At 37.5% G+C, this 174,914-nt stretch carries 151 protein-coding genes, 5 tRNA genes and 1 pseudogene; 70 read left to right on the top strand and 87 right to left on the bottom strand.

All coding sequences use genetic code 11. From position 1 onward, the window contains the following. Positions 1 to 462, bottom strand: a pseudogene (locus H4J56_RS10725) (transposase); the annotation flags it as partial. A gap of 67 nt (positions 463 to 529) precedes the next feature. Here H4J56_RS10725 and H4J56_RS10720 point away from each other — a divergent pair. Both H4J56_RS10720 and H4J56_RS10715 read left to right on the top strand, forming a co-directional pair. Further along, positions 530 to 751 (top strand): hypothetical protein, encoded by a 222-nt coding sequence (locus tag H4J56_RS10720; protein WP_182259300.1) that lies wholly within the window; start codon positions 530 to 532, stop codon positions 749 to 751. 98 nt (positions 752 to 849) lie between these two features. Further along, positions 850 to 1,443 (top strand): hypothetical protein, encoded by a 594-nt coding sequence (locus tag H4J56_RS10715; protein WP_182259299.1) that lies wholly within the window; start codon positions 850 to 852, stop codon positions 1,441 to 1,443. 583 nt (positions 1,444 to 2,026) lie between these two features. Here H4J56_RS10715 and H4J56_RS10710 read toward each other — a convergent pair. After that, positions 2,027 to 3,193 carry a methyl-accepting chemotaxis protein gene (locus tag H4J56_RS10710; protein WP_182218333.1) on the bottom strand — a complete coding sequence of 389 codons (1,167 nt, stop codon included), beginning with the start codon at positions 3,191 to 3,193 and terminating at the stop codon, positions 2,027 to 2,029. A gap of 662 nt (positions 3,194 to 3,855) precedes the next feature. Between H4J56_RS10710 and can the strand changes: the two genes are divergently transcribed. The 5 genes from can (at position 3,856) to H4J56_RS10685 (ending at position 8,216) form a co-directional block, all read left to right on the top strand. Next, the gene (gene can, locus H4J56_RS10705) at positions 3,856 to 4,455 is read left to right on the top strand and encodes a carbonate dehydratase (protein WP_070376043.1); all 600 of its coding nucleotides are present in this window, start codon (positions 3,856 to 3,858) and stop codon (positions 4,453 to 4,455) included. A gap of 3 nt (positions 4,456 to 4,458) precedes the next feature. Further along, positions 4,459 to 5,265, top strand: coding sequence for a uroporphyrinogen-III C-methyltransferase (cobA, locus tag H4J56_RS10700; protein WP_182259298.1), 807 nt, complete (start codon positions 4,459 to 4,461; stop codon positions 5,263 to 5,265). Positions 5,266 to 5,403: 138 nt separating this feature from the next. After that, complete coding sequence (locus H4J56_RS10695; protein WP_182244920.1) at positions 5,404 to 5,967, top strand: PH domain-containing protein; 564 nt, start codon at positions 5,404 to 5,406, stop codon at positions 5,965 to 5,967. Beyond that, a complete protein-coding gene (locus H4J56_RS10690) occupies positions 5,960 to 7,558 on the top strand; it encodes a PH domain-containing protein (protein WP_259368183.1) in 1,599 nt (532 codons plus the stop codon). Before H4J56_RS10695 ends, H4J56_RS10690 begins: the two co-directional genes overlap by 8 nt. A gap of 7 nt (positions 7,559 to 7,565) precedes the next feature. Further along, the gene (locus H4J56_RS10685; RefSeq protein ID WP_182259296.1) at positions 7,566 to 8,216 is read left to right on the top strand and encodes a sulfotransferase; all 651 of its coding nucleotides are present in this window, start codon (positions 7,566 to 7,568) and stop codon (positions 8,214 to 8,216) included. Positions 8,217 to 8,268: 52 nt separating this feature from the next. Here H4J56_RS10685 and H4J56_RS10680 read toward each other — a convergent pair whose 3' ends face one another. Continuing rightward, the gene (locus tag H4J56_RS10680) at positions 8,269 to 8,640 is read right to left on the bottom strand and encodes a DUF2750 domain-containing protein (protein WP_070376038.1); all 372 of its coding nucleotides are present in this window, start codon (positions 8,638 to 8,640) and stop codon (positions 8,269 to 8,271) included. Positions 8,641 to 8,779: 139 nt separating this feature from the next. Between H4J56_RS10680 and H4J56_RS10675 the strand changes: the two genes are divergently transcribed. Then, a complete protein-coding gene (locus tag H4J56_RS10675) occupies positions 8,780 to 9,979 on the top strand; it encodes an HD-GYP domain-containing protein (RefSeq protein ID WP_182259295.1) in 1,200 nt (399 codons plus the stop codon). Positions 9,980 to 10,300: 321 nt separating this feature from the next. Here H4J56_RS10675 and secF read toward each other — a convergent pair whose 3' ends face one another. The 5 genes from secF to queA form a co-directional block, all read right to left on the bottom strand. Further along, positions 10,301 to 11,248, bottom strand: coding sequence for a protein translocase subunit SecF (gene secF / locus H4J56_RS10670; RefSeq protein WP_070376037.1), 948 nt, complete (start codon positions 11,246 to 11,248; stop codon positions 10,301 to 10,303). Positions 11,249 to 11,261: 13 nt separating this feature from the next. Further along, complete coding sequence (secD, locus tag H4J56_RS10665; protein ID WP_182218315.1) at positions 11,262 to 13,109, bottom strand: protein translocase subunit SecD; 1,848 nt, start codon at positions 13,107 to 13,109, stop codon at positions 11,262 to 11,264. Between the two features lie 102 nt (positions 13,110 to 13,211). Continuing rightward, a complete protein-coding gene (gene yajC, locus H4J56_RS10660; protein ID WP_182171028.1) occupies positions 13,212 to 13,547 on the bottom strand; it encodes a preprotein translocase subunit YajC in 336 nt (111 codons plus the stop codon). A gap of 58 nt (positions 13,548 to 13,605) precedes the next feature. Further along, entirely contained in the window at positions 13,606 to 14,721 is a 1,116-nt protein-coding gene (gene tgt / locus H4J56_RS10655) for a tRNA guanosine(34) transglycosylase Tgt (RefSeq protein ID WP_182171367.1), read from the bottom strand. 126 nt (positions 14,722 to 14,847) lie between these two features. Continuing rightward, positions 14,848 to 15,900, bottom strand: coding sequence for a tRNA preQ1(34) S-adenosylmethionine ribosyltransferase-isomerase QueA (gene queA, locus H4J56_RS10650; RefSeq protein ID WP_182218313.1), 1,053 nt, complete (start codon positions 15,898 to 15,900; stop codon positions 14,848 to 14,850). A 238-nt stretch (positions 15,901 to 16,138) separates the two neighbouring features. Between queA and aceK the strand changes: the two genes are divergently transcribed. From aceK to rimI, 5 genes are all read left to right on the top strand, one after another. After that, entirely contained in the window at positions 16,139 to 17,872 is a 1,734-nt protein-coding gene (gene aceK / locus H4J56_RS10645) for a bifunctional isocitrate dehydrogenase kinase/phosphatase (protein ID WP_182218311.1), read from the top strand. Positions 17,873 to 18,024: 152 nt separating this feature from the next. Continuing rightward, positions 18,025 to 18,101, top strand: a tRNA-Trp gene (locus tag H4J56_RS10640). A 196-nt stretch (positions 18,102 to 18,297) separates the two neighbouring features. Then, positions 18,298 to 21,459 (top strand): EAL domain-containing protein, encoded by a 3,162-nt coding sequence (locus tag H4J56_RS10635; protein WP_182244917.1) that lies wholly within the window; start codon positions 18,298 to 18,300, stop codon positions 21,457 to 21,459. A gap of 152 nt (positions 21,460 to 21,611) precedes the next feature. Further along, positions 21,612 to 21,962 (top strand): DNA polymerase III subunit psi, encoded by a 351-nt coding sequence (locus H4J56_RS10630; protein WP_182217604.1) that lies wholly within the window; start codon positions 21,612 to 21,614, stop codon positions 21,960 to 21,962. Between the two features lies 1 nt (position 21,963). After that, entirely contained in the window at positions 21,964 to 22,413 is a 450-nt protein-coding gene (gene rimI, locus H4J56_RS10625) for a ribosomal protein S18-alanine N-acetyltransferase (RefSeq protein WP_182217602.1), read from the top strand. Positions 22,414 to 22,611: 198 nt separating this feature from the next. On the opposite strand, the gene H4J56_RS10620 is transcribed toward rimI, so the two are convergent. Genes H4J56_RS10620 through napF form a run of 6 tightly spaced genes read right to left on the bottom strand, consistent with a single transcriptional unit; the run spans position 22,612 to position 27,215 of the window. Continuing rightward, the gene (locus tag H4J56_RS10620) at positions 22,612 to 23,202 is read right to left on the bottom strand and encodes a NapC/NirT family cytochrome c (RefSeq protein WP_182217601.1); all 591 of its coding nucleotides are present in this window, start codon (positions 23,200 to 23,202) and stop codon (positions 22,612 to 22,614) included. A gap of 36 nt (positions 23,203 to 23,238) precedes the next feature. Next, positions 23,239 to 23,697, bottom strand: a complete 459-nt coding sequence (locus H4J56_RS10615) for a nitrate reductase cytochrome c-type subunit (protein WP_182217599.1) — start codon at positions 23,695 to 23,697, stop codon at positions 23,239 to 23,241. 41 nt (positions 23,698 to 23,738) lie between these two features. Further along, positions 23,739 to 26,234, bottom strand: a complete 2,496-nt coding sequence (gene napA, locus H4J56_RS10610) for a nitrate reductase catalytic subunit NapA (protein WP_182217597.1) — start codon at positions 26,232 to 26,234, stop codon at positions 23,739 to 23,741. Then, entirely contained in the window at positions 26,231 to 26,536 is a 306-nt protein-coding gene (locus tag H4J56_RS10605; RefSeq protein WP_182217595.1) for a chaperone NapD, read from the bottom strand. The genes napA and H4J56_RS10605 overlap by 4 nt, the downstream gene beginning before the upstream one ends. Before the next feature lie 2 nt (positions 26,537 to 26,538). After that, positions 26,539 to 26,679, bottom strand: a complete 141-nt coding sequence (locus H4J56_RS10600) for a TIGR02808 family protein (protein WP_070376027.1) — start codon at positions 26,677 to 26,679, stop codon at positions 26,539 to 26,541. After that, positions 26,676 to 27,215 carry a ferredoxin-type protein NapF gene (gene napF / locus H4J56_RS10595; RefSeq protein WP_182222710.1) on the bottom strand — a complete coding sequence of 180 codons (540 nt, stop codon included), beginning with the start codon at positions 27,213 to 27,215 and terminating at the stop codon, positions 26,676 to 26,678. The genes H4J56_RS10600 and napF overlap by 4 nt, the downstream gene beginning before the upstream one ends. 421 nt (positions 27,216 to 27,636) lie before the next feature. Between napF and prfC the strand changes: the two genes are divergently transcribed. From prfC to H4J56_RS10575, 4 genes are all read left to right on the top strand, one after another. Then, on the top strand, positions 27,637 to 29,220 hold the full coding sequence (gene prfC / locus H4J56_RS10590) for a peptide chain release factor 3 (RefSeq protein WP_070376025.1): 1,584 nt from the start codon (positions 27,637 to 27,639) through the stop codon (positions 29,218 to 29,220). 164 nt (positions 29,221 to 29,384) lie between these two features. Then, complete coding sequence (gene argS, locus H4J56_RS10585; protein WP_182250779.1) at positions 29,385 to 31,139, top strand: arginine--tRNA ligase; 1,755 nt, start codon at positions 29,385 to 29,387, stop codon at positions 31,137 to 31,139. 109 nt (positions 31,140 to 31,248) lie between these two features. Beyond that, positions 31,249 to 32,388 carry an HDOD domain-containing protein gene (locus H4J56_RS10580; RefSeq protein ID WP_182245046.1) on the top strand — a complete coding sequence of 380 codons (1,140 nt, stop codon included), beginning with the start codon at positions 31,249 to 31,251 and terminating at the stop codon, positions 32,386 to 32,388. 75 nt (positions 32,389 to 32,463) lie between these two features. Beyond that, entirely contained in the window at positions 32,464 to 33,282 is an 819-nt protein-coding gene (locus H4J56_RS10575) for a TatD family hydrolase (RefSeq protein ID WP_182231027.1), read from the top strand. A 33-nt stretch (positions 33,283 to 33,315) separates the two neighbouring features. Here H4J56_RS10575 and H4J56_RS10570 read toward each other — a convergent pair whose 3' ends face one another. Further along, the gene (locus tag H4J56_RS10570; protein WP_182217587.1) at positions 33,316 to 33,948 is read right to left on the bottom strand and encodes an AhpA/YtjB family protein; all 633 of its coding nucleotides are present in this window, start codon (positions 33,946 to 33,948) and stop codon (positions 33,316 to 33,318) included. 105 nt (positions 33,949 to 34,053) lie between these two features. On the opposite strand from H4J56_RS10570, the gene serB reads away from it, so the two are divergent. Beyond that, a complete protein-coding gene (serB, locus tag H4J56_RS10565) occupies positions 34,054 to 35,112 on the top strand; it encodes a phosphoserine phosphatase SerB (protein WP_310733838.1) in 1,059 nt (352 codons plus the stop codon). A gap of 6 nt (positions 35,113 to 35,118) precedes the next feature. Here serB and H4J56_RS10560 read toward each other — a convergent pair whose 3' ends face one another. The 12 genes from H4J56_RS10560 to H4J56_RS10505 form a co-directional block, all read right to left on the bottom strand. Continuing rightward, positions 35,119 to 37,587 carry a PilZ domain-containing protein gene (locus H4J56_RS10560; protein WP_182222706.1) on the bottom strand — a complete coding sequence of 823 codons (2,469 nt, stop codon included), beginning with the start codon at positions 37,585 to 37,587 and terminating at the stop codon, positions 35,119 to 35,121. 476 nt (positions 37,588 to 38,063) lie between these two features. After that, positions 38,064 to 38,222 carry a hypothetical protein gene (locus tag H4J56_RS10555; RefSeq protein WP_182222705.1) on the bottom strand — a complete coding sequence of 53 codons (159 nt, stop codon included), beginning with the start codon at positions 38,220 to 38,222 and terminating at the stop codon, positions 38,064 to 38,066. 396 nt (positions 38,223 to 38,618) lie between these two features. Further along, positions 38,619 to 38,840, bottom strand: coding sequence for a (Na+)-NQR maturation NqrM (nqrM, locus tag H4J56_RS10550; protein ID WP_070376020.1), 222 nt, complete (start codon positions 38,838 to 38,840; stop codon positions 38,619 to 38,621). A 62-nt stretch (positions 38,841 to 38,902) separates the two neighbouring features. Then, positions 38,903 to 39,937 (bottom strand): FAD:protein FMN transferase, encoded by a 1,035-nt coding sequence (locus H4J56_RS10545; protein ID WP_182222704.1) that lies wholly within the window; start codon positions 39,935 to 39,937, stop codon positions 38,903 to 38,905. 231 nt (positions 39,938 to 40,168) lie between these two features. Beyond that, the gene (gene nqrF / locus H4J56_RS10540) at positions 40,169 to 41,392 is read right to left on the bottom strand and encodes an NADH:ubiquinone reductase (Na(+)-transporting) subunit F (RefSeq protein ID WP_070376018.1); all 1,224 of its coding nucleotides are present in this window, start codon (positions 41,390 to 41,392) and stop codon (positions 40,169 to 40,171) included. Between the two features lie 72 nt (positions 41,393 to 41,464). Further along, a complete protein-coding gene (gene nqrE / locus H4J56_RS10535; RefSeq protein WP_182175777.1) occupies positions 41,465 to 42,088 on the bottom strand; it encodes an NADH:ubiquinone reductase (Na(+)-transporting) subunit E in 624 nt (207 codons plus the stop codon). 4 nt (positions 42,089 to 42,092) lie between these two features. Further along, positions 42,093 to 42,716 carry an NADH:ubiquinone reductase (Na(+)-transporting) subunit D gene (locus H4J56_RS10530; protein WP_146800034.1) on the bottom strand — a complete coding sequence of 208 codons (624 nt, stop codon included), beginning with the start codon at positions 42,714 to 42,716 and terminating at the stop codon, positions 42,093 to 42,095. Beyond that, the gene (locus H4J56_RS10525) at positions 42,716 to 43,498 is read right to left on the bottom strand and encodes a Na(+)-translocating NADH-quinone reductase subunit C (protein ID WP_182217583.1); all 783 of its coding nucleotides are present in this window, start codon (positions 43,496 to 43,498) and stop codon (positions 42,716 to 42,718) included. The genes H4J56_RS10530 and H4J56_RS10525 overlap by 1 nt, the downstream gene beginning before the upstream one ends. Then, on the bottom strand, positions 43,491 to 44,702 hold the full coding sequence (locus tag H4J56_RS10520) for an NADH:ubiquinone reductase (Na(+)-transporting) subunit B (RefSeq protein ID WP_182217581.1): 1,212 nt from the start codon (positions 44,700 to 44,702) through the stop codon (positions 43,491 to 43,493). Before H4J56_RS10520 ends, H4J56_RS10525 begins: the two co-directional genes overlap by 8 nt. Before the next feature lie 2 nt (positions 44,703 to 44,704). Further along, the gene (locus H4J56_RS10515; RefSeq protein ID WP_182217580.1) at positions 44,705 to 46,042 is read right to left on the bottom strand and encodes a Na(+)-translocating NADH-quinone reductase subunit A; all 1,338 of its coding nucleotides are present in this window, start codon (positions 46,040 to 46,042) and stop codon (positions 44,705 to 44,707) included. Between the two features lie 387 nt (positions 46,043 to 46,429). Beyond that, positions 46,430 to 47,620: an enoyl-ACP reductase FabV gene (fabV, locus tag H4J56_RS10510; protein WP_182217578.1), complete on the bottom strand. Its 1,191-nt coding sequence runs from the start codon at positions 47,618 to 47,620 to the stop codon at positions 46,430 to 46,432. A gap of 587 nt (positions 47,621 to 48,207) precedes the next feature. Next, a complete protein-coding gene (locus tag H4J56_RS10505; RefSeq protein ID WP_182217577.1) occupies positions 48,208 to 48,531 on the bottom strand; it encodes a BolA/IbaG family iron-sulfur metabolism protein in 324 nt (107 codons plus the stop codon). A 253-nt stretch (positions 48,532 to 48,784) separates the two neighbouring features. On the opposite strand from H4J56_RS10505, the gene H4J56_RS10500 reads away from it, so the two are divergent. The 6 genes from H4J56_RS10500 to H4J56_RS10475 all read left to right on the top strand — a co-directional run bounded on the left by H4J56_RS10500 (position 48,785) and on the right by H4J56_RS10475 (position 53,309). Next, the gene (locus H4J56_RS10500) at positions 48,785 to 49,936 is read left to right on the top strand and encodes a methyltransferase (RefSeq protein ID WP_182259294.1); all 1,152 of its coding nucleotides are present in this window, start codon (positions 48,785 to 48,787) and stop codon (positions 49,934 to 49,936) included. Positions 49,937 to 49,952: 16 nt separating this feature from the next. After that, positions 49,953 to 50,549, top strand: coding sequence for a YajG family lipoprotein (locus H4J56_RS10495; RefSeq protein ID WP_182217573.1), 597 nt, complete (start codon positions 49,953 to 49,955; stop codon positions 50,547 to 50,549). 33 nt (positions 50,550 to 50,582) lie between these two features. Continuing rightward, the gene (locus H4J56_RS10490; protein ID WP_182217571.1) at positions 50,583 to 51,164 is read left to right on the top strand and encodes a peptidylprolyl isomerase; all 582 of its coding nucleotides are present in this window, start codon (positions 50,583 to 50,585) and stop codon (positions 51,162 to 51,164) included. A 260-nt stretch (positions 51,165 to 51,424) separates the two neighbouring features. Continuing rightward, entirely contained in the window at positions 51,425 to 51,754 is a 330-nt protein-coding gene (locus H4J56_RS10485; protein ID WP_182217569.1) for a hypothetical protein, read from the top strand. Positions 51,755 to 51,864: 110 nt separating this feature from the next. Continuing rightward, the gene (locus H4J56_RS10480) at positions 51,865 to 53,139 is read left to right on the top strand and encodes an AmpG family muropeptide MFS transporter (RefSeq protein ID WP_182217568.1); all 1,275 of its coding nucleotides are present in this window, start codon (positions 51,865 to 51,867) and stop codon (positions 53,137 to 53,139) included. Beyond that, entirely contained in the window at positions 53,136 to 53,309 is a 174-nt protein-coding gene (locus H4J56_RS10475; RefSeq protein ID WP_170246384.1) for a hypothetical protein, read from the top strand. The genes H4J56_RS10480 and H4J56_RS10475 overlap by 4 nt, the downstream gene beginning before the upstream one ends. Before the next feature lie 1,298 nt (positions 53,310 to 54,607). On the opposite strand, the gene H4J56_RS10470 is transcribed toward H4J56_RS10475, so the two are convergent. Continuing rightward, positions 54,608 to 55,156 (bottom strand): YkvA family protein, encoded by a 549-nt coding sequence (locus H4J56_RS10470; protein WP_182217566.1) that lies wholly within the window; start codon positions 55,154 to 55,156, stop codon positions 54,608 to 54,610. A gap of 243 nt (positions 55,157 to 55,399) precedes the next feature. Here H4J56_RS10470 and H4J56_RS10465 point away from each other — a divergent pair, with 243 nt between their 5' ends. Next, a complete protein-coding gene (locus H4J56_RS10465; RefSeq protein WP_182250777.1) occupies positions 55,400 to 56,704 on the top strand; it encodes a DUF3667 domain-containing protein in 1,305 nt (434 codons plus the stop codon). A 664-nt stretch (positions 56,705 to 57,368) separates the two neighbouring features. On the opposite strand, the gene lysS is transcribed toward H4J56_RS10465, so the two are convergent. From lysS to dsbC, 4 genes are all read right to left on the bottom strand, one after another. Continuing rightward, positions 57,369 to 58,919, bottom strand: a complete 1,551-nt coding sequence (gene lysS / locus H4J56_RS10460) for a lysine--tRNA ligase (protein WP_070377186.1) — start codon at positions 58,917 to 58,919, stop codon at positions 57,369 to 57,371. Between the two features lie 63 nt (positions 58,920 to 58,982). Further along, positions 58,983 to 60,081, bottom strand: a protein-coding gene (gene prfB, locus H4J56_RS10455) for a peptide chain release factor 2 (protein WP_182221813.1) whose coding sequence is annotated in 2 segments (ribosomal slippage) — positions 58,983 to 60,005 and positions 60,007 to 60,081 — 1,098 coding nt in all. Because the reading frame shifts where the segments join, the coding sequence is not laid out codon by codon here. 151 nt (positions 60,082 to 60,232) lie between these two features. After that, positions 60,233 to 61,978 (bottom strand): single-stranded-DNA-specific exonuclease RecJ, encoded by a 1,746-nt coding sequence (gene recJ / locus H4J56_RS10450; protein ID WP_182221814.1) that lies wholly within the window; start codon positions 61,976 to 61,978, stop codon positions 60,233 to 60,235. 100 nt (positions 61,979 to 62,078) lie between these two features. Continuing rightward, a complete protein-coding gene (gene dsbC, locus H4J56_RS10445; RefSeq protein ID WP_182221815.1) occupies positions 62,079 to 62,888 on the bottom strand; it encodes a bifunctional protein-disulfide isomerase/oxidoreductase DsbC in 810 nt (269 codons plus the stop codon). Positions 62,889 to 63,184: 296 nt separating this feature from the next. Here dsbC and fldB point away from each other — a divergent pair, with 296 nt between their 5' ends. The 4 genes from fldB (at position 63,185) to H4J56_RS10425 (ending at position 69,307) form a co-directional block, all read left to right on the top strand. Beyond that, complete coding sequence (gene fldB, locus H4J56_RS10440; protein WP_182216882.1) at positions 63,185 to 63,733, top strand: flavodoxin FldB; 549 nt, start codon at positions 63,185 to 63,187, stop codon at positions 63,731 to 63,733. A gap of 90 nt (positions 63,734 to 63,823) precedes the next feature. Continuing rightward, positions 63,824 to 65,065, top strand: a complete 1,242-nt coding sequence (srmB, locus tag H4J56_RS10435; RefSeq protein ID WP_070376001.1) for an ATP-dependent RNA helicase SrmB — start codon at positions 63,824 to 63,826, stop codon at positions 65,063 to 65,065. Positions 65,066 to 65,249: 184 nt separating this feature from the next. Continuing rightward, positions 65,250 to 66,311, top strand: a complete 1,062-nt coding sequence (locus H4J56_RS10430; RefSeq protein WP_182242516.1) for a FecR family protein — start codon at positions 65,250 to 65,252, stop codon at positions 66,309 to 66,311. 107 nt (positions 66,312 to 66,418) lie between these two features. After that, positions 66,419 to 69,307, top strand: coding sequence for a TonB-dependent receptor (locus tag H4J56_RS10425; RefSeq protein ID WP_259368006.1), 2,889 nt, complete (start codon positions 66,419 to 66,421; stop codon positions 69,305 to 69,307). A 17-nt stretch (positions 69,308 to 69,324) separates the two neighbouring features. Here H4J56_RS10425 and H4J56_RS10420 read toward each other — a convergent pair whose 3' ends face one another. Together H4J56_RS10420 and H4J56_RS10415 are read right to left on the bottom strand one after the other, a co-directional pair. Then, positions 69,325 to 69,792 carry an LPP20 family lipoprotein gene (locus H4J56_RS10420; RefSeq protein ID WP_070375999.1) on the bottom strand — a complete coding sequence of 156 codons (468 nt, stop codon included), beginning with the start codon at positions 69,790 to 69,792 and terminating at the stop codon, positions 69,325 to 69,327. Positions 69,793 to 69,831: 39 nt separating this feature from the next. Further along, positions 69,832 to 70,488, bottom strand: coding sequence for a FlgO family outer membrane protein (locus H4J56_RS10415; protein ID WP_070375998.1), 657 nt, complete (start codon positions 70,486 to 70,488; stop codon positions 69,832 to 69,834). Between the two features lie 195 nt (positions 70,489 to 70,683). Between H4J56_RS10415 and H4J56_RS10410 the strand changes: the two genes are divergently transcribed. Beyond that, positions 70,684 to 71,847: a flagella assembly protein FlgT gene (locus tag H4J56_RS10410; protein ID WP_182259293.1), complete on the top strand. Its 1,164-nt coding sequence runs from the start codon at positions 70,684 to 70,686 to the stop codon at positions 71,845 to 71,847. A gap of 70 nt (positions 71,848 to 71,917) precedes the next feature. Here H4J56_RS10410 and arsJ read toward each other — a convergent pair whose 3' ends face one another. From arsJ to H4J56_RS10370, 8 genes are all read right to left on the bottom strand, one after another. Beyond that, positions 71,918 to 73,159 (bottom strand): organoarsenical effux MFS transporter ArsJ, encoded by a 1,242-nt coding sequence (gene arsJ / locus H4J56_RS10405; protein WP_182259292.1) that lies wholly within the window; start codon positions 73,157 to 73,159, stop codon positions 71,918 to 71,920. A 130-nt stretch (positions 73,160 to 73,289) separates the two neighbouring features. Next, a complete protein-coding gene (locus tag H4J56_RS10400) occupies positions 73,290 to 74,315 on the bottom strand; it encodes an ArsJ-associated glyceraldehyde-3-phosphate dehydrogenase (protein ID WP_182259291.1) in 1,026 nt (341 codons plus the stop codon). A gap of 22 nt (positions 74,316 to 74,337) precedes the next feature. Next, positions 74,338 to 74,694, bottom strand: a complete 357-nt coding sequence (locus H4J56_RS10395; protein ID WP_182221819.1) for a metalloregulator ArsR/SmtB family transcription factor — start codon at positions 74,692 to 74,694, stop codon at positions 74,338 to 74,340. A 210-nt stretch (positions 74,695 to 74,904) separates the two neighbouring features. Next, positions 74,905 to 76,791, bottom strand: coding sequence for a DNA topoisomerase IV subunit B (gene parE / locus H4J56_RS10390; RefSeq protein ID WP_182175801.1), 1,887 nt, complete (start codon positions 76,789 to 76,791; stop codon positions 74,905 to 74,907). A 57-nt stretch (positions 76,792 to 76,848) separates the two neighbouring features. Then, positions 76,849 to 77,448, bottom strand: a complete 600-nt coding sequence (locus H4J56_RS10385; protein WP_182216893.1) for a YqiA/YcfP family alpha/beta fold hydrolase — start codon at positions 77,446 to 77,448, stop codon at positions 76,849 to 76,851. 1 nt (position 77,449) lies between these two features. After that, positions 77,450 to 78,211, bottom strand: a complete 762-nt coding sequence (locus H4J56_RS10380) for a metallophosphoesterase (RefSeq protein WP_220465937.1) — start codon at positions 78,209 to 78,211, stop codon at positions 77,450 to 77,452. A gap of 5 nt (positions 78,212 to 78,216) precedes the next feature. Beyond that, complete coding sequence (locus H4J56_RS10375; RefSeq protein ID WP_182216895.1) at positions 78,217 to 78,711, bottom strand: DUF1249 domain-containing protein; 495 nt, start codon at positions 78,709 to 78,711, stop codon at positions 78,217 to 78,219. Next, the gene (locus H4J56_RS10370) at positions 78,712 to 79,350 is read right to left on the bottom strand and encodes an NUDIX domain-containing protein (RefSeq protein ID WP_182216896.1); all 639 of its coding nucleotides are present in this window, start codon (positions 79,348 to 79,350) and stop codon (positions 78,712 to 78,714) included. Positions 79,351 to 79,545: 195 nt separating this feature from the next. On the opposite strand from H4J56_RS10370, the gene tolC reads away from it, so the two are divergent. After that, positions 79,546 to 80,907, top strand: coding sequence for an outer membrane channel protein TolC (gene tolC / locus H4J56_RS10365; protein ID WP_182216898.1), 1,362 nt, complete (start codon positions 79,546 to 79,548; stop codon positions 80,905 to 80,907). A 106-nt stretch (positions 80,908 to 81,013) separates the two neighbouring features. Here the strand turns inward: tolC and H4J56_RS10360 are convergent, their stop codons facing one another. Further along, the gene (locus H4J56_RS10360; RefSeq protein WP_182216900.1) at positions 81,014 to 81,856 is read right to left on the bottom strand and encodes an HDOD domain-containing protein; all 843 of its coding nucleotides are present in this window, start codon (positions 81,854 to 81,856) and stop codon (positions 81,014 to 81,016) included. Between the two features lie 271 nt (positions 81,857 to 82,127). Between H4J56_RS10360 and yegQ the strand changes: the two genes are divergently transcribed. Further along, positions 82,128 to 83,528, top strand: a complete 1,401-nt coding sequence (gene yegQ, locus H4J56_RS10355; protein WP_182216901.1) for a tRNA 5-hydroxyuridine modification protein YegQ — start codon at positions 82,128 to 82,130, stop codon at positions 83,526 to 83,528. Between the two features lie 7 nt (positions 83,529 to 83,535). After that, on the top strand, positions 83,536 to 83,781 hold the full coding sequence (locus tag H4J56_RS10350; RefSeq protein ID WP_182216903.1) for a YfhL family 4Fe-4S dicluster ferredoxin: 246 nt from the start codon (positions 83,536 to 83,538) through the stop codon (positions 83,779 to 83,781). Between the two features lie 58 nt (positions 83,782 to 83,839). Here the strand turns inward: H4J56_RS10350 and H4J56_RS10345 are convergent, their stop codons facing one another. From H4J56_RS10345 to rppH, 4 genes are all read right to left on the bottom strand, one after another. Continuing rightward, on the bottom strand, positions 83,840 to 84,673 hold the full coding sequence (locus H4J56_RS10345) for a thymidylate synthase (RefSeq protein ID WP_182216905.1): 834 nt from the start codon (positions 84,671 to 84,673) through the stop codon (positions 83,840 to 83,842). A 48-nt stretch (positions 84,674 to 84,721) separates the two neighbouring features. Beyond that, on the bottom strand, positions 84,722 to 85,543 hold the full coding sequence (locus H4J56_RS10340) for a sulfite exporter TauE/SafE family protein (RefSeq protein WP_070375985.1): 822 nt from the start codon (positions 85,541 to 85,543) through the stop codon (positions 84,722 to 84,724). A gap of 36 nt (positions 85,544 to 85,579) precedes the next feature. Beyond that, positions 85,580 to 87,856 carry a phosphoenolpyruvate--protein phosphotransferase gene (gene ptsP, locus H4J56_RS10335; protein WP_182216907.1) on the bottom strand — a complete coding sequence of 759 codons (2,277 nt, stop codon included), beginning with the start codon at positions 87,854 to 87,856 and terminating at the stop codon, positions 85,580 to 85,582. Between the two features lie 112 nt (positions 87,857 to 87,968). Further along, positions 87,969 to 88,475: an RNA pyrophosphohydrolase gene (gene rppH, locus H4J56_RS10330; protein ID WP_182216909.1), complete on the bottom strand. Its 507-nt coding sequence runs from the start codon at positions 88,473 to 88,475 to the stop codon at positions 87,969 to 87,971. Between the two features lie 162 nt (positions 88,476 to 88,637). Between rppH and mutH the strand changes: the two genes are divergently transcribed. Beyond that, complete coding sequence (gene mutH, locus H4J56_RS10325; protein ID WP_310733524.1) at positions 88,638 to 89,306, top strand: DNA mismatch repair endonuclease MutH; 669 nt, start codon at positions 88,638 to 88,640, stop codon at positions 89,304 to 89,306. A gap of 237 nt (positions 89,307 to 89,543) precedes the next feature. Further along, on the top strand, positions 89,544 to 92,360 hold the full coding sequence (locus tag H4J56_RS10320) for a diguanylate cyclase domain-containing protein (RefSeq protein ID WP_182259290.1): 2,817 nt from the start codon (positions 89,544 to 89,546) through the stop codon (positions 92,358 to 92,360). Between the two features lie 770 nt (positions 92,361 to 93,130). Here the strand turns inward: H4J56_RS10320 and H4J56_RS10315 are convergent. The 8 genes from H4J56_RS10315 to H4J56_RS10280 all read right to left on the bottom strand — a co-directional run bounded on the left by H4J56_RS10315 (position 93,131) and on the right by H4J56_RS10280 (position 97,895). Beyond that, positions 93,131 to 93,207: transfer RNA gene (locus tag H4J56_RS10315), tRNA-Arg, on the bottom strand. Positions 93,208 to 93,385: 178 nt separating this feature from the next. Then, positions 93,386 to 93,462: transfer RNA gene (locus H4J56_RS10310), tRNA-Arg, on the bottom strand. A 94-nt stretch (positions 93,463 to 93,556) separates the two neighbouring features. After that, a tRNA-Arg gene (locus H4J56_RS10305) sits at positions 93,557 to 93,633 on the bottom strand. A 90-nt stretch (positions 93,634 to 93,723) separates the two neighbouring features. Further along, positions 93,724 to 93,815, bottom strand: a tRNA-Ser gene (locus H4J56_RS10300). A 343-nt stretch (positions 93,816 to 94,158) separates the two neighbouring features. Next, a complete protein-coding gene (gene csrA / locus H4J56_RS10295; protein WP_070375981.1) occupies positions 94,159 to 94,368 on the bottom strand; it encodes a carbon storage regulator CsrA in 210 nt (69 codons plus the stop codon). Between the two features lie 412 nt (positions 94,369 to 94,780). Next, on the bottom strand, positions 94,781 to 97,405 hold the full coding sequence (gene alaS / locus H4J56_RS10290; RefSeq protein ID WP_182221823.1) for an alanine--tRNA ligase: 2,625 nt from the start codon (positions 97,403 to 97,405) through the stop codon (positions 94,781 to 94,783). 44 nt (positions 97,406 to 97,449) lie between these two features. After that, entirely contained in the window at positions 97,450 to 97,749 is a 300-nt protein-coding gene (locus H4J56_RS10285; RefSeq protein WP_182259289.1) for a regulatory protein RecX, read from the bottom strand. Then, positions 97,746 to 97,895 carry a hypothetical protein gene (locus H4J56_RS10280; RefSeq protein WP_182259288.1) on the bottom strand — a complete coding sequence of 50 codons (150 nt, stop codon included), beginning with the start codon at positions 97,893 to 97,895 and terminating at the stop codon, positions 97,746 to 97,748. Before H4J56_RS10280 ends, H4J56_RS10285 begins: the two co-directional genes overlap by 4 nt. 191 nt (positions 97,896 to 98,086) lie before the next feature. Between H4J56_RS10280 and H4J56_RS10275 the strand changes: the two genes are divergently transcribed. From H4J56_RS10275 to H4J56_RS10265, 3 genes are all read left to right on the top strand, one after another. Next, the gene (locus tag H4J56_RS10275; protein ID WP_182259287.1) at positions 98,087 to 101,608 is read left to right on the top strand and encodes a BACON domain-containing protein; all 3,522 of its coding nucleotides are present in this window, start codon (positions 98,087 to 98,089) and stop codon (positions 101,606 to 101,608) included. A 275-nt stretch (positions 101,609 to 101,883) separates the two neighbouring features. Continuing rightward, positions 101,884 to 104,043 (top strand): M3 family metallopeptidase, encoded by a 2,160-nt coding sequence (locus tag H4J56_RS10270; protein WP_182259286.1) that lies wholly within the window; start codon positions 101,884 to 101,886, stop codon positions 104,041 to 104,043. A gap of 308 nt (positions 104,044 to 104,351) precedes the next feature. Then, on the top strand, positions 104,352 to 108,455 hold the full coding sequence (locus tag H4J56_RS10265; protein ID WP_182259285.1) for a hybrid sensor histidine kinase/response regulator: 4,104 nt from the start codon (positions 104,352 to 104,354) through the stop codon (positions 108,453 to 108,455). A 148-nt stretch (positions 108,456 to 108,603) separates the two neighbouring features. On the opposite strand, the gene H4J56_RS10260 is transcribed toward H4J56_RS10265, so the two are convergent. The 4 genes from H4J56_RS10260 to H4J56_RS10245 all read right to left on the bottom strand — a co-directional run bounded on the left by H4J56_RS10260 (position 108,604) and on the right by H4J56_RS10245 (position 112,041). After that, positions 108,604 to 109,041, bottom strand: a complete 438-nt coding sequence (locus H4J56_RS10260) for a DUF3010 family protein (protein WP_070375975.1) — start codon at positions 109,039 to 109,041, stop codon at positions 108,604 to 108,606. 83 nt (positions 109,042 to 109,124) lie between these two features. Then, complete coding sequence (locus H4J56_RS10255) at positions 109,125 to 109,970, bottom strand: tRNA-uridine aminocarboxypropyltransferase (RefSeq protein ID WP_259368182.1); 846 nt, start codon at positions 109,968 to 109,970, stop codon at positions 109,125 to 109,127. Positions 109,971 to 110,003: 33 nt separating this feature from the next. Continuing rightward, positions 110,004 to 111,014, bottom strand: a complete 1,011-nt coding sequence (galE, locus tag H4J56_RS10250) for a UDP-glucose 4-epimerase GalE (protein WP_182216924.1) — start codon at positions 111,012 to 111,014, stop codon at positions 110,004 to 110,006. A 358-nt stretch (positions 111,015 to 111,372) separates the two neighbouring features. After that, the gene (locus H4J56_RS10245; RefSeq protein ID WP_070375969.1) at positions 111,373 to 112,041 is read right to left on the bottom strand and encodes a GntR family transcriptional regulator; all 669 of its coding nucleotides are present in this window, start codon (positions 112,039 to 112,041) and stop codon (positions 111,373 to 111,375) included. A gap of 310 nt (positions 112,042 to 112,351) precedes the next feature. Between H4J56_RS10245 and H4J56_RS10240 the strand changes: the two genes are divergently transcribed. From H4J56_RS10240 to H4J56_RS10230, 3 genes are all read left to right on the top strand, one after another. After that, positions 112,352 to 112,489, top strand: coding sequence for a hypothetical protein (locus H4J56_RS10240; protein WP_182259284.1), 138 nt, complete (start codon positions 112,352 to 112,354; stop codon positions 112,487 to 112,489). Between the two features lie 307 nt (positions 112,490 to 112,796). Beyond that, on the top strand, positions 112,797 to 113,609 hold the full coding sequence (locus H4J56_RS10235) for a PEP-CTERM sorting domain-containing protein (RefSeq protein ID WP_182259283.1): 813 nt from the start codon (positions 112,797 to 112,799) through the stop codon (positions 113,607 to 113,609). 2 nt (positions 113,610 to 113,611) lie between these two features. Beyond that, entirely contained in the window at positions 113,612 to 114,076 is a 465-nt protein-coding gene (locus tag H4J56_RS10230) for a hypothetical protein (RefSeq protein ID WP_182259282.1), read from the top strand. 144 nt (positions 114,077 to 114,220) lie between these two features. Here the strand turns inward: H4J56_RS10230 and H4J56_RS10225 are convergent, their stop codons facing one another. Next, positions 114,221 to 115,153 (bottom strand): PA2778 family cysteine peptidase, encoded by a 933-nt coding sequence (locus tag H4J56_RS10225; protein ID WP_259368181.1) that lies wholly within the window; start codon positions 115,151 to 115,153, stop codon positions 114,221 to 114,223. A 52-nt stretch (positions 115,154 to 115,205) separates the two neighbouring features. Beyond that, positions 115,206 to 115,583 carry a PA2779 family protein gene (locus H4J56_RS10220; protein WP_182216513.1) on the bottom strand — a complete coding sequence of 126 codons (378 nt, stop codon included), beginning with the start codon at positions 115,581 to 115,583 and terminating at the stop codon, positions 115,206 to 115,208. Between the two features lie 282 nt (positions 115,584 to 115,865). Here H4J56_RS10220 and H4J56_RS10215 point away from each other — a divergent pair, with 282 nt between their 5' ends. The 4 genes from H4J56_RS10215 to H4J56_RS10200 are packed head-to-tail and all read left to right on the top strand — an operon-like array spanning position 115,866 to position 118,216. Beyond that, positions 115,866 to 116,603, top strand: coding sequence for a DUF1538 domain-containing protein (locus H4J56_RS10215; RefSeq protein WP_182216512.1), 738 nt, complete (start codon positions 115,866 to 115,868; stop codon positions 116,601 to 116,603). Beyond that, positions 116,603 to 117,469, top strand: a complete 867-nt coding sequence (locus H4J56_RS10210) for a DUF1538 domain-containing protein (protein WP_182216510.1) — start codon at positions 116,603 to 116,605, stop codon at positions 117,467 to 117,469. Before H4J56_RS10215 ends, H4J56_RS10210 begins: the two co-directional genes overlap by 1 nt. A 4-nt stretch (positions 117,470 to 117,473) precedes the next feature. Then, the gene (locus H4J56_RS10205) at positions 117,474 to 117,824 is read left to right on the top strand and encodes a P-II family nitrogen regulator (RefSeq protein WP_070375962.1); all 351 of its coding nucleotides are present in this window, start codon (positions 117,474 to 117,476) and stop codon (positions 117,822 to 117,824) included. Then, entirely contained in the window at positions 117,821 to 118,216 is a 396-nt protein-coding gene (locus H4J56_RS10200; protein ID WP_182259280.1) for a CBS domain-containing protein, read from the top strand. The genes H4J56_RS10205 and H4J56_RS10200 overlap by 4 nt, the downstream gene beginning before the upstream one ends. Positions 118,217 to 118,246: 30 nt before the next feature. Here the strand turns inward: H4J56_RS10200 and H4J56_RS10195 are convergent, their stop codons facing one another. Both H4J56_RS10195 and H4J56_RS10190 read right to left on the bottom strand, forming a co-directional pair. Next, positions 118,247 to 118,615, bottom strand: coding sequence for a hypothetical protein (locus H4J56_RS10195; RefSeq protein WP_182259279.1), 369 nt, complete (start codon positions 118,613 to 118,615; stop codon positions 118,247 to 118,249). A 174-nt stretch (positions 118,616 to 118,789) separates the two neighbouring features. Beyond that, positions 118,790 to 119,683 (bottom strand): hydrogen peroxide-inducible genes activator, encoded by an 894-nt coding sequence (locus tag H4J56_RS10190; protein WP_182259278.1) that lies wholly within the window; start codon positions 119,681 to 119,683, stop codon positions 118,790 to 118,792. Between the two features lie 247 nt (positions 119,684 to 119,930). On the opposite strand from H4J56_RS10190, the gene H4J56_RS10185 reads away from it, so the two are divergent. The 3 genes from H4J56_RS10185 (at position 119,931) to H4J56_RS10175 (ending at position 123,184) form a co-directional block, all read left to right on the top strand. Then, positions 119,931 to 120,209: a peptidylprolyl isomerase gene (locus H4J56_RS10185; RefSeq protein ID WP_070375959.1), complete on the top strand. Its 279-nt coding sequence runs from the start codon at positions 119,931 to 119,933 to the stop codon at positions 120,207 to 120,209. A 40-nt stretch (positions 120,210 to 120,249) separates the two neighbouring features. Next, positions 120,250 to 120,609 carry a hypothetical protein gene (locus tag H4J56_RS10180; RefSeq protein WP_182259277.1) on the top strand — a complete coding sequence of 120 codons (360 nt, stop codon included), beginning with the start codon at positions 120,250 to 120,252 and terminating at the stop codon, positions 120,607 to 120,609. Positions 120,610 to 120,952: 343 nt separating this feature from the next. Beyond that, on the top strand, positions 120,953 to 123,184 hold the full coding sequence (locus H4J56_RS10175; RefSeq protein ID WP_182259276.1) for a M4 family metallopeptidase: 2,232 nt from the start codon (positions 120,953 to 120,955) through the stop codon (positions 123,182 to 123,184). A 61-nt stretch (positions 123,185 to 123,245) separates the two neighbouring features. Here H4J56_RS10175 and msrQ read toward each other — a convergent pair whose 3' ends face one another. The 4 genes from msrQ to H4J56_RS10155 form a co-directional block, all read right to left on the bottom strand. Next, positions 123,246 to 123,839, bottom strand: a complete 594-nt coding sequence (gene msrQ, locus H4J56_RS10170) for a protein-methionine-sulfoxide reductase heme-binding subunit MsrQ (protein ID WP_182221838.1) — start codon at positions 123,837 to 123,839, stop codon at positions 123,246 to 123,248. A gap of 81 nt (positions 123,840 to 123,920) precedes the next feature. Further along, a complete protein-coding gene (msrP, locus tag H4J56_RS10165; protein ID WP_182259275.1) occupies positions 123,921 to 124,940 on the bottom strand; it encodes a protein-methionine-sulfoxide reductase catalytic subunit MsrP in 1,020 nt (339 codons plus the stop codon). 102 nt (positions 124,941 to 125,042) lie between these two features. After that, entirely contained in the window at positions 125,043 to 125,405 is a 363-nt protein-coding gene (locus tag H4J56_RS10160; RefSeq protein WP_182216499.1) for a glutaredoxin, read from the bottom strand. 121 nt (positions 125,406 to 125,526) lie between these two features. Next, positions 125,527 to 126,078 (bottom strand): DUF2058 domain-containing protein, encoded by a 552-nt coding sequence (locus H4J56_RS10155; protein WP_182259274.1) that lies wholly within the window; start codon positions 126,076 to 126,078, stop codon positions 125,527 to 125,529. 182 nt (positions 126,079 to 126,260) lie between these two features. On the opposite strand from H4J56_RS10155, the gene H4J56_RS10150 reads away from it, so the two are divergent. The 3 genes from H4J56_RS10150 (at position 126,261) to H4J56_RS10140 (ending at position 130,499) form a co-directional block, all read left to right on the top strand. Continuing rightward, complete coding sequence (locus tag H4J56_RS10150; RefSeq protein WP_182259273.1) at positions 126,261 to 128,672, top strand: penicillin acylase family protein; 2,412 nt, start codon at positions 126,261 to 126,263, stop codon at positions 128,670 to 128,672. A 52-nt stretch (positions 128,673 to 128,724) separates the two neighbouring features. Then, positions 128,725 to 129,117: an MAPEG family protein gene (locus H4J56_RS10145; RefSeq protein WP_070375942.1), complete on the top strand. Its 393-nt coding sequence runs from the start codon at positions 128,725 to 128,727 to the stop codon at positions 129,115 to 129,117. A gap of 200 nt (positions 129,118 to 129,317) precedes the next feature. Next, a complete protein-coding gene (locus tag H4J56_RS10140; RefSeq protein ID WP_146796287.1) occupies positions 129,318 to 130,499 on the top strand; it encodes a chorismate mutase in 1,182 nt (393 codons plus the stop codon). A 128-nt stretch (positions 130,500 to 130,627) separates the two neighbouring features. Here H4J56_RS10140 and H4J56_RS10135 read toward each other — a convergent pair whose 3' ends face one another. Both H4J56_RS10135 and H4J56_RS10130 read right to left on the bottom strand, forming a co-directional pair. After that, on the bottom strand, positions 130,628 to 132,229 hold the full coding sequence (locus H4J56_RS10135) for a YdiU family protein (protein ID WP_182259272.1): 1,602 nt from the start codon (positions 132,227 to 132,229) through the stop codon (positions 130,628 to 130,630). Positions 132,230 to 132,416: 187 nt separating this feature from the next. Further along, positions 132,417 to 132,872 carry a hypothetical protein gene (locus H4J56_RS10130; protein ID WP_182259271.1) on the bottom strand — a complete coding sequence of 152 codons (456 nt, stop codon included), beginning with the start codon at positions 132,870 to 132,872 and terminating at the stop codon, positions 132,417 to 132,419. A gap of 272 nt (positions 132,873 to 133,144) precedes the next feature. Here H4J56_RS10130 and H4J56_RS10125 point away from each other — a divergent pair, with 272 nt between their 5' ends. From H4J56_RS10125 to H4J56_RS10110, 4 genes are all read left to right on the top strand, one after another. Beyond that, positions 133,145 to 134,461, top strand: coding sequence for a leucine-rich repeat-containing protein kinase family protein (locus H4J56_RS10125; RefSeq protein WP_182259270.1), 1,317 nt, complete (start codon positions 133,145 to 133,147; stop codon positions 134,459 to 134,461). Positions 134,462 to 134,668: 207 nt separating this feature from the next. Next, the gene (ettA, locus tag H4J56_RS10120; protein ID WP_070375937.1) at positions 134,669 to 136,348 is read left to right on the top strand and encodes an energy-dependent translational throttle protein EttA; all 1,680 of its coding nucleotides are present in this window, start codon (positions 134,669 to 134,671) and stop codon (positions 136,346 to 136,348) included. Between the two features lie 157 nt (positions 136,349 to 136,505). Continuing rightward, the gene (locus H4J56_RS10115) at positions 136,506 to 136,886 is read left to right on the top strand and encodes a PilZ domain-containing protein (RefSeq protein WP_070375936.1); all 381 of its coding nucleotides are present in this window, start codon (positions 136,506 to 136,508) and stop codon (positions 136,884 to 136,886) included. A gap of 36 nt (positions 136,887 to 136,922) precedes the next feature. After that, positions 136,923 to 137,420 (top strand): glycine cleavage system protein R, encoded by a 498-nt coding sequence (locus H4J56_RS10110; RefSeq protein WP_182259269.1) that lies wholly within the window; start codon positions 136,923 to 136,925, stop codon positions 137,418 to 137,420. Positions 137,421 to 137,760: 340 nt separating this feature from the next. Here the strand turns inward: H4J56_RS10110 and H4J56_RS10105 are convergent, their stop codons facing one another. From H4J56_RS10105 to H4J56_RS10090, 4 genes are all read right to left on the bottom strand, one after another. Then, positions 137,761 to 138,726 (bottom strand): PstS family phosphate ABC transporter substrate-binding protein, encoded by a 966-nt coding sequence (locus H4J56_RS10105; protein ID WP_182216486.1) that lies wholly within the window; start codon positions 138,724 to 138,726, stop codon positions 137,761 to 137,763. Positions 138,727 to 139,190: 464 nt separating this feature from the next. Further along, complete coding sequence (phoR, locus tag H4J56_RS10100; RefSeq protein ID WP_182216484.1) at positions 139,191 to 140,486, bottom strand: phosphate regulon sensor histidine kinase PhoR; 1,296 nt, start codon at positions 140,484 to 140,486, stop codon at positions 139,191 to 139,193. 48 nt (positions 140,487 to 140,534) lie between these two features. Continuing rightward, on the bottom strand, positions 140,535 to 141,236 hold the full coding sequence (phoB, locus tag H4J56_RS10095) for a phosphate regulon transcriptional regulator PhoB (RefSeq protein ID WP_146796261.1): 702 nt from the start codon (positions 141,234 to 141,236) through the stop codon (positions 140,535 to 140,537). Positions 141,237 to 141,433: 197 nt separating this feature from the next. Next, a complete protein-coding gene (locus tag H4J56_RS10090; protein ID WP_182216483.1) occupies positions 141,434 to 142,360 on the bottom strand; it encodes a porin in 927 nt (308 codons plus the stop codon). A gap of 318 nt (positions 142,361 to 142,678) precedes the next feature. Between H4J56_RS10090 and H4J56_RS10085 the strand changes: the two genes are divergently transcribed. Together H4J56_RS10085 and rdgC are read left to right on the top strand one after the other, a co-directional pair. Further along, positions 142,679 to 144,424 (top strand): HAMP domain-containing sensor histidine kinase, encoded by a 1,746-nt coding sequence (locus H4J56_RS10085; RefSeq protein WP_182216481.1) that lies wholly within the window; start codon positions 142,679 to 142,681, stop codon positions 144,422 to 144,424. 135 nt (positions 144,425 to 144,559) lie between these two features. After that, positions 144,560 to 145,480 (top strand): recombination-associated protein RdgC, encoded by a 921-nt coding sequence (rdgC, locus tag H4J56_RS10080; protein ID WP_070375929.1) that lies wholly within the window; start codon positions 144,560 to 144,562, stop codon positions 145,478 to 145,480. Positions 145,481 to 145,598: 118 nt separating this feature from the next. On the opposite strand, the gene hldE is transcribed toward rdgC, so the two are convergent. After that, positions 145,599 to 147,023 carry a bifunctional D-glycero-beta-D-manno-heptose-7-phosphate kinase/D-glycero-beta-D-manno-heptose 1-phosphate adenylyltransferase HldE gene (gene hldE / locus H4J56_RS10075; RefSeq protein ID WP_182244216.1) on the bottom strand — a complete coding sequence of 475 codons (1,425 nt, stop codon included), beginning with the start codon at positions 147,021 to 147,023 and terminating at the stop codon, positions 145,599 to 145,601. Positions 147,024 to 147,107: 84 nt separating this feature from the next. Between hldE and lpxL the strand changes: the two genes are divergently transcribed. Beyond that, a complete protein-coding gene (lpxL, locus tag H4J56_RS10070; RefSeq protein WP_182244215.1) occupies positions 147,108 to 148,046 on the top strand; it encodes an LpxL/LpxP family Kdo(2)-lipid IV(A) lauroyl/palmitoleoyl acyltransferase in 939 nt (312 codons plus the stop codon). A 116-nt stretch (positions 148,047 to 148,162) separates the two neighbouring features. Next, positions 148,163 to 148,843: a TcpQ domain-containing protein gene (locus tag H4J56_RS10065; protein WP_182259268.1), complete on the top strand. Its 681-nt coding sequence runs from the start codon at positions 148,163 to 148,165 to the stop codon at positions 148,841 to 148,843. Between the two features lie 31 nt (positions 148,844 to 148,874). Here H4J56_RS10065 and glnE read toward each other — a convergent pair whose 3' ends face one another. Next, complete coding sequence (glnE, locus tag H4J56_RS10060; protein WP_182259267.1) at positions 148,875 to 151,748, bottom strand: bifunctional [glutamate--ammonia ligase]-adenylyl-L-tyrosine phosphorylase/[glutamate--ammonia-ligase] adenylyltransferase; 2,874 nt, start codon at positions 151,746 to 151,748, stop codon at positions 148,875 to 148,877. Positions 151,749 to 151,933: 185 nt separating this feature from the next. Here glnE and H4J56_RS10055 point away from each other — a divergent pair, with 185 nt between their 5' ends. The 9 genes from H4J56_RS10055 (at position 151,934) to H4J56_RS10015 (ending at position 158,833) form a co-directional block, all read left to right on the top strand. After that, positions 151,934 to 152,899 carry a hypothetical protein gene (locus H4J56_RS10055; protein WP_070375925.1) on the top strand — a complete coding sequence of 322 codons (966 nt, stop codon included), beginning with the start codon at positions 151,934 to 151,936 and terminating at the stop codon, positions 152,897 to 152,899. 22 nt (positions 152,900 to 152,921) lie between these two features. Then, the gene (locus tag H4J56_RS10050) at positions 152,922 to 153,824 is read left to right on the top strand and encodes a DUF350 domain-containing protein (protein ID WP_182259266.1); all 903 of its coding nucleotides are present in this window, start codon (positions 152,922 to 152,924) and stop codon (positions 153,822 to 153,824) included. Positions 153,825 to 153,941: 117 nt separating this feature from the next. Then, complete coding sequence (locus tag H4J56_RS10045) at positions 153,942 to 155,648, top strand: polyamine aminopropyltransferase (protein WP_182216471.1); 1,707 nt, start codon at positions 153,942 to 153,944, stop codon at positions 155,646 to 155,648. Between the two features lie 135 nt (positions 155,649 to 155,783). Then, positions 155,784 to 156,197, top strand: coding sequence for a YjfI family protein (locus H4J56_RS10040; protein ID WP_070375922.1), 414 nt, complete (start codon positions 155,784 to 155,786; stop codon positions 156,195 to 156,197). Positions 156,198 to 156,220: 23 nt separating this feature from the next. Further along, positions 156,221 to 156,910, top strand: coding sequence for a PspA/IM30 family protein (locus H4J56_RS10035; protein WP_182216470.1), 690 nt, complete (start codon positions 156,221 to 156,223; stop codon positions 156,908 to 156,910). A gap of 96 nt (positions 156,911 to 157,006) precedes the next feature. Further along, positions 157,007 to 157,645, top strand: coding sequence for a hypothetical protein (locus H4J56_RS10030; protein WP_182216468.1), 639 nt, complete (start codon positions 157,007 to 157,009; stop codon positions 157,643 to 157,645). Positions 157,646 to 157,648: 3 nt separating this feature from the next. Beyond that, a complete protein-coding gene (locus tag H4J56_RS10025) occupies positions 157,649 to 157,978 on the top strand; it encodes a hypothetical protein (protein WP_182216467.1) in 330 nt (109 codons plus the stop codon). 25 nt (positions 157,979 to 158,003) lie between these two features. Next, positions 158,004 to 158,480 carry a potassium channel family protein gene (locus tag H4J56_RS10020; RefSeq protein ID WP_182221850.1) on the top strand — a complete coding sequence of 159 codons (477 nt, stop codon included), beginning with the start codon at positions 158,004 to 158,006 and terminating at the stop codon, positions 158,478 to 158,480. Positions 158,481 to 158,572: 92 nt separating this feature from the next. Further along, entirely contained in the window at positions 158,573 to 158,833 is a 261-nt protein-coding gene (locus tag H4J56_RS10015; RefSeq protein ID WP_182216463.1) for an LPP leucine zipper domain-containing protein, read from the top strand. 453 nt (positions 158,834 to 159,286) lie between these two features. Here H4J56_RS10015 and H4J56_RS10010 read toward each other — a convergent pair whose 3' ends face one another. The 7 genes from H4J56_RS10010 to H4J56_RS09980 all read right to left on the bottom strand — a co-directional run bounded on the left by H4J56_RS10010 (position 159,287) and on the right by H4J56_RS09980 (position 164,789). Further along, the gene (locus H4J56_RS10010) at positions 159,287 to 160,675 is read right to left on the bottom strand and encodes a cbb3-type cytochrome c oxidase subunit I (protein ID WP_182216461.1); all 1,389 of its coding nucleotides are present in this window, start codon (positions 160,673 to 160,675) and stop codon (positions 159,287 to 159,289) included. A 4-nt stretch (positions 160,676 to 160,679) separates the two neighbouring features. Continuing rightward, positions 160,680 to 161,120: a cytochrome c gene (locus tag H4J56_RS10005; protein WP_146796219.1), complete on the bottom strand. Its 441-nt coding sequence runs from the start codon at positions 161,118 to 161,120 to the stop codon at positions 160,680 to 160,682. Positions 161,121 to 161,255: 135 nt separating this feature from the next. Next, positions 161,256 to 161,636, bottom strand: a complete 381-nt coding sequence (locus tag H4J56_RS10000) for a hypothetical protein (protein WP_182259265.1) — start codon at positions 161,634 to 161,636, stop codon at positions 161,256 to 161,258. 82 nt (positions 161,637 to 161,718) lie between these two features. Beyond that, complete coding sequence (locus tag H4J56_RS20000) at positions 161,719 to 161,973, bottom strand: cytochrome C oxidase subunit IV family protein (RefSeq protein ID WP_182216457.1); 255 nt, start codon at positions 161,971 to 161,973, stop codon at positions 161,719 to 161,721. An 18-nt stretch (positions 161,974 to 161,991) separates the two neighbouring features. Continuing rightward, positions 161,992 to 162,609 (bottom strand): cytochrome c oxidase subunit 3 family protein, encoded by a 618-nt coding sequence (locus tag H4J56_RS09990; protein WP_259368180.1) that lies wholly within the window; start codon positions 162,607 to 162,609, stop codon positions 161,992 to 161,994. Then, entirely contained in the window at positions 162,602 to 163,417 is an 816-nt protein-coding gene (locus tag H4J56_RS09985) for a CbbQ/NirQ/NorQ/GpvN family protein (protein WP_182216455.1), read from the bottom strand. The genes H4J56_RS09990 and H4J56_RS09985 overlap by 8 nt, the downstream gene beginning before the upstream one ends. Positions 163,418 to 163,532: 115 nt before the next feature. Further along, complete coding sequence (locus H4J56_RS09980) at positions 163,533 to 164,789, bottom strand: hypothetical protein (RefSeq protein WP_182230260.1); 1,257 nt, start codon at positions 164,787 to 164,789, stop codon at positions 163,533 to 163,535. A 391-nt stretch (positions 164,790 to 165,180) separates the two neighbouring features. On the opposite strand from H4J56_RS09980, the gene H4J56_RS09975 reads away from it, so the two are divergent. After that, positions 165,181 to 166,359 (top strand): lipopolysaccharide assembly protein LapB, encoded by a 1,179-nt coding sequence (locus tag H4J56_RS09975; protein ID WP_182216452.1) that lies wholly within the window; start codon positions 165,181 to 165,183, stop codon positions 166,357 to 166,359. A 45-nt stretch (positions 166,360 to 166,404) separates the two neighbouring features. On the opposite strand, the gene H4J56_RS09970 is transcribed toward H4J56_RS09975, so the two are convergent. The 5 genes from H4J56_RS09970 to H4J56_RS09950 all read right to left on the bottom strand — a co-directional run bounded on the left by H4J56_RS09970 (position 166,405) and on the right by H4J56_RS09950 (position 173,686). Continuing rightward, positions 166,405 to 167,742: a PAS domain-containing sensor histidine kinase gene (locus H4J56_RS09970; RefSeq protein ID WP_182216450.1), complete on the bottom strand. Its 1,338-nt coding sequence runs from the start codon at positions 167,740 to 167,742 to the stop codon at positions 166,405 to 166,407. Further along, positions 167,735 to 169,135 carry a sigma-54 dependent transcriptional regulator gene (locus H4J56_RS09965; protein ID WP_182216448.1) on the bottom strand — a complete coding sequence of 467 codons (1,401 nt, stop codon included), beginning with the start codon at positions 169,133 to 169,135 and terminating at the stop codon, positions 167,735 to 167,737. Before H4J56_RS09965 ends, H4J56_RS09970 begins: the two co-directional genes overlap by 8 nt. 76 nt (positions 169,136 to 169,211) lie before the next feature. Then, on the bottom strand, positions 169,212 to 171,635 hold the full coding sequence (locus tag H4J56_RS09960; RefSeq protein ID WP_182259264.1) for an FtsX-like permease family protein: 2,424 nt from the start codon (positions 171,633 to 171,635) through the stop codon (positions 169,212 to 169,214). An 8-nt stretch (positions 171,636 to 171,643) separates the two neighbouring features. After that, positions 171,644 to 172,378 (bottom strand): ABC transporter ATP-binding protein, encoded by a 735-nt coding sequence (locus H4J56_RS09955; RefSeq protein WP_182216444.1) that lies wholly within the window; start codon positions 172,376 to 172,378, stop codon positions 171,644 to 171,646. Between the two features lie 51 nt (positions 172,379 to 172,429). Further along, complete coding sequence (locus tag H4J56_RS09950; protein WP_182216442.1) at positions 172,430 to 173,686, bottom strand: efflux RND transporter periplasmic adaptor subunit; 1,257 nt, start codon at positions 173,684 to 173,686, stop codon at positions 172,430 to 172,432. Positions 173,687 to 174,014: 328 nt separating this feature from the next. On the opposite strand from H4J56_RS09950, the gene H4J56_RS09945 reads away from it, so the two are divergent. Then, positions 174,015 to 174,689, top strand: coding sequence for an alpha/beta hydrolase (locus H4J56_RS09945; RefSeq protein ID WP_182216440.1), 675 nt, complete (start codon positions 174,015 to 174,017; stop codon positions 174,687 to 174,689). Positions 174,690 to 174,914: the final 225 nt, after the last annotated feature.

Raw genomic sequence — 174,914 nt, 5'->3', positions numbered from 1 at the left:
GGCTTGTCGAGCAATAGGCTCGTTTAATGCCCGCATAAACCAACTGATATCGATTAAACGCTGTTTATAGACCTGTGCTGTTTCTTCAACCATTTCCATTTCGAATGGAGTTAATGTAGTTAATGATTGCTCTTGTTGAAATTGACGGGTCAACAGGGTGCCTTTAAACAACTTATGCCAACGGGACAGTACCTCTAGCGTCGTCCAGTTGTTAGCTTGTTCACTATCAACATGAAGGACTAAATGTAAGTGATTATTCATGACAGCATGAGCACATATATCAATAGCAAAGACCTGAGATAATTTAAAAATGCGCTGTTCAATCCAATGACGCCTGTGCTCATAACTGACACCGGTTTCTTTATCAACACCACATAAAAAGGCTTTGCGAACGGTTTGACTGCAAATATGATAATACGGCGTATCAGATAAACTGATTTGTTGTGAACGAGGCTTAGGCATAACAATCACCACACTTAATAGGGGTAAATTAAGTGTAGTTTATTGTTGAAAAAACAAACAAGTTATTATGGGTGGCTTAATAATATTTTATCAGCTTGAACACCGTAATGGAAAATACGGTGTTTGGGCAAAAATATTACCCTATAGCCAATCAACAAGTCACAGTGAAATTTATTTTAGTGGTTTGCAATATTTTAAAGCAAGAGTCTGTAACCATATGGGTGACTGTGGCACAGCAACGTCAACTTTAGTAAATGCTAGTTGTGGTGGCGGTGGTGGCGATTTGTAATAAATTAAGCTCAGGCGCTGTTAGAGTATAATAATGACCAATATCATCTGAGCGTACAATAAACGGTTGACTTAAAATTAAAATAATTGAGATATAAAATGAAAATTAACAATCTTTTGATACTTGTAATTATCTGTTTTATTACCGCTTGTCAGGGTGATTCAGAAGGAAAGAAAGAACAAAAAGCTGAACAAAAATATTTACTGGCTGTGGCTTATGATAACAACGCATGGGGGACAAGTCATGCTGGAATTTTTGTTGATATTCAAGGCAACTTTTATCATTATTATCATAATAAAGGGAAGAATGACGGTTATCTTTCTGTAGATGATGTGGCAGAGCAGTCAGAAATTGAACTCACTAAAGTGATGGGTGGGGCTGGTACTTTACTTGAAACTATAGATATTGAAGTTGTCAAGGGCATTCAAAGTATTGCTAGCGAGGTGACTTCTCAATATTTTACTGAATTGCAAAAACGTTGTTCTGACGCTGGAAGTATTCGTTTTTTGAGCTTTAAATTTAATAATGAAACAGAGCTATATACCCCCTACCTTTTGGAAAGGAGAGGGGGAGGAGCTGAAGTCAACCTTTCACCTGCGGCCAAAGAGTTAGTCGATTGGTTAGAGGAAAAATCAAAAGACTATCAGTTAGGTCTTGATTCAGATGATTGCAGTTATATACCTGAAGATTAATATTATATGACTTTACTTTTGGCAAAGTTATTATAAGTGCTATGGCCCAATGGGGGCGTTAGCGCCATAGAGTATATATCCTAATGTCAGCTATCCCTGAAGATAGCTGACATAAAAGTGGAGTTGAACGCTCTAATAATGAGGTCGGCTTTGTGGCATTAGTTAGCGTTAATATGTGAAATAGCACCGTCCGCAATGAGCTTAAAGCGGACTTAGAAATTAATGAATGACTAACTATAATGTACATAAAGTGATTATTAGTATTGCTGGCTGAAGATCAGAGGTTTTCACTAAAATGCAATTTCTAAAAAACAAGATAATCTGTTTATCACCTATTAAAAGCCAACTGTCGTATATGATGCCAATATCAAACATTATACTACGTCTGTGGAGCTTCACTCCGTATCGACATATACGAAAGTAATAATGCCATGATGCCATTGAATGGTCTTACTGCTATAGGCATCGTCACACCTTATGATGTTTCGCAAAAATCATCACCGTTTATCCTGAACATAAAAAAGCCCATGTTTAAATGGGCTTATGATAAAACGTTACTCTCGGTGCTTTTACATGCTAGTTTCTAAACACAAATCCTATTTAGGGTCGTAGCAACATCAACAGATACCTTTTGCTGTTGCTCTGCATGCTGGGCAACAGAACTTAAGCCATTAGTGATATCTCTACTCAAAGAGGCAACTTCAGCCATATTGGTATTAACCGCTGCAGTTGATTGCTGTTGCTGTTCAGTGCCACTAGCAATTTGAGAGGTTAAGGCATTAACCTCTTTAAAGACTCGACCTATTTGCTCTAACGCTTCAACCACTTCGGCTGAATGCGTTAAACTGTCTTGCGTCAATGCTTGACCACGCGAAATCGCCGTTACAGCATTAGTTGATTTCTCTTGCAGACCTTCAACCATTGAATGAATTTCAACCGTTGCTTCTTGTGTTCTATGCGCAAGAGCTCTTACTTCATCGGCAACAACTGCGAAACCGCGACCTTGCTCACCTGCTCGCGCTGCTTCTATCGCTGCATTTAATGCGAGTAAGTTTGTTTGGTCGGCAATGCCACGAATAACATCCAGAACAGAACCGATATTTGAACACTCTGTTTGCAGTAGCGCTAAGTCTGTCGCCATTTCGGTAACTTCTTTAGAAAAAGCTTCAATGGTTTGCTGACTGGTATTTGAAGAAGTTGTACCTTGCGATAAAATGTCAATAACTTGATTAGTCGTCTCACTTACCTGTGAAGCACTCTCTGAAAGTATACTAGACGTTGACGCAACTTCATCAATAGAGTGAGCCATAAGTTCTATTTGACGGGCAGAATCATCAACGGCTCTCACTGAATCAGTCATTTGTGTGGCCAGTAAAAATGACCCCTCTTTTAACGATTCAGACTCGGTTCGCAATTCAGCAAGCACATCGGATAAATCTCCAATAAATGCACTAAGCTCATTGGTGACTTGAGCGAGTTCATCATTACCTTCATCAACTAATGGGCCAGGAGGCGCCTGCTTGGTACTCACCACAAGCGTTAAGTAATGAAGTAACTTTGTTAATCGAGACGACAGCTGACTTTGAGTAAATATATAACCTGATATTAATTGAGCAATCACTAATAGAGACAATATACCGATAACAGACGACTTACTTAACTCATCTGTAAATAGCAAAATAAATAATACAGCTAATAATCCAAAAACAGCAGTCGGTATAAGTAATTTCACGCTTAAGCGAGTAAACATAGAGTATCCATGATGTTAGTTTAAAAAAAATAGCTGAGATTAAAGCTACTTGTCTTTATTTCCTTATAAATTACCTATTATTTAGCAGTTTTGCTAATAATATTTACTAATTTATACCATTCGACAAAAATCAGCTGTTATTTTAACTATACCAAGTAACAATTGATTGTCGAACATTCAACGTTAACCGCCAGCACTTATAATATAATGATAAGTGCTGGCGGATAAATAAAAAGAGAAAGACAATAAATAGTTTAGCTAAAATCAAAGCCAAACTTTATTTTTATTGGGACATAAACCATTTAATTTTCCCTTTATAACGACATGATTAAAAGTCTTAGCTATTTGCTTTGCTTAAATTCACCTAAATCGCCCTTTTTTAGCTAATAGATAAGTTGATTTCTTCTTAGTCAGTACACCAAACTCAGCTACTTTGATTGTTTTTCTTTTTAGTACAACTGCTTTAGTTTTTGTATTGCTAAAATTGTCGCTCACATAAGGTTGAGATGACTCTGCCTAGTTAAGTTTTCATAATATCGGCAGTTATGGCTAAGTGCCCAACTAAATGGATATACATCATAAATAATTGATATCACATTTATCTTTCACTTTTTGGTGTATTCTCATAAAATCAATGAATAGATTATTTAACAAGGCATTCCGTGACTTCAATTCAACATTTGTTCGACAATAATCAGCAGTGGGCTGAAAAGATAAAAAAAGCAGACCCCGATTTTTTTAAACGCTTGTCAGAACAACAAAAACCGGAATATTTATGGATAGGTTGCTCTGACTCAAGAGTACCAGCCAATGAATTGCTCGGTATGTCTCCAGGCGAAGTGTTTGTTCATCGTAATATTGCTAATCAAGTTATCCATACCGATTTAAATTGCCTTTCTGTTATTCAATTTGCTGTAGAAAACCTAAAAGTTAAACATATAATAGTATGTGGTCACTATGGCTGTGGCGGTATTACAGCATCAATTGATAATAAGCGTCATGGGCTAATCGATAATTGGTTAGGGCATATTAAAGATGTTTATCGTTTTCACAAAGAGCGCCTTGATGCCGTTGAAGACCAGCAAACAAAGGTCAACTTACTTTGTGAACTCAATGTGATTGAGCAGGTAGCCAATGTTTGTCATACCACCACATTAGTCAGTGCCTGGAATGCCAATCAAGATGTCACCGTACACGGCTTTGTCTATAATATACACGACGGTATTTTGAAGAACTTAAACGTTTCTTCTAATGGTAAATAACCAATGACCTTAATAATGCCTGACTCACCTAACAGTAAACAACCTTTTGCTTGTGGCGAAGTCGCTTTAGTTGGCGCGGGTCCTGGCGATCCTGATTTATTAACCATACAAGCTTTTCGTTTTATTAAACAAGCTGAAGTCGCCATTTATGACCGATTAGTAAGTGCTGAAATATTAGCGTTATTACCCGAAAATTGTCAGCGAATTTATGTCGGTAAAAAACAAGCAGAACACAGAGTACCCCAAGATCAAATTAATCAGTTATTAGTTGATTATGCTAAACAAAACAAAAAAGTTTTACGCTTAAAAGGCGGCGATCCTTTTGTTTTTGGTCGAGGAGGTGAAGAAGCACAATATACCTTAAAAAATGGCATCGCTTGTCATATTGTACCAGGAATGACCGCGGCCTCTGCTTGTACAAGCTATGTAGGTATTCCTTTAACACATAGACAAGTTGCACAAAGTTGCACCTTTATTACTGGTAACGTCCAAGACAATGGTGAATTATCACTGCCATGGCACACACTTAACGATAATAAACAAACCGTTGTCTTTTATATGGGGATCAAAAGCTTACCCATTATCAGTGAGCAACTAATCAAGGCGGGTCGTAAAGCTTCAACACCCGCAGCATTGATTTATAAAGGAACAAATCCAGAACAACAAGTTTACCATGGTACGTTAGCGGGATTGAACCACTTAGTTGAATTACATGATATAAAACCACCAACATTAGTCATTATTGGTGATGTTATTAACACCTTTGATGAGAAGCGCTTGATGAATTTAGGTTATTTATCACCAGAATAATACTAAACACCCAAAAAATCTTTTAAGAAAATCAAGCTCCGCACTGCGCCAATATTAATCATATTGTTCGGTTTATATTAATAATTATAATAACAATTACCCACTCTTTTGATAATAAAAATAATAGGAATAGCGATTATGCAGGGCACCGAGAATATCCCAGGAACGGTTAACTTTTCAAACACAGGTTTAACGAGTAACGATTTACCAAGATTAGACTCTCTAAAATTTGAAATGTTATCGCCGCTTTATGCAAAAAGTAACCGCTATATCACCTTATTTCTCACCCTGTTTATTATAAGTATTTTATTTATCGTTCAGCTACAACACTTTATTACCTTAACTACTGCAGTAAGTAACTTTGTAAGTTATGTTATTTGGGTAGTAGCTCTAGTTGGCTTTATGAGTACCCTTTACACTATAGTTGCTGATAAAAGAAAGTTTTACGCACTTCGCCAACAAGATCTTAGTTATCAAAGTGGCGTTATTTTTCTCAAAACTGTTAGCCAACCCATGCTACGTATTCAACATGTAGAGCTAAAGCGTGGTCCTATTGATCGAAAAATAGGTTTGGCTAAACTGCAAGTTTTCAGCGCTGGTGGTGCACTGCACACTTTTGAAATCCCAGGTTTACCGTTAGAGAAAGCAGAGAGCATTCGCCAATTTATTCTTGATCACAAAGATGTTAACCATCATGGATAAATCAACACCGACGCTAGAGAGCGACGGAGAAGTAACAATTCCCCCTCTTGGCTCGAAACAAAACACCAAAGACTGGCAGCGTATATCACCTATCGCTATTATTTATTTTTTAGCAAAATTTGTGATGGGATTTTTAAGTAATATCGTCGTTTTTTTACCCGCATTATATTTAGGTTACGATAATTTTATTGCACATCCCCATTTGTGGCTACCAATAGGTTTATCCATACTCGCCATTATTATGATCTCGACCTTTTTAAGTTTCTACTTCTTTCAGTATCGATTATATCAGGATCATATTGAAATACGCTCTGGCGTAATTTCAAAGAAATACGTTAATTTACCCTTTGCTAAAATTCAAAACGTAAAACTAGAGCAGCCGTTGTATTATCGACTATTCGGTTTTACCTGCCTCCAGCTTGATACTGCAGGCTCCGCTATGCAAGAAGCTAAAGTCGTCGCTTTAAAAGTAGACTTTGCCGAACAACTTAAAGTAGAAATTTTAGCTCAGCATAAAATAGCAAGTTCAACAGTCGCCGATGCCGAGACCGAAACAGTTAATGACTTAGCATCTAAGGATCAAAACAACGAAACTATTTTAAACACACGCAGTATTACAGACCTTATTATTCATGGCTTAACTAACAACAGAATCTGGATTTTCCTCGGTGGCTTAGCACCATTTTTTGATGATTTTGGTCGCTATATTGTTGAATTTTTTAATGGCTTAGGTATCGACCTTGAAAAATTCTTAACGTTTGCTGATAAACCCATGTGGCAAGTTGGTTTATACGCACTGACCTTAACTTTTATTATTTTATTACCTTTTACCTTATTTTCTATCGCCGGTTCTATTATTACTTTTTACCAGTTCACCTTAAGTAAAGTCGACGATCGTTATATTCGCCGTAGTGGTCTGTTAACCAAGTATGAAGTGATCATGCGGTTATCCCGCCTGCAAATGGTAGTTCGTCAACAAGATTGGCTTGATGTGATACTCAAACGAATTAACCTTAAATTTGAGCAAAGCAATAGTGCTTTAAATCAGTATCATGCGAGTGCAGAAAATAATCGTATTATTGTTCCATCAATTAATCCTAGCGAATGTTTGGCGTTGGTTAACAACGTATACCCAAGTAATAAAATGATGACTGTTGATTATCAAAGCATTAGTAAACGCTTTCTTTTGCGTAATCTTGGCTATATTCTCACCCCGATATTTATTTCACTGTTAGTCTTTTTCATCACTGTTGATAAAACTAATTTATTAATGGCTATAATTCCGGGTTATTTATTTGTTGGTTTGTTAATTTTTATGCGTTGGTTTCGTTGGGGCTATGCTAAAGATGAAGATTTTATTTATATCCGTAAAGGTTATTTTGGCGTCGACTATTACTGTTTTCCTATTTTTAAAACTCAACAAGTTCAGTTTAAACAAAGTTGGTTTCAAAAGCGCCACCAACTCAGTTCAGTAAGCATAGTATTAGCGGCAGGCGCTCAAGATATTCCTTTTATCAAACAAGAGTTTGCCTACCAATTACTTGATAATGCACTTTACCAAGTAGAAAGCAGCCACAAATCTTGGATGTAACTAAGAGATGAACAGCACTAAAATATTCATTATCGGCTTACCTCGCACCGGCACCACCAGTATTTGTGCCGCTATGCTTGAACTCGGCTATACCGTCGCACACACAGCTTATACGCAAAAAACTTTTGATCATGCACAAGTGATCGCCGATACGCCCATTTTTGCTGATTTTAAACGTCTAGATACATTTTACCCTAACAGTAAATTTATCTATTTGTCCCGTGAGTCACAAAAATGGTTACCGTCGATTAAGCAATTACTTCAACGAATGTATATCAATGTCACCCGAGATGATGGTGGTTTTAATACGATCATTAAACGCTGTTACCAGAGTACATTTTCACCTTTTACGTCAGATAATATTGAAGATGATAATTTTTTATCATTATGCTACCAGCGGCATAAGAGTGAGGTTGGGCAATATTTTATTGCTCGCCCACAAGACTTACTGACTATAGATGTTAGCGAGTCAGACAGTTATCAGAAATTACTCAACTTTTTATCTTTAGCGCAAGGAAATGAGTCGGCAAGCTTTGAGCGGCTCAATACGGGTGGCAAAGTGACCGCCTGGAAAGATTTAATCAATAAAAATAAAATAGCGTCGACCAAGAATGGTCGAATAAGTTTACTAACTTATTTAGATGTACCAGGCGAATAACAACAGCACGTTGAGCTCTATAATAAAGTCAACATACTGCTTTTTCTAAACGTTACAAAGCTTCAATTTCAGCGAGTGCTTGACTAAACTCGGCTAAATCTAACTCAACATATGTATTATCATCTGTATCACTAGTTTCTTCTTGCCAATTAATACCAACAATAACGCCGTCTTCACTAAGGTCTTCTAACCAAAATTCCAACCAGTCACTTAAAGTTATTTTAGTCGGTACATATTCCTGCCATTCATCAACACAATGCTTCTGAGCGAGTTCTTGGCTTGACCATAATGGCATAACTTCAGTGTTTTCAAAATTAATAGAGTCAAGTACCACCCAATCTTCTGCTGACTTTTCTTGCAGTGCCCAGAACGATTGATTGTTTTTAACGTCGACTAAAAAGGTGCTTAAGATTGTTGAATTCATGATTATTGGTATCAATTAATTAATGAGCAGTCTTTAATTATCTCACACCATCTCATTTGCTAATATAACAATTTATTGTAAAAGTATAAAAAATAAGCAAGTATGAATGAATATGGAACAATAATAATAAAAATACTATATGACTGAAGAAGTTAGATTGAAGACATTAAGCATTGATGAATTAGAAATTGGTATGTTCGTTACCACCGTAATGCTTAAACACAGCAAAACAAAAGTAAAAAACCAAGGCAGAGTTAACTCTCAAAGCACAATAATGTCTTTAAAAAAACAAGGCGTTACTCAAGTTATTATCAAACTTGAGTCTGATAAGGAACAAAATCAAAATTTAACAGCTAAAGAAGCAAAATTATCAACTGCAGAGTCAGTGACTTTACCTTGCTCATTAAATGAAGAATTTTCACGTTCGTGTGAAATCTATGATGATAGTAATAAAAAAATTCAAGATTTATTCAACCAAGCGAAAAGTCAAAAAAATCTATCACCACAGGCAATCAGTTTGCTCGCGTCAGAGATAACCAATTCGGTTATTCGTAATCAATATGCCATAACTATTTTAACGCGTATTCGCCATCATTCTACCTATCAATGGGAGCATGCCACTAACTGCGCCATCTTAGTCTGTGGCTTTGCACTTTTCCTTGGCTTAAATAAAGAAACCGCTGAAAAAATGGCATTAGGCGCTTTATTACATGATATTGGTGTTGCAAAAATACCCAAAGGGATCATTGAAAAACCAGATAAACTAACAATTAATGAAATGGATATTGTTAAAAAACACCTTGCATGGGGACATCAGCTTTGTAAAAAAGATGGCTTTAATGATCCTATTATTATGGATATGTTGATTAATCACCATGAACGATTAGATGGTTCTGGCTACCCTAGGGGTTTAAAAAAAGAAAAGCTTTCTAAACTTGCTCGTATTACTGCAATTATTGATGTTTATGACGCTGTAACAGGTGATAAAGCTTATAAAAAAGGTCAACAACCCATTAACGCGTTACGTTATTTATTAGCAGAAAAAGGCAAGTTTGATCAGCAACTTGTTCAACAGTTTATTAAATATTTAGGTGTCCATCCGGTGGGCTCACTGGTTAAACTATCAAATGATAAAATAGCCATTGTAGTTGAAGGCAACAGAGCTGACCCGCTAAAACCTAAAGTAAAAATTTTTTATAGCTTAAAACTCCAAAATTATATTAATTCAAAAGATTGCGACCTTTCACTTGTCGCTATTACCATCGTTGGCTCGGCCCGAGCTGAAGACTATAATATTAACATTGCTAAACTGATACACGACATTGCCAATAAAGCCTAACGTACCTTAAATGTCCTTTTTTAGGCAAAAAAAAGCCGCGTAAGTTACGCGGCATAAAAACATTTGTAAGGGAATAACAAAAGTTTGGTAAGAGCATAGCCCTTAAGAACTAGAGTAATTATACTAATAAACTATTTAATGTAAATACCATACACTAATAAAATTGAAAATTAGCACAATTTTATTTCAAATATCATCTTAATAGTTATTAATAAGCCCTTTTAAACGGTGCTAATCAGTTAATCTTCTTGATAAGACAATAAAAAGCCGAGTAAGAATACTCGGCTTTTAGTTAACAACTTTTATTATCTGATTGATACGTTAAGGCGTCATCTCTTCTTGATCTGCGCCTTCTTTATCAATCACTTCTGGTATCAAGTCTTCTTTAGAAATACCAAAAGCGAGTGCAACTGAGCTTGCTACATAAATAGATGAATAAGTACCAACAAAGACCCCAAACAATAACGCGGTTGCGAAACCATGAATAAGCTCACCACCTCTAAAAAACAGTGCAGCTAATACTAATAACGTGGTTATTGACGTTATAAAAGTACGACTTAAGGTTTGTGTTAACGAAATATTGATAATATCTGCTGGCCCGCCTTCACGTAATTTACGAAAGTTTTCACGAATACGGTCAGATACAACAATCGTATCATTGAGTGAGTAACCTATAACCGCCAATATCGCTGCAAGCACCGTCAGGTCAAACTCAAGTTTTAATACCGAGAACAAGCCCAGTGTTAACAATACATCATGAAATAAAGCAAACACCGAACCTAAAGCGAAACGCCATTCAAAGCGGAATGCTACGTAAACGAGAATACAAATTAGCGCAGTTAACATCGCTAATCCGCCCTGCTCTGCTAATTCATCGCCGACGCTGCCACCCACAAATTCAATACGGCGCATTTCCATGGTTTGCCCTGTGCCTTCTTGTAAGGCACTAAGTACTTCATTACCGAGCATTTCAACGTTTAAACCTTCGCGCTCTGCTAAACGAATAACCACATCACGGCTAGTACCATATAACTGCACAACCGCATCTGGATAGCCATTACTGTCCATTACCGCACGAATTTTGTTTAAATCAGCCGCTTTTTCAAAACCCACCTCAATTAATGTTCCACCCGTAAAATCTAGGCCAAAGTTTAATTTATTGGTCATTAAAGAAAATACAGAAGCAAGCATCAATAAAACACTAAACATCAATGCTCCCTTGCGGTAACTCATAAAGGCGACAGTTTCTTTTAATTGTAAAATTTGCATAAATATCTACGCCCTATATTGAAAGTTTGTCGAGACGTTTTCCGCCCCAAACAGCATTAACTACGGTTCGTGTACCAACAACCGCTGTAAACATTGAGGTAAGAATACCGATAGATAACGTTATCGCAAAACCCTTAATCGGACCTGTACCAACAGCATACAAAATAAGTGCCGCAATAAGCGTGGTAATATTGGCATCAATAATGGTTGAAAATGCTGCCTCATATCCTTGGTGAATAGATTGTTGAATCGACTTACCTTCACGTATTTCTTCTCGTATACGTTCGAATATAAGTACGTTGGCATCTACTGCCATACCAACTGTTAGTACAATACCTGCCATACCGGGTAACGTTAACGTTGCCCCAGGAATTAACGACATCACCCCAACAATTAAGATTAAGTTAGCACCAAGCGCTAGATTTGCTACCACACCAAAAGCACGGTAATAAATAATCATAAAAATAAACACTAAGCCAAAGCCCATTAAAATAGCTTCAAAACCAAGCCTAACATTTTCAGCACCTAATGTAGGTCCAACCGTTCGCTCTTCAACAATTTGAATCGGTGCTACAAGCGCTCCAGCACGTAACAATAGTGCTAAATTATGTGCTTCACTTTGGCTACCCGCACCAGTAATGCGGAAGGTTTTACCTAAACGTGCTTGAATGGTTGCTACTGAGATAACTTCTTCTATTTTTTCAAAAATAGTATTCCCTTCAGCATCTTTACGGTCAGTGGGTTTATATTCAATAAATACGGTCGCCATTGGCTTACCGATATTACTTTTAGTCCCATTGGACATTTTTCCACCGCCGGCAGAATCAAGCGAAATATTTACTTGTGGACGGCTATATTCGTCAAAGCTTGAGCCTGCATCAACAATATGATCACCGGTTAGCATCACACGTTTTTTCAATAAAACAGGTTTGCCGTCACGTTCATATAATAACTTAGAGCTCGCTGGCACTCGGCCATTGAGTGCAGCACTTAAATCGCCGTCGGTATCAACGAGTCTAAATTCGATAGTTGCCGTTGCATTTAAAATTTCTTTTGCTTTAGCTGTATCTTGCACGCCGGGTAATTCAATGATGATGTGTTTTTTGCCTTGGCGTTGCACAAGCGGCTCAGAGACACCCAATTCATTAACACGATTACGAATAATGGTAATGTTTTGTTGCAAGGCATATTCGCGAACTTCTTTAATTTTTTCATCGGTCATTTTTGCAGACAAAGTTAAATTATCCGCATTTTCTGACATTAAAAAGTCACGGTAGCGTTTTTTCAAAAAGTCATGTGCTGTAGTTAAGTCTTCCGCATTACGAAACTGAACATTGATGGAGTCGTTCGATTTTTTGACACTGCGGTAACGAATTTTTTCGCCACGTAAATCAGTACGAAAGTCATCAACTAAGGCGTCTTGCGCTTTAACTATCGCTTCACTCATGTTCACTTCCATTAGAAAGCTAACACCACCACTTAAATCTAAACCTAACTTCATCGGTGTACCACCAACACTTGCTAACCATGCAGGTGTTGCCGGCGTAAGATTTAACGCCACCGAAAATTTATCGCCTAAACTTTCCTCAAGCAAATCACGGGCACGAAGTTGTTGCTCGGTATCACTAAAACGGACAAGTAATTGGCCATTTTCAAGCACAATACTTGAGAATGAAATATTATCTGCAGTCAAATCGCTCTTTACGCTATCAAGCGTTGCAGCATTGGCTTCAACGCCACGTAAACCTGAAACCTGCACGGCAGGGTCTTCAGGGTATAAATTAGGTAAAGCATATAAAGCACCAAAAGCGACTATAAATAGCACCATCAGTGTTTTCCATAAGGGGTATTTGTTTAGCACAAGTTCATCCTTTTTATTAACGTTCTTTTAAATCATTGCAGGTTAGTCATAATGCTAAACTTGTTTAGCAAGAAGCTAAGCAAATAACTAACCCACTACGAATTACAATGACTTCATTGTGCCTTTAGGTAATACCGCATTGATTGCTGCTTTTTGAAGAACAACTTCAGTACCTTCAGCAACACTTACTACGATATAATCTTTTTCGTCTGAAACTTTCACAATTTTACCGACGATGCCGCCTTGTGTTAAAACTTCATCGCCTTTTGATAATGCTGACATTAGGCCTTTATGCTCTTTTACACGCTTAGCTTGTGGGCGGTAAATCATAAAGTAAAAAACTAAACCAAAAACGGCTAGCATGATCAACATTGATGTGCCATCGGCACCTGCTGGTGCGCCGGTTGCTGCGTGTGCTTCACTGATAAATAAACTCATAATTTCCTCTGATTTTTATTGTTAATAAATGGATAATTCTTTTAATTTGTGTAAATAGCTATTTTAGTTCTGGAACGGGTAATCCGCGTAACGCATAAAACTCGCTCACGAAGTCGTCTAACTTACCTTGCTCTATAGCCGCACGCAATCCTTTCATAACACGTTGATAAAAATGTAAGTTATGTAAGGTATTTAATTGTGAGCCTAGAATTTCATTACACTTATCTAAATGATGCAAATAAGCGCGTGAATAATTTTTACAGGTATAACAGTCACATTCGCTGTCTAATGGCCCTGTATCTGTTTTGTGGCTGGCATTACGGATTTTAATAACGCCGTTAGTCACAAATAGATGACCATTTCGGGCATTACGTGTTGGCATAACACAATCAAACATATCAATACCACGACGCACACCTTCAACCAAGTCCTCAGGCTTTCCAACACCCATAAGATATCGGGGTTTATTCTCAGGGATCAAGGGGGTGGTGTGATCAAGAATGCGGATCATATCTTCTTTGGGTTCACCTACTGATAAACCACCGATCGCATAACCATCAAACTCGATGTCTTTTAAACCTTTAACAGAAACTTCACGTAAGTCTTCATACATGCCGCCTTGTACAATACCAAACAAAGCTGATTGATTATCGCCATGAGCAACTTTAGAACGCTGTGCCCAGCGTAGTGATAATTCCATCGAACTTTTTGATTCTTCATGTGATGCAGGATATGGCGTACACTCATCAAAAATCATCACAACATCGGCATCTAAACTGCGCTGAACTTCCATTGAACGTTCAGGGGTTAGCATTATTTTATCACCGTTAATAGGAGAACTAAACTTAACCCCTTCTTCGGTAATCTTACGCATTTTACCTAAACTGAACACCTGAAAACCACCAGAGTCAGTAAGAATTGGTTTTTGCCAATTAATAAAATTATGTAAACCGCCAAACTGTTCAACAATTTCAGTACCAGGACGTAGCATAAGATGAAAAGTGTTGCCTAGAATAATTTCAGCGCCTGTTGCCTCAACATCTTCCATTTTCATGCCTTTAACCGTGCCATAAGTCCCTACTGGCATAAACGCTGGCGTTTCTACTGTACCGCGATCAAACGTTAAACGGCCTCGACGTGCTTTACCGTCAGTATTGATTAATTGATACTTCATCTTGCTTTTTACTGGTTTAGTCACTGGTGCTACTGTTTTATCTGTCATATAGACTTTCTCCAAACCCTCTAGCGAAACAGGCTAGCGGTTGTTTATTATAAATTATTAAACGCTTTGTATGTCATCTTAAATATTGTAATCTTTTTTCGTTAAAAACATCGCATCGCCATAACTGAAAAAACGATATTTTTCATGCACTGCATGTTGATATGCAGACATCATGTGTTCGTAACCCGAGAAGGCGCTAACGAGCATTAACAGTGTTGACTCTGATAAATGAAAATTAGTGATTAAGGCATCAATCACTTGAAATTCATATCCTGGGGTAATAAAGATATCAGTGTCACCATAAAAAGCGCTAAGCGGTAAAGCTTTATCTTTAGCCACCTTAGCGGCACTTTCTATAGAACGTACCGATGTTGTACCAACTGCGATAACGCGACCGCCATTCGCTTTTGTAAGGGCTATCTGTTGAACAACTTCGTCAGATACTTCAACATACTCAGCATGCATAATATGGTCGGCTATTTCATCGACTTTTACTGGCTGAAAAGTACCCGCGCCAACGTGTAAGGTAATAAAAGCGAGATCGACACCCTTAGCTTTTATTTTTTCTAATAAATTTTCATCAAAATGTAAACCTGCGGTAGGTGCAGCAACCGCACCAGGTTTTTCATTATAAACAGTTTGATATCTTTCACGATCGCTGTCTTCATCAGGACGGTCTATGTACGGAGGTAATGGCATATGGCCAATTTCTTCAAGCACAGATAAAACTGATTGTTCACCCTGTATTTCTAATTCAAATAGAGCACCATGGCGACCAAGCATAGTCGCAGAGACTTTGCCTTCTAGAATAAGTTTGTTACCCACTTTTGGTGACTTACTGGCACGAATATGAGCAAGAAAACGTTTTTCGTCGAGGATCCTTTCAACCAAAACTTCAATTTTCCCACCACTTTCTTTTTGTCCAAACATACGTGCGGGTATTACGCGGGTATTATTGAAGATAAGTAGATCACCAGCATTAAGTTGTTCAATAATGTCGGTAAATCCAAGATCAAGGATTTCACCACTATTACCGTTAACAGACATTAAACGACTTGAGGTACGATCCGCTTTCGGATATCGGGCAATAAGTTCTTCGGGTAAATCAAAAGAAAAGTCAGCTACGCGCATGTAAATACCAATTAGAATATCTATTTTAAGAGAATAAAAAACGCGTAATTTTAGTGTTCAGCGCCAACAATAGCAAGTAATAACGCCGATACAGTGGCAATAAAGGGTCAAGAGACCTTAAATATAAAACAGCTCTGTATTTACCTTGTTTATAATCATCATATTGGAAACTTTATCTCCCCTTTTTGACAATTTACCGTATGCTGAGATTATCGATAAATTTATAGTTGAAAATATCATGAACAATATTGCTTTTGCTCTCGCTAAAACCATCCTGAATGGCTTTGAGCGACATATCTATCTTTTTAGTGAAATTACTCAATCCGCAAAAAAACGCTTTGAACTCTGCCAATGGCAAGCGGTTCAAGATGCAGCAAAAAGTAGAACAGACTTTTATGATAAACGTGTTGAAGAAACACTTGAGACCATTAAAAAAGATTTTTTTGTCTCGAATCTTGACGAGCTTTTATGGCAAAACGTTAAGGTAAGTTACGTCGATTTATTAAAAGAACACCATCAACCAGAGCTAGCAGAGAGTTTTTATAACTCTATCTTTTGTCATTTATTTGAACGTAAGTACTACCACAATGCTTTTATTTTTGTAAAAAGTACCGTTGAAAAAATAGAAAACATTGCCAGTCCGGTTATATACACGCGCTATTTGCCAAGTGAGTTAGGCCTAGAGCAAACTATTGCGGCTATTATGAATAATGCCAACTTCAACATTCCCTTTGTTAACTTAGAAAGAGACATGAAAAGTCTTATAAAGTCTTTTCGCGTTCAAGCACATAAAACACGATATAAACTTAGCGAATTGAAGTTCGATATTCTTGATTTTATATTCTATCGTAACAAAGGGGCTTATATTATTGGTCGCGTTATTTCTCCTGGCGGTGAAACACCTTTTATTGTCCCTATTGTTAATAATGAAAAAGAAGGAAAAGCAGCAGGATTATACATAGATGCTTTGTTAACCGAAGGGGCAAATATGGCGGTAGTTTTCGGTTTTGCCCGCGCTTACTTTTTTGTCGACTGTCAGCACCCTTTTGCTTTAGTGCAATTTTTAAAACGCTTAATTCCTCATAAAACCTTAGCCGATTTATATTCAGCCATTGGTTTTCATAAACAAGGTAAAACACAGTTTTATCGCGATTTTCTCAATCACCTCGACGCAAGTGATGACAAGTTTGAATTAGCTGCAGGTATTAAAGGTATGGTGATGTCAGTATTTACCTTACCCTCTTACCCTTATGTTTTTAAAATTATAAAAGATAAATTTGCCCCAAGTAAGACCATGACTAAGCAAGAAGTTAAAGGAAAATATCGCTTAGTTAAATTACATGACCGAGTTGGACGAATGGCTGACACCATGGAATACTCTGAAGTTGCTTTTCCCAAAGACCGTTTTAGTGAAGAATTATTAACAGAGCTGCTCAATGTTGCTCAATCTATTATTCGTTTTGAAGATGAATTAATTATCATCAAACATTTATATATTGAGCGTCGTATGACACCGCTCAATTTATATTTAGCTAAAGCGAGTGATGAGGAAATTGAAGAAGCAATGTATGGCTATGGCAGCGCGATCAAACAGTTAATTGCTGCCAATATTTTCCCCGGCGACATGTTACTCAAAAACTTTGGCGTAACCCGACACGGACGAGTCATATTTTACGATTATGATGAAATAACCTATATGGATGAAGTTAACTTTAGGGTGAAACCAGAAGCCATTACCGAGGAACAAATTTATGCAGCAGAACCTTGGTACTCGGTAGCACCTGGCGACATGTTTCCAGAGGAAATTGCGACTTTTGCGTTGGCAAATAAGAAATACCGCAATGCTTTTTTATTACATCATGCCGATTTGTTAGAAGCCAGTTTTTGGCAACAATGCCAAAAAAGTGTGGCTACGGGTAAATTTGAAGATGTATTCCCCTACCCAGAGGCACTACGTTTTTGTAATAATTAATATTGTATCTGTGATTGTTTGCTTTACCTGACAATAATTGAGTTTAAAACAAACGCAATGTTGTTATTTTAAGCAAACAGTCATTTATTTCATTTTTTTTGACTTTAGCGCTTTACCTTTGCTATTGCTTGCGTATAATTCGAATCCGTTGCAGGGGTGTAGTTCCAATTGGTAGAACAGCGGTCTCCAAAACCGACGGTTGGGAGTTCGAATCTCTCCACCCCTGCCAATTATTTTCTTAGCTATTTCTAGCTAAGATCAATAGTATTATCTTTATAAATCATCGTAAACCTAATAGTTACTCTGTCATATCTAAATAAGAGCGGTCGTTATACTTATTAAAGTATAATTTATATTTAGGTGAAGAAATAAAAATATAACCTATAATATATTTATTGCTTCTAATAATATCTGACTGGAATAATTTGACACTTTTTAGTACTGTGCCCCAAATAAAATCACCCTCTTTATTATTTTCTTTATATTTTATAATATTTAGCGCTGTTGCCACAGAAATAACCAGTGAAGTAAATTTAGATACCGATTATCAGTCTATCCGTAATAATACGTCGATTTCATTTCAAGAAAAAGAAAATAGCTATACTAAACTGCTTGAACAAGTAACGCCGTTTGAAAACAAGCGCTTTGAAGCACTAATTATTAATCAGTTGCATTACAATGCTATCTTACAAGGAGATACTGTTAATGCTCAACGATGGCTAGATCGCTTTAAAAAAAACCTTAATCAAATCATTTCAAAAAAATCCTTACTCGCGTTAAATCTTCTATCAAAAAAAAATCAGCTGCTTGAGTTACAAAATGATCAACAACATCTGCCAGCATTAAAGATTTCCTTGGCGTTATTTAATCAGATGAACAACGTAATAATAAAAAAAAATAACAGTATTTTAAATGATGATGTCTACCTGACCAACCGAGATGTTGCTGAAATTAATAATTTAACTGGTATTTCGTATTTCTCAATTGGCGACTATGACCAAGCACAACAGTATTTTATTACTAGTTTGCGTTTATATGAAGACTTGCAGGCTTTACAAGGTGTCGCGGCGGCGCTTAATAATTTATCCCTAATTAGCTGGGCACAAAAAGATTTTCATGCTGCCTTAAAATATTTAGAGAGACCTATAGAGATATCACAACAGCTTAACGACAGTGCGCTTTATATCATTAACATTTCAAATCAAGGTATTTATTATACCGAGCTCAAACAGTATGAGAATGCAATCGTATCCTATAAAAAAGCGATTAATCACCCTGACAGTAAATATTTTCCTAAAGAGACATTAGGCGCCATTATTGGTCTCGCCGATGCCTACATTACAATTAATGAATTAACATTAGCAAAAAAGCAATTAGAAGAAGCGTTGCAATTAACTGCAGCAACTAAGAATAAAAAATCACAAATTAGTGCGGAAGGCTTTATTGGCGATATTTATCTACTGCAGGGAGAGCCTCTTCGAGCTTTAGCCATTTATAATCGCGCATTACTTTACTATCAAGAGACCAAACTTCAACAACTTGAAGCAGAGACTTATAAACGCATCAGCAAAGCTTATCAAGCGCAGAAAAAATGGCAACAAGCCTTTAATTTTTATGAAAAACATATCCTGTTAATTAATAAACTTAATGACGAAGCACAGCAAAAATCAATCAGGGTCCTACAAAATCAATATAAAGCAGAAGTAAAACAGAAAAAGATCAACTTATTACAAGCTGAAAATCAATTACAAACATTAGAGCTACAGTCAGCAAAAAATCAAAGTGTTGTGACCATTGTTATTAGTCTATTTTCCTTAATCATTTTATTACTTACGGTAAATCGTCATTATATACGAAAAGAAAAAGTACGTTTAACACGCCACAATAATGAAATCAGAGCCAATGAAGAACAGTTGATGTTATTGTCTATTGCTTTTAAGAATACAGCTGATGCAGTATGGATAACCAATAAAAACTTCGAAATTGAAGTAGTAAACAATGCTTACGTGACACACACCCACAAGCATAAGTCTGAAGTAATAGGTCAAAAGGTAGTTTTTGCAGAAATAAATGGCCAGCCTGCTGATTTATCTGAAAAATTGCGCGCTCAGGCTATGGTGCATGGTAGTTGGTTAGGAGAGCTTTTTGATCAAAAATCTACCGGTGAAATTTATAGTTTAGAATTAGAGATTGAAGCGATAACAAACGATAATAATGAAATTATCCATTATCTTGGTGTTTTTAGAGACATTACTGAAAAAGTAAAAATACAACAGCAATTAAGTAAGCTTGCTACCCACGATGATTTAACCGAATTGCCTAATAGAACCCTATTGCATGAATTGATTGTCCAATCTTCTTTGAACTCTCAACGCTCTCAAAAGTCACCAACCGTACTATTACTTGATGTAAATAGTTTCAAAAAAATTAATGACACTTATGGCCATAGTGCCGGTGATGAAGTTATCCGTGAAATTGCCGATCGTTTAAGTACGGTATTATACCCAAAAGACGTTATTGCACGTATTAATGGTGCTGAATTTTGTATTTTAGTTGAGCTTTCTGACCCTAATTATGGCGCTATCGCTGTTGCACGGAAAATACTGTCTTGTTTTGACACTGCATATGTATTTGATGACCACCAGTTGCCTGTTACCGCAAGCATTGGCATTACTCGATACCCTGAAGATGCTGATGTTCCTCAGGAGCTATTAAGAAAAGCAGCGTTAGCAATCTTTGATATTAAAGCTCAAAAAAAGAATAATTATCAATTTTTTGAACAGCGCATGAACAGTGAAGTTGCAGAACAATTAGCGCAAGAACAAAGGCTACTCACAGCAATAAAAAATGAGACCTTTGAATTTTATTATCAACCCTTTGTTGATACTAAATCTGGCTTGATTTCGGGGGCAGAGGCCTTAATCCGGTGGGTTGAAGCGGACGGTAATATTATTTACCCTGACAGTTTTATTCCCTTTTCTGAAAAGCTTGGTCTAATAGACCAACTTGATAAAATCGCAATAAATAAGGTCTTCGCTCAAGTTGCTTTATGGCAAAAACAAGCGTTAGACTTTGGACCTATTGCCATTAATTTATCAGCAAAAATGTTTTCTGATTCAGCAGCCCTTATTGCACTTTTAAAAGCGAAACTAAACCAATATGGCATCTCTCCCGCCAGGATAAAAATTGAAATTACTGAAGGCATGTTACTGGATAAAATAGATATCGCTATTTTAACCATGCAACAGCTTAAGGCACTTGGCTTTAAGCTTTCATTAGATGATTTTGGTACAGGTTTTTCTTCTTTAAGTTACTTAAAACAATTTCCTATCGACATTCTCAAGATTGACCGTTCGTTTATTATGGGAATGCATGAATCTTCAATCGATCAAAGTATTGTTCGCTCTATTATTAACTTAGCTAATAATTTAAATTTAAGTGTTATCGCAGAAGGCGTGGAATTAAGTGAGCATTTAGCGTTTCTCCAACAATTAAACTGTCAGGAGTATCAAGGTTATTATTTCAGTAAAGCCATTGGTTTTAAAGAGTTAGAGCAACTAGTCATGACTCAAATCAAAACGCTATAAAGTACAATGGCTTTATCTTTTAATTTGCGATTAATTGAGAGTCACAGGATTAATACACCACCAATAATAACGGGTATATTTGGTATTAAGTGAAAATTCTGTCATTATGTGCTTCTTACTTACGCTATGCTTTATCGCCTTAATTTATGACCATGACTAAAAGACAGTTTTCGCACTTGCAGGCTATGGGTATTGAACTTTGGCAGTTAAAAAATAGCGAAAAAACGAACAATAGCGACCACCCTCTTTATTTAGACATTGAACTTGCTACATTAGTTGATACTCATATATTTACCGACATCCTGCATTCTTTAGGTTGCTCTATTGGTGAAGTAAGTTGCAATAATAATGCCTTATCGATAGGTTTATTAACCTGGCAATTTAGTGAACAGACTGATATATCACTAACAAAGCATCACTTGGTTACCCCGTCGATTAACGTTTTGAAAAATTCTCCGCTATTAAAACAAACACTTTGGCAAAAACTACAAGAAATTCAATAAAATGACCTTTAGCTATCATAAAATATCAAGTAACGACGTAGACTTATTAATCCCTATAGAGAATGCTTGTCACTCTCACCCATGGAGTGAAAAAACCTTTAACAGCTGTATTGGCGCGCGATATTTTGGTCATTACTTACAAGTGGATAATGAGTTAGTGGGGTTTTATATTGGCGAGCATGTCGCTGGTGAAGCAACGTTAATGGATGTTTGTGTATTACCAACACTGCAGGGCAAGGGTTATGGTAAAGCATTACTAGAACACTTTTTTATGCAATCAAAACAACTTAACAATACAGTTATTTGGTTAGAAGTTCGAGCAAAGAACATCAGTGCTCAAATGATGTATATCAATAGTGGTTTTATTGAAACTGGCAGAAGAACAGGTTACTACCCAAGTGCCTCTGGTTTCGGTTATGAAGACGCTATAGTCATGAAAAAAGTGCTCTAATACCTAATAAAGCAGGCATAAATGAGATTCCAGTTAATAGGGTTCAGTAAAAAAGCTGCTTCAACAATAAGAGCGACAAGAGTTAAAACCATCATACACGAAACAAAATAAAGCCTCTTTAATCATGACAATTAAAGAGGCTTTTACATATCACGGTTTCACGAATAAGCGTTTAAGCTATTCACACAAGTAAGTAAACTACCAATTTTCAACACCTTTCATGTCTGGTAATTCATGGGCGATACCCTTATGGCAATCTATACAGGTTTTTTCGCCAGAAGCCAGTGCACTTGAGTGCATTTTAACACTGCGATTACCTTGTTCTGAAAAGTCCATGTACTCAAAGTTATGGCAATTACGACATTCCAGTGAATCATTCTCTTTCATGCGTTTCCATTCACGTTCTGCCAATTCACGGCGATGATCTTGAAACTTTTCTCTTGTGTCGATCAAGCCAGTAAGCATACCCCAAACTTCTTTACTCGCCGCAATTTTACGAACGATTTTATGAGTCCATTTTTTGGGAACATGGCAGTCAGGACAAGTAGCACGAACGCCAGAACGGTTAGAGTAATGAATAGTTTCTTTGTATTCTTCATAAACATTATCTTCCATTTCATGACAACTAATGCAGAACTCTTCGGTATTGGTCACTTCAAGGGCGGTATTAAATCCCCCCCAAAAGATAACACCGCCAGCAAAGCCGATAGCTAAAATAAACCATAAGGCGGCACTGCTTGGCGACTTTAAATACGAAAGTAAGCTTTTTATTTTTGATTTTTTAGTCATGTTAATCCCCTAAATTACGTTTAGATAAACCATTATTTAATCATTACCTAACGATTCAACGGGTTTAAAAAGATTATCAACTAACTCAGGTGCATCAGCTTGTGTAACATGGCATTGAGAACAAAAGTAGCGACGCGGAGAAACATCTGACAGTGTTTTACCGTCACGTGTTTCAAAGTGCGTTAAACTTATTTTGGTTGCGCCGGTTTCTCTCGCATATTTCCAACCATGACAAGTTAAACACTTATTACTGTCTTTATTGACCCGATAACCACGTGTTTGATGAGGCACAACAGGTGGTTGATGCACATAATTACGCTGAATAGGATTTTTATCTTTAATGACACGTTTAAGCGCTTCTGCACTTTTGGTTTCATTAATTTTAGCTATGCCACGAATAGTCTCTAAACCGCCTGTCGTTACTTCTTGATAAGCTTGTACGCTTAATGCCATGGCTAAACTGGCTGTTATCATTATTATTGATAATATTTTCATTTTTTACCTCTACCCGGTAGATTAAGTAAATTTAATTAGTGCTAAACAGTGACTTTTTTCACTTTCACCGCACATTTTTTGAAGTCAGTTTGTTTAGACAAGGGATCGGTAGCATCTAGGGTTAACTTATTAACCAATTGTTTTGCATCAAACCAAGGCATAAAAACTAAACCTTTCGGGGGTCTATTACGGCCACGAGTTTCAACACGAGATTTCACTTCACCTCGACGAGATTCAATCAAAACCTCATCACCACGGCGTAAACCTCTTGCTTTAGCATCGTCAGGGTGGATAAATAACACCGCATCAGGAAATGCTTTATGAAGTTCAGGTACACGCGCAGTCATAGAGCCTGAATGCCAATGTTCAAGAACACGACCGGTACTCAGCCATAAGTCGAATTCTTCATCAGGTGACTCTGCCGCTGGTTCGTAGGGTAAGGCAAATATATTGGCTTTTTTATCTTTATGGCCATAAAACTGCACTTCACTGCCTTTCTCTACATAAGGGTCGTGCCCCTCACGAAAACGCCACTTAGTTTCTTTACCATTAACAACCGGCCATCTAAGGCCACGCTCTTCGTGATAGCGATCAAAGGGGGCTAAATCATGACCATGTCCTCGGCCAAAGGTTGCATATTCTTCAAATAAGCCTTTTTGAATATAGAAACCAAAATAATCACCTTCAAAGTTAGTATCACCTTTGGATTCACTCATTGGGAATTTATCTACGTTACCGTTTGCATAAAGCACGTCAAACATAGTTTTGCCACGGTATTCAGGATTCTTGGCAAGTAATTCTTCAGGCCATACTTCTTCAATTTTAAAACGTTTAGAAAATTCAACTATTTGCCATAAATCTGAACGCGCTTCACCTGGCGCATTCACTTGTTGATGCCAAAACTGTGTACGGCGCTCTGCATTGCCGTACGCTCCCTCTTTTTCTACCCACATAGCAGTAGGTAAAATCAAGTCAGCCGCCTGTGCAGTTACCGTTGGGTAAGGGTCTGAAACGACAATGAAATTTTCTGGATTACGATAGCCAGGGATCCCTTCTTCATTAATATTTGGTCCGGCTTGCATGTTGTTATTACACATAACCCAATATGCATTTAATTCGCCATCTTTAAGCATACGATTTTGCAGAACTGCATGGTAACCGGGTTTAGGTGGAATAGTGCCTTCAGGTAATTTCCATATTTTTTCAGCTATCGCTCTATGCTTAGGGTTTTTAACAACGAGATCGGCAGGTAATCTATGTGAGAAAGTCCCTACTTCACGCGCCGTTCCACAGGCTGACGGCTGTCCGGTTAATGAAAACGGGCTGTTACCCGGTTCAGATATTTTACCCGTTAATAAATGCACGTTGTACATGAGGTTATTTGCCCAAACACCACGAGTATGTTGATTGAAACCCATCGTCCAAAACGAAGTCACTTTAACTTTAGGATCCGCATAAAGTTTAGCCAGCGTTAATAATTTATCTTCAGAAACACCCGAAAGTTTTGATGTATATTCAATACTATAAGTGCTAACAAATTTAGCAAAGTCATCGAAGCTCATCGGTTTAGATGCGCCACTGTCAGGATTTTTAGCCGCTTTTTGTAATGGATGAGTAGGACGTAAACCATAACCAATATCAGTAACACCTTCGCGAATATTGACATGCTTTTTCATGAAATCTTCGTTAACGGCGTTATTTTGAATAATATAATTAGCAATAAAGTTTAATATCGCTAAATCTGTTTGTGGTGTAAAAATCATACCGTTATCAGCAAGTTCAAAACTTCGATGCTTATACGTTGATAATACGTTTACTTTTACATGAGGATGACTTAAACGACGGTCAGCTAAACGCGACCATAAAATAGGATGCATTTCCGCCATATTAGAACCCCAAAGGACAAATGCATCGGCGTGTTCTAAATCATCATAACAACCCATAGGTTCGTCGATACCAAAGGTACGCATAAAACCACCCACAGCTGACGCCATACAGTGACGAGCATTAGGATCAAGGTTGTTGGTTAAAAAGCCCGCTTTCATTAATTTTGAAGCGGCATAACCTTCCCAAACAGTCCACTGACCCGAACCAAACATACCAACTGAGGTCGGGCCTTTTTTCTTTAAAGCGGCTTTAAATTTTTCAGCCATAACATCAAAGGCGGTATCCCAGCTTACCGGTGTAAACTCACCTTCTTTGGCATAAACACCATCTTTCATCCGTAATAACGGTTGAGTTAATCGGTCTTTCCCATACATAATTTTGGATAAAAAGTAACCTTTAATACAGTTAAGACCTTTGTTAACTTCTGCTTGAGGGTCACCTTGAGTCGCCACCACTTTTCCTTCTTGTGTTCCAACAAGCACACTACAACCTGTGCCACAAAAACGACAAGGGGCTTTATCCCATTTAATGGTAGTATCCGACGATTTAGTCAGCAAGTTTGAAGCTGAAGATGGCACGGCGATACCTGCGGCGACAGCTGTTGCTGCAATGGCGTTCGCTTTTATAAAATCACGTCTTGTTAATGTCATACCTTTATCCCCTGATGTTGTGGTAGCCCATAATCATTATGATGAAAAATCAATGATGAAGAGATCACACCCGGTAAATTACTCATATCTGTAATGGTGTTAATAAGGCCTTTGCCTTTTTCACCTCTGTTTAAATCATTTTCTTCTATGGTAACCACCATAGAGCCGTTATCAGCAATCTCATGCACTTCAGCGCCAGGAAATCCGCCCAGTTCTTCGGCCACTTTCGCGGTATTACTTGGCTGAGCAACAAAAAGCACACCAGCAATATTAATAGGTTTTTCTTCTAGTAGATTGATCACGATTATTCCCCTGCCGGCTTAATACCTAACATTTTTAAAAGTGCGATAGCGACTAAAGCGGTACCGGCAAAACCAGCTAAAAAAATAACAGGCATCGATGAATATCCTAAGATATTCCAAATCATTTGTTCAAGAGCGCTCATATAACTCTCCTATTAGTATGTGTGGGTTGCTCACCCACAGAATTTTTTGGTGTTAATTCAATAGATGATTGCGGGCAAATAGCAACACAGGCCCCACAATTTGTGCAGTCACTAAGTTTTATCTGGGGTTGTGGTACTGATGAATTTATATATTTAAAAGATATAGCTTCTGTCTCACAGCTATCTTGACAACTTTGACAAAACACATCGTTAACCGCTAAGCAATCGCCCTTTATGGAGATATCTAAATCCCAAGCATTTACTTCTGGAGCAAGTGCACGTTCGGCAAAAAGTGGCTGTTGACAACTTTCAACGCACGCTTGACAAAAAGTACACTCTCCTTTTAAAAAGTTAACTTCAGGGAAACCGCCATCACCTTTTTGAATGATATTTTCAGGACAAGACGTTAAACAGTCACCACATTGTGTGCAGCCATCAATAAAAGTGGCTTCATTGAGCACCCAAGGCAATCTGATTGCCGGAGCGGTTGTTAATTTTTTTGCTTTAAAAAAGTTTCTTCTAGCTAAATCAACCATGCTATCTCGTTATTTTTACATCATATTTCAGACTTTCTACCCAAAGAGTAATTTATCTTATACTCGAAGGTGAGATATTGATTTCGATCAAGACTTTCAAATAACATGACTATTAATCTCTTTATTAAATTCAAAAAAACCAGCTTGTATTGAATTTATTATTGAATCTCAACCTTAAAAATAACCAATCAAATAATTATTATCTGCACGATCACTTACCACTTAATCAAATAACAAAAGAAAAAGTGTTAATGTCTCGGATTCTTGCTAAAAATAATCATTTAAAGACAGTCCCCTAATGCGGCTATTTATATTTATGGTACAATGCGCGCAAAATTTAGGATTGTTCACATGTCCTTTCAGTATTTAAAAAAAGCATTTTATGTGCATCAGCATGTACACCAAAGAGAACTTTTAAAACATGACAACGCTACAGGCTAATGAAGTCAATCTAAGACGTACTTTCGCAATTATCTCTCATCCTGATGCGGGTAAAACCACCATCACTGAAAAAGTATTACTTTTTGGTCAGGCTTTACAACGAGCCGGCACGGTAAAAGGTAAAAAATCAGGCCAGCATGCAAAGTCTGACTGGATGGAAATGGAGAAAGAGCGTGGTATTTCTATCACGACCTCTGTAATGCAATTTCCTTATAACGGTTGTTTAGTTAATTTACTGGACACACCTGGTCACGAGGACTTTTCAGAAGATACCTACAGAACACTCACCGCGGTTGATTCATGCTTAATGGTTATCGACGTAGCTAAAGGTGTTGAGGCACGAACTGTTAAGTTAATGGAAGTAACGCGTTTACGTGATACGCCCATCATTACTTTTATGAATAAAATGGATCGTGATGTTCGTGACCCAATGGAAGTTATGGATGAAGTGGAAGATGTGCTGAAAATAAAATGTGCCCCTATTACTTGGCCGATTGGTATGGGTAAAGAATTTAAAGGTGTCTATAACATTTTAACTGACGAAATATTTTTATATAAGTCAGGACTTGGCCATATGATCCAAGAAGAAAGAATTATCAAAGGGCTTGATAACCCAGAGTTAGATAAGGTCATTGGAACTTATGCTGACGATTTACGTGAAGAATTAGAACTGGTTGCGGGTGCATCACATGAATTTAATTTGGAAGAGTTTTTAAAAGGTGAACTAACGCCAGTATTCTTTGGTACGGCTTTAGGTAATTTTGGTGTTGACCATATGCTTAATGGTTTAACTAAATGGGCACCAAAACCTTTACCTCGTTTAACTGATGTTAGAGAAGTAACCGCTCAAGAAGAAAAATTCACTGGCTTTGTTTTTAAAATTCAAGCGAACATGGATCCAAAACACCGTGACCGTATTGCTTTTATGCGTATTTGCTCAGGTAAATACGAAAAAGGCATGAAAATGCGTCAAGTACGTATTAACAAAGATGTAAAAATTGCCGATGCCGTAACGTTTATGGCTGGAGACCGTGCACATGTAGAAGAAGCATATGCCGGCGATATTATCGGTTTACATAACCACGGTAGTATTCAAATCGGTGATACCTTTACTTCAGGCGAAATGATGAAATTTAGTGGTATTCCAAACTTTGCCCCTGAAATGTTTCGTCGTATTCGTTTACGTGATCCATTAAAAGCTAAACAATTACAAAAAGGTTTAATACAACTTTCAGAAGAAGGTGCTGTGCAAGTATTCAGACCTTTCAACTCAAACGAGATGATAGTTGGCGCGGTCGGTGTATTGCAGTTTGAAGTCGTTGTACAACGTTTAAAAACTGAATATAAAGTTGACGCTATATACGAACCGATAAGTGTAGCAACTGCACGCTGGTGTACTTGTGATAATGAAAGAACACTAGAGCAATTTAGCAAAAAAGCTTATGACAATTTAGCACTAGATGGTGGTAATAACTTAACGTATATTGCTCCAACTATGGTGAATTTGAATTTGGCACAAGAGCGTCATCCTGACATTCAGTTCCACAAGACCCGAGAACACTAAGTTTTTCTGCGTAGTAGGTATTTTACCCGCGTTGTTCGATACTTTTTATTGGCTTATTTAGTAAACTAAACTCACCAATAAAAAGTAACAAACGCTTTGCTAAAATGCCATATACTTGCAAAAAATGAGCAAATAATTTCTATTAAAAGAAAACAGAGATCAAAATGAATATTAAGCAATTACTAAGTGAAAAAGTATCTGCGGCCATGGTTTTGGCTGGATTGCCTGAAGGCACTAACCCAGCGGTAAGCCTGTCAAGTCGCCCTAATTTTGGTGACTACCAAGCAAATGGTGTTATGGGTGCAGCTAAAAAACTGAAAATGAACCCACGCGAATTAGCGACCACCGTTGTTAACCACTTAGATTTAGCTGGTATTGCTGACCATATAGAATTAGCCGGACCGGGGTTTATTAATATTCATTTAGACAAATCATGGTTAGCCGCTCAACTCGCTAAAATGACTGATGATGAAAAATTAGGTGTAACCCAACGTGGTGCCACTGAAGAAGACAAAAAACAAACGGTTATTGTTGATTATTCAGCGCCAAACCTTGCCAAAGAAATGCATGTTGGCCACTTGCGTTCAACCATTATCGGTGATGCAGTAGTACGTGCATTAGAGTTTCGTGGTGACAAAGTCATCCGCCAGAATCACATGGGTGACTGGGGCACACAATTTGGCATGTTATTGGCGCACTTAAGCGACAAACTCAATGCCAACGAAGTTGCTGAAACTGCACTTTCTGATTTAGAAAACTTTTACCGCGAAGCGAAAGTACGTTTTGATAACGAAGAAGGCTTTGCTGACCGTGCTCGTAATTATGTGGTAAAACTGCAAGGTGGCGACAAAGATTGCTTAGTCTTATGGAAATTATTCATTGATATATCTATTGCCCACAGTGAAGATATTTATCAAAAACTTAATGTTACTTTAACCCGCGACGATATCATGGGCGAAAGTGCGTATAACGAAGATTTACCCAAGGTTGTTGATGAATTAATGACTAAGGGTATTGCTGAAGTTAGCGAAGGCGCAAAAGTGGTTTTCATTAATGAAATGGCGAATAAAGACGGTGATGCCCCCGTTTTTATCATCCAAAAAACCGGTGGTGGCTATTTATATGCGACCACAGATTTATCTGCTTGTCGCTACCGTAGCAATGAACTAAAAGCTGACCGTATCATTATTTTTACCGATGCCCGTCAAAGCTTACATTTTAAACAAGTAGAAATTGTAGCGCGTAAAGCAGGGTTACTGCCAGAACATGTTGGTTATGATCACTGCCCGTTTGGTATGATGATGGGTGACGATGGTAAGCCATTTAAAACAAGAACTGGCGGTACTATAAAATTAGCAGAATTACTTGATGAAGCCATTGTTCGTGCAAAAGCGGTCATTAAAGAAAAAAATCCAGATTATCCTGAAGATAAGCTAAATGAAATTGCAGTAAAAGTAGGTATTGGTGCGGTTAAATTTGCTGATTTATCTAAGAATAGAACCAGCGACTATATTTTTAACTGGAAAACCATGTTGAGTTTTGAAGGCGCTACGGCTCCTTACTTGCAGTATGCTTATTCACGTGTTCAAAGTATTTTCAGCAAGGCAAAAATTGAACAAGTAAACTTTAGCGCTGATATCACCATTATTGAACCACAAGAAAAAGCCTTAGCGTTAAAATTACTCCAGCTCGAAGAAGTGCTAGATGCGGTCATTAGCGAATCTATGCCTAACCTATTGTGTAATTATTTATATGAGTTAGCGAGTTTATACATGAGCTTCTACGAGGCTTGCCCTATTCTCAAAGAGGGTATTGACCAAGATGTAAAACAGTCTCGCTTAGCACTTTGTTTAAGTATCTCGAAAACCTTAAAACAAGGCTTAGATATTCTTGGCATTGACGTTATGGAACGCATGTAGTCTGCATAAAAGCACATATGGCATTAGCCCTTGTTTACTCAAGGGTCAATGCCAAAAAATTGAAATAGTTTCAGCATAGAGCAAGTATTAAGGTAGGAAGTGTCAATAAATGAAAGTGCTAATCGTTGATAATACAGACCAAAAACTCTTGCCATTAAAGCAGGCATTTTATAATGGTCCTTGCCAAACCGCTTATGTTGATAACGGCAAACATGCCCTGAAAGCCTTAAAGAAATATAAATTTGACGCTATTATTAGCGTATTGGATTTAGGACAAATAAGTGGCTTAGATCTTCTTAAAGCCATAGCACTTAAACATCCTGCTATGATACGAATAGCAATTACTAATGATAACATTGCACAGAGCCAGCTTAATGGTCAAGCCGCTAATAATTGCCATTACACTTACGCACTGCCGCTTAACGTTGAAAATATTCATCAAACCATCACAGCCCTTGGCGATGATAATAAAGCGATCACCAAAGATCATATTATCAAGGCAGTTGCCAAAGTTAAAACATTACCAAGCCCACCCAAAGTCTATTTACAACTCAATGCAATTTTAGAAGAAAGTAATACCGATTCAGGAAAAATATCAGAGATAATTTCTCAAGACCCAGCATTAGCCGCTAAAGTATTGCAGTTTTCCAATAGTTCCTTTATGAACCAAGGCAAGCCAATCAACGATATTAGCGAAGCAATAACACGTATGGGACTAGAAACACTCTGCTGTATTGTTATGACGGCTGAACTTTTTTCTTATGAACCCGACATTGCTGACTTTTCATTGATCAAAGAACAACTACACTGTTTATCAACGGCCCGCTTGGCCGCTTCAATGGTGAAAGTAGAACTTAAGCGAGATGCTCTACTTGCGGGTTTATTGCACGACATTGGTAAAATTGTACTATTTGAGATGGACCCAACACTTACAAAAACATATTTTGAATATCGGCTTAAAAATGCCAACAATAATGCCTTAGAGCAAAAAATATTTGGCACAGATCATAACCATGTTGGTGGCTATCTCCTGCACCTGTGGAGCTTTTCTTATCATTTAATTGAGGCGGTAGTTATGCATCATCAGCCGGATAAGCTCTTAAAAAAATCATTTGGTATCGCACAAGCCGTTTATCTAGCCGATATATTATTAAGAGAGCAACAACCCGAGCCAAAATTTATCGAGCATTTTAAATTAGAAAATGTGCTTGGCGCTTTGGAAAAAAGAGCAGCAAAGCTAAGACAGTAATCACCAAGCTAAACTTTAGATAAGCTATAATTTCACACATCCATTATTTACACTTCAAGTAAAGCCGATTAATTTATGAAATTTACCGATAGCCACTGTCATTTAGATTTCAAAGCTTTTACCCATAAAGGTAGTGCTTCAACAAATTTACTGCTTGAGCAATGTGCAAAAGAAAGTATTCATCAAATTATTGTTCCTGCGGTTAGACCAGATAACTGGCAAAATGTTTTAGCCTTAGCCCACCATAATAAAAACCAACCTTTGAGTGGTTGCAATGTTTTTGCCTGCTTAGGTATTCATCCTTGGTTTTTAGAGGGATTAGCGCAAAAAAATCTCGATGACTTAGCGCAAAAAATATTAGAGAATAAAACGCAAATAATTGCAATTGGCGAAGCTGGGCTTGATGGCGTTATCGCAAAGCAGCAAGATAATATTAACCAACAAATGTTATTTTTTGAATTCCAACTTAACCTTGCACAACAGCATCAACTGCCGATTATTGTTCATCACCGGCGCACGCACAACGAAACGATCACACTGTTAAAACAAATAAAAGTTTCCCGAGGAGGTATTATTCATGCTTTTTCAGGAAGCTACCAGCAGGCTTGCCAATATATAGATTTGGGATTTAAGTTAGGCATCGGTGGCACTATCACCTACCCTAGAGCGGAGAAAACAATAAAAGCCATTAAGCGCTTACCTTTGAGTAGCCTAGTATTAGAAACAGATGCACCTTCGATGCCGCTAAATGGTTTTCAAGGCGAAGATAATTCACCTCTGCGTGTTATTGATGTTTTTGAACGATTAGCCGAATTGCGCCAAGAGAGCAAAGAAGAAATAGCCGAAAAAATTGAAGATAATATTTCAACCCTCTTTCAGTTGGCTCAGCGATGAAACGGATTAACTAGCTCCATCAATGATGCCTACTTAAGTCAGCCTTTTATCTTTATCGACTAATCTAAACCCCTGACGACTAAACCGGTTGAGACCTCTGGTAAGCAGAAAGCCAACGACGCCAGCGATTATCATCATTAAACGTAACAGCGTAAACTGTTGATCATTATTTTTTAATAACTTAGTGGTTAAATAGTTTTTGTCTAGGGTTAAGCGAACGTAGCCAATTAATCTTTCTTTACGGATTTCACTAACGAAAGGCACGGCGAATTCACTCTTATTTAATTTATATTCAGACAGCCCAAAAAGAGCTTTGACACTTTTTGCATTTTGACTGCTAATAATTAATTGCCCTGATAAATCATAGAGATGAATTTCTTTTATTACCTCGGCCAGTTGCAATTCATCAACGTAGTTTTGCAGTAATTGTCGACTCTCTTTCGTGTTAACCTCGGTGATTAATACAGATAAACCTGCTGAAGCTTGTTGCAAATACTGCTGACCAACATCATAAAAATGTTGATCGATAGTTTGCTTATTTTGTGTCTGGCTGTATATCCATAGATTCATTAGCACGACAATAAAGACAATCGCTATAGCTAATTGCATAATTTTATTATAAATGGATGATAATTTAGGGTATAAAGGCTGTTCTATTTGTGTCATAAGCACTACAAATGTATAAAATTTATCATTACGTTCATTTTTATACTATAGCATTATTCATTGAAAATAATCGCTAAAACTAACATTCACATAAAAGGCGGTACTGTGTCCATTGCTATTAAACGTTTTTCCCTTGAGCATATTCAACAACTTACTTTGGCTGAGTTTATTTCTTCAACAACATCAGAAAAATGTTTACCTTGCTTTACCACTTTCGAAGGTAGCGACTGGTGCGTTGATCAGCGCCTTACCCAACAACAAGGTGGTCAAACATGTTTAGCCGAGAAGAGACACGCTAAAACAGCCTTAGAGCTTGTAGTTTTTAGTGAAATTAGTCTTAGTATGCTCAGTAATTTAATCAGTCAATGCCAACTATCAATTTGGGCGGTAAATGCTATCAATCTAAGGAATAATCTTACTAGCTATCGCTTTAGCGTTACTTGTGCAAACTTAAAAACTGCAAGAGAAAGCTTAGTCAACTTTACCCTCAGCAATAAAATCGAAGCCGCACTGATTGAAAACGCGCCAAAATTATCAGAACCAGGTATTTTGGTTATGGATATGGACTCCACGACCATAGAGATTGAATGTATCGATGAGATCGCAATACTTGCAGGTGTTGGAGAACAAGTGGCAGCCGTTACTGAACTTGCTATGCTTGGTGAACTTGATTTCGCACAAAGCTTGCATCAACGGGTCGCCACCTTAAAAGGTTCCTCAGAAAACATCTTGGCTGAGGTTGCTAAGAATATCCCGTTAATGGCTGGTTTAGAGATACTTGTTAGTACATTAAAATCCCATGGTTGGAAAGTTGCGATTGCCTCAGGTGGCTTTACTTACTTTGCCGATCACTTAAAAGATTTACTGGCACTTGATGCCGCCCACGCTAATACCTTAGAAATTATTGATGGCAAGTTAACGGGTAAAGTTTTAGGAGATGTTGTTGATGCACAAGCAAAAGCAGATTGTTTAGTCGCTTTACAAAAGAAATATCACTTAGCTAAGGAGCAAACCGTCGCTATGGGTGATGGTGCCAATGATTTAGTCATGATGGCCGCTGCACATTTGGGCGTAGCATTTCATGCTAAGCCACTAGTTTTAGCAAAGGCAGACACTGCCATTAATGCCGATGGTCTTGATTGTCTTTTACATTGGCTTGCGTAGGACCCTTTAAATAACGTTACTTAATAGCTCATGACGAACTAAAGTTTCTTGAGTAATATCAAGAAACTGCATAACCCCAGCAACACTCCAAATATCTTGCTCTATTTGTTTACCACGGTGAATAGCATAGGAACTTATGTAGCTTAATTCTGGGTTAAGATGGTCCATATCGGGGTCATCTGTTCGAGATAATCTAACCTGTACGCAAAAGAATAAACCACGATTTAATGCCCGCGATATAAACATTCGCTGCAACATCGGCGACTCTAATTCGCTTGATGTTTTGGTCGTAACCGCTTGATCAATGATTTCATTATCTAAATTTACAGCAATATATAATGTTTCAAGCACCGGAGTATCATCGGTTTGCATTTTCTTCAATGGTAAGGTTAAGGTACTAGTTGCTTGTAAATTATTGAGTAATGGGTATAGATTATACTGTGATGGCGAATCACTTAACTGTTTCATAACCGGCAATAACTTATCTTTAACAGTACCACAAACGATAGCTTCTAACTTATAGCGACTGCCACTGGTTTGTACCATTAATGTCGGAATAGTTAAACTTCTACTGTAAATATTTCTCAATGCCTTAGCAAGGCCAGGTATCATTAAGGCATATTCATCTGGCGTTAACTTATCACGATTTTTTGTAATTAATGCTTTAAAGAATGCTCTTCCCATGTGTTGATGCTTTTCAACATAAACCCGTAAGTTAAGTATGTTTTTCTTTTTATTAACTCGCATAACTTCATAAGGCAAACCTTTTAAATCAAAGGCAGAGGTAATTTTTTGCAAGCCAGGAAAAGTTAAATAGACAACGTCTCCTTTGTTTAATACCGAAGGTTTATCAAGTTCTAGTTTTAAACCTAAAATGGAAAAATCATGCGATTTACCTGAGCAACGAACACCTGCAATTTCAAGTTCAACAGGAGTAACATATTTAAATCTTGACTCTTGTCGTTGATTTTTATAATTAATGCCTACTTCATCCATCAATAGCGGTAATGTAAGTCGTTTATGACCAAAGTTTTTTAACCGAATTGTATCAATGTTTTCAAATGATAGTTGTTGATACTGCCTAGTTGATGCTGGGTTGGTTACATCACTAGCGACCACGATACTTTGCAGATTATGAAGGGTTTCTATTGCATCACTAGGGATAGGGAGATTTAAGTATTCATTCTTTTTTGTTAGCGTATTCGATAACGTTAACGGCGAATGCGCTTTATCATTATCAACGTCCATAATCGATAGTTGAGTAATAGCAAAGCTCGGCTTTGACGCAGCAAATCCTAAAAATTGTACCTTAAAATCACTATCATTATTTAATTGCTCCACATCTGCCGTATAAAAAAATGATTTACCTTGGCTTTTGTGCACGAAACTATAGACTAATAATGACTTACCTAAAGCATGGGCTTTTCTCATTCTGAGCAAGCGTTCAGGTGTTATCAGACAGTATAAGGTTGAGTGGCGATTTTCATCTTGCCAATATTGAAAAGTGGCTTGGTTATTATGACAGGTGAGCGCGTATCTAGGTAAAAGATCGCCTTTGTTATCTTCTACAAAAATCGGTAATTCATTTAATTTAGGTAAACTATATTGCTCAAAGCTACGTGATTGAATAGCATGAATAGTATTGTCTAGGTTAACTTTATAACGGCGTTTATTGCCTTGGATGAAGCCCTGAAGAAAAGTTTGAAAACCGTCAACGCGTTTATCTTTCGAGTAAACTCTCTGACAGCCAATTAACTGAGTTTTCTCAATTTTTTGTATGTTTTTAACTTCAAAATGAAAACTTTTTTCTTTACCAAATTGAAATTCGTCTTCGAGACCTCGAAACCGAATACTTATATGTTGTCCAACCGTAATTGTATTTTTGAAATTAAAGCGAAACTTACACCCTTCAACACTGATATCTGAACTCGTACACTCGTATTCATTTTTATCGTTTTCAAGCAGTATGTCTAAGGTAATAGCGAAATTCATTCGCTCTTCACTACGATTATGATACGGACCAAAAGTAAACAAACTTGCTGGGTACTGCGTTTTTTCAAAGGTCTTACTGGCTTTAGTCGTCTCAACTTGTACCGGTTTACCCATGTTACTTTTTTCTTTTTGATATATAACCCGAAAGTTATTTTCAGTGTTCATTACTGCTTCGTAAACACCAAAAGTATATCCCTGATAAAAACCTATATTTTCTTGATAAACTTTAATCGCAATATCATCAAGATAGTGAACGCGTCCATCATGCTCAAAAGATCGACATTCACCATCAACATGACCACGCAAATCGATTAGACGCGTACATGGAACAGCTAAACGCTTGAGCTCCATTTTAAGCAAAAAGCGCTCTGTTTTGGGGATATGTTGAGTCATCGCAGAAAAATTTGTTTCAAAATCGTTCTTTAAAACCTTCCCACGAAACTGTTCAATTATCTTTTGGTACTTTAAAAAATCTGTAGTCATATCTGCTTTAATTTCTTTTAGTAACACTTGTGATATGCAATGAATTGAAAGAAATAATCATTTACTTTCTATGTAGTAAATCTACTATAAATTAATTTGTAATGAAATAACATCAGTAAGAAATATCATTAAAAATAATGTGTTATCTAGATAATAGCTTATATAAAAATAATAAAGCAAAAATTATGCCCAGTAAGGGAAGTGGTCATAAAAAAATAAACTAACATCTATAAGTATAGTTAGTAGGATCCAGTGTATACGCGGGCTTGAACAGTAAATCAACGATGTAGGATACAAGAATAGAGGTGAATTTAATTTGGCTAGGTAAGCCGAACACAATAACAATTTTCCGTATTTATCACAAAAAATCGGCAAGAATTAAAAAGTACAAACATTTGACACTATCGCGCCTAGTAAGAGAAGACGATTTTTATCTAAGTCGCCTAATTCTATCCTATGATGATTAAGCGATGGTATTAAACAGTTCGCTGTAAATTTCTAATAACAATAACGCGCATAGACACATCTGCGGACTTCAATGATTTACCACTTTTCAACAATCTTGCACTTAGTGTTACACCCATCATAATCGCGACTAAGTAATAACTAAGCACTTCTTTAAGACGTTTACACATGCTAGCTATCACCTAAATTACGCAGTGATTTAACCTATATAGTAATGCTTATCTAAGTTTATAGTTGAGTACTGCAAAAGCGCTCATCACCCCGGGTAACAATGACTTAGAAGATGAATATTCAGGTAAGCTTTGTCGATACTTGTAGTCGTTTATTAACTGCGCATACCTGCAAGTATGCTGTCGAGCTTGTTAATCATATAATTTTTAATCGTAGGCGAAATGTAGCATTGGAGGGGATGGTAATTCTTATTATGAATAAGTTAAGTGTGGCTTAGCAAGTTATTGGTGTTGTAAATTAATAACCAATTTTATTAAAATCATTAGTGTTAAACAGTATCCACAGTTAGCAGATACTGATTATGTTTCTCAAGCTAAAATAAAAGTGTTACTCAGCTAGATAATTTTAATATCAATCATTTGCTCTTTAGCCGCAGCAATACGTTCGCGCTCTTGGCGTTTCTCACAAGGGTTATCGCAATTACACGACTTATCAATACCCACTGTTGCTAATCCGCCGCAACTGCCTGCTAACGACTTTTGTTGAAAGATATAGCCAACCGACATAGCAACAACAACTACAAGGAAAAAACCTAAAGTGATCATAAATATCATCATAAACTAACCTACTTATTTTCTTTATCTATTAAGATGAATAAACAGTAACTCGCTTTAACCAGTTACTTTAAATACTGCATGAATTTTACCGTGCTTTGCTCAACAAAGCCATGCTCTGTCTTAGCAATAATGTAAGCAGCTATACCATTTTTCTCTGCAAAGTCGATGGCTTTTACTTCACCCATAACCATCATCGCGGTAGACAGACCGTCTGCGGTCATAGAAGACGGATGAATGACCGTTACTGAGACTAACTTATGATTGATGGGTTTGCCCGTCGCTGGATCAATAATATGTGAAAAACGTTGACCATCTTTGGCTTGGTGATAATTACGGTAATCGCCTGATGTTGCCACTGCATTGTCTTTTGGAATGATCACTTGATAAACAGAGCGATGCTCACCACTTGCATCCTGAATAGGCTTCTCTATCGCGACATGCCAAAGTTCACCGGTGTGTTTAAAACCTTTTAAACGCATTTCTCCACCAATTTCTATTAGGTAATTATTAATGCCTTTTTCTTCTAAATATTCTGCGACTAAATCGACCCCATAACCTTTGGCAATGGTTGATAAATCAACATAAAGGCTAGGCGTTTTTTTAGAAAGTTTATTCCCGTCTAACACCAGCTTTGACAAACCTATTTGTTGGCGCGCTAACAGTAAATCCTCCGCCGTTGGTATAGTATTTGGCCGATATTCTGGGCCAAATCCCCAAAGGTTGACTAAAGGCCCGACAGTAATATCAAGATTGCCTTCACTTAATTGCCCCAAGCGAATCGCTTCTTTAATAACGCGTTGTAAACCAACAGATATTGCAACAGGCGTAAGTGATGTCGATGTGTTAAATCGTGATAATTCAGAGTCAACGATATAGGTCGACATTTCTTGATTTAATTGCACCAATAGTGCATCAATGCCTGTGTGGACTTGTTTAGTATCAATCGCATTATTCTCGATGACCACTTTAATATTATACGTAGTCCCCATAGTACGACCTTGCAACAAGACTTCTTGCTTACTTAAATCACTACTTGGAAAGCAACCGGCAAAAAACACCAGCATAAAACTGATCATCAATACTTTTACTTTAATCATTTTGATACCTATAAATTTATTATTTAGGTAAAACGTCTAGGGAAAACGTCTTATATAAATAATAAAAGACGACCAAAGTCGTCTTTTATTTGAAGCTTTCATTCATTGAGTAAATGTTTAATTTAAACGCTGTATATTGCCTTTAGTTCGAGAAGGCTGCGCGGAGTTGACGTTAGTCAATGAGCACAGCAGCCGACGAAATAAAGCCAATAGGCAAGTTAAAATAAACGATTAGCCGCCGAAGTCATCTAGCATGATGTTCTCGTCTTCTACGCCTAAATCTTTAAGCATATGAATAACGGCAGCATTCATCATTGGAGGACCACACATGTAGTACTCACAATCTTCTGGTGCTTCATGATCTTTTAAGTAGTTTTCATAAAGTACATTATGAATAAAACCTGTCATGCCTTCCCAGTTATCTTCAGCTTGTGGGTCTGATAACGCAACATGCCATTTGAAGTTATCATTATCAGCGGCTAAACCATTGTAATCATCTTCATAGAACATTTCACGTTTAGAGCGAGCGCCATACCAGAACGACATTTTACGTTTAGATTGTAAACGTTTAAGTTGATCAAAGATGTGCGAACGCATTGGCGCCATACCAGCACCACCACCGATAAACACCATTTCATTATCTGTTTCTTTAGCAAAAAACTCACCAAACGGACCAGAAATAGTGACTTTATCGCCAGGCTTAAGGCTAAATATATATGATGACATTTTACCTGCTGGTAAATGTAAACGTCCTGGAGGAGGCGTAGCAATACGCACGTTAAGCATAATAATGCCTTCTTCCTCTGGATAATTAGCCATTGAGTAAGCACGTAACGTTGGTTCATTAACTTTTGATTCAACATCAAAAAAGCCAAAATGGTTCCAATCGCCTTTGTACTGATCATCAATATCAAAATCACTATATTTCACATGATGAGCTGGAGCTTCTATCTGTATATAACCACCGGCTTTAAACGGAACAGATTCCCCATTGGGTATTTGAAGTTTAAGTTCTTTAATGAAAGTTGCTTGGTTATCATTAGAGATAACTTCACATTCCCATTGTTGAACACCGAAGATTTCATCTTCTACTTCAATAACCATGTCTTGCTTAACAGCAACCTGACAGGCTAAACGACAACCTGTTTTAGCTTCACGCTTAGTGATATGACCCGTTTCAGTTGGTAAAATATCGCCACCACCTGAATGCACGTCAACACGACATTGACCACAAGTACCACCACCACCACAAGCAGAAGGAATAAAAATCCCTTGATCTGCTAAAGCGCCAAGAAGCTTGCCACCAGCAGCGGTTACTACTGATTTATTTGGGTCACCATTTATACTAATTGTTACGTCACCTGAAGAGACTAACTTAGATTTAGCAAACAAAATAACTAAAACTAATGCTAGCACTATCGCGGTAAACATCGATATGCCGAGAATGATTTCCATCGACTTTTCCTTAAATTATCTAGGGCCTAAGTTCAAATTATTTTGGTAATAAGTGACTTAGACCGATATTTTTTAAAGTGAAATACCACCAAAAGAAAGAAAGCCAAAAGCCATCAATCCAGCGGAGATAAACGTGATACCTAAACCTTTCAAACCGTCTGGTACGTCAGAATATTTCATCTTTTCACGTATGGCAGCCAATAGCACAATAGCTAACATCCAACCAACACCAGAGCCAATGCCGTAAACAACACTTTCACCCAAAGTTAAGTTTTTCGCTACCATGAAAGAAACCGCACCAAAAATTGCACAGTTAACAGTGATTAAAGGTAAAAATATACCTAAGGCTTGATACAAAGCAGGAAAATATTTATCTAAAATCATTTCCAAAATTTGTACTAAAGCAGCAATAACACCGATAAAGGTAATAAATGATAAAAAGCTTAAATCAATTGAATCTTTCTGTTCAGTAATTCCCATCATGCTGTCTAAAGCACCTGGCGCTAAAATAGCTTGATAAATAATTTGGTTAGCTGGAACAGCTAAACCTAATACCACCACAACCGCAACACCTAGACCAATGGCTGTACTTACTTTCTTAGACACAGCTAAGAAAGTACACATACCCAAGAAGAAGCTTAACGCCATATTCTCAATAAATATGGTTTTAATAAAAATACTTAAATAATGTTCCATGGGGCTAATCCTTCTCTACTTGTTCTGGTTTCCACTGGCGTACAGCCCAGATGATTAAACCAATAATGAAGAATGAACTAAATGGTAAGACTAATAAGCCATTACCTTGGTACCAACCATCGTTTTGAACTAATTTAAACACTTCAATACCAAAGATCTCACCAAAACCAAATAATTCACGGAAAAAAGCAACAATCATCAAAACTGCGCCGTAACCTAAACCGTTACCAATACCATCTAAAAAGCTAACACCCGGCTTTTCTTTCATAGCAAAGGCTTCTGCACGGCCCATTACAATACAGTTAGTAATGATCAAACCAATGAAAACTGACAACTCTTTCGACAACTGATAAGAGAAGGCTTTTAATACTTGGTCAACCACAATTACTAATGACGCTATAATCGCCATTTGCACAATAATACGCACACTTGATGGAATATGATTACGCACAAGTGAGATAAAAAAGTTAGAAAAGCCAGTAACTAGCATTACCGCTATGGTCATAACCAAAGCGTTTGCCATTGAACTGGTTACCGCTAGAGCAGAACAAACACCTAGTACCTGTAAAGCGATAGGGTTGTTGTCTACAATAGGTCCAAATAGTACTTTTTTAGTATCTGAAGACATTAGTTCATCTCTCCTTCGCTAGCAACACTGCGGTATTTAGTAATAAAAGGTCCATAACCTTGCTCACCTAACCAAAAATGTAAGGTGTTTTGCACGCCATTACTGGTTAATGTAGCGCCTGACAATGCGTCAACGCCGTGAACATCACCGGCTTTAGCACCACCTTTAATCACTTTAATAGCCACTTCATCGCTATCATTGTAAATTTTCTTACCTGGCCATAAAGCTTTCCACTTAGGGTTAAGTACTTCAGCGCCTAAACCCGGAGTTTCCTTTAAATCAGAATAAATAAGACTACGAACGGTATTTAAATCTGGCGCTAAACCAATATAACCGTACATTAAGTCCCACAGCCCTGAACCAACAATAGGTAAAACTAAAGTATTTAGCTGACCTTGCTCGTTATTAACTAAGTAAACAACAGCGCGGTTAGCACGGCGATTAATACCTGCGGTATCGTTAGTAAGCTTTGAGCTTTTAGCAGCATCACGAGCGTCTGCACGTTCGTCAAATATATCGGTGTTACCTTCAATAATTTTCCCTGAATCTAGGTCAATCATTTTAGCAACAACATACTTGTTGTAAGTACCAACAATATCAGTACCTGCTTTTTCTAATAAGCCGGAAGCTTCAAGAATTTTAGTTTGCTTATCAAGTAGTTTATTAGCTTGTTGTAACGGTTTTAAGCTAATCGCAGCAACAGAGACTAACGCAGCACAAACCAGACAAACTAAAAACACAAAGCCGATTGTTTTAATTGGAGTTTCTTTATTACTAGACATTACGAGCGAGCCTCCGTTTGATATTCCCTTGAACAACAAAATAGTCGAAAAGAGGGGCGAATAAATTAGCGAATAAAATAGCTAACATAATTCCTTCAGGGTATGCCGGGTTAACTACACGTATGAGTACAACCATTACACCAACTAATGCACCAAACCAGTATTTACCCGTATTAGTAAAAGACATAGTGACAGGGTCAGTAGCCATAAACATCATACCAAAAGCAAAACCACCGGTGACTAAATGCCAGTACCATGGCATAGCAAACATTGCGTTAGTATCGCTACCAATACTGTTAAACAGTAATGAAGTGAACACCATTCCGGCGAAAACACTTAAAACAATACGCCACGAAGCAATACCTTTATACAGAATGTATGCACCACCTAGGAAAATAGCAGCTGTTGATACTTCACCCATAGAACCTGGGATAAAGCCCAAGAATGCATTCCACCAGTTAGTATTGATTGCAAAATCAACCGATCCTGGAATGGCTGCTGCTGCTGCACTTAATGGTGTCGCACCTGAGTAACCATCAATAGCAACCCAAACAGCATCACCTGATAATTCACCTGGATAAGCAAAAAACAGAAATGCACGACCCGCTAGCGCAGGGTTCAAGAAGTTTTTACCTGTACCACCAAAGATTTCTTTAGCAATAACAATACCGAAAGTAATACCAATAGCAACTTGCCATAATGGAATTGTTGCAGGTAAGATCAAGGCAAACAAGATTGAACTAACAAAGAAACCTTCGTTAACTTCATGCTTGCGTACTGAAGCAAAGAGAACTTCCCAAAAGCCACCAACAATAAAGGTAGTCGCATAAATAGGTAAGAAGAACATTGCTCCATAAAGCATCATACCGAAGACACTCGAGTCAGCAGATAAGCTACCTCCAAGGAATTCGAACAAGCCTACTTGCCAAGTATCAGGTAAAGCATAACCAGCAGCTAAGGCATCAGCTGCTTGAAAACCAATGTTGTACATACCAAAAAACATAGCAGGAAAAACAGCTAACCATACCGTTATCATGATGCGTTTTAAGTCAATACTGTCACGAACGTGAGTAGCACCTTTGTTCACTTGACCAGGAGTAAATAAACCGGTGGCTACAGCTTCATACAAAGCGTACCACGTTTCTAGCTTACCGCCTTTTTCAAATTGCGGTTCAATATCTTCAATAAACTTTTTCAAGCCCATGTCTAACCTTCCTTCTCTATTGTGGTTAGGCATTCACGAAGAATAACGCCGTAATCTGTTTTGCCAGGGCAAACAAATGTACACAAGGCTAAATCTTCTTCATCAAGCTCTAAAGCACCAAGTTGCTGCGCGCTGTCGGTATCACCGGCACATAAATCACGCAATAACATTGTTGGGAGAATATCTAATGGCATCACACGTTCAAAGTTACCAATTGGCACCATGGCACGAGGACTACCGTTAGTTGTTGTGGTCATATTGAATAATTTCTTTGGGAAGAAATGAGACATATATGCACGTGTTACCGAGAATTTATTAGGTCCAGGATACATGTAACCAATAAACTCTTTCTCGCGACCTTCTAAAATCAACGAAATTTGCACATGGTAGCGACCTAAATAAGCGTGAACACCTTTTGCTTTTGCTCCTGAAAGTAAAGAGCCCGATATAATACGTAATTCACCGTCGGCAAATTCACCAGCGATTAATTCGTCAGTATTTGCACCTAAAATAGTACGCACTAAACGAGGGTTCTTAGCAGCAGGACCAGCAAGTGAAATAATACGGGTGTTATTTAACTCACCAGTAGTAAATAACTGTCCAAAAGCAATCACGTCTTGATAGCCTAAGTTCCATGAAGACTTCTCTGCACTAACCGGCTTTAAAAAGTGCATGTGTGTGCCAACTAAACCAGCAGGATGTTTTCCTGCAAATTCGTTAACTTGCACATTAGCTTCGACGGGAATATTAGCACCCGGCGCTTTACTAACAAACACTTCACCACTCGTTAAACGAGTAAGTATTGTTAAGCCATTTTTAAAGGCTTCACTTTGTTCATTAATAATCACTTCAGGGTTAGCGGCTAGCGGATTAGTATCCATTGCACTAACAAAAATGGCGGTTGGCGTTGAATCAACGGCAGGAACTTTACTAAATGGACGTGTACGCAATGCTGTCCACAAACCTGAATTAACAAGGTTATCAACAACATCTTGACGTTTTATTGAGTTAAGTTCATTCGCTGTGTATGAAGGAAATGTAATTTGCTCATCGCCGTCAATTTTAATAACGACTGATTGCAAAACACGTTTTTCACCACGGTTGATTTCTTTAACAACACCGGCAGCATGAGCTGTGAATTTAACGCCAGGGTTCTTTTTATCTTCAAAAAGAATCTGACCTTTTTTAACACGATCATCCACTTTAACAAACATGGTTGGTCGCATACCCACAAACTCTTCACCTAATGCTGCAACGGTTTTGATGGCGTTGCCATCATGGATTACCTGCTGGGGAGAACCAACGACAGGAACATCCAGACCTTTTTTTATTGTAATCATAAACACATGCACTACTTTTGATGGGAGTATCAAAACCAATCATCTACTTACCTAAACAAACTATTTTACGATGACTTGTAATCAATATTATTTAGGTAAAGCAAATTATCGATTTCAGTGTATTTCAGTAAGTACTTCTTTCTTGGCAACAAAGGAAGTTGCTTTAGAATAAAAAAGACCCACTGGCTCTAAGTTAAAATTTCTAGCGCGATTTTAACACAAAAACTCTAAGGCTATCTACGATCTCAGTTACTTAAATTACAAATTAGTTGAATATTATTGATTTCGCTCATTTATCAGCCAAAAATTTTGTCAGACCTAAAAAAACCGACATTTTATGTCGGCTTTTTATTATTGATGCTAATCGTAAATAATGAAAGTTAATCGTTATAAAAGATGCTTAATTTCTGCCATTGTATCGACATCAGCTTCGTAATCAACACCTGCAACACTAAAGCCAAATAACTTTAAAAACTCTTGATGATAGCCAACATAGTCAGTTAACTCATCAATATTATCAGAATCAACGGTATTCCAAATGTCTGTCACGCGTTTTTGAACGCTATCTTCAAGCTCTTTATGATTTTGACGGTAACGATTTTTATCATCTAAGCGAGGTGTTTCACTGTAGATGTTATCAACAAATAGGTTCTGAATTTGTTCGATACACCCTTCATAAGTGCCATCTGCCTTCATCACCTTAAACATTGCTGAAATATAAAGTGGCATGATAGGTATTGCTGAACTCGCCTGCGTAACGACCGCATTTAATGAGGTAACATGGGCTTCGCCCTTAAGGTTAGCAGTAGCTTTGTTAATTGCCGATGCAGCACGGTCTAAATCTTCTTTCGCTTTACCTATGGTCGCTTTTCCGTATATTGGCCAAGTTAATTCTTTACCAATATAGGTATAAGCTACTGATTTAAATCCTTCTGAAAGAACGCCAGCCTCATTCAATGCCTTAATCCATAGTTCCCAGTCAGCGCCTCCCATTACATCAATGGTACCTTGTATCTCAGCTTCATTTGCTGCTTCAACAGAAATTTCATCAATAACACGCTTTGAGGTATTTAGGTTTTTAGTGGTTACACTTTGACCAATAGGTTTAAGCGTCGATGAATAAACTTCACCGGTATCTGGATCAGTTCGACGAGGCGAAGCAAGTGAGTAAACGATTAGATCAATTTCACCTAATTCAGCTTTAATTGTTTCAATAGCCTTTGCTTTAATTTCATGTGAAAACGCATCACCATTAATATTTTTAGACCAAAGCCCCTCTTGTTCAGCAGCCTTTTGAAACGCCGAAGTATTGTACCAACCTGCACTTGCTGTTTTCTTTTCAGTGGGCGGTTTCTCAAAGAAAATACCTAATGTTTTAGCATTATTACCAAATGCGGCGGTTATACGTGACGATAAGCCATAACCAGTAGATGAACCAATAACCAAAACATTTTTTGGCTTGGCATTAGCCTGTTGATGAGATTTTACATAAGAAATCTGCTCATTGACATGAGCTTCACAGCCCGCTGGGTGTGCATTTGTACAAATAAAACCACGAATTTTAGGTTTAATAACCATAAGAAGACCTTTTAATTAATACTATTTTTATCGCCAAACGACTCGGCAATTTAGTAATTATTCAATATTTATTGCGACATAAATTTAAAAATTGTCGCATAGTTTACGCTACTAAAAAGAATACGAGGTATGACCAGTAAACATTTACCTCAAAATAAAGGATTAAAGCCGCTAGCTATTTTAATAAAAAACATCTGCCTAAACCCGGCCATCAGCTTTTAACGTATAAACAGCGCCTAACATAATGACCCTAGCATGGAAGTACAATGCAAAATATTGTACCGCATCCCACCAACATTAAAGTTAAATCGCAACACCACAATGAGCAAAGTAAATCACACCATCAGTCATAATAATCCTGAAATGATTGTTTCGGGTTATCGGTGACCCATCAATAACCTTGTTAGCTAAATTAACCCATTAAGTAACATAGCTGTTGCCAAATATTATTCATTTTACATAGATAATGATAAGAGTAAATAACAGGTATTTCACGAAAAGTGAATACAATTATGAGGGTAGAATAAATTAGGGATAAAATCGCGAATCATGGTTAGCTAGCGTTTTACCCCATTTATTAGCAAAAGTTACGCTGTTTTTTTACCACCGCCTAAGCATTTAGGCGACAAAGGGGTATTATCTGCATAATACTTGTCCCACTCATCTTTAGTATAAGTATGAAGCGCTAACGCATGTATTTTTTCGGCAAGCTCTGTTGAAAGCAACGAATTAATGGCTCGGTGACGTTTAATTAAGCGCTCTCCGATAAAGTCGTCGGTAACAATAATCACTTTAAAATGAGATTCACTGCCCGGTGCAACATTATGCTGATGGCTTTCATTAATAACATCGAGATGTATTGGAGAAAATGCGGAAAGAAGTTTTTGTTCTATTACAGCTTCAATGGTCATTATTAAATCCCTGATGTGTTTTTCTGTAGTGGAGTAATTTTAGTTTGTTACAGACAATATGCCATCAGTCTGGATGGCTATAGTCGTTTCATTGGCATTAATGGCGAGTAAACAGTTGCCATTATTGATAAAAAAAAATTCATTTATTTATAAAATAGTTTTTAAGCGCTCGAGGCAACTATCACTGGCTCAATTCCCTATATTTTGTCACAATAGCTGACATTCTTCTAGGTGAAAATCGAACCTCTTTATTATGATCAGCCCTTTTATTGTTAACGCAGATGGCGTTTATGACAAGAACCTTTTTTTAGATCGCTACCCCGTTGGTCAAGTTAACCGTGCACTAGTTGCTTGGGATTCAGCCGACGAGTATTTAATTAATTATGTTAATGAGCAAAGTTTAGCGGATAGCCAGCACAACTTACTAATTTTCAATGATAGCTTTGGCGCTATTACCGCTAACTTTACTCAGTCAAATGTGACTACGGTTTCCGATTCTTGGATAAGCCACCAAGGGTTAAGATATAATATTGAGCAAAACGGTTTGTCGCTTGACAATATTAGCCAAATAACGAGTTTGGATGACCTACCCGATAATATTACCGTGGTGTTGTACAAGATACCTAAAAGTAAGTCATTAATGATCGATCAACTTTTATCGATTAAAGCTAAATATAATCAAGAGCTTATTTTTATTGCTAGCGATAAAGCCAAAGATATCCATAGCTCGACGTTAAAATTATTTGAAAAATATTTAGGGACAACAAAAACGTCTTTAGCGGTAAAGAAAGCACGTTTAGTATTCTCTCAACTTGATAACAAGCAAGTTTTATCTTCACCTTTTCCAACAGTTTGGCCGTTAGAAGATAGCGCTTTTATTATCAGTAATCATTCAGGGGTTTATGCTCGTGAAAAACTTGATATTGGTGCTCGCCACTTTATTAAGCACCTTCCTGAAGTCAAAGCAGGTAGTCGTGTTATTGACTTAGGCTGCGGCAATGGTGTGATTGGTTTAGCCGTACTGGCAGAGCAACCCCAGGCATTAGTTACTTTTGTTGATGAATCTTATATGGCTGTTGATTCTGCTAAGACTAATATCAGTAAAAACTTACCAGAGCAATTCGAACAGTGTCAGTTCATGATAAATGACTGCTTAGCCGATATGGAGCCTAATAGTGTTGATTTGATTTTGTGTAACCCTCCTTTTCACCAGCAAAATGCAACCACAGACCATATCGCTTGGCAGATGTTTCGCGATAGCCATAGAGCATTAAAGAACGGTGGTGAGTTACGCATTATTGGTAATCGGCAACTCGGATACCATATTAAACTTAAACGACTTTTTGGTAATGAAAAACTCATTGCCAGCAATGATAAATTTGTCACGCTTTCATCAATAAAATAATGGAGTTAATCAGATCATGAAAAATATATTCATTAACAATAAAATTAAAACATTAGCCGCAACAACTTTACTGCTTGTACTGACGGCTTGTGCCAACAAACCCACTTACGTGGTTATTGCTCCAGATTTAAGCATAAATAATGGTGCATCTAGCCAAAGTGCTTATCAAAATAAACAAGCGAGTTTAACGGTCACTGATTTGCGAAGTGCCCAGCATGTTGTGCAAGTATTAAGAAAAGATGAAGCAGCAGAGGTTTATTCTAGTCAGCAACCATTAAACCGTATTGTTGAGGAAGCGTTAGCCGCTGAATTTAAAAAACAGGGCTTAGACATTAACGCTCAAGCGGGTAATGCAATTGAAATAATTATTGATAATGGCTTGAGCAGCGTGCAACAAGAAATGATGAAATATCAAGTTAACAATGAACTTGTGATCCGCGTAACTGTAAACAATGGCTCACAAACGTTGAGCAACACCTTTAAAGTTCGCGGAACTAGTGAAGGCCCATTGGGCGCAGATATTGCGGTATTAGAGCGAGACTTTAGTCAACAACTTACTCAGTTATTATCTCAAGTTATTAATAACATTGAAATTCAGCGTTTTATAAAGTAATTTTTAACAGCTCCTTTAAAAGAAGAAATGATAATGAAAGGTTTATTTTTTTTACTTATATTTTTATCTGGCACTCTATCAGCGAATAATATTGCCATTGATCCTAATAACTTATTTCCAAAAGTGAAATTAGAAACATCAAAAGGAGTCATCATTGTTGAATTAGACCGCATTCGTGCGCCATTAACTGTTGATAATTTTTTAATGTATGTGGTTAAAGGTGAATACAACAATACGATTTTTCATCGTATTGTCTCAGACTTTATCGTACAAGGCGGTGGCTATGATGAGGACTTCAATTTTAAAAAAGTCACTGGAAATATTGTTAATGAATCAGGTAATGGTTTAAAAAATGAACGTGGCACTATTGCTATGGCAAAAGAAAATCGCCCACATACCGCAAATCGTCAATTCTTTTTTAATATGGCTGACAATAAAAGTTTAGATCCAGGCCGTCGCTGGGGATATACCGTATTCGGCGCCATTATTGAAGGTCAGGCAGTTGTTGATGCTATGAATTTAGCTAAAACACACTATAGCGATGCGATGGGCTGGGACGATGTGCCCGTAGAACCTATTACCTTAATTAAAGCCACTTTATTACCAGAAGAATAAATTTATCCAATAAAATTTCAGCTGTAAATTATAGTCAGGAGGCAATATTTCTGACTATAATAATGCCATAATAAACATTCTTTTTTGTACGTTCTTACAATTAAATGAAAATTAAATTGCCTACACCTTTGACAAACTGTTTTTAATCTACGATATATAAGGTAGTAAATAAACAATAACAACTATTTTCACCATTTCAATAAAGTGGTAGCTACTTTCCTACTCGAATGATTTAAATACGAAAGTGAACTGAGGATGCCATGATAATTGAGCCGTTTATCAACGAAAAAACACAACAAATAGCTTACTATATTAAAGCTGTGATTAACCAATCATTGCATTATACCGAACTCGACACATTCATCCTTGATACCATGGAGGAATGGACATTGCTCAAGGTAAATGATGAAATGCCGAGTAGTGCAAAAGAGCGCGTTTTTTGGCACTTAGTCCATGAGATGAGTTTACATGGAGCACAATCACTGAGCCATGACTTGTATTTTAAAAGTGAAATAACGACCTGTTTAGATTTCTTCACAGGTACTGGCAGTTATCCTATTGACTGTATTGGTTGGCGTCCGTTACCTTAGGCTAACGTTAGTAAAATCCTCGACACTTGCTCACAGAACTCAAGAATAAACTTCTGTTTTCAATAACATTTTGATAGCCTATGCCTACTAAGATTTTTGTAGGCAATTGCATGACCACTCAACAAACATTCAAAGAAGCTATTCTCAATAAAAGAATGTTGATTTGTATCTTCACCGGATTCACTTCGGGCTTGCCGTTATTTATTTTATATCAACTGGTACCTGGTTGGTTAAGATCAGAAGGAGTAAGTCTAGTTGAGATAGGTTTATTCTCATTAATTGGCATTCCTTATGTTTGGAAGTTTATTTGGTCACCATTGATGGACAGGTATTCTTTTCCGATGCTAGGTCGACGTCGAAGCTGGATGTTCGCTACGCAAGTTTTATTACTCTTCTCTATCGCTGGTTTTGGTTTTATAGACCCTACTATAAATATTTGGTCTGTCGCTTATCTTGCCGCTGCTGTTGCTTTTTTTAGTGCAAGCCAAGATATTGTTCTTGATGCTTATCGCAGGGAGTTATTGCAAGAACACGAACTGGGCTTAGGTAATTCTATCCATGTACAGGCTTATCGTCTATCTGGCTTAGTGCCGGGCTCGTTAGCTTTTATATTGGCTGACCATATCAGCTGGCAATCAGTTTTTCTTATTGTTGCTGCGTTTATGCTCATCGGTATTTTACTGACCTTATGTATTAAAGAGAGTAAAAGCGAACATCTTGCTCCTAAAACATTACATGATGCTGTTGTATTGCCTTTTAGAGATTTTATTTCACGAAAAGGTTTTAAAAGTGCCTTACAAATTCTCATTTTTTTATTTTTATACAAATTAGGCGACAGTATGGCTACAGCCCTGCAAACTCCCTTTTTTATAGACTTAGGCTTTACTAAAACAGAAATTGGTGTGGTTGCTAAAACAGCGTCGCTTATTGCGATGACTATCGGGCTTGCTGTTGGCGGCATTGTAATGATAAAGCTCAGTATAAATAAGGCATTATGGTTGTTTGGCTTTGTGCAAATCATCAGCATATTAGGCTTTGCCGCTTTAGCAGAAATAGGTCATAATACTTATGCTTTAGCTTTTGCGATGGGCTTTGAATACTTAGGTGTTGGTTTAGGTACAGCGGCATTTACTGCCTTTATAGCAAGAACAACCAACCCCGCTTTTGCTGCAACGCAATTTGCACTATTTACGGCGCTAACCGCTTTGCCTCGAACCTTTGCCAATGCAACAACTGGCCTTATTGTAGAGCAAATAGGTTGGACATCGTTCTACTTTCTTTGTACTTTCCTCGCGATCCCAGGAATGCTTATGTTATTTAAAGTTGCTCCTTGGAGCGAAAAAGTCCCTTTCGAAACAAAAAATAAAACCGAGGAATTAATATGATTAAACTGTTCTTTCTACTCCCTATTATCATGTGCCTTTTTTGGTGGCGATATCTAGATGCTAAAGGCTTTAGTGTAAAAGAAGGTGTGAAAGGTTTTGCTTATATTATTGCTTTAAATACCGTACTCATTGGATTTTTAGTGGTAATGATATACGTTACTCACGGATGACGACTGCTGATATCCTGATACCAAATCCATCGTTATGAGACCACCTCAGTCAACCAGATACCGCCTCAGTCATCCTGATAACAACTCCGTCATCCTTCATCCTGATAACGCGTCCGTCGTCATCCTGATAACAACTCCATCATCCTGATACCACCTCCGTCATCCTGAACTTGTTTCAGGATCTCGTCGTTGACAACACAAAAGCAGATACTGAAATAAATTCAGCATGACGGCAAAGGGATAAGCCTAAGTCATCCTGATAACACCTCTGTCATCCTGAACTTGTTTCAGGATCTCATCGTTGACAACACAAAAGCAGATACTGAAATAAATTCAGCATGACGGCAAAGGGATAAACCTCAGTCATTTTGATAACACCTCCGTCATCCTGATACCACATCCGTCGTCATCCTGATACCACATCCGTCATCCTGAACTTGTTTCAGGATCTCGTCGTTAACAACACAAAAAGCAGATACTGAAATAAATTCAGCATGACGGTAAAGGGATAAGCCTCAGTCATTTTGATAACATCTCCGTCATCCTTATAACGTGTCCGTCGTCATCCTGATACCACATCCGTCACCCTGAACTTGTTTCAGGATCTCATCGTTGACAACACAAAAGCAGATACTGAAATAAATTCAGCATGACGGCAAAGGGATAAACCTCAGTCATTCGGATAACACCGCCGTTATCCTGATACCGCCTCCGTCATCCTGATACCACACCCGTCATCCTGAACTTGTTTCAGGATCTCATCGTTGACAACACAAAAGCAGATACTGAAATAAATTCAGTATGACGGTAAAGGGATAAGCCTCAGTCATTCTGATACCCCCTCCTTCATCCTGATACCACATCCGTCATCCTGAACTTGTTTCAGGATCTCGTCGTTAACAATTCAAAAGCAGATACTGAAATAAATTCAGCATGACGGCAAAGGGATAAGCCTCCTTCATTCTGATAACGCGTCCGTCGTCATCCTGATAACACACCCATCATCCTGATAACAAGTCCGTCATCCTAATACCACCTCCGTCATCCTGAACTTGTTTCAGGATCTCGTTGTTGACAACACAAAAGCAGATACTGAAATAAATTCAGCATGACGGTAAAGGGATAAGCCTCAGTCATTCTGATAATACCTCATTCATCCTGATAACGCGTCCGTCGTCATCCTGATACCACATCCGTCATCCTGAACTTGTTTCAGGATCTCCTCATAAAAAACACATAAAAAAAGCTTACTCAAAAAATGAGTAAGCTTTTAGAATTCAATGTTTTTAAAGTAGTGTTTAAAAAACTGAACGAAATGATGAGCGACCGCTACGACGTGTAGAGCGTCGGTTTCTCATACGACTATGAAGTTCGCGACGTTTAGAATCTAGCCACTCTTCACGAGTCACTGTAGCATCACCACTACGACCTTCTTCTCGGCTACGATAAGCACAAAACTCTAGAAACGCTTCAATATCGTCTTTCAGTTCTTCGGCAACTAATTCAATCATGATGGCGTCGTCTAAAAAGCCTAATACAGGAATATGGTCAGGTACTAAATCTTCTGGATCACTAAAATAAGCCAATGCACTTAGCACATCACTGCGCTCTTCTGCTGGAATTTTCCATTCAGAGTCTTCTATCATCGCCACTAAAGTTTCTAGTTTTTTAATGCGCTCGCTGACAAATTCTGGAACACTTCCTTTAATATCTTGGCTAATACTCTTAGCGTTACTTAAAATAACTGCTTCACTAAGTTTAGCAGCTCCTGATTGTGCTTTACGCATTACATCACGGAAGTGGTCTAAGTCTGACTCTGTTAATTCAAATTTAACTTCAAACGCCATTATAATTCTCCTGTATTTGGCTTTTCTATTACTACACTTTGTTTATTATTTACTTTTTTGCATAATAGTAAACATAGTACATTCAACCCTATTTTTCTTATTAGAGTAAATTTAGCAGATAGTTATACAAACAGCACGCAGTTAACTCAATTAATTTGTAAATATTTATAACTTTTCATTCACACTTTTATAAACATAATGCTATGATTTTGTTCTATTGTTTGTATTTATTCTGAAACTTTTATGCAAAATACCGAGTTAGTTAAAAAAAATAGTGATCTTGATATCACGCCATCAGTCTCTGAACAGCCTGATACCATGAGAAGTTCAGTAAATAACAATTGTGATAATTGTCATCAGCCACTCAACGGTCCTTTTTGTGGTCAGTGTGGTCAACAAGCAGAATCAACATTGAAATATTTTTGGGTGGTGATATTACACCTTCTTGATGATATTTTTAGTTTTGATTCTCGTGCCGCCCGAACTATATTGCCATTAGTTGCTCGTCCTGGTTTTTTAACTAATGAGTATATTGCGGGAAAACGCGTGCATTACGTGCCTCCGCTACGTCTGTACCTTTTTGTGAGTATTGTCTTTTTTATTACCTTAAAATTTTTTGTGCTCTCAGACAGTAATACTCTTCTCGCGGTAAGCGACAATCAGACATCAATCACTCAAATCAAAGATCAGCTTATTTTACTTGAAAAAAACAAGCTTAAAGCCATTGATGGCTCACCAGACAATACCGTTGATTTGTCAGAAACAACAAAAAGTATCGCAAAATTTGAAACCTATTTAACCGATATTAATAAAGATTACAGTATTGAAAAAAATAAACGGTTAATTGATATGACCAAAACACTTGTCGATTTAGAATTAAGACAATTTAAAGATGGACAAGCACTTAGTGGGAATAAAAAAGAACGTTATGATTTATTAACCTCAAATATTGCAAAATTTAAAAATGGTGAGGAACTAGATAATGTAGAAAAAACTTCTACGACCATAGGCAATAATGCCGATGGTACCTTGTCTTTTGATTTTTTAAGTGACGAGAATAATAAAAGCCTTAATGTGTTTACAAAGTCTTTGATCAAGAAAGCAGAAAATGCCTTCCGCTCTGATGCAACGCCACTAGTGCAAGAAGTTATTGGAAAATTACCGCAATTAATGTTTGTTTTACTACCTCTTTTTGCTGTTTTATTAAAAATAATGTTTATATTTTCCAAACGACTGTATATGGAACATTTAACGGTTGCCTTGCACAGCCATAGTTTTATTTTCTTTACTATATTGTTGGTAGAGTTACTAGATGTGTTTGCTGGCTATAGTGAAACAGTCCTCCCTGTACTTACTGGCTCGATTGAATTTGCCAGTAAAGCCTTATTAATTTGGATCCCGATATATTTATTTATCATGCAAAAGCGCGTCTATAAACAGGGTTATTTTTTGACCTTTATCAAATATTCGTTTATCGGCACCGCCTATATGATACTTATTGGCTTCACAGGTGTAATTGCCTTCGTTTGGGGCTTAACAGATATTTAACTAACAGTTTCAGTTACCCTGCCCTGATACAAGCCCGTTATGCTGATATGGATTCCGTCAACCAGATACCGTATCCGTCGTCATCCTGATACCACCTACGAGATCCTGATACCACCTCCGTCATCCTGATACCACCTACGTCATCCTGAACTTGTTTCAGGATCTCGTCGTTAACAACACAAAAGCAGATACTGAAATAAATTCAGCATGACGGTAAAGGGATAACTAGACACTGTTAGTCTGATAACACCTCCTTCATCCTGATAACACCTCCGTCATCCTGAACTTGTTTCAGGATCTCGTCGTTAACAACACAAAAGCAGATACTGAAATAAATTCAGCATGACGGCAAAGGGATAAGCATCCGTCATCCTGAACTTGTTTCAGGATCTCGTCGTTAACAACACAAAAAGCAGATACTGAAATAAATTCAGCATGACGACAAAGGGATAAGCCTCAGTCATTCTGAACTTGTTTCAGGATCTCGTCGTTAACAACACAAAAAGCAGATACTGAAATAAATTCAGCATGACGATAAAGGGATAAGGCTCAGTCATTTTGATAACACCTTCGTTCTTTCTACACAGAAAAGCCGGATAAGTAATTAACTTATCCGGCTTTTATAAAATAAAATGAACGCTTCTAAAAGCGTTCTTTATAAAGGTTACTCAGCTAAAGGACGCATATGAGGGAACAAAATAACATCTTTGATCGTTGGTGAGTCAGTAAACAGCATCACTAAACGGTCAATACCAATACCTTCACCCGCAGTTGGCGGTAAACCATATTCAAGCGCTTGAATATAGTCTTCATCATAATGCATCGCTTCATCGTCACCAGCATCTTTGCCTTCAACTTGGTTGCGGAAACGTGCTGCTTGGTCTTCTGCGTCATTAAGCTCAGAGAAGCCATTCGCTAATTCACGGCCACCAACGAAAAATTCAAAACGGTCAGTAATAAATGGGTTGTCATCATTACGACGTGCTAATGGTGAAACTTCCCAAGGGTACTCTGTAATGAAAGTAGGTTGATCAAGCATATGCTCAGCAACTTCTTCAAATATTTCACAAATGTATTTACCTGGGCCCCATACTTTTGATGCTTCTGTTTCTTTAACACCGACAGTTTTGGCCATAGCTTTAAGTGCGTCGAAGTTTGCTTCTGGGTTACGTAAAATGTTTTCGTCTAGGTCGTTACCGTATAATAAAATAGCATCAACCATAGATAAGCGCGTAAACGATTTTCCAAAGTCATAAAATTTCTCTTCAACGACTTCGCCATCACTATTTTTAACTGTGTTACGAATAACAGAGCTACCTAGTACGTTTTCAGCAAGAGTACGTAACATATCTTCAGTGATATTCATTAAATCAATGTAATCTGCATAAGCTTGATAGAATTCAATCATAGTGAATTCTGGGTTATGACGTGAAGATAAGCCTTCGTTACGGAAGTTACGGTTAATTTCGAATACTTTTTCAAAACCACCAACGACTAAGCGCTTTAAATAAAGCTCAGGGGCAATACGCATATACATTTGAATGTCTAAGGCATTATGAAAAGTTTCAAAAGGTTTAGCCGTTGCGCCACCAGGAATAGTTTGTAACATTGGCGTTTCAACTTCCATGAAACCACGAACAGTTAAAAACTGACGAATACCTTCAACAATTTTTGAACGAATAAGGAAAGTATTACGCGTTTCTTCATTGATGATTAAATCAACATAGCGTTGACGATACTTAGTTTCAACATCAGATAAACCGTGGAATTTTTCAGGTAACGGACGCAATGACTTAGTGAGTAATTGATATTCGTCCATATTGACATATAAATCGCCTTTACCAGACATATGCATAGTGCCGGTAACACCGATAATATCGCCGATATCTAAAGTGCCCCAACGCTCTTTAATATCTTTTTGCACTGTTTTATGTGCATAAGCTTGGATGCGACCAGACATATCTTGTAGTACCAAAAATGGCCCACGCTTAGCCATAACTCGACCAGCAATACTATAGGTTGCGGTTTCAGCTTCAAGTGTTTCTTTATCTTTCTCACCATGCTCAGCTTGTAAATCAGCAGCGTAGTGTTTTCGGTCAAACTTGTTTGGGTGGCCATTAGCCGGACAGTTTTCACGAATTTTCGCTAATTTACCGCGACGTTCGGCGATTAATTTGTTTTCATCTTGCTGATTTACTTGTGCTTGGTCGGTCATTTTTTTTCTCGTTAACTTTTTAAGTTTTGATTGTCGAACCTTGCCACGCAAGGCTCTTCTACTTTATAAACCAGATTTTAGGCTGGCTTCTAAAAATTTGTCTAAATCGCCATCTAAAACTGCTTGGGTATTTCGATTTTCAACGCCTGTGCGTAAATCTTTAATTCGGCTGTCGTCTAAAACGTATGAGCGTATTTGACTACCCCAGCCAATGTCAGATTTACCATCTTCTAATTCTTGCTTGCCTTCATTTTTCTTTTGCATTTCCATTTCAAAGAGCTTAGCTTTTAACAACTTCATCGCCGTTGCACGGTTCTTATGTTGAGAGCGGTCAGCTTGACAAGCGACAACAGCGCCCGTTGGAACATGGGTAATACGAATAGCTGAATCAGTTTTATTAACATGTTGACCACCAGCGCCCGAGGCACGAAAGGTATCAATACGTAAATCAGCAGGATTAATATCGATTTCAATATTATCGTCAATCTCAGGATAAATAAATGCCGAAGCAAATGAGGTATGACGACGACCACTGGAATCAAATGGTGATTTTCTTACTAAGCGATGAACACCTGTTTCTGTACGTAACCAGCCATAAGCGTATTCACCGGTATACTTAATCGTACACCCTTTAATACCGGCAACATCACCGTCAGTCACTTCAATCGCTTCTGTTTTATAACCGTGTGCTTCACCCCAACGCAAATACATACGCATTAACATTTCAGCCCAGTCTTGTGCTTCAGTGCCACCAGAGCCCGATTGAATATCTAAATAACAGCTGTTTTCGTCATGTTCACCAGAAAACATCCGGCGAAATTCTAATTTTTCTAAACTTTTTTCTAGCGCTTGAATTTCATCGTTCGCATCGTTAAAGGTTTCTTCGTCGTCTTCTTCTAGAGCAAGTTCAACTAAACCTTCAACGTCTTCACAGCCTCGATCCATTTCATCAATGGTTTCAACGATGGCTTCAAGAGAAGAGCGCTCTTTACCGAGTGCTTGTGCTCGTTCAGGATCATTCCAAACTTCAGGTGACTCTAATTCACGCACCACTTCAACCAAACGTTCTGATCTTTGGTCGTAGTCAAAGATACCCCCGAAGCATATCTGTACGCTCGCGGATGTCTTTAATCTTGTTTAATACCGGGTTAGCTTCAATCATAGTTTATAATTTTACATCGCAAATTTGGCGTCAAGATGCACGCCCGAAAGAATAAAATAAAATAGTCGCGCATTATAGCGTAATTTCATCGCTAAATAAACGATTTAACTGACTAAACTGGCTGAAAATAAAGCAATGAATCGCCAGGCTTTTATTCAAGGTATTCCACAATAAATTGCACACTTTGCTTGCCACGAAATTCATTAATATCGAGACGGTAAGCAAGGTGGACTTGTTGAGTTTGATGGTCAGGCCAACGGCTTAAGTCAACATTAAAAGCGATAGCATCAAAAACTTGCCCCGCTTTTTCAACAACCAGTTTCAGATGTTTCTGGCCGACAATACGTTGCTGAACCAGCTTAAATTTATCGTCAAATAAAGGTTCGATAAAGTTTTGTCCCCAAGGGCCAGAATCACGTAATAGCTGAGCAAAAGATAAGGTCATTTCATTGGTGGGTAGTTCGCCATCGGAGGCGAGCGTACCTTTGAGATCGTCACTGCTTAACCAAAGCTCGGCATATTGATTTAATAAGCGCTGAAATTCTTCAAAGTTTTCTTCTGCTATTGATAAGCCAGCTGCCATGGCGTGGCCACCAAATTTAATAATGATATTTGGGTGCTGCGTGTCAATATGTTCCAGTAAATCTCTAATATGTAAACCAGGAATAGAGCGTGCTGAACCTTTAATTTCACTGGTTTTTCCTGTTTTCTCAAGTGAAAGGTCATCACTCGTGCCAGCAAAAACAATACTGGGTCGGTGATACTTTTCTTTTAAACGACCAGCAACAATACCGATAACCCCCTGATGCCAATCTTTTTGAAACAAAGAAATCGCGTGCGGTAAGTTATCATCAGAAAAATTTAAGCTTTTCAGCACTTGTTCTGCTTCTTGCTGCATGCCCTGCTCGATTTCTCGGCGCGACTTATTTAAATCATCAAGATCAGCAGCCATTACTCGAGCAGAAGCAAGGTCTTTGGCAAGCAAACAATTAATACCGTAAGACATATCGTCTAAACGCCCTGCGGCATTTATTCTTGGACCCAAAGCAAAACCAAAATCACTAGCAACTATCTTTTTCTGATCTTTACCGGCTATTTCGAGCAACGCTTGAATGCCTGGGCGCGTAACTCCCGCACGAATTCTTTTCAAGCCTTGTTCAACCAAAATTCGATTATTGTTGTCAAGAGAAACAACATCGGCTACGGTCCCCAAGGCAACTAAGTCAAGGAGTTGAGCAATATTAGGCTCTGCTATTTTTTTGTCAACGAACCAGTTCTTGTCACGTAAATATTTACGCATTGCCATCATAAAATAAAAAGCAACACCAACACCCGCCAGCGCTTTACTGGCGAAGTCACAGCCAACTTGGTTTGGATTAATAATAGCGTCGGCATCAGGTAGTGTCATGCCCGGTAAGTGATGGTCGGTAACAATAACACCTAATCCTAATGACTTGGCTTTAGCGACGCCGGCAACACAACTAATACCATTATCAACGGTTATTAATAGCTCAGCGCCTTGCTTAGCAGCTATTTCGACAATTTCAGGTGTTAAACCATAACCATATATAAATCGATTAGGTACTAGGAATTGATAATTATCACAGCCAAACAAACGTAAAGCTTCCATCATTAATGCAGTGCTAGTCGCACCATCTGCATCAAAATCCCCAATAATGGCAATGTTTTTATTCGCGACTAAGCCTTCATATAAAACCTCACAGCCTTGATTAATCCCTTTTAAACTTTCAATGGCACAGAGTTGGCTGACATTAAGTTCGAGTTCAATTGCCTTATCAATACCGCGGCTGGCATATATCTGCTTAATAAGTGGATGAAGATGATTGGGAAGATGGTTATCTTCAACTTTGACACGGCGTACTATTTGCTTTTGCATAAGGAGAGTTTCTGATGATTAATTGAATGAGGTTAAGAGAGCAAAATGGCAGGCTATTTGGCCTGCCACTTAGGTTAAATCATTAACAAACGATTATAATTTATCCTGCCGCTTTCATCTGTTCAATTATAGCAACAAGCGCATCCGGTTCTTGATAGCCAGGTAACATCATACCGTTTTCTAAAATAACAGCCGGTGTGCCACTAACCCCAACTTGACGGCCAAAATCAAACTCATCTTCAATGGGTTTATCACATATACGTTGTGCAACATTTGAACCCATTTTAGCTTTTGTTAACGCATCTGCTGGATTTTCGTGACACCAAATAGAGCGTAAATCTTTAAAGCCTTGAGAATATTGACCCGAACGGTCTTTCACACCTGAACGAGGGTAAGCTAAATAACGTACCGTGATACCTTTTTCATTATATTCATCCATTTGTTCATGCATCTTACGGCAGTAGCCACAAGTGATATCGGTGAATACGGTAACAACATGCTTTTCATTTTTTGCTGGATAGACAATCATCGCATCAGCAAACTTGTCCAAACCATCAAGTCGAACTTGCGCTAAACTTGCTTCTGAATAATTGACAACCTTGCCGCCTAAACCATAAAGTTTACCTTGAATGAAAAATTGACCATCGGCACTCGCATAGAATAAACCTTGGTTAGTGATAAGTTCAACTAAACCAGGCATAGCTGATGGTTTAACCGCATCAATTTCTAGGCCTAACATTAAACTAAGCTTTGCTTTTAATTGAACCGCATCGAATTCGGTAGGATTATTGATGGTAGATGTGGTGGTTGAGGCGCTACTTGCAACCACAGTCGGCTGCTCTACAGCAAACACTAAACCAGCAACACCGATACAAACCGCCGTAAGGGCAAGGGAAATTTTCTTAAACATTAATGACTTCCTAAAAGTAGAACTAACAATCGGTAATCTCAGTGATTACACAAGATTAATTGAGCTATATAACATGACCGTTTCTTAGTGAGTAAAATTACAGGGAATTGAAATAAAATGCAATAAACCTAGTCATATCACTCTATTAATAAGTGTAAACAGCCACTTTATAACGATATATATATTTTACTGCCTTGATATAAACTATCTGTTAAACTCTCGCAAAAATAGTGACCCTAATGTTAATCGGTCAATATCTTACTTCTAAGCTCAAAAAAGATGCTAAAGGCTACCTCATGAAAATTGGTTTATTTTACGGTTCTACCACTTGTTATACTGAAATGGCGGCGGAGAAAATTCAACAATATTTTGCTGACAAAGCAAAGTTCAAGACAGAGTTCGACGTTGAATTGTTTAATATCAAAGAGACACCACTAAGTAAGATTGACGATTTCGATCTGGTTATCATGGGTATTTCTACTTGGGATTATGGTCAAATTCAAGAAGATTGGGAGGGCCACTGGGATGATATCGCGACTTTAGATTTATCAGGAAAAATTATCGCCCTTTATGGCATGGGTGACCAAATTGGTTATACCGAGTGGTTTCAAGATGCGCTGGGCATGTTGCATGAACAAGTCATCGCCCAAGATGGTTTTGTTATTGGTTTTTGGCCCAACCAAGGTTATGAGTTTGAAGCCTCTAAAGCGCTCACCGAAGATAATAGTCAATTTGTCGGTTTGGCATTAGATGAAGACAATCAATACGAACAAAGTGATGAACGTATTGCATTGTGGTGTCAACAAATTCAAAGAGAAATAGCTGAGATTATTGAAAGTGAATAAAAACTAAAAATAAATAGCTTTAGCTTTAGCTAAATAGCCTGTTTCGCTTTATAATTCACGGCAATATTATCCTGACCGAAATTATACTTTATGTTTGAGCAATTTGACCTAGATTCAGCACTACTAGGCGGCATTACAAATGCTGGCTATAAAAAACCAACATCTATTCAAGAGTTGGTTTTACCTGTCGCCATGACAGGTAAAGATGTTTTAGCTTCAGCGCCAACGGGCACAGGTAAAACAGCTGCTTTTATATTACCTATCGCTCAACATCTGCTAGATTACCCGCGTAAAAGCCCAGGTTTTCCTCGGGTACTTATTTTGTCACCAACGCGCGAGCTTGCTATTCAAACCAGTGAGCAATGTACACAATTAACTGAATTAACTGATATTAAAACTGGGTTGATCACTGGTGGTGTTAGTTATGACAGCCATAAAGATGTCTTAACTAAGAACACCGATATTCTAGTTGCTACGCCAGGCCGTCTACTTGAATATCTTGAATCAGAACAATTTGAAGCCCGCGACATTGAAATTCTTGTACTTGATGAAGCTGACCGTATGCTTGATATGGGTTTCTCTGATGCGATTAACCGTATTGTTGGTGAAGCTCGCTGGCGTAAGCAAACCATGCTTTTCTCAGCAACCCTCGAAGGTGCGGGTGTTTTACGTTTTTCAAAAGAAGTACTTAACGAGCCAGTATTTTTAGAGTCTCACCCATCACGAAAAGAAAAAGCCAAAATTCACCAATGGCTTCACTTAGCAGATGACAAAGAACATAAATTTAAATTATTAATCAACTTGTTAAAACAAGAAGGCTTTGAACGCACGGTTGTTTTTGCCAACAAACGTGAAACGGTCCAGCATTTGTCAGGAAAACTCTACGCTGAAGAAATCCCCTGTGCTTGGCTTGAAGGTAAAATGCCACAAGACAAACGTAATCATGCCATTAACCGTTTACGCTCAGGTATGGTAAAAGTATTGGTTGCTACTGATGTTGCTGCTCGTGGTTTAGATATTGATGACATTACTCATGTTATTAACTTTGATATGCCACGCAAAGCAGATATTTATTTACATCGTATTGGTCGTACAGGCAGAGCGGGTAATAAAGGTACGGCTATCTCTTTAGTTGAAGCACACGATATGCCTGTCATTGCCAAGATTGAACGTTACATGGACGAGCGTTTATCACGTCGAAATATTGAAGGCTTAAAACCACAATATAAAGAGTCTAAAGTTGCCTTGAAAAAACCTAAGATCAAAATTAGTAAATCACAGAAAAAAGCTAAGGCGAAAAAACAAGCAAAACGTGCAAACAAAAAGAAATAAAGGTAGAGTAGAAAATATAGGAGGGTTTTCTAGTTTTGAAAGCCCTGATTATCATATTGATTTGTTAGGTAAAGTAAGTTTTACTTGATAATAAAAAACCGTTTGCTATTACGCTAGGATGCACGGCATGGTCGAATAAATATATCGATGTTTGCGTGAATTGAATGAAGACAAAATATTTATTATGGCTAAAATACAATATAATAATGAAATAGAAGTGCAGGCCAAGTATTGGCTATCTCGCATTGAACAAGGATTATCGCAACAAGAGCGACAAGCTTTTGTTGCTTGGGTTAATCAAGAAAACAATCATCACTTAGCCCTTCATAAGTACTCACCTTCGACCAAAATTTCTAAGTTACTTGCCGAGTTTAATGGTTTATTTCCTTTAGAAAAAAAACATTCTCCTCACTCTAAAAAATTATTCATGCAATTATCAATGGCTGCCAGTGTTATTTTCTTTGGTATCATTACCAGTGAGTTTTTTTTAAATAAACCTATATTTTCGTTTTTTCAATCAACGTCATCTGAAGTTATTTATGATCAATTTTCAACAAAAATAGGCGAGCATAAAAAAGTGACCTTACCCGATGGTTCAAATGTCGAGTTAAACACTGATAGTTTACTCACTATTAGCTTCAGTGAAGAACATCGTCAATTAAATTTGATCAAAGGCGAAGCCTCTTTTGAAGTCGCAAAAGATAAATTACGCCCCTTTAGTGTCACGTCTGGGCAACAATCATTTACCGCTTTAGGCACCATTTTTAATGTACAAAAAAGCGATAATAATCAGTTAGAGTTAATTGTTACCGAAGGGCGAGTATTAATCGCTGATTCGAATGAAACATTACCGGCATTAACGAAAAAAATAGCCAGTACGGTTCAATTTCCGCAAAAAAATAGCATTATAGTTGCAGGTGAAAAATCGACTATAATCAACAAAATTCAATCACCGACAAATAAAATTTCATCACTCACTTTATCTCAGGAACTTTCCTGGAAAAAAGGCATACTTATTTTTGATGGTGAATCACTGGCCACTGCACTTGATGAAATTAGTCGCTATACCGATGTTAAATTTACCATCAAAGATAAAGCGCTTGCCCAAATGAAAGTGTCCGGTTATTTTAAGTCAGACGATGTTGGTACTTTATTAGATTCAATTAGCTATAATTTCGACCTAAAATATACCAAGACAAGTCACAACACTGTAGTTATCACCAAAGCAACTGACGCCATAATTTAATGGTCAACGCCTCAAATAGGCTATAGATAAGTACAATGAATAAAAATTATAAATAGAAGGTGAGCTTTCTGTATTCAACGATCACAATCAAAGCACTAGTTGACACCTTGCTAAACTATTTATTTAAAGAAAGAAAAAAACAGCAACACCGTGCCGTTTTAACAAAACTATTGACACATTTTTTTTGTTCATTCTTTATTATTTTTCCATTATCTTTTAGTTTAACCACTCAAGCTAAAGTACAAGCTATTGCACCCAATATAACGCACTTTACTGTCGCCGCTCAATCCGTTGATCAAGCATTAATTAAACTTGCCCAGCAGGCCGATCAGACCATTATATTTTCTTATGATTTAACCCGAAGTTTTAACAGTAATGCCATAGAGGGTTATTACTCAGTTTCTTTGGCTTTGAGGAAGCTCCTTAAAAACACGGGGCTTCATGCAGAAATAAATAATAAAGGCCAATGGTCGATAAAGCAGAAAAATAACGTTACAGCGCAGAGCAAATCTAAACAAGAAATTAAGACCACAGAAAAAGTCAAAGCCATTGAAAAAATAGTTATTGTTGGTAGTCATATTAATGGCAGAACCGTAAAAGAGTTACCTGTTCCTGTTGATATTATATCTGCGGACACTCTGCGTAATAGTGGCCAGACTAACCTTGGTCAAATATTGCAAGCACTAGTACCTTCTTTTAATTTTTCTCGTTCAGCAATAAGTGATGGCAGTGACGTATTACAGCCAGCAACATTGCGTGGTTTAGGACCGGATCAGACACTGATTTTATTAAATGGTAAGCGTCGTCATCAAGCGAGTTTAATTCATATTAATAGCTCTGTTGGCCGAGGTACAGCTGGTACAGATATGAACGCCATTCCAGTAAGAGCCATTAAACGTATTGAAATTTTACGTGATGGTGCAGCCGCACAATATGGCTCGGATGCCATAGCGGGTGTTATTAATATTGTGCTAAACGATAGTAATGAGCAAGCGACCTTAATAACATCAGCTGGTGCTTATCAGCAAGGTGATGGTCAAGATTTTCAGCTATCTTATACGCAAGGTTTACCGCTGGGTGATGATGGCTTTATCAATGCCACATTAAGTTTAGTCGACCATCAAAGTACCAACCGCTCAGGTTTACATGGTGCCTGCCAATTTGGCCAGTGCACTCAATTGGACAATGGTCATTGGCAAACCGATGATCCTCGAGAGTTATCCGCTAACCGAGCAACATTTCGTATTGGCGACCCTTCGTATCAACAACTTTCTTTTGCCGCAAACAGTACATTTGAACTGAATAACGGGCAACTTTATGGCTTTTTAACCTATTCACATCGAGAAAACCAATCTGCCGCATTCTTTCGTCACAGCGCGAATAACAATGAAAACCCACTATTAAGCGATGGTCAAGCAACGATTCCTCAGGGTTATTTACCCAAAATAGATTCAGATATAAAAGATATGTCATACAATTTTGGCTATAAAGTGGCTTTCGATAATGACAGCGCCATTGATATTTCATATACCTATGGCAAGAACCAAATAGACTATACGACTAAAGATTCACTTAATGCTTCTTACACTAACTATCTATTACAAACCAGTGACTTAACAGTAGATGAATTACGTGCTCAATTACCAAAGTCTGCTTTTGCTTACGGGCTATCCTTGTCACTTGAGACAGTAAATTTACTTTTTAGCCAAGACTATGAAAATTATTCACTCGCGTTAGGCGCAGAGTTTCGCCAAGAAATATACCAAATAATACCAGGTAACCCCTACAGCTTTCAGGATTATGATACCGACAATAATCAAGCATTGTTTGACCAAGATGCCGCTGGTGGTATTCAAGGTTTTCCGGGGGTTGCACCTGAACTTGCGGTTAACGAGAGCCGTGATGTTGTTTCACTTTTTGCGGAGTCTGTGACCCAAATCAATGACTTTATCGAGCTCAGTGCGGCCATTCGTTATGATGATTATGATATATTTGGTAACAGCACCAATACAAAACTTGCGGTGCATTGGCAAGCACACCAGCAACTTATTTTGCGCGGAGCCTATAGCACAGGTTTTCGTGCACCTTCTATGCAGCAAATGTATTTCAATAATATCAGTACACAGTTTATTGTTGACGAAAGTGGCTCATTGTTGAGTGAGGAAGTGGAAACATTCAGAAATGATAGTACTTTGACCACTCGACTCGGGGTGCCTTCTTTAAAAGAAGAAGAATCTGACAACCTCAGTGTTGGCTTTATCTATAGCCCTACTGAAAATGTAGATATTAGCTTTGATTTTTATCAGATTGATATTGATAATCGTATTGTCATTAGTAGTAAATTGGGTATGGGAATATCACCTCTACTCGACCAAGCTTTTACTGAGGAGTCTGTTACCAAAGGACAGTTTTTCTTAAATGGTGCAGATACCGCAACTCAAGGCACAGATATTGTTGCTACTTGGCAGACTCAAGCTTTTTCTGGAGATATTAACTTCACCTTAGCGGCAAACTTTACCAATACAGAGGTAACCAAGTTATTTACACCTGATCACAGCACACTGCATACCATTAGCGTTGAAGAAATTTTTTCACAGCAAGATATTTCTATCATTGAAGAGTGGCAACCACGCAATAAAATAAGTGTAAACACCCTTTATAAAAACCAGCACTGGACCATCAATATATTGTTCAATCACTATGGTAAATATACAATAACCGATGGTGGTAAACAAACTTATGGCGCAGAGCTATTAACTGATATTAGCGTTAGCCATCAAATGTCAAAAAATCTTGCGGTCACTGTGGGTAGTCATAATTTATTTGATGTTATGCCTGACAAAAATCGTATAGGAAACTCTCGAGGAGGCACAATTGAAGATCAACAAGGTAATATCATTGTTGATAGCACAGGTGTATTCAAATATTCACGCCGATCAGCTCCTTTCGGTTTTAACGGCGCATATTTTTATGCAAGTCTGCAATATGATTTTTAAGGGTGTGCTGTTAACACTTAATAATAGGTAACCGCTTTAATTTCACGTTTGGGTGAAGAAGCTAAATAAATATTATAAACATCTTCAAAGTCTAAACTTAACTCTGTGGTGTAACTGTCGCCAACAGGATAGCTTTTAATCACTTTAGCTGCGCGGATGACACCTTGAACTGACGCTGACACTTCATTTTTACCCATTATCAGTTGTGACATGGTCATTTCACCATTTATCTTTTGCCCATAAACTTGTTCTGCAAGTTCTGCATAAGCGGCAAGCTTTGAGGCATTAATCGCCATCAACATACGCTGCGTTTCATGTTGTGAGTTTTGCAAACTTATCGGCGCTTGGCCAATAGCATGTAACACAGGGAAGGTTTCAGGCTTAACACTTTGCCATTGTACGTGTTTGTCATAAACACTAGAACAGCTGGCAAGTAACAAAGCTAAACTACCAGCGGTTAATATATTAAGAATAATTTTTTTCATCATAAATACCAAAAGTTAGTCCTACATCAATATAAAAAACTAATTAACAATTTTAATTGAACGTTCGTCTTCTGCTAACATAACGCTGTTTCGAATGATTAATCCATCTTTTATCCGAACACTTTCATCTTGATTAATCTGTTCACCAATTACCCAGCTTGGGATAAAAGATTGTGCCGTGGCAACAACAACACGTGATTGCATACCAATCATCCGAGCATTAATCATCACACCATTTTCTTGTTCCATCATGGTACCGGTTACAACATAGTCAATAATCTGCCGCTCTGGCAGCTCTTTCCAGTCGCGACTAAAAACATAATCACCTTGAGCAGTAACACGAATATGTCCCGTCGTTTTAAAATCAATAACAACTAAACCATGGCGCTGTAATTCATGAACAAAGTTCTCTGATATTTGATTACCCAGCCAATTAGTTGACTCAAGGTTTTCTAATTCGACAAAAGAAGCTACCGCGATAGGTGTTTTAGGGTTTACAAAAGAGCTGCTTTCAAGCATCTGATAAGTAAGCCCTTTAACAACATCTGCTATCGCATGTCGAGGTAGATTGAAACTGTCAATTTCACCTCGTACTTCTTGCTTTGATTTATAAAAATTATCTTCATCACTCATCATATTCATTGATGAACACGACATCAACGTTGGAATAAATAATGGAATAAGCCACTTTTTCATTGAGCTCCCCTTGATCGCTCTGAAAGCGAATAATCAGTTTTGCAGTAATATCGATAAACGACATCAAATAGTTTCTAATATAAATAAAGCACAAATCGCGCCAATCTATAAAGTTACTTGCGTATTAAAATAAGTGGGCATAGAAACTGCATATTCGACAGTAGATATTAAACCTTTTTTACTGACGGACTTCATATGCGCTTATTTATATCAGCTCTACTTTTATTTTTTATCACTCATTCTGCTGATGCCCAGTGGTATGAAGCTCAGGGAAAGTCAGTAATAATGCAGGGCAATGCCGAACGAGCAAAAACATTAGCCATAGAGAATGCATTAAAAAAAGCCTTACTCGTTGCCGGAGCTTCCGTATCGAGTGTGCAAAAAACGGTTAACGGATTATTGACACAAAATGAAATAAATATTCGCGCCAGCGGTACCGTAAATTCTTTTGAGCTGGTTGATGAAAATTATGAGGGCAATTTGGTCACCGTAACCATTCGTGCTGACATCTTCCCACAAAGTAAACAGTGCTTCTCTTCTGATTATCGAAAGTCTTTATTAATTACCCGTAGTAACTTAATGCATAGAGAGCAAGCGAGTATCGGTAAAATTTATGCTCTTGATAATAAATTGATGGCTAAGCTTGCTTATAAAATTAACAACCAAGGTATTTATCTCGACACCCGATTGTTATTAAAAGAGAAGTCTCAGTTCTCAAGATTAAATAACAGCTTACAAGTTGAAGCAATAAAAAATCTCACCATGTCGTTAGCTAATATCAGCGATACTCAGTATGTCATGTATTCTGAAATTAATGACATTAGCTTTACACAAGACTCAACCAACGGTTGGCAGTTCTGGCAAGAAGATGTTTTTAACCGTCAGTTTAGTGTCAGCCTATATATTTACAACGGTACTAATGGTGAATCTGTCTTCACTAAGCAGTACCGTAGTTCTGCCCCATGGGAATTTGGCAAACGTCAGCAAGTTGATGTTCATAGCGAAGTATTTTGGCAAAGCCAATACGGAATGGCCATTGAAAAAGTGTTAGGGGATATGATCATTGATATCGACGAAAATATGATGTGTCAACCTACTCGTGGCAAGGTAGTTCAAATAGCTGGTAATTCGTTAACGATTAATTTAGGTAAAAGGCATGGCGTAAAAGTTGGTGATGAGTTTTCTCTATTACACTTAAATAATATCATTACTGACTCAGGAAAAACCTATGCCGGTTTTAACGTTAGCCCTTACACAGTAAAAATAACCCAAGTGTCTCAGCAAAGCGCACAGGCAATGACTACTGACGGGCAATTACTGGGTAACATCCAATTAAATGATTTAGCGGTGCGTTACTAACTTCATCGCTATATAGAACGTTAACGTTACCAGCATGCTGGTAACGTTAACGTTGTCACTGTTTTGCGCCTTATTCGTTTGACAGACTAATACGTTTAATCAATAAAGCAGAAAGTCCAGCAAACAAAGCGGAAATGATTAAACAGGTAATTAAGTTAGTAAATTGATAAATAACACCTGACATCACAGTCCCTAATAACCTTCCCAGGGCATTAGCCATATAATAAAAGCCAACATCCATAGAAACGCCATCTTCTTTCGCCATGGCTACAATCACATAGCTATGTAGCGCAGAATTAATAGCAAAAACAGCCCCAAAAATAAATAAGCCTGCAATAATAATGATTTCAGTACTGATGTTGAGCTTGGTCGCATAAAACATCAACAGTGCTAACAACAAGGTAACACCGGATAAAATCATCCCCCAAGTAAATAACAAATGACCCTTGATATTATGTTGGTTATTTTTAATAAAAAATTTAGGTGTTGAGCCTTGAACAATACCATAAGCGATAATCCATAACGCCATAAATATCCCAACATTAGTATGTTGCCAACCTAAATTACTGACCAAATATATCGGTAATCCGACAACAAACCAAATATCCCTAGCAGCAAATAAAAATAAGCGCGCGCCCGCCAAATAATTTAATGATGGGTGATTTGAGAATATCTCTTTAAATTTAACTTTGTGCTTTGCCTTACCTAAATCACCCTGCAATAAAAACAGGCTAAGCATGAAAACAATCGCTAGCACACTCGCCATTATTAGCATGGCTACTGAAAATCCCACAGTACTTAGTAACCAGGCACCTAGGAAAAAACCGATACCCTTTAAGGCGTTTTTTGATCCTGTAAGATAAGCAACCCAACGGAAAAGAACAGCGTGATCTTGGTTGTTATTGCTCGTTGGTACCAACGTTTTAATACTGCTTTTAGCGCTCATCTTATTAAGATCTTTAGCTATACCCGACAGCGCCTGTGCCAACATAACCCAGATAACGGTTAAGTATTGTTCAGGAACTGTTAGCATTAATAAAGCAAAAACTTGACTGAACAGACCAATATTCATGGTTTTATTCAAACCAATTTTTGCTCCTAACCACCCGCCAACTAGGTTGGTTATCACGCCAAAAACTTCATAAAATAGAAATAACATCGCAATGGCAAGCGGGGAATAACCTAGATGATGAAAATGTAATAATACCAGCATACGCAAAGCACCATCGGTTAAGGTGAAAAACCAATAGTTAGCGGTAATTAATAGGTACTGTTTTACCGCACTAGGCAGTGCAGTTATTTTGTTTAACATAAAGGTACCAATGATGGTATTTTCGATTGATGTTGGCGTATGCTAATAAATAATCAAGAGTATTAAACATTAGCGTAACGCCAAGATATTATTCGTTTAAAAACGCAGTCTATGTCGATATTCTCAAAGACTAGTGCTTAATATCAGATCGTCCAACTAACAACATTAACTCTGCAGCTCGATTGGCATAACCCCATTCGTTGTCATACCACAAATACATTTTCAATTGGGTGTCATTAACAACCATGGTTGATAGCGCATCAACAATACATGAACGTGGATCCGTTTTATAATCAACAGAGACCAAAGGACGCTCTTCATAGCCAAGTATATCTTTTAGGTCTCCTTGTGCCGCCGTAGACATCAATTGATTAATTTCTTCAACTGTTACGGCTCTATTTAACTCAAATACACAGTCAGTAATTGAGGCATTCGCTAACGGAACTCGCACGGCATGACCATTTAATTTTCCCTTTAGCTCAGGAAAAATATGGGTAATAGCGGTTGCAGACCCGGTAGTCGTTGGAATTAAACTTTGGCCACAAGCTCGCGCTCGACGTAAATCTTTATGAGGCGCATCAAGGATAGTTTGCGTATTGGTAATATCATGGATAGTCGTCATACTGCCGTGTTTTATGCCAACACTGTCTTGGAGAACTTTAACCACTGGCGCTAAACAATTAGTGGTACAAGAAGCAGCAGTGACAATTTTATGCTGTGCTTTGTTATAAAGATGATGATTAACGCCCATGACAATATTTAAGGCGCCCTCTTCTTTTACGGGTGCTGTAACCATAACCCGTTTAACACCTTGTGCTAAATAAGCACTTAATAGTTTGGTCGTTTTCATCACTCCAGAAGCTTCTACAACAACATCACATTGTGACCAGTCAGTTTCAGCTATGGTTAAATTATGACTAATATTAATGTGATGTTCACCGTCTTCATCACAGACGATCATTTGGTTATTGTCGACTTGTGCATCAAATTTCCAACGACCATGAATAGAGTCAAAATTCAGTAAGTGTGCTAATGTTTTAGCATCACCTGCGGGATCATTAATTTGAATAAACTCTATTTCTGGCCATTGCCATGCCGCACGTAGAACTAAACGTCCGATGCGGCCAAAGCCATTAATACCTACTTTAATTGTCATGATTTATTCCTATTTATTAAGGTTATTCGCAACATTTTTGCTGTCTGCTCGGACGATTGCCCATATCAATAAGGTTTGTTACACATGCGGTTAAATATGCTTGATTGTTAAGACTTGATAACTCGATGACTTCTTTTTGCCAAAATGGCATTGCATCAACGAGACTATAAAAAACCCAGCGTCCTACTTTTCGTTCACTGAGAATATGATGTAATTTAAGTTGGGCAATATGACGTGATATTTTAGGTTGAGATAAAGACAAAGCGGCCGTTAATTCACAGACACACAGTTCCTTTTCCATTTGTATAAGTAAAATTATTTTTAGCCGAGTATCATCAGCTAAATTTTTAAAAAATTGAACCACCCTATCATTATTCATAACTGGCACCGCATTAATTCTAAAGCTTATTTGGAACATACATAAAATAACAACACACACTTAACATATGTTTTTTCATATATATGGAAAAACATATGTTATTTCATATTGAGAGAGTATGCAAATATTCTTTAAAAAACAGTTGTTAGATAAAAGCGCAAAAAAAAGCATGAGTTAACTCATGCTTTGGTGTTAAGAAACTAAATATGGCTAAATTTCGACCATGTCACCTTTACTTTGCAGCCATGTTTTTCTATCTGGGCTACGTTTCTTTGACAGTAGCATATCCATTAACTCCATCGTTTCAGAGTGCTCATCTACCGTTAATTGCACTAAACGACGTGTATTGGGATCCATAGTCGTTTCGCGTAGTTGCAGAGGGTTCATTTCACCCAGACCTTTAAAACGTTGTACATTAACTTTACCACGTTTTTTCTCAGCTTCTATTCGATCTAAAACACCGTCTTTTTCGGCTTCATCTAAGGCATAGAAAACTTCTTTACCGACATCGATACGATAAAGTGGTGGCATAGCCACATAAACATGGCCACGTTGCACTAAAGGTAAAAAGTGTTGCATGAATAAAGCACATAATAACGTTGCGATATGAAGACCATCGGAATCGGCATCGGCAAGAATACAAATTTTACCGTAGCGTAATTCTGATAAATCATCGCTATCTGGATCTATGCCTAATGCCACTGAAATATCATGGACCTCTTGTGAAGCCAGTATTTGTCCGGAATCGACTTCCCAGGTATTTAAAATTTTACCTCTAAGCGGCATAATTGCTTGAAACTCACGGTCTCTCGCTTGTTTAGCACTACCTCCCGCCGAGTCTCCTTCCACTAAAAACAATTCTGTTCGGGCAATATCTTGACTGCCACAATCAGTTAATTTCCCGGGTAAAGCAGGTCCTTGAGTAATTTTTTTACGAATAATTTTTTTACTGGCACGCAAGCGTCGCTGAGCATTTGAAATACAAAATTCAGCAAGGTTTTCTGCGATTTCAGTGTGTTCATTTAACCATAAACTAAAAGAATCTTTTACCACACCGGTAACGAAAGCGGCGCATTGTCGAGAAGATAAACGTTCTTTAGTTTGTCCTGCAAATTGTGGTTCTTGCATTTTCACCGATAAAATATATGAACATTTGTCCCATATATCATCTGGCGTTAATTTTACACCGCGAGGAATGAGGTTTCTAAATTCACAAAATTCGCGCATTGACTCCAATAAGCCTTGGCGTAAACCATTGACGTGTGTACCACCTTGGATGGTTGGAATTAAATTGACATAACTCTCTCCAATGCCCTCTCCACCTTCAGAGAGCCAAGTTACGGCCCAATCAGCGGCTTCATGCGAAGAAGAAAAAGTCCCAACAAAAGGGTCTTCAGGTAAACAAATACAGCTTTTAAGAGAATCTTTCAGGTAGTCGACTAATCCATCTTCGTAATACCATTGATATTTTTTATCTTCATTCTTGTCATGGAACTTGATGGTCAAGCCTGGACATAAAACAGCTTTCGCTTTTAATAAATGTACTAAGCGACGCACTGAAAAATTTGCTGAGTCAAAATATTTAGGATCAGGCCAAAACTTTACGCGTGAACCGGTATTTCTTCGGCCAACCGTTCCGGTTTCATGTAACTCTTCAACTTTTTCACCATGCTCAAAAGCCATTTCATACACTTTACTGTCACGGCGAACTGAAACATCAACTCGGGTAGAAAGTGCGTTAACCACAGAAATGCCAACACCATGCAAACCACCAGAAAATTGATAATTTTTATTAGAAAATTTACCACCGGCATGAAGTTTACAGAAAATAAGCTCAACACCTGAGACACCTTCTTCGGGATGAATATCGGTTGGCATGCCTCGACCATCATCAATAATTTCCAGTGATTGGTCTTTATCGAGCACAACGGTGATATTTTGCGCATGCCCAGCCAAAGCCTCATCAACCGAGTTATCAATAACTTCTTGGCCTAAATGGTTAGGGCGAGAAGTATCTGTGTACATACCTGGACGATGTCGTACTGGGTCTAAACCACTGAGGACTTCAATGGAGTCTGAATTATATTGTTCGCTCATTTAACTATTCTAATAATGATTATGATTAAAAAATGTTTTAATACCTATCGGTCTACTTTATTGACTCGTTGGGTATAAATTAAAAAACATCGCAATTTTAGGTAACACTTTCGAGTAATCAATAAAGCTGTGATCCCCGCCTTGCTGGACAATTATTTGGCAGTCACAATATTTATCGACAGCTTTTTGATAATCTAACACTTCATCGCCTGTTTGTACCATGACCAAGTAATTATTTTTCGAAATAAATTGTTGTTCAAGGCTTTTTAATGACTCAATAAAATGCTTTTCAATGTAATAAACTTCCTGTGTGTAAGGATTAGTTTGTTCACCTAAATAATCAACTAATAATTCAAAGGGCTTTACCGCCGGATTAATTAATACGGCTTTGCCTTGATATTTCTCTGATAAATACGTTGAAAAATAGCCACCTAGTGATGAACCAATAAAATACCAAATGTTTTCTTTATCGCTTTTTGAGTCTATTAGTGTCGTTAATTGTTCGATAACAGCCGTTGGTGACGAAGCTAACTGAGGGCTAAAAAATGAGACTTCGGGAAAATGTTCATTAAAGTAATGCTTTGTCAGTTGTGCTTTCATCGATTGTGGTGATGAATTAAAACCATGTAGATATAAAATATTAACCTGTTTAGACATTTTATTCCTTTGTTAAAAAGTAGCTGTCTGACTTTATTTTTCCATCAGTAAATAGCGAAAAAACACGATAGCCTGGCCCTTGTCCATTTGAAGCACCAGCGCTTTTATTGGTGTCAAATTGAATCGATGTAGCGGGACAAGTAAATAAGGGAATGGCTGGTGATTGGTCTGAATACAAGGTTAATGCTTGATGCACATGACCACAGGTAATGGCTTTGATACTCGAAAACTTATTAATCGTTTGCCAAAACTCTGCTTGATTTTCTAAACCGTGTTGATCAATAAAATAACCAACATCTAATGGGTGATGATGCATCATCACTAATTGATGTTTTTTATCATCAACGATTGACTCAAATGCAGATAAATCGCTTGGTGTTACCAGACCTTTCGGTGTTTCACTTTTACTATTAAGTAAAACAATTTGCCAATATTTATCATTAAAGACTTTTTCACGATTGAAAGGAGGAACAGATAAATATTTATCCAATAACTCGAGTTCATCATGATTACCCGCCAAATAATAAAAAGGTATCGCTATGTCACTTTCAACAACAGCTTGCACAAAAAGTTGATAAGACTTTTCACTATGGTCTTGAGTTATATCACCGGTGAATACAATAGCATCGACTAAATGCTGATTTTTAATGTCGTCTAAAACACTGACTAAATTATGGTAAACATTAGCACCATGATGCAAACCATCTGTTTGAGAAAACAAATGGCAGTCGCTTATTTGCGCAATTTTAAAAATAGAAGACAAAAGGATTACTCAAAAAGTGATAAGTTGACTTGGCCTAACTTTAAACAAAGTTGCAGCCATTCTTTAAGAAACTGATTAATTTGCTCTTTTTCATCAGGTAAATGCATTTTACTATTAGGATAATCGTAACGAGGTTTAACTTGTTTGATGTCTTGATTACTGATCACCTCAGCCATTCGAGCATCATGATATAAACGGATAATCATTTTGGGACGTAAAATGTGGTCAAATACCGTTTTATTATTGTTATCTTCTCCAGTAACGACTGCTTTTGTCTTAGGCAGTTCTTGGCGAATACTCACCAAGCTGGTGTAGCGAGTAATTTCGAGTATTGTTATCTTGTAAGATAAAAAATCAGAAATAAAAAAACGCCGCTCATCACCAACCGCTTCTTCATCGTTATGACTGGCCAATAAGCGAACTAAAAACATATAGTTAACTTCACAAAGATTCATTAAGGTTGATAATCTTGGCTGATATTTTTTACTTTGCTGTATCATTTACGAAGACCATTTCTGCTGTAGTTGATGAAAGTTATTCTGTAGCCATTGTAACCCAATTATTGTTGCTGCATTGGTGATTTTTCCATTTTCTAACAACGACATGGCTTGTTCTCTTGACATGACATGCAACAAAATATCTTCACTTTCAGTTTCTAAACCGTGCACCCCTGAGACATTTTTGCTATCTATATTAGCAACATATAAATGTATAACTTCGCTCATACCACCAGGACTTGAAAAATACTCCAGCACTTTATCGAGTTGATTAGCATTTAACGTTAAGTCGGCTTCTTCTTTAGCTTCTCGAATAGCAACATCAATAGGCGATTCATCTTGACCAAACATACCGGCGACAAACTCTAATAGCCATGGCGTGTCTCCTTGACCAATAGCGCCAACTCGAAATTGTTCGATTAACACAACACGATCATAGGTCGCATCGTAAGGAATAACGACTACCGCATGACCACGTTCAAAAACTTCGCGCGTTAATACTTTACTTTCGCCACCATCAAATAATCGATGACTAAGTTGATACTCATCCATTTTAAACACACCTTGGTAGCAGGTTTTTTGTTGATAAATAGTGACGTCTTTATTTGAAAACTTTGATGGTTTTGTATTTTTGTTAGGCATTGAGTGGCTTTATTTCCCATATAAAAATTTAAAATAAATGAAGATACTATAATAAAGCGAGCACTAGCATAAAACATTTTGTTACACTAGAATGCATTCGCAAACACTTATTTTATTTAGCTAATTCAAAAATCAAGATACGATAGTATCATAATAATATAGCGTACATGGCACACTCAAAGGAATAGCTCACTCATGAAAAAAACAATTACGGCACTGATCATTGGTTTGGTTTGTGTAACTAATACTACGTTAGTTAACGCTGAAGATTTATTGGGCGTTTATCAACAAGCACAAAAAAATGATCCTACCGTATTGAGATCAAAGGCTTTATTTAACGCATCAAAAGAAGGCATAGATCAAGCCAGAGCTGTTTTATTACCAGAGATCAGTGCTTCAGCTAGCTACACAATGAGTAAAGATCAATTTATTCCAACATCGGATGATGGGCAATCATCAAATAGAACATTGACCAATAAATCTGATACTTTGCGCTATGGCTTGAGTTTAAGTATGTCATTATACAATCATAGTACATGGTTAAGATTAGATAATGCCAAAAAAGCCGCGCACCGCAGTGATGTTTCTTATCAAGCAGCAAAACAAGAATTGATTGTTAGAGTAACGACCGCTTATTTTGATGTTTTAAGTGCTAAAGACGATTTAGATTTTGCTAAAGCTGAGAAAGCGGCTATTGAGCGTCAATTAGAACAGACAAAACAACGTTACTCTGTTGGTCTAAAAGCAGTAACAGACGTGCATGAAGCACAGTCGCAATACGATAATGCCGTTACTTCTGAAATTCGCGCTGAAAACAGTGTTTACACTGCAGAAGAAGCGTTAAGGGTAATTACCAATGTGTATCCAAGAGACTTAAGTGTTTTAAACACTGAACGTTTCAGTACCTCACGCCCTATACCCGACAGTGCAAACGAATGGCAACAAACAGCAGAAGCAAAAAATTTAGATTTAATTAGCCAAAAAATAGCGGTTGATGTTGCTAAAGAAAATATTAATATCGCAAGATCTGGTCATTATCCAACATTAAGTTTATCGGGCAGTTATGGTGCTAGAGATCAAGATAACGAAGTAAACAATGCCACTTTTGAAAACCCTGCTTTAGATAGTCAGTCTATCGGCATAACGTTAAACGTACCTATTTATTCTGGTGGCGCTACGTCAAGTGCTGTTCGCGAAGCACAGAGCAACTATGTTGCTGCCAGCCAAGATTTAGAGTTAACTTATCGTAATGTTGTTCGTAATACACGTAATGCTTACAACACCGTTATTGCTGCTGTTTCGGCAATCAAAGCCCTTGAGCAATCTGTTGTTAGTGCTGATAGTGCATTAAAAGCAACGGAAGCTGGTTTTGAAGTAGGAACTCGTACTATTGTTGATGTGTTAGATAGCACGCGTAATTTATATAACGCAAAACGTAACTTATCATCAACGCGCTATAATTATGTACAATCAATTTTATCGTTAAAACGTGCGGCAGGTACAATCAGTGAGCAAGACTTAATCAACATCAATCAAGGGTTAAGTGCCGCTAAGTAAGCTTATTAAACTTCCTTTGTGAAGTATTAATTGTAGGTTTAAAAGTTATAGATATAAAAAAACCCTGATATTTCAGGGTTTTTTATTGTCTACAACTTTATTGTTATTAACTAAACATAGTTTTTACATCAGTAACCATCTGTTGAAATTCTTCACTTTTCATAAAGTCCACGTCAGGTAAAATACCTTTATTCACATAGCTTTTTAATAACACTTCACAGGTTGATACATTCTTGAAAATACCGTTGTGAATAGCACCTGCACGAATGAAGTCCAAATAATGAGTTTCAGAAGGTAATACCGTTAAATCACTCCAACTGGTTACTAAAGTGACAAATTCATCTGAGAATCCCCACGCTTTAGTCACTTCTCCACCAATATCCGCAGCTAACTTAGCAATAGCTTGCTGTAAAAAAGTCGGGTTAGCGAAAACATCAGGATGATTTTCAGCTTCAGTTAAAATGGGTAAAACACCTATATTATGAACCAGTGCCGCCAATGTTAAGGTGTCTAACGTTAATGATGTGTGTTTATGGTCTTGGATATAAAAAGTCATTAAACTGATGGCAACTGCGGCTACATCGACGGTTTTTTTCCATGACTTTTTCAAATACATTGAAACTATTTCATTTTTTGAAACAAATACTTGCTCTAACGCCATCGCTGTTGCGATACTTTTGATTTGGCGCAAACCAATGCGAGTTACAGCCTGGTTGACTGTTTCAACTTTAACAGAACGTCCTAAAATAACGCTATTCGCTACTTTCAACATACCCAAAGATAAAGCAGGGTCATGACCGATAATATCACTCATTTGTTTTAAGTTAATGTTTGGGTCATCCGCCGCTTGGCGCACTTTCAGTGCTACTTCTGGCAAGGTTGGAAGTACAAGCGCATCTTGTTTAATTTTTTCTACTAAAATTGTATAAAGGGCATTTTCAGTTCCCATAGTCTCACCTTAATTATTATTATCATTTGTCAATTATCAATTGTATTACATTAAAAAGTAGCACAGTTTTTTGCTTATATTATTATTTTAGGTCAAATATTAGTAAATTTTTCAATACTGTATCTTTATTAGACAAATGCTCAAATATTTAAAATTCTAGTTTTTAATCACTTAATATGATTTTCATCAAAGAACCGCCTGATAAGCTGTTTACCTATGACAAACGATGTTTTTATAATACCGCTAATATAAATCATCTATGTTGTTCATTATGCTAAAACCTGAATTATTATCGCCTGCTGGAACCTTAAAAAATATGCGTTATGCTTTTGCTTACGGAGCTGATGCTGTGTACGCAGGGCAACCCCGTTACTCTTTACGGGTGAGAAATAATGAATTCAATTTAGAGAATCTTAAAATTGGTATTAATGAAGCTCATTCCCTAGGTAAAAAGTTTTACTTAGTCAATAATATTGCTGCACATAACAGTAAATTAACAACGTTTATTAAAGATATTACGCCCGTTATAGCAATGCAGCCCGATGCCCTGATCATGTCTGATCCCGGCCTTATCATGATGGTACGGGAAAAATTCCCTGATATGCCAATTCATCTATCTGTGCAAGCTAATGCGGTTAATTGGGCAACCGTAAAGTTTTGGTATCAACAAGGTGTTGAGCGCGTTATTTTATCACGTGAATTATCGCTTGATGAAATTGAAGAGATTCGTTTTCGATGCCCTGAAATGGAATTAGAAGTTTTTGTTCATGGTGCTTTATGCATGGCATATTCTGGTCGTTGCTTGTTGTCTGGTTACATTAATAAACGCGACCCAAATCAAGGAACATGTACAAATGCTTGTCGTTGGAAATATGATAGCCACCAAGCAAAAGAAAACGAAACCGGTGATATAATAGCGGTACAGCCAGACATTAAAGTAAAACCAGAACTATTTATCCCTGATTCAGCTAAAATCATTATTCCAGAGCAACAACCAATTGAGGATATTATTTTATTGCAAGAGCAAGGTCGACCCGGTGAATATATGCCAGCATTTGAAGATGAGCACGGTACTTATATAATGAATTCAAAGGATTTACGTGCCGTTGAACATGTAGAACGTTTAATAAAAATAGGCGTGCATTCATTAAAAATTGAAGGTCGAACTAAATCATTTTATTACTGTGCTCGAACAGCACAAATTTATGGCCAAGCTATTTCTGATGCTTTAAGTAATAAACCTTTTAATCAAAATTTAAATACCGATTTAGAACATCTTGCTCACCGAGGTTATACCCAAGGTTTCTTAAAACGTCACCGCCATAGTGACACACAAAATTCTGATTACGGTTATTCAAAAAGTGATACTCAGCAATTTGTTGGTGAAATATTAGGCCGCAACGAAATAACAGGTTTAGTAGAAATAGAAGTAAAAAATAAATTTCTAGTCGGTGACCGTTTAGAGTTAATGACACCGCTAGGTAATACATCTTTTGTTTTATCTCATATGGAGAACGCCAAAGGTGAAGTTATTATTGACGCAAAAGGGTCCGGTCATAAAGTATCAATTTCGTTAGTAACTGAGCACGATTTAACTTTTGGTATTATTATGCGCTACCTTAATGAAGGTGGCACAACACGCCAACCGTTTACACAAAATCAAGTAGCGTAATAGGGCCATGGCACTGATTATAGAAGATGCATGTATTAACTGTGATATGTGTGATCTAGAATGTCCTAATGAGGCCATTGCATTGGGTAGCATGATTTATGAAATTGACGTGGATAAATGTACTGAATGTGTTGGCCATTATGACAAGCCGACTTGTATTAGCGTTTGTCCTATTGATTGTATCAAAAAAGATCCAAAGCATAATGAAAATGAGCAAACGTTATTAGCTAAATTTATCGCTATGCATGGTTAACAGCACCTACTACGACTGAAACAATAACGTGCAATTGCTCAGTCGATTAAGTTTGTATTTAGACAGATATAGCGGCTTTTATATGAGCGTGGCATTGATAATTCACTAATTCAAAGTCTTCAAAAGTAAAATCAAAAATACTTTTTATCTCAGGATTAATTTTCATAGTTGGCAAAGGTAGCGGAGTGCGACTTAGTTGTTCATCAACTTGTTCCATATGGTTTGAGTATAAATGAGCATCTCCGAAAGTATGAACAAAATCACCTAGCTCTAAATCACAGACTTGGGCGATCATCATGGTAAATAGTGCATAACTTGCAATATTAAAGGGTACACCTAGAAAGATGTCGGCACTGCGTTGATATAATTGACACGACAGCTTGCCATTGAGTACATAGAATTGAAAAAGCGTATGGCACGGGGGTAATGCTTGCTTGCCCTGTGCAGCATTCTCTGCAGGGCTTATAGATGTATCAGGTAATAATGCAGGATTCCAAGCGGTAATAATATGACGTCGTGAATCTGGGTTATTTTTTAAATCATCAATCAATTGTGTAAGTTGATCAATTGTTTCGCCATTGGCTGATGGCCAATTACGCCACTGTACTCCATATACAGGCCCTAGTTCGCCCGACTCTGTTGCCCAAGCATCCCAAATTTTAACGCCATTCTCACTTAAGTAAGCAATATTAGACTCACCTTTAATAAACCATAATAATTCATGAATAATTGATTTTAGATGACATTTTTTAGTGGTGACCAGTGGAAAGCCTTTTGCTAAGTCAAAACGCATTTGATAACCAAAAATACTTTTGGTGCCTGTACCTGTGCGGTCTGATTTTTGTACGCCGTTATCACGAACATGTCGCATGAGATCTAAATATTCTTTCACTGTCTTTCCTTCTCTAAAAAATTTTAATTTTAAACAAACGCTATTGTACTAACTTAATATCATTTTAACTGCTACTAGCATCAAAAATATCGCAAATGCTTTCTTGATAGTACCAACCGGTAGCTTACTCGCCGCTTTAACACCTATTGGGGCAAAAAGAGAAGACGTAATAATGATACCAAGCAAGGCAGGTAAATAAACATAGCCTAAGCTATATTTGGGTAAATTCTCTTCTCCCCAACCAGCAATCACATAGCCGCTAACACCAAATATGGCCACAACCATACCACTGACCGTGGCAACACCAATACATTGGCGTAGAGGGACTTTAAAGTAACTTAATATCGGGACTAGAATAGCACCACCAGCAATGCCCATTAGACTTGCTAAAATACCAGTAAAAAAGCCAATACCTTTAACAATGATATTTTTGGGTAGTTTTTCATCATCATTGTGATTAATTAATTTATTTTTCTTCGCTCGATTTATAGCAATAAACATATAAGACGAAAGTAAAAAAACAGCAATAGCAAAAGTATTTTTTAGTGCAACAACAGAAAGCATATCAGCAATAAATCCGCCAAGTAACGATCCTAATGCAATCGCCATCATGAGTTGCTTAGCAAGTGGCCAAGGTATATTGCTATTACGGTGATGAGCTAACGCCGCGGAAAGTGAAGTAACAACAATAGTGGCTAACGAGGTCGCAAGCGCCATTGGCATAACTAAGTTCGGTTCAATCCCTAGCTGCGGTAATAAATACACCAAAGCGGGTACAATTATCAACCCGCCACCTATGCCTAAAAGACCAGCAGAGAAACCGACCACTGAGCCGAGTAACACGCAAATTAGAAAGATACTTAATAACATTGTTTACTGCTTTTTAAGTTAAATTAACCGGATACATTACCTACCGGCACGTACGAAACTACTTAAACCGAATTGTTCAAGTTGTTCATTTAAATAACTGTGTACTTGTTTGGATGTAGAAAGGGTTAACACATGCGCCAACATCATTTTTACTTGATGAAAATCAACATGGCGGATCACCCATTTAATTTTTGCGATATTATGCGCGTTCATACTCAATTTGTCATACCCCATCGCTAATAATAATAAAGCGCCTGCTGGTTCACTGGCTAGCTCGCCGCATAGGCTCAAGGGTACCAATGAGCGAGCTGATTGTTCAGCAATATGGTTAAGCGCTCTTAAAACAGCTGGATGATATGAATTATATAACGCTGATACGCGGGCATTATTTCGGTCAACTGCTAATAAATATTGAGTTAAATCATTACTACCCACCGAAAAGAAATCAACTTTACTGGCTAATTCAGGCAATTGATAAATAATACCTGGCACTTCGATCATTATACCAACTTTTGGACGAGTGAGCTTTTCTTCACCGATAAAATCAAGTTCACCAGACAGTTCATAATAAGCTTGATTGATTAAGCGAGTTGCTTCGTCTACCTCTAAAGTACTTGAAATCATCGGCAACATAATCTCTAAATTATTTAAGCCAACATTCGCTCGCAACATTGCTCGTACTTGTAAGAGAAAAATTTCAGGATGGTCAAGTGTAATGCGAATACCACGCCAACCAAGAAATGGATTATCTTCATTTATCGGAAAATAGGGTAACGACTTGTCACCACCAACATCTAAGGTACGCATAGTTACAGGTTGATCAGGAAAAGCACTTAATACTTGACGATAAAGTTCAGTTTGCTCTGACTCAGAGGGAAAGCAGCTGCGGTTCATAAAAGGAATTTCAGTACGATACAAACCGATCCCTACAGCACCTGAATTTTTTGAATATTCAAACCCTGATGAAAGCCCAGCATTAAGTTGCAACTCAATGGTTTGACCATCTTTGGTAATAGCAGGCAATTGCGCTACTTTTTTAACCTTATCGGCGAGTAATATCTCTTGAGTGATTAAGTGTTGATATTCACGTTGTAAGGCTTCATTAGGCTGAACAAAAAGCTCACCACTAAAGCCATCTACAATACAGTTCTTCTGGTGTAATCGACTAAGCGAAATTTTCTCAATACCCATTACCGCTGGCACACCTAGTGCTCTTGCTAAAATAGCAGCATGAGAATTATTGGAGCCCTGAAGCGAGACTACACCTTTTAAGCCTTGGTGCTGGTATTGTGCAAGCATAGCTGCCGTTACTTCTTCAGCAACTAGTATAAATTCTCGTGGAAGTTGTTGCTCTTTTATATTTAGTTTTTTTAAGTTAAGTAATAATCGATTACCTAAATCGCGTATATCACTGGCCCTTTCACGCAAATAACGGTCATCTAAGGCTTCAAACTGAATAATATAGCTATCAATGATTTGTTTTAAAGCACTTTCAGCAGTCCAACCTGATATTATTTTCTGGGTAACTTCTTTAGTAATATTTGCATTATTTAATAATTGCTTATACATATCGAAAATATCTAAAGTACTCTCCGCAATAATCCCTTGTAACTTACTGGCCATGAAATCAAAATCTATGCGTGTTTTCGCCACGGCTTCTTCAAAAAATTGTAACTCTAGCGTTGGGGTTTTAGTTCGTTGTAAAGAAACAGAAGCTAAACTTACCGCTGGATACACAACAAACATTTCACCAATCATTACCCCTGAGGAGCCAGCAACACCCTGTAATGCTTTAGTCCAATGACTATTAGCATCTTGCTCTGTGATTAACACATTAGCTTCAGCATTGGCCAATGAAGTAGCTAATTGGGCTGATAAGGTAACTAAGAATGCTTCTTCATTTTCGGTAAAATGCCTAGCCTCTTTTTGTTGAATCGCCAGTATGCCCAGCACTTTTCGTCGATGAATGATGGGGGTCCCCAGAAAGGCATTTAATTCGTCTTCCTCAACTTCAGGGGCATGAATAAATTGAGGATGGTTTTGCGCATTAGCAATGTTAAGTGGTTCTTCTCGCTGGCCAACTAAACCGACTAAGCCTTCAGTAAAACCGATGGTTGTTTGACCTAATGAACCTTCTGCCAAACCGTCAGAGGCAACCAATAAAAAATGTTGTTTGAGGTGGTCAGCAAGATAAATTGAACAACAGTCAGTATTCATCGTTTCTTTTATTTGTTCCACCATACGATGTAATGCACTGTCGAGTTCAGCGTTTTGGCTAAATTCTAGAACAATTCTCCGTAGGATAGTTAACATACGGCTCCTTAAATAAAAATGCCCGTTCACTTTAAGATATAGGGTCATCTTTAAGTGATACGGGTATATTATACATTTTGTTTTGTCGTATAAAACTGCTACATAATAATAATCAACTACGACGTTTACGGTTTTGATGGCGATAAGAAGGCATAGACGCCTGAGCAAATTCCTTCATCACTTTACGGTAAACTTCACGTTTAAAAGACACTACCTGACGCACTGGGTACCAGTAACTTACCCAACGCCAATCATCAAACTCTGGATGATCAGAGTGAAGTAAATCAACCGCAGACTCTTCTGAAGTTAGCTTAAGTAAAAACCATTTCTGTTTTTGCCCAATACAAACAGGTTTACTTTCATGCCTAATTAAACGTTTTGGTAATTTATATCTCAACCAGTGTTTGGTCGAAGCAACAATACTGACATGTTCCGGTTTTAATCCCACTTCTTCGTGTAATTCTCGGTACATGGTTTCTTCTGCTGTTTCTCCCTCATCAACCCCCCCTTGTGGATATTGCCACGAGTGTTGACCATAACGCCTAGCCCAAAATACTTGTCCTCTATCATTGATTATGACTATGCCGACATTAGCTCTATAGCCTTCGGCATCTATCAAAGGAATTCCCAATAACTTTCATAAAATATATCTTGATTCTTCCATAATATGGGCTTGCGGGCAATTAATTAATTTTTTATTTTATCTAGACCATAGCGTCAAAAGTTATGAATCTTTATACTGAGTAAAGAAAAGTCACGACTAAAGAGTTTACTCATTAAAATTAATATCCCTACTAACGAAGATGATTTACTAAAAAGAGCGCAAGCGCTTGCTGGACTTAATTTAGCTGAAATAGCTGAACAAGCAGGCGTAGTAGTCCCTGAGAATTTAACGAGAGAAAAAGGTTGGATAGGTCTTTTACTTGAGCAGGTTCTTGGCGCTAGTGCGGGGTCAAAACCTGAACCTGACTTTCCACATTTAGGTATTGAATTAAAATCGTTACCCATTAGCATGCAAGGCAAACCTTTAGAGACAACATTTGTATGTGTTGCACCTTTGACTGGCTTAGTAGGGGCTAGTTGGAAAACCAGCCATATACGCAACAAAATGGCGCGTGTTTTATGGGTACCGGTAATTTCTGAACGACATATACCAATAGGCGAGCGTATAGTTGGCACCCCTTTTATTTGGTCCCCGTCTTATGAAGAAGAACAATTACTCGCCCTAGACTGGCAAGAGCTTACCGATATGATTGTATTAGGTGAAGTAGAAAACATCTCAGGAAAACATGGCCAAGTGTTACAACTTCGCCCCAAAGCGGCCAATAGCCAAGCTAAAACACAAGCCTTTAATAAACACGGCGAGCCCTTTCGAACACTGCCTCGTGGCTTTTATTTAAAAACATCTTTTACACACATGTTATTACGTAATCATTTGCGTATTGATTAACGATATCTGCGGTATTCATATTTCAATTGAAACTTATCTTAAATACACAAACCATCAGGTAATTATTAATTGACTGATTTACTTTAACTACTGAATTTATGAACTTATCTATGCTAAAAAGTAAAATTTAAACTATTGTTACAGGTACTGATCTTATTACTCGTTGATTCATTTCGTTGTTACTGGTTTTGAAAGAATACGTTATAAGGCTTATCTGAAATATACTATGGTCATTCTATGAATAGTCTCCCCCTTAAGCCTTCTTTAATAATCGAGAATATCTCCCGCCTTGAAGGACTGCCATCACAACAAATACATAGTCTGTGTTATTCTCACCGAAAATTTTGGCTAAGCACACCTAATGGATTAGCTATATATGATGGTGAACACGTTGAAATTCTTAATCAACATTCAGGACTTTTAACTCACGGTCAACGTTCAGTTACTTCAAATAGAGATACTATTTTAGCCTGCTCAGATTTAGGCATTTCAATTATAAACGCTGAAACCCATCAATCCATCGTTGATCTTAATACAGTTGACCTTGGCCTTGGTTGGTGCCAATGCGCGATATCTATTGATAACAACCACTATTTATTAGGATGCGCCAAAGGGCTATATCGATGGAATAGCAAGTCAGATGAATTGAACAAAGTAAGCCTTGACGTTTCCGGCGAAGGCGTACTCAGTATTGTTAAAAGCAAAGATCAAACTATTCTTATTCAAATGTCACAGTCAGGCATTTGGGTGTACCAAAATGAAATGATTCGACCTCTTATTAATCAATACACCAAGAGCTTTAACTCGGCGAACCATATTAGTGCATCGACGCAAGGCTTTCTCATTGCTAATAACAAGAGCATCATCATTTTAGATTTTGATTTAAAACTTAAAGAGCATATCCAACTCCCTGATATAGAGTCAATGATTGTCCGTATATTGTTTCCTCATTCAAATCATATGATCATTGCAGAGAAAACCTGTGTATACGAACTAATAAAGCACGATTACATTTGGAAAAAAGGAAAGACGCTATTTACCACCGCAAAAATCACCGATCTTTGTTACGATTCATTCAACAATCTTTGGGCTACTACCGACTTCAGTGGATTAATTAAGTATCCAGCTTTGAATGACTATATTCGAACGTTTGTACCTAAAAAAGCTACATCAATACTAACGCTTCGACTGGCTCAAAATGGACAAGACATTCTTATTGGAGGCACAGGCCATAGTTATTCACTTTCATCGCAAAATGATGCGATACAGAGTGAAATAAGCAGCTTAAAAAACTTAACTTGTTGGGATATTTACCAAGACAAACAGCTAAAAATCTTTGCTGCCTGTAATGAAGGGCTAGCCATCTGTGAAATGACAGATAATTCTTCTGTACAACTTTTTACTGACAAAAACATTGGTGCTGGACGTTGTATTCAGAATATTGGAGAAAATTATCTATATGGCAGTGTTTACGGTTTATTCATATTTTATCCAAGCAGTAAAAAGTTTGAACCTATCAATGATTCATTAGGAAAAACCTTAAGTTATATCTACACAATAGTCCCGAAAGATACAAATAACTATTTTGTTACAACACTTGGTCGAGGACTGTGGATCTATAACACCGATGACAACACGCTCATTTCTGTCGAATTAAAGAATAAATACCTTAACATCTACGATATTAACGTTAATAAAGAGGGTGCATACGCGATAGCAGCTGACAATAAACTATTGTTGATGATTGACTCACAAGTCACCGAAATTTTCGAGTCTAGCGATTCTATCGCAGCCTGGACCTGCCGATGGCACAATCAAGATGAAATACTCATTGGTACTTCGCAAGGTCTGCAGTTGTTTGACATCAATTGTCGGCAACCAAAGTACGTTATTAATAATGTTCCCGAACGTCAGTTTTGGGAGTTTACAACCAGCCGTAGCCTATTGAGGAAAGGTGAAGATAGTTACTGGTGTGGTCTCAATGAAAGCTTAAACGTCATTGAAATACCCAGATTAATTGATACCATACAAGCACCAATACCTGAGATAAAATCTGTTTCGAGCAGTAGCCAATTCCTGCTTGATGGCAATATATTAACCATAGAAGAAGGTAGTTGGAACCTCGACATTATGCTTTGTTCTTATTGGTTGTGGAAAGAAAAAAGCATTAGTTATCACTATCGACTGGTTGGATTTCACGATAATTGGCGAAAAACCAAACACGAACCAATAATGTACTCAGCCCTTCCTTCTGGAGAATATTTACTAGAAGTTCAGGTTAAGTGCGGTTTAGCCCAGTCAAATCAAAAGATCAAACTACTTTTAATAAAAGTGATCAGGAAAGGGACTATTTTTAAGCTTTTAACATGGATAAAAAAAGCCATAGCAACCAGTATCATAAAAATTAAACAGCGCAAAAATTTTTGGAAACTATATGAAAGTCATTTAGAACTAGAGAGGATTGTCGAAAAAAGAACGGCAGATTTGTCAATTGCCAATCAAAAACTGCAGGAGATGAATCTATCATTAGAGCTACTGTCAAACAAAGATCAATTAACTGGAATAAATAACCGTAGGGCCTTTCAAAATTTCGTGGATGAAGAAATAAAAAGAGCAAGCCGAAATAAGTATCACTTTAGTATTCTAATGATAGATATAGATTATTTTAAGCAGTATAACGATAATTATGGCCACTTAGCTGGTGATTTATGCTTAAAGCTGGTTGCACAAAACCTTTTATCTTGCTTGCACCGTAGCGGTGACATTTTGGCTAGATACGGCGGGGAAGAATTTATTATTGCATTACCAGAAATTGACCATCAACAAGCTAAAAATTTTGCCGACCTTTGCATAAAATCCATTAATACATTAGGCATAAACCATGAGCACTCTGCGGTATCATCAAATATTACCATTAGCGTAGGCGTAGTAAATTCACTTGTAGAACCCCTGAAAAATAGGTCTGAACGTATAACGTTCATAACAAAGCTTATTGGCCAAGCCGATGAAAATTTATACTTAGCCAAAAAGCAAGGCAGAAATAGATCCGTTTAAAATAGCTATATTAAAAAACCCTGTTTATCTAGCAAGCTTTCCTCCAAAGCGACTTTAACTTTTTACAGACGGAACAAACCAAATTCCAGGCAAATAAAACCAACTCGAAAGTTGGTTTATTCCTGCTTTTCAGCAAATGTGGTGGGCGCGGCAGGGTTGAACCTGCGACCGGAAGCGGTTAGTTTCGTAGCGACTCTTATATAATCGATCTCTCCAGCAGGTTAGATAAACTATCACTTTATCCTAGGCAAAATCTAGACGAAAAAAAACCAACTCGAAAGTTGGTCTATTTCTGCTTTTCAGCAAATGTGGTGGGCGCGGCAGGAGTCGAACCTGCGATCGGAAGCGGTTAGTTTCGTAGCTGCTATTATATGCTCGGTCTCTCCAGCAGGTTCGATACACTCTCACTTTACTTTAGACGAAAAAAAACCAATCCGAAGATTGGTTTATTTCTGCTTTTCAGCAAATGTGGTGGGCGCGGCAGGAGTGGAACCTGCGATCGGAAGCGGTTAGTTTCGTAGCGACTCTTCTATATAATATTTATTCTAGGCAAAATCTAGACGAAAAAAAACCAACTCGAAAGTTGGTTTATTTCTGCTTTTCAGCAAATGTGGTGGGCGCGGCTGGGTTGAACCTGCGATCGGAAGCGGTTAGTTTCGTAGCTGCTATTATATGCTCGGTCTCTCCAGCAGGTTCGATACACTATCACTTTACTTTAGACGAAAAAAAACCAATCCGAAGATTGGTTTATTTCTGCTTTTCAGCAAATGTGGTGGGCGCGGCAGGAGTCGAACCTGCGACCGCCTGGTTCGTAGCCAGGTACTCTATCCAGCTGAGCTACGCGCCCACATTAAACTTTATTTACTATCTTGTTCAAAGATAACACCCATTATTTTTATAAGCTTTGGTATTTGCTTAACAACTCAAAATATCTCCTAAGGATGATACTTGAGTTTTTAACTGCTATATTCCAGAAGAAAAAAAACCAATCCGAAGATTGGTTTATTCCAGCTTTACAGCAAATGTGGTGGGCGCGGCAGGAGTCGAACCTGCGACCGCCTGGTTCGTAGCCAGGTACTCTATCCAGCTGAGCTACGCGCCCACATTAAACCTTATTTAATATCTCGTTTGAAGATAATATCTATTAATTTTATAAGCTATGATATTTGCTTAGTCCACATTTCAATAAAGAAAAGTGGTGGGCGCGGCAGGAGTCGAACCTGCGACCGCCTGGTTCGTAGCCAGGTACTCTATCCAGCTGAGCTACGCGCCCTCACATGAACTATTTTTTATATCTTAGTCTAAAGATAGCAAATTGCTTTGCATTTATTACTTTTACCGCAGTTACCTTTAATAAAAGTAATGGCGGAGAGCGAGAGATTCGAACTCTCGAACGGATTTAAAGCCGTTACTCCCTTAGCAGGGGAGCTCCTTCGGCCACTCGGACAGCTCTCCATTTTTACTTCTTTACTGTTGAGTTCTAATGCGTACTTTGAAATACATCTTAGAAAAAACTCTCTATCAGGCTAGTAGCCAGATACTCCTTTAACAGGTGAGCGTCTTCAACCAATCGGTCACATCTCCAGTGGGTGCGAATACTAATGGATCGAGAAAATAAGTCAACAATATTTTCTATTTTTCTGTACTTTTAAATCTGTTTGCCGAGATTTCAACCAACAAGGCTATTTTTCAAGCTCAAAAAGATTATTGTCACTAAATTAATGCTAAAAAAAATTAATATTAGTCATTAAAAAAGTCGGCAATTGCCGACTTTTTTTAATGAAGGTGTTCAACAAAGCTAAAATTTATTACCTGTTTCGGCTTCGCTACTGTCACTTCCTGTTTTTTCTGCTTGTATTCGCATGTAAATTTCTTCACGGTGAACAGATATTTCTTTTGGCGCATTTACGCCAATACGAACCTGATTACCCTTTACACCTAAAACAGTGACGGTAACTTCGTCACCAATCATTAACGTTTCACCAACCCTACGAGTTAAAATTAACATCCTAAATATCCTTTATGTTTAAAAGCCAGTCCACTAAAAAATTATAAGCTAGTAATAAATTTAGTTTAATTTTGGTAAAAGTACATAATAAAAATTAAAAACTTTGTAAAAAATAGTTACTTAAGTTCACTAAGACCCAGTTTTACCACTATTTACAAAGATTTTATTACCACGAGTGATAATCAGTTATTAACTTTGCACTTATAACCAATATTGGCATTCTAGCAAGCTTATTCAAGCAATAAAGTTATTTTTTGGAAATAATTATAACTATTTGTTATTATTAATATTGTAGTTGACGTATGTTAACTATGCATTAACCGCTAAGTAACCTAACTTACTATTTAAAAGATTTACCCACAAAAAAGGAGCTAAAACGCTCCTTAATGAAATATATTAGCTTACTATAATATTACGATAACTGGTCAATTAACCATGCTTTCGCTGTGTCTAATGCCATAGGTAAATTCTCTGGCTTGTTGCCACCAGCTTGTGCCATATCTGGACGCCCACCTCCTTTGCCACCGACATGCTGTGCTGCGGCATTAACTAAATCACCGGCTTTTACCTGCCCAGTGAGATCTTTAGTTACACCAGCGATCAAACCTACTTTTCCGTCTGATGCTGTGCCTAATAAAATGATCCCTGAGCCTATTTTATTCTTGAGTTCATCCATCATGCCGCGAAGCGCTTTAGACTCGGTACCCGCTAAATCTGCAATAAGTACCTTCACACCATTAACATCGACAGCCTCACTGATTAAATCAGAACCGGCTTGAGCCGCTACTTGCTGTTTTAGGATTTGAATTTCTTTTTCGAGTTGCTTACCACGACTAATTAATTGCTCAACTTTCCCTGGCATACTCGCCACATCAGATTTAACCATTGAGGCAACTAAGCTTAGGTTTGAACCTTGCTGCTCAGTAAAAGCAAGTGCACACTCACCGGAAACAGCTTCTATACGACGAACACCTGCAGCTATACCTGATTCTGACACTATTTTAACAAAGCCAATATCGCCAGTACGCTCAACATGAACACCACCACAAAGCTCGGTAGAGAAACCACCTAAAGTAACCACTCGTACTTCATCGTCGTATTTCTCACCAAATAAAGCCATAGCGCCTTTTTCTTTAGCTTCGTCTATTTGCATTAAGTTGGTTTCACGAGACAAATTATTACGTATTTCTTGGTTAACTAGACGTTCAACAGTTTGCAACTCTTGCGCGGTAACCCCTTCAAAGTGAGAGAAGTCAAAGCGTAACTTTTCAGCATCACATAACGAACCTTTTTGCGTAACATGTTCCCCCAAGACGCTACGTAATGCCGCATGAAGAAGGTGAGTAGCCGTGTGGTTTTTAACGATAGCTGCGCGTCGCTCAGTATTTATTTCAGCTTTTACTAGGCGATTTAAGCCAATATTTACGCGAGCAATTCCTTTATGAGCAAAGGCATTACCCATTTTAGTGGTGTCATGTACTTCAAATATACCGTCATCAATATGAAGAAGGCCTTGGTCTCCTGCTTGGCCACCCGACTCCGCATAAAAAGGTGTTTTGTCCAAAATAACAATGCCCTGCTCGCCTGCTTTTAATTCAGCAACCGACGCTTCGTTATTGAATAATTCAACAATCGTTGCGGAGAATTCATTACGGGTATAACCTTTAAACTGCGTGTTGTGATCAGATTTAAGCTGGTCGTTATAGTTAGAACCAAACTGACTTGCTTGCTGAGCACGTTCGCGTTGAAGTCCCATAGCAATGTCAAAACCATTGTGGTCGACTTTTAATTGACGTTCTCGGGCAATATCTGCCGTTAAATCAGCAGGAAAACCATAGGTGTCATAAAGTTTAAAGGTATCGTCACCTGAAATAGTGTCGCCTTTAAGATTCGCTAAAATATCTTCAAGTAAGATCATGCCACGATCTAGGGTGCGGCCAAATTGCTCTTCTTCGATACGTAATATTTTTTCAATAACCGCTTGTTGGCTAATAAGCTCAGGGTAGGCTTCACCCATTTGCTTACCTAATGAAACAACTAGTCGATGAAAGAAGTGTGATTTTGCTTCTAATTTATGACCGTGGCGTACGGCACGTCGAATAATACGACGTAATACATAGCCACGACCTTCGTTTGAAGGCATAACACCATCGGCTATTAAGAAGCTACATGAGCGAATATGATCGGCAATTACACGCAAAGACTTATGTTCTAAATCATTGCACTGTAACAACTCAGCAGTATCTTTAATTAAGCCTTGAAAAATATCAATTTCATAATTGCTATGCACGCCTTGCATTATTGCTGAAATACGTTCTAAGCCCATACCTGTATCAACAGAAGGCTTTGGCAAGTTTTCCATAGTACCGTCAGCATGACGGTTGTACTGCATGAAGACTAAGTTCCAAATTTCAATAAAACGATCACCATCTTCATCTGGTGAGCCTGGAGGTCCACCAAAAATATTTTCACCATGATCATAGAATATTTCAGAGCAAGGTCCACATGGCCCCGTATCACCCATTGACCAAAAGTTGTCTGACTCGTACTTTTTACTGGGTGACTTATCACCGATACGAATAATTTTATCTACCGGAATACCTATTTCGTCACGCCAAAAAGCGAAGGCTTCTTCGTCACTGTCATAAACAGTCACTAATAGCTTTTCTTTAGGTAAGGCTAATTTGACGGTTAAAAATTCCCAGGCAAAACGTATAGCGTCTTCTTTAAAGTAATCACCAAAACTAAAGTTACCTAACATTTCAAAGAAAGTATGATGGCGCGCCGTGTAGCCAACGTTCTCTAGATCGTTATGTTTACCACCCGCACGAACACAACGTTGCGACGAGGTTGCACGGGTATAACTTCTGCTCTCTGCCCCTAAAAAAACGTCCTTAAAAGGAACCATACCAGCATTGGTAAATAATAACGTCGCGTCATTACCTGGAACTAATGAACTACTTGGAACAATTTGATGTTGCTTCGAAGCATAAAAGTCTAAAAAAGTCTGTCGTAATTGTGCACTAGTTTTAATCATGGGAATGTTCACTCTCTGAAAAGTTAATTCTTGAATTTATTCGTTTAATCGCTATGAGTATATTTAATCAATATCATGATTTCATCCGAAGAGAAACCTCGAGACTGCATAAATCGAATGCGTTTTAATTTATCTTTTTGGTCTTTAATTGTACTTTCGCCAAAGCGTTTATTATACGCAAGCTCGGCTTGAAGATACCAATCAATTTGCTGATTTTTACTCAGTTCAACTATAATAGTATCGCAAACACCTTTTTGTTCCAATTCATTGCTAATATAAAGCCAACCATAACCTTTATTAAGGCGGCTACCAAACAAAGATTCGGCAAAACGTTGGTCACTCAAATAGTTTTTTTAATTAGAAATTCAAGGATTGGCGTAATTTCATCTTCACTGTGTTGACGAAATTTGAGCTTTTGCATTAACTCTTCATAAGAATGCTCGCGACGAGAGAGGATACCTACCGAACAATGTAAGATAGCTTTGTTCAATGATTCATCACCTTTAAAGACGTTTTACCGCTTATTTTACCTTTAAATTAACGGATAATTATAGTGTTCAATTATTTAAATTTTAGATAAATAATAAGTTTTTACTTTGAGTGAATAATCACGCAGAATAAGTTGTTATAAAAGTAAGCGTAAAGTTTGCAGATAAACAGCAAAATAAAACAGGGATCTGTATGAAGGTATGTTTTAAGAACCTCAGTCAAATGTTCACCATTTTTTGTATAACATTATTGCTTTCTGCCTGTGGTGGTTCTAATGATAAATCAAAAAATTACGCCATCAACGCTGATGTTTCAACGATTAGCTTTAGCAATGAGATAATTACTGAGTTTGACGATTCAATAACCGTTAATGTTACTTTTGCTGGCGACGGTTTATTAGTGGGTTATGCCCCTGACTCCCAACCCGTGCGCTGGCTAGCCTTTAGAACTGAAAACCTAACCAGTAATTCTGCCACTGTTCATATTGATTTAACCCAAGCAGACCAAATTAATTTAGGTGAATACGTCACAAAGCTGCGTTTTTCAACGGGCGAACTCTCTGATAATGGCGCAACCTTAGTGCATCATGACATCAACGTTTCATTACTTATTTGGCAAGCAAATATAGATACTGAGCTGGTCAGTTTTCGTGGCACCTTTGGTGATGTCAGCATTCCTAGCCAAACAATCGCTATCACCAGTGAGAGTAATAACTGGCAGTTAAGCAGTGATATTGACTGGATAACTTTTGACATATCTTCGGGCTCAGGTGATGCAACGGTCACCGTTACCCCCAATATTAGCAGTTTTACTGCCGCGCAGTTAGCAAGCGGAAATATTATACTCACCGAAACAACAACGGGTGATACTAAGCTTATCCCTGTAGAAGTTGGTTTAGATAATCAATATTTGTATGCCAACCAAGCCAGCTTGGCTTTTACGTCAACCGCGAATATTTCAGTGCTTGAGCAAACCATCAAAGTCAGTACCAACAGCAGCGCTGAAATAAATTGGCAAGCAAGTTCCGCCTCAACCTGGTTAACCTTAACAAAACTCGACAATGATTTTCTTAAGGTTGCTGTTGATGTTAATGCCATGCCGGTAGCGGCGATAAGTCAAACTGAAATAACCCTCAATGCCATTGAAAATGAAGTTGTTATTGGGCATGTTCTGCCGGTATCATTATTTCAAAGTACTGAGCAAACAGAAACTAAAGTCATCACGGACATAGCCGCAAATATCGATACCGTGATAGCAGCACCTAACATGCCCTACTTTTATGTTGGCTCAAAAAACAACTTACTTGTTTATCAACAATATAGTGGTGAATTAATTGCAACCATCGCTATCGCTCCTGATAACACCCTACTTGAGCAATTTATTGTTCATCCTGACGGTAGTAAATTATTAGCAAAAGCGCTTGAAGTTGTTATCAATGAAGACGAGACCACCACTGAAGTTGTTCATCGTTATAATATCAATTTAAGCGATTATAGTTTTACTGAAATTGCATCACCAACCATAGAGTTTGAACCTAGCCGTTACGTACAATTTTCTGGCCGATACTTTATTGTCACGCAAACACTTGAATATGCAGATGAAGAGTTACAACGCTTATTTTGGGATCGTGAGAATATCTTTTTCACGGCAACCATTGACCAAGCCAGTGAAACAGAAGCTTTATATGCACTAGACTTTCAAACAGCAACCTTAAATCGCTATAACGCAAAAATTAATGACTTTAGTCAAGATAAAATCATTACGACCTTAACCCATGAATATAAACCAGAACGGTTAGCTGAAGCCGATAGTATTTCAAGCTTTGTCGTTAATGATAACGAAACGGCGCTTTATCTTATTAGCCCAACAAGTGAACACATTAGCTTCGATGGCACCGCTTTTACCGATATGGGATTACTCAACCAAGCAGACGGTGCAACGACGTTATTTGTTGAAAAGTCGAATAACAATTTTGCCCATTATCTTCGTTTTGTTCCCGCTAGCGGCTTTGTTGTGAATGTTTACAACCAAGCATCAGCACTGACTGCTACCATTGAAACTCAGGGACAACAGCCCACCAGCATTGATATTTCATCTGATAATAAACGCTTGTTAGTGAACGCGGTGAATAGTACTCAAATAGAAATGGTAACTTTAGCGCAGTTTGATGTGTCGGCATCTCAGTTGTCCTTTAATACTACCTTAGGCAATGCCAGCGTTGCTAGCCAGGAATTGACTATTTCAGGCGTGAGTGATTCATGGCAAGCAACAACAGATGTTTCATGGTTATCTTTGACTCAAACAACAACGCAAGAGAGTAAAACGCTTGTTATTTCCATTGATTCAAATGAGATCATCGGTTGGGGGTTATTTACCGGTATCATTACTCTTACCGACCCAGAGACGGGCATCAATGTACAAGTAGTGGTTGAGTTAGCGGTTGATGAAATAAGGTTATTCAGTAACGCTTCAGCACTAACCTTTACTTCACAAGCGGACAAGTCAACGCTCAGTCATACGGTAGATATTGTCACCAATAAATCCAGTGCGGTAGCTTGGCAAGCACAAAGTAATGTTACTTGGTTAACGTTAACGGCTGATACCGTTAATAATACCCTAGCGATCGACGCCGATCCAAGTAAAATAACGACTAATGGTTTGTACTATGGCGAAATCACCTTAGCACCGGTCAATAGTTCTGAAAGCGTCAAAGGTACAATAAAAGTCAGCTTTGAAAAAGGCGATTTTGACACAACAAGCATCAGTGAAATTGTTATCACTGATATTACACCTAATACCTCAGCTGTCGTATTAGACCCACTGCGTCCTAATATTTATATCGGCCAAGGTGATGTGATAAAAGTGTTTAATATTATTACTGGCGCTGCAATAACAACGATTAATTCACCACTTGGCGGTGTTGATTTAACCGACTTGGTTATTCACCCAGATGGCTCACTCTTGTTAGCTTCAAATAGTGAAAACTACAACGATGAAAATGGGCAGCCACAAACGCGTATTAATCATTATCAAATAAACCTTAACGATTTCAGTATTAACTTACTGCCAGCTGCTGACATAGATCTACAATTTAGGCCTAAAACTATCGCGATGATCGCCGGTAAAGCCATTGTTATCAGTCAAGCGTTAGAATATGCAAACTTAGCCTTAGCGGTGCAGTTCTGGGATAGAGAAAATACTTTCAACTCACCCATTATCTATGACGTACCGGCAAGCAATCATGTTATTGCTTATAACGCTAACACCTCAGCATTGCTACAATATACCTTAGCGTACAATGCCTTTACTGCTGAAAGTGTTCAACAAATTGCCAGTAATGAAAATATTAACAGCGCTTATAGTGGCGTTTTATCAAATATAGTCACCAGTAGTCGTGGTGCAGACCTTTATACAGCGAGCACCACTTCAGAGTGGACAACTTTTGATGGTACAAGTTTTACTGACCAAGGCGTTTTGCGAGCGAGTATACGAACGGTTAACGTAGCCATTGACTCGGCTAATAATAGTTATTTCTATCGTTTCGATAGTAGTGGCGTTTTTATTCTCAGTAAATATGATGAAAACCAACAAGCCTTATTTACCGTCGGATATACTGCTGGTTCTGTTGACAGTTATATATCGCCAAACTACCAGCGAATTATTCACTACAATTCAACTGCCAATAGTTTAGTACTTGATTATATTCCTGATTAAGTTCAGCTACATATTGCACTTATGTAATCCCGTGCTCGCACGGGATTTTTATTTCCACTAAAGCCTACTTATTTATCTTATTCTGTATTTTACAAAAATAATCAAGGTAAAAGCTCACAACTTAACAATTCAGCTTTTTTAACCGGTTACTCACCGTTTTTAAACGTGCTGCATCTTGTAGCTTGGCCGAGTGCAACATAGAATAAATTCATTAGCTTTGTCTATACGATATTAACAAAGTCATTTAATTGTCTAACATTTAATAAAGGTCATTTATGAAAAAGCGCTTACTCGCCCCGCTTGCTATTGCTATCGCATTAGCCGGTTGTCAGTCGTACGACGATAACAAGAATCAAACCAAAGAAAGTCAGCAAAAAATTAAAAAAGCTGAACATATAAATCCATTGTTCAGTGCATTTACTACGCCACACGGCATCCCCCCTTTTGATCAAATTAAAAAAAGTGATTACTTACCCGCATTTGAGCAAGCTATTAGTGAAAATAAAATAGAAATTTCCACTATTGCCAATGCCACTAACACAGCAACATTTGCAAATACCATTGAAGCGATGGAAAAGTCAGGTGACTTTCTTAACCGCGTCAGTAATGTATTTTACGGTTTAACCGGCTCAATGTCTGACGAAGAAATGCGCAATATTGCCAAAGCCGTATCACCACAATTATCAGCGCTAAATGACGACATTAATCTTAATGCAAAATTATTTGCTCGGGTAAAAACGGTTTATGACAAAAAAGATCAACTGAATTTACAAGTAAACGAATTAACCTTACTTGAGAAAACCTACAAAGGTTTTGTCCGTGGTGGTGCTAATTTATCAGATGCTGACAAAGTAAAATTACGCCAATTTAATACGCAATTGAGTGAATTAAGCTTAAAATTTGGCGAAAATTTATTACACGAAACGAACAGCTTTGAAATGGTTATTGATAACAAGGCTGATCTAAACGGTTTACCTGATGATATTATTGCCGCCGCCGCTGTTACGGCAAGCGATAGAGGCCATGAGGGTAAATGGGTATTCACCACTCATCGTCCTAGCAAAAATCCCTTTCTAACCTATGCAACTAACCGTAAATTACGGGAAACCTTATATAAAGGTTACACCATGCGCGGTAACAATGACGATGAGTTTGATAACAAGAGTATTGCTGCAGAAACAGCCAGCTTACGTTACCAAAAGGCACAGTTATTAGGTTATAAAACTCACGCACATTTTGTCCTTGAAAATGCGACGGCTAAAACACCTGAAAACGTATTTGGTTTATTAAATCAAGTATGGCCAGCTGCTTTAGCGAGAGCAAAAGAAGAGTCAGCTGATATGCAAAAGCTGGCTAACTCACAAGGCACTAAAATTGAAATAGAAGCCTGGGATTGGTGGTACTACGCTGAGAAAATTCGTAAAGCTCGCTACGATATAGATGCAGCAGAAACTAAGCCATATTTCTCGCTAGAAGGTACTTTACAGGGAATATTTTTCACCGCAGAGAAATTATGGGGCGTAACCTTCAAAGAACGCAACGACTTACCTAAATACCATGAAGATGTACGTACCTTTGAAGTCTTTGATAAAGACGGCAGCTATGTTGGTATTTATATGACTGACCATTACGTGCGCGAAAGTAAACGTGGTGGTGCTTGGATGAGCAGCTTCCGTAAACAACATCGTATGTATGGTGAAGAAGTTACCCCTATTATCTACAACGTATTAAATTATCCACGCCCGGTCGGTGATACGCCAACATTATTAACTTTTGATCAAGCGTCAACTTTATTTCATGAATTCGGTCATGCAATTCAGGGCTTGTTGTCTAACGGTTATTACCGCTCACAAACAGGTACTGCTTTACCACGTGACTATGTTGAATATCCTTCACAAGTCATGGAAAATTGGATGACTGAACCAGAAGTATTAGCAAACTTTGCTAAGCACTATAAAACCGGTGAAGTTATTCCAATGGCATTAGTTGATAAAATTCAAGCTTCAGGTAAATTTAATCAAGGTTTTGGTACCACTGAATACCTTGGTGCAGCTTTACTTGACATGAGTTGGCATTCTTTAGAAACAGCAGAGCTGCAAGATGCTGCCGTATTTGAGAAAAAGGTCTTATCAGAAATTGGCTTAATCAAAGAGATATCACCTCGTTATAGAACAGGTTACTTTTCTCATATATTCTCTGGCGGTTATTCATCAGGTTATTACGGCTACATTTGGTCAAATATCTATGATGCAGATACATGGTTAGCGTTTAAAGAAAATGGAATATTCGATGAGAAAACTGCAGATTTATACCGTAAGCATATCCTAGAGCCCGGTGGTAGTGAAGATCCCACCATAATGTACCGTCGCTTTAGAGGTCAAGCCCCTAAAGTTCAACCTTTGCTTGACCGTCGTGGTTTAACAACAACTAAATAACGTTAACCCTAATATTATTAATATCCGTTATTTAAGACTCCGTCATGCTGATACTAGATTTATATGAGTCTCAGCATGACGATTTATAACTGAAAAAGATATTAACTGACATAGCGCTTTATGGTTGCTAAAAAAGCTAAGTGCTTATATTTACATGCTGATTTTATATCCAATAAAGTCCTTTTCAGCGGAATAACGTCCAGCTTTAAAAATTTTTAATAAAAGTTTATTTGTATTGTTTATAACCTAATAATGTAATAATAATATTCTTTCATCGCCATATAGCTCACTAAAGTTAACCCCCAATTATGAAGTTAAAATCTGCTGTATTACTCATATTGAAAGGTTTTGTAAAAATGAGTGTTATTTTCAATAACCGTAAAATAAAGCCTTCGCTGTTTTTATTTTTGCTGATACTTTTTCCTTCCTGCGTTTCATTCGCTGCAGTGCAATCAACTCGGTTTGAGCGTCTATCTATTGAAGATGGCCTACCACAAAGTGATGTAACTCAAATACTACAAGACAGACAAGGCTTTATATGGGTAGGGACTTCCAACGGGTTAGCGCGTTATGACGGCTATACGTTTAAAGTATTTAAACATAGTGGTAAAAATCAGAACTCACTAACAGGTAATGTGATTCGAACTATATTTGAAGATAAAAGTGCTAACCTCTGGATAGGTACAGAAGTTGGACTTAATCACTTTAATCCAAGAACTGAACAGTTTAGTCACTTTCGTCACAATGCTAATAATCCAAATAGCTTAAGCCATGATGTTGTCAATGCAATAACGCAAGACCGCTTAGGCAATATCTGGATAGGTACTCGGGGCGGACTTAATCGTTTTGATCCAAAAACAGGGCAGTTTACTCATTATAAATATAATATTAATAATCCAAAGAGTTTAAGCCATAATAATGTCTGGGCAATATTAGAGGATAATAACGGCGAAATTTGGGTTGGCACTCATGCTGGTCTTAGTCGCTTTAATGCAAAAACCGAGCAATTTACTCATTACTTTCACAATGCTAACGACCCCAATAGCATAACTCAAGGAACAGTTTGGTCAATAATTACCGATAGGCAAGATACTCTTTGGATGATTACTGAAGACGGCTTAAATCGATTTAGTCTGCAAACTGAGCAATTTACTCATTACCGCCATGAGGCTAATAATGCTAATAGTTTAAGTGATGGAGTAGTTTTAACGTTAGCAGCTGATAAAAACGGCAACCTTTGGATTGGGACAAATATGGGATTGAATAGACTGAACCTTGAAACTGAGGCTTTCACCTATTACCGTCATGAAGAGGCTAATATAAATAGCCTAGGCTCTGGTAATGTTATGGCTATTTTAGAGGACAGAGAAGGCAATATTTGGTCAGGGACTAACAAAGCGGGTCTTAGCCGCTTCAATCCAAAAATAGAGCAGTTTGGTCATTACCGTCGAGATGCCTTTACCCCCGGGAGCTTAAGTAGTAATTGGGTTGCTGCGATCGTTGAAGACCCGCAAGGCGATCTTTGGGTGGGGGTTGATTCAGAAGGTATTAATCGCTTTAATAAAAAAACTCAGCAGTTTGAGCATTATAGTATAAATAAAACTAACCCAGAAAATATAAGTAATAACTGGGTTAACGCAATAACTAAAGATCACCAAGGCAATATTTGGTTTAGCACTAGGAGTGCATTAAATAAATTCACCCTCAAAACGGAAGTATTCAGTACTTATCGGCATAACTTGGATGATTCAGACAGTTTAGGTAGCAGAGGTATCCAAGCGATAACTGAAGACAGCCAAAATAACCTTTGGGTAGGTACTGCTAATGGCCTAGATTATTTTCTCCCTAAAACTGCAAAATTCAGGACCTATCAGCATAGTGAAGTTAATTTAAACAGTTTGAGCCATAACCATGTTTTAGCAATAACTGAAGATAACCAAAAAAATCTTTGGGTGGCTACTGTTGAGGGCCTTAATTATTTCAATCCTAAGACTGAAGTATTTACTCATTATCGTCATGATATGACTCAACCAAACAGTTTAAGTCATAATTATATTAGCTCAATAGCTTTAGATGACGAGGGTAACCTTTGGGTAGGCACCATGAATGGCTTAAACCTTATGGATATGAAGTCGGGGGCGTTTGTACGTTTTACCGAAGAGGATGGATTACCTGATAGCACCATTTATGCAATAGAGATTGATGATCAAGGTTATTTATGGATAAGTACCAATCAAGGCTTATCTCAATTTAACCCCAAGTCTAAAACGTTTAAAAATTATGATGTTGCCGATGGCTTACAAAGTAATGAATTTAATGCTGGCGCTTCTTATAAGAGTGACAGTGGCGAATTGTTTTTTGGCGGTATTAATGGTTTTAATCGATTTTTTCCTAATAAGCTAATTCAGGATAACAATAAACCTGTGGTCGTTTTCACCGAAATGCTATTGTTGAATCAATCAGTCGCTATCGATGCCAATAAAGAACACGATAAAAATAAGGCAAAACCTGAAGATGGTACATTTTTTTTGGAGCAAGGGATCCATGCAACATCAGCAATCATTTTAACCCACAAAGAAAATTTAGTGGCGTTTGAGTTTAGTGCTTTACATTTTTCTGCCCCCAAAAAAAATCAATATGCATACAAGCTTGAAGGTTTTGATGACCATTGGATAATGACCGATTATAAAAATCGCCGAGCAACGTACACAAATCTATCTGGTGGTGAATACTTACTAAGAGTAAAAGCAAGCAACCCTGATGGTATTTGGAATGAAGAAGGTGTTTCACTTAAAATAACCGTGCAACCACCGTTCTGGAACTCTTGGTGGGCATATACCTTATATTTCATCTCATCTTTGCTCATATTAGTCTTTTTTATTAGGGCTCATCAAAAAAAAGCAATTTTTGAACGTGACCTTATTAAGCAATTAGAGCATCAAGTTTCCACACAAACGGCTTCAATCAAACAAGAATCGAAAAAGGTAATTAAAGCGAATGAAGTTAAATCTCAATTCTTAGCGAATATGAGCCATGAGATAAGAACACCTTTAACCTCTATTATTGGCCAAACTGAAGCGATATTACATGGTGATATTGATAACAGTGCTGACAGCATAAAAGTTATATATAATAATAGCTTGCACTTACTGAGCTTATTGAATGACACCCTAGATTTAAGCAAAATAGAGGCAAATAAATTTGAATTAGAAATAACGGCCTTAGATCTGATACAAATACTTGTCGACATTAAAAATATTTTCTCAGAACAAGCTAAATCTAAGGGCTTAAATTTTACCATATACCATACTTTGCCCTCCCCTTTTATGATCAATATTGATGGCTTTCGTTTAAAGCAAATTCTTATTAACCTTTGTTCAAATGCCATTAAGTTTACTGAAAAAGGGGATGTTGCTATTGAAATATACGCGCAACATTATAATCATATCAACGAATTAACCTTCAAAATACGTGATACAGGCATAGGTATCAGTGATGAACAATTAAGAAGAGTGTTTGACGCCTTTACACAAGCAGATACCAGCATTAGTCGGCGCTTTGGTGGCTCAGGTTTAGGGTTAAATTTATCTGAAAAGTTAGCAGACTTCATGGGGGGAATAATCGATGTTGAAAGTGAGATAGGTCAAGGCAGTATTTTTACCTTGATATTACCCTTTACTCCCACCAGTTCAACTGAGATTGTAAAAGAATTCGAAGTAACAAAGAAGACCTTCAGTGGCGCTATTTTATTGGCTGAAGACCATGATGATAATAGGCATTTAATGAGCAGGCTACTAACAGGACTAGGTTTTGAGGTTTATACTGCGACAAACGGCTACGAAGTAATAGCGTCTTACTTTAAAAATAAACCTGATTTAATCTTACTTGATATTCAGATGCCAAAAATGGATGGTATAGAAGCGATAAAAATTCTAAGAGCTAGATCTTGTGAAGTACCGATTATTGCATTAACGGCAAATACCTTAGCCAAAGATCTAGAACAATATTTAGCGCTAGGGTTTAATGGATTTCAAGCTAAGCCTTTTGAGCGACAAAACTTTATCAATACCATCGCTAAGTATTTTGAACAGCCTATCAAAACCAACTACGAAGACAATAGCTCGCTAACTAATAGCAACATTGATATATCTGATTTGGTTGCTAAATTTGAAGTGGGTTTAATTGCAGAACATAAAAACTTCATATTGTTGAACCAAACGAATGATAATGATGCACTTGCTAAGCAAGCACATAAACTAGCTGGAGCCGCACAAATGTTTGGTTATAGCAACATAACACGAGTCGCAATGAGCTTAGAGTCCAATATTAAGAAAAAAAATTCTGCCGCTATTAAATCTAGCACCCATGAGCTTATTGCGGCGTTATTAACGGTTATTAACAAAAGTGACTGATAACGTTTCTCATCATTTTATCTGTTAGCACATTTGAAGCATATTAATCAGGCTGTTAGCATCACATCATACTGTTCGTCTTAAACGTAAAAACCCCAGTAAGTGCAAACTTACTGGGGTTTTTATCAGCTTCAACTAAAAGAAACACTTACTTCATGTAAGGGTCACTTTCAAAAAAAGCAAAAACGGTATCAAAGGCAGGTTCTTGATATTGCTTCAAGCCGGTATCACGAAAATCAATATCTATTTGACTTCTTACCAGGGTTTTCTTAACAAAACTACCCGCAATAATTTCTACTTGTAGTTCTTTTATAAGTTGAATACACGCTTCTAATTTAAAGCCGATCGGCCCACCAGAAAATTTACCTTTTAAAGCACGACCACGGATAACAACTTTATCAACGTGATAGTCTTCCATCAATTTAGCAAAGGTAAATTGGAAGTGTTGTACTGCTTCGGAATCACCTGCATCTACTAAAGATATTTTTTGCACGCGTGTTTGCGGAATATCATACAAACCGTTTTCACGTGACATAATACAAATAATTGCATCATTACCTTTTAATTCAACACCACATATTCTCATAACTTACCCTCATTAAATTCGCGGTCGCATTATATACCGAAACAGTGAATACCGAAACAGTTAATGACATTAGTTGTATTACCCTATAGTGTTGCTTTTAATTTAATCCCCTTTTGCTTAGTAAAATCAAGATAATCTTCTAAGGCTTTGGGGTTACCTTTATTTTTCTGGCAAACACTTTTTTGATATTGATAACTAAACATATCAAACCATTGATCCAATAATTGTCCATTGACCGGTTCTTTTGCCATTGTTAACATTTTTGCCGCGACTTCTGCGGTAGCAAATTGATAGTTTTCTTCGGCAATGCGTATTTGATAGCGAGAGGTATTAGCCGCTTCGTCAAGTAAATGTGGGTCAAAAGCAGCAATGGGAAATTGGTTCAAGTAAGGACTTTTACGAAACATTTTTTTCGCTTCACGCCAGCAACCATCCAACATAACAAAGAGTGGTCTTTTACCTGAAGGTATGGTCATTTCATTACAAAAAACCTCACGTTCAGCCTGTGCATACTGTTGAGGAAAAACAACATAAGGTTGCCATTGCTCGTCGTTTAAAATGGCTAACATTTCTTTATTTTCTTTAGTTCTTGACCAAAGAAATGCAAAGGTATCTGGCACGACATCAGCAATTAACTTGCCTGTATTACTTGGTTTTAGTACTTCTGTGTCATACATCAATAATAAAAAACCGGCATTACTGGTAGATTTTGGCGAATATGAACAAATACAATGGGGTTTTGCTAGACGACATAAGTCACAACGTACAACACGTTGCCCACGAGACTTGTAAGTCGTCGTGCTCAGACTCATACGATAATGATGAAGTTTATGTACAGCGTGCATAAGTGTAATTAAGACCAATTCCAACATAAAAAAAATAGCGGCAATTAAGGCCGCTACTTTAGTGATTTTTAGTTTGATGTGCAATGCTTAAAATTGCGGTTTACTGAATAAATTAACTTACTCAAACCCATTGGGGTTTTGTGACTGCCAGCGCCAAGTATCAGCAATCATAGTATTTAAATTACGTGTTGCTTGCCAGCCTAATAGGCTGTTTGCTAATGATGCATTAGCGTAAACAGTGCCAATATCACCCGCGCGGCGCGGTACAACTTTATAAGCGATGTTTTGACCACTAATTTGTTCAAAAGTATTCACTATTTCTAATACCGATGTACCATTTCCCGTACCGATATTAATGGCTTTACAGCCTTGTATTTTTGTTAAACTCTCTAACGCTTTAACATGACCAATCGCTAAATCTACCACATGAATGTAATCACGAACACCGGTGCCGTCTGGCGTGTCGTAATCATCTCCAAAGACTTGTAGTTGAGGTAAACGTCCTACAGCTACTTGGGCAACATAAGGTAATAAATTATTAGGAATACCATTAGGATTTTCACCAATAGTCCCTGATTCATGTGCGCCAATCGGGTTAAAATAACGCAGACATGCGATTGACCATTCGCTATCACTTTTCGCTAAATCAAACAGCACATGCTCAACCATTAATTTAGTTTGCCCATATGGGTTAGTCGCAGAAGTTGGCATAGTTTCATCTAATGGTGATGGGTTATTCTCACCGTAGACAGTTGCAGATGAGCTAAAAACTAAATTTTTAACGCCATGTTTAGCCATCACCTGAAATAAAGTAACAGAGCCTGAGACATTATTTTGATAATAACTCAGTGGAATTTCGTTTGATTCACCAACCGCTTTTAAGCCAGCAAAGTGCACAACTGCTTCGATATTATATTGCTCAAAAACAGCATCGAGCGCTGCTTCATCGCAAATATCAGCTTTAATAAAGGTTACTGTTTTCCCGGTAATCGCTTTAACGCGATCAAGGACTAAGGTAGATGAATTTGATAAGTTATCAACGATAACAATATCTTTATCTAATTTAAGTAACTCTACCACGGTATGACTACCGATATATCCAGTACCGCCGGTGATTAATAAACTCATTTTTAGTCCTTGTTTAAATAGATCCGAGATCTTAAAGCCGTCATATTGATACTGAAATTCATTCAGGATGACGATGGAAAAGTGATACTTTATTTAATCACTGTGTTATGAGTGATATTCTGACACTGTCGCGATAAACTTACTAAGGATTTTTTGGATAATTAAATGTCTACCGTGTCTGCTCGACTGTTAACCTTAGCCTCAATGCTTAATATTATCAGGCTAAATTCTACGCAAAAATATTATAAGTGATTTAATACATCCCAAATAAACATAGTAGCCGTTATGTTTTACTATCCAACAATATAAAGTACAGACAAGACTTTGCCGCTACTTTATTGGTTAGGCTGAATTAACATTATCCTTCTGCGAGCTCTCTTGCACAAAGGAACGCTTTTATTTCATCACGAGAACCCAAAATATGCTGTTTTAACAAAGCAACAGACTTTTCAATATTACCGGCTTTACATAAAGCGAGTAATTCATTGTGTTCAGATTCTGCTTTTGAAATACCCCCTGCCCATAATAAATGCATGCGAATATAACGGTCTGCATTTTTATTTAAGGTGTTTACTAAGTCTTGTGTTTGCGGACGATTTGCCCCTGAGTATAAACAGTTATGGTAATCAGAGTTCAATTCGCTCCAGGTATTAGCCGCATTTTCTTTACCAAGCGCTTTGTCTAATTTCCCAAGAAGTTCTGTCGCTTCGTCAAGTTTTTCAACCGTAAGACGAGGGATTGATGACGCCAACAAGTCAGCTTCCAACATAGCACGCAGTTCAAATAATTCATCAACTTGACTAGCATTTAGTTCGGTAGCTGTAGCGCCTTTATGCGGTTCAAAAGCAACTAAACCTTCAGCTTCTAATTGTAGTAACGCTTCACGTACCGGAATTCGACTAACATTTAACTCTTCGGCTAATGCCGCTTGCCGTAAAGGTTGTCCTGCTTGAATTTCGCCACTGAGGATCTTCTCTCTAAGGGTTTCAACAACTAACTGAGTTCGGGTTTTATAAACAATGGTCATAAAGTACTTCTCTTGCAAGTGTGCTGACATTATAAGGGTTTATTAGCTAAAAAAAAGCGACTAACAAATATTAGCCACTTATTGTTGTTATCAATGAAAGTTATAACTTCAAACCTACCGACTTAATAATCTAGTTAGTGACTCATCGGGCGTATTTTAATAACTAATAGTTAGTAGAGGCGTTTATTAGTCTTCCCAACAGTGTGATGATTTCATAGACAACCGCTAAAGTCATTTTTACGCGACATTAAAGTATTTCACTTGCAACAAGATTGGCGTTTAAGTTGGCCTCTAATTAGGGATAAATTCTATGAGTTATTATTATCTGCTCTTTAAAGTAGCACTTGCTGAAGTCACTCATTTTAAAAACCATTTACTTGTCTTTGAAAAGAGCTCAGCTAGCACTATTATGTGTCAATTTACCCATAAACCTTTTAATGACAAATAAAATAAAGACTAGCCAGCTAGTTAAAAATTCTTTAAGTAACACAACTATTACAGGGCATTAATGGACGTATAATTTTATTAACATTGACAACATTTTACGGCAAAAAAAACGATGGAGATTACAATACAACACTGGGACTTGGTATTTTTATGCGATAAAATAACGCGATATTATATTAGATAATAACATCGCGATAACTAAAACTTGGTCGTATTATACAACGAACTACAATCATTCCTTAATTGATTTTCAACCTCTCCGGGAGTAAATTTTTTCATTTATAACTTGGCAAACACAAAGGCTTACCATGCAAAACCACCAAATAATAAAAAAAAGAATATTAACTTTACTGTTATTGGTTACTGCAACGGCATTATTTATGCCAAAATCTGTAGCAACCACGATCATTTTAGACTTCACGACTATCAACTCTACTGATATCTATGGCGCCAAGACTAATGCTTTTGATGAATCTATCTATGGCTTTAGTAACATGGGATTAAATGACGTTATTAACAATATATCGTCGGCGATCAGCAATGACTTCTTTGGTTATAGCTATGCTGGTTTATCGGCTGGCAAAGAGCTAAATATTAATTTCGAAGTTGGCACAATAGGTTCAGGCCCAAGTAATGGCGATAATGAGTTCTCGTATTTTCAATTAGGTAACGTAACCAGTAGACAGTCATATTTAGGTCATGCCTGCTCAGGATGTGCTTTAACATCGTATTGGCAAGGGAAGGTTATTGGTTCAATTTTTACCAATAATATAGCAACAGACTTAGCCCACTATGCCACTAACAATAAAGAACTGATTAATCTGATAGCCGGTACAGCTTCACATGAAATTGGCCATTCTCTTTTCTTACCACATCCAGAGGGAAAAGAACTTAACCCCGGTGAGTCGGATTATGGTTTGATGGCAACAGGTGCTTCACAACCGTCGATGCCAAATAACCAACGAGTACTAGACCGTGCCTTCTCTAATAGAAATTTCGATACTTTAATAACAAGATTAGGTCTTCGAGATGTTCAAATCGCCGCTATTCCAGAACCAAGCACTATTTTGTTATTGTTAAGTGCCTTGCTTATGCTTGTTGTAAAAAGAAAAATATATTAGTGGTGACTTTTATTTTATTAAAAAACAGTTCTATTTTACAAGAAAGAACAGTCGCTTATATTAAGCTACGTACGTTTTTACTTTTTTTATTTATGCTACTAAATTCGTTTGTCGCTCATGGCGATCAAATATTTTTAAGCTCGCAAGCGCTTGTTAAAGCTTCTGATGTTGCCGTAACAGGAAGGCTAATACATAAACAAAATATAACACTTACAAACAAACAAGTTATTCGTGTGGGTGCTATTTATATCGAACAGGTATTTAAAGGGCTATCACCGAGTCAACAGAGTCTTTTAATAGAACTCCCACCTTTCACAGCTAATGGAATGTTAAAGAGTACTGATGTTGTTTTAGAAATAGGTAATGAGGGTCTCTGGTTATTAAAAAAGCACACTAATGGTCTTTATCGAGTAGAACGGCCAGACGCTTTATTACCAAAAGAAAAAGCAACCATACTATTTAAGTGATCCCCATTAGTACCCCCTACTTGGATTGGCACTAGCGTGAACTAATACTGAGCGGTACTAACACTAAGGGGGAAACTTGTTATTAAGAGGTCTCCTTGACCGCATAGTATTAATTTTAAAAGGTTCATGAAAAAGCTAAATTCATTAATGCAGTGAAACAGATGACATCGAACATTGTGCTGTTTCTTTACTTTGATAAATAGCTTGTTGGCTATCAATAATGTTTGCGTCTTTCGGTGCGAGTATTAAGGCTTGTTCAATCGTTTGTTTTGCCAATTGGTTACAGCCTATCGCATTTAATGCATAAGCATAATTATTGAGGTAAGCAGACTCTTGTGTTGCTAATTTATAACCTTGTTGATACCAAAAATTTGCTTGTTTTACATCGTGGCTTAAAAAGTAATTACCCAATAAAAAATAAGGTAGCCAATAATCTGGCCATTGCTTGGTTGCTTGGGTAAGCGCTGTTATGCCCGCTGAGCTTTTCCCTACTGAAATTAAATCTTGGGCTGCGCGCGTATAAATGAATGGCTTCAAATACTGACTGGCTTTAGTCGGGGGGAGCGCAGCTAAAAGCCAATATTTACCTCTAGCCCATGTTCTTTCAAAAACACTAAACTCAGCAACTCTATTAGCAAGGTCACCCGAATGCAGGGTAATAAGTTGTTTTTTTAAGTCATAACCGGTAACCACAGCATAATGCCACATCGGATACCAAGGCGTTGAGACATTTTGCAAAACAACAACAGGTATATCTTCGCTAACTAACGACAATAACTGAGCTAAATTACCTTCTTGTGCGTAAGCAACAAAACCAGCTTGACGAGCAGAAGCAACCATCTCAATTTGAAAGCTACCTTTTAACTTTGGAACAAATAACTCAGCCGCTAAGCTTTGTTGATCTTTTTCCACCCCATAATAATTAAAAACTTCAGACAGCGTTGCAGGACCACAAAAAAAATCTTGCTGGGGGAAGAAAGGTACGTTGTTAATTTGATGTTTAGCCGTAATGTCAGGCGGTGAAGCCAAGAGCGCCTTGCTTTGCGGTGGCGTTGCACAGCCATTAGCTAAAAACAAAAAGCTGACCAATAGGCCAGCTTTACAAAAGGTATAATTTAACACCTATAATTTAATTTATGGGTCTAATGAATGAATAAACATCAGTTATACCCATTACATCCAAAACAGCTAAAACCACTAGCACAGTGACTATAGTACCAACGACTCCGCTAGCAGCAGGCATATCGTTTAGGGTTGAATTAAAAGTATTGAGTTCTTGTTGTGTCATATTAGCCACTCGAGTTCGAGCATCGGCAACATTAACCCCCAAAGAAACTAACTTTTCTTGAACTTCTGCACCATCAAGTAAGCTTAAAACTTGTTGGGTGTTATACAAACTTTGCTGCTGTTGAATAACATTGCTTGAAGGGATAACTGCGCCAAAAGCATTTGAGATGCTAAACAACACAGTAAATATTGCACAGGATACTATTGATATTTTTTTCATGTTATTGCTCGCTTAATGATTAATAGTGATACTTGTAAAATAAAATAAGGCTAACGACTAAGCGTTAATTACTTTAGCCAGTCACAAACCGTTATATATCAAAGTATGACTCTAGCACAGATAATTGAAAACCCTAACAATGTTAGGCGACATCTTGATTTTATATAAGGTTAATCCGTTGTGCTTAGCTTAAATTTAAATAAAACAATTAGTTTGATTCAGCACAAAGTAATACTTTTCACATTTTATATAATACCCTAAACCCACTAAAACACTATTCTTATGAATCAACAGCTTATCGTTTTTTTAAAAGCATTACTCGGTAGTTGCAAAGACTTACTGCCAATAATTTTAGTGATCGCTTTTTTTCAATTTGCTGTTCTTCAACAACCCATGCCAAATATTGGTGATATTTTAGTAGGTTTAGCATTAGTTGTGCTCGGCCTGACTTTTTTTATTTATGGCCTAGAAATGGGACTATTTCCCATTGGCGAATCTATGGCACAAGCCTTTGCAAAAAAAGGCAGCATTAGTTGGTTACTTACCTTCGCTTTTTGCCTGGGCTTTGGCACCACCGTTGCCGAGCCTTCATTAATTGCTGTAGCCAAAGAAGCAGCAAGTGTGGCAGCCTCTGGTGGCATTATAAAAGATACTTTAGCCGCACAAATTTCCTATGCAAATGGACTGCGTTTTACTGTTGCATTTGCCGTAGGGCTTGCCATTGTGATTGGTGTATTACGTATTATACGTGGCTGGCCAATTCAATACCTCATATTGGGAGGCTATGTACTTGTAGTGATGATGACAATGATTGCTCCAAGTTGGATAATCGGTATTGCTTACGATTCAGGTGGCGTGACTACATCAACCATTACCGTTCCCTTAGTCACTGCACTGGGCGTTGGTTTAGCTTCTGCAATCAAAGGTAGAAACCCGATGACCGATGGTTTTGGCTTAATCGCTTTAGCTTCATTAACCCCGATGGTTTTTGTGATGATTTACGGCATGGTGATCAATTAATGGCTTTACTTTTTGAGTTTTTAATTACCTTAAAAAACACCATTATTGACGTATTGCCAATACTGTCAATTATTTTAGGTTTCCAACTATTAGTGATCCGCAAACCCATTCCACATATTAAACAAGTCGGCTTTGGTTTTATTTATGTATTAATTGGTTTAGCTTTATTTTTACTGGGTCTAGAAAAAGCCTTATTTCCATTAGGTAAAATGATGGCAACACAATTAACAGCGCCAGAATTTATCCATACTGGCGAACAGGTATTAACTCGCATTCATTGGTCAGATTACTTCTGGGTATATATTTTTGCAGCTGCAATAGGTTTTAGCACTACAATTGCTGAGCCGTCATTGATTGCTGTAGCAATAAAGGCAGAAGAAGTTTCTGGTGGAGCCATAAAGGCCAATAGTTTACGAATATCTGTGGCGATTGGTGTTGCTATCGGTATCGCCCTTGGTAGTTATCGTATCGTGGTTGGTCATCCTATTCATTACTATATTATCTCTGGTTATATCGTTGTCGTTATTCAAACTTTTTTTTGTCCTAAGCTAATTGTGCCTCTGGCTTACGACTCTGGCGGTGTAACCACATCAACAGTCACAGTCCCTTTAGTTGCCGCTTTAGGCTTAGGTTTAGCCAGTACCATTCCGGGACGTAGTCCACTGATTGATGGTTTTGGCTTAATCGCTTTTGCCAGTTTATTTCCTATTATTGCTGTAATGGCTTATGCACAATTAACCCAAGCAAAAGCCCAACAAATCGAACGAAAAAGTGAAAACAGAAAACGAATTAATATTAATAAACGCAGCTTAAGAAAAAAACAAGAGCCCTCAAAAAGCTCAAGACAAGATAAATTAAACAGGTGATCACATGCAATTCAAACTAATTGTCGCATTTGTTGACGACGGTGTAACAGACGAAGTTATGAAAGGCGCCAGAATGGCTGGAGCCACTGGCGCAACGATAATAAATAATGCTAGAGGTGAAGGTATTAAACGCCAAAGAACCTTTTTTGGTATGCAACTTGAGACACAAAGAGACGTATTACTTTTTGTCGTTGAAGAACATTTATCAAGAAAAATTCTAGAACGGATCAGTAAAATCGCAGGGTTTGACCAAGACCCGGGTAAAGGTATTGCGATTCAACTAAATGTCGAAGATGCTGTTGGCGTAGCTCATCAAGTAGAACGCTTAAAAGGCAAAGTTGAGGAAGAACTATGATCCATAAATTAGTACAAGTTAAAGATGCAATGACCACTGATAACTATCAATTTGCTGATGGCATGATGACTGTTGCTGAAGGTATTAAATTAGCAAAAAAGCATAATGTTAATGCCTTAATTATCAATAAGCGTAATCCTCAAGATGAATACGGTTTAGTGATGCTTGCTGATATTGCGAAAGAGGTCTTAGCAAAAGACCGTTCGCCCGACCGGGTAAACTTATATGAAATAATGGCAAAACCTATCTTAAGTGTTGACCCAAATATGGATGTAAGATATTGCGCTCGGTTATTTGAACGCTTTAGCATTCACTTAGCCCCCGTTGTTGCAAACAATGAAATTGTTGGCATGGTTGATTACATTAATATGGTTTTTAGCCAGGTAGAATAGCAACCCTGTTATAAAGTCTAAGGTGATGCTTTAGGCTTTATTATGAGTAAAACATCTTGGCGTTTTAAAAGAAAAATAAGCGGTGATAAAAAACACGCCCATAACGATTAATGTGCCGGTGTCTCCCTGATAAGGTGTAATAACATTAAAGTAAAAAAAAGCATTCTCTAATAAGCCAACACCCACACCGATAATAAATAAAATATAGCCACTAGACTGCCCTTTTGCTCCGATAAGTTTGGCCAACAAATAGCCTAACACAGGTATAAAAGACCAAATAAAGAAGACCACTATTGAAAATATAATGGCTGAAAAAGCAAGACTTTGCTGTGATAGAACATTAATAGCCGAGTAAAGTTTAACCAAACAATAGCCAATATATAAATACAAAAATAACATCTACAACTTCCTAAAATAACGATAACCCAATTATAATAACAAGCAGTATAAAAATTAACTTATGCTAGAACAAACAAAGACCACTTAACTATACATAATTAACTAGCAAATAATGGTTTAGCTATTGTTCAATAAATCGTTACCGTGAGCTGAGTTATCGATTAGTTTGATTAATTAAATTAATAAGTCAGTTATCACAGCTGACAATTGATTATATAAAACATTTCTCATTGACGTTTTTCGCCATAACACACCAATTTCTCGATAATAATCTTGATCTAATGGTGCAATGGTTAACCCCTCATTTTTCCCGATATTTTTCTTTACCGCCATTTCAGGCAAAAAAGTAAAACCTTGATGAAAAGCGGTCATCTGTACCAATGTTGACAAGCTTGACGCAGAAAAAGAATGAATACGCGATTTATCAGCAAGTTTACATGCCGACAAGGCATGCTCAGTAAGGCAATGTTCTGATGATAATAAGAAAATACTCTGTTCTGGTAAATGTTTATAACTGTCTGTTTGTTGAAAGGTCTCTACTAGCCTTTTATTACCTGCCATAAAAAACCTGTCTTTACCTACTAATCGACAATGAAAGTTGTTTACTGCTATTGGCAACGCTAGAATCAACACATCTATTTCACCATTATTAAGCATCTTCATTAAGTTTTCAGTAGTATCTTCACGTAAAAACAAGGCTAAATCAGGAAGTTTACTTTGGCAGGCGCGTACAAAATCGGTTAATAGGAATGGCGCAATCGTTGGAATACAACCAATACGTACGGTGCCGGTATACTCACTACCTTGTTGTTTTGCAAAGTTGACTAATTCGTTGGCCGAGACTAATAACTGTCGGGATTTTTCAACAACTTCAATGCCCTGAGTAGTAAATAAAAAAGATTTGTTGTCACGTTCAATTAATTGACAATTTAGCTGTTCTTCTAATTTTAGAATAGCGCTGCTTAAGGTTGACTGACTAACAAAGCATGCACTAGCTGCTCGATGAAAATTTTGTTCTTGGTAAAGCGCAATTAAATAGCGTAAATGTTTAAGATTCGGTAAAAACATAAGGCAAAGTCCAAAGGGTAATGACGATTAATTTATCACATCACAATTAAATAAAACGATTATGATTTAACAAACACCGAATAAGGACCCTAGGACAAAAGTATAAATTTATTGTTAACTTGTCATTTTAATCAATAAACCGAGCATAAAGTTGATGAATATTAATTCAATCCATCGATTTCTTTAATTTTTTCTAAAGATACGGTAAAGTTAGAGGATTAATTTACACCATCATATAGGAAGCAACATGTCACAAGCATCAGCACGTCATTTATTAGTAGATACAGAAGAGCAATGTTTAACGCTTAAAGCACAAATCGAAGATGGAGCAGATTTTGCGGTTGTAGCGCAGGAGCACTCAAACTGTCCTTCAAAAATGCAAGGTGGAGATTTAGGATCATTTGGCCGTGGTCAAATGGTACCAGAATTTGATGAAGTGGTTTTCACTGCTGATTTAAACACAGTTCAAGGACCAGTAAAAACGCAATTTGGTTATCATTTATTAGAAGTAACGGCTCGCTCTTAATAGTCAGCTTGCTTAAAAATCGATAAAGGAAAGGTTATCAATGGCAAAAATTATAATATTGATGCTTCTTTTATCGATTTCAAATCACTGCCAAGCTAATTCTATTGCAATTGACGCGGTAAAAGCAGATGAAAAAATAATTCGTTACCTTGCTGATAAATCTATCACTAACTTTCAAATAACTTACCAGCAACTCGAGCTTGGTGATATTTGTGGATTTGTTGGTTGCCAGTGGCGAAAACTCGTTTCTGTCGTCGTAACGTCTAGAAGTGCTAATGCACCATCAACAACCATTGTCGCGCTTGTTGAAGGCATAGTACCTAACAACCAAGAACAACCTAAGGTTACCTTTGTAACGTTAAACAATAGCCTACCCAACACGCTAACCTTTATTAATTAACGAACGCGTTAATACCTTATTAATTTGTTAGATACTTTCATTATTTTCTCGAATCTTTATTTATTTTTCCTTATATAAATCATTGCATATTTCACAAATATCACTTCGCATAAATTTTTTTAAACAATAATTTATTGATAGAGTTGTTAATTAAATATTAATAATAGATCAATTTGTTACTAAAGATGTTAAATCAATGTTACGGTTGATTTGTCAGCAAAGACTGGCTAAAAAATCCTCAAGGCCATTGGAGGACAAATTAATCAAAGGAATGAGGGAGGAAAATAAAAATATCGCTTGGCTTTTAATGCAAGTATAAATTAAGTAAAATTAGGAACACTTAATGCAAAATAATAATAAGATTTCTCAACTTTCATTCCTTATTGGCGCAGCACTTACCGCTGCAACAATGAACGCAACAGCTGTTGAAATGAGCGCCAGTTCACTGCAACAAGAAACAAACACCGGAACACCGGTTATGGCACCAACAAGCCCAAGTCCAGTGCTTGGAAATTACCCACTGGTAATCAAAAACCCTGCAGAACAAGCCTTTCAAAACATCATTTCAAATCAAAGCTCATACGGCTCAGTTGGTAATGAAAAATTTAAAGTTCGACGCCAATGGACTGATGAATTAGGTAAAAGCCATACTCACTTTGATCAAACGATTAACGGTATTAAAGTTTATGGTACAAGTATGATTATGCATACTAATTCGCCAATAAATACTTTTAACGCAAGTAACAGTGCAAGTAGCGTTTATAAAGTTACGGGTAAATTAGCCACTAATTCATTACCTTCGTTTTCAGTAATGAACAACGCTAGTGCATTAAGCAATGACTCTGCACAAGCACTGGTTGCTGCTGAAAGTGTTGGAGACGTGTTAAATATTCCTGAGCTTGCTTACGTGTACCTACCACTTTCAGAAGAAACTAAACTCGCTTATAGACTAGAAGTATCATGGGATAATGGCGGTGAAGACTTTGGTCGTGATTTTATATACTTTGATGTGAATACTTCTGAAATCTTAGCGAGAGAGCCACAAGTACATTCTGCTAAAAATTGGCGGACATACACGCTTAATGGCGGTTCGGCAAACTCGGCTCCAGGTACTTTGTTATGTACTAACACACAAAGTTGTGGCAGTAACGCCGCAGCACAACGTGCACATGATGGCGCGTCAAAAGTGTATGACTATTATCAAAGTAAATTTGGTCGCGACAGCCTTGATAACAATGGAATGACACTCGTATCTAGTGTTGATTTAGGCGTAGTTAACGCTTATTGGACGGGCTCACAAATGATGTATGGTCAAGCATCTGGTGGCATGAACGACTTTACCAGTGACTTTGATATCATAGGTCATGAATTAACACACGGTGTCACAGATAAAACGGCAAACCTAATTTATGCCAATGCATCAGGCGCCTTAAACGAAGCTTGGTCAGATATTCTTGGTATCTCAGCCGAAGCTTACCGTAATGGCACAACAAGTTCTTCATGGTTATTGGGAGATGGTTTATATAACACTCAAGGTCAGGCCTTACGTTACATGGATAATCCAACTCAAGATAATTACTCAAAAGATTGGTACCCAGAGCGCATTCCTTTTGTAAGTAACCCAAGTAATAGTAATGACCAAGGTGGTGTTCACGGTAACTCAGGTATTGCTAATTTAGCTTATGTTTTGTTGGTAGACGGTGGTACTCATCCGCGCAACAAATCAACGGCACAAGTACCCAGTATAGGTATGGCAAAGGCCGAAAAGATTTTCTATCGTGCACTTGTTACCTACATGAATCAAAATACTAATTTTGCGGGTGCAAGAGCGGCAACAGCTCAAGCCGCACAAGATTTATATGGTGCTACCGAAAAAACAGCAGTAGAAACGGCTTGGTGTGCTGTAGGTGTTGGTGCTTGTCCGACAACAGGAACACCTCCAACGGGTAATGTATTAACCAATGGTGTTGCTGCCACGAACCTAAGTGCGTCAACAAATGCAGACGTTGTTTACACGATGGAAGTTCCATCGGGCGCAACAGATATCAGCTTTTTAACAACGGGTGGTTCTGGTGATGCTGATATGTATGTTAAGTTTGGTTCAGCACCTACCGATTCAAGCTATGACTGTCGTCCTTATAAAGGCGGAAATGTAGAGTCTTGTGCAGGTACATCAACGGGTGGAACATATTATGTTCGAGTCAAAGCCTATTCAGCATTTTCGGGAGTTAGCTTAACAGGTAGTTTTACAGAAGCTGCTACAGGAAATCCTGCGCTTAATGGTTCAGAGTCGAATGTTGCTGTATCAAAAGGACAGTGGAAGCGCTTTACTCAAGTTTTACCTGCAGGTTATGCCGATCTGACTATTAGCCTTTCAGGGGGGTCTGGTGATGCTGACTTATATATTCGCCGAGGAGCACAATCAACAGCTTCTGCCTATGATTGTCGACCTTATAAAAATGGTAACAATGAAAGCTGTAGCTTTACAAACCCTGCAGCAGGTACATGGTATATAGATATATTTGGCTATAGTACAGCTTCAGGTATGACGTTAACATTGCAAGCAAATCCATAAAATTATTTATAGTCATTACTTTATAAATAATAAATAAGTTAAGACTAGCCGGTGCTTTTGGCTAGTCTTTTTTTATCCACTTATTTAGTTTTTTAAAACGAAGAGCTAAAAGAAGAAAAGTAATAAAAAGATAAATACTCGGTTCTATGATTTCAGACTTTACCGACCAATAAAAATGAATCCCAACAAGAACAACAGCTAAGTAAACCCAATTATGGAGCTTTTGCCAATTTTTACCCATTTTTTTTCTTAATAGCGAAATTGATGTTATCGCAAGCGTTAACAAAATCAATAAGCCCGCCATACCAATAGTAATATAAGGTCGTTCAAGTATTTCACTCACAAATAGTGACCAATCAAACTGCACTTCAAACACTAGGAAATTGGTTAAATGTAGGAAAGCATAAGTAAAGCTATATAAGCCTACTAAACGGCGAACTTTTAATAATATTGATATTTTAAAACGCTTACTTAAAGGCGTTATCATTAAACTTAACAACAATAAATTAAACGCACCAATACCGGTAAAGTGAATAATGGCTTCAACTGGATCAGCGCCTAGTTGATCAGTAAAAGCCAGATAATAAGCATTGGCTAGCGGTAAAAAAGCCGCGAGGTGGACAAAAACTTTAAACAAAATAACTTTATACTTCATAGAGATGATACGACTCAAGTTATTACTACAGATTAGTGGGGCAATAAAGCCCCTACTCACGATTTTACCCTGTCGCTATTTTTAAAAGTTTTTCCGTAAATCAAGGTTTCTATATAGATCGGCAACTTCCTCACCGTAGCCATTAAAAGGCAAAGTATCGATACGGTTACGCGCAAACAATCCGCCAGAAGTTAATCTTCGTTCACTGGCTTGACTCCACCTTGGATGGTCGACTTCAGGATTAACATTGGCATAAAAGCCGTATTCGTTAGGGGCTAAAATATTCCATGTTGACGCAGGAGGATGTTCAACAAATTTTATTGCAACAATCGATTTAATACTTTTAAAACCATATTTCCATGGCACCACTAAACGGATTGGCGCACCATTTTGTGCTGGTAATGTTTTGCCATAGAGACCGACACTCATTAAGGTAAGTGGGTTCATCGCCTCATCAATACGTAACCCTTCCACATAAGGGTAATCAATACCGCCGCCCATCCGTCTACTTGCTTGTCCTGGCATTTGTTCTGGGTCGTGTAAGGTTTCAAAAGCAATATACTTAGCCCGAGAGTTCGGCTGTGCCTTTTTTAATAGTTTTGATAATTCAAAGCCAACCCATGGGATAACCATTGACCAAGCTTCTACACATCGCAGCCGATAAATACGCTCTTCAAGGGCAAAACTTTTCGTTAAATCATCTAAATCTAAAGTATAAGGCTTATCACACTCACCACTTATCGTGAGCTGCCAAGGTTTAATATTGAAGTTTTGCGCATTATTAACGGGATCGTTTTTACCTATACCAAATTCATAAAAATTATTATGGCTGGTTACCTTAGCTTCAGGTGTCAGCACTTCAGTATTATTAGTAGCGTCAGCCGTGAACTTTAAAGGATAACGTTGAAAGGTGTTTTCTGGTTCTGATGAAAAAAAATCTAAACCTTGGGCGTTTACAGTGCTAGATATAGTTGAAGATAATAAAGTACCGGCACCGAAGAAACCCATTTGCTTAATAAGCTGCCTACGCTTTAAGTAAACACTTTCGTTGGTAACTTGATGTTCTTTTAGTGCAGATTTTCCAAGAGATTTAATTAACATAAAGCGACTTCTCAGGTTATTAATTAACTAACGATAAACCAATAGACCCGAGAAATAGAGAAATACTTCATTATTTATAAAATAATATTACTGTCCTATCAATTAACGGGCAAATTGATGTAAATAATCAACCACAGCAGAAGATTCATATAACCAAGTAACCTTTTGGTTTTCATCAGTGATTTTCAAACAAGGTACCGTACGTTTTCCACCTTCTTTGATTAACTCTTCACGATAATTCTCATTTTGATTAATATTACGTAATTCGATATTTAAACCATCGCGTTTTATAGAACGACGAACTTTCACACAAAAAGGACAAGCGGGTAATTGATATAAGCTCAAGTGTTGTGTGCTTGTATCTATTTCAGCTTGCAATTGAGTTGTTCTTTTTGGGCCGCTCGGTGAAAAAACAAAATTTAACAATAAGATAATACGACCAATAATCCAGCGAACAATAAACATAAATCAATTTCTCTTTATTTAAAAAAAAACACTAGACTGTCTAAAAACAGCCACCCTAATTTTGCGCGAGTTTAACATATCTACTTGGTTAACACTGCTTTCATTTCGCGCAAATGGCTATCTACCACATCATATCGTCAGGAATTTGATAATCGGCATAAGGATCGTCAGCTTCAACTAAATCACTTTCCACTTTATCATTTTGTACTAAAATAACACTAGCATCTAAAGTCGCTACTTTTGCTGCGGTTTCAGCTGTCACTAAATAACTCTGTTCGGTTAACCCACAAACCGCTAATCGTCCATTAACTAAAGCTCTATGGGTAACCACGTTAACAAATAACTTTTTAATTTTACTGTTAAAGGTGTAATTATATTCTGTTTCACCGGTAACATTTTTTATTTGATGGTGTTCGAGTATTTGTTGGATGCGTAGCATTTTTTCTTTGTTGGCGAGTTGTTGCTTTTTTTCTTCATTGAGCGCGGTGTCTTTCGCCAATTTTTCTTTTTGAGCTTTAGCTAAGTCTTGCTTTACTTGTTCTTGTAAACTTTCGTCTTTTGCTACGCCACTGCGTTTTTGTTTATTTGATTTACGCTGGCTTGTATTTGCTTGTCGCGCTTTTTGCTTAGTCGTTAAGCCTGCTTTTAATAGCTGATCTTGTAAAGATGCCATACAAACTCCTTAATTAGGTTTATCAATAGTAATTGTTGCTATTCTATCGGGAAAAATAGCAATAAAAAAGTAGCTCGGCTTTTCTTTGTACATAAACCGATAATAATCTTCTATCATTAAATGTTAACTTTATAAATAATAAGGTAATCTAGCACGTCTAAATATCCTAAATACACCACATTATGAATAGATTTAAACATATATTAATTGGTTTCTTGCTGATCTTATTTTTAGTTGTTACAAGTTTAGGTACTTGGATTTACAGCCAAATTGATAGCGCGTTACCGGTACTTGAAGGAAAGCGAACATTACTTGGCTTGAGTGATACGGCCATTGTTGAGCGCGATAGTCAGGGTATTGTCACCATAAAAGCGAAGAAACGTAACGATGTTGCAGTCGCCACAGGGTTTATACATGCCCAAGAACGTTTTTTTCAGATGGACCTACTGCGCCGTAATTCAGCAGGCGAACTCGCCAGCTTATTTGGCGAAAAAGCCTTGCCACATGATAAAGAGATCCGCCGTCATCGTTTTCGTGAGCGTGCTAGAGCCATAGTTGCACAACTTCCTGAAAAAGATTTGGCCTTATTAAAAGCCTATACCCGTGGTGTGAATCAGGGCATAAATAATTTAAGTTCACCTCCTTTTGAATATTTATTACTTCAACAAGCTCCCGTTTCTTGGCAAGAAGAAGACACCATATTAACCGTATTAAGTATGTACATGGACTTGCAATATGCGGCAGGTGACCGTGAAAGAACCTTAGGAAATATAAAAAACACCTTAGGTGAAGATGTCTTTAAATTTTTGAATCCTAAAGGCAGTATCTGGGATGCAGCCATTGATGGTAGTCAATATCCATCAAGTAAAATGCCAACACGTGCATGGCCTTCAGCCTCATCTGAACAAGATGCTTTAGCTGCTAATACGGTGCAAAATTTAGTAACAGATGTACCTGAGCAAAGGTATCAAGGTGAGGAGTTCCCAGGTTCAAACAACTGGGCGGTATCGGGGGAAATAAGTAAAACAGGAAGTGCTATTGTTGCTAACGATATGCATTTAGGAATACGCGTACCAAACACTTGGTTTCGGGCAACCTTTGAATATCAAAGCGATAACAATAAAGCCATCAAAGTAACAGGACTGACCCTCCCGGGAACACCTAATATCATTGCTGGCAGTAACGGTAATATTGCATGGGGGTTTACTAATAGTTATGGCGATTGGAGCGATATAATTATTTTAGACACCAATGCAGATAACAGCCAATACTTAACACCTGCAGGCTATCAAGACTTTACTGAGCATAAACATGTTATTGCGGTAAAAGGTCAAGACGCGCAGGAAATCATAGTCAAAGAAACAATTTGGGGGCCCGTTATAGGAACGAACAACAGCCAACAATTATTAGCTTATCGCTGGGTTGCTCATGATGTACAAGCCGTAAATCTGCACCAAACTCAACTCGAATTAGCCACTAGCGTTGATGAGGCATTTAACATTGCTAACCATGCAGGTATTCCGGCACAAAATCTAGTTGTCGGAGATAAAGCGGGAAATATTGGCTGGACAATCATGGGGCCTATTCCAAAAAAATCTTCCTCGTTTGGCGAAACACCTACACATTGGGGTGACGGTATCAATCATTGGCAGGGATATTTAAAAGCGGATCTGTATCCTAAAATTAAAAATCCACAAAATAACCGTTTATGGACCGCAAATGCTCGTGTGGTTGGCGGGGAAATGTTAGAAAAATTAGGCAACGGCGGTTATGCACTTGGTGCAAGGGCACAACAAATCAGAGAGGGATTGCTTGCAAAAGAGGTATTTTCAGAACAAAACTTACTTGATATTGCGCTGGACGACCGCGCCATTTTTTTAAAACGCTGGCAGAAATTTTTAATTGATAAAGTACTAACACCAGACGCGATTATCAATCATCCGCGTTGGCAAGCAGTGAAAGAAACCCTTAATACTGATAATTTATGTGCATGCACAGACTCGGTTGCTTATCGCCTTGTTAATAATTTTCGCTTGAATGTACGTAATGATGTTTTTAGTCTACTCAACAAAAACTTAACTCTCTTAGATAATGGCTACTCTTTTCACACCATTCGCCACCAAGTAGAAACACCGCTTTGGCAGATGATTAATGAACAACCAAGCAACTTTTTATGGTTGCCCGAAGATAACTGGCAAAAAGTTTTTGAGCGAGCACTATCTACCACCTTAACGGATATGACCCAAGACCAACCATTGGCCAAAGCGACTTGGGGACAACAGAACACCAGTAAAATACAACATCCACTTAGTAACGCTATACCCTTTATTGGTCGTTGGTTAGATATGCTGCCAATACCACTTGCTGGCGATAGCTATATGCCTCGTGTCCAAGGAAAGTCTTTTGGTGCCTCTCAACGTATGGTGGTTTCACCGGGTCATGAGGCCTCAGGAATATTACATATGCCAACCAGCCAGTCTGGCCACCCGTGGAGTCCTTATTATGGTTTAGGTCATGATGATTGGGTACAAGGAAAGCCCTCACCTTTCTTACCGGGTGAGACAAAATATACACTGACATTACTGAGCTATTAAGCTAAATTTACAACATTAAAATTAATATCTACAATATAAAAAAAGGAAAAGTATGACTATTCTTATCTGGTGTTTATTTGCAGCCACTCTATTGCCTTATTTAGCTAAAGCCCCTGTCGCAATAGCTATGAGTAAACTCGATGGTTATGACAATAACCACCCGCGTGCGCAACAAGCAAAACTAACTGGCTTTGGAGCCCGTGCACTCGCGGCTCACCAAAATGCTTTTGAATCACTGATTATTTTTGTCCCTGCGGTTTTACTCGCAATAACCACAAATACAATAACCGACAGTGTAACCTTCTTAGCAATTACCCACGTTGTCGCTCGAGTGGCTTACAACTTATTATATTTATTCAATATTGGACTACTGCGCTCAATTGTCTGGGGAGTAGCAACCGTGTCTTCTTTTGCCATTATTTGGCAATGTTTTCCACAAAGCTAAAAATCTATTTCTATTATAGATCTTTTTAATACAAGCCTTTAGCAATAAAGGCTTGAACAATTTCTTCGCCCTCGCTACAGTAATGCTATATATCCTAGCTAATAGCTTGTTTTAGTCGCCTTCATGACTTTCCTTTACTAAAACATCAGGATTCTTTCTTTTTAACCATTTTCGAAAATAATATATAGGGTGGAAGTACTGTGAGTGAAGATTTAGATCTGAATAAAATTCGTGAAAAAATAACCAAACTTGATCAGCAATTATTAGAGTTATTTGCTCAACGCCGTTCTCTCACTCTCAGTGTTGCAAAAAGTAAAGCGCATCAGATACGCCCCGTTCGCGATCAACAACGCGAGCAAGAATTATTAATACGTTTAATTAACCAAGGTAAAGTACTCGGTTTAGACGCTCACTATGTTACCAGCGTTTATCAAACAATTATTGAAGATTCAGTATTAAATCAACAAGCCTATTTACAAACATTGGCCAACCCCAATATCCAAGTGCCTACGGTTAGCGTCGCTTTTCTAGGTAATAAGGGCTCTTATAGCTATTTAGCCAGTCATAGATATTTTTCACGCCGTGCAGCAAAAATCAATGAATACGGTTGCCAAAGTTTCAAAGAAATTATGCAACAAGTCGAATCTGGCCATGTAGATTACGGTATGCTGCCCATTGAAAATACCAGTTCAGGTAGTATTAACGAAGTTTATGACGCCCTGCAACACACTAACTTGTCAATTGTTGGTGAGATAACTCAGCCTATTGAGCACTGCTTATTAACCGCAGTAAATACCCAACTCAGCAAAATAAAAACGATTTACGCGCACGGACAACCCTTTACTCAGTGCAGTAATTTTCTCGACAAACAAAAAAACATTCGCATCGAATATTGTGACAGTACCGCTGATGCAATGGCCCAAGCGTATGAGTTGCAAGACCCTACAGTCGCCGTTATTGGCAGTGAAGAAGGTGGTCATCTCTACAAGCTTCATGCTTTAGAAAAGTCGATTGCTAACCAAGCAGAAAATCACAGTCGCTTTATTTTAGTCGCTCGTAAACCTATTGATGTCGCTGAACAAATCCCGGCTAAAACGGCATTGATTTTGGCAACAGGACAAAAAGCAGGTGCCTTAGTTGATTGTCTTATTATTTTAAAAGCAAAAGGTATCAACATGTGTAAACTTGAATCTAGACCTATTCAAGGGCGACCATGGGAAGAAATGTTTTATATTGATGTTGAAGCCAATTTGAAGAGTGCTGTACTGCAAGAGGCAATTAATGAAATAACCTCAATTACCAATTTCATTAAAATATTAGGCTGTTATCCTATTGAACATATTAGCCCAACCAGTGTACCAAGTAGCGCGATAAACGCTTAGCCGTTGTCGCTTAACTTTTAAGTTAATGGCTTTGATAAAGTCTCTACGCCAGCAATATTGACCTTACTCGACCTCGTGAAAAACACAGGTCGGTAAGGTTTTAGTTCTAAGCGTTATTCAACAACGCTTTAAGAGCTGCACGATAACATCGAACAACCCGCCTTATTTCTCGCCCATTCAGGACGTTTCTCACTGTAATGATGAAGCTCAACTTGTTCATCATAAGGTTTTTCCAGAACCTTTTGTAATTCATGTAATTTACTAAAATCACCTTGCTCTGCAAGCTCAATGGCTTGTTGTGCTAAATAATTACGCAATACATATTTAGGGTTCACCTTATTCATCGCCGCTTTTCTTTGCGCTGCTGTTTTTTCGTCGTGCTCAATTCGATTAGCGTAGTTTTCTAGCCAAGAAGAAAAACTTGCTTGATGCTGAGGCGTTAACTGCTCGTCTAGATAGAAACAATCGGCAAAATGATTGACGTTATTTGCTTTAACTTTTTTGTCATAACTAAAATCAGCCAGTAAACGATAGAAAATAGTCATGTCTGTTTCTATATCACCCAACAAGCTTTCGAGTGCTAAAAACAATGTTGTGTCCGCTTTATGGTTTATATCTTCAGCCGTAATACCCAGTTTATTCGACATCATTTCATGCCACTGTTGTTGATACGTTTTACTGTAATTATTTAATATCACTTCTAGTGGCTTAGACTCTTCTATCAATGGATAGATAGCGTTCGCTAATTGAAATAAATTCCATTGTGAAATTTCACCCTGTTTGCCGAAGCTGTAACGCTTACCTTGAGCATCTGTTGTATTTGGTGTCCAAGACAAATCAAAATTATCAATCCAACCATAAGGACCATAATCAATTGTTTCACCGATTAATGACATATTGTCGGTATTCATTACGCCATGAACAAAACCAACCCGCATCCAATGCACCATCAATCGACAAGTGCGTTGGGCGATTTCATCAAACCAAGCTAAGTAACCTTGTACCGAGTCATTTTCGTGGTCATTTAATAAATGCGGAAAATCTCGTTTTATCGAATAGTCAACGAGCTGCTTTAACAAAGCCTTATCTTTACGGTAAGCCGGTAGCTCAATACTTCCAAAACGCATAAATGACGATGACACTCGACAGACAACAGCGCCTAATTCAGCTTTCGCATTACCGTTATAAAACATATCCCGAACGACACTGTCACCCGTTAACGATAAACTCAGTGCTCGGGTGGTAGGAATACCTAAATGAAACATCGCTTCTGAACATAAGAACTCTCGTACCGATGAACGTAATACCGCTAAGCCGTCAGCCGTTCGTGAAAACGGTGTTGGTCCTGCACCTTTTAGCTGGAGAACTTTATGGCCATCTAAGGGGGTATTTACTTCAGCTAAGTTAATGGCGCGGCCATCACCTAATTGTCCAGCCCAATGGCCAAACTGGTGTCCGCCATAACACATCGCATAAGGGGCAAATTCTTCAGGCACGACATTCCCCGTGAACAACTGTAAAAATTCATCACTTTTAAGCTGCTCTTCGCTTAACCCTAATATTGAGGCAACATCACGACTAGTCGTAACCAACTGTGGATTTGACGTTCTTTTAGGCGATACCCAAGAAAAAGCAGCGGCATGAACTTGGTGCGGAAAAATAGACTCTTCTAAATCTTCAGGTAACTGTGAAGAAAAGCTATTCTCAATATTGAAATCTAAGTAAGACAAAATAAGCGACTAATTGAAAAATAGAATTGAAAGGGAATTATTGACTGTCAGTTTCTATATTGCAATATTCATTTCAAACAAAAAGCTGATTTGGGCTATACCCTTGTCAGCTTTTGATTAATTAGTTATATATTCACTTATAAATATCATTAAAAATAATATCTACTCAAGTAAAAGCTAGCACTGACTATTGCAAAGCTATCGTCAGTTCAGCCTTAAAAGTGCTATGGCAAGATTGACAACCCAGTATTAATTTTTGATATTCAGCGACAATAACAACCATATTTTTTTCTTTGGCCGCTTGCTTAATTTTGATAGCGCCACCATGAACAACTTTGTCAAAACCTTTAAATGTAGCGACTTTTGATCCTAAGGCTTTCATCAATTTTTTCCGTTGCGACATTGCCGGTTTTGGGTGATTAATAATCCCCTGTGCTGCACTTTCAACAAGGCTAAAGTCTTCTAAAATAATTCCTTGTGTGATCATCTTGGTGTCAGATAACAATGCCTGCATAACCTGTTTAAACGTTACAATACTATTTTTATCGATATCTTGTTGGTAATGCTGTGCGTTCGCTGAAACACCAACGAAAAAAGCTATCACGACACTGGTAATAATCATTGTTTTTTGTATTTTATACATGGTGACTCTTATTTTATCGAAAGGTAAATGAGTAAACTAAGGTTAATAAAGGAGTTAAGTCATTATGACAATAATCGCTTTAACGTTAACCAAACAGGAAACAATCATTCATACTCGCATAAGGACAGCCAATTTACGCCAAAAATATTAAAGCACTTTAGCTTAGTTCAGTTTAACGGTAAATTTTAGCGCCAAAAATATTAAAGCGCTTTAGCTTAGTTCAGTTTAACGGTAAAATAGCCGCAAATTTTAGCGCCCTATTAGGCTTTATCTTGCAAACATTAGCCCAGCTCAATTCAGGTAAATATTCAGATATAACGCATTTAACCCTCAGTGAGAATTTAACTGAATTTCCGCAAAAAATCTTTTCATTAGCAAACTCTCTTGAAGTATTAGACTTAGCAAATAACAAATTAACGGCTTTACCCTGTGAGTTTTCTTCAATGAAGAAGTTAAAGATATTATTTTTAACTAATAATAACTTTAACAGTATTCCTGAAGTCTTAGCGGCTTGCCCACAACTAGAAATGATCAGTTTCAAGGGTAATCAATTAAGCCGAGTAGATGAAGACGTGCTGCCAATAGGAACACGTTGGTTGATATTAACTGATAATAAAATATCAGCACTACCCCATTCAATGGGCAAGCTAAGCCGTTTACAAAAATTAGCATTGGCTGGCAATCTATTACAGCAACTGCCCGATAGTATGAAGAACTGTAAAAATTTAGAATTAATGCGTCTTTCGGCTAATCAGTTAATCACACTTCCCGATTGGCTCTTTCAACTACCTAAATTGGCGTGGCTAGCTTTTTCGGGTAATAAGTTAACGCGCAGTGTTCAACCAGTGATTGATCAGATGCCAAGTATTTCACCACAAGACTTTCAACTAAAACAAAAATTAGGTGAAGGCGCATCAGGGATAATTCATCAAGCAACATGGTTAACTAAACCTATCACCATTGATTCAGATGACGATATAGCAGTAAAGATTTTTAAAGGTGAAATAACCAGTGATGGTTACCCTATTGATGAACTAAATAATTGCTTGCAAGCCGGTGAACATAAAAACTTAATCAAAGTCATTGCTAAAATCATGTCGAAAGAGCAACTTGCTTTAATTATGGAGTTAATTCCTCAGCGTTTTTATAACTTAGGTTTACCCCCTTCGTTAACAAGCTGTACTCGTGATACTTTTCCTACGTCTGCCACATTAACAACAAGTCAGATAATAAAAATAGTCCTTAGCATGGCTGATACTTTACGTCATTTACATGAAAATAAAGTCAGCCATGGTGATATCTATGCTCACAATACTATGGTCGATGAAAACGCAAATATGCTGTTTGGTGATTTTGGCGCCGCTTCTAACTTAAAGGTTTTGCCTGAAAAACAACAAAAAGCAATGCAAGCGATAGAAGTAAGAGCTTTAGGCTGTTTATTAGATGATTTATTGCCTTTGTCTGTTCATTTAGAAAACACTGAGCAATACCAAGCTCTGTTGATAATAAAAGAGCGTTGTATGCAAGCCGATACGTTTAAAAGACCTACCTTTTTCGCTATCGTTGAGCAATTAAAAGTACATGTTTAACCTGATTTTTTAATTCATATTATTAGGCGTGTAACCGGTGAGATCGAATGACTGGTTTTAAAAGCTCTCTTTTAAAACCAGTTTGTTCTCTACAAAGCGATTTTTTTAAACACCAGTACTAAAACGATTCAAACACATTTGCTTGCCCAGCCCCTTTAACCTAAAATATCGACAAGTTAATTTTTCCTTCAAATAATAAGGTTTTTCATGGCACAACCATTACCAGATAAATTTATCATGTCGATGAACCGCGTATCAAAAGTGGTTCCACCTAAAAGAACAATACTTAAAGATATTAGTCTTTCATTTTTCCCTGGCGTTAAAATTGGTGTTTTAGGTTTAAACGGTTCAGGTAAATCAACGCTGCTTCGAATTATGGCAGGTGTTGATAAAGATTTTGAAGGTGAAGCAACGTCTTTAGCCGGTACAAAAATTGGTTACTTACCGCAAGAGCCTCAACTTGATGAAAGCCAAACAGTGCGTGAAGCTGTTGAAGAAGGGGTTGCTGAAGTTAAAAATGCTATGGCTCGTTTAGACCAAGTCTATAACGAATATGCAGAAGAAGGCGCTGATTTTGATGCCTTAGCCAAAGAACAAGGCGATTTAGAAGATATTATTAATGCGCAAGATGGTCATAATCTTGATAACGTTTTAGAACGTGCGGCTGATGCTTTACGCTTACCTGAATGGGATCAAAAAATCGCGGTACTAAGTGGTGGTGAACGCCGTCGTGTTGCGCTTTGTCGTTTATTGCTCGAAAAACCAGACATGTTATTACTTGATGAACCAACTAACCATTTAGATGCTGAGTCTGTTGCTTGGTTAGAGCGATTCTTACACGATTACCCAGGCACTGTGGTAGCAATTACCCATGATAGATACTTCCTTGATAATGTAGCGGGTTGGATTCTAGAGCTTGATAGAGGGCACGGTATTCCTTATGAAGGTAACTATTCTTCATGGCTAGAACAAAAAGATGCACGTCTTGCACAAGAAAGTAAAGGTGAAAGTGCACTACAAAAAACCATCAAGCAAGAACTTGAATGGGTGCGTTCAAATCCGAAAGCTCGTCAATCAAAAAGTAAAGCCCGTATGGCGCGCTTTGAAGAGCTTAATAGTCAAGATCATCAAAAACGTAATGAAACCAACGAACTTTACATTCCACCTGGACCTCGTCTAGGGGATAAGGTTTTAGATGTTAATAATTTAACAAAATCTTTTGGTGACAGAGTACTCATTGATGACTTAAGTTTTAGTGTGCCAAAAGGTGCTATTGTTGGCATTATCGGACCAAACGGCGCAGGTAAGTCAACATTGTTTAAAATAATGTCAGGCGCAGAAAAACCAGACTCGGGTAATGTAGAGCTAGGTGATACGGTTAAACTTGCCAGTGTAGATCAGTTCCGTGATGACATGGACAATAGTAAAACCGTCTACCAAGAAATATCTCAAGGCCATGAGATATTACAAATTGGTAATTTTGAAATTCCAAGCCGTGCTTATGTCAGCCGTTTTAACTTTAAAGGTAACGATCAACAAAAGATCATCGGTGAGTTGTCTGGTGGTGAACGTAACCGAGTTCATTTAGCTAAACTAGTGCAAACCGGCGGTAACGTATTACTGCTTGATGAACCAACCAACGATCTTGATGTTGAAACCTTACGTGCGCTTGAAGAAGCGTTGTTAGAGTTCCCAGGTTGTGCCATGGTTATCTCGCATGACCGTTGGTTCCTTGATCGCATTGCAACTCACATTTTAGATTACCGTGATGAAGGTAAAATCAACTTCTATGAAGGTAATTTTACTGACTATGAAGCTTGGTTAAAGAAAACATTGGGCCCTGCAGCTACTGAGCCTCACAGAATTAGATACAAAAAAATTGGCTAACCTAAAGCTAATAGATAATTTTTAAATTACCTATTAGTTATTAAATAGTTATCGGCACTTTATTTTTGTGGTTTTATAAAAATCCACACGAATAAAGTGCCTTTTTGCTAAAAGGGAGCTATGCTAAAGATACCCATTTATAATTTGAACTTAAGCAATGGAAAATAGACGTCAATTCACGCGAGTTTTGTTTTCAATCAATGCGATATTAGAGGTTGAACAGCAGAATTATCCAGTTACTATCCACGACATTTCACTTAATGGCGCTTTGGTCACTATGCCTAAAGCTGAAAAGTCATTAAAAGGTAAGTTAGGCTTATTACATTTTGACTTAGTTAATGGCGAATCAATCGTTGAAATGCATATTGCTGTCGTTCATGAAGAAAATGACAAGCTAGGTTTACAGTGTGAAGTAGGCTTGCAATGTAATGCTATCGATATTGACAGTGTCACCCATTTAAGACGGTTAGTTGAATTAAATTTAGGTGATGAAAGCCAGTTACATAAAGAACTTTCACAATTATCACGCCTTGCTTAATATGATGACAATCGCCTTGCTTTATAGAGGAACATTATGAATCACTTAGTTATTTCATTTATTACCAAAGACCGTCCTGGTTTAGTCGAAACCTTATCCAAAGTCATTAAACAACACCAAGGTAACTGGCAAACCAGCAGTTTGCATCATTTGTCCGGCTGTTTTGCTGGTGTACTTGAAATAGCGGTAGCGCAAGCTCAATGTGAAGCCCTAACTCATGCAATTACCACACTGGACGGTTTTAAAGTCATTATCGAAAAGACTACCCCTAGCCAAATAAACGATGAGTCACCGGTAGTTTTAGAGCTAACAGCAAACGATCGAGAAGGTATTGTAGAAGAAATATCTGCGGTTATTCACCATCAAGGCGGTAACATGATAAAGCTTGTCAGTGAGCAAGATAATGCGCCACATACTGGCCAGCCACTATTTAAAGCAAAAATAACCTTAGCGGTTAATAAAGAACAAACACCAAGCTTAATAAATGCATTAGAAGATCTTGCTGACGATTTAATGATTGATATTTCTCGTTAATCTGTTGAATAGTAACTTAATCTACACGGTATTATTAGCCCACTTATCAATACCTCTTTGGGCTAATAATACCGTGATATTTTATTCATAGACTGGCTTAACCCTAATGTTAAAAAGGATCGAGTAAACAAGACCCCCCCTCTTTCCCCTTCAATAATGCTCCCGTAAAATTACTGTTAACTCCTAGCTACTAAACTAAAAAACTAAAAATAAGTATTAACTGAAAATGGCCTTACCTCCCCTAAAGAGTTTGATGAACCTTTAGGGATTTACCAGTGCAATAGAAACAAAAAGGCCTGACATAAGCCAGGCCTTTTCAAAGTGGTACTAGTGCTTTTTCTTAAAGCTTAATACCTAATTTTTTCAATTCTTTTTGAACAACTGAGTTCGGTAATGGAATATAACCATCTTTCTCAACAATCTTTTGACCCGACTTAGAAAGTACCATAGTTAAAAATTCAGCATCCATTGGCGCTAATGGCTTGTTTGGATGCTTATTTACATAAACGTATAGGAAACGAGATAGTGGGTATTTTTTCGATATAGCATTCGCCATATTAGCTTCAACATAGTTGTCACCTTTTTTAGACAAAGCTAAAGCACGAACACCTGAAGTTGTATAACCGATACCAGAATATCCAATACCGTTTAGTGAAGAAGATACTGATTGAACAACTGAAGCTGAGCCTGGTTGTTCATTAACTGTGTTTTTAAAATCACCTTTACAAAGGGCTTTCTTTTTAAAGTAACCGTAAGTACCAGAAACTGAGTTACGACCATAAAGTTGAATGTCTTTTGCTTCCCAGTCACCTGTTAAACCTAAGTCGCCCCAACGGTCTGCATCTTTATCAGCACCACATTTGCGGTTATTTGAGAAAATAGCATCGACTTGATCAATACGTAATCCTTTAATAGGGTTATCTTTATGAACAAATACCGCTAATGCGTCAATAGCAACACGAACAGCCATTGGCTTATAGCCGTAACGCTTTTCGAATGCTTCTATTTCACGCGACTTCATCTTACGGCTCATAGGGCCTAAGTTTGAAGTGGCTTCTGTTAATGCTGGTGGCGCAGTAGATGAACCAGCGGCTTGAATTTGTATATTCACATTTGGGTAAGTGCGCTTAAACTCTTCAGCCCAGAATGTCATCATGTTTGCTAAGGTATCTGAACCCACTGAAGATAAGTTACCTGAAATACCACTGACTTTTTTATATTCAGGTAAATCTTTATCCATTGCTAATGATGAGAAACTCACCAAGCTTGCTAAACCTATAACGCCTAAAGCACGTTTAAAACCCATGTTATTCTCCACTGAGAGTGATGTCCCATTAAATTATTATTAATTTGTTTGGGGCTAATTAATTTATGAACACTATATAAAGTTTATGTGACAATTATATTTAAGGTTTATGACACTTATATTACAGTGATCAATATATGGGTATATAAACAACATTAAATCAATTTCTCTCCTTCGTTCAAAGATAAAGGCGAATAGTTAGACCCTAGCTACGACTTTATAACGAGCAGTATTACTGGAACTTACGGCGAAATAAGAATTAACACATCAAATAATAGCGTTCATCATTAAAGCCGTGAATGTTCAGATAAAAGATTAGGATAAAAATACCGCGGCAATAATTATTATAATGATAAAAATTTAGCGTGTGTTGAAGTTAGTTAACCTTGGTAAGTAAGCCACGTTTAGCAAATAAAGCGCTATCAGCACCTTATTCACTAGTGGATAAGGTGCTGTTCATAAGATTATTTTTTATTTAATGCTTCAAAGTAAATAATAAACTCACTACCCTTACCCCACTCGCTTTCAATGGCTAATTCGGCATTATGGTGATGTAAAACATGTTTAACAATTGATAGACCTAACCCTGAACCACCGGTGTCACGAGAACGTGACTTGTCTACTCTAAAGAATCGTTCTGTGATCCGGTTAACGTGTTCAGGACGAATACCAGGACCATTATCTTTAACGGAAAACTTAGCCTTGTTACCACTTCGTTGCCATAAAATGTGAACAGAACCATGGGCAGGCGTGTAAGCAATAGCATTAGATATTAAGTTAACACACGCACTTTTCAATTCAGTATCTATGCCTTCAATCCATAAGTCATCATTAAGATCAGCAGTAATTTTGTGTTGTTTATCTTGGTTAAGCCAAGTGGCATCGTCGACCAATGTTTTAATTAGTTTAGGCATATCAACAAATTGTTTATTTTCTTCATCGGCATGATTTTCTACACGCGATAAAACTAATAACTGCTCTACTAAGCGGTCCATACGTGATACTTGAGTTTCAATAGTGCTAAAAGCTTTTTGCCAATGAGGCTCGAGCGCATGTTCAGTGGTCAGTATCATTTCCACATAACCACGCACCACGGTAAGCGGTGTTTTGAGTTCATGAGAAACATTGGCAACAAAGTCACGCCGCATTTCTTCTAATCTTTTAATTTTACTGACGTCTCGGGCAAGAAAGAGTACTTGGTCACTTCCATAAGCCATTAAGCGCAGCTCTAACTGTAATTCGCTGTTAATGGGTGAAATAATATGACAGGGTTGTTCAAAATTACCGAGTTCTAGGTATTTAGAGAATTCAGGAAAACGGATGAGGTTGTCAATACGTTGACCAACATCACTAGGCCAACGAATGCCTAAAATGCGCTGAGCTTTTTTATTACCCCACAAAATAGTCAGTTCATCAGATAAGACTAAGGCAGCATCAGGTAATGCTTCAGCACCATCCCTGAATTTTCTAATTCTTTCGTTTAACTGTCTTTGTTTGTGGCGGTGCTGTCTAATTTGTCGGTACAGGCCATCATATATTTTCCCCCAGATACCTTCAGATTGTGGAGGAGAGAGTGACTTACTTAGCCACAGCCACTTAATAAGTTTAAATAAATGGTGATAATGCCAACATAAAATAACCAAGGTACTGATACAGAGTACGAGGAGAGTTTGGCCAATTAAAAAACCAAAGAACGCGCTTACCGACAATATAGTCAGTAAACGCGTGATAATACTTTTTACGGATAAACGAAAATACATAGTGAGTCGTTTTTACCTATATATAATAATAAAATGCATACTTATGTATTACACACTCGTTTTAAGCTTTCCGGAGAATCGGTAGCCAGAGCCTCGAACGGTTTGAATAAAATCTTCATGCCCTTCGCCAGTAATCGCTTTACGTAATCGTCTAATATGAACATCTACCGTTCGGTCTTCCACATAAACATTCGTCCCCCAAACATTATCAAGTAATTGTTCACGGCTATAGACTCGCTCGGTATGAGTCATAAAAAAGTGTAATAAACGAAACTCCGTTGGTCCAAGCTCAAGTGACCGGTCATTAATTGAAACCCGGTGGGCGATGGGATCAAGTTTCATTCCATGAAATTCAATGGCTTCTTCGAGCGCGGTAGGAGAAACTCGGCGAATAACAGCTTTGATACGTGCTATAAGCTCTTTCGGCGAAAATGGCTTAGTAACATAGTCATCAACACCCGCATCAAAACCTTTAACCTTGTCGTCTTCATCGGCACGGGCAGTTAACATTATAATAGGAATAGACCGCGTATATTCATTTTGTTTTAATGATTTAGCAAGCTTAACACCTGTGCCTCCTGGCAACATCCAATCCAATAAAATCAAATCAGGATAAGGCTCAACAATCTTTGCTTTTGCCTGTTCGTAATCTTCAGCTTCAATAGCATTAAAACCATTTTGCTCTAATACAAAAGTAATCATTTCCCTGATCGGCGCTTCATCTTCAACAACCAATATTTGTCTATTCATGTAAACTTCCCGTTGTCTAACTACACTTTACTTATTGACCATTGTGATAACTTTTTATGACATTTATATTACACACAACAAGTTTAATTCATTTATCTTTATGCCAAAAGCTTAATTTATTGATCTTCATCTACATCGCTAGTTATAAAAAAAGCGACCAAAAGTCGCTTTTTATATTTTTACAATACGGTAATTAATTAAAACTTGTATTCTATGCCTGCCGCTAAGTAATCTTGATCAGCTTCATTGTCGAGATCAAAACTCGTGTAAAAAGCAAAAAGTTTAGTACTTTTCGCTAAGGCGTAATCCGCGCCAACGGTCATACCTGAACGGTGATCGCCGCCATCATAATTAGCCGTTTGTACTTGTCCTTTAACTGTAATTTTATCAAAGCCATATTTTGCTGAAAACAAGAAACCTTCGACATCACTGCCATCAGAAACTTTTTCTTGTCTGTGAACAATAGCACCTAAGGTAAAGCCAGCGAGTTTACCCTGCACGGTTAAACGGGCCGCATCATAACCTTTTACTTCTGAGTCTACCGCGATAGCAGCATAGATCTTAGATTTTTTAAGCGCTTTATCACCATAAAAAAGGGCCATTGAGGTGCCATCTTGTCCATCAACCTCATCTTCTGCAATATAAGTAACACCCAGTTGAAAACCGTTAACCTTAGGCGATTTGTAAGTAACCGTGTCGCTCATGCGGTTCTCACCTTTCCAGAGCTGTTTAATATCTGCGTTTAAATCACTGAATAAATCAACCTTGCCTTGTGACTGTTTTAATACAGTATCGTTAATACCTAACAATACTTCACCAAAATTACCTTTCAAGCCAATGTATTGATTACGGTCAGTAATGCTATCACCCTTGTCACTATCACCATCAAGGTCGACTTGAAACTCTGCTTTAAAAATAACTTCAAGGCCATTACCCAAATCTTGACCACCTTTAAAACCTATACGTGAAGCGTTACTTTTAACTTCAGAGTAAGTACCAGTACCGTCATCTGATGACTGAACTGTAACATTGGCTTTACCATAGATATCAACATCACCAGCAAACGCTGATACAGAAAGAGTTGATAATAATGCCGCTGCAAGAGTGCTGTAAGAAATTTTCATATATATACCTTATTGGGTGACAGAGTCTTTTATATTAAGAACGATTTAAATTAACTAATTATTTGCCGCATATTCTGCCTAATTTATATGACATTTTTGTGACATTATGAATTATTTTTTAAAAGTTTATGACAATTTGATAAATTTAGCTAAGAAAGACTTCGTATAAACCACAGCAATTTAAAAGAAAAAATTATTTCCTTTAAAAAGAGATAAAACACCTTATATTGAATAAAAATCATTCATATAGCAGAAAATACTTTTAACCTACCGTAAAATGTCTAGAATTAAGCTAGGTATCATAATAAAGAAGATAAAATGAAGGTAACAAGCATTTCTCGAAAACTATTGACCCGAGTGCTCTCGGTTTATTTTGTTTTAACCTTTATTGTCACCTGCGTGCAAATTGGTGCTGAGTACATTAACACTAAGAGCCACATAAACAGTGAGTTACTGACCTTAGAAAAAACATTTAGCAGCAGTTTAACACGTGCTGTTTGGGAGTTAAATACACAGCAAGCTGTTGATATTGCTGTGGGATTAGTCGCCATTCCTATGATAAAAGGCATTGTTGTTACCGATGAAAATGACCAAATCATTGCACAATTAGGTGAGTTTTCTGAGGGTGAACTTTTTAATCAACCCGATAAAGTAACCTTAAATAGTGAATCTACTGCCATTAGCTCTTTTTCTGAAGGATTATTTGGCCATTCGTTTCAACTCATCTTTGAGTTTTCTGGTCGAACAACAAAAGTGGGGACCGTCGTTCTCTTATCAAGTAATGAAGTGATTTTCGATCGTATTGAAGTTGGTATATATTTTTTAATCGGTAATGCGATGGTAAAAACAGCCGCGTTAGTTATTTTATTTTCTCTCGCCTTTTCCAGCTTATTAACAAATCCGCTTAATGAACTTACTGAACAAATCAACCATTTTGATATAGATGATCCCGAAGCATCAAAGCTTCATACCATGAATTATGAAAATAACGAGCTGAACATTTTACAAAGAGCTTACAACAATCTGCTCGATGAGCTGGTGCAATATCAAAATCGACTGAGTACCGCCAAGCAAGAGATATTAATGGCAAATCATAAACTTGACGATCAAAATTTAATATTAGAACAAGAAGTCGCTAAAAAAACGTCATCGCTAAGTACCACCATGCTTGAAATGAATAAACAACAGCGTGAACTTATCGAGCAACAAAAACAGTTAAAAGCTGAAAATATTCGCCGCAGCCAAACAGAACAAACCTTAACAAAGACCAATCAAGAATTAAAAAACTCGATTCTAGAACTCAAAAAAGCGCAAGAACGTTTACTTGATGCAGAAAAAATGGCTATTTTAGGAAAATTATCCGCTGAAATATCCCATGAAATTAATACCCCTATTGGTGTCAGTATTACCTCAACCAGTTATTTATCAGATTTGTTAAATTCATTGAAAAATGATGTCGACAACCAAAAATTAACCAAACGTTCATTAGATGACTTCACTAAAAATGCTGACCAAAGTTTACATTTACTCTTTAACAATCTTAATCGCGCATCTGATTTGATCACCAGTTATAAACAAGTCGCTGTTGATCAAACAAGTAATAAAACACGCAAGATTAACGTTGCACAATACCTAAATGAAATTATTCAATCTTTACAGCCAAAATTAAAGAAAACCAAACATACGGTTAACGTAAACTGTGTTGATAATATTGATATTTATTGCCATGCGGGGGCAATATCACAAATATTTACTAACCTAATAATTAATTCTATTATCCATGGCTTTGATGGTATAGAGAATGGCATGATTACCATAAGTGCAAAACTAAAAGGTGAACGGCTACATCTGCATTACCAAGATAATGGTGTTGGTGTTCCTCAAAATAAATTGCCACAAATATTTGACCCTTTTTATACCACCAAAAGTGGTACTGGAGGCACAGGCTTAGGCACTCATATCATTAACGAATTAGTTACTGATACATTGAATGGCACAATAGTCGCACATTCTGAGGTTGGACAAGGTCTTAGCTATGATATTGAATTTAATGATATGCGTTAAAAAATTCTTCATTGCGATATCTTAACGGTAAGACTCTGCAAGTAAGTGCTAATAGCTGATATTTAAGTTACTATATTGCTCTTTTAAAATTTATCAGCCGGTGCACTTAGTGTTCCAGCGGCGCAGGAAACTTCTATGTGGTTCAAAAACCTATACTTTTTCACATTTACTCGCCCTTTTGCATTATCAGAAGATCAATTAGAAAAACACTTAGCTGAACATTTATTCACCCCTTGTGGGTCAACAGAGCAATCGCATTTTGGTTGGGTAAATGCTTTGGGTAAACATGGCCATTCAACGGTTCATGCCGCTAACGGTAACCTTTTAGTTTGCGCAAGAAAAGAAGAGAAAATTCTTCCTGCTCCCGTTGTAAAAGATATGATTGAAGCAAAAGTTGCGCAACTTGAAGTTGAACAAGCGCGCAGCGCAACTAAAAAAGAAAGAGAACAGTTTAAAGAAGATATCATTTTTGAACTACTACCTCGGGCGTTTTCTCGTGTTACCGATACCCATGCTTACATTAATGCTGAGCATAACCTTATTGTTGTAAATTCAGGTAGCCGCGGTAAAGCTGAAGATTTATTAGCCTTGTTGCGCAAAGTTATTGGTACTTTACCCGTAACAAGTGTTTCACCAGAAAAAGCGCCTGATGAATTGATGACTGACTGGTTAAACGAGAAAAGTATTGGCGACAACTTTACTTTAGGTATGGAAGCAGAGTTTCATGCCTTAGGCGATGATGGTGCGGTAGTTCGTGTTAAAAATCAAGATCTTGATAGCGATGAAATTAAAACACATTTAGACGCTGATAAATACGTAGTGAAATTAGCGCTTGAATGGGATGAAGCAATGTCGTTTATTCTTTGTGACGATCTAGCGATTAAGCGTTTAAAGTTTTTTGATGTCTTACAAGAACAAAATGACGATATCGATAGTGACGACGTTATAGCAAAACTTGATGCAGACTTTGCCTTAATGGCTGGAGAAATTAATCGTTTGATTAATGACTTACTGGCTGAATTCAATGTTAAAGCGACAGACTACTTAGAGAGCTAATAAGCTTTAGGTTACTGATGTCTCTAAAGAAAAAAGCAGCTAATATAGCTGCTTTTTCATTGCTTCACTTTATTACTTCAGTATCAATCGAGTTAATAATACCGCTAAAATAGGTAGACTACTTCAAACGAATAGAGTTGATGATATCGGTCGTGGAAATACCTTCTTCAAAGTTAAGTACTCTAACTGTGCCGCCATTGGCCATCACTTCTTTACCGCCAGCAATATCTTCAACTTTATAATCCCCCCCTTTAACTAATATATCGGGGAGAATGTTGCTTATAATACGTTGAGGGGTGTCTTCTGAAAAACTCACTACCCAGTCAACAGCGCCTAAACCAGCTAAAACTGCCATTCGTCTGTCGGTAGGGTTAACCGGTCGTCCACTGCCTTTTAATCTTTTTACAGAAGCATCGTCATTAACAGCAACAATCAAACGAGTGCCTAAAGTACCTGCATGGGCTAAATACGAAACATGGCCTGCATGTAAAATATCAAAACAGCCATTGGTCATGACAATATTTTCACCACGAGCTTTTGCTAATTTAACCGCAATTTTTAATTGCTCTTCGCTGACAACACCAAAACCACTTTCTTGCCCTGTCGATATTTCAGCTAATAATTCGGTCTCGCTCACGGTTGATGTCCCCAATTTACCAACAACAATACCGGCAGCAATATTGGCTAAAGCACTCGCTTGGGTATATTCAGCTTTTGCTGCAATAGCCAAAGCAAGTGTCGCAATAACCGTATCACCGGCACCGGTTACATCATAGACCTCACGCGCTCGAGTCGGTAGATGGAATTCGTCATGATCTCGACGGAGCAAGGTCATTCCTTGTTCACTGCGCGTCACTAACATTGCTTCTAAATCAAGGTGCACTAACAGTGCCTGACCTTTAGTGACAATATCATTTTCTGTTTTACATGCGCCAACCACAGCTTCAAATTCGGATAGATTGGGCGTTAGTAATGTTGCACCACGATAGCGTTCAAAGTCGGTACCTTTGGGATCAACTAAAACAGCTTTCCCTTGCTTTTTAGCTATAGCAATTAAATTTTGAACCTCAGATAACGTACCTTTGCTATAATCAGACAACAAGAGTAAGTCATGATTAACCAATTGAGCAGCTACTTTTTCTTCAAGTACTTTTTTATTTACTTCGCTAAGAGACTCTTCAAAATCTAAGCGGATCAACTGCTGATTTCGGCTCATCACACGTAATTTAGTGATCGTGGGAATATTAGCTTGTTGATCAAATTCACAATTAATATTTAATGCTGATAGCTTTTTTTTCAAATGCTGAGCGGCTTCATCATCGCCAGTAATGCCAACAAGAGTCGCTCTTCCACCAATAGAAGCTATGTTTAATGCAACATTTGCCGCACCGCCGGGGCGATGTTCATCTTGATTAATTTTAACAACAGGAACGGGGGCTTCTGGAGATATACGATGTGTTGGACCGTACCAATATCGATCTAACATAATATCACCAACAACCAACACACTTGCTTGCTCAAAAGCGGGAATGTCTACTTTCATCCTATGCCTCTTAACTCTTTATGGATATACAGATATAATGGTTAATATTGTATCACATGAATTTCAATGAGTTGACATCATCCCGTGAGTAAAAATAAAGTTTTACAACCTGATTTTAAAATATCCTTCCTATTACCTAAGTATTGGTTAACTTGGTTTGGGGTAATTGTTCTCTATACCATTTCATGGTTGCCTTATAAATTACAATTAATGCTCGGCAGGATGCTCGGGCGCTTACTGTATAAAATAGGCTCAAGTCGCAAAACGGTTGCGATGAAAAACTTGCAACTATGTTTTCCAGAAATGTCGGCACAAGAACGTACCCGTATTTTAAAGAAAAACTTTGAAAATACCGGCATCGCCTTATTTGAAACCGGCATGGGCTGGTGGTGGCCAGATTGGCGAGTTAGACGAAAAACAAAGATTGTTGGCCTTGAGCATCTAGAAAAAGCCCATCGAGAAGGTAAAGGTGTTTTACTCTTAACCATGCACTACTTAAGTGTAGAAATTAACTGTCGTGGCATGGGTACTGGACACCCTACGGTGGTTTTTTATCGCCCACACAATAATCAACTAATGGAATTTTTTCAGTTTAGAGGTCGTGGCCGCTCCAATAAATACATGTTGGGTAAGCGCGACGTTAAGGGCTTAATGAAGGCACTACGTGATAAGGAAGTTTGTATTTATTTGCCCGATCAAGATTATGGTCGAAATCGCAGTTTATTTGTGCCTTTTTTTGCTGTACCTGACGCTGCAACAACCACGGGTACATTAATTTTTGCTCGCCAGAAAAACGTACAAAGTCACATACTCATACCGACCAGAAATGATGATGGCAGCGGATACACTTTAGAAATAAAGCCAATGATGGAGAATTTCCCTACCGATAATGACGAGGCTGACGTTATTCGCATCAACCAAGAGCTAGAGAAAGCCATTATGTTTAAGCCCGAACAATATATGTGGTTACATCGACGTTTTAAAACAAGACCTAATGAAGATGACCCTTCACTTTACAAATAAGTCATGGTTGAAATCATCAGCATTGTATAAATAACAACTTTTCAGTATGGTAGTATTTATTATAGGTACACCATACTGGAATTTTCCATATGGCCTCATAACTAAGACAGCCTTATATGAACTTTTGGTTACGCAACATTATTTTTGGTTCAATTCTAATTGCTTTAGCTTTTTTATTATTTGATAACCAAGAAGAGCTATTTTTTTCTTTGTCGGATGATACCCAGGCAACAGCAGAAGTTGCGCCAATTAAACCAGCAGATAAAGCCGTTCTGGCATCAGAGTCATCGACTTCAAAAATAAAAAGTAACAATGCGGCGGCAGATGGTTTATCTCGCTTTTACGCCAACTTACATGGTGACGATGGCAGTTCAGGTCCAAAAATTCGTAATAATATAGTTTACTTGCAAGAGCCAACGGGTGACATTGTCAAACTGCTAGAAGCTCGGCGCATGGTCACACGTCCCTTACGAAAAAACTGGCGTGGCACCAATGAAAACCACCCATTTCGCTTAGGTGAAACACTCTTTCAAAAACTTTCAGAATATGCAAATAGTGAGGGTTTAGAAGTTATTTGGTGGTTAAATAGAGATTTTTTGGTCAAAGACCCTTTTCGTATTAATAAAGAAATCATCAAAACAGCTTACCAAGTTGGTAAAGCGGTTGAAGGACACTTTCGCGAAGGTATTAAGGTCTATTTTTGTCATCAACAACGAGCCATTGTACTGATTGATTTGGATATACCCTACCTAGATGAAGAGTGTATTTTATTACCGCAAAAGTCTCAAAGACGCTAAATAATAACGTCTTTGTAGTTATCAGACATTTCTATAAAGATTTTTCATACAGTGACAGGCAAATAGCAGCAACGTTTTCAGCTATTACTTCAAAGTCCACCTTAGTCAATAATTGCTGCTCATTTTTTAAGGTCGCGTGGTGACCAAAATCACGTAACGTGCAATAACTAGTCGTTAGCTGCTTTTGTTGCTCTGAGCTTATTACTCCGCAGTGTTGTAGCCCTTTAAGTAAATGCAAGTTATCGGAATATTTGCAAAGCTCTGGGTGCTTTGCACTTTCGCTAAGCACAAGGAATTGGACTAAAAATTCGATATCAACTAACCCACCCTCGCCTTGCTTGATGTCAGTGTCAGCCGATGTTGATTTATCTAAATGCGCACGCATTTTTGCACGCATTTTTAAGACATCGGCACTAACATTTGCTCGTTCACGGACGCAAGTCAGTATTTCTTGCCTTATGGCTGAAAACTTATTAGCTAATTCAAGGTTACCAAATACAGTACGAGCTCTGACTAACGCTTGATGTTCCCATGTCCATGCTTCTTCTCGCTGATATTGTGCGAAAGTATCAACATGAACGACCAACAAACCAGAGTTACCAGAAGGACGTAACCGCATATCTAATTCATATAAAATACCACTGGCCATACGTGTATTAAAAATGTGCATAATACGCTGTGCTAGTTTCATGTAAAATTGCGAAGCGGGGATCTGCTTTAAACCGTTAGTAACCTCATTACTTTGACTATTATGAACAAAAACCAAATCTAAATCGGAACTATAACTTAATTCTATACCGCCCATTTTTCCATAGCCAATCGCAGAAAAGCCTTTATGGTTTTCGCCAACTGTCGACTCGGGCACGCCAAAACGCTGAGCCATTTGTTGCCAAGCTAAATGAATAACTTCTTCAATAATGGCTTCGGCAAGAGCGGTTAAATGATCGCTAACTTTAGTTACTGGTAAGATCCCACAAATATCACCGGTCGCAATTCGCAAGTGTTGTGCTTGCTTAAATTGTCTTAACATGTCCATTTGTGCCTCCTGATCATCTTCAGGTATCCGCAACATTGCTTGTCTTAAGTCAGCAGAATAACTACTCAGCTCTGGCGGATTGTGTAACAATTTAGGATCGATTAATTCATCTAATAATATCGGATACTTGGCAATATGCTCTGCGATCCAGCTACTTTGATGGCACAGTTTAATGAGGTGCTTCAATGCGCCTTCATTTTCAAATAATAATTCAATATAGGCGGTACGCGTTGATATCTTATTAAAAATAATTAAGACCCGCTCTAGCGTAAAGTGACCACTATGCTCTTGCTGTATGTGCCACATTAAAACGGGTACTAATTTATCAAGTACGCCACGCCCTCGATTACCGATACTGCGCTTTTCCATCTCAGCTCTAAATTCAGCGAGCAAACTCCATATTTTTTTAGCATCAACGAAGACACTGACCTGTTCGATCCAAGCAACACTCTCCTCGTCTGACCATTTACTGTCCCACAATGCTGTCCAATGCTGATCTTTCGCTTGATGATTTGGACTCTCTTCGCCAATAAGTGCACAAAATTCCTGATGAACGCTGTTCATTTTTAACGCTAAAAACTCAAGAAAGTCTGGCCATGTTTGACATTGTTTATGATTAAGTGCCCATAATAAACGCATTTGATCCAAGGTATTATCTGGCAAGGTCTGAGTTTGTTGATCATTTAACGCTTGAATAATATTTTCTACTCGTCGTAAAAAACAATAAGCATCGGTCAGCACGGCTTCATTCTCAGCGGTAATAACTTCTTTCTCGACCAAAATAGGTAACACCGTTAATAAGCGGCGGTGTTGCAATTCTTTTATCCGCCCGCCACGAATAAGCTGAAACACTTGCACTATAAATTCAACTTCTCTAATACCGCCTGCACCCAGTTTTATGTTGTTATTTAATTGCTTACGACGCACTTCTTGGGCGATCATCATTTTCATACGGCGTAAGCTATCGATAACACTAAAATCAATATAGCGACGATAAACAAAAGGTCTGAGTATGGTTGAAAGTTGGTCATGATATTTGCCCTGACCAATAAGACGCGCTTTGAGCATCGCATAGCGCTCCCAGTCACGCCCTTGCTCTTGATAATAATCTTCCATGGCATTAAAGGTTAAAACAAGCGGACCACTTTCACCAAAAGGACGTAAACGCATATCAACGCGATAAACAAAACCATCGGCCGTTTTTTGATGTAAGGCAGTAATTAATTTTTGTGCCAAACGAATAAAAAATTGCTGATTATCAAGACTACGCCTAGCACCTTGTGTTTCTCCCATTTCTGGGTAGGTAAAAATAAGATCGATATCAGAAGAAAAATTTAATTCACGTCCACCTAGCTTGCCCATCCCATAAACTAACAGTTGTTGAACCTCACCATTTTTGCTGTTAGGTATGCCCCATTTTTCTTGGCAGAGTAATGTTAACCAGTTTAATGCGGCTAAAATAAGCTGGTCAGCGAGTTCGGATAAACGCTCTAACGACAAGGTTAATTCAAGATCAAACAACAAGTCAGCAACGGCAATATTAACCATCTCTTGTAAACGAAACTGCCGTAAGATTTTATGTAATTGCTCTTCACTTTCACAAGGGGCAATCAGCTCAGTAAGCATTTGCTGATAATTGGGACAGTCAGTTTGGTAAACACGTTCACTTGAAAATAAAGACACCACAATGTCAGGGCACTGCAATGCACTGTTTAATATAAAGTCACTTGCCATTAATGCTTGATGAAAATCAGCGAGTTGTTGCTTGGACAAATTAGCGGTTGCTTCGGGGTATTGATGATTAAACAATTGCGTGCTTTTTTGCTGTTGCAGGGAGAGTATATTTGGTAGCTGAGTTGATTTATTCATTTAATGACCCATTTGTTAACTATGCAAAAGACAAGGAAGAAGAATTTCAAATGAAATCACGAATTAATAGACATATTATGTCTATGATGCTATTAATAACGTGTTATATATATTACACATATAGATAGCAAATTCGTACTCAAATAACCTGAGTATATGTTAATAATAGCATTTTTGAGGACACTATGGCAGGAATGCAACACATCAAATACGCTTTTTTAAGCTTGATTATTTTCTTAGTCGGTTGCTCTGATCCCTTCGAAGAAAAAATTAAACAACAAACGCCAATCACTGAGCTTCGTATTCAACAATTAGCTGACGCCTTAACGGATGGTCAGGTACGTAATGCCAGTTTAATTCATCAATATGCTGAAAAACTTCAACAGCAAAAACCTCATCTTACGCAATTAATTAACGAATTTAACAAAGATGCGACGACAAAAGGTCCAATGTATTTGTCGCTACTTGACCGTTTAGCAACCATTAAAAATCAACCCAGTATGTTTGCCAGTAAAGAAGATATTTTCAATGAACTGGTTAACATTTATCTTGCCGCTGACCCAGTACTTTACTCCGACGCATTAAGCGATCCACTCAATGTGCTTGCTGACATGTCTGATGGGGTTTTGCCGCGCGTTAACTCGTTATCAAAAGCACAAAGTAAACAAGCCAATAATGCTCAGGACTTTGGTACCGGAGAACAGTTAATTGGCAATCCAAGTTATGGTAGTTGGACGCAAGGAAGCAATGGTATGTCTTTTTGGGCATGGTATGGCATGTATTCAATGATGGGTGATGTATTTGGTTCTCGCCGCACTTCATATAATGATTGGGGTCGTTCAAGAAACTACAGTTATTATAATGATTACGGCCGAACTCGCTATAGTTCACCAAGCCAATTAAAAAAACAAAATGATTTAGATACCCGTACAAAAAAATCATTTCAAAGCCGCGGTCAAAAATATAACAGTACTTACAGTAAAAGTCGGACGGGGTCATCTAGCCTTTCTAAACAAAGTAGTACGGCACAAACCAGTGCAAAGCGATTTAGTACCAATAGTTCATACGCAAAGAAGTCTAGCTACTCAAAAAGCTCCAGCTTTAGAAACAGCAAAAGCACCACATCTCGCAGCTTTAGACGCGGCAAATAACGAGTAGGATATAGGAATTAACATGAATACATTTTTTGAAATTACTGCCCTAAATCAAGATTTATTAATTTACTTAGTTATTGATATTTCTATTGCGATTGTTTTATTAGGTGCAATGCGTTTTATTTCAGGTTTATCGGCTAAAGTTAACTCTACGCAAGAGTTAGCACAAAAAGATAACTTTGCTTTTGGCATCAGTGTCGCAGGGAGTGTTGCCGCCTTAGGTATTGTTCTTACAGGTGCAATCAGTGGTGAAAATGCGCCAAGCTACTGGATGGAATTTGTTGGCATGTTCGCTTATGGCACATTAGGCTTGATACTGATAAAAATTGGACGTGTTATCCATGATAAATTATCACTGCAACACATCAATAAAACACAAGAAATTCTCAGTGAAAATTTAACCATAGGTATTGTTGATGCTGCAGGTGCCATTGCGACGGCTATCATCATTCGCGCGGTTTTACTTTGGGTGCATGGTTTAGACGTTGATACCTTTATTGCCATCATTGCCGGCTTTATTATCTCTCAAGCTATTTTATTATTAGTTACCCGCTTAAAAGAGCGCCAATACGCAAAAAATAATCAAGGTGATTGCTTACAAGAAGCATTTACACGGGGACAAACCGCAATTGCTATACGTTATGCTGGCCAATTAATTAGTACCGCTTTAGCCGTTACCGCAGCGAGTCACTTTCTTACGTACTCACCTGAAACTTTATTTTACAATTTAATCTCTTGGTTTGTATTTGCGGTCGTGATGACTCTATTAGTCGCAATATTAACAGCCATTGCCAAACGTATTGTACTGTGGGGAATTAATTTAGTTGAAGAAGTTGATCAACAACAAAATATAGGCGTTGCTTGTGTTGAAATGGCAACGAGTATTTCAATTGCCCTCATTTTAACCGCATTGATGTCATAACCTTCCCCTCTTTTACCAAAAAAGCTTTAAGGGCATAAGCACTTAAAGCTTTTTTATCTTCAGGAAGAACAGTATTACCCATTGACCTTATTTGATGGTGCTAGGTACTTTATAACTATGAATAAAAAACAATTATTTTGGAACGATACACTGCTTATTTTAACCATGGCCGTTTTAGCTGGTTGTGGTTTAATCTATGAATACCTTTTATCCCATTATGCTGGTCGTGTCTTAGGCGCGATGGAAAGTACTATTTATGCCATGATAGGCTTGATGATTGTCGCTATGGGTTTAGGTGCTTTTGCCGCACGCAAGATCACTTGTGCATTCAAAGGTTTTGTTTGGTTAGAGCTTACCATCGCGTTTTTAGGTTGCAGCTCAATTTTAATTATTGGTGGCTTAATAGCACTCACTCAAACGTTTCCACAGGTATTAGCAGACACCTTTAATTTGCCACCCGACTCTATGCCCCAGGGTGGATTTTTAAAACAACTATCGCAGCTCGCTTTTAATAGTCCCTATTTTTTTGGTTTCATCTTAGGTTTTTTCATTGGTATGGAAATTCCCCTTATCGCACGTATTAGAGAATCAATTCACCAAAAACATTTAAAAAATAACCTAGGCACTATTTATGGCGCCGATTATGTTGGCGCGGGTATTGGTGCTGCAATTTGGGTTATTTTTTTATTATCCATTGATATCAGTAAAGCCAGTGCGTTAACTGCTGCCTTAAACTTAATTGTCGGTGGTATTTTTATCTTTCATTTTTGGGATAAACTCACCTGGCGAAAAACCTTAGTTTCACTTCATATTTTATTATTGATCGCCATTGGTGTTATTTATCAGTCTGGTAATAGCTGGTTAAATCAAATGAGTAACTTGCTCTATTTAGATAAAGTTGTTTATACCGATAAGACCCGCTATCAACAACTCAACTTTACCCAACGACATATGGGAGCAGAGCAGCCAAGTGTGATTAATTTTTATCTTAATGGCCGTTTACAATTTTCGTCTGCTGATGAGTTTATTTATCACAGTTATTTAGTCAGTCCTGTTATGGCTGGTTCTGCTAGACATGACAATATATTAATCATTGGCGGTGGTGATGGATTAGCATTACGTGATGTCTTGCAGTGGTCGCCCAAAAAAGTCACCTTAATTGATTTAGACGCCGAATTAATGCAAATATTTTTGGATCCTACCGAAAAGTTATCACCATCGTTGGCGGCTCAGCTTAATCAGTTAACGCAGAAAAGTTTACAAGACCCTAGGGTAAAAATTATTAATGAAGATGCCTTTTTAGCGATTGATAACTTGTTAAAACAACAACAAACCTTTGATAGCATCATTGTTGACCTACCTGATCCTAGCCACCCTGATTTAAATAAACTTTATTCTGTTAATTTTTATGCGCGCTTACATCAGTTGCTCGCGGGTGACGGCTTAATTGGCATACAATCGGCAAGTCCATATCATGCCAAAGATGCTTTTATTGCGATTGGAAAAACAGTAAAAGCGGCTAAATTCGCTCACGTTCAGCAATATCACGATAATGTGCCAAGCTTTGGCGAATGGGGTTGGACGATAGCGTCAAAACGTGGTGCTAGCCCCCTTAACCGTTTACAGTCTTTAGAAAAATTACCAATTGAACATCATTGGCTAACACTACCTATGGTGATTAATTCATTCGAGTTTTCGAAAAGCTTTTATAAGAACCAAGCAGATGTTCCTATTAACTATTTAGGTAGCCATAATATTTATCAATTACATCAAAAAGCATGGCGCGATCAACAAGGTTTGAACAATGCTTATTTACAAGAATGACAAATAAATAACAAATAATGCAAATCGGCTCTTGACATATTATGTCAAAGTGCTAAATTTACCTCAACGACATAATATGTCTGAGAGATATTTACTTTTAGATTTATTAACGAAAAATACAGACTAAGGAATCACATGAACATTCATAAAATTGCTGATCACTTAAATAGCTTAGCGGACAATTCTGAAACCGGGATGGTTTTTGATTGTCAGCCTATTTCAGGCGAAGTGGACGTTTTACAAATTACTGTTATCGACCGTGAAGAATTACCAATTTTTGTTTCTGTAACCGATGATCAAATACTATGTATCACCTACTTATGGGGCGTAGAAGAAGTAAAACCTGAATACCTTCAAGACATGCACGTAAGCATGTTAGAAATGAATATTCCGATGCCTTTATCATCATTTTCAAAAATTGGTGATAAATACGTAATTTTTGGTGCCCTATCTATTAATTCGTCTTTTCATGATATTGAACACGAATTAGGCGTTTTAAGTAATAACGCGATGGAAATTATAGATGATATGGGCGAGTACCTAATTTAATTAACCACCCTAAGGAAAAAACTATGAGTATTTTTAAAAAGATAATGACCGCAATTCGAGGTGGCGCTTCAGAAGTTGGAGAATCAATTGTTGATTCAAACGCTACCCGTATTTTTGAACAAGAGATTCGTGATTCAGAAAATCACTTAACTAAAGCTAAACGTGACCTTACTGGTGTTATGGCTCAACAAATGTCATCAAGCCGTGAAGTTGACCGTTTAAAGCGCGAAGTCACTGAGCACGAAGGCTATGCAGTACAAGCCCTTGAAAAAGGTGATGAAACGTTAGCATTAGCTGTTGCTGAAAAAATTTCTAACTTGGAAAATGATCTAGCATCTCAACAACAAGCACTTGATAGTTTTTCAGGTAGTGCTAATCGTTTAAAAGAACTAGTGAAGAAAAGTGAGCGCCAAGTAGGTGAATATAAGCGTCAACTTTCTATGGTTAAAACAACAGAAAGTGTTCAAAAAGCAACATCGGCAATCACAGATAACTTTTCATCAAGTAATTCTAAGCTGTTAAATGCTAAAGATTCTTTAGAACGCATTAAAGCTAAACAGCAGAAATTTGATGATCAAATGAAAGCGGCAGAAGTGTTAGAATCTGAAAACTCAGATAATTCATTAGCTGCTCAACTTAAGCAAGCCGGTATTGGTGGCACAGATAATAGTGCGAATTCAGTATTAGACCGTTTAAAAGCTAAACAAAAGTAACACACATGCTCGTTAGCCATTATTGACTAACGAATACCGTTTTAACCGCCTAGCTGTTTTCCTCCCAACAACTAGGCGGATTTTTGGGATCTGAATATGAGTTTTCTAAAGCGACTATTTAAAAAGAAAGAAGACGAACGCCAAGTTAACTCAGCTGAAGAGTTAAAGATTAAAGATATTATTGTGCTGACCGACAGTTTCGCCTTACCTGAGTCCTTACGTAAACAACAGTTTCAAGTATCAGCCATTAACTGCTACGAATTTGAAAGTAACACACAAACTGAATGGGTTTTACAAGGTGCGAACAACCTTGAGCTTTACTTAACCATCGAAAGTGATGATAAAACTTACCTTAAATTTGCTCTTAAAATTCAGCACCAAGATATCGAATCACTGTTCGATTTAGATGAGTTTGCCACCGTATTTGATGAACCTGGTGAAGCCTTTCTAGAGAGAAAGTCAGATTCTTTATTAACATCAGGCTGGAGTAGTCCACAATACCAGCAACAAGTTTTTGCAAAAGTAGGTTATTTTCACCGCAGAGATAATCGTAGTGAAAGTTTAAGCGCCTATGAAGGAAATGAAGCAGGCGAGCAATTTGAACTTTATAGCTTACTTGATGAAGAGCAATCGCGCGGTATTGATATTGAAGTATGGCAAGATGGTGATACCGACTTATTTATTACGTTATACCGTCCAACTTCTGATATTATCGATATTTTCCCGGGGAGCTAATTTGTGAGCAGAAAATTACCTGAAAAATGGCAATCTTCAATTCAAGCAGTCAAGGCGGTGCAAGTTGCTTTTGATATGGATGAAAAAATTCAATTAGCAATTCGTACTCAAGCATTACATGCCGGTCTGAGTCCATCAGACCAAATTCGTGATATTCTTGGCCTACCAACGAATAAAAGACCTAAACGACCTCGTTTAACCGTAAGTTTAGGACAAGATGATTACCAAATATTAGCCTTAAAATACGGCCTTTCTCCTGAACAACAACTTGAAATAAAGCGTAAATTAATGGATGATTTAATTCTACATGTTACGCAAAACAATAATAGTTAACTGCAAAAATGAAATTATAAACATTATGATGATGCGCCATAGACTTAAACATTACACTATCGATGAATTTGGTATTAAGAATTATAAATCTCGATATATATTAATCTTAACAATATTGACACTCTATTTGATTATGGCTGGAGCAGCGAAACTGTTACTGCATTTCGAATTACCCGCACCTACGGCCAATATAAAAACATATAATGATGCTTTCTGGGCGCTACAAGTGAGCTCTAGTACCATAGGTTATGGTGATTACTATCCTGTAACTACAGGTGGCAGGGTCGTTGTTATGTGTATGTTCTATATTGGTGTTGGATTAATGAGTTTTATTGGCGCGCAGTTTATTAATCGTTTTTTTGGATTTTCTAACACAGACGTTAAAAATAGAGAATTGCGCCGACAAAATAAAGAAATACTTGATCATAATAAGCAACTCGAAGTGAAAATTGATTTATTAGCCAATAAAATTGAAGAAGTTATTCACAAATCAACCAAGTAAATATTAATAAATAATGTGTAATAAATAATGTGTAATAAATTTATTATATTATGCCATACTTGTCTTTTAAATATAATAAAAGGGAAAACACTATGTTAATTAAAACTATTGCTCTAGCAGCACTTATCATGACGGCAACAGGCTGTGCTAACACTGACGCTTTAGAAGCAAGTGTAAGTAGCCTAAACCAAAAGGTTGATACACTAACTAATAAAGTTAATGCCTTAACGGATGAAGTTGCCGATGTAAAAAGTCAGCAAACAATGAATACAGAAACAATAGAAGGTGTTAAAACATCTGTTGCTAATGCTAATGAACGCATGGATAACATTGCTTCTAGCTACAAAAAATAACGGTTAGACCATAGGTCTATTAAATAAAACACGAGATTGATTATATCAGCCTCGTGTTTTTTTATGCCTGCTATTTTCGTATCAACAAACTATGACTATTGGCGTGCAATGATGGACAAACGCCTTGAAGGACAGCCTGTCTAAGAAATACCATTATCGACTCTTACATCGACATCAAGGAGTATCAAGACCATGTGACTATATGAATGCCTAGAAATGGCCATACCGTTGTGAACATCGTCGTTCCTTGCCATCTAGGTTACTGCTCCTGCGTTACTCTACTTATTGCATCCATGCAGTCACAGCATCACGACATAACGTAGACGTACAGAGATACACTAATGCCTAGAAAAACAGGATGTATGAGAAAGTCCATCCTGAACATAAAAAGCCAGTTACTTTTCAGTAACCGGCTTTCATTTTCTGTTGATTAATACCAACATATACTAGTACTTAGCTAGCTACTTTTTCTTTCACCCAAAAGCTTGAGATAAAGGAAATTAAACCAATTAAGAAAAACACGCCGGCAATTTCACGTAGCCAATAAAATATTGAAAGTTTATCTTGAGTTACCATAAAACTTAACGCTTCACCACTTTCTGGTATACGCTGTAACCACACTTGTAATACACCAGCACCTGTTAAGAATAATGTGATGAAAACCATAGCAACAGTCATCAACCAAAATCCCCACATTTCACGTACTTGGGCACGATTACAATTAGCTTCACCGATACCACGTAACTTAGGCATAGCATATGAAATAATTGTCATTACGATCATCGCATAAGCACCATAAAAAGCCATGTGACCATGAGCAGCAGTAATTTGTGAACCATGGGTATAGTAGTTTACTGGTGCTAATGTATGTAAGAAGCCCCAAACACCTGCACCTAAGAATGCCATTACTGACGTGCCTAATGCCCAGAGTGTCGCAGCCTTATTAGGGTGCTCACGGCGACGGCGATTAACCATGTTAAAGGCATACAATACCATCGCAAAGAATGGTAAAGGTTCTATTGCTGAGAATACAGAGCCCACCCACTGCCAATATTCTGGAGTAGTTAACCAGTAGAAATGATGACCTGTACCTAAAATACCTGAGATTAACGCCATTGCAATAATGACATACAACCATTTTTCAATAACTTCTCGGTCAACACCTGTTATTTTGATCAACACATAAGCTAAAATTGCGCCCATGATTAATTCCCATACACCTTCTACCCATAAATGAACAACAAACCACCAAAAGTACTTATCAAGTGCTAAGTTAGTTGGATTATAGAATGCGAATAAGAAGAATACGGCTAAACCAATTAAACCTGTCATCAACACCATGTTAATAGCTGTTTTACGGCCTTTTAAAATAGTCATACCTAAGTTAAACAAAAAGCCTAAACAAACAATAACAATACCAATTTTTGTGATAGTAGGCTGTTCAAGGAACTCACGTCCCATCGTTGGCCATAATTCATTTAACGTATAGTGAGCTAAAGTTGAATAAGGGACTAATAGGTATCCTAAGATAGTTGCAACACCTGCGGCGGCAAATATCCAGAACAAGATAATAGCTAATTTAGGACTATAAAGTTCAGTTTCAGATTCTTCTGGAACCATATAATAAGCAGCACCCATAAACCCAAATAATAGCCAGACTATTAGTAGATTGGTATGCACCATACGTGCTACGTTAAAAGGAATTGCGCCAGCAAGAAAGTCACCAACAACATATTGTAACCCCATAACTAAGCCAAATAGAATTTGGCCAACAAAGAGTATTAATGCAAAAATGAAATAAGGTTTTGCGACCGCTTGAGATTGATATTTTAAAGTGTTCATCGCATTATCCTTCAATATTCGGTGGCCAGTCATTAGTATCTAACTCTGACGTCCACTTCAAAAATTCTGCTAAGTCATCAATTTCTTTATCGCTAAGATGAAAGTTTGGCATTTGACGACGGCCAGGGATATTTAACGGCTGAGCTTTCATCCAACCATTTAAAAAGGCTTTAAAGCCCGCTTCACCGCCACGGCGTTTATAAACATTACCGAGTTCAGGTGCAAAATAAGCCCCCTCACCTATTAATGAATGGCAACCGATACAGTTATTCTCTTCCCAAAGTTCTTTACCGTGAGCAACAGCTTCGGTAATATTTTCACGGTGATCCCTTTCAGGCATCACTTTGGTGGTGTGGTAGGTCAAAGCTAGAAATATTAAGAAGAAGAATACGCTTCCTCCATAATAAATATTCCGAGCCATGCCTTTAGTAAAACGCTCTGACATGGTGTTTTCCTTAGTAAAAACGATAATAAAGCTTGAGGATAATAAACCGCTCTTAAATAAGGAGACTTGATTTCTATCAAGTTTTAAAGAATGTGTAATAATTTGTGACTAAAAAAAAGGTAAGTATGCGTTATATCAAAAAAGTGGAAGTTTTTTCGCCATTGCCCTAGAAACATTTAGCATTCCCAGCAAAACAAAAGCGGCATGCATAGTAACAAAGTAAATGATCATCACCATTAAAGACACTTCAAAAGCATCAGTTGTTAGTAAGACAACAAGCGGAATTACGATAATAAAAAAGCCGGCTAAAATAGACAATTGAATGGAGCGGTATAGATGAATACATTGCCAGCCTTTCTGGTGCTTTTTTTTAATAAAAAACCATATTAAAATTAAAAAAGACAGGCCAGGTATAAGTAATAAATTCATCAAAAATAACGATTGATAAATAATAGCATCCCGGCCATCTTTGGCTGAATGGTGTTGGTTCGATGACTGCTCAACTGAATTTTTCATATAAACCTCTCTTAACTAAAAGTAACACTATTTTTTAGGTCAATGATTAATCTGAATAGACCGCCTAACGCCTTAAACATCACTACAAAAGATAAATTACACAAATAACAGCAGGAATTATAAATACATAGCCAAGTAATAATATCCGCCACATTTTAGGCGCTGTGCGAAGTTCCATGAAAACATCGGTAATTTGCTGCCCTTTAAGGAAAACAATTAATAATACAAAAGCAATTAAGTACTCTGGGGATTTTATAACCTGTCCGATATAAACTGAACTAAAGGTCAATATAATTAAAAGTAGCCAACTTATAATTGTTTGTTTCAAAGTGATCATAGTGTCATTACCGCCTCTTTAAATAACATAGATAAGTGGAAACAAAATAATCCATAACATATCAACCATATGCCAATAACTTGCACCCGATTCAAAGCCAGAGACGTCCTCTTGATAAGCACCTTTCTTAGCATTTACGCCAATAATAAGCAGAATAACCATACCTAAAAGTACATGCATAAAATGGAAGAAGGTAATAATAAAATACAAAGTAAAAAAAGTATTTGTCTCTATATCAATGCCTATATTGAAGAGAAACTGATATTCCCAAATTTTTACTGCTAAATAAATACAGGCAATAACTTGTGAAATGACGAGTAAGTTAATTGATTGTTTAACTTGATGAAGATGAATAGCTCGAACAGATAAAGCAACAAATAAGCTGCTGGTGATTAAGGCAATCGTATTAATTAAACCCGCAATCGGGTGAAGCTTAGCTTTACTCGCAATGAACATATCACTATGTAATTGCTCAGTAATAGCAAAGCCAATAAAAAATATAGCAAAGACAGTAAGTTCAGCAAGAATAAAAAACCACATGGCTAAATCACCCGGCAGTCTTTTATTAACCATATTGTCAGCTACTTTAACCTCGCGAAGTTCTGAAGTTTTTGAAGTAATAACGCTGTTACTCATCAAAGTAGATTCTAGCAACATCCATTAAAGCATTAACCGTATCAATATCATCTGATAATGGTTCGGCTAAACAACAACGACAAACTTCGATAGGATTCATACCACTTGAAATCATTTTCGCTGCATAGATTAACAAACGTGTTGAAGCAACTTCATCGAGATCGTTTTTTTCTAAACGACGTAAAGCTTGGGCAAGTTCAACTAATTTAAAAGCTAAATGGGGATCAACCCCTGCTTCTTTAATTAAAATTTCTTGTTCTAATTCCGCAGTAGGGTATTCAAAGCGCAGTGCCACAAAACGCTGACGTGTACTTGGCTTCATACCTTTCAATAGATTTTGGTATCCGGGATTATAAGAAACAACCAGCATAAAACCGGGGGCGGCTTCTATTAACTCACCGGTGCGTTCAAGGGGTAATACGCGACGGTCATCAGCTAATGGATGCAATACAACGGTTGTATCTTTGCGTGCTTCAACGACTTCATCTAAATAACAAATGCCGCCTTCACGAACAGCCTTTGTTAACGGACCATCTTGCCAATAGGTGCCGTTGGGACCAATTAAATGGCGACCTACTAAATCAGCAGCGGTTAAGTCATCGTGACAAGAAACAGTATAAAGGGGTTTATTGAGTTTTTCTGCCATATGGGCAATGAAACGCGTTTTACCACAACCTGTTGGCCCTTTAATTAATACGGGTAATTGATGGTGATAGGCATATTCAAATAAGGAGACTTCATTCTTTTGTTCTTTATAATATAAAGAATCGTCAGTTTTGGTCGAAGGTTTAAGATTAACGGTGTTCATAAAAACTCAAAGGCGTAATTTAACTTAACGTTAAAATACGCCCTAAATGAGTTAGCTGCAAATTTGAATGGACCTTAGTTGATTCCGATCAATTGAGCATGAAAATAGCGATTAATTAGCCAAAAATTGCGCGCATTAAACCGATAGCTTGTTCAACACTTTTACCATTTTTAACCTGAATAATAATTGAGTCACGTTTACCCTGCAAGTACGCTGGAAGATCTTCTGAGGTAAGCGCTTTGTCCACTAATATTTCAGCTGACTCTTTACTACGTTTTTTAGGCGTCGCCTTTGACTTCGATTTCGCTTTATTAAGCATTTTTTCACGTAATTTAATGTAGTTTGAATTTGGTGCTAAATCAGCATCAGCAAATAAAAATAAATCAATTAATACCGCACGATTTTTCCAAAGGATAAGTTCACGATTTTCTTTGTTGCTAGTAGCTTCATCTTGAGCGCTTTCTTCGCCCTCACTTACATCACTGTTTACTTCAACTATCTCTGGTTGTGCTTGATGCCACCATGCAAAAGTACGCATAGTACCAATCATGTCATGCCAGTAAGATGAAAAATCTGTGTTTTTTAGTTTAGCAATCGATAAGCCTTGGCAAAGAATATCAATTTTATTGTTATTTAATGCAATAAATTGATCCGGTCTGCGCATCGCTAATAGACGTGTAGCTACCGCTAAAGGCGCTTTTTCGCCTTGGGCTTTTGTTTGCGTATATTCTTTAAAAATTTGTTGGAAGTCGTTAACAAAACTTTGGTAGTTTGCATGACTTACTTCTCCAGTTAAAGGAATGTGCGCTAATGCTGCATCAAACTTTTCTGGCGACTGCTCAAGCAAGGTATGAAAAACTTTTGCACCTTTAGTGCCCGCAAACCATTCAACATCAAAATTATAAATGCTGTAGTCATGCTGAGTTGTGTGCTTACCAGAAAAAGCTAAACGGTCTTCAACAATTAAGTCTGCTAAAGGTTGTTGGCGAATTTCGTCAAGATAATTCAATAAACGTAAACGTTCATCTAAAGCATGAATCGTGCTTTGTTGTTCAATAAAACTGGCAAATATAGGCCAAGGAGCAATTCTAGCCATTTTAAACTGACTAAGCGTAAAGCCAGCTTCAAGAATATCTTGTAGCTTCTTAAGCGGTAAAAGTTGCTCATCTTCTAAAAGATCCTTATTAAGTTCTTCACGACATAGTCGGGCCAACTCGCCACACCAGCCCAGAAAATCATCTGGACGATGTGTCACTTTAACCGCCATTAAATTTAGGCTCAATGGCGTGACATATTTAAGGGCATTTTGATAAACCTGATTTTCAGCATCAGACAAGGGCATATTAACAGGTGAAGATAACAACTTTCTCATGAAACTATATAAACTCCGTATAAGGAATTATCACTAATAATACGGTTAAGCATAGATTAGAAATAATATAAAAAAAGCGTGAAAAATCCACGTTTTTATTAGGTATTGCAATTAAGTATATCGATTATAGCAAATGAGGAGTGTTTTGTTGATTTAATCTGCGAAAAAAAACGCTAGCCAACTTTAATCTTTATGCATCTACACCGCCCAACTTATAATTAGCATCGATAAAGCATAGCGTGTAGTTAAACGGAACGATAAAAGTGACGTGTAATGATTAGTTTTCAACAGCACTTTATTATAAGTTATTATTCTGTTAATTTAAGTACAGAGCTCTTCGTAGTTAAGTTATCCCGTGGCAAGACGAGATAAATATACCCGAATGTTAAGGATGACAAATGCATCGCATAAAAATAATTTTACTTTTGATATTATCTTTTGTTTTTCAGCCTGTTCAACTACATCTATAGATGGCTCAAAATCTGATATTAAACAACACATCAATATTCCTATTAATTACAATTTATTTGAACAAACAAAAATAGCGCCATTAAATGAGCAAGAGCTGTTTTACCTAACGCAAGACCAACAGAAAAAAGTAAAAATAGATTTTGAGAAAAAAGTAGCTACGGGCTATGAACCTCACCAAGCACTCTATCAGATACTTAACGAGAACATGGCCAATTTTACCTATTATGGTGAAACATATAATGCCACTACCGTAATGCGTCTTAATAAAGGTAACTGTATGAGTTTGGCCATTTTAACAACTGCTTATGCTAAGCTTTTGGGGTTGTATTTCTCATATCGTAATGTGTATACCTTACCGATTTTTTCTAAAAAAGAAGATGTTATTTTGTCATCTTCGCATGTACAAACAGTAATTTATGATCCTTCTTTTGTTGCTGATGATAACTTTTTCTATTTTTCTCCCTCCGGTATAACCATTGATTACTTCCCAAATAAAAATAATCGTAGAGGAGGAACGTTTTCTTATAATACCTTTGTAGCTATGTATTATAAGAATATAGCTGCTGACGCTTTAGCTGATAAAAATTTAGCGAAATCCTTTATGTATGCTAGTACCACCTATAAATATGACACTAAAAATATCGAAACAATTAATTTATTAGCCGTTATTCATCGTAGGGCTGGCGATGTAAAAACGGCAGAAGCAATCTACAAAATAGGTATAGATAGAGGAAAACCAAACATAGCACTATTAAGTAATTATATTATGCTACTTAAGTCTCAACAGCGAATGGAAGAAGTGAGTTTTCTGCAAAGTAAGATGGAAGAATTAGACGACCCTAGCCCCTATAAATCGTTAACTCAGGCTTATGTCGCAACACAAAACAATGATATTAAACAAGCAGAAAGACACTTTAAAAAAGCATTGAAGAAAGCGCCCTATTTAAACCAAGCCTATATGGAACTATACCGTATTTACATAAAGCAACAAAAAATGGAGATGGCCCAAGCTATGTTAGTTAAAGCACTGGAGTGGACCTATGAGCTTGATGAAAAAAAGCTCTATAATATTAACCAAAGCATTGCTAGAAATATCTAAACGGTAATATTGGTAAATATCGAGTGTAGTTGATAATTTATCGTATCAACCTTTAGGAAGCGATATGACAGCTTCAACTCCTGCGACATTTTCTCTGTTTTTTAAGGATAAAAGTCCATCATGATTAAATAATATTTGTTTGCATAACGTTAAGCCAATACCACTGCCTTGTGGTTTTGTCGTATAGAAAGGGACAAATAAGTTATTTTTGTTAGCTATCCCGCTACCTGAATCACAGACGTGAATGTGAAAATATTTATCATCCTCATGACAAAACACTTCAATTATTTTATCTGTGCTACGAGTTATCTGCATGGCTTCTTTGGCGTTTTTAAAGACATTTATAAAGACTTGCTCAAGCTGAGCTTTATCTGCGTAAATATTTACCTGCTCTAAATCAATAGAATTATCTGGAAATAGAATACGACAATCATTAAAGAGCGCAATACAATGGCTAATAAAGCCTTGCAAGGCAAATCTACTTTTATTGGGTTCAGGCAAGTGAGAAAGCTGACTATAGCTGGCAATAAAGGAACTAAGCGAACTTGCTCGTTCGTTAATAATATCAACCCCTGTTAATAAAGACTCGCGATTTAAGGCTTTCTGCCCATCTTGTAATTTAGAACTTATCGATTGGCTAATACTAGAGATAGGTGTTAACGAATTGTTCATTTCATGACTTAAAACACGCAATAAACTTTGCCAAGATTTTCGTTCTTTTTCTAATAATAATCGTTGTGCTGAGGTGATTAAAAAGAGTTGATGTTGCTTGCCTTCACTTAAAAAGTATTCTTTAAAAAGGAAGTGTTCACCACTAAGCTGGGGGTGTTCAAAATCAATAATTCCGCTTTGTGCTTCACTAATAACTTTCCCTATCACTAGGCTTGTCAGCAATAAATGAGCGTGTTGAGACATATCTATTTGTAATAATTTTTGGGCCGAATCATTTGCCAATACAATCCGACCTTGTTCATCAACCGCTAAAACCATTGCATCCATTTGTTGCATTATTCGCTCAAGTAACTGCCGACTCTCTTTCGCTTCAATTTTACTTAATGCCAGTGTGTCTGCGAGGTTATTAACGAGAGTGAGTAGTTCTTGAAAAGCCTTATTTTCTTGCTCTCGGCCACGTAAACTATAATCGCCATCAATCATTGATTCCAAAATATTGGCCAAGGTTCTTATTTGTTGCTGAGAACGTTGCTCAGAAATGACAACAATAAAAACAGCAATTAACGCCAAAATAATAAGTATAAAAGCAATTAAATAAGCAGACACATTGGCTATATAAAGTGCTACGGTCGTTATAAGCAAACAAGGCAAGCACAAAAACAGAGCTAGCAAGCTATGATCATTTTTTTGTTTTCGTTGTTGATTAGTCAAGGCCGTGTTTACTCATACGACGATAAAATCCACTGCGACTTAACCCTAAAGATTTGGCCGTTTCTGTGGCGTTACCTCGATGATGTTTCAAACGGCTGATCATTGATATTTTTTCTATTTCATTTAAAGATAATGACGAATAATTAGTGAGTTTATCACCTCTATTCTCATCAAGTTCACTTGCTGAAGGATGAATATCCTCAAGTAATAAATCTCGTCCACCTATCACCGATTTTTTACAGGTAAAAAGTAGTTTTTCCATAAGATGGCTTAGCTCACGAATATTACCCGGCCAAGTATGCTGTTGTAACTTTTTAACAGCATCCGATGATAACTCAGGGGCGACAATATTATATTTAGCACTAAAGCGTTGTAAAAAATAATGGGCTAAAGGCTCAATATCTTCAATTCGTTCGTGCAATGAAGGTATACGTAGTTGAATGGTATTTAAACGGTAAAATAAATCTTGTCTAAATTGCTGTTCACTAATAGCTTTTGCCAAATCACAGTTGGTGGCTGAAATAATACGTACATCCGCGCTCAGTGATTTACTACTTCCGACTACTTCAAATTTTTTTTCCTCTAATACTCTTAATAACTTAGCTTGTTGAGCCATTGGGATATTGGCAAGTTCATCCAGAAATAACGTGCCTTGCTCTGCCATTTCAAAACGGCCAACCCTGTTTTCTTTAGCGTCTGTAAATGCCCCTTTTAAATGACCAAACATTTCGCTTTCAAATAAGCTTTCTGGAATAGCGCCCATATTTACTGGAACGAAAGAATTTTCAGCTCGCGATGACTGTTGATGCACATAAGAAGCAAGCATACTTTTCCCCGTGCCATTGTCACCGGTAAGTAAGATACTCATATCACTTTTTGCGAGTTCTTCTAACGATGACAACAATGTTTTCATTACGGGTGATTGCGCAATAATGCCATTATTTTTAGGAAACGATTGTGAGCGGAGTAGTTTATTTTCTTGATTGAGTCGGTTGAGCTTTTTATCGATACTGGCTAATTTCAATTGCGTATTAATAGCGCTTAGCATACGTTCATTGTTCCACGGTTTCTGGATGAAATCTTTTGCGCCGGCCCGCATAGCATCAACTGCAATATCAATAGTTGCCCAGCCGGTCATAACAATAATAGGCAGAGTTTCGTCAAACTGTTGAATAGCCTCAACTAACTGTAACCCTTCACCACCAGAAGTGGTGTCTTGTTGAAAATTCATGTCAATTAAAACGAGATCTACACTTTCACGCTTTAAATTTTCCAAAACAGCTTCTGGCGTGGTCATCGCTAAAATATCAAAATTCTCTTCTGATAACATATATTTTAAGCTGGCAATAATATTGAGGTCATCATCAGCAATTAAGATTTTATTATTTTTCACAGTATTATAGTTACACCATTAATTAATATTAGTCTATCGCCCTAACATTAAGGGCGATAGCTTTTCTTCCTTCGTCTTATTCGTAACGAAGAGCTGAGCTTGGTTCCATTTTAACTGCTCTGGTCGTTGGTGCATATATCGCTAACATTACAATAGCAGACAATCCGATAACTACCGTTACTGCAAGAACCACATATAAATACGTTGGAAATATACCTTCCGACATTTTATTAAAACCAAAGGCAATTAATACAAAAATGATTAAGGCTAAACCTAATCCTTTAATTAATTGTTTCGCACCTTGTTTCATAAACATATTCACAATACTTTTATCGGTAGCACCCACTGCGCGTCTAATACCAACTTCATGAGTACGTTGTGCCACCGAATTAGCGGTTAAACCATAAATGCCAACCAGTGCTAACATTAGGGCAAAGAAGCCGGTACCAAAAGTGATATTAGACGTTAATTGCATTACATCACGCATCATACCTCTATTTTTCTCTGCCGGTTCAACCGCATAAAAGAGATCAATATTTCGATCTATTTTATACAAGGCTTGATAAAATATTTCTTCACTATTAATTAATTCGCCTTCTATTAGGTAAAAAAAGTTTTGAAAAGCCGTCATAAATTGTAAACCTGAAGTATAAACTTCATCAGCGCTATCAAGCTTACCGAGCATGGTTTTAGGATTCATGCGATTTGTTACAACGCCTACTATAAATAGTTTTTCGTTTTTTTCATCTATCTTAAGTTGAAAGCTTTTACCAATGACAGATTCTCCAGGCCAGTATCGGCTCGCCATTGATTGACTAATCAAAGCGACTTTACGATTACCTTCTTTGTCTTGATGATTTAAGAAACGCCCATCAACCAAGTTAACACCAATAGTATCTGTTTTCCCTATCACACTTAGCGTATCAACAGATGGCTTACTTTTTTCATCGGTGTAATCAATTCCCTCAAGTGTTAGGGGAAAATTTCCAAGCCAGTTGTTCATAACGACACCCGCAACGCGAGGGTGACTTTTGATGTCTGTCATTAGGTTTTGATAAAAAGCAATTTGCTGCTGTGGTTCTGCATACTTATTTTCAGGTAGGCTTAGCCTAGCTCTCATCACATTAGTGTAATCATCTCCCGTTTCTAAATTAACCAGTTTATTGGATATATACCCTGACATCGAACCAATAAGCATTAATATCGCGACAAGAAATACTTGAGTCGTCACTAAGAATCTTGATAAACGCCCAGCTTTTTTACCTTGTGCGCCTCGAGTTCCATCACGTAATGTTGTATTAATGTCTTGATTGGCAGAGCGCCAAGCGGGTAAAAATGAGGATAAAAAAATTGTCACTATAGTAAAGGCGGCCGCCATTAATAGTGTTTCTTTGTCCATACTCCAACGCCACCAAAATACTAGCGTTTTGGAGTTCCATGAATGCAATATAATATCGGTGTAATGTAAAGCTGCACCTACAAGTAAAACCGACAAAACGCCACCTAATAAGGTAATAATAACGCCTTCCCACATTAACTGACTAACTAAACGAGTGTTTGATGCGCCTAATGCTGCTCGTATCGCGGTTTCTTTTTGACGTTCTATAGCCCGAGCAAGTAAAAGATTTCCAACATTAATACACGCAAGTAATAGGATCATCCCAGCGATCACATTTAAAAAGGTAAAAATTACCGTACCTTCCCCTCCCATTTGCGCAAAAGGAAATGACCAGAAACGTACTGACTTATCACCTTTTTCTAAATCGTATTGCGTAGCATTTTGTTGATAAATCGTATTAATTTGCTGACTTAAGGCTTGTTCAGCTTTAGCTCTACTGATATCAGGTTTAATACGACCGTAAAGATGAACATGATTAGGATTGTTCGCTGTCTTTTTTATGAGTGATTGTTCTATCGGCAGCCAAATATGACTCGAACCAGGAAAAAGATACCCATGGGGCATAACACCAACAATTTCGGTAACAATATCATTCACAATAATAGTCTTACCAATAATGTCTTTGCTAGATGAATAATCACTCGCCCAAATCTGAGTGCTGATAACTGCAACTGGAGAAGCACCTGCTTCTATATCTGCAGCTTGCAATGTTCGACCTAGCGCTGCTTTTGTACCACTGAAATCAAAAAATCCTTGGTCAACATAAGTCCCGTAAACATTCTTTCCACTATCTTCAAAAGACAATCTAAAATCTTGTTTATCATAAATACCAAATTCACTGAGTACTGTTTGTTTTTCCTTTATCATAAAGAATTCATAGGAAGTCCATAACTGAAATTCACCATTAAATTCTGCATTAACCGACAGCATGCTTTCGCCGTTAGGTAAGTCTAAGTCTTTATGCATGGTTGAATACAAAAATGAAAAGGTGAATAAGCTGATGGAAAGCCCTCCAACAAGAACAGCTAAAGTCATCGCAGTGAACTTAGGCGACTTAAAAAGTAATCTAAAGGCATATTTGATATCAATAAATGTAGACATGTATCCTCCTAACCTACCACTAATGTAGGTGCAGGCATTGAATCTGCATTGTTTTTTATGTTGATATTATCGGCAATTAAACGGCCATCAAACATCTCTAAACAGCGGTCTGCTCTTTTTGCAGAAGAAGGATCGTGTGTCACCATACATATTGTCGCTCCTTCTTGGTGAAGTTTATCAAGCAAGGCTAATACAGCTTCAGCATTTCTTGAATCTAAATTACCGGTTGGTTCATCAGCAAGAATAATTGCGGGGTCGTTAACTAAAGCACGAGCTACAGCGACTCGCTGTTGTTGACCACCAGAAAGCTGTGATGGGAAATGATCTTTTCGGTGAGACATTTCAACTTTTTCTAATACCTGCTGTACTTTGCCCTCTATTTCACTTTTTGATAAACCTTTTTGATACGTTAACGGTAGCATCACATTTTCAAAAACCGTCAAATCGGAAATTAAGTTAAATGACTGAAAGACAAAACCAATTTGTTCACTGCGAATTTTTGCTCGTTGATCTCTTGATAATGATGAAACATCAACACCATCTAGTTCATAAGTGCCATGGGTTGGAGAATCAAGTAAACCTAAAAGTGATAATAATGTAGATTTACCACAGCCAGACTGTCCACTTAATGAAATATACTCACCCTTTTTAATCGTTAAATTAACAGTATCAATAGCGCGTGTTTCGATTTCTTCAGTCAAAAACCTTTTACTGATTTCTTTCAATTCGATTAATGTGCTCATTTTTATTTCCTTTAATTTGTCTGTTACTCTTATCTTCATAAATAATTATTATTAGTTAATCATCACTTCTTGATGCTCTTGCCAACTCGTTGTATCGGAAATAATAATTTCATCTCCAACGTCTAAACCAGAAAGTATTTGAATTTGGTTGACTGAACTCTGCCCTAACTTCACCTTTTGTTTTTGAGCAAATTTTTTATCATTAATCAATTTATATAAACCTGCATCACTATAACGAGGGGCAAATACCGGACGTTGGACATAAAGTGTATCCGCAATATCACTTACCTCAATTAAACCATCTACCGTTAAATCAGGTCGGGCATCATTAGGTAATTCACTATTTAGCTGCACATCAATTTGAACCATGCCAGTATTTACTGCCGGGTCAATACGAATAACTTTACCAAAAATTTTATTACTTCTCGTATCAACAACAACGGCTTGACCTAATGCAATATCACTCACTTTATTTTCTTGTACTTGAAGCTCAGCAAACAACGAACGTTGATCCGCAATCAAAGCGACACTACCACCAACTTGAACTTGCTCTCCTAACGCAAGAGAAACCTGCTGAACCACCCCATTAGTTGTCGCTTTTACGGCTAAAGCATCGACTTGATCTCTAATACGCTGATAGTTATTTTCAACTAAGCCCAATCGTGCTTGTTGAGCAGTTTTAGAGGCAAGTAAACTCGCTTTCATTTTTTCAACTTTTTGCATTTGTGATAGCCAGTATTGATTTTGTTGCTTAACGGCCAGTTGGCTATGCTGATAATCAAGCGCTGATACGGTGGCATTTTTTTGCGCGATTAATTGTGTTTCAGCATCAAGTTTTAACTTGCTGATTTGGTAACTATAGTCAGCTTCAACGACTGAATTTTCTAAATCAAGCAATTGAGATTCAAGCGCAATATAAGCAGCATAATTTTCTGCTTTTTTTGCTTCGTATTCCCAACGGGCTTTTTCTAATTCACGGTGTAATTCAGGGTTAGAAAGTTGCATCAGCATCTGCCCTTTAATGACATGAGCGCCTGCTTTTACAAAGGCTTGTTCAACACGACCAGAAACTTGTGCTGAAACCCAACGAATATAGACTGGTTTTAAAACCCCTGTTGCGCGAACATTCACTTGAAAACGACCTTGTTCAACAACAGCGGTCACTAATTCATTTTGTTTAACAATAAAAGAAGCATCGCCCATCACACTTTTTAATTTATACGTTGCAAAAGCTAACATCAGTACAACGGGTACATACCAGTACTTACGCCACAAAGGTATTATTTTTTTTTCTCGTTGGATATCCATACGCTGATGATTTCATTTTATTAAGTAATAATTAAGTAAGGTAATACAAGGGACATGCCAACTTCAAAAAATACGTAAGCAGCTGTTATTTAATAACAAAAAAATTCAATCAATTGCTTTAGCATTAAACTGTGTCGAAAACGACACAAAGTAAAAATTAAGATGTGGCATTTATGGAACAAGCTAAAACGCGACCCCATCAAAAAATAAATCCTACTGTGAATAGGTCTTCAATTTTTGGTATATTTACTCTTTTATATAGATTTTTAATATTAACTCAAGCTGTTATCATAGAGTAAATTTCAATTTATTAAGATAAGTAAAGTAGATGTCAATAAAACCCTTAGCGCGCGTTACGGTAGAACCAAAATCAACAGCCACATCATGTGTTATTTGGCTACATGGACTTGGCGATTCAGGTGATGGCTTTGCACCGATTGTTCCTGTATTAAATTTACCAAAAAATCATGGTATTCGTTTTATTTTTCCGCATGCTCCTGAGCAAGCGGTAACAATTAACCAAGGCTATGTGATGCGTTCTTGGTACGATATAAAAAGTATGGACTTGCATAATCGAGCTGATATGGCTGGCGTACTTGAGTCTGAACAAGCCATTCACGCGCTTATTCAACAGCAGATAGATTCTGGTATTGCTGCCAATAAAATAGTACTAGCAGGTTTTAGCCAAGGTGGCGTTATTAGCTTATTTACCGGTCTTAGGTACCCAAAAGCCTTAGCGGGCATTATGGCTTTGTCATGTTACCTACCAACCGCAGATAAATTGCCCGACAACTGTCACTTCGCCAATAAGCAAACTCCTATTTTGCAAAACCATGGTGAGCAAGATGACGTAGTACCAATGAGCTCGGGAAAAATGGCCAATCAACTATTGATTGATGCTGGATATAATACAAAATGGCAATCTTATCGTATGCCTCACAGCGTATTACCGGAACAACTTAGCGATATTTCAGCTTGGTTAGTGAATACCTTATTAAAGTAATTAAGCTATAAATTAACTCAATAAAAATAAAGCCGGCATATTGTCGGCTTTATTCATTTAGGTCAGATAAGAAATAACACGTTAGTTATGAACGACCAACCCCTGACATTAACCCCTTGACTTTCATATCTAAAACTCTCTTTACCATTCACAGTGGCTATCCAGATTGGCCAAAACTCAAAGTGATTTTTTAATGGGTGAATAATTTATGCGCGTTATTTCAGC

Source organism: Colwellia sp. BRX8-4 (assembly GCF_014077345.1).
Classification (GTDB): Bacteria; Pseudomonadota; Gammaproteobacteria; order Enterobacterales; family Alteromonadaceae; genus Colwellia_A.
The sequence above is the reverse complement of the archived record's forward strand: the minus strand, read 5'-3'. Positions and strand labels throughout refer to the sequence as shown.

What these genes read in the sequence shown, in the direction of transcription:
- napA (WP_182217597.1), bottom strand. Translation starts at nt 26,234, where the DNA reads ATGACATTAACAAGACGTGATTTTATAAAAGCGAACGCCATTGCAGCA.
- H4J56_RS10720 (WP_182259300.1), top strand. Translation starts at nt 530, where the DNA reads ATGGGTGGCTTAATAATATTTTATCAGCTTGAACACCGTAATGGAAAA.
- H4J56_RS10235 (WP_182259283.1), top strand. Translation starts at nt 112,797, where the DNA reads ATGCAAAACCACCAAATAATAAAAAAAAGAATATTAACTTTACTGTTA.
- nqrM (WP_070376020.1), bottom strand. Translation starts at nt 38,840, where the DNA reads ATGATGATATTTATGATCACTTTAGGTTTTTTCCTTGTAGTTGTTGTT.
- H4J56_RS10015 (WP_182216463.1), top strand. Translation starts at nt 158,573, where the DNA reads ATGTTAATTAAAACTATTGCTCTAGCAGCACTTATCATGACGGCAACA.
- H4J56_RS10320 (WP_182259290.1), top strand. Translation starts at nt 89,544, where the DNA reads ATGAATAGTCTCCCCCTTAAGCCTTCTTTAATAATCGAGAATATCTCC.
- arsJ (WP_182259292.1), bottom strand. Translation starts at nt 73,159, where the DNA reads ATGTTAAACAAAATAACTGCACTGCCTAGTGCGGTAAAACAGTACCTA.
- H4J56_RS10630 (WP_182217604.1), top strand. Translation starts at nt 21,612, where the DNA reads ATGACTAAAAGACAGTTTTCGCACTTGCAGGCTATGGGTATTGAACTT.
- H4J56_RS10115 (WP_070375936.1), top strand. Translation starts at nt 136,506, where the DNA reads ATGGAAAATAGACGTCAATTCACGCGAGTTTTGTTTTCAATCAATGCG.
- H4J56_RS10505 (WP_182217577.1), bottom strand. Translation starts at nt 48,531, where the DNA reads ATGACCATTGAAGCTGTAATAGAACAAAAACTTCTTTCCGCATTTTCT.
- H4J56_RS10020 (WP_182221850.1), top strand. Translation starts at nt 158,004, where the DNA reads ATGATGATGCGCCATAGACTTAAACATTACACTATCGATGAATTTGGT.
- parE (WP_182175801.1), bottom strand. Translation starts at nt 76,791, where the DNA reads ATGAGCGAACAATATAATTCAGACTCCATTGAAGTCCTCAGTGGTTTA.
- H4J56_RS10685 (WP_182259296.1), top strand. Translation starts at nt 7,566, where the DNA reads ATGAACAGCACTAAAATATTCATTATCGGCTTACCTCGCACCGGCACC.
- H4J56_RS10275 (WP_182259287.1), top strand. Translation starts at nt 98,087, where the DNA reads ATGAAGGTATGTTTTAAGAACCTCAGTCAAATGTTCACCATTTTTTGT.
- yajC (WP_182171028.1), bottom strand. Translation starts at nt 13,547, where the DNA reads ATGAGTTTATTTATCAGTGAAGCACACGCAGCAACCGGCGCACCAGCA.
- H4J56_RS10580 (WP_182245046.1), top strand. Translation starts at nt 31,249, where the DNA reads ATGAAAGTGCTAATCGTTGATAATACAGACCAAAAACTCTTGCCATTA.
- H4J56_RS10470 (WP_182217566.1), bottom strand. Translation starts at nt 55,156, where the DNA reads ATGGCGTTTGAAGTTAAATTTGAATTAACAGAGTCAGACTTAGACCAC.
- cobA (WP_182259298.1), top strand. Translation starts at nt 4,459, where the DNA reads ATGACCTTAATAATGCCTGACTCACCTAACAGTAAACAACCTTTTGCT.
- msrQ (WP_182221838.1), bottom strand. Translation starts at nt 123,839, where the DNA reads ATGAAGTATAAAGTTATTTTGTTTAAAGTTTTTGTCCACCTCGCGGCT.
- H4J56_RS10340 (WP_070375985.1), bottom strand. Translation starts at nt 85,543, where the DNA reads ATGTTATTAAGTATCTTTCTAATTTGCGTGTTACTCGGCTCAGTGGTC.
- H4J56_RS10710 (WP_182218333.1), bottom strand. Translation starts at nt 3,193, where the DNA reads ATGTTTACTCGCTTAAGCGTGAAATTACTTATACCGACTGCTGTTTTT.
- H4J56_RS10525 (WP_182217583.1), bottom strand. Translation starts at nt 43,498, where the DNA reads ATGTCTAGTAATAAAGAAACTCCAATTAAAACAATCGGCTTTGTGTTT.
- srmB (WP_070376001.1), top strand. Translation starts at nt 63,824, where the DNA reads ATGTTTGAGCAATTTGACCTAGATTCAGCACTACTAGGCGGCATTACA.
- H4J56_RS10520 (WP_182217581.1), bottom strand. Translation starts at nt 44,702, where the DNA reads ATGGGCTTGAAAAAGTTTATTGAAGATATTGAACCGCAATTTGAAAAA.
- H4J56_RS10350 (WP_182216903.1), top strand. Translation starts at nt 83,536, where the DNA reads ATGGCACTGATTATAGAAGATGCATGTATTAACTGTGATATGTGTGAT.
- tolC (WP_182216898.1), top strand. Translation starts at nt 79,546, where the DNA reads ATGAAAAAAACAATTACGGCACTGATCATTGGTTTGGTTTGTGTAACT.
- H4J56_RS09960 (WP_182259264.1), bottom strand. Translation starts at nt 171,635, where the DNA reads ATGTCTACATTTATTGATATCAAATATGCCTTTAGATTACTTTTTAAG.
- queA (WP_182218313.1), bottom strand. Translation starts at nt 15,900, where the DNA reads ATGCGCGTAGCTGACTTTTCTTTTGATTTACCCGAAGAACTTATTGCC.
- H4J56_RS10680 (WP_070376038.1), bottom strand. Translation starts at nt 8,640, where the DNA reads ATGAATTCAACAATCTTAAGCACCTTTTTAGTCGACGTTAAAAACAAT.
- H4J56_RS10690 (WP_259368183.1), top strand. Translation starts at nt 5,960, where the DNA reads ATGGATAAATCAACACCGACGCTAGAGAGCGACGGAGAAGTAACAATT.
- phoR (WP_182216484.1), bottom strand. Translation starts at nt 140,486, where the DNA reads ATGTATTTTCGTTTATCCGTAAAAAGTATTATCACGCGTTTACTGACT.
- H4J56_RS10360 (WP_182216900.1), bottom strand. Translation starts at nt 81,856, where the DNA reads ATGGGAACTGAAAATGCCCTTTATACAATTTTAGTAGAAAAAATTAAA.
- H4J56_RS10130 (WP_182259271.1), bottom strand. Translation starts at nt 132,872, where the DNA reads ATGTATAAAATACAAAAAACAATGATTATTACCAGTGTCGTGATAGCT.
- H4J56_RS10575 (WP_182231027.1), top strand. Translation starts at nt 32,464, where the DNA reads ATGAAATTTACCGATAGCCACTGTCATTTAGATTTCAAAGCTTTTACC.
- rimI (WP_182217602.1), top strand. Translation starts at nt 21,964, where the DNA reads ATGACCTTTAGCTATCATAAAATATCAAGTAACGACGTAGACTTATTA.
- H4J56_RS10035 (WP_182216470.1), top strand. Translation starts at nt 156,221, where the DNA reads ATGAGTATTTTTAAAAAGATAATGACCGCAATTCGAGGTGGCGCTTCA.
- H4J56_RS09985 (WP_182216455.1), bottom strand. Translation starts at nt 163,417, where the DNA reads ATGAACACCGTTAATCTTAAACCTTCGACCAAAACTGACGATTCTTTA.
- H4J56_RS10400 (WP_182259291.1), bottom strand. Translation starts at nt 74,315, where the DNA reads ATGACAATTAAAGTAGGTATTAATGGCTTTGGCCGCATCGGACGTTTA.
- H4J56_RS10620 (WP_182217601.1), bottom strand. Translation starts at nt 23,202, where the DNA reads ATGACTAAAAAATCAAAAATAAAAAGCTTACTTTCGTATTTAAAGTCG.
- H4J56_RS09945 (WP_182216440.1), top strand. Translation starts at nt 174,015, where the DNA reads ATGTCAATAAAACCCTTAGCGCGCGTTACGGTAGAACCAAAATCAACA.
- H4J56_RS10570 (WP_182217587.1), bottom strand. Translation starts at nt 33,948, where the DNA reads ATGACACAAATAGAACAGCCTTTATACCCTAAATTATCATCCATTTAT.
- phoB (WP_146796261.1), bottom strand. Translation starts at nt 141,236, where the DNA reads ATGAATAGACAAATATTGGTTGTTGAAGATGAAGCGCCGATCAGGGAA.
- H4J56_RS09950 (WP_182216442.1), bottom strand. Translation starts at nt 173,686, where the DNA reads ATGGATATCCAACGAGAAAAAAAAATAATACCTTTGTGGCGTAAGTAC.
- H4J56_RS09975 (WP_182216452.1), top strand. Translation starts at nt 165,181, where the DNA reads ATGACAAATGCATCGCATAAAAATAATTTTACTTTTGATATTATCTTT.
- H4J56_RS10530 (WP_146800034.1), bottom strand. Translation starts at nt 42,716, where the DNA reads ATGTCTTCAGATACTAAAAAAGTACTATTTGGACCTATTGTAGACAAC.
- hldE (WP_182244216.1), bottom strand. Translation starts at nt 147,023, where the DNA reads ATGAAAGTAGACATTCCCGCTTTTGAGCAAGCAAGTGTGTTGGTTGTT.
- H4J56_RS10215 (WP_182216512.1), top strand. Translation starts at nt 115,866, where the DNA reads ATGAATCAACAGCTTATCGTTTTTTTAAAAGCATTACTCGGTAGTTGC.
- H4J56_RS10375 (WP_182216895.1), bottom strand. Translation starts at nt 78,711, where the DNA reads ATGATACAGCAAAGTAAAAAATATCAGCCAAGATTATCAACCTTAATG.
- galE (WP_182216924.1), bottom strand. Translation starts at nt 111,014, where the DNA reads ATGAGTTTATTAATCACCGGCGGTACTGGATATATCGGTAGTCATACC.
- H4J56_RS10200 (WP_182259280.1), top strand. Translation starts at nt 117,821, where the DNA reads ATGATCCATAAATTAGTACAAGTTAAAGATGCAATGACCACTGATAAC.
- H4J56_RS10045 (WP_182216471.1), top strand. Translation starts at nt 153,942, where the DNA reads ATGAATAAAAAACAATTATTTTGGAACGATACACTGCTTATTTTAACC.
- H4J56_RS09980 (WP_182230260.1), bottom strand. Translation starts at nt 164,789, where the DNA reads ATGAGAAAGTTGTTATCTTCACCTGTTAATATGCCCTTGTCTGATGCT.
- H4J56_RS10245 (WP_070375969.1), bottom strand. Translation starts at nt 112,041, where the DNA reads ATGACCATTGTTTATAAAACCCGAACTCAGTTAGTTGTTGAAACCCTT.
- H4J56_RS10205 (WP_070375962.1), top strand. Translation starts at nt 117,474, where the DNA reads ATGCAATTCAAACTAATTGTCGCATTTGTTGACGACGGTGTAACAGAC.
- alaS (WP_182221823.1), bottom strand. Translation starts at nt 97,405, where the DNA reads ATGATTAAAACTAGTGCACAATTACGACAGACTTTTTTAGACTTTTAT.
- H4J56_RS10260 (WP_070375975.1), bottom strand. Translation starts at nt 109,041, where the DNA reads ATGAGAATATGTGGTGTTGAATTAAAAGGTAATGATGCAATTATTTGT.
- csrA (WP_070375981.1), bottom strand. Translation starts at nt 94,368, where the DNA reads ATGTTAATTTTAACTCGTAGGGTTGGTGAAACGTTAATGATTGGTGAC.
- msrP (WP_182259275.1), bottom strand. Translation starts at nt 124,940, where the DNA reads ATGTTAATTAAATCTCTTGGAAAATCTGCACTAAAAGAACATCAAGTT.
- H4J56_RS10180 (WP_182259277.1), top strand. Translation starts at nt 120,250, where the DNA reads ATGGCAAAAATTATAATATTGATGCTTCTTTTATCGATTTCAAATCAC.
- H4J56_RS10515 (WP_182217580.1), bottom strand. Translation starts at nt 46,042, where the DNA reads ATGATTACAATAAAAAAAGGTCTGGATGTTCCTGTCGTTGGTTCTCCC.
- H4J56_RS10155 (WP_182259274.1), bottom strand. Translation starts at nt 126,078, where the DNA reads ATGGCATCTTTACAAGATCAGCTATTAAAAGCAGGCTTAACGACTAAG.
- H4J56_RS10385 (WP_182216893.1), bottom strand. Translation starts at nt 77,448, where the DNA reads ATGTCTAAACAGGTTAATATTTTATATCTACATGGTTTTAATTCATCA.
- H4J56_RS10210 (WP_182216510.1), top strand. Translation starts at nt 116,603, where the DNA reads ATGGCTTTACTTTTTGAGTTTTTAATTACCTTAAAAAACACCATTATT.
- H4J56_RS10050 (WP_182259266.1), top strand. Translation starts at nt 152,922, where the DNA reads ATGAATACATTTTTTGAAATTACTGCCCTAAATCAAGATTTATTAATT.
- H4J56_RS10410 (WP_182259293.1), top strand. Translation starts at nt 70,684, where the DNA reads ATGCGCTTATTTATATCAGCTCTACTTTTATTTTTTATCACTCATTCT.
- secF (WP_070376037.1), bottom strand. Translation starts at nt 11,248, where the DNA reads ATGCAAATTTTACAATTAAAAGAAACTGTCGCCTTTATGAGTTACCGC.
- H4J56_RS10065 (WP_182259268.1), top strand. Translation starts at nt 148,163, where the DNA reads ATGAACTTTTGGTTACGCAACATTATTTTTGGTTCAATTCTAATTGCT.
- recJ (WP_182221814.1), bottom strand. Translation starts at nt 61,978, where the DNA reads ATGCAAAAGCAAATAGTACGCCGTGTCAAAGTTGAAGATAACCATCTT.
- napF (WP_182222710.1), bottom strand. Translation starts at nt 27,215, where the DNA reads ATGGTTGATTTAGCTAGAAGAAACTTTTTTAAAGCAAAAAAATTAACA.
- H4J56_RS10555 (WP_182222705.1), bottom strand. Translation starts at nt 38,222, where the DNA reads ATGTGTAAACGTCTTAAAGAAGTGCTTAGTTATTACTTAGTCGCGATT.
- fldB (WP_182216882.1), top strand. Translation starts at nt 63,185, where the DNA reads ATGAAAATTGGTTTATTTTACGGTTCTACCACTTGTTATACTGAAATG.
- H4J56_RS10270 (WP_182259286.1), top strand. Translation starts at nt 101,884, where the DNA reads ATGAAAAAGCGCTTACTCGCCCCGCTTGCTATTGCTATCGCATTAGCC.
- H4J56_RS10715 (WP_182259299.1), top strand. Translation starts at nt 850, where the DNA reads ATGAAAATTAACAATCTTTTGATACTTGTAATTATCTGTTTTATTACC.
- H4J56_RS10040 (WP_070375922.1), top strand. Translation starts at nt 155,784, where the DNA reads ATGAACATTCATAAAATTGCTGATCACTTAAATAGCTTAGCGGACAAT.
- H4J56_RS10465 (WP_182250777.1), top strand. Translation starts at nt 55,400, where the DNA reads ATGCAAAATACCGAGTTAGTTAAAAAAAATAGTGATCTTGATATCACG.
- dsbC (WP_182221815.1), bottom strand. Translation starts at nt 62,888, where the DNA reads ATGTTTAAGAAAATTTCCCTTGCCCTTACGGCGGTTTGTATCGGTGTT.
- aceK (WP_182218311.1), top strand. Translation starts at nt 16,139, where the DNA reads ATGAACAATATTGCTTTTGCTCTCGCTAAAACCATCCTGAATGGCTTT.
- H4J56_RS10480 (WP_182217568.1), top strand. Translation starts at nt 51,865, where the DNA reads ATGACCACTCAACAAACATTCAAAGAAGCTATTCTCAATAAAAGAATG.
- H4J56_RS10085 (WP_182216481.1), top strand. Translation starts at nt 142,679, where the DNA reads ATGAAGGTAACAAGCATTTCTCGAAAACTATTGACCCGAGTGCTCTCG.
- H4J56_RS10490 (WP_182217571.1), top strand. Translation starts at nt 50,583, where the DNA reads ATGAAAGGTTTATTTTTTTTACTTATATTTTTATCTGGCACTCTATCA.
- H4J56_RS10145 (WP_070375942.1), top strand. Translation starts at nt 128,725, where the DNA reads ATGACTATTCTTATCTGGTGTTTATTTGCAGCCACTCTATTGCCTTAT.
- H4J56_RS10175 (WP_182259276.1), top strand. Translation starts at nt 120,953, where the DNA reads ATGCAAAATAATAATAAGATTTCTCAACTTTCATTCCTTATTGGCGCA.
- H4J56_RS10030 (WP_182216468.1), top strand. Translation starts at nt 157,007, where the DNA reads ATGAGTTTTCTAAAGCGACTATTTAAAAAGAAAGAAGACGAACGCCAA.
- H4J56_RS10370 (WP_182216896.1), bottom strand. Translation starts at nt 79,350, where the DNA reads ATGCCTAACAAAAATACAAAACCATCAAAGTTTTCAAATAAAGACGTC.
- H4J56_RS10055 (WP_070375925.1), top strand. Translation starts at nt 151,934, where the DNA reads ATGGCAGGAATGCAACACATCAAATACGCTTTTTTAAGCTTGATTATT.
- H4J56_RS10675 (WP_182259295.1), top strand. Translation starts at nt 8,780, where the DNA reads ATGACTGAAGAAGTTAGATTGAAGACATTAAGCATTGATGAATTAGAA.
- rdgC (WP_070375929.1), top strand. Translation starts at nt 144,560, where the DNA reads ATGTGGTTCAAAAACCTATACTTTTTCACATTTACTCGCCCTTTTGCA.
- ptsP (WP_182216907.1), bottom strand. Translation starts at nt 87,856, where the DNA reads ATGTTAACTATCCTACGGAGAATTGTTCTAGAATTTAGCCAAAACGCT.
- H4J56_RS10560 (WP_182222706.1), bottom strand. Translation starts at nt 37,587, where the DNA reads ATGACTACAGATTTTTTAAAGTACCAAAAGATAATTGAACAGTTTCGT.
- H4J56_RS10105 (WP_182216486.1), bottom strand. Translation starts at nt 138,726, where the DNA reads ATGGGTTTTAAACGTGCTTTAGGCGTTATAGGTTTAGCAAGCTTGGTG.
- H4J56_RS10090 (WP_182216483.1), bottom strand. Translation starts at nt 142,360, where the DNA reads ATGAAAATTTCTTACAGCACTCTTGCAGCGGCATTATTATCAACTCTT.
- H4J56_RS10415 (WP_070375998.1), bottom strand. Translation starts at nt 70,488, where the DNA reads ATGAAAAAGTGGCTTATTCCATTATTTATTCCAACGTTGATGTCGTGT.
- H4J56_RS10475 (WP_170246384.1), top strand. Translation starts at nt 53,136, where the DNA reads ATGATTAAACTGTTCTTTCTACTCCCTATTATCATGTGCCTTTTTTGG.
- lysS (WP_070377186.1), bottom strand. Translation starts at nt 58,919, where the DNA reads ATGACCGACCAAGCACAAGTAAATCAGCAAGATGAAAACAAATTAATC.
- fabV (WP_182217578.1), bottom strand. Translation starts at nt 47,620, where the DNA reads ATGGTTATTAAACCTAAAATTCGTGGTTTTATTTGTACAAATGCACAC.
- H4J56_RS10695 (WP_182244920.1), top strand. Translation starts at nt 5,404, where the DNA reads ATGCAGGGCACCGAGAATATCCCAGGAACGGTTAACTTTTCAAACACA.
- glnE (WP_182259267.1), bottom strand. Translation starts at nt 151,748, where the DNA reads ATGAATAAATCAACTCAGCTACCAAATATACTCTCCCTGCAACAGCAA.
- H4J56_RS10430 (WP_182242516.1), top strand. Translation starts at nt 65,250, where the DNA reads ATGGCTAAAATACAATATAATAATGAAATAGAAGTGCAGGCCAAGTAT.
- H4J56_RS09990 (WP_259368180.1), bottom strand. Translation starts at nt 162,609, where the DNA reads ATGAGTAACAGCGTTATTACTTCAAAAACTTCAGAACTTCGCGAGGTT.
- prfC (WP_070376025.1), top strand. Translation starts at nt 27,637, where the DNA reads ATGACAACGCTACAGGCTAATGAAGTCAATCTAAGACGTACTTTCGCA.
- H4J56_RS10545 (WP_182222704.1), bottom strand. Translation starts at nt 39,937, where the DNA reads ATGATTAAAGTAAAAGTATTGATGATCAGTTTTATGCTGGTGTTTTTT.
- H4J56_RS10190 (WP_182259278.1), bottom strand. Translation starts at nt 119,683, where the DNA reads ATGTTTTTACCGAATCTTAAACATTTACGCTATTTAATTGCGCTTTAC.
- H4J56_RS10160 (WP_182216499.1), bottom strand. Translation starts at nt 125,405, where the DNA reads ATGTTTATTGTTCGCTGGATTATTGGTCGTATTATCTTATTGTTAAAT.
- H4J56_RS10265 (WP_182259285.1), top strand. Translation starts at nt 104,352, where the DNA reads ATGAAGTTAAAATCTGCTGTATTACTCATATTGAAAGGTTTTGTAAAA.
- H4J56_RS10485 (WP_182217569.1), top strand. Translation starts at nt 51,425, where the DNA reads ATGATAATTGAGCCGTTTATCAACGAAAAAACACAACAAATAGCTTAC.
- ettA (WP_070375937.1), top strand. Translation starts at nt 134,669, where the DNA reads ATGGCACAACCATTACCAGATAAATTTATCATGTCGATGAACCGCGTA.
- H4J56_RS10010 (WP_182216461.1), bottom strand. Translation starts at nt 160,675, where the DNA reads ATGAACACTTTAAAATATCAATCTCAAGCGGTCGCAAAACCTTATTTC.
- yegQ (WP_182216901.1), top strand. Translation starts at nt 82,128, where the DNA reads ATGCTAAAACCTGAATTATTATCGCCTGCTGGAACCTTAAAAAATATG.
- H4J56_RS10495 (WP_182217573.1), top strand. Translation starts at nt 49,953, where the DNA reads ATGAAAAATATATTCATTAACAATAAAATTAAAACATTAGCCGCAACA.
- tgt (WP_182171367.1), bottom strand. Translation starts at nt 14,721, where the DNA reads ATGAAGTATCAATTAATCAATACTGACGGTAAAGCACGTCGAGGCCGT.
- nqrE (WP_182175777.1), bottom strand. Translation starts at nt 42,088, where the DNA reads ATGGAACATTATTTAAGTATTTTTATTAAAACCATATTTATTGAGAAT.
- H4J56_RS10615 (WP_182217599.1), bottom strand. Translation starts at nt 23,697, where the DNA reads ATGAAAATATTATCAATAATAATGATAACAGCCAGTTTAGCCATGGCA.
- H4J56_RS10110 (WP_182259269.1), top strand. Translation starts at nt 136,923, where the DNA reads ATGAATCACTTAGTTATTTCATTTATTACCAAAGACCGTCCTGGTTTA.
- H4J56_RS10600 (WP_070376027.1), bottom strand. Translation starts at nt 26,679, where the DNA reads ATGAGCGCTCTTGAACAAATGATTTGGAATATCTTAGGATATTCATCG.
- H4J56_RS10220 (WP_182216513.1), bottom strand. Translation starts at nt 115,583, where the DNA reads ATGAAAAAAATATCAATAGTATCCTGTGCAATATTTACTGTGTTGTTT.
- H4J56_RS10500 (WP_182259294.1), top strand. Translation starts at nt 48,785, where the DNA reads ATGATCAGCCCTTTTATTGTTAACGCAGATGGCGTTTATGACAAGAAC.
- H4J56_RS09955 (WP_182216444.1), bottom strand. Translation starts at nt 172,378, where the DNA reads ATGAGCACATTAATCGAATTGAAAGAAATCAGTAAAAGGTTTTTGACT.
- argS (WP_182250779.1), top strand. Translation starts at nt 29,385, where the DNA reads ATGAATATTAAGCAATTACTAAGTGAAAAAGTATCTGCGGCCATGGTT.
- H4J56_RS10420 (WP_070375999.1), bottom strand. Translation starts at nt 69,792, where the DNA reads ATGAAAAAAATTATTCTTAATATATTAACCGCTGGTAGTTTAGCTTTG.
- H4J56_RS10395 (WP_182221819.1), bottom strand. Translation starts at nt 74,694, where the DNA reads ATGAATAATGATAGGGTGGTTCAATTTTTTAAAAATTTAGCTGATGAT.
- H4J56_RS10240 (WP_182259284.1), top strand. Translation starts at nt 112,352, where the DNA reads ATGAGTTATTATTATCTGCTCTTTAAAGTAGCACTTGCTGAAGTCACT.
- H4J56_RS10185 (WP_070375959.1), top strand. Translation starts at nt 119,931, where the DNA reads ATGTCACAAGCATCAGCACGTCATTTATTAGTAGATACAGAAGAGCAA.
- H4J56_RS20000 (WP_182216457.1), bottom strand. Translation starts at nt 161,973, where the DNA reads ATGATCACTTTGAAACAAACAATTATAAGTTGGCTACTTTTAATTATA.
- H4J56_RS10005 (WP_146796219.1), bottom strand. Translation starts at nt 161,120, where the DNA reads ATGTCAGAGCGTTTTACTAAAGGCATGGCTCGGAATATTTATTATGGA.
- H4J56_RS10150 (WP_182259273.1), top strand. Translation starts at nt 126,261, where the DNA reads ATGAATAGATTTAAACATATATTAATTGGTTTCTTGCTGATCTTATTT.
- H4J56_RS10195 (WP_182259279.1), bottom strand. Translation starts at nt 118,615, where the DNA reads ATGTTATTTTTGTATTTATATATTGGCTATTGTTTGGTTAAACTTTAC.
- nqrF (WP_070376018.1), bottom strand. Translation starts at nt 41,392, where the DNA reads ATGGAAATCATTCTCGGCATATCGATGTTTACCGCGATAGTGCTAGCA.
- H4J56_RS10000 (WP_182259265.1), bottom strand. Translation starts at nt 161,636, where the DNA reads ATGAAAAATTCAGTTGAGCAGTCATCGAACCAACACCATTCAGCCAAA.